At 64.2% G+C, this 222,603-nt stretch carries 233 protein-coding genes, 2 tRNA genes and 1 pseudogene (1 of these 236 only partly in view); 131 read left to right on the forward strand and 105 right to left on the reverse strand.

All coding sequences use genetic code 11. The annotated features are described in order from the left end of the window. Positions 1–219: 219 nt before the first annotated feature. Positions 220–2,691, forward strand: a complete 2,472-nt coding sequence (locus tag KAK09_RS07435; RefSeq protein WP_210878303.1) for a heavy metal translocating P-type ATPase — start codon at positions 220–222, stop codon at positions 2,689–2,691. After that, positions 2,688–3,074, forward strand: a complete 387-nt coding sequence (cueR, locus tag KAK09_RS07440; protein WP_210878304.1) for a Cu(I)-responsive transcriptional regulator — start codon at positions 2,688–2,690, stop codon at positions 3,072–3,074. Before KAK09_RS07435 ends, cueR begins: the two co-directional genes overlap by 4 nt. Before the next feature lie 44 nt (positions 3,075–3,118). Here the strand turns inward: cueR and KAK09_RS07445 are convergent, their stop codons facing one another. Beyond that, positions 3,119–3,301 carry a hypothetical protein gene (locus KAK09_RS07445; RefSeq protein ID WP_210878305.1) on the reverse strand — a complete coding sequence of 61 codons (183 nt, stop codon included), beginning with the start codon at positions 3,299–3,301 and terminating at the stop codon, positions 3,119–3,121. Positions 3,302–3,431: 130 nt separating this feature from the next. On the opposite strand from KAK09_RS07445, the gene KAK09_RS07450 reads away from it, so the two are divergent. Then, complete coding sequence (locus tag KAK09_RS07450; protein WP_210878306.1) at positions 3,432–3,782, forward strand: helix-hairpin-helix domain-containing protein; 351 nt, start codon at positions 3,432–3,434, stop codon at positions 3,780–3,782. A 2-nt stretch (positions 3,783–3,784) separates the two neighbouring features. Here the strand turns inward: KAK09_RS07450 and ggt are convergent, their stop codons facing one another. From ggt to KAK09_RS07465, 3 genes are all read right to left on the reverse strand, one after another. After that, entirely contained in the window at positions 3,785–5,554 is a 1,770-nt protein-coding gene (ggt, locus tag KAK09_RS07455; protein WP_210878307.1) for a gamma-glutamyltransferase, read from the reverse strand. A 99-nt stretch (positions 5,555–5,653) separates the two neighbouring features. Further along, entirely contained in the window at positions 5,654–6,805 is a 1,152-nt protein-coding gene (locus KAK09_RS07460; RefSeq protein ID WP_247651122.1) for a THUMP domain-containing class I SAM-dependent RNA methyltransferase, read from the reverse strand. Beyond that, positions 6,759–7,745, reverse strand: a complete 987-nt coding sequence (locus tag KAK09_RS07465; RefSeq protein ID WP_210878308.1) for a 2-hydroxyacid dehydrogenase — start codon at positions 7,743–7,745, stop codon at positions 6,759–6,761. Before KAK09_RS07465 ends, KAK09_RS07460 begins: the two co-directional genes overlap by 47 nt. A 109-nt stretch (positions 7,746–7,854) precedes the next feature. Between KAK09_RS07465 and KAK09_RS07470 the strand changes: the two genes are divergently transcribed. From KAK09_RS07470 to cobT, 5 genes are all read left to right on the forward strand, one after another. After that, complete coding sequence (locus KAK09_RS07470) at positions 7,855–8,346, forward strand: SH3 domain-containing protein (RefSeq protein ID WP_210878309.1); 492 nt, start codon at positions 7,855–7,857, stop codon at positions 8,344–8,346. Between the two features lie 80 nt (positions 8,347–8,426). After that, positions 8,427–8,501: transfer RNA gene (locus KAK09_RS07475), tRNA-Gln, on the forward strand. 459 nt (positions 8,502–8,960) lie between these two features. Next, positions 8,961–9,206, forward strand: coding sequence for a hypothetical protein (locus tag KAK09_RS07480; RefSeq protein WP_210878310.1), 246 nt, complete (start codon positions 8,961–8,963; stop codon positions 9,204–9,206). A 227-nt stretch (positions 9,207–9,433) separates the two neighbouring features. Next, positions 9,434–10,600 (forward strand): acetylornithine deacetylase, encoded by a 1,167-nt coding sequence (argE, locus tag KAK09_RS07485; protein ID WP_210878311.1) that lies wholly within the window; start codon positions 9,434–9,436, stop codon positions 10,598–10,600. A 51-nt stretch (positions 10,601–10,651) separates the two neighbouring features. Next, entirely contained in the window at positions 10,652–12,526 is a 1,875-nt protein-coding gene (gene cobT, locus KAK09_RS07490; RefSeq protein WP_210878312.1) for a cobaltochelatase subunit CobT, read from the forward strand. 3 nt (positions 12,527–12,529) lie between these two features. Here cobT and KAK09_RS07495 read toward each other — a convergent pair whose 3' ends face one another. The 10 genes from KAK09_RS07495 to KAK09_RS07540 form a co-directional block, all read right to left on the reverse strand. Continuing rightward, on the reverse strand, positions 12,530–13,492 hold the full coding sequence (locus KAK09_RS07495) for a 2-hydroxyacid dehydrogenase (protein WP_210878313.1): 963 nt from the start codon (positions 13,490–13,492) through the stop codon (positions 12,530–12,532). A 3-nt stretch (positions 13,493–13,495) separates the two neighbouring features. Beyond that, positions 13,496–13,654 carry a hypothetical protein gene (locus KAK09_RS07500; RefSeq protein ID WP_210878314.1) on the reverse strand — a complete coding sequence of 53 codons (159 nt, stop codon included), beginning with the start codon at positions 13,652–13,654 and terminating at the stop codon, positions 13,496–13,498. A gap of 15 nt (positions 13,655–13,669) precedes the next feature. Then, on the reverse strand, positions 13,670–15,004 hold the full coding sequence (locus KAK09_RS07505) for an amidase (protein ID WP_210878315.1): 1,335 nt from the start codon (positions 15,002–15,004) through the stop codon (positions 13,670–13,672). Next, on the reverse strand, positions 14,994–16,412 hold the full coding sequence (locus KAK09_RS07510; RefSeq protein WP_210878316.1) for a TRAP transporter large permease: 1,419 nt from the start codon (positions 16,410–16,412) through the stop codon (positions 14,994–14,996). The genes KAK09_RS07505 and KAK09_RS07510 overlap by 11 nt, the downstream gene beginning before the upstream one ends. Beyond that, the gene (locus tag KAK09_RS07515) at positions 16,409–16,993 is read right to left on the reverse strand and encodes a TRAP transporter small permease subunit (RefSeq protein WP_210878317.1); all 585 of its coding nucleotides are present in this window, start codon (positions 16,991–16,993) and stop codon (positions 16,409–16,411) included. Before KAK09_RS07515 ends, KAK09_RS07510 begins: the two co-directional genes overlap by 4 nt. An 82-nt stretch (positions 16,994–17,075) precedes the next feature. After that, a complete protein-coding gene (locus KAK09_RS07520; RefSeq protein ID WP_210878318.1) occupies positions 17,076–18,206 on the reverse strand; it encodes a TRAP transporter substrate-binding protein in 1,131 nt (376 codons plus the stop codon). A 176-nt stretch (positions 18,207–18,382) separates the two neighbouring features. Next, positions 18,383–18,709 carry a VanZ family protein gene (locus tag KAK09_RS07525; RefSeq protein ID WP_210878319.1) on the reverse strand — a complete coding sequence of 109 codons (327 nt, stop codon included), beginning with the start codon at positions 18,707–18,709 and terminating at the stop codon, positions 18,383–18,385. A 51-nt stretch (positions 18,710–18,760) separates the two neighbouring features. Beyond that, complete coding sequence (locus KAK09_RS07530) at positions 18,761–19,168, reverse strand: universal stress protein (RefSeq protein ID WP_210878320.1); 408 nt, start codon at positions 19,166–19,168, stop codon at positions 18,761–18,763. A 67-nt stretch (positions 19,169–19,235) separates the two neighbouring features. After that, a complete protein-coding gene (locus KAK09_RS07535; RefSeq protein ID WP_210878321.1) occupies positions 19,236–19,523 on the reverse strand; it encodes a DUF5665 domain-containing protein in 288 nt (95 codons plus the stop codon). Next, positions 19,523–19,840: an antibiotic biosynthesis monooxygenase family protein gene (locus KAK09_RS07540; protein ID WP_210878322.1), complete on the reverse strand. Its 318-nt coding sequence runs from the start codon at positions 19,838–19,840 to the stop codon at positions 19,523–19,525. Before KAK09_RS07540 ends, KAK09_RS07535 begins: the two co-directional genes overlap by 1 nt. Before the next feature lie 110 nt (positions 19,841–19,950). On the opposite strand from KAK09_RS07540, the gene KAK09_RS07545 reads away from it, so the two are divergent. Next, positions 19,951–20,604: a hypothetical protein gene (locus KAK09_RS07545; RefSeq protein WP_210878323.1), complete on the forward strand. Its 654-nt coding sequence runs from the start codon at positions 19,951–19,953 to the stop codon at positions 20,602–20,604. A 4-nt stretch (positions 20,605–20,608) separates the two neighbouring features. On the opposite strand, the gene KAK09_RS07550 is transcribed toward KAK09_RS07545, so the two are convergent. Together KAK09_RS07550 and KAK09_RS07555 are read right to left on the reverse strand one after the other, a co-directional pair. Then, positions 20,609–22,900: a glycosyl hydrolase family 28-related protein gene (locus tag KAK09_RS07550; RefSeq protein WP_210878324.1), complete on the reverse strand. Its 2,292-nt coding sequence runs from the start codon at positions 22,898–22,900 to the stop codon at positions 20,609–20,611. A gap of 72 nt (positions 22,901–22,972) precedes the next feature. Next, complete coding sequence (locus tag KAK09_RS07555) at positions 22,973–23,395, reverse strand: DUF4864 domain-containing protein (RefSeq protein ID WP_210878325.1); 423 nt, start codon at positions 23,393–23,395, stop codon at positions 22,973–22,975. Positions 23,396–23,531: 136 nt separating this feature from the next. Here KAK09_RS07555 and KAK09_RS07560 point away from each other — a divergent pair, with 136 nt between their 5' ends. Then, positions 23,532–23,888: a hypothetical protein gene (locus tag KAK09_RS07560; protein ID WP_210878326.1), complete on the forward strand. Its 357-nt coding sequence runs from the start codon at positions 23,532–23,534 to the stop codon at positions 23,886–23,888. A gap of 55 nt (positions 23,889–23,943) precedes the next feature. Further along, a complete protein-coding gene (locus KAK09_RS07565; RefSeq protein WP_210878327.1) occupies positions 23,944–25,446 on the forward strand; it encodes a multicopper oxidase family protein in 1,503 nt (500 codons plus the stop codon). Positions 25,447–25,485: 39 nt separating this feature from the next. Here KAK09_RS07565 and KAK09_RS07570 read toward each other — a convergent pair whose 3' ends face one another. From KAK09_RS07570 to KAK09_RS07580, 3 genes are all read right to left on the reverse strand, one after another. Then, positions 25,486–26,163, reverse strand: coding sequence for an ABC transporter ATP-binding protein (locus KAK09_RS07570; RefSeq protein WP_210878328.1), 678 nt, complete (start codon positions 26,161–26,163; stop codon positions 25,486–25,488). Beyond that, positions 26,156–27,445 (reverse strand): lipoprotein-releasing ABC transporter permease subunit, encoded by a 1,290-nt coding sequence (locus KAK09_RS07575; RefSeq protein WP_210878329.1) that lies wholly within the window; start codon positions 27,443–27,445, stop codon positions 26,156–26,158. Before KAK09_RS07575 ends, KAK09_RS07570 begins: the two co-directional genes overlap by 8 nt. A 66-nt stretch (positions 27,446–27,511) precedes the next feature. Continuing rightward, positions 27,512–28,765: a UbiH/UbiF/VisC/COQ6 family ubiquinone biosynthesis hydroxylase gene (locus KAK09_RS07580; RefSeq protein ID WP_210878330.1), complete on the reverse strand. Its 1,254-nt coding sequence runs from the start codon at positions 28,763–28,765 to the stop codon at positions 27,512–27,514. A gap of 43 nt (positions 28,766–28,808) precedes the next feature. On the opposite strand from KAK09_RS07580, the gene KAK09_RS07585 reads away from it, so the two are divergent. After that, entirely contained in the window at positions 28,809–30,146 is a 1,338-nt protein-coding gene (locus KAK09_RS07585) for an amidase (RefSeq protein WP_210878331.1), read from the forward strand. Positions 30,147–30,223: 77 nt separating this feature from the next. On the opposite strand, the gene KAK09_RS07590 is transcribed toward KAK09_RS07585, so the two are convergent. The 3 genes from KAK09_RS07590 to hisF are packed head-to-tail and all read right to left on the reverse strand — an operon-like array spanning position 30,224 to position 31,594. Beyond that, positions 30,224–30,514 carry a Dabb family protein gene (locus tag KAK09_RS07590; RefSeq protein ID WP_210878332.1) on the reverse strand — a complete coding sequence of 97 codons (291 nt, stop codon included), beginning with the start codon at positions 30,512–30,514 and terminating at the stop codon, positions 30,224–30,226. Between the two features lie 4 nt (positions 30,515–30,518). Continuing rightward, positions 30,519–30,833 carry a phosphoribosyl-ATP diphosphatase gene (locus tag KAK09_RS07595; RefSeq protein ID WP_210878333.1) on the reverse strand — a complete coding sequence of 105 codons (315 nt, stop codon included), beginning with the start codon at positions 30,831–30,833 and terminating at the stop codon, positions 30,519–30,521. Beyond that, positions 30,830–31,594 carry an imidazole glycerol phosphate synthase subunit HisF gene (hisF, locus tag KAK09_RS07600; protein ID WP_210878334.1) on the reverse strand — a complete coding sequence of 255 codons (765 nt, stop codon included), beginning with the start codon at positions 31,592–31,594 and terminating at the stop codon, positions 30,830–30,832. The genes KAK09_RS07595 and hisF overlap by 4 nt, the downstream gene beginning before the upstream one ends. Before the next feature lie 103 nt (positions 31,595–31,697). On the opposite strand from hisF, the gene KAK09_RS07605 reads away from it, so the two are divergent. After that, positions 31,698–32,147: a DUF302 domain-containing protein gene (locus tag KAK09_RS07605; RefSeq protein ID WP_210878335.1), complete on the forward strand. Its 450-nt coding sequence runs from the start codon at positions 31,698–31,700 to the stop codon at positions 32,145–32,147. Between the two features lie 4 nt (positions 32,148–32,151). Here the strand turns inward: KAK09_RS07605 and hisA are convergent, their stop codons facing one another. Then, positions 32,152–32,874: a 1-(5-phosphoribosyl)-5-[(5-phosphoribosylamino)methylideneamino]imidazole-4-carboxamide isomerase gene (gene hisA / locus KAK09_RS07610; RefSeq protein ID WP_210878336.1), complete on the reverse strand. Its 723-nt coding sequence runs from the start codon at positions 32,872–32,874 to the stop codon at positions 32,152–32,154. A gap of 131 nt (positions 32,875–33,005) precedes the next feature. Between hisA and KAK09_RS07615 the strand changes: the two genes are divergently transcribed. Then, positions 33,006–33,395 carry a DUF2147 domain-containing protein gene (locus KAK09_RS07615; protein ID WP_210878337.1) on the forward strand — a complete coding sequence of 130 codons (390 nt, stop codon included), beginning with the start codon at positions 33,006–33,008 and terminating at the stop codon, positions 33,393–33,395. Between the two features lie 3 nt (positions 33,396–33,398). Here KAK09_RS07615 and hisH read toward each other — a convergent pair whose 3' ends face one another. The 3 genes from hisH to KAK09_RS07630 all read right to left on the reverse strand — a co-directional run bounded on the left by hisH (position 33,399) and on the right by KAK09_RS07630 (position 34,869). After that, entirely contained in the window at positions 33,399–34,037 is a 639-nt protein-coding gene (hisH, locus tag KAK09_RS07620) for an imidazole glycerol phosphate synthase subunit HisH (protein ID WP_210878338.1), read from the reverse strand. A 61-nt stretch (positions 34,038–34,098) separates the two neighbouring features. Further along, positions 34,099–34,686: an imidazoleglycerol-phosphate dehydratase HisB gene (gene hisB, locus KAK09_RS07625; protein WP_210878339.1), complete on the reverse strand. Its 588-nt coding sequence runs from the start codon at positions 34,684–34,686 to the stop codon at positions 34,099–34,101. 108 nt (positions 34,687–34,794) lie between these two features. Beyond that, positions 34,795–34,869: transfer RNA gene (locus KAK09_RS07630), tRNA-Gly, on the reverse strand. A 189-nt stretch (positions 34,870–35,058) separates the two neighbouring features. Here KAK09_RS07630 and KAK09_RS07635 point away from each other — a divergent pair. Continuing rightward, the gene (locus KAK09_RS07635; protein WP_210878340.1) at positions 35,059–36,609 is read left to right on the forward strand and encodes a Na/Pi cotransporter family protein; all 1,551 of its coding nucleotides are present in this window, start codon (positions 35,059–35,061) and stop codon (positions 36,607–36,609) included. Positions 36,610–36,623: 14 nt separating this feature from the next. Here KAK09_RS07635 and KAK09_RS07640 read toward each other — a convergent pair whose 3' ends face one another. Both KAK09_RS07640 and KAK09_RS07645 read right to left on the reverse strand, forming a co-directional pair. Next, entirely contained in the window at positions 36,624–37,025 is a 402-nt protein-coding gene (locus KAK09_RS07640; RefSeq protein ID WP_210878341.1) for a c-type cytochrome, read from the reverse strand. A 64-nt stretch (positions 37,026–37,089) separates the two neighbouring features. Beyond that, positions 37,090–38,664: a lysine--tRNA ligase gene (locus KAK09_RS07645; RefSeq protein ID WP_210878342.1), complete on the reverse strand. Its 1,575-nt coding sequence runs from the start codon at positions 38,662–38,664 to the stop codon at positions 37,090–37,092. A 120-nt stretch (positions 38,665–38,784) separates the two neighbouring features. Here KAK09_RS07645 and KAK09_RS07650 point away from each other — a divergent pair, with 120 nt between their 5' ends. From KAK09_RS07650 to KAK09_RS07675, 6 genes are all read left to right on the forward strand, one after another. Next, positions 38,785–39,210, forward strand: coding sequence for a tellurite resistance TerB family protein (locus KAK09_RS07650; protein WP_210878343.1), 426 nt, complete (start codon positions 38,785–38,787; stop codon positions 39,208–39,210). Between the two features lie 72 nt (positions 39,211–39,282). Further along, on the forward strand, positions 39,283–40,071 hold the full coding sequence (gene rpiA / locus KAK09_RS07655) for a ribose-5-phosphate isomerase RpiA (RefSeq protein ID WP_210878344.1): 789 nt from the start codon (positions 39,283–39,285) through the stop codon (positions 40,069–40,071). Positions 40,072–40,118: 47 nt separating this feature from the next. Then, a complete protein-coding gene (gene rbfA, locus KAK09_RS07660; RefSeq protein WP_210878345.1) occupies positions 40,119–40,517 on the forward strand; it encodes a 30S ribosome-binding factor RbfA in 399 nt (132 codons plus the stop codon). A 100-nt stretch (positions 40,518–40,617) separates the two neighbouring features. Continuing rightward, positions 40,618–41,379: a phosphodiester glycosidase family protein gene (locus KAK09_RS07665; protein ID WP_247651123.1), complete on the forward strand. Its 762-nt coding sequence runs from the start codon at positions 40,618–40,620 to the stop codon at positions 41,377–41,379. Between the two features lie 38 nt (positions 41,380–41,417). After that, entirely contained in the window at positions 41,418–42,323 is a 906-nt protein-coding gene (gene truB, locus KAK09_RS07670; RefSeq protein WP_210878347.1) for a tRNA pseudouridine(55) synthase TruB, read from the forward strand. Beyond that, on the forward strand, positions 42,320–42,880 hold the full coding sequence (locus KAK09_RS07675) for a DUF1643 domain-containing protein (protein WP_210878348.1): 561 nt from the start codon (positions 42,320–42,322) through the stop codon (positions 42,878–42,880). The genes truB and KAK09_RS07675 overlap by 4 nt, the downstream gene beginning before the upstream one ends. A 94-nt stretch (positions 42,881–42,974) precedes the next feature. Here KAK09_RS07675 and KAK09_RS07680 read toward each other — a convergent pair whose 3' ends face one another. The 10 genes from KAK09_RS07680 to KAK09_RS07725 all read right to left on the reverse strand — a co-directional run bounded on the left by KAK09_RS07680 (position 42,975) and on the right by KAK09_RS07725 (position 50,958). Continuing rightward, on the reverse strand, positions 42,975–44,393 hold the full coding sequence (locus KAK09_RS07680) for a DegQ family serine endoprotease (protein ID WP_210878519.1): 1,419 nt from the start codon (positions 44,391–44,393) through the stop codon (positions 42,975–42,977). 181 nt (positions 44,394–44,574) lie between these two features. Then, positions 44,575–44,772 (reverse strand): DUF2065 family protein, encoded by a 198-nt coding sequence (locus tag KAK09_RS07685; RefSeq protein WP_210878349.1) that lies wholly within the window; start codon positions 44,770–44,772, stop codon positions 44,575–44,577. Beyond that, the gene (gene hflC, locus KAK09_RS07690; protein WP_210878350.1) at positions 44,769–45,647 is read right to left on the reverse strand and encodes a protease modulator HflC; all 879 of its coding nucleotides are present in this window, start codon (positions 45,645–45,647) and stop codon (positions 44,769–44,771) included. The genes KAK09_RS07685 and hflC overlap by 4 nt, the downstream gene beginning before the upstream one ends. Before the next feature lie 2 nt (positions 45,648–45,649). Beyond that, positions 45,650–46,798, reverse strand: coding sequence for an FtsH protease activity modulator HflK (gene hflK, locus KAK09_RS07695; protein ID WP_210878351.1), 1,149 nt, complete (start codon positions 46,796–46,798; stop codon positions 45,650–45,652). Positions 46,799–46,867: 69 nt separating this feature from the next. Next, positions 46,868–48,223, reverse strand: a complete 1,356-nt coding sequence (gor, locus tag KAK09_RS07700; protein ID WP_210878352.1) for a glutathione-disulfide reductase — start codon at positions 48,221–48,223, stop codon at positions 46,868–46,870. Between the two features lie 137 nt (positions 48,224–48,360). Further along, complete coding sequence (locus KAK09_RS07705) at positions 48,361–48,921, reverse strand: F0F1 ATP synthase subunit B (RefSeq protein WP_210878353.1); 561 nt, start codon at positions 48,919–48,921, stop codon at positions 48,361–48,363. Positions 48,922–48,926: 5 nt separating this feature from the next. Then, positions 48,927–49,448 carry a F0F1 ATP synthase subunit B' gene (locus tag KAK09_RS07710; protein WP_210878354.1) on the reverse strand — a complete coding sequence of 174 codons (522 nt, stop codon included), beginning with the start codon at positions 49,446–49,448 and terminating at the stop codon, positions 48,927–48,929. An 86-nt stretch (positions 49,449–49,534) separates the two neighbouring features. Then, positions 49,535–49,771, reverse strand: coding sequence for a F0F1 ATP synthase subunit C (locus KAK09_RS07715; RefSeq protein WP_210878355.1), 237 nt, complete (start codon positions 49,769–49,771; stop codon positions 49,535–49,537). Between the two features lie 76 nt (positions 49,772–49,847). Further along, positions 49,848–50,630 (reverse strand): F0F1 ATP synthase subunit A, encoded by a 783-nt coding sequence (locus tag KAK09_RS07720; protein WP_210878356.1) that lies wholly within the window; start codon positions 50,628–50,630, stop codon positions 49,848–49,850. Beyond that, on the reverse strand, positions 50,620–50,958 hold the full coding sequence (locus tag KAK09_RS07725; RefSeq protein WP_418895518.1) for an AtpZ/AtpI family protein: 339 nt from the start codon (positions 50,956–50,958) through the stop codon (positions 50,620–50,622). The genes KAK09_RS07720 and KAK09_RS07725 overlap by 11 nt, the downstream gene beginning before the upstream one ends. Before the next feature lie 271 nt (positions 50,959–51,229). On the opposite strand from KAK09_RS07725, the gene KAK09_RS07730 reads away from it, so the two are divergent. Further along, on the forward strand, positions 51,230–51,565 hold the full coding sequence (locus tag KAK09_RS07730; RefSeq protein ID WP_210878358.1) for an ArsR/SmtB family transcription factor: 336 nt from the start codon (positions 51,230–51,232) through the stop codon (positions 51,563–51,565). Beyond that, positions 51,555–52,520, forward strand: coding sequence for a glycosyltransferase family 61 protein (locus tag KAK09_RS07735; protein WP_210878359.1), 966 nt, complete (start codon positions 51,555–51,557; stop codon positions 52,518–52,520). The genes KAK09_RS07730 and KAK09_RS07735 overlap by 11 nt, the downstream gene beginning before the upstream one ends. Here the strand turns inward: KAK09_RS07735 and KAK09_RS07740 are convergent, their stop codons facing one another. After that, on the reverse strand, positions 52,521–53,399 hold the full coding sequence (locus KAK09_RS07740; protein WP_210878360.1) for a LysR family transcriptional regulator: 879 nt from the start codon (positions 53,397–53,399) through the stop codon (positions 52,521–52,523). Positions 53,400–53,516: 117 nt separating this feature from the next. Between KAK09_RS07740 and KAK09_RS07745 the strand changes: the two genes are divergently transcribed. The 11 genes from KAK09_RS07745 to rpmE all read left to right on the forward strand — a co-directional run bounded on the left by KAK09_RS07745 (position 53,517) and on the right by rpmE (position 60,459). Continuing rightward, complete coding sequence (locus KAK09_RS07745) at positions 53,517–53,819, forward strand: hypothetical protein (protein ID WP_210878361.1); 303 nt, start codon at positions 53,517–53,519, stop codon at positions 53,817–53,819. Between the two features lie 179 nt (positions 53,820–53,998). Continuing rightward, the gene (gene ffh / locus KAK09_RS07750) at positions 53,999–55,489 is read left to right on the forward strand and encodes a signal recognition particle protein (protein WP_210878362.1); all 1,491 of its coding nucleotides are present in this window, start codon (positions 53,999–54,001) and stop codon (positions 55,487–55,489) included. Positions 55,490–55,564: 75 nt separating this feature from the next. Then, on the forward strand, positions 55,565–56,110 hold the full coding sequence (locus KAK09_RS07755) for a GNAT family N-acetyltransferase (RefSeq protein WP_210878363.1): 546 nt from the start codon (positions 55,565–55,567) through the stop codon (positions 56,108–56,110). A gap of 90 nt (positions 56,111–56,200) precedes the next feature. Further along, positions 56,201–56,497 (forward strand): chorismate mutase, encoded by a 297-nt coding sequence (locus KAK09_RS07760; protein WP_210878364.1) that lies wholly within the window; start codon positions 56,201–56,203, stop codon positions 56,495–56,497. Positions 56,498–56,545: 48 nt separating this feature from the next. Beyond that, on the forward strand, positions 56,546–56,932 hold the full coding sequence (rpsP, locus tag KAK09_RS07765) for a 30S ribosomal protein S16 (RefSeq protein ID WP_210878365.1): 387 nt from the start codon (positions 56,546–56,548) through the stop codon (positions 56,930–56,932). A gap of 19 nt (positions 56,933–56,951) precedes the next feature. After that, the gene (gene bluB / locus KAK09_RS07770) at positions 56,952–57,581 is read left to right on the forward strand and encodes a 5,6-dimethylbenzimidazole synthase (protein WP_210878366.1); all 630 of its coding nucleotides are present in this window, start codon (positions 56,952–56,954) and stop codon (positions 57,579–57,581) included. 22 nt (positions 57,582–57,603) lie between these two features. Further along, on the forward strand, positions 57,604–58,107 hold the full coding sequence (gene rimM / locus KAK09_RS07775) for a ribosome maturation factor RimM (RefSeq protein WP_210878367.1): 504 nt from the start codon (positions 57,604–57,606) through the stop codon (positions 58,105–58,107). 3 nt (positions 58,108–58,110) lie between these two features. Further along, positions 58,111–58,911: a tRNA (guanosine(37)-N1)-methyltransferase TrmD gene (gene trmD / locus KAK09_RS07780; RefSeq protein ID WP_210878368.1), complete on the forward strand. Its 801-nt coding sequence runs from the start codon at positions 58,111–58,113 to the stop codon at positions 58,909–58,911. A 62-nt stretch (positions 58,912–58,973) separates the two neighbouring features. After that, positions 58,974–59,585, forward strand: a complete 612-nt coding sequence (gene cobO, locus KAK09_RS07785) for a cob(I)yrinic acid a,c-diamide adenosyltransferase (protein WP_210878369.1) — start codon at positions 58,974–58,976, stop codon at positions 59,583–59,585. 257 nt (positions 59,586–59,842) lie between these two features. Continuing rightward, positions 59,843–60,226, forward strand: a complete 384-nt coding sequence (gene rplS / locus KAK09_RS07790; protein ID WP_210878370.1) for a 50S ribosomal protein L19 — start codon at positions 59,843–59,845, stop codon at positions 60,224–60,226. An 11-nt stretch (positions 60,227–60,237) separates the two neighbouring features. Beyond that, positions 60,238–60,459 (forward strand): 50S ribosomal protein L31, encoded by a 222-nt coding sequence (rpmE, locus tag KAK09_RS07795; protein ID WP_210878371.1) that lies wholly within the window; start codon positions 60,238–60,240, stop codon positions 60,457–60,459. Positions 60,460–60,526: 67 nt separating this feature from the next. On the opposite strand, the gene KAK09_RS07800 is transcribed toward rpmE, so the two are convergent. Genes KAK09_RS07800 through KAK09_RS07820 form a run of 5 tightly spaced genes read right to left on the reverse strand, consistent with a single transcriptional unit; the run spans position 60,527 to position 66,268 of the window. Beyond that, the gene (locus KAK09_RS07800; protein WP_210878372.1) at positions 60,527–61,168 is read right to left on the reverse strand and encodes an ATP-binding cassette domain-containing protein; all 642 of its coding nucleotides are present in this window, start codon (positions 61,166–61,168) and stop codon (positions 60,527–60,529) included. After that, positions 61,161–62,900, reverse strand: coding sequence for an ABC transporter permease (locus tag KAK09_RS07805; protein WP_210878373.1), 1,740 nt, complete (start codon positions 62,898–62,900; stop codon positions 61,161–61,163). The genes KAK09_RS07800 and KAK09_RS07805 overlap by 8 nt, the downstream gene beginning before the upstream one ends. Before the next feature lie 6 nt (positions 62,901–62,906). After that, positions 62,907–64,124 (reverse strand): ABC transporter substrate-binding protein, encoded by a 1,218-nt coding sequence (locus tag KAK09_RS07810; RefSeq protein WP_210878374.1) that lies wholly within the window; start codon positions 64,122–64,124, stop codon positions 62,907–62,909. A gap of 24 nt (positions 64,125–64,148) precedes the next feature. After that, positions 64,149–65,201 (reverse strand): aminoglycoside phosphotransferase family protein, encoded by a 1,053-nt coding sequence (locus KAK09_RS07815; RefSeq protein ID WP_210878375.1) that lies wholly within the window; start codon positions 65,199–65,201, stop codon positions 64,149–64,151. After that, positions 65,198–66,268, reverse strand: coding sequence for a radical SAM/SPASM domain-containing protein (locus KAK09_RS07820; RefSeq protein WP_210878376.1), 1,071 nt, complete (start codon positions 66,266–66,268; stop codon positions 65,198–65,200). The genes KAK09_RS07815 and KAK09_RS07820 overlap by 4 nt, the downstream gene beginning before the upstream one ends. 190 nt (positions 66,269–66,458) lie before the next feature. Between KAK09_RS07820 and KAK09_RS07825 the strand changes: the two genes are divergently transcribed. Continuing rightward, entirely contained in the window at positions 66,459–67,286 is an 828-nt protein-coding gene (locus tag KAK09_RS07825; protein WP_210878377.1) for a CE1 family esterase, read from the forward strand. A 3-nt stretch (positions 67,287–67,289) separates the two neighbouring features. Here the strand turns inward: KAK09_RS07825 and mdoH are convergent, their stop codons facing one another. The 7 genes from mdoH to KAK09_RS07860 all read right to left on the reverse strand — a co-directional run bounded on the left by mdoH (position 67,290) and on the right by KAK09_RS07860 (position 76,851). Then, positions 67,290–69,152 (reverse strand): glucans biosynthesis glucosyltransferase MdoH, encoded by a 1,863-nt coding sequence (mdoH, locus tag KAK09_RS07830; protein ID WP_210878378.1) that lies wholly within the window; start codon positions 69,150–69,152, stop codon positions 67,290–67,292. Beyond that, entirely contained in the window at positions 69,140–70,663 is a 1,524-nt protein-coding gene (locus tag KAK09_RS07835; RefSeq protein WP_247651124.1) for an OpgD/OpgG family glucan biosynthesis protein, read from the reverse strand. Before KAK09_RS07835 ends, mdoH begins: the two co-directional genes overlap by 13 nt. After that, positions 70,645–71,877, reverse strand: a complete 1,233-nt coding sequence (locus KAK09_RS07840; RefSeq protein WP_210878379.1) for an OpgC family protein — start codon at positions 71,875–71,877, stop codon at positions 70,645–70,647. Before KAK09_RS07840 ends, KAK09_RS07835 begins: the two co-directional genes overlap by 19 nt. Before the next feature lie 35 nt (positions 71,878–71,912). Next, positions 71,913–73,289, reverse strand: coding sequence for a tetratricopeptide repeat protein (locus tag KAK09_RS07845; protein WP_210878380.1), 1,377 nt, complete (start codon positions 73,287–73,289; stop codon positions 71,913–71,915). A gap of 206 nt (positions 73,290–73,495) precedes the next feature. Then, positions 73,496–73,966, reverse strand: a complete 471-nt coding sequence (locus tag KAK09_RS07850) for a DUF302 domain-containing protein (protein WP_210878381.1) — start codon at positions 73,964–73,966, stop codon at positions 73,496–73,498. A 76-nt stretch (positions 73,967–74,042) separates the two neighbouring features. Next, a complete protein-coding gene (locus KAK09_RS07855) occupies positions 74,043–75,218 on the reverse strand; it encodes a CaiB/BaiF CoA transferase family protein (protein WP_210878382.1) in 1,176 nt (391 codons plus the stop codon). Between the two features lie 10 nt (positions 75,219–75,228). Then, positions 75,229–76,851, reverse strand: a complete 1,623-nt coding sequence (locus KAK09_RS07860) for a thiamine pyrophosphate-binding protein (protein WP_210878383.1) — start codon at positions 76,849–76,851, stop codon at positions 75,229–75,231. Between the two features lie 192 nt (positions 76,852–77,043). Here KAK09_RS07860 and KAK09_RS07865 point away from each other — a divergent pair, with 192 nt between their 5' ends. The 6 genes from KAK09_RS07865 (at position 77,044) to KAK09_RS07890 (ending at position 80,831) form a co-directional block, all read left to right on the forward strand. Beyond that, positions 77,044–77,655, forward strand: coding sequence for a ribonuclease D (locus tag KAK09_RS07865; RefSeq protein WP_210878384.1), 612 nt, complete (start codon positions 77,044–77,046; stop codon positions 77,653–77,655). Between the two features lie 3 nt (positions 77,656–77,658). Next, a complete protein-coding gene (locus KAK09_RS07870; protein WP_210878385.1) occupies positions 77,659–78,282 on the forward strand; it encodes a hypothetical protein in 624 nt (207 codons plus the stop codon). Beyond that, positions 78,279–78,773 carry a lipopolysaccharide transport periplasmic protein LptA gene (lptA, locus tag KAK09_RS07875; RefSeq protein ID WP_210878386.1) on the forward strand — a complete coding sequence of 165 codons (495 nt, stop codon included), beginning with the start codon at positions 78,279–78,281 and terminating at the stop codon, positions 78,771–78,773. Before KAK09_RS07870 ends, lptA begins: the two co-directional genes overlap by 4 nt. Then, positions 78,770–79,534: an LPS export ABC transporter ATP-binding protein gene (lptB, locus tag KAK09_RS07880; RefSeq protein ID WP_210878387.1), complete on the forward strand. Its 765-nt coding sequence runs from the start codon at positions 78,770–78,772 to the stop codon at positions 79,532–79,534. The genes lptA and lptB overlap by 4 nt, the downstream gene beginning before the upstream one ends. Before the next feature lie 225 nt (positions 79,535–79,759). After that, on the forward strand, positions 79,760–80,323 hold the full coding sequence (gene hpf, locus KAK09_RS07885; RefSeq protein ID WP_210878388.1) for a ribosome hibernation-promoting factor, HPF/YfiA family: 564 nt from the start codon (positions 79,760–79,762) through the stop codon (positions 80,321–80,323). Positions 80,324–80,366: 43 nt separating this feature from the next. Next, positions 80,367–80,831, forward strand: a complete 465-nt coding sequence (locus KAK09_RS07890) for a PTS sugar transporter subunit IIA (protein ID WP_210878389.1) — start codon at positions 80,367–80,369, stop codon at positions 80,829–80,831. Between the two features lie 6 nt (positions 80,832–80,837). Here KAK09_RS07890 and KAK09_RS07895 read toward each other — a convergent pair whose 3' ends face one another. The 5 genes from KAK09_RS07895 to KAK09_RS07915 all read right to left on the reverse strand — a co-directional run bounded on the left by KAK09_RS07895 (position 80,838) and on the right by KAK09_RS07915 (position 86,387). Then, positions 80,838–82,265, reverse strand: coding sequence for a sulfotransferase family 2 domain-containing protein (locus tag KAK09_RS07895; RefSeq protein ID WP_210878390.1), 1,428 nt, complete (start codon positions 82,263–82,265; stop codon positions 80,838–80,840). Between the two features lie 5 nt (positions 82,266–82,270). After that, positions 82,271–83,971 (reverse strand): DUF5927 domain-containing protein, encoded by a 1,701-nt coding sequence (locus tag KAK09_RS07900; RefSeq protein WP_210878391.1) that lies wholly within the window; start codon positions 83,969–83,971, stop codon positions 82,271–82,273. A 19-nt stretch (positions 83,972–83,990) separates the two neighbouring features. Next, complete coding sequence (locus KAK09_RS07905) at positions 83,991–84,977, reverse strand: glycosyltransferase family 2 protein (RefSeq protein ID WP_210878392.1); 987 nt, start codon at positions 84,975–84,977, stop codon at positions 83,991–83,993. A gap of 152 nt (positions 84,978–85,129) precedes the next feature. Beyond that, positions 85,130–85,681: an ActR/PrrA/RegA family redox response regulator transcription factor gene (locus KAK09_RS07910; protein ID WP_210878393.1), complete on the reverse strand. Its 552-nt coding sequence runs from the start codon at positions 85,679–85,681 to the stop codon at positions 85,130–85,132. Positions 85,682–85,754: 73 nt separating this feature from the next. Then, complete coding sequence (locus KAK09_RS07915) at positions 85,755–86,387, reverse strand: SCO family protein (protein WP_210878394.1); 633 nt, start codon at positions 86,385–86,387, stop codon at positions 85,755–85,757. Between the two features lie 84 nt (positions 86,388–86,471). Between KAK09_RS07915 and regB the strand changes: the two genes are divergently transcribed. The 12 genes from regB (at position 86,472) to KAK09_RS07975 (ending at position 102,709) form a co-directional block, all read left to right on the forward strand. Beyond that, the gene (regB, locus tag KAK09_RS07920) at positions 86,472–87,824 is read left to right on the forward strand and encodes a sensor histidine kinase RegB (RefSeq protein WP_210878395.1); all 1,353 of its coding nucleotides are present in this window, start codon (positions 86,472–86,474) and stop codon (positions 87,822–87,824) included. Between the two features lie 75 nt (positions 87,825–87,899). Then, a complete protein-coding gene (locus tag KAK09_RS07925) occupies positions 87,900–89,342 on the forward strand; it encodes a PAS-domain containing protein (RefSeq protein WP_210878396.1) in 1,443 nt (480 codons plus the stop codon). Positions 89,343–89,389: 47 nt separating this feature from the next. Next, positions 89,390–89,866: a tRNA (adenosine(37)-N6)-threonylcarbamoyltransferase complex ATPase subunit type 1 TsaE gene (tsaE, locus tag KAK09_RS07930; RefSeq protein ID WP_210878397.1), complete on the forward strand. Its 477-nt coding sequence runs from the start codon at positions 89,390–89,392 to the stop codon at positions 89,864–89,866. Next, on the forward strand, positions 89,859–90,869 hold the full coding sequence (locus KAK09_RS07935; protein WP_210878398.1) for an aminoglycoside phosphotransferase family protein: 1,011 nt from the start codon (positions 89,859–89,861) through the stop codon (positions 90,867–90,869). Before tsaE ends, KAK09_RS07935 begins: the two co-directional genes overlap by 8 nt. After that, complete coding sequence (locus KAK09_RS07940; RefSeq protein ID WP_210878399.1) at positions 90,866–91,555, forward strand: nucleotidyltransferase family protein; 690 nt, start codon at positions 90,866–90,868, stop codon at positions 91,553–91,555. Before KAK09_RS07935 ends, KAK09_RS07940 begins: the two co-directional genes overlap by 4 nt. After that, entirely contained in the window at positions 91,542–94,481 is a 2,940-nt protein-coding gene (gene addB / locus KAK09_RS07945; RefSeq protein WP_210878400.1) for a double-strand break repair protein AddB, read from the forward strand. The genes KAK09_RS07940 and addB overlap by 14 nt, the downstream gene beginning before the upstream one ends. Continuing rightward, positions 94,478–97,831, forward strand: a complete 3,354-nt coding sequence (gene addA / locus KAK09_RS07950; RefSeq protein ID WP_210878401.1) for a double-strand break repair helicase AddA — start codon at positions 94,478–94,480, stop codon at positions 97,829–97,831. The genes addB and addA overlap by 4 nt, the downstream gene beginning before the upstream one ends. 57 nt (positions 97,832–97,888) lie before the next feature. Continuing rightward, entirely contained in the window at positions 97,889–98,209 is a 321-nt protein-coding gene (gene trxA / locus KAK09_RS07955) for a thioredoxin (protein ID WP_210878402.1), read from the forward strand. A gap of 76 nt (positions 98,210–98,285) precedes the next feature. After that, the gene (locus KAK09_RS07960; RefSeq protein WP_210878403.1) at positions 98,286–99,434 is read left to right on the forward strand and encodes an amidohydrolase; all 1,149 of its coding nucleotides are present in this window, start codon (positions 98,286–98,288) and stop codon (positions 99,432–99,434) included. A 61-nt stretch (positions 99,435–99,495) separates the two neighbouring features. Next, on the forward strand, positions 99,496–100,050 hold the full coding sequence (gene hslV, locus KAK09_RS07965; RefSeq protein WP_210878404.1) for an ATP-dependent protease subunit HslV: 555 nt from the start codon (positions 99,496–99,498) through the stop codon (positions 100,048–100,050). Next, positions 100,047–101,354 carry an ATP-dependent protease ATPase subunit HslU gene (hslU, locus tag KAK09_RS07970; RefSeq protein WP_210878405.1) on the forward strand — a complete coding sequence of 436 codons (1,308 nt, stop codon included), beginning with the start codon at positions 100,047–100,049 and terminating at the stop codon, positions 101,352–101,354. The genes hslV and hslU overlap by 4 nt, the downstream gene beginning before the upstream one ends. Positions 101,355–101,485: 131 nt before the next feature. Further along, on the forward strand, positions 101,486–102,709 hold the full coding sequence (locus tag KAK09_RS07975) for an MFS transporter (RefSeq protein WP_210878406.1): 1,224 nt from the start codon (positions 101,486–101,488) through the stop codon (positions 102,707–102,709). On the opposite strand, the gene KAK09_RS07980 is transcribed toward KAK09_RS07975, so the two are convergent. The 3 genes from KAK09_RS07980 to KAK09_RS07990 are packed head-to-tail and all read right to left on the reverse strand — an operon-like array spanning position 102,692 to position 104,966. Further along, positions 102,692–103,276, reverse strand: a complete 585-nt coding sequence (locus KAK09_RS07980; protein ID WP_210878407.1) for a Smr/MutS family protein — start codon at positions 103,274–103,276, stop codon at positions 102,692–102,694. The genes KAK09_RS07975 and KAK09_RS07980 overlap by 18 nt on opposite strands. Next, positions 103,273–104,310, reverse strand: a complete 1,038-nt coding sequence (gene mltA, locus KAK09_RS07985) for a murein transglycosylase A (RefSeq protein ID WP_210878408.1) — start codon at positions 104,308–104,310, stop codon at positions 103,273–103,275. The genes KAK09_RS07980 and mltA overlap by 4 nt, the downstream gene beginning before the upstream one ends. Then, positions 104,307–104,966 carry a Tim44/TimA family putative adaptor protein gene (locus KAK09_RS07990; protein ID WP_210878521.1) on the reverse strand — a complete coding sequence of 220 codons (660 nt, stop codon included), beginning with the start codon at positions 104,964–104,966 and terminating at the stop codon, positions 104,307–104,309. The genes mltA and KAK09_RS07990 overlap by 4 nt, the downstream gene beginning before the upstream one ends. Positions 104,967–105,073: 107 nt before the next feature. On the opposite strand from KAK09_RS07990, the gene KAK09_RS07995 reads away from it, so the two are divergent. After that, entirely contained in the window at positions 105,074–105,523 is a 450-nt protein-coding gene (locus tag KAK09_RS07995; RefSeq protein WP_210878409.1) for an FxsA family protein, read from the forward strand. Between the two features lie 57 nt (positions 105,524–105,580). After that, positions 105,581–106,096: a protein-export chaperone SecB gene (gene secB, locus KAK09_RS08000; protein ID WP_210878410.1), complete on the forward strand. Its 516-nt coding sequence runs from the start codon at positions 105,581–105,583 to the stop codon at positions 106,094–106,096. On the opposite strand, the gene dnaQ is transcribed toward secB, so the two are convergent. Genes dnaQ through KAK09_RS08020 form a run of 4 tightly spaced genes read right to left on the reverse strand, consistent with a single transcriptional unit; the run spans position 106,097 to position 108,840 of the window. Next, on the reverse strand, positions 106,097–106,831 hold the full coding sequence (dnaQ, locus tag KAK09_RS08005; protein WP_210878411.1) for a DNA polymerase III subunit epsilon: 735 nt from the start codon (positions 106,829–106,831) through the stop codon (positions 106,097–106,099). It abuts the gene before it with no gap. Continuing rightward, complete coding sequence (gene coaE / locus KAK09_RS08010) at positions 106,824–107,414, reverse strand: dephospho-CoA kinase (protein WP_210878412.1); 591 nt, start codon at positions 107,412–107,414, stop codon at positions 106,824–106,826. Before coaE ends, dnaQ begins: the two co-directional genes overlap by 8 nt. Then, on the reverse strand, positions 107,411–108,244 hold the full coding sequence (locus tag KAK09_RS08015) for a shikimate dehydrogenase (RefSeq protein WP_210878413.1): 834 nt from the start codon (positions 108,242–108,244) through the stop codon (positions 107,411–107,413). Before KAK09_RS08015 ends, coaE begins: the two co-directional genes overlap by 4 nt. Continuing rightward, on the reverse strand, positions 108,241–108,840 hold the full coding sequence (locus KAK09_RS08020; RefSeq protein ID WP_210878414.1) for a Maf family protein: 600 nt from the start codon (positions 108,838–108,840) through the stop codon (positions 108,241–108,243). Before KAK09_RS08020 ends, KAK09_RS08015 begins: the two co-directional genes overlap by 4 nt. Before the next feature lie 517 nt (positions 108,841–109,357). Here KAK09_RS08020 and rho point away from each other — a divergent pair. The 6 genes from rho to KAK09_RS08050 are packed head-to-tail and all read left to right on the forward strand — an operon-like array spanning position 109,358 to position 116,125. Further along, the gene (rho, locus tag KAK09_RS08025; protein WP_210878522.1) at positions 109,358–110,629 is read left to right on the forward strand and encodes a transcription termination factor Rho; all 1,272 of its coding nucleotides are present in this window, start codon (positions 109,358–109,360) and stop codon (positions 110,627–110,629) included. A 21-nt stretch (positions 110,630–110,650) separates the two neighbouring features. Beyond that, positions 110,651–111,934: a tRNA uridine-5-carboxymethylaminomethyl(34) synthesis GTPase MnmE gene (gene mnmE, locus KAK09_RS08030; protein WP_210878415.1), complete on the forward strand. Its 1,284-nt coding sequence runs from the start codon at positions 110,651–110,653 to the stop codon at positions 111,932–111,934. Positions 111,935–111,937: 3 nt separating this feature from the next. Beyond that, the gene (gene mnmG, locus KAK09_RS08035) at positions 111,938–113,809 is read left to right on the forward strand and encodes a tRNA uridine-5-carboxymethylaminomethyl(34) synthesis enzyme MnmG (RefSeq protein ID WP_210878416.1); all 1,872 of its coding nucleotides are present in this window, start codon (positions 111,938–111,940) and stop codon (positions 113,807–113,809) included. After that, positions 113,806–114,408, forward strand: a complete 603-nt coding sequence (gene rsmG, locus KAK09_RS08040; RefSeq protein WP_210878417.1) for a 16S rRNA (guanine(527)-N(7))-methyltransferase RsmG — start codon at positions 113,806–113,808, stop codon at positions 114,406–114,408. Before mnmG ends, rsmG begins: the two co-directional genes overlap by 4 nt. Beyond that, positions 114,401–115,210: a ParA family protein gene (locus KAK09_RS08045; RefSeq protein WP_336244434.1), complete on the forward strand. Its 810-nt coding sequence runs from the start codon at positions 114,401–114,403 to the stop codon at positions 115,208–115,210. The genes rsmG and KAK09_RS08045 overlap by 8 nt, the downstream gene beginning before the upstream one ends. 18 nt (positions 115,211–115,228) lie before the next feature. Then, positions 115,229–116,125 carry a ParB/RepB/Spo0J family partition protein gene (locus KAK09_RS08050; RefSeq protein WP_210878419.1) on the forward strand — a complete coding sequence of 299 codons (897 nt, stop codon included), beginning with the start codon at positions 115,229–115,231 and terminating at the stop codon, positions 116,123–116,125. Here KAK09_RS08050 and hemW read toward each other — a convergent pair whose 3' ends face one another. The 3 genes from hemW to rph are packed head-to-tail and all read right to left on the reverse strand — an operon-like array spanning position 116,126 to position 118,590. Then, positions 116,126–117,316: a radical SAM family heme chaperone HemW gene (hemW, locus tag KAK09_RS08055; protein ID WP_336244435.1), complete on the reverse strand. Its 1,191-nt coding sequence runs from the start codon at positions 117,314–117,316 to the stop codon at positions 116,126–116,128. Continuing rightward, positions 117,273–117,881: an RdgB/HAM1 family non-canonical purine NTP pyrophosphatase gene (gene rdgB / locus KAK09_RS08060; protein ID WP_210878420.1), complete on the reverse strand. Its 609-nt coding sequence runs from the start codon at positions 117,879–117,881 to the stop codon at positions 117,273–117,275. The genes hemW and rdgB overlap by 44 nt, the downstream gene beginning before the upstream one ends. Beyond that, positions 117,874–118,590 (reverse strand): ribonuclease PH, encoded by a 717-nt coding sequence (gene rph / locus KAK09_RS08065; protein WP_210878421.1) that lies wholly within the window; start codon positions 118,588–118,590, stop codon positions 117,874–117,876. The genes rdgB and rph overlap by 8 nt, the downstream gene beginning before the upstream one ends. Positions 118,591–118,707: 117 nt before the next feature. On the opposite strand from rph, the gene hrcA reads away from it, so the two are divergent. Both hrcA and KAK09_RS08075 read left to right on the forward strand, forming a co-directional pair. Then, on the forward strand, positions 118,708–119,778 hold the full coding sequence (gene hrcA, locus KAK09_RS08070) for a heat-inducible transcriptional repressor HrcA (protein ID WP_210878422.1): 1,071 nt from the start codon (positions 118,708–118,710) through the stop codon (positions 119,776–119,778). 3 nt (positions 119,779–119,781) lie between these two features. After that, positions 119,782–120,342 carry a nucleotide exchange factor GrpE gene (locus KAK09_RS08075; protein ID WP_210878423.1) on the forward strand — a complete coding sequence of 187 codons (561 nt, stop codon included), beginning with the start codon at positions 119,782–119,784 and terminating at the stop codon, positions 120,340–120,342. 15 nt (positions 120,343–120,357) lie between these two features. Here KAK09_RS08075 and mutS read toward each other — a convergent pair whose 3' ends face one another. Next, positions 120,358–122,976, reverse strand: coding sequence for a DNA mismatch repair protein MutS (gene mutS, locus KAK09_RS08080; protein WP_210878524.1), 2,619 nt, complete (start codon positions 122,974–122,976; stop codon positions 120,358–120,360). 163 nt (positions 122,977–123,139) lie between these two features. Here mutS and KAK09_RS08085 point away from each other — a divergent pair, with 163 nt between their 5' ends. Next, positions 123,140–125,395, forward strand: coding sequence for an NADP-dependent malic enzyme (locus tag KAK09_RS08085; RefSeq protein ID WP_210878424.1), 2,256 nt, complete (start codon positions 123,140–123,142; stop codon positions 125,393–125,395). 26 nt (positions 125,396–125,421) lie between these two features. Continuing rightward, positions 125,422–126,315 carry a ribokinase gene (locus KAK09_RS08090; protein WP_210878425.1) on the forward strand — a complete coding sequence of 298 codons (894 nt, stop codon included), beginning with the start codon at positions 125,422–125,424 and terminating at the stop codon, positions 126,313–126,315. Here KAK09_RS08090 and msrA read toward each other — a convergent pair. The 3 genes from msrA to KAK09_RS08105 form a co-directional block, all read right to left on the reverse strand. Beyond that, positions 126,306–126,974, reverse strand: a complete 669-nt coding sequence (gene msrA, locus KAK09_RS08095; RefSeq protein WP_210878426.1) for a peptide-methionine (S)-S-oxide reductase MsrA — start codon at positions 126,972–126,974, stop codon at positions 126,306–126,308. The genes KAK09_RS08090 and msrA overlap by 10 nt on opposite strands. 106 nt (positions 126,975–127,080) lie before the next feature. Continuing rightward, positions 127,081–127,722 carry a thiopurine S-methyltransferase gene (gene tmpT / locus KAK09_RS08100; RefSeq protein WP_210878427.1) on the reverse strand — a complete coding sequence of 214 codons (642 nt, stop codon included), beginning with the start codon at positions 127,720–127,722 and terminating at the stop codon, positions 127,081–127,083. 210 nt (positions 127,723–127,932) lie between these two features. Continuing rightward, positions 127,933–129,159, reverse strand: coding sequence for an argininosuccinate synthase (locus KAK09_RS08105; RefSeq protein ID WP_210878428.1), 1,227 nt, complete (start codon positions 129,157–129,159; stop codon positions 127,933–127,935). Positions 129,160–129,262: 103 nt separating this feature from the next. Here KAK09_RS08105 and ilvA point away from each other — a divergent pair, with 103 nt between their 5' ends. Then, positions 129,263–130,501, forward strand: a complete 1,239-nt coding sequence (gene ilvA / locus KAK09_RS08110) for a threonine ammonia-lyase IlvA (RefSeq protein ID WP_210878429.1) — start codon at positions 129,263–129,265, stop codon at positions 130,499–130,501. Positions 130,502–130,548: 47 nt separating this feature from the next. Here ilvA and KAK09_RS08115 read toward each other — a convergent pair whose 3' ends face one another. Further along, positions 130,549–130,866, reverse strand: a complete 318-nt coding sequence (locus KAK09_RS08115) for an Hpt domain-containing protein (protein ID WP_210878430.1) — start codon at positions 130,864–130,866, stop codon at positions 130,549–130,551. A gap of 147 nt (positions 130,867–131,013) precedes the next feature. Here KAK09_RS08115 and KAK09_RS08120 point away from each other — a divergent pair, with 147 nt between their 5' ends. Then, positions 131,014–132,291, forward strand: a complete 1,278-nt coding sequence (locus KAK09_RS08120; protein WP_336244436.1) for a PP2C family protein-serine/threonine phosphatase — start codon at positions 131,014–131,016, stop codon at positions 132,289–132,291. On the opposite strand, the gene KAK09_RS08125 is transcribed toward KAK09_RS08120, so the two are convergent. Then, positions 132,266–132,709, reverse strand: coding sequence for an NUDIX hydrolase (locus KAK09_RS08125; protein WP_210878431.1), 444 nt, complete (start codon positions 132,707–132,709; stop codon positions 132,266–132,268). The two genes, KAK09_RS08120 and KAK09_RS08125, sit on opposite strands and share 26 nt — an antisense overlap. A gap of 75 nt (positions 132,710–132,784) precedes the next feature. On the opposite strand from KAK09_RS08125, the gene hslO reads away from it, so the two are divergent. The 5 genes from hslO (at position 132,785) to KAK09_RS08150 (ending at position 137,318) form a co-directional block, all read left to right on the forward strand. Further along, positions 132,785–133,780 carry an Hsp33 family molecular chaperone HslO gene (hslO, locus tag KAK09_RS08130; RefSeq protein WP_210878432.1) on the forward strand — a complete coding sequence of 332 codons (996 nt, stop codon included), beginning with the start codon at positions 132,785–132,787 and terminating at the stop codon, positions 133,778–133,780. Then, a complete protein-coding gene (locus tag KAK09_RS08135) occupies positions 133,749–134,372 on the forward strand; it encodes a CoA pyrophosphatase (protein WP_210878433.1) in 624 nt (207 codons plus the stop codon). The genes hslO and KAK09_RS08135 overlap by 32 nt, the downstream gene beginning before the upstream one ends. After that, complete coding sequence (locus tag KAK09_RS08140) at positions 134,369–135,514, forward strand: CCA tRNA nucleotidyltransferase (protein WP_210878434.1); 1,146 nt, start codon at positions 134,369–134,371, stop codon at positions 135,512–135,514. Before KAK09_RS08135 ends, KAK09_RS08140 begins: the two co-directional genes overlap by 4 nt. Then, entirely contained in the window at positions 135,511–136,734 is a 1,224-nt protein-coding gene (locus KAK09_RS08145; RefSeq protein ID WP_210878435.1) for a class I SAM-dependent RNA methyltransferase, read from the forward strand. Before KAK09_RS08140 ends, KAK09_RS08145 begins: the two co-directional genes overlap by 4 nt. Positions 136,735–136,817: 83 nt before the next feature. Beyond that, positions 136,818–137,318 carry a L,D-transpeptidase family protein gene (locus KAK09_RS08150; protein WP_210878436.1) on the forward strand — a complete coding sequence of 167 codons (501 nt, stop codon included), beginning with the start codon at positions 136,818–136,820 and terminating at the stop codon, positions 137,316–137,318. Here the strand turns inward: KAK09_RS08150 and dalA are convergent, their stop codons facing one another. Next, positions 137,319–137,837, reverse strand: a complete 519-nt coding sequence (gene dalA, locus KAK09_RS08155; protein ID WP_210878437.1) for a divisome-associated lipoprotein DalA — start codon at positions 137,835–137,837, stop codon at positions 137,319–137,321. It lies immediately after the preceding gene. Between the two features lie 167 nt (positions 137,838–138,004). On the opposite strand from dalA, the gene KAK09_RS08160 reads away from it, so the two are divergent. Together KAK09_RS08160 and KAK09_RS08165 are read left to right on the forward strand one after the other, a co-directional pair. Next, a complete protein-coding gene (locus KAK09_RS08160; protein WP_210878438.1) occupies positions 138,005–138,607 on the forward strand; it encodes a L,D-transpeptidase in 603 nt (200 codons plus the stop codon). Positions 138,608–138,750: 143 nt separating this feature from the next. Then, positions 138,751–138,939, forward strand: coding sequence for a hypothetical protein (locus KAK09_RS08165; RefSeq protein WP_210878439.1), 189 nt, complete (start codon positions 138,751–138,753; stop codon positions 138,937–138,939). Positions 138,940–139,012: 73 nt separating this feature from the next. On the opposite strand, the gene hemH is transcribed toward KAK09_RS08165, so the two are convergent. Continuing rightward, positions 139,013–140,065 carry a ferrochelatase gene (gene hemH / locus KAK09_RS08170; RefSeq protein WP_210878440.1) on the reverse strand — a complete coding sequence of 351 codons (1,053 nt, stop codon included), beginning with the start codon at positions 140,063–140,065 and terminating at the stop codon, positions 139,013–139,015. A 56-nt stretch (positions 140,066–140,121) separates the two neighbouring features. Beyond that, a complete protein-coding gene (locus tag KAK09_RS08175; RefSeq protein WP_210878441.1) occupies positions 140,122–140,940 on the reverse strand; it encodes a methyltransferase domain-containing protein in 819 nt (272 codons plus the stop codon). Positions 140,941–140,976: 36 nt separating this feature from the next. On the opposite strand from KAK09_RS08175, the gene KAK09_RS08180 reads away from it, so the two are divergent. Genes KAK09_RS08180 through KAK09_RS08195 form a run of 4 tightly spaced genes read left to right on the forward strand, consistent with a single transcriptional unit; the run spans position 140,977 to position 143,249 of the window. Continuing rightward, positions 140,977–141,684, forward strand: a complete 708-nt coding sequence (locus KAK09_RS08180) for a double zinc ribbon domain-containing protein (protein ID WP_210878526.1) — start codon at positions 140,977–140,979, stop codon at positions 141,682–141,684. A 32-nt stretch (positions 141,685–141,716) separates the two neighbouring features. Further along, positions 141,717–141,974 carry a glutaredoxin 3 gene (grxC, locus tag KAK09_RS08185; protein ID WP_210878442.1) on the forward strand — a complete coding sequence of 86 codons (258 nt, stop codon included), beginning with the start codon at positions 141,717–141,719 and terminating at the stop codon, positions 141,972–141,974. Between the two features lie 4 nt (positions 141,975–141,978). Beyond that, a complete protein-coding gene (locus KAK09_RS08190) occupies positions 141,979–142,809 on the forward strand; it encodes a carbon-nitrogen hydrolase family protein (protein WP_210878443.1) in 831 nt (276 codons plus the stop codon). Then, on the forward strand, positions 142,809–143,249 hold the full coding sequence (locus tag KAK09_RS08195; protein WP_210878444.1) for a MarR family winged helix-turn-helix transcriptional regulator: 441 nt from the start codon (positions 142,809–142,811) through the stop codon (positions 143,247–143,249). The genes KAK09_RS08190 and KAK09_RS08195 overlap by 1 nt, the downstream gene beginning before the upstream one ends. Before the next feature lie 4 nt (positions 143,250–143,253). On the opposite strand, the gene rlmH is transcribed toward KAK09_RS08195, so the two are convergent. Next, positions 143,254–143,724 (reverse strand): 23S rRNA (pseudouridine(1915)-N(3))-methyltransferase RlmH, encoded by a 471-nt coding sequence (rlmH, locus tag KAK09_RS08200; RefSeq protein WP_210878445.1) that lies wholly within the window; start codon positions 143,722–143,724, stop codon positions 143,254–143,256. Further along, positions 143,725–144,090, reverse strand: a complete 366-nt coding sequence (gene rsfS, locus KAK09_RS08205) for a ribosome silencing factor (protein ID WP_336244438.1) — start codon at positions 144,088–144,090, stop codon at positions 143,725–143,727. It abuts the gene before it with no gap. A 266-nt stretch (positions 144,091–144,356) separates the two neighbouring features. On the opposite strand from rsfS, the gene KAK09_RS08210 reads away from it, so the two are divergent. The 4 genes from KAK09_RS08210 (at position 144,357) to KAK09_RS08225 (ending at position 149,357) form a co-directional block, all read left to right on the forward strand. Continuing rightward, positions 144,357–145,283 carry a histone deacetylase family protein gene (locus KAK09_RS08210; RefSeq protein WP_210878447.1) on the forward strand — a complete coding sequence of 309 codons (927 nt, stop codon included), beginning with the start codon at positions 144,357–144,359 and terminating at the stop codon, positions 145,281–145,283. A 4-nt stretch (positions 145,284–145,287) separates the two neighbouring features. Then, the gene (locus KAK09_RS08215; protein WP_210878448.1) at positions 145,288–146,460 is read left to right on the forward strand and encodes an MFS transporter; all 1,173 of its coding nucleotides are present in this window, start codon (positions 145,288–145,290) and stop codon (positions 146,458–146,460) included. A 69-nt stretch (positions 146,461–146,529) separates the two neighbouring features. After that, positions 146,530–147,552, forward strand: coding sequence for an aspartate-semialdehyde dehydrogenase (locus tag KAK09_RS08220; RefSeq protein ID WP_210878449.1), 1,023 nt, complete (start codon positions 146,530–146,532; stop codon positions 147,550–147,552). Positions 147,553–147,743: 191 nt separating this feature from the next. Continuing rightward, on the forward strand, positions 147,744–149,357 hold the full coding sequence (locus KAK09_RS08225; protein ID WP_210878450.1) for a DUF4139 domain-containing protein: 1,614 nt from the start codon (positions 147,744–147,746) through the stop codon (positions 149,355–149,357). 4 nt (positions 149,358–149,361) lie between these two features. On the opposite strand, the gene KAK09_RS08230 is transcribed toward KAK09_RS08225, so the two are convergent. Next, positions 149,362–149,889 carry an invasion associated locus B family protein gene (locus KAK09_RS08230; RefSeq protein WP_418895519.1) on the reverse strand — a complete coding sequence of 176 codons (528 nt, stop codon included), beginning with the start codon at positions 149,887–149,889 and terminating at the stop codon, positions 149,362–149,364. 182 nt (positions 149,890–150,071) lie between these two features. Here KAK09_RS08230 and KAK09_RS08235 point away from each other — a divergent pair, with 182 nt between their 5' ends. Both KAK09_RS08235 and KAK09_RS08240 read left to right on the forward strand, forming a co-directional pair. Next, entirely contained in the window at positions 150,072–151,064 is a 993-nt protein-coding gene (locus KAK09_RS08235; RefSeq protein ID WP_210878451.1) for an asparaginase, read from the forward strand. Positions 151,065–151,326: 262 nt separating this feature from the next. Further along, positions 151,327–151,584 carry an EF-hand domain-containing protein gene (locus KAK09_RS08240; protein ID WP_210878452.1) on the forward strand — a complete coding sequence of 86 codons (258 nt, stop codon included), beginning with the start codon at positions 151,327–151,329 and terminating at the stop codon, positions 151,582–151,584. A gap of 136 nt (positions 151,585–151,720) precedes the next feature. Here the strand turns inward: KAK09_RS08240 and serB are convergent, their stop codons facing one another. The 11 genes from serB to KAK09_RS08295 all read right to left on the reverse strand — a co-directional run bounded on the left by serB (position 151,721) and on the right by KAK09_RS08295 (position 162,131). After that, positions 151,721–152,605, reverse strand: a complete 885-nt coding sequence (gene serB, locus KAK09_RS08245; RefSeq protein WP_210878453.1) for a phosphoserine phosphatase SerB — start codon at positions 152,603–152,605, stop codon at positions 151,721–151,723. Between the two features lie 110 nt (positions 152,606–152,715). Beyond that, the gene (locus KAK09_RS08250; RefSeq protein WP_210878454.1) at positions 152,716–153,483 is read right to left on the reverse strand and encodes an amino acid ABC transporter ATP-binding protein; all 768 of its coding nucleotides are present in this window, start codon (positions 153,481–153,483) and stop codon (positions 152,716–152,718) included. Between the two features lie 14 nt (positions 153,484–153,497). Then, complete coding sequence (locus KAK09_RS08255; RefSeq protein ID WP_210878455.1) at positions 153,498–154,787, reverse strand: amino acid ABC transporter permease; 1,290 nt, start codon at positions 154,785–154,787, stop codon at positions 153,498–153,500. 3 nt (positions 154,788–154,790) lie between these two features. Next, on the reverse strand, positions 154,791–156,005 hold the full coding sequence (locus KAK09_RS08260) for an amino acid ABC transporter permease (RefSeq protein WP_210878456.1): 1,215 nt from the start codon (positions 156,003–156,005) through the stop codon (positions 154,791–154,793). A 122-nt stretch (positions 156,006–156,127) separates the two neighbouring features. Then, on the reverse strand, positions 156,128–157,147 hold the full coding sequence (locus KAK09_RS08265) for an amino acid ABC transporter substrate-binding protein (protein ID WP_210878457.1): 1,020 nt from the start codon (positions 157,145–157,147) through the stop codon (positions 156,128–156,130). 180 nt (positions 157,148–157,327) lie between these two features. Continuing rightward, positions 157,328–158,053, reverse strand: coding sequence for an ATP12 family chaperone protein (locus KAK09_RS08270; protein ID WP_210878458.1), 726 nt, complete (start codon positions 158,051–158,053; stop codon positions 157,328–157,330). Further along, positions 158,050–158,733: an HAD-IA family hydrolase gene (locus tag KAK09_RS08275; protein WP_210878459.1), complete on the reverse strand. Its 684-nt coding sequence runs from the start codon at positions 158,731–158,733 to the stop codon at positions 158,050–158,052. Before KAK09_RS08275 ends, KAK09_RS08270 begins: the two co-directional genes overlap by 4 nt. Beyond that, positions 158,730–159,773, reverse strand: a complete 1,044-nt coding sequence (locus tag KAK09_RS08280) for an RluA family pseudouridine synthase (protein ID WP_210878460.1) — start codon at positions 159,771–159,773, stop codon at positions 158,730–158,732. Before KAK09_RS08280 ends, KAK09_RS08275 begins: the two co-directional genes overlap by 4 nt. After that, positions 159,770–160,147, reverse strand: a complete 378-nt coding sequence (crcB, locus tag KAK09_RS08285) for a fluoride efflux transporter CrcB (RefSeq protein WP_210878461.1) — start codon at positions 160,145–160,147, stop codon at positions 159,770–159,772. The genes KAK09_RS08280 and crcB overlap by 4 nt, the downstream gene beginning before the upstream one ends. A gap of 32 nt (positions 160,148–160,179) precedes the next feature. Next, positions 160,180–161,151 carry an alpha/beta fold hydrolase gene (locus KAK09_RS08290; RefSeq protein WP_247651125.1) on the reverse strand — a complete coding sequence of 324 codons (972 nt, stop codon included), beginning with the start codon at positions 161,149–161,151 and terminating at the stop codon, positions 160,180–160,182. Between the two features lie 14 nt (positions 161,152–161,165). Continuing rightward, positions 161,166–162,131 (reverse strand): DMT family transporter, encoded by a 966-nt coding sequence (locus tag KAK09_RS08295; RefSeq protein WP_210878462.1) that lies wholly within the window; start codon positions 162,129–162,131, stop codon positions 161,166–161,168. A gap of 220 nt (positions 162,132–162,351) precedes the next feature. On the opposite strand from KAK09_RS08295, the gene KAK09_RS08300 reads away from it, so the two are divergent. The 5 genes from KAK09_RS08300 to plsY all read left to right on the forward strand — a co-directional run bounded on the left by KAK09_RS08300 (position 162,352) and on the right by plsY (position 166,273). Continuing rightward, on the forward strand, positions 162,352–163,293 hold the full coding sequence (locus KAK09_RS08300) for an aspartate carbamoyltransferase catalytic subunit (protein ID WP_210878463.1): 942 nt from the start codon (positions 162,352–162,354) through the stop codon (positions 163,291–163,293). Beyond that, positions 163,290–163,805, forward strand: coding sequence for a hypothetical protein (locus KAK09_RS08305; RefSeq protein WP_210878464.1), 516 nt, complete (start codon positions 163,290–163,292; stop codon positions 163,803–163,805). Before KAK09_RS08300 ends, KAK09_RS08305 begins: the two co-directional genes overlap by 4 nt. Then, entirely contained in the window at positions 163,802–164,248 is a 447-nt protein-coding gene (locus KAK09_RS08310; protein WP_210878465.1) for a hypothetical protein, read from the forward strand. Before KAK09_RS08305 ends, KAK09_RS08310 begins: the two co-directional genes overlap by 4 nt. Before the next feature lie 136 nt (positions 164,249–164,384). After that, positions 164,385–165,665, forward strand: a complete 1,281-nt coding sequence (pyrC, locus tag KAK09_RS08315) for a dihydroorotase (RefSeq protein ID WP_210878466.1) — start codon at positions 164,385–164,387, stop codon at positions 165,663–165,665. Then, positions 165,665–166,273 (forward strand): glycerol-3-phosphate 1-O-acyltransferase PlsY, encoded by a 609-nt coding sequence (gene plsY / locus KAK09_RS08320; RefSeq protein ID WP_210878467.1) that lies wholly within the window; start codon positions 165,665–165,667, stop codon positions 166,271–166,273. The genes pyrC and plsY overlap by 1 nt, the downstream gene beginning before the upstream one ends. On the opposite strand, the gene KAK09_RS08325 is transcribed toward plsY, so the two are convergent. The 3 genes from KAK09_RS08325 to KAK09_RS08335 form a co-directional block, all read right to left on the reverse strand. Further along, positions 166,270–167,562, reverse strand: a complete 1,293-nt coding sequence (locus KAK09_RS08325; protein ID WP_210878468.1) for an NAD(P)H-dependent oxidoreductase — start codon at positions 167,560–167,562, stop codon at positions 166,270–166,272. The two genes, plsY and KAK09_RS08325, sit on opposite strands and share 4 nt — an antisense overlap. 48 nt (positions 167,563–167,610) lie before the next feature. After that, positions 167,611–168,423, reverse strand: coding sequence for a class II aldolase/adducin family protein (locus KAK09_RS08330; protein WP_210878469.1), 813 nt, complete (start codon positions 168,421–168,423; stop codon positions 167,611–167,613). 135 nt (positions 168,424–168,558) lie between these two features. Then, positions 168,559–170,922, reverse strand: a complete 2,364-nt coding sequence (locus KAK09_RS08335) for a 1-deoxy-D-xylulose-5-phosphate synthase N-terminal domain-containing protein (RefSeq protein ID WP_210878470.1) — start codon at positions 170,920–170,922, stop codon at positions 168,559–168,561. Positions 170,923–171,035: 113 nt separating this feature from the next. Between KAK09_RS08335 and KAK09_RS19055 the strand changes: the two are divergent. The 12 genes and pseudogenes from KAK09_RS19055 to KAK09_RS08390 form a co-directional block, all read left to right on the forward strand. Then, positions 171,036–171,182, forward strand: a pseudogene (locus tag KAK09_RS19055) (Lrp/AsnC family transcriptional regulator); the annotation flags it as partial. A gap of 6 nt (positions 171,183–171,188) precedes the next feature. Next, a complete protein-coding gene (locus KAK09_RS08340) occupies positions 171,189–171,503 on the forward strand; it encodes an Lrp/AsnC family transcriptional regulator (RefSeq protein ID WP_336244440.1) in 315 nt (104 codons plus the stop codon). A 162-nt stretch (positions 171,504–171,665) separates the two neighbouring features. After that, positions 171,666–173,786 carry a YjbH domain-containing protein gene (locus KAK09_RS08345; protein WP_210878472.1) on the forward strand — a complete coding sequence of 707 codons (2,121 nt, stop codon included), beginning with the start codon at positions 171,666–171,668 and terminating at the stop codon, positions 173,784–173,786. Next, a complete protein-coding gene (locus tag KAK09_RS08350) occupies positions 173,783–174,379 on the forward strand; it encodes a YjbF family lipoprotein (protein ID WP_210878473.1) in 597 nt (198 codons plus the stop codon). The genes KAK09_RS08345 and KAK09_RS08350 overlap by 4 nt, the downstream gene beginning before the upstream one ends. A 28-nt stretch (positions 174,380–174,407) precedes the next feature. Then, positions 174,408–175,799 carry a polysaccharide biosynthesis/export family protein gene (locus tag KAK09_RS08355; protein WP_247651126.1) on the forward strand — a complete coding sequence of 464 codons (1,392 nt, stop codon included), beginning with the start codon at positions 174,408–174,410 and terminating at the stop codon, positions 175,797–175,799. A 241-nt stretch (positions 175,800–176,040) separates the two neighbouring features. After that, positions 176,041–177,297, forward strand: coding sequence for a PQQ-dependent sugar dehydrogenase (locus KAK09_RS08360; protein WP_210878474.1), 1,257 nt, complete (start codon positions 176,041–176,043; stop codon positions 177,295–177,297). Next, the gene (locus KAK09_RS08365) at positions 177,297–177,881 is read left to right on the forward strand and encodes a c-type cytochrome (protein ID WP_210878475.1); all 585 of its coding nucleotides are present in this window, start codon (positions 177,297–177,299) and stop codon (positions 177,879–177,881) included. The genes KAK09_RS08360 and KAK09_RS08365 overlap by 1 nt, the downstream gene beginning before the upstream one ends. Before the next feature lie 114 nt (positions 177,882–177,995). Further along, positions 177,996–178,436: a YeeE/YedE family protein gene (locus tag KAK09_RS08370; protein WP_210878476.1), complete on the forward strand. Its 441-nt coding sequence runs from the start codon at positions 177,996–177,998 to the stop codon at positions 178,434–178,436. Between the two features lie 3 nt (positions 178,437–178,439). Continuing rightward, positions 178,440–178,871, forward strand: coding sequence for a DUF6691 family protein (locus KAK09_RS08375; RefSeq protein ID WP_210878477.1), 432 nt, complete (start codon positions 178,440–178,442; stop codon positions 178,869–178,871). After that, positions 178,868–179,752 (forward strand): MBL fold metallo-hydrolase, encoded by an 885-nt coding sequence (locus KAK09_RS08380; RefSeq protein WP_210878478.1) that lies wholly within the window; start codon positions 178,868–178,870, stop codon positions 179,750–179,752. Before KAK09_RS08375 ends, KAK09_RS08380 begins: the two co-directional genes overlap by 4 nt. A 63-nt stretch (positions 179,753–179,815) precedes the next feature. Beyond that, the gene (locus KAK09_RS08385; protein ID WP_210878479.1) at positions 179,816–181,579 is read left to right on the forward strand and encodes a SulP family inorganic anion transporter; all 1,764 of its coding nucleotides are present in this window, start codon (positions 179,816–179,818) and stop codon (positions 181,577–181,579) included. A 34-nt stretch (positions 181,580–181,613) separates the two neighbouring features. Further along, complete coding sequence (locus KAK09_RS08390; protein WP_210878480.1) at positions 181,614–182,483, forward strand: substrate-binding domain-containing protein; 870 nt, start codon at positions 181,614–181,616, stop codon at positions 182,481–182,483. Between the two features lie 36 nt (positions 182,484–182,519). On the opposite strand, the gene KAK09_RS08395 is transcribed toward KAK09_RS08390, so the two are convergent. The 4 genes from KAK09_RS08395 to KAK09_RS08410 all read right to left on the reverse strand — a co-directional run bounded on the left by KAK09_RS08395 (position 182,520) and on the right by KAK09_RS08410 (position 186,015). After that, positions 182,520–183,341, reverse strand: coding sequence for an ABC transporter substrate-binding protein (locus KAK09_RS08395; RefSeq protein WP_210878481.1), 822 nt, complete (start codon positions 183,339–183,341; stop codon positions 182,520–182,522). A 20-nt stretch (positions 183,342–183,361) separates the two neighbouring features. Next, positions 183,362–184,114, reverse strand: a complete 753-nt coding sequence (locus tag KAK09_RS08400) for an ATP-binding cassette domain-containing protein (RefSeq protein WP_210878482.1) — start codon at positions 184,112–184,114, stop codon at positions 183,362–183,364. Further along, entirely contained in the window at positions 184,107–184,814 is a 708-nt protein-coding gene (locus KAK09_RS08405) for an ABC transporter permease (RefSeq protein ID WP_247651127.1), read from the reverse strand. The genes KAK09_RS08400 and KAK09_RS08405 overlap by 8 nt, the downstream gene beginning before the upstream one ends. Positions 184,815–184,887: 73 nt before the next feature. Then, positions 184,888–186,015, reverse strand: a complete 1,128-nt coding sequence (locus KAK09_RS08410; protein ID WP_210878483.1) for a CaiB/BaiF CoA transferase family protein — start codon at positions 186,013–186,015, stop codon at positions 184,888–184,890. A 156-nt stretch (positions 186,016–186,171) separates the two neighbouring features. Here KAK09_RS08410 and KAK09_RS08415 point away from each other — a divergent pair, with 156 nt between their 5' ends. The 12 genes from KAK09_RS08415 to KAK09_RS08470 all read left to right on the forward strand — a co-directional run bounded on the left by KAK09_RS08415 (position 186,172) and on the right by KAK09_RS08470 (position 197,197). Next, the gene (locus KAK09_RS08415; protein WP_210878484.1) at positions 186,172–187,107 is read left to right on the forward strand and encodes a LysR family transcriptional regulator; all 936 of its coding nucleotides are present in this window, start codon (positions 186,172–186,174) and stop codon (positions 187,105–187,107) included. A 90-nt stretch (positions 187,108–187,197) separates the two neighbouring features. After that, positions 187,198–188,382, forward strand: a complete 1,185-nt coding sequence (locus KAK09_RS08420) for an acyl-CoA dehydrogenase family protein (protein WP_210878485.1) — start codon at positions 187,198–187,200, stop codon at positions 188,380–188,382. A gap of 9 nt (positions 188,383–188,391) precedes the next feature. Then, entirely contained in the window at positions 188,392–189,216 is an 825-nt protein-coding gene (locus tag KAK09_RS08425) for an HTD2 family dehydratase (RefSeq protein WP_210878486.1), read from the forward strand. Positions 189,217–189,247: 31 nt separating this feature from the next. Then, a complete protein-coding gene (locus KAK09_RS08430; protein ID WP_210878487.1) occupies positions 189,248–189,565 on the forward strand; it encodes an ArsR/SmtB family transcription factor in 318 nt (105 codons plus the stop codon). A gap of 36 nt (positions 189,566–189,601) precedes the next feature. Beyond that, complete coding sequence (locus tag KAK09_RS08435; RefSeq protein ID WP_418895520.1) at positions 189,602–190,657, forward strand: permease; 1,056 nt, start codon at positions 189,602–189,604, stop codon at positions 190,655–190,657. Then, on the forward strand, positions 190,654–191,484 hold the full coding sequence (locus tag KAK09_RS08440; protein WP_210878489.1) for a transglutaminase domain-containing protein: 831 nt from the start codon (positions 190,654–190,656) through the stop codon (positions 191,482–191,484). Before KAK09_RS08435 ends, KAK09_RS08440 begins: the two co-directional genes overlap by 4 nt. Before the next feature lie 90 nt (positions 191,485–191,574). Beyond that, positions 191,575–192,549: a TRAP transporter substrate-binding protein gene (locus KAK09_RS08445; RefSeq protein WP_247651128.1), complete on the forward strand. Its 975-nt coding sequence runs from the start codon at positions 191,575–191,577 to the stop codon at positions 192,547–192,549. A gap of 58 nt (positions 192,550–192,607) precedes the next feature. Beyond that, positions 192,608–193,168, forward strand: coding sequence for a TRAP transporter small permease (locus KAK09_RS08450; RefSeq protein WP_210878490.1), 561 nt, complete (start codon positions 192,608–192,610; stop codon positions 193,166–193,168). Further along, the gene (locus tag KAK09_RS08455) at positions 193,158–194,462 is read left to right on the forward strand and encodes a TRAP transporter large permease (protein WP_210878491.1); all 1,305 of its coding nucleotides are present in this window, start codon (positions 193,158–193,160) and stop codon (positions 194,460–194,462) included. Before KAK09_RS08450 ends, KAK09_RS08455 begins: the two co-directional genes overlap by 11 nt. Positions 194,463–194,521: 59 nt before the next feature. After that, positions 194,522–194,962: a winged helix DNA-binding protein gene (locus tag KAK09_RS08460; RefSeq protein ID WP_210878532.1), complete on the forward strand. Its 441-nt coding sequence runs from the start codon at positions 194,522–194,524 to the stop codon at positions 194,960–194,962. Next, positions 194,959–195,888 carry a hypothetical protein gene (locus KAK09_RS08465; protein ID WP_247651129.1) on the forward strand — a complete coding sequence of 310 codons (930 nt, stop codon included), beginning with the start codon at positions 194,959–194,961 and terminating at the stop codon, positions 195,886–195,888. Before KAK09_RS08460 ends, KAK09_RS08465 begins: the two co-directional genes overlap by 4 nt. A 76-nt stretch (positions 195,889–195,964) precedes the next feature. Continuing rightward, entirely contained in the window at positions 195,965–197,197 is a 1,233-nt protein-coding gene (locus KAK09_RS08470) for an MFS transporter (RefSeq protein ID WP_210878492.1), read from the forward strand. A 27-nt stretch (positions 197,198–197,224) separates the two neighbouring features. Here the strand turns inward: KAK09_RS08470 and pheS are convergent, their stop codons facing one another. The 4 genes from pheS to KAK09_RS08490 form a co-directional block, all read right to left on the reverse strand. After that, positions 197,225–198,298, reverse strand: a complete 1,074-nt coding sequence (gene pheS, locus KAK09_RS08475) for a phenylalanine--tRNA ligase subunit alpha (RefSeq protein WP_210878493.1) — start codon at positions 198,296–198,298, stop codon at positions 197,225–197,227. A gap of 58 nt (positions 198,299–198,356) precedes the next feature. Further along, positions 198,357–199,154 (reverse strand): ion transporter, encoded by a 798-nt coding sequence (locus tag KAK09_RS08480; protein WP_210878494.1) that lies wholly within the window; start codon positions 199,152–199,154, stop codon positions 198,357–198,359. Positions 199,155–199,217: 63 nt separating this feature from the next. Then, positions 199,218–199,604, reverse strand: a complete 387-nt coding sequence (locus KAK09_RS08485; protein WP_210878495.1) for an HIT domain-containing protein — start codon at positions 199,602–199,604, stop codon at positions 199,218–199,220. A 9-nt stretch (positions 199,605–199,613) separates the two neighbouring features. Continuing rightward, positions 199,614–201,191: a DUF5928 domain-containing protein gene (locus KAK09_RS08490; protein WP_210878496.1), complete on the reverse strand. Its 1,578-nt coding sequence runs from the start codon at positions 201,189–201,191 to the stop codon at positions 199,614–199,616. 148 nt (positions 201,192–201,339) lie between these two features. Between KAK09_RS08490 and KAK09_RS08495 the strand changes: the two genes are divergently transcribed. The 11 genes from KAK09_RS08495 (at position 201,340) to KAK09_RS08545 (ending at position 213,686) form a co-directional block, all read left to right on the forward strand. Then, positions 201,340–202,158: a sulfotransferase family protein gene (locus tag KAK09_RS08495; protein ID WP_210878534.1), complete on the forward strand. Its 819-nt coding sequence runs from the start codon at positions 201,340–201,342 to the stop codon at positions 202,156–202,158. Positions 202,159–202,313: 155 nt separating this feature from the next. Then, entirely contained in the window at positions 202,314–202,577 is a 264-nt protein-coding gene (rpsT, locus tag KAK09_RS08500; RefSeq protein ID WP_210878497.1) for a 30S ribosomal protein S20, read from the forward strand. A gap of 463 nt (positions 202,578–203,040) precedes the next feature. Further along, positions 203,041–204,384 carry a chromosomal replication initiator protein DnaA gene (gene dnaA, locus KAK09_RS08505; protein WP_210878535.1) on the forward strand — a complete coding sequence of 448 codons (1,344 nt, stop codon included), beginning with the start codon at positions 203,041–203,043 and terminating at the stop codon, positions 204,382–204,384. 126 nt (positions 204,385–204,510) lie between these two features. Continuing rightward, positions 204,511–205,629, forward strand: coding sequence for a DNA polymerase III subunit beta (gene dnaN / locus KAK09_RS08510; protein WP_210878498.1), 1,119 nt, complete (start codon positions 204,511–204,513; stop codon positions 205,627–205,629). Positions 205,630–205,683: 54 nt separating this feature from the next. Further along, positions 205,684–206,793: a DNA replication/repair protein RecF gene (gene recF, locus KAK09_RS08515; protein WP_210878499.1), complete on the forward strand. Its 1,110-nt coding sequence runs from the start codon at positions 205,684–205,686 to the stop codon at positions 206,791–206,793. Continuing rightward, a complete protein-coding gene (locus tag KAK09_RS08520; protein WP_210878500.1) occupies positions 206,790–207,410 on the forward strand; it encodes a LysE family translocator in 621 nt (206 codons plus the stop codon). Before recF ends, KAK09_RS08520 begins: the two co-directional genes overlap by 4 nt. A gap of 89 nt (positions 207,411–207,499) precedes the next feature. Then, complete coding sequence (gene gyrB / locus KAK09_RS08525; protein ID WP_210878501.1) at positions 207,500–209,917, forward strand: DNA topoisomerase (ATP-hydrolyzing) subunit B; 2,418 nt, start codon at positions 207,500–207,502, stop codon at positions 209,915–209,917. A gap of 115 nt (positions 209,918–210,032) precedes the next feature. Then, the gene (dctP, locus tag KAK09_RS08530; RefSeq protein WP_210878502.1) at positions 210,033–211,016 is read left to right on the forward strand and encodes a TRAP transporter substrate-binding protein DctP; all 984 of its coding nucleotides are present in this window, start codon (positions 210,033–210,035) and stop codon (positions 211,014–211,016) included. Positions 211,017–211,021: 5 nt separating this feature from the next. Then, positions 211,022–211,534: a TRAP transporter small permease subunit gene (locus KAK09_RS08535; RefSeq protein ID WP_210878503.1), complete on the forward strand. Its 513-nt coding sequence runs from the start codon at positions 211,022–211,024 to the stop codon at positions 211,532–211,534. Between the two features lie 5 nt (positions 211,535–211,539). Further along, positions 211,540–212,817: a TRAP transporter large permease gene (locus KAK09_RS08540; RefSeq protein ID WP_210878504.1), complete on the forward strand. Its 1,278-nt coding sequence runs from the start codon at positions 211,540–211,542 to the stop codon at positions 212,815–212,817. Continuing rightward, positions 212,796–213,686 carry an isocitrate lyase/PEP mutase family protein gene (locus KAK09_RS08545; RefSeq protein WP_210878505.1) on the forward strand — a complete coding sequence of 297 codons (891 nt, stop codon included), beginning with the start codon at positions 212,796–212,798 and terminating at the stop codon, positions 213,684–213,686. The genes KAK09_RS08540 and KAK09_RS08545 overlap by 22 nt, the downstream gene beginning before the upstream one ends. 39 nt (positions 213,687–213,725) lie before the next feature. Here the strand turns inward: KAK09_RS08545 and KAK09_RS08550 are convergent, their stop codons facing one another. Next, positions 213,726–214,151 carry a hypothetical protein gene (locus KAK09_RS08550; RefSeq protein WP_210878506.1) on the reverse strand — a complete coding sequence of 142 codons (426 nt, stop codon included), beginning with the start codon at positions 214,149–214,151 and terminating at the stop codon, positions 213,726–213,728. Between the two features lie 18 nt (positions 214,152–214,169). Further along, positions 214,170–214,526, reverse strand: a complete 357-nt coding sequence (locus KAK09_RS08555; RefSeq protein WP_210878507.1) for a hypothetical protein — start codon at positions 214,524–214,526, stop codon at positions 214,170–214,172. Between the two features lie 207 nt (positions 214,527–214,733). On the opposite strand from KAK09_RS08555, the gene KAK09_RS08560 reads away from it, so the two are divergent. Further along, positions 214,734–214,955 (forward strand): hypothetical protein, encoded by a 222-nt coding sequence (locus tag KAK09_RS08560; protein WP_247651130.1) that lies wholly within the window; start codon positions 214,734–214,736, stop codon positions 214,953–214,955. A gap of 55 nt (positions 214,956–215,010) precedes the next feature. Beyond that, the gene (locus KAK09_RS08565; protein ID WP_210878537.1) at positions 215,011–215,685 is read left to right on the forward strand and encodes a winged helix-turn-helix domain-containing protein; all 675 of its coding nucleotides are present in this window, start codon (positions 215,011–215,013) and stop codon (positions 215,683–215,685) included. A 6-nt stretch (positions 215,686–215,691) separates the two neighbouring features. Here the strand turns inward: KAK09_RS08565 and KAK09_RS08570 are convergent, their stop codons facing one another. Together KAK09_RS08570 and KAK09_RS08575 are read right to left on the reverse strand one after the other, a co-directional pair. Then, positions 215,692–216,468 (reverse strand): 2OG-Fe(II) oxygenase, encoded by a 777-nt coding sequence (locus KAK09_RS08570; RefSeq protein ID WP_210878508.1) that lies wholly within the window; start codon positions 216,466–216,468, stop codon positions 215,692–215,694. A gap of 26 nt (positions 216,469–216,494) precedes the next feature. Continuing rightward, positions 216,495–217,445, reverse strand: coding sequence for an FkbM family methyltransferase (locus KAK09_RS08575; protein WP_210878509.1), 951 nt, complete (start codon positions 217,443–217,445; stop codon positions 216,495–216,497). Between the two features lie 99 nt (positions 217,446–217,544). On the opposite strand from KAK09_RS08575, the gene KAK09_RS08580 reads away from it, so the two are divergent. Then, the gene (locus KAK09_RS08580; RefSeq protein ID WP_210878510.1) at positions 217,545–219,173 is read left to right on the forward strand and encodes an AMP-binding protein; all 1,629 of its coding nucleotides are present in this window, start codon (positions 217,545–217,547) and stop codon (positions 219,171–219,173) included. Positions 219,174–219,318: 145 nt separating this feature from the next. Here KAK09_RS08580 and KAK09_RS08585 read toward each other — a convergent pair whose 3' ends face one another. Then, a complete protein-coding gene (locus KAK09_RS08585; RefSeq protein WP_210878511.1) occupies positions 219,319–220,353 on the reverse strand; it encodes a M48 family metalloprotease in 1,035 nt (344 codons plus the stop codon). A gap of 111 nt (positions 220,354–220,464) precedes the next feature. Here KAK09_RS08585 and KAK09_RS08590 point away from each other — a divergent pair, with 111 nt between their 5' ends. From KAK09_RS08590 to KAK09_RS08605, 4 genes are all read left to right on the forward strand, one after another. Further along, positions 220,465–221,349 (forward strand): carbon-nitrogen hydrolase family protein, encoded by an 885-nt coding sequence (locus tag KAK09_RS08590; protein WP_210878512.1) that lies wholly within the window; start codon positions 220,465–220,467, stop codon positions 221,347–221,349. Positions 221,350–221,431: 82 nt separating this feature from the next. Then, the gene (gene infA / locus KAK09_RS08595) at positions 221,432–221,650 is read left to right on the forward strand and encodes a translation initiation factor IF-1 (protein ID WP_005978431.1); all 219 of its coding nucleotides are present in this window, start codon (positions 221,432–221,434) and stop codon (positions 221,648–221,650) included. Between the two features lie 10 nt (positions 221,651–221,660). Beyond that, entirely contained in the window at positions 221,661–222,239 is a 579-nt protein-coding gene (locus KAK09_RS08600) for a Maf family protein (RefSeq protein WP_210878513.1), read from the forward strand. Continuing rightward, a protein-coding gene (locus KAK09_RS08605) for a ribonuclease E/G (protein ID WP_210878514.1) crosses the window boundary here: on the forward strand, positions 222,236–222,603 show its 5' end (the start). 652 nt of this gene lie beyond the right edge of the window; the window shows 368 of its 1,020 coding nt (coding positions 1–368); the start codon lies at positions 222,236–222,238; its stop codon lies off the right edge, out of view. The genes KAK09_RS08600 and KAK09_RS08605 overlap by 4 nt, the downstream gene beginning before the upstream one ends.

Raw genomic sequence — 222,603 nt, forward strand, 5'->3', positions numbered from 1 at the left:
CACAATCCCCAGACCCAACCAACCGCGCCTCAGCGCCGCCGGTGAAGGCGTATTTACGGGCGACCCCCAAAAGTCGCAAGAGCTTTTTTTCGCTTTCGTCACTTTTTCTGCATGTAAGCGGATTTTCTTTTGTTCTGGCGTGGTTTTCGCAGCGCACCGCTTGACCTTCCGGTAGCTGGAAGGACCATCTGTGGTCTCGTCTGGCAACGAGGTATCATCATGACAGCGGCGCGAACGATCAGAATCGATGTGCAGGGTCTCAGTTGCGCGGGCTGCGCGGGGCGGGCCGAGCGGGCGTTGGCCGGGGTCGAGGGGCTGCACGATGTTTCGGTCAACTTTGCCAATGGCGAGGCGCGTATGGTAGTGGATGGGGCGCGCGCCACCGCCATCGCCTCGGCGTTGCACGCAGCCAATTATCCGGCGCGCGAGGAAAGCGTCACGCTTTCCATATCGGGGCTCAGTTGTGCCTCCTGCGTCGGACGGGCCGAAGCAGCGCTTATGGCGCAGCCCTCGGTGCTGGAGGCAAGCGTCAATCTTGCGACGGAGACCGCTCAGGTGCGATTCCTGCCCGGTAGCACGGATGCCTCCACGCTCGCGCGCGCTCTGACCGAAGCGGGCTATCCCGCAAGCCTGCCCGCTGGCCCACAGGAGACGCAGGCCGAGGATCAGGCCGAGCGCCGCGCCAAGGAGATCGCGCACACGCGGAGCCTTGTCTGGATTTCGGGCGCCCTGACGCTGCCGGTCTTTCTGCTGGAGATGGGCAGCCACATCATTCCGGGCATGCATGATCTGATCATGCGCACCATCGGGATGCAGGTTTCCTGGATCTTGCAGTTTGCGCTGACGACACTGATTCTGGCCTGGCCGGGGCGACGGTTCTTTCGCATCGGCCTGCCGGCGCTCTGGCGGGGTGCGCCCGACATGAACAGCCTCGTCGCCCTCGGCACGGCGGCGGCGTGGCTCTTTTCAGTTGCCGCCCTGTTCCTGCCCGGCCTTCTGCCCGAGGCGGCGCGAGCAGTCTATTTCGAAGCCGCCGCCGTGATCGTGACGCTGATTCTCGTAGGGCGTTGGCTCGAGGCGCGCGCCAAGGGCCGAACCGGGGCGGCCATCGAACGGTTGATCGGGCTGCAGCCGGCCACCGCGCGAGTCGAGCGTGACGGCGAACTCCGCGAGGTGGCGATCGACGCGATTGCCCCCGGCGATCTGGTCCATGTGCGCCCGGGCGAGAGGATCGCGGTCGATGGCGAGGTGACGAGCGGCCAGTCGCATGTGGACGAATCGATGATCACTGGCGAACCGGTGCCCGTGGCAAAGTCCGCCGGGGCAGGCGTGGTGGGCGGCACAATCAACGGCAGCGGCGCGCTTGTTTTTCGGGCCACCGCCGTCGGCCACGACACGGTGCTGGCGCGAATCATCGACATGGTGGCCGAGGCGCAGGGCGCCAAACTGCCGGTGCAGGCGCTGGCAGACCGTGTAGTGCGGGTCTTTGTGCCCATCGTGATCGCCATTTCGCTGGCCGCCGTGGCCTTCTGGCTGGCCTTCGGCCCCGCACCAGTGCTGAGTTACGCGCTGGTGGCCGGGGTGTCGGTGCTGATCATCGCCTGCCCCTGCGCGATGGGGCTTGCCACGCCCACCTCGATCATGGTCGGCACAGGGCGCGCGGCGGAGATCGGCGTGCTGTTCCGCAAGGGAGAGGCGCTGCAGCGCCTCGACGAGGTGCGCGTGGTGGCCTTCGACAAGACCGGCACGCTGACCGAGGGCAAGCCCGTGGTCACGCGAATCGCCACAGCCCCCGGATTTGATGAGGACGAAATTCTCGCCATCGCCGCCGCGGCGCAGGAGCGGTCCGAGCATCCCATCGCCCGCGCCATAGGGAACGAATCGGCGAGGCGCGGCCTTTCGCTACCAGATGTCACGGCCTTCGAGGCGGTGCCGGGATTCGGCATCCTTGCGACGGTCGAAGGGCGACAAATCATCATCGGTGCGCCCCGGCTGATGGTGCGCGAAGGGGTGGCGACCGAATCGCTCGATCCCGTAGCCGATGAATTGGCACAGGACGGCCACTCTGCCATCCATGTCGCCATTGACGGCGCGCTGGCCGCCGTGCTTGGCGTGGCCGACGCCCCCAGACCCACCAGCCGTGCCACCATCGCGGCGCTGCACTCGAAAGGGCTGATCGTGGCCATGGTCACCGGCGACAGCGAAACCACCGCCCGCGCCATTGCCCGCGATCTTGGTATCGACCATGTCGTGGCCGAAGTTCTGCCAGAGGGCAAGGTCGCTGCGGTCACCGCGCTTCGAGACCGCTTCGGCCCGCTTGCCTTTGTCGGCGACGGAATCAACGACGCCCCGGCTCTTGCCGAGGCCGAGGTCGGCATCGCCATGGGCACGGGCACGGATGTGGCGATCGAGGCCGCCGATGTGGTCCTCATGTCGGGCGATCCGCGCGGTGTGATGAACGCGCTTGATCTTTCGGCGCGCACCCTGCGCAACATCCGGCAGAACCTGTTCTGGGCCTTCGCCTACAACACGGCCCTGATCCCGGTGGCGGCGGGGGTGCTCTATCCGGTCACGGGGCACATGCTTTCGCCTGTGCTGGCGGCGGGTGCGATGGCCCTCTCATCCGTTTTCGTTCTCAGCAACGCGCTCAGGCTTCGCGGCCTGCGCCCGGCCATGGAGATTGCCAGATGAATATTTCAGATGTCGCCCGCGAAACCGGCCTGCCCGCCAAGACGATCCGCTATTACGAAGAAATCAATCTGATCAAACCGCTGCGCGACACCAATGGCTACCGCCTGTTCCGCGTCTCGGACGTGCACAAACTGGCCTTTCTGGGGCGGGCACGCGCGCTCGGCTTCTCAATCGAGGATTGCCGCAGGCTTCTGGCGCTTTACGAGGATCAGGACCGCGCCAGCGCCGATGTCAAGCAACTCGCCGAAGAGCATCTGGCGCAGATCGACGAGAAGATCGCGCAACTGCGCTCAATGCAGGAAACGCTGCGCCACCTGGTTCGCGAATGCGCAGGCGACAGCCGACCCGACTGCCCGATCCTGCGAGATCTGGCGAATGGTTGATTTGTAACACAATGTATATACAAACGATATTATTTGCCTTACGGTTACCCCCAGGAGGGCATCCCGTGGCCGAAGCCGGACGACGCCGAAAGCAGACCAAGGACAGCCAACTCGTGATCCGCATCCCCAAGGCGGACCGAGATGCGTTCGTCGATCTCTGCGATGCGCTTGACACAAGCGCCGCGCGCGAAATCCGGCGCTTCATCCGAGAGTTCACCGAAGCCCATTGGGTGTCCCCTGGGGAAGTGCCGCCAGCCATCGTCGGCGCGGCGGGATCCGAAAAGAAGTCAAGGAAGAAAAAGGCCAAACGCGCAGGCAAGTCCTGATGCGCCCGGCCCCCAGTTCAGGACAGACCGCATGAGCACACTCGAAGACATCGGCGGCATCGGCCCCGCCCTGCGCCGCGCGCTGGAAGACCTTGGAATAAGCGATCCGGCGGCCCTTGCCGCGGCGGATGCGGCAACGCTCACACAGGTGCGCGGCATCAGCCCGGAGCGCGCCGCGCGTTTCATCGCCGAGGCACAAACCTTTGTCTCGCCCTCTGTGGCGACAGCCCCTGACGCCGCCCCTGCGAAAGCAAAGGGCAAGACCAAGAACAGCAAGAAGGACAGGGCCGGCAAGAAAGGCAAGGCCGACAAGGACGGAAAGAAGAACAAGAAGAAAGACAAGGACAGAAAGGCCCGGAGTGGCAAGAAGAAAAAAGGCTGAGCCTACTCGCCGTAGGCAAGCCCCTCGCGGCGCGGATCGGCCCCTCCTTGCAGGTGAGAGCCGATTGAGATGACGTGCAGGCCCGAGGCAAGATCACGGATGTCCACCTCATAGCCCAACGCCCGCAGCCCCGGCGCGAGTTGGGACACGCCTTCTTCCAAGTCATAGATGCCGAACCGATTGACCAGATGCGGCAGGTCCACCGCGGTCTGCGGGTCCATCCCCCAATCGACCATGGCAATGATGGTTTTCGCCACGAAGGGGATGATCCGACTGCCTCCCGGACTGCCGAGGATCATCACCGGCGCGCCATCGCGCCGCAGGATCGTCGGCGCCATCGAGGAACGCGGCCTTTTCCCCGGCGCGACCGAATTGGCGATGGGACGGCCGTCCTGGTGGCTGGCGAAGGAAAAATCGGTGAGTTGATTGTTGAGCAGGAAGCCCCGCACCATGAGCCGCGATCCGAACCCGTTTTCGATGCTCGACGTCATGGCGAGCGCATTACCATAGGCATCGACCATCGAGACATGCGAGGTCGCGGGTCGCGCAAGAGTCCGCTCGGCCCCCCAATTCAGGGCATGATCGAAAGAGGGCGTGCCCGATGTGACCTCGGGCAACGCGTCATCGCCCTGCAGGAGCACCGCTCTCGCCACGAGATAGTCGGGCGCGAGCAAACCCTTGACCGGCACCGGCACGAAATCGCTGTCGGCGATAAAGCGCCCCCGGTCGGCAAAGGCGAGACGCGTAGCGTCGCCAATCAGCCGCCAGACGTCAGAATTGTCAGACCCGAGCGCCGCCAGATCGTATTGCTCCAGAAGGCCGAGAATCTGCCCCACTCCGACGCCACCCGACGATGGCGGCCCCATGCCGCAGACTTCATGACCGCGATAGGGCACACAGACCGGCGCACGCTCTCGCACCTGATAGATGGCAAGATCCGTCCCCGTCAAAAGTCCCGGATTGCCCTCTGCACCCTGCACCCGCACAACGATATCGGCAGCGATCCTGCCTGTGTAGAAGGGCCGCACCCCCTCTCGGGCGAAGATGCGCAGCGTTTCGGCATAGGCTGGGTTGCTCAGGACGGTGCCCGCCTGCAAGGGACGCCCCCTGGGCAGGAAATAGGCGCGCGTCTCGGGATGGCGTGCAAGGCGGGCGGCGTCGCGCGCGACGAGTTGGGCCAGCCGCGGGCTGACCGGAAACCCCTCACCCGCGAGCCCGATCGCGTCGTCGAACAGCCCCGCCCAATCTGCGCGACCCCATCGCCCATGCGCCTCGGCCAGGAGCGCGGGCACACCCGGCACACCGACCGCGCGCCCGCCCATCACCGCCTCGAAGAACTCAAGCGGTTGACCCGCCTCATCGAGAAAGAGCCTGGGCGTCGCCGCGAGCGGCGCGGTCTCGCGCCCGTCGAGGGTGGTAAGCTCGCCCGTCGCCCCGTCATGCCAGACAAGAAAGGCCCCGCCGCCCAACCCCGAGCTTTGCGGCTCCACCAGGCCGAGCACCACCTGCACCGCCACAAGCGCATCCGCCGCCGTCCCGCCCGCGCGCAGCACCCGCGCCCCGGCCTCGACCGCGAGAGGGTGCGCGGCGGCGATCATCCAGTTATCCGCCTCGAACGCTCGCCCCTCCGCCTTGGCCTGCGCCGCAGCGGCAAGCGAGGGGGGCACCTGCACACCCCCTGCCCCGCGCCCCTCGGGCGCGATCGCATCGGTCGCCTGCTGTGCCATCAGCGGCGCGGCAAGGAACGCCAGAACAAGCAGCAACGCGCGCATTCATCGACTCCTTAGGTTCCTGTCCGTCACTCTATCCGAGGTCGGGTTAACACCCCGTTACCGCCATCCGGACATTACCGAAAACTCTCCACAATCGCTTCAGAGCGGGCCGGTGCGCCAGAGCGTCACCTTGAGCCCACCATGCGCCACCGGCGGCCCCGGTGGCAAGAACGGCAAGCCGGTCGCCTTGGCCAGCCCGCCATCGCTTGTCACCAGCCCCACGCGCCAGCCGCGCATCTCGCGCCGGAGCACCTCGCCAAGGCTGCCGTAAAGGCCGAAAAGCAGTTTGCGCTCACCGATGCGCGCGCCATAGGGCGGGTTGACCATGACAAGACCGGGCGGACCGTCGGGGCGCACAAGCGCCGAAACCGGCTGACAGGCAAAATGCGTGAACGCGGCCACGCCTGCGCGTTCGGCATTGGCCATTGCCATGCGCACGGCGCCTGCGTCCCGGTCATACCCGTGGAACATGACGGAAACCGGCTTGGGCGCGATATCGCCTTTCATCGCCTGCCACGCGCCCGTGTCGAATCCCGCCAACTCCTCGAAGCCAAAGCGCCGGTCACGACCCGGCAGAAGCCCCGCTGCCATCTCGGCCGCCTCGATCGGAAAGGTGCCCGAACCACACATCGGATCGAGCACCGGCTCGCTCCCGTCGAAGCCGCATTGCCACAGGAAAAGCGCGGCCAGCGTCTCGCGCAGGGGGGCCTTGCCGACGGCCTCCTTGTGGCCGCGCCGGTGCAGCGGCTCGCCGGACGTATCGACACTGAGCGACACCAGATCGTCCTCGATCCGCGCCATCACCCGGATCGCTCCCTCGCCGCCTTCCGGCGCGCCACGCGTCTCGGAAATGGCGCGGCTGATGCGCTCGGCAGCCGCCCCGGCATGATAGATTTTCGAGCGCCGACAGGTGACCTCGACCTTCACCGGCACATCGGCGCGCAGCACCGCAGCCCAGTCGAACTTGCGCGCCCGCTTGTCAAGCTGCGCAAGATGAAAGGCGCGAAATTCACCGATGCGGGCCAGCACACGGTTCGCGCCGCGGACCGCGAGATTGGCGCGCCACACCTCGGGCCAGCCACCGGTGAAGGTCACGCCTCCCGGCACCGCAATCACCGACGCAAAGCCAAGAGCGCGGGCCTCCTCTGCCAGAGCCGCCTCCAGCCCCGGCGCAGTCGCAAGGAAAATCTCGAAGGCCACCCGTTTACAGCATCGCCGGGACGACCAGATCGGGCGGGCGATGACCATCATCGAAAGTCTTGATGTTGATGATCACCTTTTCGCCCATCTCAAGCCGCCCCTCGACCGTGGCCGAGCCCATATGCGGCAACAGCACCACGTTCTTGAGATCCCGCAGGCGCGGGTTGATCTCGGCCCCACGCTCGTAAACGTCGAGCCCCGCACCGGCGATCTCTCCGGCGCGAAGCATCCGGGTCAGCGCGTTCTCGTCGATCACCTCGCCGCGCGAGGTGTTCACGATCACCGCGTCGGGCTTCATCAGCTTGAGCCGCCGCGCGTTCATCAAGTGAAAGGTCGAAGGTGTATGTGGGCAGTTGACGCTGATCACATCCATCCGCGCAACCATCTGATCAAGGCTCTCCCACCAGGTCGCACAGAGCGCTTCCTCGATCTCGGGGCGCAAACGGCGACGGTTGTGGTAATGCACCTGCATCCCGAAGGCCGCCGCGCGCCGCGCCACCGCCTGCCCGATCCGGCCCATCCCGAGAATGCCAAGCCGCCGCCCCGCGATCCGCCCCCCAAGAAAGGCCGTCGGCGACCAGCCGCGCCAGTCGCCCGACTGCATCACCGCCAGCCCCTCGGGCAGACGGCGCGTAACGGCAAGGATCAGCGCCATGGTCATGTCGGCAGTGTCGTCGGTCAGCACACCGGGGGTATTGGAGACGAGGATGCCGCGCTGCCGGGCTGTTTCCACGTCGATGTGATCCACGCCCGCACCGTAATTGGCGATCAGACGCAGCCGCTCTCCGGCCTGCCCGACAAGGCCCGCGTCAATCCGGTCGGTGATGACCGGCACCAGCACATCCGACTCGCGCAACGCAGCGGCAAGCTCGTCACGGTTCATCGGCGTATCATCCTCGCGCAGACGCACATCGAACAGTTCCTGCATCCGGCGTTCAACCGGCTCCGGCAAGCGTCGCGTCACGACAACACTCAGGCGTTGAGATGGCATGAAGCCCCTCCTCTGGCTTTTCTTTTCCGCGCGTTGCTGCCAGAGTGGCGCAGGAACGAGCGGGGCACAAGAACCCTTTGCAGGCACTGACGGAAATCGGAGAGAAGCGATGCGGCGTCTGGCACTGACCCTTATCGTGATGGCGCTCTGGCCGCTGATGGTGGCGGCGGAGGAACGCGGGCCGGTGACTGGCCTGCCATTGCCGCGCTATGTCTCGCTCAAGGCGTCCGAGGCCAATGTGCGGCGCGGCCCGAGCCTGACTCACCGGATCGACTGGGTGTTCAAGCATCGCGACATGCCGCTGCGCATCACCGCCGAATTCGGCCACTGGCGGCGGGTCGAGGACCGCGACGGCGCGGGCGGCTGGGTGCATTACATGCTGTTGTCGGGCGTGCGCACCGTGATCGTGGAGCAGGACATGCTTGAGTTGCGGGCGCGCCCAGACCCGGCCACGATGGTCGTGGCGCGGCTGGAGGCGGGGGTGATCGCGCGTCTATCGGAATGTGGTCCCGAATGGTGCGCGCTTGCGACCGAGGGTTATCGGGGCTGGGCCCAGAAGACTGCGCTCTGGGGCGTGGAGACCGACGAGCTGGTCAACTGACCCGCCCCCGGCTCACCTGCAATTTTTTTGCGCTGCACTCTTGAACCGCGCCAGCCCCCGGAGTAATGAGCGCCTCACACTGGGGTGTAGCCAAGTGGTAAGGCAACGGTTTTTGGTACCGTGTACCGTAGGTTCGAATCCTACCACCCCAGCCAACGCTCCCTCGACCAGCCTTCTAACGCCTCGGAGACCAGAACTGGCTCTGAAATGCCCCCAGCCCTAGGGCTAGAGTTTGTCATGGCGGGACAGGGTCACGGCAGGCGAGGATCAAACCCATTCGCCATGCGCTCCCACTGAGAACATAGGTGACAATGGTTGCGGATTGCGTCGTCACGCATAATCTGCCCTGAGTGAACGGCTCCGGGTGGTCAGCGTTGGCGAAATTCAATTCATAAAGCAAGGTGTCACATGTCGAAAATCATTGGGGTTTTCAGGAACATTGTTTTCCTCGGATGGCTTAGCTTCGCACTGATGTCGACCACTATCGCTGCGGGCTTCTGGGCGATGCAGATGGCAACTACAGTCGCCACAATGAGCGCCAGGCGGTCGCGCATCGAAAGCAACTGGCGAGGGCTGTCGCGAGAACAAAGGCTAAGGCCCGGCTAAGGAGAGCCATGGTCGCCATTCCCGTTGTGGGTGCCTTGACCATCGCTTACTTTGAGGAACAAGACTTTCAGGACTGGCTGGAGGAAAACCCCGAGGGCACGCGTAAGCAATACGCCTGCAAAGTGGCCTCGCTAACCGCCGAGGTGATGGATGAAGTCTTACAGGACTTGCCCGAAAGCATTCGCCCAGCGCCTGAAACGGTGCTCCGCTACATGCCGGAGTGCAACGCGGAAATAGAACGTCTGGAGAATTAGGATGTTGCTTACGCCAATGGCGCGGCTCTGTTTCACAAATCCCGTGAGGGATTCATTTTGTGAATCCAGTGTGATAGCTGGACTGCATGAGCAAACCCATACCCCCCGCCTTGGCACATCGATGCCGTCGGGGGGCGGTCACATCATCAGAGCCGGTAACTGCACATAGTTGTATCAAGCGTCAAATGTCACTTCTGGAAAAATTGAATCTCGTAAGGGAAACGAATATGCCGGTCCACCTCTCCCCCTTCGACATCATGGCGCGGCTGGTGGCCTTTCCGACCGTCAGCCGGGACAGCAACCTGCCCTTGGTGGACTGGGTCGCGGGCTATCTTGCCGGTCACGGCATCCAAGCGCATCGCCACTATGACAAGAACGGCGAGAAGGCCGCGCTTTTCGCCCATGTCGGGCCGGAGGTGGCGGGCGGTGTCGTGCTCTCGGGGCATACCGATGTGGTGCCGGTCGATGGCCAGCCCTGGGCCAGTGATCCCTTTACCGTGGTCGAGCGGGACGGCAAATATTATGGTCGCGGCTGCTGCGACATGAAGGGGTTTGACGCGCTGGCAATCTGGGCGTTGGTCGAGGCGCATCGGCGGGGCGTTGCGCGCCCGCTGCAACTGGCGCTCAGTTACGACGAGGAGGTGGGCTGCATCGGAGCGCCGCCGATGATCGCCGCGATGCAAGGCGTGGTGCCTCGCGCCGGTCTCGCCATCATCGGGGAACCCACGACGATGCAGACGGTGACAGGCCACAAGGGGGGGCTTGGCTTTGACGTGCATGTGCAAGGCTACGAGGTGCATAGCTCGCTCATGCACCGGGGCGTCAACGCGATCATGGCCGCCGCGCCGCTGATCGACTGGGCCAACCGCATGAATGCCGAGAACCGCGCCGCCCCCTCCTCGGACCTTGCCGCCATGTTCGAGCCGCCCTGGACCACGCTTCATGTCGGCCAGATTTCGGGTGGCACGGCGCATAACATCACCGCCAAGGACTGCCGCTTCGGCATGGATTTCCGCGTCGTGCCGGGCGAGGAGCCGGAGGCATGGGGCGCGCGCTTCATCGAGCAGGTGCGCGTGGCCGAGACCGCCATGCAGGCCGTGCGCCCCGAGACGCGGATAGAGACGCGGCGGAAGTTCACCGTGCCGGGCCTGCGCCCCGAGACGGATGGCGCTGCCGAGGCGCTGATCCGCCAGATCACCGGCGACAATGCCGGCCACGTTGTCAGCTACGGCACCGAGGCAGGACAGTTCCAGGAGGCGGGCTATTCGGCGGCAATCTGCGGCCCCGGCGATATCGCGCAGGCCCATCAGCCCGATGAGTATATCACCGTTGCGCAGTTCGAGGCCGGTCACGGCTTCATGCGGGCGCTGCTGGATCGGCTCGCGGCTGGGTAGGGGCGGCGATGGCCCCTTGCCTTAGCCCTGCCCCTGCGCCATTTTCGCGTCATGACAAAGCCCAGCGACAACCCCGCCGATCCGTTCAAGAAGGCGCTCGCCAATGCCACCAAGGTGATGGCCGATGACAGCGAGCTGACGATTTCCTATTCGGTCGATCCGAGCGGGCTGTCGGGCGAGGCGATGCGCCTGCCACAGGTGAGCCGCCGCATGACGCGCGAAGAGGTTCTGCTTGCTCGCGGCACGGCGGATGCGCTGGCGCTGCGGCACAAGTTCCATGATGCGGGCGTCCACGCCCGCTATGCGCCCCCCGGAGAGATGGCACGCGAGTTATACGAGGCGATGGAAACCGCCCGCTGCGAGGCCGTGGGCGCGCGCGACATGCCCGGCACCGCCACCAATATCGACGCCAAGATAGCACAAGACGCCGCGCGCCTTGGCTATGACCGGATCACCTCGACCGCCGACGCCCCGCTGCCCGCCGCCGCCGGATACCTTATCCGCCATCTCGCCACGGGCCGCGACATGCCCGCGGGCGCACAGAACGTCATGGACCTCTGGCGCGGCTTCATCGAGGAGCAGGCGGGCGGCACGCTGGAGAAGTTGCAGGACATCCTTGCCGATCAGTCCGATTTCGCCCGTTTTGCCCGACGCATGATCGAGGATCTGGGCTATGGCGATCAGCTTGGTGAGGATCCAGACAGCACCGACGATAACCAGGAGGACGAGGCCGAGGAATCGGGCGAGGAGCAGCAGCAGGACAGCACCGGCGAGGACGATAGCGACGAGGACGAGGACGAGGCCGACCCCGAACGTTCTCAGGACGACCAGCAGGATGCGCAACAGGCGCAGGTGAGCCTTGACGAGATGGCCGATCAGGAGATGGACGAAGACGCCGAGCTGCCCGAGGGCGAGGCCCCGCTGGATCCGCCCCCGCCGCCGCCCCCATCAGAGGCCGACCCGACCTACACCGTCTATCACGCCGAGTTTGACGAGGAAATCCGCGCCGAGGATCTGGCCGATCCGGCCGAGTTGGAGCGGCTGCGCGCCTATCTCGATCAGCAGTTGGAGCCGCTCAAGGGTGCGGTGTCGCGTCTGGCAAACAAGCTGCAACGCCGCCTTCAGGCGCAGCAGAGCCGAAGCTGGGAGTTCGACCGCGAAGAGGGTATCCTTGATGCGGGCCGGCTTGCGCGCGTCGTGGCCAACCCGACCACACCGCTTTCCTTCAAGGTCGAGAAGGACACGGAGTTCCGCGATACGGTGGTGACGCTTCTCTTGGACAATTCCGGCTCGATGCGCGGGCGGCCCATCTCGATCGCCGCGATCTGTGCCGATGTTCTGGCGCGGACGCTGGAGCGGTGCAGCGTCAAGGTGGAGATCCTCGGTTTTACCACCCGCGCATGGAAGGGCGGGCAGAGCCGCGAGAAATGGCTGGCCGAGGGCCGCCCGCAACTGCCCGGTCGCCTCAACGATCTGCGCCACATCATTTACAAGGCCGCGGATGCGCCGATGCGGCGGACCCGCGACAACCTTGGCCTGATGATGAAAGAGGGGCTGCTCAAGGAAAATATCGACGGCGAGGCGCTGGAATGGGCGCACCGGCGCACGGTGACCCGCAAGGAGGCACGCAAGATCCTGATGGTGATCTCTGACGGCGCGCCAGTGGATGACAGCACGCTCTCGGTCAACCCCGCCAATTACCTTGAAAAGCACCTACGCGACGTCATCGCCATGGTCGAGCGCCGCAAACAGGTGGAATTGCTGGCCATCGGCATCGGCCATGACGTCACCCGCTATTACCAGCGTGCCGTGACCATAACCGACGCCGACCAACTGGCGGGCGCCATGACCGAACAACTGGCCGCGCTCTTCGACAGCGACCCGCGCGCGCGGGCGCGGGTGATGGGGATGCGGCGAGCCTCGTAGGGCTCAGACCAGCCGGTCGCGCGGCTCTTTGCCAGCAAAGAACGCGTCGAGGTTGTCGAGCGCGCGAAAGCCCATGGCGTCGCGCGTCGCACGGGTGGCGCTGCCGATATGGGGCAGCATGAAGATGTTTTCATGCGCCGCAAAGGCGGGGTTTCCGCCCGGTTCCACCTTGAAGCAGTCGAGACCGGCCGCGGCGACATGGCCGCTCTCTATGGCCGCAAGCAGAGCCGTCTCGTCGATGAGCGCGCCGCGCGCGGTATTGACCACCACCGCGCCCGCAGGCAGGCGCGCGATACGCGCGGCGTTGAGAAAATCCACCGTTTCTGGCGTCGCGGGACAATGCAGCGACAGGAAATCGGCCACCCCCAGCAGGCTTTCCACATCGGCGTGGAACACCGCGCCCTGTTCCGCCTCGGGCGAGAGCCGCGACCGGTTGTGATAGTGAATTTCCATACCGAAGCCGCGTGCCTTTTCAGCAAAGGCACGGCCCACCCGGCCCATGCCCACGATACCCAGCCGCGCGCCGCTCACCTGCTTGCCCACCATGAAGGACGGCGACCAGCTATCCCATTGACCCTGCCGCACCAGCCGGTCCCCGCGGACCGCGTGCCGCGCTGCGCCGAGCATAAGGAGCATGGCGATCTCGGCGGTCGCGTCCGAGAGCACGTCGGGCGTGTTGGTCACGACGATGCCGCGCGACTTGAACGCGGCAAGGTCGCAGTGATCAACGCCGACGGAATGGTTGGCCACGATCCTGAGCCGGGGATCGAGCCGCGCCACCACATCGGCGCTGAAATGCTCGGAATGGCAGGGGATCATCGCATCCACCCGCGCGCTCATGGCGATGATCTCTTCTGCCGTGCCGGGGGTGTCCTCCTCGTTCAGGATCACCTCGTAATCGCGGCGCGCGCGCGCGATTGTCGCCTCCGACAGACGGCGAGGGAGCCAGATCGCGGGCCTTGCCATGGCTCAGCTCTTGTTCTTGCTGGAGGTCACGAAATCATAAGCGGCCAGCGCCACCGTGAGCACCGTCACCAACAACAGATCGAGCGAGCCGATCTTGCTGGCGAGGATGTAGAGAAATCCCGCCAGAACGACGAAGGCAAAAAGCGCCAGTATCCGGTTCATGTTCTCATCCTTTCGTCATGCGCTGGCCTCGGAGAGCCAGGCGTGAAACCAGTTCGCCGTGCGCAGCAGCCGCGCATCGCCACCGCGGGGCCCCACGAGCTGCACGCCCATGGGCAGGCCGTTCGAGGCGGTGAAGGCGGGCACGGTCACGGCGGGGGTGCCGGTCAGCGTCCACAATCCGTTGAAGATCGCGTCGCCGGTAAAGTCCAGCCCCTCGGGCGCGGGGCCGGTGGCGGCGGGGCAGAGGATCGCGTCGCAGCGCTCGAATATCTCGCCCAGTCCCGCATAGAGCACATCCGCCCAGTCGAGCGCGGCGATATAGTCGCGCGCAAGGATGCCCTCGCCCTCTTCGATGGCGGCACGGGTGCGCTCGCCCAGCGCCTCGCGGTTTTTCGCATAGCGGTGATAATAGCGCGCCATTTCCGCAAAATTGATCCGTGCGCGCACCTCTGCCGCAGCGTCAAAGGCATTGGGCAGCGGCGCCTCGAACACCTGATCGCCCAAGGCCGCGAAAAGCTCTTCAAAGGCCGCGTGCAGCTCCGGGTGGGCCTTGTCCCATCCCGGCGGGCGCACGAAGGCCAGCACTGGCTTGACCGGAGGCGCGGAGCGTGCGACCTCGAAAAGGTGCGGCACAGGGGCGGGCGCGGTGGCGCTGTCGCCCGCGTCATGGCCCATCAGCACCTCGGCCAGAAGCGCCGCGTCAAGTGGCGAGGCAGCGAACACGCCCACCGTATCCAGCGTGGGCGACTGCATCAGCACGCCGGTGCGCGGGATCGCACCAAAGCTGGGTTTGTAGCCGGTCACGCCGCAGAAGGACGCGGGCCGGATCACCGAACCGCCCGTTTGCGTGCCGATGGCCAAGGGCACCATCCCATCCGCGACCGCCGCCGCCGAACCCGAGGAAGAGCCTCCGGGCGTGTGCGCGGGGTTGTGCGGGTTGCGCGTGTGTCCTGCCTGCATATAGGCCAGTTCAGTCGTGACCGTCTTGCCCATGATGATCGCGCCCGCCGATCTGAGCCGGGCGACGATGGCGGCATCTTCGATCGGCACGCGCCCCTTGTCGAGCAGACAGCCGTTCTCGGTCGGGATCTTCGCCGTGTCGATGATATCCTTGAGCGCGACCGGCAACCCATGCAGCGCCCCGATGGGCCGCCCCGCCTGCCGTTGCGCGTCAAGCGCCTTGGCCTGCTGACGCACAAAATCGGCGTCGAACCAGGCAAAGGCCCCGATCTCGGGCTCGCGCGCCTCGATCCTGGCGATCAGCGCGTCGGCCAGTTCGGACGCGCGCAGCGCGCCCGAGGCCAGACGATCACGCAGGACATGCGCCTCGGGAATGGTCTCAGCGGCCATACATCAACTCCGGAAGGTAGAACACGATCTGCGGAAAGACATACATGATCGCCATCGACAGGATCACGCAGGCCAGAAACGGCATGACGCCCGAAAAGATCTGCGTGAGCCGGATTTCCGGCGGCGCGATCCCCTTGAGGTAATAGGCCGACATGGCCATAGGTGGTGTCAAGAAACTCGTTTGCAGGTTGAGCGCCACAAGGATGCCGAAGAACAGCGGATCGACATCGAAGAACTGCAACAGCGGCAGGAAGATCGGCACGAAGATGATGATGATCTCGGACCATTCCAGCGGCCAGCCCAGCAGGAAGATGATGAGCTGCGCCAGAAGCAGGAACATCAGCGGGCTGAGGTTAAGGCCCTGCACGAATTCGGAAATCACATGCTCGCCGCCGAGATAGGAAAACACCGACGAAAACGTGTAGGAGCCGACAAACAGCCAGCAAACCATCGCCGTTGTGCGCACCGTGAGATAGACGCTCTCGCGCATCCGCTGCCATGTCATCGCGCGATAGGCGAAGGCAAGGAAGATGCCGCCAAGCGCCCCGATCGAGGCTGCCTCTGTGGGGGTGGCGAGACCGAACAGGATCGAGCCGAGCACCGCGAGGATGAGGAAAGCCAGCGGCACGAAGGACGAGAAGATCATCAGCGCGAGCTTGAGCATCGGGACATCGGGCACCTCTTCCTTGCTCGGTTTTGGCGCGACCGAGGGCTGGAGGATGGAGCGTCCGACGATATAGATGAGGTAAAGCCCCACCAGCGTCAGCCCCGGCAAAAGCGCCGCCGCATAGAGCCGGACGATCGAGACGCCCGAGGAGGCCGCATAGACGATCAGCATGATCGACGGCGGAATAAGAATGCCAAGCGTGCCGCCCGCGCAGATGATTCCGCTCGCAAAGGACGGATTGTAACGCGCCTTGAGCATCGCCGGCAGCGCCAGAAGCCCCATCAGCGTCACCACCGCGCCCACGATCCCCGTGGCCGTTGCGAAGAGTGCGCAGGTGATCAGCGCCGCAACGCCCATCGAACCGGGCATTCTCTTGGCCGCGATGTTGAGTGTCGAGAACAGGCGGTCTACGATATTCGCACGCTCGACGATGTAGCCCATGAACAGAAACAGCGGCACGGCGGTCAGAACCTCGTTCGACATCACCGAATATGTCTGGTTCACGAAGAGGTCGAATATTCGATTGTTGTAGAACCCCTCCAACCACAGGCGCCATTGATCCCATGTGCCCGCATCCTCACCAAGCCGGTCAAAGGCACGCCACATGCGCCGCGCGTCGTAAAAGGCGTAATAGCCAAAACCGATGCCCATAGCCATCAGCGTAAAGGCGATGGGAAAGCCCAGGAACACAAAAACGATAAACAGCCCCAGCATCATCAGGGCGACTTGCGGATCGGTCATGGATGTGCGTCCTTCTCGGCCTTCGCGGCCTGTTGCATCAGCAGGTCCTCGGTCTCGAAGACATCTTCATCGGCGGGCAGCCATTCATTGGTGCGCATCGCCAGGATGCAGCGGCAGACCTGCGCCATGCCCTGAATGAAAAGCAGTATCCCGGCGGCCGCGATCACGGCCTTGAACTGGTAGATCGGCACGCCTGCGGGACTGTTGATGGACACCTCGGTATAGGACCAGCTTTTTGCCGCGTATTTCCAGCCCGCGAGTATGAGCGCGGTCACACCCGGAAAGAAGAAGAGGAAATAGAGCACCAGGTCCACCTTGGCCTGATTGCGCGGTTGCCACAGGCGATAAAGGAAGTCACCCCGCACATGCCCGCCCCGCGACAGCGTATAGGCCCCGCCCATCATGAAGAGCGTGCCATACATGATGAAGGACACATCGAGCGCCCATGCTGTCGGACTGTTGAAGAGATAGCGCACCACCACCTCATAGCCGGTGCCCACCGCCATCAGGACGATGAGCCAGGCAAAGGCCTTGCCAAACCAGGCCGACAGATTGTCGGCGAAGCGAATGAAGCCGATCACGCGAAAGCCCCCTTTCCTCTATTGAAAGTCGGCCCCGGCGATAGCGCGCCGGGGCCTTCGTCAACTCTGGACGAAATCGCCGTCAGATCTTGAGTCGTCCGGGGAAGAAGTGATTGTAGGCCAGCGCCAGATCGGGCGCGTTCATCAACTCGAAATAGCCGACCTGCTCCACCCACGCGCGCTGGCTGTCCATCACACGCTTCATGTAATCGTCGCCGCTCAACTCGTCGATCAGCTGATCCCATGCCTTGAGCTGTGCCGCGAGAATATCCTCGGAGGTGCGATGCACCGTGACGCCGAACTCGTTCTCGATACGCTGAAGGTCGTTGGAATATTCCCTCATCGACAGCGCCGTGTTCGATGTCGAGGCGGCCTCGACGGAATATCTCAGGATCGCCTGCAGGTCTTCGTCGAGGTCATCGAAGAAGTCCTTGTTGAACAGGAATTCAAAGCTCTCCGACGCCTGATGGTAGGACGAGAGATAGTAGTGCTTGGCCACGTCAGGCGACCCGAAGCGCAGGTCCGACGAGGGGTTGTTGAACTCGAACGCGTCGATCACGCCGCGCTCCATCGCCGGCACGATTTCGCCGCCGGGAAGCTGGGCCACGCTCATGCCCATGGCTTGCAACAGGTCGGCAGCAAGGCCGACGGTGCGATACTTGAAGCCTTGCAGGTCGGCCGCGGTGTTCACCTCGCCCTTGAACCAGCCAAAGGGCTGCGCGGGCATCGGGAAGCCCATGAAGCCGTAAACTTCGAGGCCAAGGATATCCTGCGTCAGTTCCCGGTAGAGCTCTGCCCCGCCACCCTGATAGAACCAGCCAAGCATGGTATTGGCATTGCCGCCCCAGACCGGCCCGGTGCCAAAGAACGAGGCGCCCTTGTGCTTGCCATACCAGTAGACCGGCACCGTGTGAGCGGCGTCGAGAATCCCGTCGCTGACCGCATCCATCACCTGAAATGCCGCCACGACGGCACCCGCGGGCAGCAGGTCCACCTTGAGGCGGCCACCTGACATCTGCTCGACCCGGGCAATGTATTCGCGCGCGAAATCCATCCAGATGTCCGAAGCCGGCCAGGATGTCTGCATTTTCACAACGATCGGTGCCTGCGCAAGCACCGCAGGGGCCGCGAGGCCGCCCACGGCTGCGGCGGGTGCGCCGACGGCGGCGCGGCGCAGGAACGAGCGCCGGTCGAGTTTGGTCTTGTCGGTCATGATATCCTCCCAGATCTCACATATGTCGCTGTCCGGATGGTCACACACGCACTCGCCATCAGGCGATTCGGGACTGAACGACCTCCGTAACAGCGCTATCGTATCGCGGTGTTCCGCAAACACAAGCGTTCTGGTAAAGAAATTTTACCAAAGCCGCCCGATTGGCTGATTAACTGTCAGATGTTACGCCTTTTGGATAGGCGCGCGGCGGCAAAAGCCCCGGCAAAGGCCCCGAGGCCATCGGCCACAAGATCGCCCCATTCGGCGCTGCGCCCGGCAAAAGGCTGAATGAGCTCGATCGCTCCGCCATAGGCCAGCACGCCAAGCGCCACCGCCCGCCAATGCCGGGGATGGCGCCACGCCAGAGGCACGGCAATGGCCGCGAAGGCGAGAAAATGCGCCAACTTGTCCAGATGGGGAATGCCGGCCGGGCCGGCCGGGGCCGAGCTGAGCGTCAGAACCGCCACAATAAGGGCAAGAAGAATGCTTGAGACAATCGCCATGCCCCCGCGATAGTCGCTGCGGGGGCACCCTTCAACCGCGTTTTCCGCAGATCAGCGAATCACATGGACCGCGCATTGCGCGTGCCGGACCACCTTGGCGGCGGTAGAGCCAAGCAGCAGGTCCTGCATTCCGGGCCGGTGGCTGGCGATGACGATGCAATCGGGCTTGTGGCTTTCGGCCCAGTCGAGGATCGTGCGGCCCGAATGGCCCTCGACGACATGGGCGCTGGCATCGGATAGATCGGCGGCGATCTTCGCCAACTCCGCCTCGATCGCCTTGCGCGCCTCTGCCTGATACCCGGCAGGCAGGTAGGAGATGGCATAGCCAGGCACCTGCTCGACCACATGCAGAAGGCTGATATGACCACTTTCCCCGGCCAGAAGGCGGGCCACGGCCAACGCGCCGGCGCTGTCGCGCTCGGCATCGAAAGAGACGGGAACCAGAACGTGCGCATACATTGGATGATCCTTTCCTGTTCGTTTGAAAGACTATCATGCTGGCATGTCTTGCGCGCCTTGATCCAGATCACTCCTGTGAGGTGCGCATCTCGGCCGCGATCTGCGCCGCCCAATCGCCGATGATGGGCAGAAATTCGATCTGACTCAGCGACCAGACGATGAGCGACAGAAACACCGTCGCCCCCAGCACCGTGCCCAGGCCCACCGCCAGCCCGCGCGCGAAATTGAACGCCAGAAGGCGCGGCAGGCTGTTGTGGATCCGCACGAATCGGTGGCTGTTCAGAAGCGCCAACTCGGCGCGCAGTGCGCGCACCTCCTCGGCCAGCGCGTCGTCCTGCCGGGCATTCTCCACCATCAGAACACGGCCACCACATCATACATTACCGGCTCGAACCCCTTGCACAGCTCGTTGATCTGCCGGTTGCGGGTGCGCATCTCGTCGGAGCGCAGCATGGCCTGAAAATCCTCGCGCGCGCGCCATTGCGAGTAATTGGCGATCCGCGTCTGGGCGTCGTTCACATGCAGCCCCGCCGCGATGAAGCCGGGCTGTTTCGAGATCACTTGGTGATAGGCATCGTTGAGCAGGTCGAGCAGGTCCTGACAGGTGCCGGGCGTGACCTCGAAGGTCGTCAGGACGGTCTGGTGGCTGGTGTCTTGGCTGATCCGGGGCATGATGGCGTCCTCCTGCCCCCTTGATAACACCGGTCCGCGCGTCGGTAAATTCCGCGCCGCTCTTAACCGCCGGTTTACTCTTTTTAATCAAGCTCAAGGCGGAGGTAACCATGCCCGCCCGCCTGCTCGTCGCGCTTTTGCTGCTGCCTTGGTTCGCCGCCATGGTCGAGGCAGGCGCCTGGCCGCGCGAAAAAGGGCAGGTGTTCCTGTCCTTTTCCAGCCAGTTCGAAGAGCGCGACAAGACCGGCATAAATCGCCAGAGTTTCTCCTTCTACGCCGAATACGGTGCGACGGAGCGGCTGACGCTCGGGCTTGATATCAACGGTGACGCGCTGCGCATGTCCAAGGCCATCGCCTTTCTGCGCTGGTCGGTCGGACACACCGGTCGCCCGCTGAAACTGGCCCTCGAGTTGGGGGCAGGGCAGGCCGAGGACGCTGCCGCCCTGCGCCCCGGTCTATCGATTGGCCGGGGCTTCGCCCTTGGCAAGCGTCACGGCTGGCTCAATGCCGATCTGCGCGCGATCCTTGGCGGCGGCACCGCCTTCGAGACCGACCTGACCGCCGGTCTTGCCGTCATGCCCCGCACCCTTGCGGTGGTCCAGCTTCAGGCCGGTGCGCCGGGCGAGGGGCGGGACTATCTGCGCCTCGCCCCCTCTCTTGTCTACGAGATGCGCCCCGGCGCGCAGATCGAGCTTGGCCTGATCCAGCCGCTTTCAGGCGGCGGCGAGCGCGGCGTGACGCTCGGTCTCTGGCGCAGGTTCTGAGGGCTCAGCGCGCGTCGTCGATGCGCACCCGCAGGATCACCTTGCCCCTGACCGCCGAAGGCCAGACCACATGCACCTGATCCTTGCCCTGCCCCTGATTGGCCTCGAAATAGGGGCTGACATGCTGCACCGTGCCGCCCGCGTTGCGCAACGGCCCCTCTGCCACAAGCGATTCGACGGTTTGCGCCCAGGCCCCGAAAGGCAGGCGCGGGGCGGGGCTGATCACCCATGTGCTGCTCGCCGTCGCCTCCTCATGTTCCATCACCAGCGGGCTTTCGGAATGCACATCCACATTGTGAAAGCTGTTTTCGGCAAAGGTGATGTTGCGCACCCGGTCATAGTTGAGATCGGCAAAGCTCGTATCCACCGTCTCCACCCGGTCGATCGTGCCGATGGCGCGGAACGTGTTGCCGGTGACGATGAGACCGTCGAGAAAATGCCCCGGCCCATACGGCTTGACAGTAAGAAAGGTGAACCACGGCGCCATGTCGCTGGCCAGAAACATGTTACCGGTCACGCTGAGCGCGCTGAACGAGAACTCGCGCGCGAAATCCGGCGCGGCATCGTGCTCGTTGCCCCATTCGATGAAGCAGTTGTCGATATAGTTTCCGGTGATCGTGCCGCGATTGTTGGTCCGCGTCAGCACAAAACCCGCGCTGCGCAGCCCGTTTGTCGCCGAATCGCCCTGAAACACATGGTTGCCGGTGATGAGCGAGCTTGATCCGGCCATGACCGCGAAATGGCGAAAGAACGTCACCCGGTTGTCGCGGATCTTGAGGTCGTTGGCATTGGCGTTGAAGCCGATGCTGGTGCGGTCGCTCACCACGGACGCGCTCTCGTTCGAAATGAACTGGCAGCGATCGATCATCATGCCCTGATCGCCCTCGCCATGGCTGGTGATCCCGCGATCCTTCGGCCGGGTGAAGAAACAGTCGCGGAAATGGTTGGCCGAACCTTGCGGCGGCATGAGGACTGCGCTGCAATTCCCGCCGCACTGGAAATCCACCTCCGAGATCACCATGCGCGAGACATCCTGAAACCCGCTGAAGTCGAGCATGTATCTGAACCGCCGGAAGGTGTAGATCTGCGTTCCGGCGGCATCGAAAAGCGGCTGACTCAGCGTGAGCCGTCCCGCCGCGATGTTGCGGTCTGTGACATAGACCTCGCGGCCCACGCCATTGCCCTCGACCAGCGAGCCGACGGGGATATTGGCCACATTCACCACATTGTTGAGCCGCCGGGCGTTGGTGTCGGGCGCATAGGTGGCCTGCGACGTCACCACCTCGGTTTCCCAGGCAGGCGTCGGAAAGACCGAGAACTGCCCGTTCTGGATCACATGACGCTGGTTGTAAGCGGTGCGGTTGCCGACGGCGGCCTGCATGTCGATAGGCGCCCTCAGCGCAATCTTGCGCCCCGCGAGATCGAGCGTCACATGGTCGGGGTTGTTCAAAAGCGCCTGATACGCCTTCTTGAACGCCAGTTCGCTGTCGCCGAACGCGTCGATATAGGCGGGCAGATCATAGTTCCTGGTCAGCGCCAGAATCGCCGCTTCGGGCATCACCACCGTGCCCTCGAACCGGATACGACTCTGGATCGTGGTGCTCTGGCCCAGAAAGTAAGTGCCCGCAGGCACGATGATTTCCCGCCCACCCGCCGCCGTGTCGGCGGCTTCGAAAGCCGCGTGATCGTCCGTCACCCCATCGCCGATGGCCCCGAAATCGCGAACATCCACCGTGGCGATGATGTCGCGCAGAAAGAACCGGCTCACATCCTCGATCGCGATATCGTCAATACGCACCACGCCGCCCGACGGACCAGTGAGATCCAGCCCGAAATGGCCAAAGACCGCCTGCGGCCCCCAGACCATGTCCACGCCGCCGCGCTGCCCGGTGCCGACGATGGCGGTCACCTCGACCACTTCACCATAGGTGGTCAGCGTCACCTGCGGCCCGCTCACCGTCACGCCCGAAAGCGCCACGCCACCCGCGCCGCCCGCGAAACTCGCGATGCGCACATTGGGCAGGTTGCCCGCCACCGCCTTGATCCGCGCGCGGATCTGAAGGTAGCAGCCCGCCAGGATCGGCGTCTCGCCCATGAAGCGCAGGCGCTGCACGGCCTCGATCTTCTGGAGTTCCAGCGCGCCGCCGAAATCCTGATCGGCAGGGACAAAGGCGGCATTGGGGGCGCCTGCATACGTGTCCGAGCCGGGCCGTCCGTCGCCGCTCGACCATTGATCAAGCCCCGCCGCAAAGGGCTGGGGCATGAAGGTGATACCTCGGGTGATTGCCTTGTTCATCGGATCCCTTTCCAATTCCCGTATGGGCCGCGTGCCGGGGAAGGGAGTTATCAACGCGCGGTTAACGAGGGATCAGGCCACCGTCACGATGCCCCGCGCCCGGACCGTGCTCTCGGGCGCCTCGCGCAGATGCACGCCGTTGACCCTGAGCGTGCCGTTCTCTTCTATCATCTCGTAATCCGCGATCCAGCCACGCCCTGCCATGTCGCGCAGGAACACCTCCTGCCAGAGACGGCCACCGATCTCGCGCGCCTCGAGAAAGATCACCTCAGAGGGTCGCCAGACCATCGGATAGCCCTGCTCGACCATGCGGCCGAACACCTCGGGCGTGCCGAATTTCTGCTGGATCATGGGGCTTGCGAACCGATAGGCGCGGGCCAGATCGCCCACCCGGAACGCCTCGATCTGCGCTTCGATCACCGCGCGCGCACCATCGGCGCGGACGGGCAGGGCAAGGGCCAGGCTCAGCATCAGGGTCAGGACAAGGGCGCGCATCGCATCTCCTCCAATCCTTGAAATAGCCCGGCTCCTGGCCACAGCAAGGGGCCAGAACCGGGCACTCGGCGGCGCGCCCGCACCTTTGCGCATGTTTGACCTTGCCGAATACGCCGCGCGACCCTAGCTTTGCCCCATGCGCCAAGCTGCCAAAGCCCTGCCCGTCTTCGCCGTCCTGCTCGCCCTCGTGCTGAGCCTGCCGGTGCTTGGGCTGCATGGCTTCACGCATGGGGCGGTGCCTGCCACCGATACGGCTCAGCACCTCCACCACATCCCGACGCACCCCACAAGCCCCGACGACAGCTTGAACAGGGGCGTGAACGACTCTGCCGACATCGCCTGCAAGGCGCTTTGCACCGGTCCGCTTCTGGCCACCGCAACGGATGCCTCGCATCCCGCCGCCCTCCGCCTCGCGCCGCATCGGTCCGATGCGCCCCGGCTCTGGGTCAACTGGACACGCCCGCAATCCCCGCCTCCGAAGCCTGCGGCCTGACCCCTTCATCTGGCCTGCCGGGTGCGTCCCGGCCCTTCTTTTCGGAGATATAAGAATGACTTGCTTCACCCGCCGCGGCTTTCTTGCCGCCAGCACCGCCGCATCTGCGGCCCTCCTCCTGCCGGCCCGCGTTCGCGCCGCATCTGACGCGCGCCGCCTTGTCGCCGCCACCCGCACCATCGAGGTGCAGGGTCGCGCCGCCACCGTCCTGGGCCTTATGGACGAGGGCGGGCGCCTTGGCCTCACTCTCGATCCCGGCGAGCGGTTCCGCGTCGATCTGACCAACGACCTCGCCCATGAGACGATCATCCACTGGCACGGCCAGATCCCGCCCAATGCCCAGGATGGCGTGCCCAATACCAACCCTATGCTCGCCCCGGGCGAGACCCGCGCCTATGATTTCGCCGCCCGCCCCGGCACTTTCTGGATGCACAGCCACATCCCGGCGCAGGAAATCGGCCTGCTCGCCGCACCGTTGATCGTGCGCTCCGAGACCGACCTGGCCGAGGACCGGCAGGAGGTTGTGCTGTTCCTGCACGATTTCTCGTTCAAGACCCCCGATGAGGTTCTGGCCGAAGTCAAGGGCGGACATGCCGGTGGGCAGGGCGGTGGCCATGGAGCAGCCCCCGCGATGGGCCACGGCCAGATGCAGGGCATGCAGGGCATGAGCCAGGGTCAGGGCATGATGGGCGGCATGAACCATGGCATGATGGGCAACATGGGGGCCATGGGGGCCATGGAAATGGACCTCAACGATTTCGATTTCGACGCCTATCTCGCCAATGACCGCACCCTTGACGACCCCGAGGTGATCGCCGTCGAGCGCGCCGGCCGTGTGCGTCTGCGCGCCATCAACGCGTCTTCGATGACCGCCTATTGGCTCGACCTTGGAACCGTCATCGGGCGGCTTGTCGCCACGGATGGGGACGCCTGTCATCCCTATGCCGCGTCGCGCTTCGCCATCGCACCAGGCCAGCGCCTCGATATCGAGATCGACCTGCCCGAGGACGGCAGCGCCCTGCCCGTCCTCGCCCTGCGCGAAGGCGCGCGCGAGCGCACCGGAATCATTCTCGCGCCGAAAGGGGCGGAGATCCATCGCATCCCCGGGCTTTCGGAGGCCGATCATCCCCCCGCCTCGATGGACCTCACGCAAGAGGCCGCGCTGCGCGCCCTCTCGCCCCTGCCAGAGCGCCCGGCGGATCGCGCGCCCATGGTCATGCTCGGCGGAACCATGAGCCCCTATCAATGGACCATCGACGGACGCCTCTGGGGCAATCACGCCCCGATCCCCGCCCGCAGCGGCGAGCGGGTCGAGATGATGTTTCACAACATGTCGATGATGGCGCATCCGATGCACCTGCACGGCCATGTGTTTCAGGTCGTGGGGCTTGGTATGTCCCGCATCGCGGGCGCGCTGCGTGACACGGTGCAGGTGCCCCCGATGAGCATGGTGACGATCGCCTTTGACGCGGGCGAGGTAGCGCCCTGGATGCTGCATTGTCACCACATGGGCCATCTCGAAACTGGCATGATGACCGAGCTTGCCGTAGGCGCCTGAACGAGTTGTCGCCGCCCCCTCACCGGGGCGGCGGCCTTATTACACCACCCGCCCCTGATCGAGGCGCACCACCCGGTCCATCCGCGCGGCAAGCTCAAGGTTGTGCGTGGCAATCAGCGCGGCCAGCCCCTCGCCACGCACCAGCCGTTCCAGCGCCCCGAACACCTGATCGGCGGTGCCGGGGTCGAGATTGCCCGTCGGCTCGTCCGCCAGCAACAGCCCTGGACGGTTTGCCAGCGCCCGGCAGAAGGCCACGCGCTGTTGCTCGCCCCCCGACATGGCCGCGGGCCGGTGACCGGCGCGCGCGGCCACGCCCACCTCTGTAAGCAGCGCCTCGGCGCGTGCCTCGGCCGCGCCACGCGCCACGCCATCGGCCAGTTGCGGCAGCACGATGTTCTCCAGCGCCGTGAACTCCGGCAGCAGGTGGTGAAACTGATAGACAAAGCCCACCTCGCGCCGCCGGACCGCCGTGCGCCGCCGGTCGCTGAGGCCAGTGACATCCTTGCCACCGATCGCGACCGTTCCGCTGTCGGCGCTGTCAAGCAGCCCCGCGATATGCAGAAGCGTCGATTTTCCCGCCCCAGAGGGAGCCACGAGCGCCACCATCTCGCCCCGCCGAACCTCCAGGTTCACGCCCTGGAGCACGAGAACCTCGCCCACGCGGCCCCGGTTATATCCCTTCTCGACACCCGCGAGGCGCAGCATCGGATCACTCATAGCGCAACGCCTCCACCGGGTTCATCCGCGCCGCCCGCCGCGCCGGGAAGAGCGTGACCACGAAGCTCAGGCCAAGCGACAGCGCGACAGCGGTAAGCACATCACCCGCCTGCAATTTTGCGGGCAGGTGATAGATGCCCCGGATCGACGGATCCCAGACCTGCCCGCCCATCAGCATGTTCACGAAAGAGAAGATCGGATCGATATAGATAGCAAAAAGGCAGCCCAGGAACACCCCCGCCACCGTCCCGACAAGGCCGGTCGCCGCCCCGCAGATAAAGAATACCCGCAGGATAGAGCCCTCGCTCAGCCCCATGGTGCGCAGGATGCCGATATCGCGGCCCTTGTTCTTGACCAGCATCACCAACCCCGAGGTGATGTTGAGGGTGGCGATCAGCACCAGAATAGAGAGGATCACGAACATGACGTTATCCTCGACTTCCAGCGCCCTGAGGAACGCCCCACTCGAATCCTGCCATGTCCAGACCAGTGCCCGCTCTCCCGCCGCCCGCAGCAAGGCGGGGGTCATGCCAGCAACCGTCTCTGGATTGCGCACCATGACCTCGATCTCGTCGGCGCGCCCGTCGCGGTTGAAGTAGCTCTGCGCCTCGGCAAAGGACAGATAGACCCGCACCCGGTCGATATCATAGCGCCCCGCCGAAAAGATATAGACCACGTCATAGGCGTTGATACGGGGACTTGTGCCAAGCGGGGTCTTGACCCCGTCGGGCGAGATGAGGCGGATACGATCGCCCACCGTAAGCCCGAGTTCCTGCGCCACGCCAGAGCCGATGGCGATGCCTGCCTCGAACTGCCCCAGATCACCCAGAGATGTCTCGGGATCAGCCACCCGCGGGATCGTCGCAAGATCTCCTGGCGCGATGCCGAACACTTGCACCCCGGCATTGCGCCCGTTCGCGGTAGCCATCACCTGCCCCTTGACCAGCGGTGCGGCGCGCGTCACTCCCTCGACGGCCCGAAGCCGCTCGGCCATGCCGGTATAATCCTCGATCGTGCGATCAATCCGCCCCGTCGCGGCATCCGCCTGCCCGGCATTGTAAACCGTCACATGGGCATTCGCGCCCAGGATCGTATCGACAAATTCGGCTCGGAAACCCGAGCGCACCGAAAGCGTCGCAATCAGCGCGAAAACCGCCAGCGTGATCCCCACAAGGCTGATCCAGGTCATCACGCTCACGCCGCCCTCGGCGCGGCGGGCGCGCAGATAGCGCCAGGCGATCATCCATTCGAACGGGGCGAAAGGGGGGGGCGTCGCGGCCATCACGGCTCCTCGGGGCAAACTCGCGCGGACAGTGGGCATTTCGCCCCATGGCGTCAAGGGAGGCGCTCAGCCCTTCATCAGCGCGGGCAAGTCGCCGGTCAGCCCCGCCGCCTCGCGGATGAAGCCGCGGCGCAGCGCGGGCAAGCAGGAAATGGCCCCCATGCCCAGATCGCGGGCCGCACGCAAAAGCGGGTTGTCGTTGGAGAATAACCGGTTGGTGAGGTCTGTGGCCAGCGCCAGCGTGGCCGTGTCGAAGCGCCGCCATTCCTGATAGCGCGCCAGCACATCAGGGGCGCCGATTTCCTCGCCGCGCCGCCGCGCCTCGTCCAGCACCTGCGCCAACGCCGCCACATCGCGCAGTCCGGCATTGAGGCCCTGTCCGGCGATCGGGTGCATCCCATGCGCCGCGTCGCCGATGAGCGCCAGACGCCCGGAGACAAAGCTGTTGGCGACGGTGAGGTTGAGCGGATAGGTGAAGCGTTTGCCGCGCAGCGCGATCTTTCCCAGAAAATCGCCGAAGCGCGGGCGCAACACCTCCATGAACGCATCATCGGTCAAGGCGGCAAAGCGCGCGGCGGTCTCGTCGGTCTCGCTCCACACAATCGAACTCACATTCCCCAGCAGGGGCAGAATCGCCAAAGGTCCGGGCGGCATGAAGAACTGATGTGCGATGCCATGATGGGGCAATTCATGTTCGATGGCGGCCACAAGCGCGGTCTGACCATAGCCCCAGCCCGTGCGCCCGATCCCCGCGCGCCGCGCCGTGCCCGAGCCGCGCCCATCGGCGCCGATGAGAACCCGCCCCGCGAGCACCTTGCCGGAGGCAAGGGAGAGCGTCACGCCCTGCGGCCCGACCTCCTGCGCCATCACCTCTTCGCCTGAAAGCTGCGTGATTTCAGGAGTTTCATCCATCGCCGCGATCAGCGCGCGGCGCAGAAAGCGGTCTTCGAGCATGTGGCCCATCGGACCTTCCTCGATCTCGGCATGGTCGAAATGCAGAAAGAAGGGCGCAGGCCCCTCGCCCGCGCGCCCGTCCGAGACCTTGATTTCCAGCATCGGCTGCGCGTTATCCGCGACCCGGCCCCATAGCCCGAGATTGCGCAGAAGCCGCACCGAGGACAGCGCCAGCGCATAGGCGCGCCCGTCGAAATCATCGGCCTCGCGAGCTGGGGCGGGCAGCGCGTCGATCACGGTGCTTGTCAGTCCCGAACGCGCGGCGGCAAGTGCCAGCGCCGGGCCATTCAGCCCGCCGCCGACAATCAGAAGGTCACTGGTCTTGTTCATGTCCCTCAATATGTCCTCGCGCGCGGGATTGTCCATGCGCCCTCGTGCCGCTAGCAATGGAACAAAGTGGAGGATGGCAATGCAGGACTGGCTGAACATGAGCGCCGCCGATCTGGGGCGCGGAATAGCGGCAGGAGAGATCGACCCTGAGGCGCTGACCGACGCCTATCTCGGGGCGATCGCGGCGCATCCCCTGCGCGACCGAATCTACAGCGCCGTGACCGAGAACCGCGCCCGCGCCGAGGCGGCGGCGGCAGCGGCACGCGCGACGGCGGGGCAGCGGCGCGGGCCGCTCGATGGCGTGCCGATAAGCTGGAAGGACCTTTTCGACAGCGCGGGCGTGGCGACCGAGGCGGGATCAGCCCTGCTCAGGGGCCGTGTGCCCGCCCGCGATGCAGAGGTGTTGCGCAATGCGACAGCGGCGGGTCTCGTCTGTCTCGGCAAGACCCATATGAGCGAACTGGCCTTTTCCGGCCTTGGCCTCAACCCGATCACCGCCACCCCGCCTTGCGTCAATGACGCGGACGCCGTGCCGGGCGGATCCTCTTCGGGGGCAGCAGCGAGCGTGGCTTTCGGCCTCGCCGCCTGCGGGATCGGGTCGGACACAGGCGGTTCGGTGCGCATCCCCTCGGCGTGGAATGATCTGGTCGGGCTGAAGACCACGGCGACCCGCCTCTCGCTTGACGGGGTGGTGCCGCTCTGCCAGAAATTCGACACGGTGGGTCCGCTCGCGCGCTCGGTTGAGGATGCGGCCCTGATGCTTGCGGCGCTCGAAGGCGGCAAGCCTGCCGATCTGCGCGGAACATCGATCAGGAGCGCGCGATTCGCGGTTCTGGCCACCGTGGTGCTCGATGATCTGCGCGCCGACCCCGAGGCCGCTTTTGCCGGAGCGATCGCGAGGCTCCGCGCCGCCGGCGCGACGGTGGAAGAGATCGACGCACCCGAAGTGGCCGAAGCGATGCCGCTCTCGCCCGCGCTTTTTACCGGCGAGGCCTATGGCCTATGGCGCGACGTGATCGAGGCCGACCCCGAGAAGATGTTCACGCCGATTCTGGACCGCTTCCGGGGCGGACGCGAAATCTCCGGTGCCGATTATGTGGCTGCGTGGCAGAAGCTCGAACATCTGCGCGAGCAATGGCACGCACGGGTGGCAGGCTATGACGCGGTCTTGATGCCCTCTGCCCCCAACCTGCCGCCCGACCGCGAACGGCTTATGCGGGACAGCGACTATTACGTGACCGAGAACCTTCTGACGCTGCGCAACACGCGGGTCGGCAACCTGATGGGGCTTTGCGCCGTGACGCTGCCCACAGGCACACCCTCTTGCGGGATCATGCTCTGTGGAAAACCGTTTCAGGAAGAGCGGCTTTTGCGCGTGGCGAAAGCGGTCGAGGATACGATTGCCCTCACCATTTGAAAACAAACCCCAAGAAAATTCTCGAATTTTCTTGGGGCGGGAATTTTTTCTCGAAAAAATTCCGGGGCGAAACCTGCTTAGCCAGCCGTGAAATCGGCGGCGATGCGCAGATCACGCAGGGGCCTCACCAGCGCGATGCACTCGGCATAGATCGGGTGGGCCTTGTAAGCGGCCAGTGCCGCCTCATCCTCGAATTCGGCATAGACCACCAGATCGACCCGCGCGCCCGAGATCGGGTCACTTTGCAGGTTGCGCCCCACCTCGAAATGGCGCGCCTGCGGGATCTGCGCCAGCATCATCAGCCCCTTGCGGATGCGTTCGACATCATCCGGGTTGGCGGCGGAAAAGAACACGATATGGCGGATCATCAGCTTACTCTTTGGAACGGGCGGCTTTTTCGGACAGGCCCGAGACGCCCTGACGCCGCGCAAGCTCGGCCATGACATCGGACAGGGCAACCTCGCGCGAGTGCAGCATGACGAGCAGGTGAAAGAGCACATCCGCCGCCTCTGACGTGAGGCGGTCGCGGTCGCCCTTCACCGCCTCGATGATGGCCTCCACCGCCTCTTCACCGAATTTCTCGGCGCATTTCTCGGGGCCTTTCGCCAGCAGCTTGGCGGTCCAGCTTGTCTCAGGGTCGGCGCTGGCGCGCGCCGCAATGGTGCGGGCGAGTTCGTCAAGCGTCATGCCGCCAGCCTCATCGGAATACCGGCTGCGGCCATATGCGCCTTGGCCTCGGCAATGGTGTAGGTGCCGAAATGAAAGATCGAGGCGGCAAGGACAGCTGAGGCGTGGCCCTCGGTTACGCCTTCCACCAGATGATCGAGCGTGCCCACGCCCCCCGAGGCGATCACCGGAATATCCACCGCATCGGCAATGGCGCGGGTGAGAGGGATATTGAAGCCTGCGCGCGTGCCGTCGCGGTCCATCGAGGTAAGCAGGATCTCGCCCGCGCCTTTTGCCGCGACAAGGCGCGCGAACGCCACCGCGTCGATGCCGGTGGGTTTGCGCCCGCCATGGGTGAAGATCTCCCATTTGCCGGGGCTGACCGTCTTGGCGTCGATCGCCACCACGATGCACTGGCTGCCGAAGCGGTCGGCCGCGCGCGCGACCACCTCCGGGTCGGCGACCGCCGCCGAGTTGAAACTTACCTTGTCCGCCCCGGCAAGAAGTAGCGCGCGCACGTCCTCGGGGGTTCGCACGCCACCGCCCACGGTCAGCGGGATGAAGCATTGCTCGGCGGTGCGGCGGACCACATCGAACATGGTGCCGCGATTCTCGTGCGTGGCGTGGATGTCGAGAAAACACAGTTCATCCGCGCCGGCCGCATCATAGGCGCGCGCGGCATCAACCGGGTCGCCCGCATCGCGCAGATCGACAAAGTTGACACCCTTGACCACGCGCCCGTCGGCCACGTCGAGGCAGGGGATGATGCGGGTCTTGAGCATGGGTTCGCCGGATTTGGTGACAGTGTCACGGTTTCTATGGGCAAATCCGTCAGGATGCCAGAGGATGCAACACAGATTCGCTGGATCATTGATGGAGAGTTTCATGAGACAATTTCTGGCCGCAGCGGCAATCACACTGGCGGCGCTGCCCGCAGTCGCGAGCGATGACGATATCATCAGCCTTCGCGCCGGGGCCGATGTGCCCACCACCATGGACCGGCTCGAGGCCGCGGTGAGCGGGGCGGGGGCCACGGTTTTTGCCCGCGTCGATCATGCTGCAGGCGCGGCCAGCGTCGCTATGGCGCTCGCGCCGTCGCAACTGCTGATCTTCGGCAATCCCAAGATGGGCACGGCCCCGATGCAAGACGATCCGCGCGCTGGGCTGTTTTTGCCGCTGCGGGTGCTGGTCTATGAGGATGCGGCGGGGCAGGTGTGGGTCGCCTATCAGGACCCCAGGGAGATGTTCGAAGATCTCGATATTTCCGACGATGCACCGTATCTCGAAATGATGGCGGGGGCGCTTGCGAAACTCACCGCTGCCGCAGCGGAATGACGGCTCAGCCCCTGAGCGCCGCGAGGGCCGCGCTCAGGTCGAGCGCCCCATCATAAAGCGCGCGCCCAGAGATCGCACCGTTCAGACCCGCGCCGCAATCACGCAGGGCAATGAGATCCACCAGGGAGGACACACCACCAGAGGCGATGACCGGGATCGACACCGCCCGCGCCAGCGCTGCCGTGGCCTCGACATTCGGCCCCTGCATGGCCCCGTCGCGATTGATATCGGTATAGATGATCGCGGCCACGCCCGCGTCTTCAAAGGATCGCGCGAGGTCGGTGGCGTCCACATCCGTCTCCTCGGCCCAGCCCTTTGTGGCCACGCGGCCGCCGCGCGCGTCGATCCCCACCGCCACCTGACCGGGGAAGGCGCGCGCCGCCTCGCGCACAAGGGCGGGGTTTTCCACCGCCACGGTCCCGAGGATCACGCGCGCGAGGCCGCGATCCAGCCAGCGCTCGATGGTCGCCATGTCGCGGATGCCGCCGCCCAACTGCGCGGGCACCGGACAGGCGGCAAGGATCGCCTCGACCGGCGCGGCATTGACCGGCTGACCGGCGAATGCGCCGTTGAGGTCCACCAGATGCAGCCATTCGCACCCCGCCTCGACAAAGGCGCGCGCCTGTGCTGCCGGGTCCTCGTTGAACACCGTCGCCTTCTCCATGTCGCCGCGCAAGAGGCGCACAGCCTTGCCGTCCTTGAGGTCGATGGCGGGGTAGAGGATCATCGGCGCACCTTTCCTTCTGATGGGCGCGGTTATGCACGGCTGCGCGAGAATTGCAACGCGACCCGACGTCAGACTTGATTTGCCCACAAGCCATGGCAGAGCATGCCCCAGCAGTCAGGGAGGACAAAGGCATGCGCAAACTGGTGATGATGACGGTGGTCTTGAGCCTTGGGGCGGGGGCGGCGATAGCCGAGCCGCTTCTGGGCATGTGGCGCACGGCGGGCGATGACAACGGCAATTCCGGGCTGATCGAGGTGGCCCCCTGCGGTAGCACACTGTGCGGCAAGCTGATCAAGTCGTTCAACGCCGCCGGACAGGAAATCCCGAGCGACAATATCGGGCGCAACATCATCTCCGAGACGGTGCCAACGGGCGGCGGGGCCTACAAGGGCAAGGTCTACAGCCCGGATCGCGGCAAGACCTACAATTCCAGGCTGCAGCTCAGCGGCGACACGCTCAAGGTCAGCGGCTGCATGTTCGGGGTTTGCCGCGACGGCGGCCACTGGTTGCGGGTGAAATAAGCCTCAGGGTCGCCACGCCAGGAAATTGGCGATGAGCCGAAGGCCGGTCTGCTGGCTTTTTTCCGGGTGGAACTGGGTGCCCAGCATCGTGTCGCGTCCGACGATTGCGGTTATCGCGCCGCCATAGTCCACATGCGCCAGCCGGTGCGCAGGGTCCGCCACCTCGAAATGAAAGGAATGGACGAAATAAGCGTGATCGCCGGTTTCGATTCCGTCAAGCACCGGGTGGGCATGGTCGACCACCAGATCGTTCCAGCCCATGTGCGGCACCTTGAGCGAGGGCCCATCAGGGCGGATCGCCGCGACCGTGCCGCCGATCCAGTCAAAACCGGGGGTCTCCTCGTATTCCATCCCGCGCGTGGCCAGCATCTGCATCCCGATGCAGATGCCAAGGAAGGGGCGGGCATTCTGGCGCACGGCCTCGTCGATCGCCTCATAAACGCCGCGATGATCGAAAAGCGCGGCGCGGCAGGCCGGAAACGCCCCATCGCCGGGCAGCACGATCCGATCCGCGCTGCGGATCGTCCCGGGGTCGGCGGTCACGATGACATCGCCCGCGCCGGTCTCCTGCGCCATGCGCTGAAACGCCTTTTCCGCCGAGTGCAGGTTGCCGCTCTCGTAATCGATGATGACAGTGGTCATGGGTTTTGTCCTTTGTCGCGCAGCTTGCTCCGAAAACCGGTGCCCACTTTTCGGGCTGCGCTCAGAGGCTGCCCTTGGTGGACGGAATGGCATCCGATTTGCGCGGATCGCTTTCCACCGCCTCGCGCAGGGCGCGCGCCACCGCCTTGAACGCGGCTTCGGCGATGTGGTGGCTGTTGAGTCCGTGCAGGGCCTCCACATTCAGGGTGATGCCGCCATGGGTGCTCAGAGCCTGAAAGAACTCGCGCACCAACTCAGTGTCGAACGTGCCGATCTTGGCCGTGGGCAGGGTCACGTTCCACACCAGATAGGGCCGCCCCGACAGATCGAGCGCGGCGCGCACAAGCGCATCATCCATCGGCAGAAGGCACGCGCCATAGCGCCGGATGCCGCGCTTGTCGCCAAGCGCCTGCGCCAACGCCTGACCGAGCGCGATACCCACATCCTCGACCGTGTGGTGATCGTCGATATGAAGATCGCCCGAACAGCGCACCACCATGTCAATCAGCGAGTGCCGCGCCAGTTGATCCAGCATGTGATCGAAGAACCCCACGCCGGTGCGGTTGTCATAGCGGCCCGAGCCATCGAGCGTGATCTCCACGCTGATATCGGTCTCGGCGGTCTTGCGGGTGATGGTTGCGCTGCGCATGGGGCCTCCGGCTGGCGATGCGCGGTCTATACTGCGCCGCGCGCGGCAAGGGAAGGGCCACGCGCACACAGGACGGTGCTCCACATCCGCATGATGATGCTTGGAAAATGGAGCGGGCGATGAGATTCGAACTCACGACCCTTACCTTGGCAAGGTAATGCTCTACCCCTGAGCTACGCCCGCGTCCTTGGGTGAGGCGTCAGATACAAAGCCTCGCGCCGGGCCGCAAGAGGAAAATTGCGACGGCGTGGCGATTTCTCGCTTTCCGGCGCGTGTCGGGCAGGGGCCATGCCCTGTCTGCCCAGGGTCTGACTCTCTGCGCTTGCCAATCATGCCGCAGCGCCGCATCCTTTGACCGCGAGGAGGGCAGGAATGGCAAGTAACATTCTGACCGGGCTCGGCGGGGTCGGGCTGTTTCTACTGGGCATGGAGATCATGACCGGTGCGCTGCGCGAGGTGGCGGGGCGCGGCCTTCGCCGGGCGCTGGCAAAGCTGACCGCCTCGCCGCTGCGGGGCGTGGCGACGGGTGCGCTGGCGACGGCGACGATCCAGTCATCCACCGCTGTTTCGCTCATCACCATCGGCGCGGTCGGCGCGGGGCTTCTGGGCTTTGTGCAGTCGCTTGGCGTGCTTTACGGCGCCAATATCGGCACCACCGTCACCGGCTGGCTCATCATGATTCTGGGGCTGAAGCTCAAACTGGGCACGCTGGCGCTACCGGTGCTGTTCGTGGCCGCCATGCTGATGCTGCTGGGGCGTAACCGGGTTGCGCGGACCGGGCGGGCGCTGGCCGGGTTCTGCCTTCTGTTCATCGGACTGGACATGATGCAGGCCGCCACGGGCGGGCTTGGGGCTTGGCTCTCGCCCGGGATGCTGCCCGGCGATGGCTGGGGCGCGCGGCTGATTCTCTTGCTCATGGGGGCAGGAATCGTGGCGCTGATCCAGTCCTCCTCGGCGGCGATGGCGCTGGTGCTGGTGCTGCTGGGGGCGGGCGCGATCGGCTTTGCGCAGGCGGCGGCGCTGGTGATCGGCTTCAACATGGGCACGACGGCGACGGGGCTGCTGGCATCGCTTGGCGGGGCGCGCGCGATGCGGATGACGGCAGTGGCAAACCTGATGTTCAACATCGGCACGGCGGCGCTGGCCTTTCCACTGCTCGATCTGGTCGCACCACTCCTGCATGGCACCTGGCTTGGAACAGATGACCAGACCGCGTTGGTGCTGTTTCACACCGGGTTCAACCTTCTTGGCGCGGCGGTGTTCCTGCCGCTCACCCCGCGCTTTGCCGCGCTGGTCTCGCGACTGGTGCCCGAGCGCCCGGTGCCGCTGGCCGAGGGTCTGGATCGGCGGCTCCTGGCTGACGAGGGCGCGGCGCTCGATGCCGCGCAGGCGGTGGCCGACCGGTTGCGCCGCACTCTCTTTGGCGCACTGGCGCGTGCCCTCGGTCCTGAGGGCGACCTGCGCGGGCTGGCCTCGGTCGCGGTGCAGGGCAACGAGGTGATGGCCGCCATCGAAACGTTCCTGTCACAGGTGCGCATAGCCCCTGACCGGGCCGATGAGGCCGCGCGCTATGCCGCCCTTCTGCACCAGATCGATCATTTCCAGCGGTTGCTGGAACGCTGCGCGCAGCGCGACCGGATCGCCACCGTCCGTCAGGACGCGCGGCTTGACCGCGACGTGGCGGCACTTGCCGCCGCGCTTCGACAGGATCGGGCAAGCGTGTCCCTGGCCAACCTGCTGGCCCGGCGCGGGCGGCGCTATCGCAGGGGCGTGCTGTTGCGGGAACATGTCGGCCTTGTTCCCGTGGGCGAGGTCTTTGCCCGCACCGATGCTCTGCGCTGGCTGGTGCGCGTGGCCGATCACGCGGCGCGCCTCGACCGTCACGCAAAAGAGGGCCGACAGGACATGCGCCCCGCCGCCTGACCCACGGCCTTGGCTCAACCCTCCTGGATACTTTCCAGATAGACCAGAAGCGCCGCAAGAGGACGAGGCGTCGGCGTCAGCACGCCGTCGCCCACATCCAAGGGCACCGTATCGCCACGCAGGAGCAGACCGAATTCCGGCATCTCCTGCCCCGGCAGCCCGGTCCGGTCATAGCCGTCAATCACCGAGAGAACATGGGTGCGCGGGAACGCCCCGTCACCAAGCCGCGTCAGATCGGAGGGCGGCGGACGCAACCCCTTGGCCCATGGCCCGTCACCCTTGCCGCCCGCGCCATGGCATTGCGCGCAATTTGCGGCAAAAATCGGCGCTCCCTCCCGCGCGTCGGGCATCGACACTGCCTGAACGCAGGCGGCAAGGCCAAGGGCGGCCATGAGGGTGACGACAGGATACTGCATTGCTGGCCTCATGCTGTTTTGCCACGAAGCTACCAAGCCCCCGACCCGCGCGCAATCATCCGCGTCAGGCCAACTCGCCCGCAAGCGCCCGGTCGATCAACGCCACGGTCTCCTCCACGCCATAAAGCGCGATGAATCCGCCAAAGCGAGGCCCCTGAGAGGCCCCCAGCAGCACCTCGTAAAGCGCCTTGAACCAGTCGCGCAGCGGCTCGAACCGGTCGCGCCCCACGTCATAGACAATCCCTTGCAGCGCCTCGTCATCGCGGGCCCCCTCATGCGCGGCAAGACGCGCGCGCAGATCGGAAAGCGCCTCGCGCTCCAGATCAGTGGGCGCACGATAAACCTTGTGGGGTGCGACGAAATCCTCGTAATAACGCACCGCGCCCCCCGCCGCAGCATCCAGATCGGGGTGCGTCTCGGGGCTGGCCTCGGGCGCATAGCGGCGGATGAAGCCCCAGAGCACGTCCTTGTCATGGGCATGGGCCACCGAGGCGAGATTGAGCAGCATCGAGAAGGACACGACCATACGGCTCTCGGGCACATCGCCGTTGTGGATGTGATGCACCGGGTTGTTCAGCCTTTGCGCCACGTCCTGATCCACATAGGCGCGCAATTGCTGGTGGTATTCGTCCAGCGCCTTGGGGATCACATCGAAATGCAGCCGCTTCGCCGTCTTGGGCTTTTGATACATGAAATAGCTGAGGCTCTCGGTCGCCGCATAGCGCAGCCATTCATCAATGGAGATACCGTTGCCGGAGGATTTGGAAATCTTCTGCCCGGTCTCGTCCAGAAACAGCTCATAGGTGAAATGCTCGGGCGGCTGCACACCAAGCGCCCGGCAAATGCCGTCATAAATCGGCGTGTTGGTGGAATGGTCCTTGCCATACATCTCGAAATCGACGCCAAGCGCCGCCCAGCGCGCGCCGAAATCGGGCTTCCACTGCAATTTGACGCGGCCCCCGGTGACGGGCAGCGTCCATTCCCGCCCGTCCTCGTCATCAAAGGTGATCTCGCCCTTCGCGCCGTCCACATGCTTCATCGGCACGTAAAGGACGCGCCCCGTCTCGGGGTGGATCGGCAGGAAGATCGAATAGGTCTTCTGCCGCTCCTCGCGCAAGGATTTCAGCATGATCGCCATGATCGCGTCATAGCGCTCGGCCGCGCGCAACAGAACCTCGTCAAACTGCCCCGAGCGGTAGAACTCGGTCGCGGAATAGAACTCGTACTCGAACCCGAACGTGTCGAGAAACCGCCGCAGCATGGCGTTGTTGTGATGGCCGAAACTCTCGTGTTCACCGAACGGGTCGGGCACGCTTGTCAGCGGCTTTTGCAGATGCTCGCGCAATGCCTCCTGACCCGGCACGTTGCCCGGCACCTTACGCATCCCGTCAAGATCGTCGGAAAAACAGATAAGCCGCGTCGGAATATCGCTGATCGCCTCAAAGGCGCGGCGGATCATCGTCGTGCGCAGCACCTCGCCAAACGTGCCGATATGCGGCAATCCGCTCGGGCCATAGCCGGTCTCGAACAGCACATAGCCCTTCTCCGGCGGGGCGTTCTCATAGCGTTTGAGCACCCGGCGCGCTTCCTCAAAAGGCCAGGCTTTCGATTGCATCGCTGCTTCGCGCAGATCGGGCATTGCTCAAACTCCGGGTGTTCTGTGCGCGCATGAGACCGCGCGGCCATTCCGCTTCCTATTGCCGGGGGGGCGGACAGTCAATATTCTGCGCCGCAACACCACTCCCCTGAAAGGCTCCCCATGTCCGATCCCGTCCCCCATCCGCTCAGCCCCGAGGATTGCCTTGTCGCGGTGATGATCGCCGTCTCCGCCTCGGATGAGGACATCCGAACCGCCGAACTGGTCAAGATCGAAAGCCAGATCAACAACCTGCCGGTTTTTGCCAGCTACGATCTCGACCGGCTGCGCGTCATGTCGCAAACCGTCTTTGACCTCTTCGCCGTCGAGGACGGTCTCGACGCGCTTTTCGGCCTTGTCCGCGCCAACCTGCCCGAACACCTCTACGAAACTGCCTATGCGCTCGCTTGCGACGTGGCCGCCGCCGATGGCACGCTCAACGACCGCGAATTGCGCCTGCTCGAAGAAATGCGCTACGAGTTGAACATCGACCGGCTGCACGCGGCGGCGATCGAGCGCGGGGCGCGGGCGCGTCACATGACCGTCTGAGGGCGATTGCCCCTCGCGCCGGGTGGCCAACGCGCCTATAAGACCGGGCAAAGCCACGCGGAGGTGCCTCACATGACCGGAGAATTGTCCCCCATCGACAAGGCCAAGTTCGTCGCCGCAAAACGCTCGGTGGATTTTATCGAGGACGGGATGCGCGTTGGCCTCGGCACCGGCTCTACCGCCGCGTGGATGGTTCGCTGTCTCGGAGAGATGGTGCGCCATGACGGGCTTCGCATCAAGGGTGTGCCTACCTCAACCCGCACCGCAGAGCTTGCCCGCGAGGTCGGCATCGAGGTCATCAGCCTCGACGAGGCGAAATGGCTTGATGTCACCATCGACGGCGCGGACGAGTTCGACGCCAATCTCAACCTGATCAAGGGCGGCGGCGGGGCGCTGTTGCAGGAAAAGATCGTCGCGACGGCCTCGGACCAGATGGTCGTCATTGCGGATGTGGGCAAGGAGGTCGAGGCGCTCGGTGCCTTCCCGTTGCCGGTCGAGATAATCCCCTTCGGCTGGCAAACCACGAAATCTCTGGTCGAGGAACTGCTGATCAACATGGACGTGCTCGGGCGGGAAACAACCCTCCGCATGAACGGCGACCGCCCCTTCATCACCGACGAGGGTAATTACATCGTCGATCTGCACCTTGGCCGCATCGGCAATCCGCACCAACTCTCCATGGCACTCAACCAGATGCCGGGGGTGGTGGAGAACGGGCTTTTTCTGGATATCTGCGACGTGGTGATCCTCGGCTTTGGTGACGGGCGGGTGGAAACCCGCGATATCAACGACGGCACCGTGGCCCGTGACCGCATCGACTTTGTCGAGAGCGAGAACCTTTTCGCCGATCTCGACGACTGAGTCGCCGCCCGCTTGGCACGGCCCACCCCAAGGATTACATGCCCGCCATGGCACGACATCATAAACATGACGGCCCCGGCCCCTCGCAGCGCCAGTTGCGGGTGGGCGAACTGATCCGTCGCACCCTGTCGGACGTGCTCATGCGCGGCGACATCCATGATCCCGACCTCAACCGCCTGTCGATCACCGTGGGCGAGGTGCGGCTGTCGCCCGATCTCAAGATCGCCACCGCCTATGTCATGCCACTGGGCGGGCAGGGCGCGGAGGAGGTGATCGAGTTGCTCGCTCGCAATCGCGCCGAATTGCGCCGCATCATCGGGCGCAAGGCGGGGCTCAAGTTCACGCCAGACCTGCGCTTTCGTCTCGATGAGACCTTCGACCAGATCGACGAGACCCGGCGGCTTTTTTCGGATGAAAAGGTGCGGCGGGATGTGGAGGGCGAGTGAGTCGCCCGCGCCCTTTGGGCGGGTCATTGCCCGGCTTGACCAGGCAATCTCTCAGGCTGGCCAGAGCAGTTGGCAAGAGATGCTCCGGTCAAGCCGGAGCATGACGCGCGCTCTTTTGCGCGGTCCCGCCCTTGCCCTCCTGCTTGCGCCCCTTCCCGCCGCTGCGACTTCCTGTCGCGCGATCACCGTCGAGGGCGTAGGATACACCCTGTGCGAGGCCGATGCCGCGCGCGACGATATCCGCCTTTTTCTCAACGATCCCGCCAGCGATGCGCCGCTCGGCAGTTTCTCCAATATCAATCGGGTTCTGAAACCACAGGGCAAGCGGCTCGCCTTCGCAATGAACGCGGGCATGTATCACGCCGACCGAAGCCCCGTGGGCCTTTTTATCGAGGACAGGCGGGAACGAGCACCCCTCATCACCTCTGCCGGTCCTGGCAATTTCGGGATGCTGCCCAACGGCGTGTTCTGCATCTCCGAGACCGGTGCCCATGTCATCGAAGCGCACCGCTTCGCGCAGTTGTCCCCCGCCTGCCGCTTTGCCACCCAGTCCGGGCCAATGCTGGTGATCGACGGCGCGCTCCATCCCCGTTTCCTTGCGGACAGCGACAGCCTGCATATCCGCAACGGTGTCGGCACCTCCACCGATGGGCGGCGCGTGTGGTTCCTGATTTCCGACGCGCCGGTGAATTTCCACCGCTTCGCGCGCGTGTTCCGCGACCATCTCGGCGCGCCGCAGGCGCTCTACTTCGACGGCAAGGTGTCTCGGCTTCACGCGCCGGGGCTGAACCGCTCCGATCTGGGCTTTCCGCTCGGGCCGATGGTGGGGGTGGTGGTTGACGCCGGGGACGCGCTCGATTAGGCGCTCGGCCCTGATCCGCAAAGAACAAGGGGCCAGACATGGCACGAAAGCCCAAGGGGCGCGATATCTCGGGATGGCTGGTGGTGGACAAACCCGCAGGGCTGACCTCCACCGCCGTCGTCAACAAGGTCAAATGGGCGCTTGACGCGCGCAAGGCGGGCCATGCCGGCACGCTCGACCCCGAGGCGACCGGCGTTCTGGCCATCGCGCTTGGCGAGGCGACCAAGACCGTTCCCTACATCACAGAGGCACTCAAGGCCTATCGTTTCACCGTGCGCTTCGGGCAGGCCACCAATACCGACGATGCCGAGGGCGAGGTCATCGCCGAGAGCGATGCACGCCCCACCGATGACGCGATCAAGGCCGCACTCGGGGTCTTTGTGGGCGAGATCATGCAGGTCCCGCCGCGCTTCTCCGCCGTCAAGATCGACGGTGAACGCGCCTACAAGCGCGCGCGCGACGGCGAGGAATTCGAGGTCGAAGCCCGCCCGCTCTGGGTCGAGGAACTGCTGCTCGTGGACCGCCCCGGTCCCGATACCGCCGTGCTCGACATGGTCTGTGGCAAGGGCGGCTATGTGCGCTCCATCGCCCGTGATCTCGGGGCCGCGCTCGGCTGTCATGGCCATGTGGTCACGCTCCGCCGCCTCTGGTCCGGTCCCTTCGATGCCGAGGACGGCGTGAGCATGGAAACCATCGAGGCGCTCGCCCGCACCGGCGATCTTGACACCTATATTCGCCCGCTGGAGGAGGGACTGGCCGATCTGGCCATGGTCACCGCCACCCCCGAGGGCGCGGCGCGGTTGCGCAACGGCAATCCCGGCATGGTGATCGCGCGGGACGTGGAGTATGGCGAGGAATGCTGGGCCGCGTTCGACGGTCGCGCGCTTGCCGTGGGGCACTACAAGGCCGGCGAGTTGCACCCCGTGCGCGTGTTCAACCGATGACCGGTGCGCCCGACCATCTGCACGACCCCGGCGGCAAGGTGCGGCTACGCCTGCCCGATGGCGTGACGGGTGGCGCGACGTTTTCGCCCTGTGGGCGCTACCGGCAGACCCTCAGCCGTGACTGGACGACCCAAGGCGTCACACCCCGCGCCGTGCTCTTTGTCGGCATGAACCCATCGGTGGCCAGCGCCGAAGTGTCGGACCCCACCTGCCACCGCGAACTGACCTTCGCCCGCGACTGGGGCTTTACCCGCTATCTCAAGGGCAATGTGCTCGACTGGCGCGCCACCGCGCCGCACGACCTGCCCGGTCCGGACCTCGCATGTAGCCCCGCCAATATCCCCGCGCTTGTCGCCATGGCCCATGAGGCGGATCTGATTGTCATGGCCTATGGCAAGCTGCACACGCGCTACGCCGGGATCGTGCGCGCCGCCACTCTGGCCCTGACCGAAACGGGCCGCCCCCTCAGATGCTTCGGCCTCAACAAGGACGGTTCGGCCAAGCACCCGCTCTACCTGCGCAAGGACGCGGCGCTGGTGCCGTTTTCGATATCCTGAGCCGGTTCGCCACACAAAGCGTCAGCCATTCCTTGCCCCCAAATGCAAAAGGCCCCCGCACGGGGGGCCTTTCACTGACCTTGGGCCGTTGCGCCTAGTTTTCGATCCCCAGCGCCACAAAGCGCGGATCGCCGCCGCGCCGCACCAGAAGCAGGATAGACTTGCGCCCCGCCTCTCGCGCCTCGGCAATGCGCGCCTCGAGATCATCAATGCTCGTCACCTTCTGCTGGCCGGCTTCGGTGATCACGTCTCCTGCGCGCAAACCCTTCTCGAATGCCTCGGAAAGATCATCCACATCGGTCACGACAAGGCCGGTGACGCTCCGGTCCAGTTCGAGCTGCGTGCGCAGATCGTCATCAAGCGGCTGCACCGTCAGGCCAAAGACCGACTTCTGCTCGGCTGAGTCCGGCTGGCCATCGGGCTGCGCCACCGGGATCGCGCCTTCAGCCTCCTCACGGCGGCCTAGCGTCACCCGCAGCGTCTGCGTCTTGCCCTCGCGGAACACCACCACGCGCACGGTCTTGCCAACCTCGGTATTGCCAACCTGCCGCACAAGGCCGCGCGTATCGGCCACGTCATGCCCGTCAAAGGACAGGATGACATCGCCCGCCTGCATCCCGGCCTCGGCCGCAGGCCCTTCGGGCACATCCGTGACCAGTGCACCCGTCGCCTTCTCTAGACCCATGGCCTCGGCAACATCCTCGGTCACATCCTGGATACGCACACCCAGCCAGCCACGCCGCGTCTCGCCGAATTGCTGCAACTGGTCAACCACGCGCTTGACCACGTTCGACGCCATGGAAAACCCGATCCCGATGGAGCCGCCTGTAGGGCTGAGGATCGCGGTGTTCACGCCCACAACCTCGCCATCGAGGTTGAACAGCGGCCCGCCCGAATTGCCCCGGTTGATCGCCGCATCGGTCTGGATGTAATCGTCATAGGTGCCGCTCAGCGCGCGGTTGCGCGCCGAGACGATCCCCGCCGAGAGCGAGAACCCCTGCCCCAGCGGATTGCCCATGGCCAGCACCCAATCGCCCACGCGCGCAGTGTCGCTGTCACCGAACTTGACGAAGGGCAGCGGGTTATCGCTCTTGACCTTCAACAGCGCGATATCGGTCTTGGGGTCGGTTCCGATCACCTCGGCGGGCAGCGTCGCACCCGAGAAGAACTCGATATTGATTTCGTCGGCACCCTCGATCACATGGTTGTTCGTCACTACGAAGCCATCCTCCGAGATCACGAACCCCGAGCCAAGCGCCGAAGAACGGCGCGGGCGGTTGCCCTCGTCCATCCGGTCGCGGAACCGCTCGAAGAAATCCTCGAAGGGCGAGCCTTCGGGCACCATTGGCGAGCGCCCGGCATTACCCTCGACCACGGTCGAGGTGGTGATATTGACAACCGAGGGGCTGACCTTCTGCGCCAGATCAGCGAAACTGTCAGGGCGCGCCTGCGCCACGAGGGCCTGAGCGATCAAGACTCCGATGCTCAATGCCAGAAGCCACAGGGCGCGCATGGGCACCTGCACCGGCCGCGTTGCAGTAATCACAGCTTTGGTCACTCCGAACTCTCCTTTGATCAATTCCGGCTATCGCCAGTCTGACCCAGCGCGCTGGCGTGAATGTAGGAGCGCGCGTCGCTTTCGCAAACCCCTCGCCATCCGGTAACGGCCATGTGATCCCCAAGGCACGCGAAAATCAAGCGCCAAGCGTCTTGGCTGCCCAGACGAGCGCCAGGCCGATCACCAGCGCCAGCAGACCCAACAGCCGCCGCGCCTCGGGCGGGATTGCGGCCAGCGCGACCAGCATCTGTTCGACAAGAGAAGGGGCCAGCGCATAGACCAGCCCCTCCACAACTAACACCAGCCCGAGGGCCAGAAGCGCCGTTTCAATCATTGCAGCCCGCTACCAGAGCGGAAATAATCGAAGAATTCGCTGTCCGGCGTCATCACCAGCATCGAATTCTTGCCTTGCAGCGATTTCTCGTAGGCTTCGAGCGAGCGGTAGAAGGCAAAGAACTCCGGATCCGCGCCGAACGCCTCGGCAAAGATCGCGTTACGCTCGGCATCGGCCTCGCCTCGGATCACCTGCGCCTGCCTCTCGGCATCCGACAATGTCTCGGTCACGGTCCGGTCAGCGAGCGCGCGCACCCGCTGCGCCGCCTCGTTACCGCGCGCGATCTCGTCGGCGGCTTCGCGCTCGCGCTCGGCGCGCATCCGGGCAAAGGTGGCCTCGAGGTTCTGATCGGGCAGGTTGGTCTGCTTGAGCCGCACGTCCACGACATCAAGCCCGAGCGACGACGCGCTGCGCTGCGCGCCGACGCGGATACGAGTCATCAGACTGCGACGTTCTTCCGAAAGGATGGTGTCCGACGTCACCTGATCGGCACCCAGAACCTCGCGGATCTGCGCGTTGAGGATCGACGACAGCCGGTCCTCGGCCATGCGGATACCGCCCACGCCCACCGCCTGGCGGAACTGCACGACATCGCGGATCCGGTAGCGGGCAAAGGCATCGACCACCAGACGGCGATCGTCCGAGGGCGTCACCTCGATCGTGTCGGTATCCAGTGACAGGATGCGGGCGTCATAGCGCACCACTTCCTGAATAAAGGGGATCTTGAAGTTGAGCCCCGGCGTTTCCTTGACGGATTTGATCTGTCCGAACTGCAGCACCAGCGCCTTTTCGCGCTCGTCCACCACAAAGATCGACGACAAGCCCAGAAAGATCACAACCGCCAGAAACGGAAGGAGAAACTTGCTCTTACCCATGATCAATTCCCCCCTGCGTTCGGGCTGCGGCGCAACTCGTTTAGCGGCAGATACGGCACTACGCCGCCGCCGCCACCATCGCCTCCGACAAGTGCATTGTCGAGAATGGTCTTGTCGATATCGCCCAGAACACGCTCCATCGTCTCGATATAGAGACGGCGGCGCGTCACATCCGGAGCCTTGGCATATTCCGTGAGAACCGAGGTGAAGCGGCTTGCGTCACCCTGTGCCTCGTTGACCACGCGGGCGCGGTAGCCTTCGGAATCCTCGAGGATCTGCGCGGCCTGACCGCGGGCTTCGGCCAGAACACGGTTGGCATAGGCATCGGCCTGACGTTGCAGACGGTCGCGTTCCTGCTCGGCGGCCTGCACTTCGCGGAAGCTGTCGATCACTTCGCGCGGCGGATCGGCCTTGTCGAGGTTGAGGCGGACAATCTGGATTCCGCTGGCATATTCGTCCATCGTTTCCTGAATGTTGGCCATCGCGGTATCGGCGATGATCCCGCGATCCCGGTTGAGGATCGGCGACAGGTTCGACGCGGCGATGATCTCGCGCATGACCGATTCGGACACCGCCTGCACCGTCAGCTGCGGGTCGCGGATGTTGAACAGCACCTTGGACGGGTCGGAAATGTTCCACACCACCTGAAAGTCGATATCGACGATATTGGCGTCGGTGGTCAGCATCAGCCCCTCTTCGCGCCCACCGACCCGCCTCCCGATATCCTCGGTCCGTTCCGAGGTCACGTTGACGATCTCGGCCTTGACCAGCGGCCAGGGCGCAAAGTTCAGACCGGGGTTGCCGGTCTTGTAATAGGTCCCGAGAAACAGTTCGACCGATTGCTCTTCGGGCTTGACCGTATAGAGGCTCGAAAACAGCCAGAGCGCCACGGCACCGAGCGCCGCCAGCCCGATCGTGCCTTTGCCGAATTGTGGCCCCTCGCCGTCGCCGCCCGCGCCACCCCGACCACCGCCGCCGCGGCCGCCCATGAGCACGCGCAACTGATCCTGACCCTTGCGCACCAGATCTTCGATTTCGGGGAGTTGCGGCCCACCTTCGGGGGGGCGCCTGCCGCCGCCCGGTGGGCGTCGCTCGTCATCGCCGCCGCGATTACCGCCTCCACCCCACGGGCCACCATTGTTTCCAGCCATGAACATCTTCCCTTGTTGTATCCGCCTTTCGGCGGGCTTGTTTCTAACCTGTGCGATGAGTCCGAGAATTCAAGCCGTTCGCACCGGTGTTTTCATCGTCACGATCTCTTCCGACATGGTCGGATGCACCGCAACGGTGCGGTCGAAATCCTCCTTGGTCGCGCCCATCTTGACCGCGATTCCGGCAAGCTGGATCATCTCACCCGCACCGGGGGCGACGATATGGCACCCCAGAACGCGGCGTGTCTCGGCACAGACCACTAGCTTCATCAGCACGCGCGTCGTGCGCCCGGCAAAGCTCTCGCGCATGGGTTTGAACGAAGTGGCGTAGACCTCGATCGGCCCGCGCTCGCGCGCTGCCTCCTCGCTCAGCCCCACTGTGCCCATCTCGGGCTGGGTGAAGATTGCCGTGGGAATCAGGTCGTGATCCACAGGCGTCGGATTGCCGCCAAACACCGTTTCCACAAAGGCCATGCCCTCGCGGATCGCCACCGGCGTGAGGTTCACGCGGTCGGTCACGTCGCCGATGGCATAGACGGAGGGCACGCTGGTCTGGCTATAATCGTCCACCACGATCTCGCCCTTGCGCCCGACCGCAACACCGGCGACCTCCAGCCCCAGATCGGCCGTGTTGGGGGCACGCCCGGTGGCAAAAAGAACCTCCTCATGGACGGCCTCCCGCCCGTTGGTATCGGTTACGCGATAGCCGCCCGCGACCTTCTCCATGGCGGCGATGTTGGTATTGAGACGAAGCCCTACACCAGAGGCGGCCATCTCCTCGGCGACCAGCCCCCGCGCCTCCTCGTCAAAGCCGCGCAGCACCTGCGCACCGCGATAGAATTGCGTCACCTCGACACCCAGACCGTTGAGGATGCAGGCGAATTCACAGGCGATATAGCCGCCACCGACGATCAGGATAGATTTTGGCATCCGCTCCATCAGGAACAGATCGTCGCTCACCAGCGCGTGCTCGGCCCCCGGCAGATCGGGTTTCACGGGGTGGCCGCCGGTGGCAATGAGGATATGCCGCGCGCTATGCCGCGTGCCGTCGGCCAGTTCCACCGTATGCGGATCAATGAGCCGCGCACGCATGTCGTAGGTCGTGACACCATTGTTGCCCAGAATGCCGCGGTAAACCCCTTCGAGCCGGTCCAATTCAGCGTGGAGCCTGGCGCGGAACACAGCCCAGTCGAACGGGCCTTGCGCCACCTCCCAGCCATAGGCCCGCGCCTCGGAGAGGGCAGTCGGAAATTCGGAGGCAAAGACCATGAGCTTTTTCGGTACGCAGCCCCGGATCACGCAGGTGCCGCCATAGCGGCTCTCTTCGGCCAGCGCGACCTTTGCACCGCCCTGTGCCGCCACCCGCGCCGCGCGCACACCGCCCGATCCACCGCCGATCACGAAAAGGTCGTAGTCAAATGCCATGCCAATCGGTTCCTTTTCCCTGCCACGCTGACATATCTCAGCCGGGGTGCAAAGTTAAACCCTCAATCGACCCCTTGAATGCACCAAGGCCGCGCCCTTTCGGAGCACGGCCTTGCGCGAACCTTTCCTGCGCTGCCTCAGTGGAGCTTGGCCCCGACCTCGGCGATGCCCGCGTCGATCAGGCTGTCGCCTTCGGCGTCGGTCATCTGACGCGCGATAACGTCGCGCGCGGCGGCGGTGGCCACGAGGATGGCCTGATTGCGCACATCGCGCACGGCGCGCGCCTCTGCACTGGCAATCTGGTCCTCGGCAGCCTGAAGACGGCGGGCGATGGATGCCTTGATCTCGTCCTTGGCATCCCTGGCGGCCTGCTCGGCCTCTTCCCTGGCCTGTTTCACGATGCGGTCGGCCTGCGCCTGCACATCCTTCTGTTGGCGCTCATATTGTGCAAGAAGCGCCTGCGCTTCCTCGCGAAGACGGCGCGCCTCGTCGAGATCGCCCTTGATGCCCTCGGCCCGCTCGTCGAGTTTGCGGCCCAAAAGCCCCGGCACCTTCAGATAGACAAGAACGCCCACGAAGATCAGAAACGCCAGAAGCACCACGAAATCGGTGTTGCCCAGCGAAAGAAACGGGCCACCTGCGGCAAGGGCCGGGCTTGCGGCCAGCGTCGCGGCCAGTGTCACACTCAGCTTGCGCATCGGCCTCATCCCTTCATCCGGGCGGTGACCGCCGCGCTCACGCTGCGCCCGTCCGCCTTGCCACCCATGGCCGAGACCAGCTCGGCGGTGACATCCTTGGCCACGTCCCGGACGGCCTCGAGCGCGCCGTCGCGGATCTCGGCCAGCGCCTTTTCGCCTTCGGCGGTGCGCGCCTTGATCTCCTGATCGGCCTTTTCATTGGCCTTGTCCAGATCGGCCTTGATGGCCGCCTTGGTTTCGGCAACGATCTTCTGCGCCTCAGTGCGGGCATCGGCGAGCGCCTTCTTGTAGGCCTCTTCCGCCTCGACCGCCTTGACCTTGAGGTCCTCGGCGGCGGCAAGATCGTTGGTGATGGTTCCCTGACGCTCGGCCAGAACGGCGGCGATGCGCGGCAGGGCCACGCGCGACAGGATGAAATAGATCACGACCAGCGCCACCAGCAGCCAGAAGATCTGGTTGCCGAATGTCGAGAAATCGAGCTGCGGCAAGCCCGACGCGCTCTCGGTCGCTTGTGGTTCGCTCGCCATGTCACTCTCCCTCGGGATTGTTCCGGTTACACCGGAAGGCGACGCATCGCCGCCCCCCGGCCGTAAGGATCAGTTACCCGTAAGGCTCAGACGGCGAACATCAGCAGGAGCGCGACGAGGAACGAGAAGATCCCCAGCGCTTCGGCGAATGCGATGCCGATGAACAGCGTCGCGGTCTGGCCGCCGGCGGCAGACGGGTTGCGCAGCGCACCGGCAAGGAAGTTGCCGGCAACATTGCCCACACCGACCGCAGCCCCGCCCATGCCCATGCAGGCCAGGCCAGCGCCGATATATGCACCCATTTGAACGATATCGCCTTCCATAGTGATGTCTCCTTACGTTGGAATTGGCAGTGGTTCGTGGTTCGTGTGGCACAAGGTGGGGGACACCCACCGTTGCTCAATGATGAGGATGCAGCGCATCCTTGAGGTAAACGCAGGTCAGGATCGTGAACACATAGGCCTGGATGAAGGCCACCAGCAGTTCGAGCGCATAGATCGTGGCAATCGCCAGGATCGACAGCGGCGTGACCAGAAGGCCGATGCCGGTGGAGATGATGATCATCGGCGCGAAGGCGGCAAACACCTTTACCACCGCGTGCCCGGCCATCATGTTGCCGGCAAGACGGATGGAGTGGCTCACGGGACGCACAAAGTAGGAAATCACCTCGATCAGCGCCAGCACCGGGCGCAGCGGCAAGGGTGCCGAGCTGACCCAGAACAGGCTAAGAAAGCCCGCGCCATGGCGGACGAAGCCCACGATCGTCACGGTGAGGAACACCATCATCGCCAGCACCGCCGTCACCGCGATATGGCTCGTGGTGGTGAAGGCCATCGGCAGAAGGCCCAGCACGTTGGCGAAGAGGATGAAAAGAAACAGCGTCATGATGTAGGGAAAGAACACCAGCCCGTCCTTGCCCGCCACATCCTCGACCATCTTGCGCACGAAATCATAGGCCAGCTCGGCGATGGATTGGGTCCGGCTCGGGATCGTGGCGCGGCCCGCCGTGCCCAGCACCAGAAGCGCGAAGATCGCGGCCACCGTCAGCGCCATCCACAGCGTCACGTTGGTCAGGGTAAAGAACCCCACCTCGCCCGCACCGAAGAGTGGCTTGACCATGAACTGATCCATCGGGTGGAAAACCAGACCGCCGTCACCGGCACCTTGCGCTTCAGTCGCCATCCTTCGCCCTCTCATCCCCGCCCTGTCCGGGCGCGTTGGTCTTCTGTATCTCTGCGGCGGAACGCATCATCGTCTTTATGCCCGCCGCAAGACCCAGCAATGTAAACACGACAAGGAAGACCGGCAGCGTGCCAAAGAGCGTATCCAGCCCGTATCCCATGCCGAAACCGATCATCAGACCGGCCACAAGCTCGATCACCATCCGCCACGCATGCTGCGCCTGCGAATAATGCTCCTCCCGGTGGGGGCGCGGCGCGTCCTTGCCGCGCAGCTTCGCGATCCTCGCCTCGATGTCCTTCAGACGCTCGTCACGGTCAGGATCGGTCACGCGCATCCCCCTTGGGAAGTTGCCGCCTTGCTATGGCGGCGGCGCGCGCGAGTCAAGCACGCGGAATGGCGGCGTCTCCCCTGTGTAGTGGATTGTTTTAACAAGTATTTTTTGAACAGTGAAACAGCGCGGTCATTCTGCCGCAACCGCTCCGGACGGGGTGTGTGGCGGTTTGGGGTTATTCAACCGAGCGGTTGAGTTTTTGCATCACCCCGGCAATTCCTCTTCCGGTCCGGTTGACGCCGCCTGCGCGCCTCGGGCTTATAGCCCCATGTCCAAGGCGCAGGCCCTCGATACCGTCTTTGCCGCCCTCGCCGATCCCACGCGGCGGGCGATCCTTGCCATGCTGCTCGAGGATGACATGGCGGTAACCGATGTGGCCGAACCGTTCGCGATAAGCCTTGCCGCGATTTCCAAGCATCTCGGCATCCTCAGCCGCGCCGGTCTCATCACGCAGGAGCGGCGCGGGCGCGTGGTCTGGTGCAAGCTGGAACCGGACGCGCTGCGCGACGCCTCGATCTGGATGCAGGGCTTTGGCCAGTTCGAGGCGGTGAACCTCGATGCGTTCGAGCGGTTCTTGGCGCGGGAACTGCCCGATGGCACCTGACACCCGCCACCTGCCAAAGGCCCATATCGAAACCGTCGCGCGCGCCGTAGTAATGCCGATGCGCACGGGCAACCACGCCTGCGGCGTGCTCGGCCCGGATGGCGCGCCCGTCCCCATGGCACGCACATTGCTTTCCGGCAGCCGCTTCACCCCGGATCCCGCGCCGCCCGAGGCCCCGCCCGCGCGGCTTGCCGGTCGCTGGCTCCTTGGCGGGGTCGGGCGGCATCATTTCGGGCATTTCCTGCTGGAGGCCACGCCGCGGCTATGGGCGCTCGATCATCTCGACGCGCGCCCCGATGGCATCCTCCTGTTGCCCATGGCCGGGCGCGACATCGCCGCCGTGCTGCGCCGCCGCCTCGGGCCGCTCATGGACCTTCTCGGCCAAGGTCTGCCCGTGCATCTGGTGGCGGAGCCGACCGAGGTCGAGACGCTGATCCTGCCTTCTCAGGGCTTCGGCCACCTGCACTGGACCCATGGCACGCCCGAGGCGCGCACCTACATGCGCCGCCACCTCTCGGCAATCGCGCCCGATGGCCCCGCGCGCCTTTATATCTCGCGCCGCCGCCTCAAGAGTGCGGCCCAACAGGTGCCCCATGAGGGCCGGATCGAGAAATGGCTTTCGCGCGCAGGCTTTGCGATCTTCCACCCAGAGCGGCATTCCATCCCCGAACAGATCGCCGCCTACCGCGCCGCGCGCATGCTGCTTGGCCCCGACGGCTCGGCCTTTCATCTCGCGCCCTTCGTGGCCCACCCGGAGACGCGCATCGGCCTCATCCAGCGCCGCACCCGACAGCCGGTCTTTGACGCCATCCTGCGCCAGATCGAGGGCTTCGCCGGAATCACGCCCTGGATCAGCACCGCGCTTGCCTCCGCCGCGCCCGACAACCGCGAGGGTACCCTGCCGCCCGAACTGCACCAGTTGCGCGCCGATCTGCACAACGGCGGCTTTCTCTGATCACCCTTTCCAGCCCTGCGCACGATCCTTGAGAAACCGCAGGAACGCCTGCACCTTGGTGGTGCGGTGCAGGTCCATATGTGTCACCAACCAGAGCGGCGCGGCCCAGTCGGCACGCGGCGCCATGACCTGCCGCAGGTCAGGATGATCGCGCGCCTGCGTCACGGCGACAAAGCCGATCCCCGCCCCGGCAAGGATGGCGTTGCGCTGCGAATGCACATCGCTTGAGCGAAAAACGATGGCCTCGGGCGGCACCGCCTCATTCAGCCAGCGATGGAAGGGCGCGCGCGTCTTGGCGTCATCCGCGCCAACAAAGCGATGCCGCGCCAGATCGCCCTCGCCCTCGGGCACACCATGGCGCACCACATAGCTTTCGGCGGCATAGAGCGCGAATTCCTGCCGAAAGAACGGCTGCACCACATTGTCGGGCTGATCGGGGGCCGTGCCCGCGCGCACCGCCACATGCGCCTCGCCATATTCCAGTCGAAACAGGCGGTCGCCGGTCAGATAGCGCACGATCAGCTCGGGATACTCGGTCTGGAAATCAGCCAGAGCCGGGGCCAGAAGATGGCTCAGCCCGCTGATCGAGGTCACGACCAGCTCGCCCCCCACCTCGTTGCCCTGCCCGCGCAACCGGCCCGCAAGCTGATGAAACTGATCGTCAGTCGCCTGCGCCACCCGGAGCAGGTCCTCGCCTGCCTCGGTCGGCGTATAGCCGCGTGCGTGGCGCTGAAAGAGCCGCACGCCCAGCCGCTCTTCGAGTGCGTCGATATGGCGGATCACCGTGGCATGATGGACGCCGAGAACCTCGGCCGCGCCGCTCACCGTGCCCACCCGCGCCACATGAAAGGCGGTGCGCACCTCATCCCAGTTGTCCATCGCCTGTCCTGTCCACCAGTCTTCGTGATCCGACTATGAAACGGCAACGAAAGAGTTGCAATCTCACGCGATGTTCCTACCATCGAAGCATCGGTCGCGACAGACATGACAAGAAGCATGGCGGTGAAGATCACGCACGACACCCCCGACCTGCTGATCGCCGAGAATACGCCATGGGTCATTGCCGTGATGCTCTCGCTCGGCCTGCTGCTGTTCGCCGGAATTGGCTCTCTGGTCGCGTCCCAGACCCTGATCGGCGCCTTCGTCATGGCCGGGATCGGCGGCGGCATGTGCCTTGCCGCAATCTGCATCTTCGTCGAAAGGCTGCAAGTCATCCTCGACGCGCGCGCGGGCACCGTCACGCTCCGCTCCCGCACGATCCTGCGACGGCGTGGTCACGGTTCCGCGTCGCGCGCTTGACTCGGCCCCGCCACGCGCTTAAACGCCTGCCCAAGTCCCCGGAAGCCAGGCGCTTCCGGTCCCGGTTTTGCGCCGGGATCGCCCTCCACCAGCGCGTTGCGCCCGTGGGGGCGTTCATGTTTGAGACGTCACCCCTATCTTGGGGCGGCATGGCAGCAACCGGCACGAGGAGGCCCGCGATGTTTGAAAACCTGTCCGACCGCCTCTCCGGCGTTCTCGAACGGCTGACCAGACAGGGCGCGCTCTCCGAGGAGGATGTGAAGACCGCCCTGCGCGAGGTTCGCGTCGCGCTGCTTGAGGCCGATGTCTCGCTGCCGGTCGCGCGCGATTTCATCAAGCGGGTGGAGACCGAGGCCACCGGACAGGCCGTCACCAAATCCGTCACCCCCGGCCAGCAGGTCGTCAAGATCGTCCACGACGCCCTGATCGCCACCCTGCGCGGCGAAGGCGATCCCGGCGCGCTCAAGATCGACAACCCGCCCGCACCCATCCTCATGGTCGGCCTGCAAGGCTCGGGCAAGACCACCACCACCGCCAAGCTCGCCAAGCGTCTGAAAGAGCGCGAGGGCAAGCGCGTGCTCATGGCCTCGCTCGACACCAACCGCCCGGCGGCGATGGAACAGCTTGCCATTCTGGGCCGTCAGATCGGCGTCGATACCCTGCCCATCGTCAAGGGCGAGGATCCCGTCGCCATCGCCCGGCGCGCGAAAACCCAGGCGAGCCTCGGCGGCTACGATGTCTACATGCTCGACACAGCCGGACGCCTGCATATCGACGCAGAGCTGATCGCGCAGGCCGCTGCCGTGCGCGACGTGGCCAACCCCCGCGAAACGCTCCTCGTCGTCGATGGCCTGACCGGTCAGGATGCCGTCAACGTCGCCACCGAATTCGACGACAAGATCGGTGTGACCGGCGTGGTCCTCACCCGGATGGACGGCGACGGACGCGGCGGCGCGGCCCTCTCGATGCGCGCGATCACCGGCAAGCCCATCCGCTTCGTGGGCCTCGGCGAAAAGATGGACGCCATCGAGACCTTCGAGCCAGAGCGCATCGCCGGCCGCATCCTCGGCATGGGCGATATCGTCGCGTTGGTCGAAAAGGCGCAGGAAACCATCGAGGCCGAACAGGCCGAACGCATGATGCGCCGCATGGCCAAGGGTCAGTTCAACATGAACGACCTCAAGGGCCAGCTTGAGCAGATGCAGAAGATGGGCGGCATGGAAGGGCTCATGGGCATGATGCCCGGCATGGGCAAGATGGCCAGACAGGTGCAGGAGGCGGGCTTTGACGACCGCGTGATCACCCGCCAGATCGCCCTTATCCAGTCCATGACGAAAAAGGAACGCGCCAACCCCGCCCTGTTGCAGGCCAGCCGCAAGAAACGCATTGCGGCGGGCGCGGGGCAGGATGTGTCAGAACTCAACAAGCTGCTGAAAATGCATCGCCAGATGGCGGATATGATGAAGAAACTCGGCCGCAACAAGGGCGGGATGCTGAAACAGGCGATGAAGGGCATGTTCGGCAAGGGCGGAATGCCCGACATGACCGACCCCAAGGCCATGGAAGAGGCCGCCCGCGCCATGGGCGGCAAGCTGCCCGGCGGGATGCCCGGCCTCGGCGGCGGCCTCTCGCTGCCCCCCGGCCTTTCGGGCTTTGGCAAAAAGAAATAGCGCCGTGCTTTCATCGTTCCCCAAATACTCGACTTCCGACGCGCGCCGCGTAGCACGGCGGGAAAGGGTCTTGCCATGACCTTGACCCAAGCGCCCGTGCTCGACACCCCCCGCCTGATCCTGCGCGGGCCAGAGCCGCGCGATATTGACCCCACCATCGCCTTCCTGCTCGACCACGCGCGCGCCGAGGGCTTTGGCAGCGCCCCCAACCGGGGCGAGGCGTGGCGCTGGTTCGCGCTCAACGTGGGCCATTGGCATATCCACGGCTACGGCTATTTCACCATCGAGATGAAAGACACCGGCGAGACCGCAGGTATCGCAGGCATCTGGAACCCCGAAGGCTGGCCCGAGCCGGAACTGGGCTGGGTGGTCTTTGACGGGTTCGAGGGGCAGGGCATCGCCTATGAGGCGGCAGCGCGCGCCCGGCAATGGGCCTATGAGGATCTCGGGTTCACCACGCTCACCTCCAACATCGTGCCCGGCAATACCCGCTCGGTCGCCCTTGCCGAACGGCTGGGCGCGTGGTTCGAGCGCGAATATGACAATATCCACATGGGCCGCGACCTGCTCTATCGCCACCCCGGTCCCGACGATGACGGCTCGGTCGAGGCCTACGCATGACCCATATGATCCAGACCCGCGCACCGACGCGATATCGACCCAATACCGACGTCTTGCAAACCCGCCTTTTCGCCGGATCGGAGCCCCGCCATGACCAATGACGCCACCCGCGCCGCCGCCCTTCTGGCCGAGCATCGCAAGAGCATCGACCGGCTCGACGCGATCCTTGTTTTCACGCTGGCCGAACGGTTCAAGCACACGCAGGCCGTGGGGAAACTCAAGGCCACACACGACCTTCCCCCGTCCGATCCCGCGCGCGAGGCGCAACAGATCGAACGGCTCGAAGAATTGGCAAAAGCGGCCGACCTCGATCCCGCCTTCGCCAAGGAGTTTCTGAACTTCATCATCGCCGAGGTGATCCGACATCACCAGAAGCACCAATCGTAAGGCGGGTCTGATCCCCGCCAAACCAACGCCATTAAAGGAGAATATCAAATGGCCATGAAAATCCGTCTCGCCCGTGGTGGCAGCAAGAAGCGCCCCTTCTACCGTATCGTCGCCGCCGACAGCCGCATGCCGCGCGATGGCCGCTTCATCGAGAAGCTGGGCACCTACAACCCGCTCCTGCCCAAGGACAGCGAGGACCGCGTGAAGATGGATATCGAGCGCATCCAGCATTGGCTCGCCGAGGGCGCGCAGCCGACCGACCGCATCAGCCGCATGCTCGAGGCCGCTGGCGTCATCGAGAAGAAACAGCGCGCCAACCTGAAGAAGGCCGAGCCGGGCAAGAAAGCCAAGGAGCGCGCCGCCGAGAAAGCCGAGAAGGCCGCCACTGCCGCCGAGTCCGCAAACGCCCCCGCCGAAGAGGCATCGGCCGAGTAAGATTAGGCAAGGTGCTGGAATGTCACAGTTTTCCCAAGACTTCCAGGCCGACCTGCGCGATCTCATGTGCTGGCGGCGCGACGTGCGCCGCTTTCGCACTGATCCTGTGGACGAGGCACTCCTGCGCGATTGCCTCGCCACTTTCGCCCTTGCTCCCTCGGTTGGGCTGAGCGAACCGTGGCGCGTCGTGCGCGTCCAAAGCCCCGCCGCGCGCGCCGCCGCGCTCACCAATTTCACCGCCGCCAATGCCACGGCGCTTGACGGCTACAAGGGCGAGAAGGCGCGCCTTTACAGCGGGCTGAAACTGTCCGGGATGCGGGAAGCACCGGTTCAGCTTGCCATTTTCTGCGACGAGGCAACCGGGAAAGGCGCAGGGCTGGGCGCCGCCACCATGCCTGAGATGCGCCGCTATTCAGTGGTGGCCGCGATCACGCAATTCTGGCTCTTTGCCCGCGCGCGTGGGCTGGGACTTGGCTGGGTGTCGATTCTCGATCCCGCGCGTCTTTGCCAAGACCTTGATATCCCTGATGATTGGGCACTTGTGGCTTATCTCTGCGTGGGCTGGCCCGAACAGGAATGCGCCACGCCGGAACTCGAGCTTGCCGGATGGGAACGCCGCCGTCAGGATGTTCCGGTGGAAACCCGATGACCCGCTGCGAAAGGATGAGACGATGAGCGACATGGTCTGTCTCGGCGCCATCGCCGGGGCCTTTGGTGTCCGGGGCGAGGTGCGGCTCAAGAGCTTTACGGCGCGCCCCGAGGATATCGCCGCCTATGGCCCGCTCACTTCCGAAGATGGCAAACGCCGCTTCGAGATCACTCTGACAGGCCAGACCTCGGGCGCGTTGACCGCGCAGCTCTCGGGCGTCGCGACCAAGGAACAAGCCGACGGTCTGCGCGGTGTGCGGCTTCATGTTCCGCGCGAGTGCCTACCCGCCCTGCCCGATGACGAGTTCTATCATGCTGATCTCATTGGATTAGAGGTATTCGATACCGGCGGCGCCCCGCTTGGTCGCGTCAAGGCAGTGCTCAATCACGGCGCCTCGGACCTGCTCGAGATCCACGGTCCCGGCCTGACATCCACCGTCCTTCTGCCCTTCACGCGCGAGGCGGTCCCGACGGTCGATCTTGGCGCGCGCCGGATTGTCGCCGACCCGCCCGAGGGGTTGTTCTAAGCCATGGCCGACACGCCCCGCTCTCATGGCAACAAGAGCGTCCGCCCCTCGCTCGCGCCGCGCGACCTCATGGCCGAGACGGCACCGCGCCCCGGTATCTGGACGGCGCGCGTCATCACCCTTTTGCCGCAGGCTTTCCCCGGCGCCCTCGGCGAGAGCCTGACAGGCCGCGCCCTGCGCGAGGGTCTCTGGGCGCTGGAAACGATCGACCTGCGCCCCTTCGGCGAGGGACGGCACCGTAATGTCGATGACACGCCTGCAGGCGGCGGCGCGGGGATGGTGCTGCGCCCCGACGTGATGGGCCGCGCCATCGACATGGCCATGGCCGCGACCCCGCCCCACTGGCCACTCGTCTACCTCAGCCCGCGTGGCGCGCCCTTTACTCAGGCCCGCGCCCGCGCGTTGGCCGAGGGTCCGGGCGTCACACTGATCTGTGGCCGGTTCGAGGGACTGGACGAGAGGGTGATCGAGCATTACGAAATCGAGGAAATCAGCCTCGGCGATTTCGTCATGACCGGCGGCGAGATCGCCGCGCAGGCGGTGATCGATGCGAGTGTGCGGCTTCTGCCCGGTGTTCTGGGAAACGAGGCCTCTGTCGAGGAAGAAAGCTTTGCCGCAGGGCTGCTGGAGCATCCCCAATATACCCGCCCCGCCGAGTGGCGTGGGCGCACCATCCCCGCCGTGCTGACCTCGGGCGATCACGGCAGGGTGGCGGAGTGGCGGCGCGAGATGGCCGAAAGGATCACCCGGGAACGCCGCCCCGATCTGTGGCAGGTGCATCCGGCGCGGGACGAGGACAGCTGATCTTGCGGCGCGCGACGCAAACGGGGTAGGTGATTCCCGACACGCCAGAGCAGGAGCCGCCGATGACCACAGACCCCAAGGCCCATACCGAAAAGATGAAGCGGATCAAGGCCGCCCGCGACAAGCTCATGGCGCACAAGACCGGCGAAAAGGGCCTCATCATCGTCCATACCGGCAATGGCAAGGGCAAAAGCAGCTCGGGCTTCGGGATGATCCTGCGCTGTATCGGCCACGGCTTTCCCTGCGCGGTGGTGCAGTTCATCAAGGGCTCCATGCCGAGCGGCGAGCGCGACCTGCTCAAGCAGAGGTTTGCCGACATCTGCGCGTTTCATGTCATGGGCGAGGGCTTTACCTGGGAGACACAGGACCGCGAGCGCGATACCGAGATGGCGCAGGCGGCCTGGGAGAAGGCCAAGGAGTTGATCCGCGACGAGCGCAACCGCATGGTGCTGCTCGACGAAATCAACATCGCGCTGCGCTATGACTACCTCGATATCAACGATGTGGTGGCCTTTCTCGCAGAGGAAAAACCGCCGATGACCCATGTCGTGCTGACCGGGCGCAGCGCCAAACCGGAGCTGATCGAGATCGCCGATCTGGTCAGCGAGATGAAAGAGGTCAAGCACCCGTTCCGCGAACAGAACATCAAGGCGCAGGCAGGCGTGGAATTCTGACACCAAGGCTTGATTGCCGCGCCGATCCCGCCTATACCCCGCTGGTCCGGAATCGCCCTAGTGGTTGCGGGCCAGTTTTCTGTTGGCATCCTGCTCCGGCTTTCTTCGGCCACAAACAGCAGCCTCGGAAAGCGCAGCATATGAAATGACGACCTGATCTCTGGCGGGCGCAGCCGCGGACCCGGAAGAAGACCAAGAGCTCTGAGGGCGCGAGACATCTTTGCGGAAAAAACCGCAAGCAGTTCAGGAGAGAAGCGATGGACATTATCGCTCAGATCGAGGCGGAACAGATCGCCGCCCTCGGGAAGACCATTCCCGATTTCAAGGCCGGCGACACAATCCGCGTAGGCTACAAGGTGACTGAAGGCACCCGCTCGCGCGTGCAGGCGTTCGAAGGCGTGTGCATCAGCCGCAAGAACGGCAAGGGCATCGCCGGTTCATTCACCGTCCGCAAGATTTCCTTTGGCGAAGGCGTGGAACGGATGTTCCCGCTCTATTCGACCAATATCGACTCGATCGAGGTCGTGCGTCGTGGCCGCGTGCGCCGCGCCAAGCTCTACTACCTGCGCTCGCGTCGTGGCAAATCCGCCCGCATCGCCGAGGACGCCAATTACAAGGCCCTTTCGGGCAAATCCGCATAAGGACCGGCACGATGAAAAAGGACATCCACCCCGATTATCACGTCATCGACGTCAAGATGACCGATGGCACTATCGTGCAGATGCGCTCCACCTGGGGCAAGGAGGGCGATACGCTCTCGCTCGATATCGACCCCTCGGTGCACCCCGCCTGGACCGGTGGCGGCACGCGCCTCACCGATGCCGGTGGCCGCGTCTCGAAGTTCAAGAACAAATACGCCGGTCTCGGCTTCTGATCACGCATCGGATTTCGGACAGGACGCCGCCCTTCGGGGCGGCGTTTGCGTTTGGCCATTTGGCCCCTCACGCCAGTGTCACCACCTCGCCCGCTGCCGCCTCGGCATCGGAATGATCGTGCGTGACCTGAAGCACCGGCAAGGCACGACGGCGGGCCGTGTCGAACACAAGTTCGCGCACCTGCGCGCGCAGCCCGGTATCGAGCTTGGAAAACGCCTCGTCGAGCAAGAGAGCGCGCGGTTCCGACAGAAGCATCCGTTGCAGCGCCACCCGCGCCCGCTGCCCGCCAGAGAGCGTGGCCGGATCACGCCCGGCAAAGCCTGCAAGCCCCACCTCCGCCAGCGCCGCCTCGACCCGCGCGCGGCGCGCGGCGCGGCCCCGCACAACGGGTTTCAGCCCGAAGGCAAGGTTGGCCCCCACCGAGAGATGCGGAAACAGATACTCGTCCTGGAACAGGATGCCGATCTGCCGCGCCTCGGTGGGCAGGCTCATCAGGTCACGCCCGTCAAGCCGGATACGCCCCGCCATGTCGAAAACCGGATCGAGCGTGCCGGTGATCGCCGCCAGTAGCGTGGACTTGCCAGAGCCGGACGGCCCCATCACGGTCAGCACCTCACCCGGTCCGATGGTGCAATCGAGTTCGATAAGCCGCACCGCACCGAGCGAGATCGTCACCTTTTCGAACCGCAGCCCGCGCGCATCAGCCATCGCGCATCCCCTTCCTGTTGCGCCACGCCAATCGCGGCAATAGCACGGCGAGGGTAAAGGGCGCAAACGCCGCCGCGGTCTGCGCCAGCGCATAGACCCCGATCACCCGCCTGTCGCCGCCCGAGGCAAGAGCCACCGCCTCGGTCGTCAGCGTCGCCACCCGCCCCGCGCCGACCAGCAGCGTCGGCAGGTATTGCCCCACCGACACGGCAAAGCCGACCGCCGCCGCAATGAGCAGGGGCCGCAGCAGCATCGGCATCCGCACCACCCAGAGCACGCGATCCGGCCCGGCGCCCAATGCGCGCGCGATCGTATCCTGCCTCCGGTCCCAGGCGCGCCACGGATCGGACAGCGACAGGAACACATAAGGCAGCACGAAAACCAGATGCGCCAGCACCACCGCCGCGCGCCCGCCATCGACCCCGGTGGCGATGGAGAGGGTCTGAAACCCCATGAGAAACGCCACCTGCGGCACGATCAGCGGCAGGTAAAGCAGCCAGAGCGCGCGCGTCGCGGGCCGCAACCCGTGGCGATGCTCTGCCTCGAGACTCGCCAGTGTCAGCAAAAGCGCCAGAAACGTCGCCGCCCCGGCGATAAGCAGCGTCTCCATCACGGGCCCGGCAAGGCGCGGCCCGTGGCGCTGCCAGTTGCGCAGGGTAAAGGCGTCGGGCCAGAAATCGGGAAACTGCCACAACCCGGCGAAGGACCACACTACCTGCCCCGCCAGCCCGGCAATCACCGCCAGCGCGGCCAGACCGCCCAGCACCAGCGCGCCCAAACGCACCGCCTGTTCGGCCCCCCGCCGCCCCCGGGCGCCCGAGGCGATCCAGACGCGGCCGAGCGCCGCCACCGTGACCTCCATGATCCGCCAAAGGCCAAGCCCCAGCAGCACCAGCCCCAGTTGCAGCACCGCCCCCGCCGCCGCCTGAAAGCGGAACGCCAGATCGGGGTCATTCATCCAGCGCACCACCTGCACCGCCAGCGTCGGCGGCGTGTTGGGACCAAGGATGATCGCGACATCCACCACCGACATCGAGAACGCCAGAACCGCATAGACCGGCAGCCGGATCTGCCGGTAGACCAGCGGAAAGATCACCTTGAGCCAGCCGGTCACGCGGGCATAGCCCAGCGCCTGCGCCACCCGCAGGCTCTGACCGGGGCGCACCTGGGTCAGCGCCGCGAGGGTCATCAGCAAGAGGAACGGCACCTCCTTCGTGACCAGCCCGAAGATAAGGCTGAGGCCCGCCGGGTCTTGCAGGATCAACAGATCGGGTGGGCGCCCCCACCCCGTCGCCCAGGGCGAGAGCGCGCGCGTGATCCAGCCCGAGGGCGCGATGAGAAAGGCAAGGCCAAAGGCCGCCGCCGCGTGCGGAACCGACAGGAGCGGTGACAAGAGGCGTTCGATCACGCCAAAGGCGCGCGTGCCCGCCCAGCCCGCGCAAATCAGCGTGACGATGACAAGCGAGAGCGCGGTTGCGGCAAAGCCCACCCCAAGGCTGAGCGCCACCGCACGCGGCAGGCCCGGCCATGCAAACAGCGCGTCAAAGGCGGCAAGGCTAAGACCCGTGCCGCCCAGTGCGGGCATGTAGCCCAGCGCGGGCGCCAGCGTGCCAGCAAGCCCCGCCAGCACCGGCCCCAGCATGACGGCCAGCGTCAAGAGCGGCGCCCAGGGCAGGAATCGCGCCCGTCGCGTGGCGCGCGGCGGCGCCGTGGTGGCACGCGCCGCGCGCATCGGGCCTTACTGACCGACGCCGTAGCGCGCGGTCCAGTCCTCTTCCAGCCGGGTCATCCACGACGGCGGCGGCTGCGGGATGGTCGTGCCCAGTTCTTCCGCCGACAGGGTCGCGATGCCGCGCTCGATCGCATCAAAGCGCGCGCGGTCCTCGGGGTCGAGCCGGTCCATCGACAGCACCGTGCCGCTGCCCCAGACCACCGGGTCGGCCTTGCGGGCCTGCGCCTCGGGCGACATCAGGAAATTCGCCACCACCATCGCGCCCGCCTTGGCACTTGCGTTATAGGGGATCGCCACGAAGCTGATGTTGCTGATGGTGCCGCCATCGAGGACATAGGTGCGCACCGTATCAGGCAGCTCGAAACTGGCGATGGCGTTCGAGGCCTCGTTGGGGTTAAAGCTGATCGCAAGGTCAATCTCGCCATCGTTCATGAGCTGGATCAGCCGGGGCCCTATCTGCGGATAGGCCGCACCGCCGCGCCAGAGGTTCGGGGTGATCTCATTGAGATACGCCCAGAGCGGGGCGGTCGTGGCGGCGTAGGCCTCTTCGGTCACGGGCTTTTCAAGCACCGCAGGATCGGGGGCAAGCTCCATCAGCGCCTGCTTGAGAAAGGTCGTTCCGAGGAAATCCGGCGGCTGCGGATAGGCAAAGCGGCCCGGATTGTCGCGCAGCCAGTCGCCCAGCGCGCGGATCGAGCGCGGCGGCGCATCAACCCGTGCGGTGTCATAGTAGAACACGACCTGGCTCTGGCTCCACGGGGCCTCTAGCCCGTCGGTCGGCACGGTGAAATCGACAATTGTGCCGGGGTTTCCCACCGGGTCTATGTATTGCCAGTTGGGCAGGTCCTCGACCCAGGGACCGAAAAACAGACCCTGTTCCTTCATCGCCGCGAAATTCTCGCCGTTGATCCAGATCAGATCGACCGCACCCCCCTCATCCTTGCCCGCCGATTTCTCGGCGATCACGCGGCTGACGGCCTCGGCGGTGTCGTTGAGCTTCACATGCTCGATCCTGACGCCATAGCGCTCGGACACCGTGTCGCCGACCCAGGCGATATACTCATTGGTAGAGTTCCACCCGGCCCAGGCATGCCAATAGACGGTCTGGCCCTCGGCGGCCTCCAGCACGGCGTCCCAGTCTGCGGGGTCGGGCGTGACCTCCTGCGCGGCCAGCGGCGCGGCAAGGCCAAGCGCGGTCAACGCGGTTAAAATCGGGCGGATCATGCGGTCTCTCCTGTTGGTGGAAGGTTACAGAACATCGGCCAGAAGACCGAACTCCAAGTCAAGGCGTTTGGCGGTCTCGGGATCAAGATAGTGATCGACGCGGCCCCGCACATGGGCGATGAGCGCGGCGTCGCTGTTCTCTGCCGCCCAGTCCTCGCCTTCGGCGTCGGACTTGGCCCCCGTGCCCGAAAGCGCCCGCCATTTCGCACACCATGTCATCGACCACAGCCACATCGCCCGGCGCATCGGCAAAATCCACGGCCCAAGCGCCGCGCGCAACTCATCAGGCAGGTGATCCAGCCAGAGATGACAGGCGCGCGCCACATCTTGCGGCTCTAACACGGCGTAACTCGCCACATCCCACGTGGTCGAGGTATAGAGCGTGGCATGGGCCAGATCGAGCGGCGGAGCGCTATAGCGGGCCTTTTCCAGATCGACGAGGATTGCGCGCCCGGTGGCGTCGATGAGGAAGTTTCCGGGATGCGCGTCAAAAGAAATGAGCCGCTTGGGCGGGCGCGCATCGCTCTCGCAGAGGTGGCGCAACGCCGCAATATGCGTCTCTATTATGACCTTTGTCGCGGGATGCGCGATGTGCAGGTGGCACGCCTGCACATCGATTTCCGCCAGCAGATCGGCCAGCGGATCGGCAGGATCGAGCAGCGGCGCGCGCCCCTTCGGCATCGGCAGGGCATGGATCGCCGCCAGCGCCTGCATGATCGCGGGCAGATCCTCGGGCAGGCGCGCGACCCGCCCCTCGATCTCGTCCACGATCAGCCCCCCGCGCGGCAGGGCGTCACTCGGCGGCAGTACCGCGTGAAGGCGCGGCGCATGACCAGAGGCGCTCGCCCGCTTGAAACAGGCCGCCTGATAGGCAAGATTTTCCGCCGCATTGAGCCGCATCTGGCTCTGTTTCGGCAGCCTTGCCAGAAGCCCGGTGCCGCCAAGCCGGACATGATCATGCGCCAGCCCCTTATCGGGCAAAAACTCGGGTAGACCCGGCGCATGGCCGCCCGCCTCAAGCGCGGTCATCAGCGCGGGCAGAACCGCCGCGCGCCGGTCTGTCGCCGGGCCGCTCACTCCGCCGCCCATTTTGCCGCCAGCCGCTCTTGCCGAAGGCGCCCAATCTCCGGCTCCAGCACCTTTTCAAAGAACCGGTCGCAACCGATGCAGAGATTACGATAGGGTTCGCCGTCAGGCCGTTTCGTGCGGGATTCGTCAAGGAACCGCGCCACATCCCAGCCATGCGCCAACCCCATCCGCTCGGGGTGGCCCATGGAAATGGCCTCAAACGCCGGATGCCCCACGATGCTGTCCAGAATATCGTCAAGCCGCTCCTCGCAGAGATTGCCCAAGGGTGCCGCGGTCTTGAGACAGCAGGGAAAGACATCGCCATTGGGGTCGATGGAGACCTCAGACCCCGAGAAGCCCCGATTGAGGAATCCAAGCCCCCCCGACCAGACATTGCAGAAATTATCGGTGATCGTCGCCTTCGACAGCGAGTTTTCCCAGGCCCGCCCGCGCGGCCAGATCTTGCCGATCCAGGCGTCCTCGGTCGCGCCGAACATCGAATAGACCGGCTGATCATATGTCTGATCCGCCCAGTTGCGGTTGCTCGAGGCCAGCGCGCTGTCGCGCATCCCCGCCGTTTGAAACATGGCGCGCAACCGCTCGATGAGCGGCTCGCGCTTGTCGCCTTCGTGGCCCACGTGAAAATCATCCATCCCGGCGCAGGAAATCATCCAGACGCCGCGCGCCAGCAACTCGTCCACGATCTGCGGCGTCACCAGATCGCCGGTGGTCTGCACGATCACCCGCACGCCCTGCGCGCCATATCTGGCCTGAATAGCCTCGAGCGCCGGATAAAGCACCTCCTCGCGCACCGGATCGACCAGCACCTCGCCGCCCGCAAGAATGATCCGGCTCGCACGGCGTTCATAGCCGCCCGGCGCGGTCTCGGACGGGGCGTTCAGATCGAGATAGCTCAGCTCGTCGGGAAGGCTCGCCAGCACCTTGGGAAAGCTTTCCTTCGCCTCGTCCACCACCTTGCGCAGCGCGCCGCGAACATAGGGGCGAAACCGGCTCTCGTAACAATGCTTGCAGCGGCGGTGACAGGCCCAGCAGAGGACGTAGTAAATGCTTTCCATGCGCGCGGGCGCTCCTTTCAATCATATGTCCCGTGGATGCCTCATAACCTAAGGCGGAAAAAGAGCCAGCACGTCCCTCATCACGGGATTGTCAGATGTTCAGCAGCCCCTCACGCAAGGGTGACCGGGCTTGGCTAGGCAGGACCCGGACGATGTGCAACGTTGGGCGTGTATAACGGAGCCGGTTTCCATGCGCCTCGTCTCGCTTGTCGCCCTCTGCCTTGGCCTTGCCACCCCTGCCATGGCGCAATCCGGCTGTGGCACTGATCTGCCCTGCGATATCCCTTCGGGCGGCTATCGCATCGCCCTGCCTGAGGGCAAAGGGCCATTCCCTGTGGTGCTGTTCCTGCATGGTTATGGCGGCAGCGCAACTGGCACGATGCGCGGCGGCATGGCACGCGCCGCACAGGCGCGCGGCTATGCCTTCATCGTGCCGGAGGCGCTCGTTCGTCCGGGGCGCAACCGCACCAGTTGGGGCTTTCATCCCGATTTTCCGGGGCCGCGCAATGAAGCGGATTTCTTGCAAGAGGTCATGCAGGACGCGAGCGCCCGTTTCGGCATCGACCCCACGCGCAGCCTGCTCACCGGGTTTTCCATTGGCGGATCGCTTGCCAGCTACATCGCCTGCGCACGCCCCGATGATTTCACCGCCTATGCGCCGGTCTCGGGCAGCTTCTGGCGGCCTCATCCCGAGGGTTGCGCCGGGCCGGTGCGGCTCTTGCACACCCATGGCTGGCGCGATCAGGTTGTGCCCCTTGAGGGGCGCGAGATCCGGCCCGGCTTTGTGCAGGGCGACGTGTTTCACGCCATGGACCTGTGGCGCACGGCCAATGCCTGCGCCCGGCACTATCCCGACAAGTTCGAGACCGACGGTGACTTCTGGCGACGCGTCTGGCTCGATTGCGCGCCCGGCTCGGCGCTGGAACTGGCACTTTTCGATGGTGGCCACGGCATGCCGCGCGGCTGGAGCAACATGGCGCTAGACTGGTTCGAAGCGCAGATCGGACCAACGCAATAGGGACTATTCGGCCGCAAGAGGCGGTGTTTCCGCCGCGCGAAACATCTCGCGGTGACGCCGCGCGAGTTGCAGGATCGCAGGCGGCTCGATCATCTCTGGCGTGGCCATGAGCGTCCCCATCCGCCGCCCGGACAGCATCGAGAGCGGCACCGCCGCCACAAGGCTCACCGCGATCGGCAACAGCCAGAGCGAGACGACACCTGCCGCCATGCCCATGACCAGAAGCGCACCGCTCACCGTTTCCAGCGCGTGGAACATGGCCACCGTGGCAAGGTTGTAATCGCCGCCCTTGCGCGCCTGCGGCGACCAGATCGGGCGAATACCGACGATCGTGCGCAGCACCGCCACCATCTGCTGCACCATCATGATCGGCGCAAACAGGATCGAGAGCAAGATTTCCACAACCAGCGACAGCCCAAACCGCGCCGCCCCACCAAACCGCGCGATGCGCACCTCGCCAAGGCCAAGCGCCATCGCGCCCATCAACTTGGGCGCAAGCAGCATCCCATACATGAACACGAGGATCAGCACCGAGTTGACGCGGCTCATCTCTGGCCACACGGGATAAAGCGGGTTCTCCATTGAAAAATAGGTGATCACACTATCCGGCCCGTTGCCCAGAAGCGCCCAGATCACCAGAAGGCCGAACCAGGCAGGCGAAAGCAGATAGCTCATCGCGCCATGAAAAAGATGAAACCGCGAGACGGCGTGAAAGCCGCGCGCGCCCAGAAGGCGCAGGTGTTGCAGATTTCCGTGACACCAACGCCGATCGCGCAGGGCATAGTCGATGAGCGTCGCGGGCGGCTCCTCGTAGCTGCCGGTGATGTGGGGGACAAAGCGCACCGCCCAGCCGGCGCGCCGCAAAAGCCCCGCCTCAACGAAATCATGGCTGAGGATCAGCCCTCCCGTCCCCGAGAAAGACGGCATCCGGGGCAGCCCGGCACAATCGGCAAAAGCGCGGGTGCGGATGATCGCGTTATGGCCCCAGTAATTGCCTTCCGTCCCGGTCCAGCCCGCCAGTCCCTCGCTCAGCAACGTGCCATAGACGGCGGCGGAAAACTGCTGCATCCGACCAAAAAGCGTGTCGGACCCGATCACCATTGGCGCGGATTGAACAAGGCCCGCTGTCGGGTCGGCGGCCATCTCGTCGGCAAGGGCAGTGATCGCCTCGGCGCTCATCAGGCTGTCGGCGTCAAGCACCAGCATGGCCTCATGCGCCGCGCCCCAGCCCGTGATCCAGTCCCTGATATTGCCCACCTTGCGTTCGGTATTGCGGGCGCGTCGGCGATACCAGACGCGCAGATCAGGGGGCAGCGCAGCGCGCAGCGTCTCGAAGGCGCGGCATTCGGCAAGGGCAATCCCGGCATCCTGCGTGTCGCTGAGAATGAACAACTCAAACCGGTGCGCCGATTTGCTCTCGCGCAGCGCCATCACCATCGCGAAGGCATTGCCGAATACCTCTGCGGTGTCCTCGTTATAGATCGGCACCAGAAGCGCCACATTCAGCGGCGCAATCACGTGCCCGCGTGTGTGTCGGCGCATCAAGTGACAGACAAGGCCCAACGTTGCCGTGCCGACAGAAAGCGCGATCCAGAAGAAGGTGAGCGTGACCAGTGCCAGTAGCACCCATTCGAGCCACCACATGCCGCCATCGGACAGCCAGTCTGCAAAGATCCGAGCCAGCACGCCGGTGGTCAGCACCGCCGGAACAAAGGCCGCCGCCCGCCGCCACCAGAATCGCGGCGCGGGCTGCCAGGCCGGCGCGTTCGGGTCACGAACAGAGAGGTTCAGCCGTTGAACCGGGTGGCTCAGGGGCGCAAGCGGCGGCATGTGCCCCGCGCCGGGAAAGGCGGTTACGCGGTCCATCGGTACAGCCATACCTCGGTAACGCCGCGCCCCTCGTGGAAAAGCTGCGCACGGATTTCGGCCACCTGCACGTCACCGGGATCAAAGGAAAAGGCAAGGCGCGGCCCGCCGGTCTCGGGATTGCGCTGAATGAGACCCTGAGACGTATCCAACCTTGCGGAATTCACGTAAATCACCAGATCGTCGTAATCCTCGGGCAGGGCGTCATGGCGGGCAAAGTCGATGGTCACAAGCTGCCGCTTGTTGTGTGGAAAGCCGCGCCCGATCCGGGTTTGCAGCACCCGCGCCACGGGCTTCTTCTCGACGATCTCGCCCGTCCAGTCCATGCGATAGGTGAATGCGTGCTCACTGCCTGCCGCCAGCGGCTCTCGCGGGCGCCAATAGGCCACGATATTGTCGAAAATTTCCTTGTCAGTGGGGATTTCCACAAGCGTCACCGCGCCGCGCCCCCAATTCTCGCCGGGGGTGATCCAGAGACCGGGGCGGAGGTGATATTTCGCCTCGAGATCGTGGAAATCCGAATAACGCCGAGAGCGTTGCGCAAGGCCAAAACCCTGCGGGTTGCTGTCAACAAAGCTCGACACCTGAAGATGGCGCGGATTGCCCAAAGGCCGCCACAGCATCTCTCCATTGCCGTTGAGGATCGTAAGCCCGTCGCTGTCATGCACGGCAGGGCGGAAATCGTTGAATCGATCTCGATTCTTGGCGTCGAAATAGAACATCGAGGTCAGCGGCGCGATACCCACATTGGCAAGGTCCGCCCGCGGCCAGAGCGTGCAGCGCACATCGACATCGGCAGAATCGCCATAGGGATCGAGCGTGAAATGATACATGCCCGTGACCGAGGGGCTTTCCATCAGTGCGTGGATGCGATGCAGGCGCGCTCCGGGGGCAGGTTTCTCAACCCAGAACCGGGTGAAATCAGGGAACTCCTCGCCTTCGGGTGCAGCGGTATTGACGGCCAGCCCCCGCGCCGAGAGCCCATAGACCAGATGGCGCGGGATCACGCGAAAATAACTCGCGCCCTGAAAAACGGCATATTCCTGAAAGAAACCCGGTTTGGCGATCTCGGCCCGAAGCCGCACACCGGAATAGCCAAGCCGGTCGTCGATGGGCAGATCGGTCGGCACGATCTCGTGCTTTTCGTAAAGCGACAGGTCAAAGGGCACGCGCCGCGCCATGCCGTCCTCGACCATGTTGACCTCGACCGAATGCGGAAAATAGAGCCCCGGCGGGAAGAGATCGAATTCAAGCGTCGTATCGCTCCCCGCCCAGAAGGCGCGCGACGTATCATAGCGGATCGCGCGATACTGGTCATAGGTCAGCTCGCGCCAGCGCTGCGGCACCAGCGGGCGCTTGGCATAGGGCCTGGCCGCCACGTCCCGCGCAAGCGCGTCGAGCATCGTCTCGGAAAACGCCACGCCCTCGGCGGCCTGCACCGTCCCCGGCCACAGCGCCAGCGCACCAAGCCCTTTCAGAACCTCGCGCCTGATCATTTTGTCGCCCTCCATGGGTGGCCCTTGAACCATGCCGCCACATAGGCCACCACGATCAGCGCGCCGAAGCCCACAAGGTTGGCCAGCGTCATGTTCCAGGTATTGCGCCCGATCTGGTCCATCACGAACCCCGAGAGCCGGGCGAAGAACATCGAGAAGACGAACACCGCCAGCGACTGCTGCCCGACCTTGAGGATCATCGCCAGAAGCCCCGACCAGAGCCGCGCGATGATCCCGGTTCCGACGGCCTTGAGCCGCGCGCCGCCATCGCCAGCCGCCGCCCAGCACAGATAGGCAAGGCTCAGGAAATGCACATAGCGCAGGATGCCGAAATCGGACTTGTTGAAAAGGCCGCGATTCCCGATCCGCCACTCGCGCGCCCAGTCGAACCCGAATTCGCGCACGCCGATATTGGACAGCGGAATGTTGGCGAGAACGATGAACGCCGCCAGCCCGATCAGCCAGGCATTCACCGGCGGTTTCGGTAGCCAGCCGCGCATGAAGGCGAAACCGGTGAAGAAAATCAGTTGCCAGCCGAACGGGTTGAAGAACCACTTGCGCTCCGACCACGGCTCGGCCGGAAAACCAAGGTGCCAGTCGATCAGGCCAAGCGGCTCCAGCACTGCGCGCTGCGCGAATAGCCAGATCAGCCCCATCGCACCGAACACGGCCCAGACGCTTACCCGGCTGAGCGCCATCATTACCGGCATCATCACGAGGATGACCATATACATCGGCAGGATGTCGAAATAGTTCGGCACATAGGTGAGGGTGAACAACCCCACAAGCTGCGGCCCCGGTTCTGCAAAGAACTTCCACAGGTTGAGGGTGCCGATATAGGTTCTGTCGAACTCGCCGAAATGGTCGAAGGACGCGAGCAGGGCCGCGGTGGCAAAGAACAGCGCGATATGCGCCCAATAAACCTGCCAGACGCGGTAACCCACCCGCGAGGTGCCAAGCCGCCAACCCGCCCGGTCGAATGTGCGCCCAAAGGCGATGGCAGAGGCCATACCCGAGCAGAACACGAAGATCTCGGTCGCATCCGAAAAGCCCCAGCGCGCCGGAATCCAGCTTGTGAAGAAATTGCGCGGGGTGTGGGCGGCAAGGATGATGAACATCGCCAGCCCACGAAAGAAATCCAGCCGGATATCGCGGGTGCTCGCCACGGGCGCGGCAACCGATTCTTGCGTTTGACTATGGACCATGGCCGGATCGGCAACACTCGTCATCGCGGTGTCGGCTCCTTGCTAATTGTGTCGCGGGCTTACTCAGCCGGAAGACGCCCCGCCTCGGACCAGTCGCCGCGCGCCTCCTCGATCAGATCGAGGCGGGTGCTGGCGTAACGGTCGAGCCTGCCGGCGCGGCGTGCGCTGCGCTCATCGAGGATGGATCTGGCCTCGTCGAGAAAACCGCTACGAATCGCCGCGTCGATGGTCAGACGCTCGAACACGTCGCGTTGCGCATGGCTTCCGCCGGCGAGTTGCATGGAATGGCGTGCCCGTCCCAGGTTGAGAAAAGCCGTCTTGTAATCGCCCTCGCCAAAGGCCTCAAGGCCCGTCGCCGCCGACAGGCCGGGATTTGCCATCCGGGCCATCATGTCCGAGGAACCGGTGCGCTTGGCGTCATTCTGCAGCCGTGCCATCAGCCGCCGGATCGCGGTTTCGCGCTTGCCGCCGATGAGCGCCAGCAGATAGTGGAGATCGGCAAAGATCAGACAGGCGTCCTCGGTCCTGCGCTCGCAGATCTCGGCCATCTCCTCCCAGCGGTCGCCAACGTCGATCCCTTCCAGTTCGAGCCGCGACAGAAGCGATGCGCCGTTTGAAATATCGCGGAAATCGTCGGTGTGGTCGCGGCGCATCTCGGTATCATAAAGGTGGAACACGGCGTCGATCTCACCTTGATCGAGATGCATCAGCGCCTTGTGCCACCACACATGGTATCGGAAATTGTTGCAATGCGTCCAGGCTGCCTCGCGCCCTTCAAGCCAGCTCAACCCCGCGCGTGAATTGCAGGTCATGTCGAACACATGCGCCACCGCGTGCAACCCCCAGGCATCGTCGGCGGCAAGGCTCAGGCCCAGACGCCCCGCCGTCTCGGCGCGGCCATAATCGCCGGTCTCTTCCAGCGCAAAGGCATGACAGCCAAAGAGATAGCCGCGCGCCGGGTTCTTGGCGTCATAAGTCGGCAACAACGCCTCGATCGAGGCGCGCATTCCCTTGTTGTCGCCCAGGATGAAACGGGTGGCGTGGCTCACCTTCATAGCCAGTGCATCCTCGGGCCAGCGTGTAAGAATCGCCTCCATCTCTCGCACGGTCTCGGTGGGCCGCCCGTCGAGCCAGGCACCGAGCGCGCGTACATAACCCATTTCGCGAACCGTCGGCGCACCTTCCTTGGCACACAAAAGCGCCGCCTCATGGGCGGCGCGTGCAGTCTCGACCATTTCGCTGCGGCCCAGCATCATGCAGAAAAGGCCCTTGGTGGCATGCGCCATGGCAAAGCCCGGCTCAACGCTCAGAACCTTGCCGAGGTGGTCGGGCGTCGCGGCGGAATGGGCCAGAAACGCCAGCACCATCCGATCCCAGGCCAGCACGGCCTCGGGCAAAGAGAGCGAGGTTTCATACCCGAATTGATCATTACGCATGGCCCGAGGTTCCTTTTCGGCAGTAAATCTGTTTCAGCTAGCCCGCAATCTATGATGCCAGCAACAAGGGCAGGCAGGTCTTCACCAATACGTTATCCCGTTGGTGAGGAATGTGACGGCTTGAAACGCGGCGCTCAATACTAAGGCGATCTGTAATACGCAAAGACCCGCTCAAGATGAGCGGGTCTTTGCGCATTTCCCACCGCTCAGTCCGCGACAGCGGCCTTGGCGACGGCCTCGAACACACCGTCAAGTTCGGCGGCCAGATCGCGCAGCGCATCACCCCCTTCGTCGAAATAGGGGGCAAAGACGTGGCTAGGGGTCTTGTAGGCCAGCGTCGATGTGCCGTCGGCATTTTCCGTGGCATAGAGCATGATCGGCGCTTCGATCCCGGCGGCGATGCTGGCGTCGAGCATCCGGCGCGCATAGTCGTTTCGGTAAAGGCCAAAGACGCGGTTGCCGGGAATGGTGATGCCCTGCATCTTGGCCCCCGCCGAGGCGCTCGCCTGATTGACGATGCGGATCTCGCTGGTTTCCACGACGGTGTTGACGGATTTCACCAGTTCCTCAAAGGATTGCCCGCTTTTCAGGATTACCCAGCCCTCGCGTGGCTCGAGCGCCTGGGCACTGCCGGCGAAAAGCGTGAGAACGGCAAGAAGTTTCAGAAATCGTTGCATGAACAACCCTCCAGTTGACACCGGAGGGCTAAGGTCTGGCCCGAGTCGCGGCAAATCACGACAGCGCGAGCAAAGGTTACAACCTATCCTTGAGCGGCCCCAGCACCGCATCGGTATCAGCCCCCACCGAGGGCGGCGCCAAGCGATAGCTAACCGGCGTGCGCGAGAATTTGAGCGGGTTACCGATAAGGCGCACCTCGCGCGTGGCGGTCTGCGGCGCGGGCAAGGTGACGGTCATGCCGCGCGCCTGCGCCTGATCGCTCTCCAGCGCCTGCTCGATCGTGTTGACCGGACCCACCGGCACCTTGCGCGCCTCCAGGCCGCCAATCACGTCCTGCATGGTGTGGGTCGTCAGCGCCTCGGCGATCATCGGCACCAGGGTCTTGCGGTTGGCAAGCCGCGCGGTATTGGTCGCAAAGCGCGGATCGCTGGCCCAGTCGGGCCGCCCCAGATAGTCACAAAACCGGGCATACTGGCTGTCATTGCCCACCGCCACGATCACGTAACCGTCGGATGTGGCAAAGACCTGATAGGGCACGATATTGGGATGGGCATTGCCGGCGCGGGTGGGCGATATTCCGGTGGTCAGATAATTCAGCCCCTGATTGACCAGCCAGGCCATGGTGGCATCGACAAGCGCGATGTCGATATGCTGCCCCTCGCCGGTGGCGTCGCGGTAACGCAGCGCGGCGAGAATGCCCGTGGCGGCGTAGAGGCCGCAAACGATATCCCCCACACCCACGCCCACCTTCATCGGTTCCCGCCCCGCCTCTCCGGTGATCGACATGATCCCGGCAAAACCTTGCGCCATCAGGTCATAGCCCGGCTTTTCGCGGTTCGGCCCGGTCTGGCCGAAACCGGAAATCGAGCAATAGACGAGGCCGGGATAGGCGGCGCAGAGCGTTTCGTGATCAAGTCCGTATTTGCGCAAACCGCCCGGTTTGAAATTCTCGATCACCACATCGGCGCGCCCCGCCAGCGCGTGCAACACCTTTTGCACCTCCGGGTCGGTCAGATCGACGGCCACGGATTTCTTGTTGCGATTGGAGGACATGAAATAGGCCGACAGGTCGGTGGGCTTGCCCTCGGCATCCAAAGCAAAGGGCGGCCCCCATCCACGCGTGTCATCCCCCTCTAGGCTCTCAATCTTGATCACCTCGGCCCCCAGATCGCCAAGAAGCTGGGTGCAGGTCGGACCGGCAAGGATCCGGCTCAGATCGAGAACGACAAGACCATCAAGCGGGCCGGGCATGGGCGCCTCCTCAGATACGGTTGTCATAACAGCCGCGGTCGATCTCGGCGGCGATGACGGTAAAGGTGTCAGCCTCTTGCGCCGCCTCAAGGGCTGCGCGCAACTCGGCACGGTTTGTCACGCGCACGCCATGGCCACCAAAGGCGCGCCCGATGGCGGCGAAATCATGATGGCCAAAATCCACCGCGAGATTGACCATCTGCCGCTCGCGCTGTTTCTTTTCGATCAGCGCAAGGCTGGCATCGACAAAGACAACAAAGATCACCGGCAGGTTCAACTCCGCCACGGTGGACAACTCCCCCGCCACCATCAGGAACCCGGCATCGCCGGAAAAGCTGACGACGGTGGCCTCGGGCGTGGCAAGTTTCGCCCCCATCGCCAGCGGCACGGCACAGCCCATGGTGCAAAGGGCGGTGGATTGCAGCAGGGCGCGGGGGATATGGCTCGTCCACATCTGCGACAGAAGAATGCGATGCGCGCCGCTATCGACGGTGGCGATGGTATCGTTGGGCAGCACTTGCCGCGTCTCGGCGATCACCCCTGCCGCGCCCCAATCGTCATCGGTGGGAAAGGCGCGGGCAAGTGCGCCGCGCGCCGCGGCCACCTCGCCCCCTGCCCAAGTGGCGCGGGGGGTGACGCCCGCGGTAAGCGCGGCCAGTGAGGGCGCACAGGCCCCCACGATATTCAATGTCGCCTGATGCATGTAGTGGTCATTGGGCACGGCGGCGATGTCGATCACCTTGACCTCTGCCGGGTCCCAGATCTCGCGCCAGCCGGGGCGCATCTCGATCGGGTCATAGCCGACACAGAGGATCAGATCGGCCTGCTGCACCAGCGGCACAAGAATACCGTCAGCCAAGGGCGAGAGACCCGCACCACCAAGGCAGAGAGGGTGGGTTTCGGGGATGATCCCCTTGGCCTTGTAGGTGGTGATGACGGGGATGCCCACGCATTCGGCGGCCTCGAGGATGGCGGCGCTCGCCCCCTCATTGACCGCATCAAGGCCCACGATCATCACCGGGCGCTCGGCCGCCGCCAGCCAATCGCGGGCGGCCAGTGGGGCAGCGGGCTGCATCGGCACGGCATCGGGACGGCGGCGCAGGCGCGGCAGCGTCACGCGCATATCGGCCACCGAAATCGGCACGTCGATATGCACCGGGCCGGGGCGGCCCTCGGTGGCGATGCCGATGGCCTTGTCGGCGATGATGTCGGCGCTTTGCGCGGTCAGGCGGAATGTGGCCTTGGTGATCGGTGCAAGCACCGCCTCGTGATCGAGGATCTGATGGGTATAGGTCAGCCCCTCATCGGCATCGACACAGCCCGACAGCACAATGAGCGGCACCCGGTCCTGATGCGCATTGGCGATGGCGTTGACACCGTTGAGCACCCCCGGCCCCAGCGTCGCCACCAGAATCCCCGGCGCGCCGGTGCGGTGCCAGACCCCCTCGGCCATAAAGGCGGCGGCGTTCTCGTGCCGGGCCAATGTCACCGCGATCCCCGCCCGCGCCAGCGCGTCCATCACCGTCAGAACCTCTCCCCCCGGCATCCCGAACGCATGGCGGCACCCCGCCTCGTAAAGCCGCCGTGCAAGGTGATCGGCGGCGCGGGGGGGCTGTGTCTCGGGGCGGCTCATGGCGGGCTCCTCTCCTGTTCCCGGCATGTTGTGGCCGAGCCGCGTCGCGACCGCAAGCCGCATGGGGGGCCGCAAGACTGGATTTCCACCGCTTTCCCGCCCATATCCGGCTTGAGACAGAAGCCGAAAGCGCCTAAGCAGCGTTGGTATTAATTCCTCGATGCCGCCCCGATCCGGGCGAGAAAGCACCCCATGGCAAACCAGCTTTACCAGAACGATCTGCCAGACGGGCTTGATCTTGGCCCTGTCGTCGCGATTGACTGCGAGACGATGGGCCTCAACCCGATGCGCGACCGGCTCTGCGTGGTGCAGCTTTCGGGCGGGGACGGCAACGCGCATCTGGTGCAGGTGGCCAGGGGGCAGACCAGCGCGCCCAATCTTGAGCGGCTTCTGACCGATGCGGACGTGCTAAAGCTGTTCCATTTCGGACGCTTCGACATCGCCGCCATGTACCACGCCTTCGGCGCGCTCGCGGCCCCCGTCTATTGCACCAAGATCGCATCCAAGCTGATCCGCACCTATACCGATCGGCACGGGCTGAAATACCTGTTGCAGGAACTTCTTGGCGTGGACATTTCCAAGCAGCAGCAAAGCTCGGACTGGGGCGCTGATGCCCTCAGCGCGGCGCAGCTCGATTACGCCGCCTCCGACGTGCTCTATCTCCATGCCCTGCGCGACCGGCTCGACGCGATGCTTGCCCGCGAGGGGCGCACTGATCTTGCGCAGGCGTGCTTCGACTTTCTGCCCATGCGCGCGCGTCTTGATCTGGGGGGCTGGCCCGAGATCGACATTTTCGCGCATTGAGCGATGGCGCGCGCGGACAATACCTATTCGCGAATCATCGCGGGGGCGAAGATCCTGCTGCCGCTGGCCGCGCTCGGGCTTTTGTCCACGCTGTTCCTGATCTCGCGCACGATCGATCCCTCGAAATCGGTGCCGCTGGCCGAGATTGACCTTGAGCGGCGCGCGCAAGAGATGGGTGTGACCAACCCGAGTTTCGCCGGCATGACCGTCGGGGGCGACGAGGTTACCATAGCCGCCGACATGGCCCGCCCCGACCGCGACACGCAAGAACGCCTGAGCGCCGATCAGGTGCGCGGCGAGATGCGGCTGAGCGGGGGAACCGTGTTCAACCTGCGCTCGGACGAAGCGCGGCTTGATCAGGGGGCGATGACCGCGGCGCTGCTTGGCGGGGTGCGGATCACCACAACGACAGGTTATGTGATCGACACCGACAGGCTCGATGCGCGGCTTGACGTGCTCCATGCCGAGAGCGCAGGCGCGGTGCGGGCGACCGGGCCAATCGGGTCGCTCGATGCCGGCAAGATGCTCTTGCATCACAACGCCGAGACCGACACCGCCGAAGTGCTTTTCACCGGGGGGGTGGTGCTGATATACCAACCCCGAACATTCGAGGAAAAAGATCAGTGAGCGCCGTCATCAGGTTTGTGGCCGTTATTGTGTTTTCCTGCCTGCCGGTTCTGGCATCAGCGCAGGTCGCAGCGTTGTCCTTTGGTCAAGGAACGCAGGATCGCGGGCTGCCGGTCGAGGTGACATCGGACGCGCTCAGCGTCGATCAGAACGACAATTCCGCGCTTTTCACCGGCAGCGTGGTGATCGCGCAGGGCGAGATGCGGCTGGCCGCGCCCCGCGTGCGGGTGGTCTATCTGCCGGACCGCAGCGGAATAGAGACGCTCGAAGCCTCGGGCGGCGTGACGCTCTCCAGCGGCGAGGATGCCGCCGAGGCGCAGAACGCGGCCTATAATCTTGGCACCGGCATGATCGAACTTCACGGCGAGGTGCTGCTCGTGCAGGGCAGCAGCGCGATTTCGGGCGATACCGTGATCGTGGACACCAATGCGGGCACGGCACAGGTGACGGGCCGCGTGCGCACCATCCTGAGACCACAGGCCGGCCAGTGAGCAAACCCGCCCTAACCCTCGCACACAGCAACGAGACCGCGGGCCTGCGGATCGTGAACCTGCGCAAGAGCTACAAGAAAAAGATCGTGATCCGCGATGTCTCGCTGCATCTCGATCAGGGCGAGGTGGTGGCGCTTCTGGGTCCAAACGGCTCGGGAAAGACCACTACATTCTACGCCATCGCCGGGCTGATCTATCCCGAGGGCGGACATATCTATATCGACGGGCGCGACGTCAGCAACCTGCCGATGTATCGCCGCGCCAAGCTTGGCATCGGCTATCTGCCTCAGGAAATGTCGATCTTTCGCGGCCTTTCTGTCGAGGACAACATCATGGCGATTCTCGACATCGCCGAGCCCAAGCGCGCACGGCGGCGCGAGCGGCTGGAGCAGCTTCTGTCGGAATTCTCCATCGAGCACCTGCGCCGCGCGCCGGCCATGGCGCTCTCTGGCGGGGAGCGGCGTCGGGTAGAGATCGCGCGCTGCCTTGCGGCGAATCCGCGCTATCTCCTGCTGGACGAACCCTTTGCCGGGGTCGATCCGATCTCGGTCGGGGATATCCGGCATCTTGTCGCCGATCTGAAAAAGCGTGGCATCGGCGTGCTGATCACCGATCACAACGTGCGCGAAACCCTCGAAATCGTGGATCGTGCCTATATTCTGCACGACGGAAAGGTGCTCATGTCCGGCTCGCCGCGCGATGTGGTCGCGAACGAGAATGTGCGCCGGGTTTATCTTGGCGACAGCTTTCGAATTTCCTGACAAGGCGGGCGCGCACAACGCAAATCGCATTGACAAATCGTCTGGAACGGGCGTCAATTGGAGCATGACAAGTGGTGATCGTGCCCCGAATTCCGGACCGCGCCCGCGCCGAGCGGCGGGATTTGGAGAGTATCAACACCTGTCTGTTACCAGCATCAAAAGCCGGGTTTGACCGCGGCCCTTGAGGGCCGTTACGCCCCCGGTATGTCAAGTGAAGGAGGCAAGATGCGCTATCAAATCAGCGGAAAGCAGATCGATATCGGCGAGGCCCTGCAAACCCATGTCAAGGATCAGCTTGGCATCGTCGTGGCAAAATACGCCGAGCGCCCGACCGCCGCGCAAGTCACCTTTTCCAGGAGCGCGAGCGAATTCTCATGCGAGGCGGTCGTGCATCTTTCCACCGGGCTGACGGCGCAGGCGCGCGCCAAGGCCCACGAGATCTACGCCGCCTTCGATGCCTGTGCCGAGAAGATGGAAAAGCAGCTTCGCCGCTATAAGCGCCGCCTCAAGGACCATCACCGCGACCGCGCAGAGCCGGTTGAACTCTTTGGCGCATCCTCCTATATCCTCGCCGCGAGTGAAGAAGACACAGATTCGGAGCCCGACAGCCTGCAACCAATCATCGTCGCCGAGATCGAGACAAGGATTCCTTCGCTCTCGGTCGGAGAGGCGGTAATGCAGATGGAGTTGGCAGGCGCACCCGTTCTGGTGTTTCGCAAGGAAGGCAAGGAAACGGTCAATGTCGTGTATCGCCGCGAAGACGGCAATATCGGCTGGATTGACCCCTGATCGGAGGTGACCGGCGCGCGCGCCGGTCAAGACGACACAGCAAATGGATTTGACCATGCTCCTCAAACCCGAGGCGGTGCGTGCCTTGTCCGGCGTCACCAGCAAGAAACGCCTGATGAACGAGCTGGGCGCGCTCGTGGAAGCGGCCTATGACGTGCCGCATTCCGCAGCCGTCGAGGCCCTGCTTGAACGCGAAAGCCTGGGGCCGACGGGTGTGGGGCATGGCGTCGCCCTGCCCCATGCTCGGCTTGACGGGCTTGAGCAGGTGGTGGGCGTTCTGGTCGTGCTCGACAAGCCGATCGAGTTCGAGGCGGTGGACCGTCAGCCGGTTGATATCGCCTTTGGCCTCTTTGCCCCGCTCGATGCCGGGGTTGAGCATCTCAAGGCTTTGGCGCTGGTCTCGCGCACCCTGCGCGAGCCGTCGCTTTGTGCCAAGCTTCGCGCCAACAGTGATTCGGCCACGCTCTACACCATCGTGACCGCAGCGCAGGCGGCACAGGCCGCCTGACCAGATTCAGCGCCAGTTGCGAAATCCGAACAGCAGATAATCGCGCAGATAGACCGCGCGCGTCATCTGCTCGATTTCGTCATCGTAGATCGCAGCCAGATCGAACGGCTGTTGCGCCGGGGGCTTTGGCGGTGCGGGCGGTTTGGCATAGCCCGCCTGCTGCGCCAGTGCCCCGAGCCACGGGCCCATCTCGTTTTCGCGCAGGATCACGTCAGGTGCGCCAAACTGCGCCATACCTTCAATGAGCGCCGCCTGTGTCGCCCAATGCGCATCGACCCGCAGCGCCGTCTGCCCCGCCAGATTGGCCTTGAGAAACGTCAGAAAGGCCACGAAGGCCGCCCGGTGCGCCGCCAGATCATAACCCTCGTCCGGCCAGCCCCCGGGAATCGGCAGCTTGTAGGCCTGCCGCAGCGTGCGCCGGATGTCACGGTAACAGCCCGGCCCCTTGATCAGAACCTTGTCGCAGAACGCCGCATGGGCGCGTGCGACCGGGTGGCGTAGAACGGTAAAGCGGCGATGCCCCGGCTTGCGCCGCATCCATTGTCGCAACGCGCCCTGGTTGAGCTTGGTGGGCAAGGTGTTCTCCGGCACACCATCAAGCGCCGCCAGCCAGGCGCGCACCTCGGCTTCCGGCCCCGAGCGCACCGGCATGTAGAGCAACGGCGCGCGCGCGGCAGCGACGAAACCCGGCACCATCGCGCCGCGCCTTGGCTCGAAATTCGGGCTGCGCGAGAGGTCGAGCCTGTCCTGCCGCGTCAGCGCCCGCGCCATCGCCTCGAAATTCTCGACCTTGCTTTCCAACGGCTCGGGATTCTGCGGCTTGAGCGAAGCGTCAAGCGACTCTAGCCGCGCCTCGCAGCCCAGATAGCGCGCCATCCCGTTCATGACCTCAACGCTTTGCAGATCATCGTAATGGACATAGAACGCCGTCTGCCCGCAGGTCTGAAGCCGGTTCAGCAAAAGCAGTTGAAACGCCTGCAACGCGGCCAGGTGGGTTTCGAACTCGGTTTCGTCAAAGATCACCGTGCTGTCGCGCCGCCGCTTGACGTTGGTCAGCTTCCATTGCCCGGTCGCCTGCGCGATCTTCCAGGAAACATAGCTGTCGATCGGATTGCGCGTCAGCACGATCTTGGCGCAGCGCGGATCGTCGATCACCAGATCGAGCACGCGCGGATCGTGATCGTGGAAATAGCGAAACCCGCCGATGCCCGCCGTCTGCGCCTTGATCGCCCCGATAAGGCGCGCGGGATCCTCGTCACGCTGCGCCTGCGTCAGACCAAGGATTTCGGTGCGGTTGGGGTAGCCGATGAAATGCGGGTTGAACGCCTCGCCATGACATGTGATCCCGCCAAAGGCATTGAGGTTGGTTTCCAGAAAATTGGACCCCGTGCGCATTTCCGCGAAGATCACGAAATAATCGAACCGTGACTCCATGCCGCCTACCGCACCAGATACGGCTTGCGCTGGCCGTCGGATGGATGGTGCAATCCCGCCTCGGCGCTGAAATCACCCATCAGATAGGGGTGCATCCCCTGGTTCTTGAGGACCTGGAGAAACTGGCCAAATCCGGTCAGATCAGTCATGCGCGGCACCTCGGCAAGGCCGCGCGGATTGGCCTTGCCGATCTCGTCGATGATCGCCTGCAAGGGCTCCATCGGCGATTCGATGAATTCCGCCATGGTCCAGATCCGCACTTTTGCCCGCACCCATTGCGACCGCAGCACCTTGAGATGCTGCGCCTCGATCTGTTGCAGACGCGCCGCCTCGCACCGGATATCGGCAAAATTTGCATTGGACTGAAACAGCGGCACGGCCCATGCTCCGGAGATCACCGAGATCTGCGCGTTCGGATCCTTCACGATGTCCCATTCCACCGCCTGAAACATATCCTTGGGGCCAAGCTGAAAGCATTGCCGTTCGCCGCGCGTGTTCCAGATCAGGCTGGCGAGAAAGGCGCGCGGGTTGTAGTCACGCAGCGCCGCGCTATCGGAAAGCGCGCCGGCCATGATGGTCTGGCCATCGGCGAACTCGACTCGCTCGGGCGCGAAGATATGGCCATGAACGCGCATCGCGGTCATCCGCGCCAGCCACGACTCGAAGTTCTCGAACAGATCGCTGAACCCCTCGAAAACGGAATAGGGCGCACAGGTCAGCCCATTCTCGCGCCCCTCCACCGGAAAACGGCTCTGCATGTAGAGGCCCGGCCGCCCGCACGTGCGCCGTTCGACCGCCTTGGCAAAGATGCGGTCGATCTTGCCGGGGTTCGGCTCGGTCCGCTTCATCGCCCCCGCCTGATCGGTCAGGAACGCCTCGTAAAGCCGGTTGGCATGGGGCCAGATCTTGCGCGCAACAAAACAATCCGACCGCCGCAAAAGCTGAAGATGGTCGTCGTAGAAGATATGCGGCTTGCCCTGATAGTCGAATTTCGACAGCGTCAGCGACCGGCTCTCTATCTGGCGGGAATATTGCCGGGCGAGCGTCTGGAAATAGCTCTCGTCAGGGATCCAGACCTTCGAGAAATACCGCTCGTAGGTGGCGCGCTCGGGATCTTGGAGAATCGCGGAAAGGGTTTGACGCGTCAGGCACCACCACTGGCTTCCCATATGGGGCAGGATGCCGTTCGGCATGCGCCGCCGAAGCCGCACAAGCCGTTGCAGCGCCACGTATTTGTCAAAGAGAAAGCGATGCTTGCGCCAGGAGAACGGAAATCGCAGGGTAAAGCGTTCCTGATCCAGCCCGCCGATTGTCCAGGGCACGTCGGCGGTGGTCGCGCTCTCGATGAAATCGGTATGCGGGCGCGCAGCGAGATAGTCGATCAATTCCTGCACCGGGCGCAGCGGCAGGCACGACCCGGAGGCGAGATAGACGTGGCGCACCTCTGGGAACTCGCGCAGCATGATCTCGGAGGCGTTCTGCGTCGCCGCCACAAGCCCCCACATTCCCCACTCGCAGCGGTGCCGTTTGGCAAAGCGCAGGTCAGGCAGGTCCGACAGCGATCTGACAAAGGCGTCATACGCCTTTCGCGGCACCGCGCGATCCACATGAATCACCAGCGGGCACCCCGAGGCCGCCCAATGCCGCGCCACCTGTTCGGCCCTGCCAAAGGCGGTGTGAACCAGCATGACGATGCCAAGGCTCATGTCCGCGCCGCTCCCCGCCTCAGGCCCAGTTGCCCTTGGACATCAGGCCAAGGATCTCTAATTGCCGCCAGTTTATATATTTTTCCGACCATTTGCACCAAAGTTCGGGATTGTCGCGCGCATGGGCAGCATAGGCCCTGTATTCGACGCTGCCCGCATAATGCTGTCGGCGGATCAACTCCTCCTCCGCCTTGGCGGTGAACCTGTCTAGAAACTTGGCATGGAGCAGAATGCCGCTTGCCCTCTCGCCGCCCCACTCGTCGTAGGTCAGGTTAAGACCCCGTGGCAACAGCATATGGGTCGAGCTGTCATAGGCATAGCGCCGGTCCCATCGCACCAGCGGTGTCTTGTTCAGCGCGGGCGCCTTCTTCGGGTTGTCGGCGAAAAACACCCGCGCACGCGGCCCGCCCTGGATCCAGAGATTGCCATAAAGCCTGTTCTTCCTGATCATGTAATTGCCGGGATCGAACCAGGCGGCAATCTCAAGCGGATCCTGCCCGGCGCGATAGGGCGCCGCATCGATGCGCCCCTTGGGATACATGTCGAGCAGCATCGCGCCAAAGCTCCTGACGGCGCTACTATCGAGCCAGTCGGTCAGCGCGCGGATGGGGCGCGTGTCGCAGAACGGGTAGATGAAGAACTCGTCTGGATCGACCACCAGCGTCCAGTGCCCGTGCCCGTATCGCCCCTGCAACCAGTTGAGCCAGTCCACGCCGAAACGCGCCCGCTTGTAACTTGCCTTGGTGGTCCAGAGCGAGACATCGGGTTGACGCGCAAGATAGTCGGTGCCGCCATCGCTGCTGTCATTGTCCACGATCAGGAAATGCCCGATGCCAAGGTCGCGGTAATACTGAAGGAAATAGGGCAGGCGCACATACTCGTCGCGCAATGTCGAGAACAGCAGCACATCGCCGGGCCGGATGTCGCCCGTGCGGTCTGCCACCGGGCGCAGTGAGAAATGCTTGCGAAACGCGCGAACCTTGGCCCGTTTGCGCCGAAGCCGCATCCGGTATGACTGCCAAATTCCCACCCTGCTCCGCCTCCGCGCAATTTTCTGCGCCACACACTATTCGAGACAGGTTAATACAACCCTCATCCCGAACAAATCATTAAGATTCATGGAATTGTTACGTGTAACGCAACAATCGGACAAGCCCCTCACTTAGGCGAGCGTTTCGCCAGGATCCGCTGCAAGGTTCGCCGATGCATGTTGAGCCGCCGCGCCGTCTCGGACACGTTGCGATCGCAAAGCTCATAGACCCGCTGGATATGCTCCCACCGCACCCGATCCGCGCTCATCGGATTTTCGGGCGGCGGCGGCAGGTCGGAGCCATTCGATAAAAGCGCATTGGTGATATCCATGGCGTCGGCGGGCTTGGACAGGTAATCCGTCGCCCCGATCTTGACTGCCGCGACCGCCGTGGCGATCGCCCCATAGCCGGTGAGCACGACGATGCGGGCGTCGGGGCGCTTGTCGCGGATCGCCTCGACCACGTCGAGCCCGTTGCCATCCTCCAACCGCAGATCACAGACCGCATAGGCGGGTGGGCGAGCCGTCGCAATCGCGCGTCCGGCGGCCACCGATCCCGCAGTCTCGACCTCAAAGCCCCGCTTCTCCATCGCCTTGGCCAACCGTTTCAGAAAAGCCTCGTCGTCATCGACCAGCAGAAGCGACTTGTCCTCGCCGATATCGAGCGGTTCCTCGGTCATCGCGGACCTCCCCTTGCGCGTATCCGTGCCAAAGGTTCTAGCCCTTTGATTTTCCCGCGTCAAAACAATCACGTCACTTGGCGGCGTCAAGATAACACTGCACCCGCTCCGCCACCTGTTCCGGCGTCTCATCGCGGCGGAAAAACTCGACAAAGCCGTGTTCGGGCAACGTCAGATAGCTCATCGTCGTATGATCCACGAGATAAAAGTCGCCCTCGCCCTGCTTGGGGTCGTGCGCCTTGAAATAGGTGCGATAGGCGCGACTTGCGGCGCGCACCTGCTCTTCGCTGCCGGTCAGGCCAAGCATCCGCGGGTGCAGGTAACCGGTCCATTCCGCCAGCACCTCGGGTGTGTCGCGCTGTGGGTCGATCGAGATGAAGACCGGCTTCACGATCCGGCCCTTGTCTTCCAGAAGATCGACCGCCTCGGCATTGCGCGCGGCATCCATCGGGCAGACGTCGGGACAAAAGGTATAACCGAAATAGATCAGCGTCGGCTGGTCGATGACCTGCGCGTCGGTTACGGTCTCGCCAGTCTCGCTGATAAGCTCGAACGACCCGCCGATCTGCGCGCTTCCCCCGGCCACGCTCGAAGCGCGGCATTGGGCAAAGCGATCCTCGGGCGCGCGGCTTATGGTCATTGCATAGGTCGCGCCAAGAACGGCAACAACGATCACGGCTGCGGCTATGGCGAACATCCGGGTCATCGGAATGGCTTGCCTCCCCTCGGTCTGAGTGCAAGCTGTATGTAACACCTCCTGCTCCAGACACAACGGGACCAAGGCGCGCCGATGACCGATATTTCCCCCGATCCGATCACGCCCAGCGTCAATACGCAGCTGATCCGGCTCAGAACCCTCATTCTGTTGCGCTGGTGGGCCATCGCCGGACAGGCCAGCGCGCTTCTGGCCGCAGATCGGATCTACAAGCTCGACCTTGAAATCGGGCTTTGTTTTCTGGTGATCGGCGTTTCGGTCGCCTCGAACCTTGTCGCCAGTTTCGTCTTTTCCGAAACCAAGCGCCTGTCCGAGCAAGACGCACTTCTGGTGGTGCTGTTCGACATGCTGCAACTGGGGCTTCTACTGTATCTGACCGGCGGGATGCACAATCCGTTCTCGATCCTCATCGTCGGGCCGGTCACGGTTTCGGCATCGGCGCTCTCGGGGCGGGCGACGCTTTTCCTCGGGGTCGTGGCAATCATAATCGTGACGCTGCTGATGCAATTCTACCTGCCGCTGCGCACCGAGGACGGATTCATTCTTCAGGTTCCCGACATATTCCGCTTTGGCAACTGGGTGGCCATCGTCATTGCGGTGGTGTTTCTCGGGGTCTATTCCCGCAGGATCGTGCAGGAAATACGCGCCATGTCTGACGCGCTCCAGGCCACGCAGATGGCCCTCGCGCGCGAGCAGAAACTGACCGATCTGGGCGGCGTGGTGGCGGCAGCGGCGCATGAGCTGGGCACGCCGCTCGCCACAATCAAGCTGACCAGCGCCGAACTGGCCGAGGAACTGGCCGACCGCCCCGACCTGCGCGAGGATGCGCTCCTGATCCGGGCGCAGGCGGATCGCTGCCGCGATATCCTGCGCTCCATGGGCCGCGCCGGAAAGGACGATCTGCACTTGCGCCGCGCGCCGCTGACCGCGCTGGTGGAGGAAGCTGCCGAGCCGCATATCGGGCGCGGCAAGGACATCCGCTTCGATCACGGCGGCAAGGCCGATCCGATGACGCAGCCCACCGTGCTGCGCCGTCCCGAGATCATCCACGGGCTGCGCAACCTCGTGCAGAACGCCGTCGATTTCGCATGCACGACCGTCTCGGTCGAGACCCGCTGGACCAAGGACCACATCACGCTGCGGATCATGGATGACGGGCGCGGCTTTCCCCCCGACATGATCGGGCGCATCGGTGAACCGTTCATCCGCCGCCGCGCGCCCGCCCCCGATTCGCGACGGCCAGGCTACGAGGGGATGGGGCTTGGCCTGTTCATCGCCAAGACGCTTCTGGAACGGTCGGGGGCCAATCTGACCTTTGCCAACGGGGCAGATACTGTCGGTGCACTGGTCGAGGTGAGCTGGCCGCGCGCGGTGCTGGAGGTGTCCGATATCCCCAGCCTTGGCGAGAACCGTCCGATTTCCGGGTAAACCGCCCGGACGACGTTAATCGCCCCTTAACCACTTTACCCCACGCTAACGGGCGGACAGAGGTGGAGAGGCAGAATGGCGGATATGACGGCGCTCGATTTCACGGTTCTCATCGGGATCGCTCTCGTGCTCTCGCTGGTGGTGGTCTGGATCTCGGGGCTGATGCCTGACCGCCGTGCACATCCTGCGCCGATGGAACCGGGAACCACGAGACACTTTCTTTTTCGCGATGGTGCGCTTGTCGATACCGATGTGGCTGAGTTCACCCTGCCGGAGCCGCAAGACGCGGATGAAAGCGACTGGCTCCGTTTTCGCCGCTGGCTTGCCCCGCGCTTTGACCTGCCCGAGACCGTCGAGAACGGGAAAACCCTGCAAGATGGTGCCGCCCGCCTTGCGCTCGTCTTGCAGGGTGCAACCCTGCGCGTCACCCTGTCGGATCCCGAAACCTGCGCCGTTGCGCGCCACGACCTGCTTCATCGCCTGTCCGAGGCCACGCAGCAGGGCGCCGCCCTCATGGCCGCGCCCCTGCCGATGTGGCTGCGCGATCCCTCGGGGCGCATACGGTGCGAAAACCGGGCCGCAAGCACCCTGTCAGCGCCTGACCGCGCAGAGCTTCTTGCTGCCACCGTTCCGGGGCGCATCGCTCTCGAATCGCCGTCACGCTGGTATGACATGACCATCGAGACGCAGAACCACGGCCAGATCCACTATGCCCGCGACGTCACCGCCAGCGTTCTTGCCGAGCAGGCCCAGCGCGATTTCATCCGCACACTTGGCAAGACCTTTGCAGACCTGCCCACCGGTCTTGCGATCTTTGATCGCAACAGATCGTTGGCGATGTTCAACCCGGCGCTCGTCGATCTGACCGGCCTCGATCCCGTGTTTCTCAGCGCGCGCCCCGGTATCCTCGACTTTTTCGACACGCTGCGCGATCGGCAGGTCATGCCCGAGCCAAGGAACTATGCGAACTGGCGCACACAGATCGACGCAATGATCCGCGCCGCCGATGACGGCCAGTATCAGGACGTCTGGAGCCTCGTGAACGGAAGAACCTATCGTGTCACAGGGCGGCCACACCCCAACGGTGCCGTTGCCTTTCTCTTTGCCGATATCTCTGACGAGGTGGCCGTCACCCGCGATCAGCGCATCGCCCTGGATCTCAGACAGGCCGCGCTGGACCGCGTAGAAGAAGCTGTGGCCGTGCTGGCGAGGGATGGCGCGCTGCTGTTCTGCAACCGCCGCTTCGCCTTGCTGACACGCCTCGCCCCCGAGGCGCGCACGGGCCTCGCGCTGCCCGATCTGCTGGCCATCTGCCGCACCCGTTTTCCGCGCGCGACGCTCTGGCAAAGCGTCGAGGACCGGATCCGGGCCGGGGCCGTGTCGGCCTTTGCCGAAAGCGCGATGCTCGACCACGGCACGCGTCTTGCGGTGCGGTTGATGCCTCTTGGACAGGGGCGGGCGCTGCTCTCGCTCCACCATGTCCCCGCGCATGTCCAGCCAGGCGCGTTGACGGCCTGACGGCGCATCCGGCTTGCAGGCGGCGGCGGGGCGTGTAGTGTCGCGCCATGTCCACCCTGAGCCGCACCCTTGCCCTTGCCAGCCCCACCAAAACATGTGCGCTGGCCCGGCACCTCGGAGGCCGCCTCCGGCCCGGCGACGTGCTGTTGCTTTCGGGGGGTGTCGGCGCAGGCAAGACCCATTTCGCGCGCTGCCTGATCCAGAGTCTCCTGACCACCCCCGAGGATGTGCCCTCGCCGACCTACACGCTGGTGCAGACCTATCCCGGCACCACGGCCGAGATCTGGCACGCCGATCTCTACCGCCTCACCGATCCGGTGGAGTTGGTCGAGCTTGGCCTGACCGAGGCATTCGAAACCGCCATCTGCCTTGTCGAATGGCCCGATCGTCTGGGCGAACTGGCCCCCGAAACCGCCCTCTTGCTCGATTTCGCTCCCGGCGACGCGCTTGAGGCGCGCCGCCTCACCCTGCGCTGGAGCGATCCGCGCTGGACCGCCTTGTTGCAAGAGATCGCCCATGCCTGACCGCAGCACCGACATCGCCGCTTTCCTTTCCGCTGTCGGGTGGGCCGATGCGGGGGCGCGCCCGCTCGCGGGCGACGCCTCGAACCGCCGCTACCTGCGCCTCACCCGGCCCGATGGCATCCGCGCGGTCCTGATGGACGCCCCCGCCGAACGCGGCGAAGACGTGCGCCCCTTTCTGCGCATCGCGCGCCACCTCTCGGCTCTGGGCCTTTCGTCGCCCGCGATCCTTGCCGAGGATACCCGCGCTGGCCTCCTGCTTCTCGAAGATCTGGGCGACGCCCTTTTTGCCCGCGTCGTGGAAGCCCACCCAGAGATGGAAGTGCCCCTTTACGAGGCCGCCGCCGACCTTCTGGCAGAGTTGCACCGCCACGCGCCGCCCAAAGGACTGGCGTGCTACACGCCCGCGCTCATGGCCGATCTGGCGAGCCTTGCCTTCGACTGGTATCGCCCCGGCGCGACCGGCAGAGACAGCCCCGCAAGAAACCGCTTTCACGCCGAAACAGAGACTGTTCTGGCTGCGCTCCCCGACACTGACAGCGTTCTGATCCAGCGCGATTACCACGCCGAGAACCTGCTCTGGCTGCCCGAACGCGACGGCATCGCCCGCGTCGGGTTGCTCGATTTCCAGGATGCGATGCGCGGTCATCCGGCTTATGATCTTGTCTCGGTGCTGCAAGACGCCCGCCGCGACGTGACACCCACCCTCGCCGAAACCATGGTCGCGCGCTACATCGACGCGACAGGGACCAACGCGCAAGACTTCATCACCGCCTACCATTGCCTCGGCGCGCAACGAAACCTGCGGATTCTCGGGGTCTTTGCCCGGCTCTGTCTGCGCGACGGCAAGCCGCATTACATCGATCTTATCCCCCGCGTCTGGCATCACCTCCTCCACGACCTGTGCCACCCTGCGCTCTCCGATCTGGCAGACCTGATACAGACAGAGCTCCCGGCACCAACGCCCGCGATTCTCGCCCACCTCAAATCCCGGTGCGCCGCATGACGTTTCCGGTGATGGTCTTCGCCGCCGGATTCGGCACCCGCATGGGAAAGCTGACGCAGAACCGGCCCAAGCCCCTGATCAGGGTGGCGGGGCGCGCGCTGATCGATCATGCGCTCGATGTCGTGGACGGTTATGCGCCCCCCCGCACCGTGGTGAACCTCCACTACTTGCCCGAGCAGATCCGTTCCCATCTCAAGGGGCGCGACCTGCTCTTTTCCCTTGAGACGCCCGAGATTCTCGAAACCGGCGGCGGTCTGCGTGCGGCACTGCCGCTGCTTGGCCCCGGCCCGGTCTTTACCATGAATTCCGACGCCGTCTGGCGTGGGCCAAACCCGCTCAGCCACATGACAGGCTTTTGGGATGCCAGCCGCATGGACGCGCTGCTCCTCTGCATCCCGCCCGAAAACGCCATTGGCCACACGGGCGCGGGCGACTTCACGCACGCGCCTGACGGGCGGCTCTCCCGCGGGCCCGGCGTCGTCTATTCCGGCGTGCAGATCATCGCGCCCGGCCATCTTCACGCCATCCCCGAGACCAGCTTTTCGCTCAACCGCGTCTGGGACAGCATCGCCGCAAAGGGCCGCCTTTTCGGCACCACCTATCCCGGCCAGTGGTGCGATGTGGGCCGCCCCGAGGGAATCCCGCTGGCCAAGTCTCTGCTGGAATTGGGCCATGTTCGAGACTGATTCACAACCCCATGTCTTTGCCCTCGCCCCCGGCGTGGATTTCCCGAGCGCCTTCGTTGACGGGCTGCGCGCGCGGCTTGGAAAGGCCCCGCCCGAGGCGCTCGCCCGTGTGCAGATCATCGTCAACACCCGCCGCATGGCCCGCCGCCTGCACGAGATCTTCGACGCAGGGCCACCTTGCCTGTTGCCGCGCATCGGCCTTGTCACCGATCTCGGCGAGAGCTGGGATCTGGCCCATCTGCCGCCGCCCGCCCCGCGCCTGCGGCGGCGGCTCGAACTGGTGCAACTGATCACCGCACTGATCGACCACCAGCCCGACCTTGCCCCCCGCAGCGCCGCCTTCGACCTCGCCGACAGCCTGGCCGCACTGATGGACGAAATGCATGGCGAAGGTGTTGCGCCCGAGGCCATCGACGCGCTCGACATCACCGATCAATCCGGCCATTGGGCGCGGATCAAGGCGTTTCTGGGCATTGTCAGACCCTATTTCGACGAGGCCGCCACAGCGCCCGACCCAGAGACCCGGCAACGCATGGTGATTGAACGGCTCATCGTTCGCTGGCAGGAGGCACCGCCGCCGCATCCGGTGATCGTCGCGGGCTCGACAGGCTCGCGCGGGGCGACACAGCTTCTGATGCAGGCGGTGGCAAAGCTGCCGCAGGGGGCCGTGGTCCTGCCCGGTTTCGATTTCGACGCGCCCGCCGCCGTCTGGGCGGCGCTCGCCGATCCGCTCATCTCTGAAGACCACCCGCAATTCCGCTTCGCCCGTTTCGCCGAGGGCGCGGGCATCGCCCCCACCGCAATCCGCCCCTGGACCGATGCGCCGCCGCCCAATCCCGCGCGCAACCGGCTCATGTCGCTCGCGCTCCGCCCCGCGCCCGTCACCGATCAATGGCTGCGCGACGGGCCCACGCTCGCCGACATTCCCACCGCGATGGAGACGGTCACCCTGATCGAGGCGCAAAGCACGCGGCAAGAGGCGCTCGCCATCGCCATGCGCCTCCGGCAAGCCGCCGAGGACGGCGCGATTGCGACCCTCATCACGCCCGATCGTACGCTTGGCCGTCAGGTTGCCGCCGCGCTCGACCGCTGGCGCATCCGCCCCGATGACAGCGCGGGCCAACCGTTGCACCTCTCGCCTCCCGGTCGCCTGTTGCGCCATGTGGCCGAGATCTTCGCCAACCGGCTCAGCGCCGAAGCGCTTCTTACCCTACTCAAGCATCCGCTCACCCATCAGGGAGACGGGCGCGGCGCGCATCACCACCTGACCGCGCGGCTTGAATTGCACCTGCGCCGTCACGGCCCACCCTACCCCGACGCCAAGAGTCTGCGCGCCTGGGGCGAAACCCGGACCGAGCCGCTCGCTGCCGACTGGGTGCGGTGGCTCTGCTCCTGTTTCACCGGACGCGACAGACCGGGCGACCGCCCGTTGGCCGAGCGCGTGACCGAACATCTCCGGCTTGCCAACCATATCGCGCGCGGCTGCCGGGGCGAGGGCAGCGGCACCCTGTGGGAACGCGAGGCGGGCGAGGAGGCACAGGCGGCGATGGACGAACTCGTCGCCGAGGCCGCCCATGGCGGCCCGATCTCAGCCATGGATTACGCGCACCTGTTCCATTCCCTCCTCAGGAACCGAGAGGTGCGCGACCCAAACGAACCGCACCCGCAGATCCGTATCTGGGGCACGCTGGAGGCCCGTGTTCAGGGTTGCGATCTGCTCATTCTCGGCGGCCTCAACGAGGGCACCTGGCCGCAGAGCGCCGCGCCCGATCCCTGGCTCAACCGCGCCCTGCGCGCGCAGGCGGGGCTTCTGCTCCCCGAGCGGCGCATCGGCCTTCAAGCGCATGACTTCCAGCAGGCCGTGGCCGCACGCGAGATCTGGTTGACCCGCTCCGTGCGCTCGGCGGATGCGCAAACGGTGGTGTCGCGATGGCTCAATCGGGTTCAGAACCTGCTTGAAGGGCTGCCTGGACAGCACGGCCCCCAAACTCTTGCCGCCATGCGCGCGCGGGGGCAGGCGTGGCTCGCCCGCGCCGCGCAACTGGAAGAACCGGGAGAAACGCCCCGCGTCCTGCGCCCCGCGCCCTGCCCACCCGTGGCGCTGCGCCCCGACCGGCTCTCGGTCACCGAGATCAAGACGCTGATCCGCGACCCTTACGCAATCTATGCGCGCCATATCCTCGGGCTTCGCCCGCTTGATCCGCTAATGAAGCTGCCAGATGCGCTGATGCGCGGCACGGTGCTGCACACGATCATGGAGCGCGTCATCACCGAAACGCGCGACGATCCCGAACGGCTGACCACAGAGACACTTTTGGCCACAACAGAGACTGTTCTGAGCCAGACCGTCCCCTGGGCCGAGGCCCGTGCGCTCTGGCTTGCCCGGATCGAGCGGGTGGCGGACTGGTTCGTCCAGGGCGAGATGGCGCGCCGTCTTGTGGCCCGGCCCGCTGCCATCGAACGGCGCGGCGCGCTCGTCCTGCAAACACCGCCCTTCACCCTCACCGCCAAGGCCGACCGCATCGACATCGACCCGCACGGGCGCGCGCTGATCTACGATTACAAGACCGGCACGCCACCCTCGAACAAGGAACAGGTGCATTTCGACAAGCAGCTCCTGCTCGAGGCCGCCATGGCCGAACGCGGCGATTTCGACGATCTCGGGCCCCTGCCCGTGCTGCGCGCCGCCTATATCGGCATGGGCGGCACGCCGGGCGTGATCGACGCGCCGCTTGATGAGACGCCGATCGCACAGATCGTCGCCGAATTGGCGGAACTGATCGCCGCCTATGCCGCACCTGACAAAGGCTATGTCGCCCGCCGCGCCCCGCGCAACGACACCGATCGCGGCAATTACGATCAGCTTGCCCGCTTTGGGGAATGGGATATCACGGATCCGCCCGCGCCCGAAAGAGTCGGCCCATGACCGACGCCGCTACCCTTGCCCAGCTCGCCGCCGCGCATCCGGATTGTTCCACCTGGCTTGCCGCCAATGCCGGATCGGGCAAGACGCGCGTTCTGACCGATCGGGTGGCGCGGCTGCTGCTCGATGGCGTGAACCCGCAACACATCCTCTGCCTGACCTATACCAAGGCCGCCGCCAGCGAGATGCAGAACCGGCTTTTCGCGCGGCTCGGCACCTGGGCGATGAAGCCCGACACCGCCTTGACCGACGCGCTGCGCGCACTCGGCCATGAGGGCACAATCGACGAGGCCGCGCTCCGCCGTGCGCGCTGCCTCTTTGCCCAGGCGATCGAGACGCCGGGCGGGCTGCGCATCCAGACCATCCACTCGTTCTGCGCCAGCCTGCTGCGCCGCTTTCCGCTAGAGGCGGGCGTCACGCCGCAATTCACCGAGATGGACGACCAGACCGCCCGCCTGCTGCGCGCCGAAATCGTCGAGCAAATCGCCGCCGGGCCGGAGGCAGGGCTGTTCTACGATGTGGCAAGGCACTATTCCGGTGAAACGCTGGATAAGTTCACCCTCGAAATCCTCCGCCATCAGGGCGGATTTGCGCAGACCCTGGACCGCGCCGCACTCTGCGCGCTCTTCGACCAGCCGGCGGATCTGAGCCGTGAGAGTGTCGTCGCGCAGGTATTTCTCGGCAACGAGCGCGCGCTGCTCGATCGGCTTTTGCCAACCTTGCGTGCAGGCTCCGCCAACGATGTGAAAGCGGCGGACAAACTTGCGCGCGGTGCCGCGCGCGACTTTTCCGCCTTGCCTGTGCTTGAGGATATATTCCTCACCGGCAAAAGCGCGAAATCGCCGTTTTCCGCCAAGACAGGCTCTTTTCCGACGAAGGCAACCCAACAGGGTCTTGCCGCGATCATGCCCCAGATCGAGCAGTGGATGGCCCGTGTCGAGGCCGCGCGCGACACCCGTCTCGCCCTTCTCGCCGTCGAGCGCAGCACCGCGCTTCACGCTTTCGGCGCGGCCTTTATCAGAGCCTATTCCAGCTTAAAACAGCGGCGCGGACTGCTTGATTTTGACGATCTGATCCTGCGCGCCCGCGATCTTCTCACCAATCCAGCCGTCGCTGCCTGGGTGCTCTACCGGCTCGATGGCGGCATCGACCATATTCTTGTCGATGAGGCGCAGGACACCAGCCCCGTGCAATGGCAGGTGATCGAACGCCTGGCGCAGGAGTTCACCTCGGGTGTGGGGGCGCGCAGCAACATCCGGCGCACGATCTTTGTCGTAGGCGACCGCAAACAGTCGATCTATTCCTTTCAGGGGGCCGATCCGCGCGAGTTCGACCGGATGCAGCGCGAATTCGCCGCGCGCCTTGCGGAAACCGGAACACCGCTGCAATCGCGCCTGCTCGCCCATTCCTTCCGCTCCGCGCCCGCGATCCTCGCCACCGTCGATGCCACCTTTGAAGGCGCCGAGGAAAGCGGTTTTGCGCCGGATCAGAGCCATATTGCCTTTTTCGACACCCTCCCCGGCCGGGTTGATCTCTGGCCCGTGATCGGGAAACCCGAGACCGAGGATCCGCCCCCCTGGCACCTGCCGGTCGATATCCGGCGCGAGAGCCATCCCGCCGTTATCCTCGCAGACCGGATCGCGACACATATCCGCGCCCTCATCGACGCGCGCACAGCCCTACCCGTGCGCGATGCCCCCGGCACGTTCCGCGCGATAACGGCGGGTGATGTGCTTATCCTCGTGCGCCGCCGCTCCGCGCTCTTTCACGAGATCATCCGCGCCTGCAAGGCCGCTGGCCTGCCCATCGCCGGGGCGGACCGCCTCAAGGTCGGCGGTGAACTCGCGGTGCGCGACATCGCGGCGCTGCTGTCTTTCCTCGCCACGCCCGAGGACGATCTTTCGCTGGCCACCGCGCTGCGCTCGCCGCTCTTTGGCTGGTCCGAGGGCGATCTTTTTGGCCTCGCGCAGGGCCGCGGCCCCCGCACGCTCTGGGAAGTGCTCCGCGAACGGCAGGATCATGCCGAAACGCTTGCCATTCTCAAGGACATGCAGGATCACGTCGATTTTCTGCGCCCCTACGAGCTGATCGAGCGTCTGCTGACCCGACACGATGGCCGCCGCCGCCTGCTCGCCCGGCTCGGGGTCGAGGCCGAGGATGGCATCGACGCGCTGCTGACGCAGGCGCTTGTCTATGAACAGCGCGCCATCGACAGCCTCACCGGGTTTCTGGTCTGGATGGAGACCGACGATCTGGAGATCAAGCGCCAGATGGACAGCGCCGGAGACCGTATCCGCGTGATGACGGTGCACGGGGCCAAGGGCTTGGAGGCCCCGGTGGTGATCCTGCCCGAAACCGGGGCCTGGAGGCTGCCCGATGCGCCCGAGATTGTCGCGCATGACGGCGTGCCGCTCTGGCGCGGCAAGGCCGACATCATGCCGCCGCTCATCGCCTCCGCCGTCGCCGCAGGCCGCGCTGCGCAACTGGCCGAGCGCGACCGGCTGCTTTACGTCGCCATGACACGGGCCGAAACCTGGCTGATCGTCGCCGCCGCCGGTGATCTCGGCAAGGACGGGCTTGCATGGCACGACCGCGTGCGCTGCGGGATAGAGAGCGTGGGCGCCAGGGAGCAGACGTTTCCAACCGGCATCGGATTGCGGGTGGAAACCGGAGAATGGGCCGAAACAGTGTCTGCTACAGGACAGGCAGGCACGCCAGCTTCACCGCCCCTTGCCGCGATGTTTCAGACCCACGCGCCCTTGCTCGACACGCCCAAACCCCTCACCCCCTCAGATCTCGGTGGGGCCAAGACACTCCCCGGAGAGCGTGGCCTTGACGAGGCCGCCGCCAAACGACGCGGGCGACAGATTCACCGTTTGCTGGAGCTGCTCCCCGATCTGCCCCGCCCGGACTGGCCCGAAAAAGCCGCACAGCTCTTTGCCTCCGGCCCCGAGGCTGCCGGACCCGAGGAAACGGCCCTGCTGCTGGCCGAGGCACAAAAAGTGCTCGACAATCCCAGCCTCGCGGCGCTGTTCACCGCCGACGCGCTGGCCGAAGTGCCGATCACCGCGCCTTTGGGCGAGAAACGGCTGCATGGCGTCATCGACCGGCTCATCATTGCCCCCGACCGTATCCTTGCCGTCGATTTCAAGACCAATGCCGAGGTGCCTGAACACGCCCATGACACGCCCGAGGCGCTGTTGCGGCAGATGGGGGCCTATGCCCATGCGCTTGCCCTCATCTACCCCGACCGCCGGATCGAGACCGCGCTGCTGTGGACCCGCACCGCCACGCTCATGCCCCTGCCACACGCTCTCGTGACAGAGGCGCTCGCCCGCGCCGCCGGTCCTTGACGCTGACGCCTGCGCTCCATAGGTTCCCCCCGAACGCCCGATCATAGGAGAGAGCCAATGGCCACCGTCGCCGTAACCGATGCCACCTTCGACGCCGAGGTGAAGAATTCCGATATCCCCGTCGTGGTGGATTTCTGGGCCGAATGGTGTGGGCCCTGCAAACAGATCGGCCCCGCGCTTGAGGAACTGTCCAACGAGTTTCAGGGCAAGATCAAGGTCGTCAAGGTCGATGTTGATTCCAACCCCAATTCCGCCGTCGCCATGGGCGTGCGCGGCATCCCCGCGCTATTCATCTTCAAGAATGGCGAGGTCGTCTCCAATCGCGCTGGCGCCGCCCCCAAGGCCGCGCTGCAAAGCTGGATCGAAGACAGCATCTGAACCATCGCTTGCCGCTTGCCGGGGGCCGCATCGCGCGGCCCCTTTTCTTTTGCCCGCCAATCGGCATGATCGCCCCATGACCCTGACCGAAACCGACATCGCCGATCTCACCGCGTTCCGCCACGCGCTCCACGAAACGCCCGAACTGTCGGGGGAAGAGGCAGGGACCGCGCAGCGCATCAAGGCGGCGCTCACAGGCCTCGCGCCCGATACGCTCCTCACCGGGTTGGGCGGGCATGGGGTGGCCGCCGTCTTTGCCGGTCCCACCCCCGGACCCACCGTGCTGTTCCGCTGCGAGCTTGACGCGCTTCCGATTGAAGAGCGCAACACGCTCCCCCATCGCTCGCGCAATCCCGGCAAGGGGCATCTGTGCGGTCATGACGGGCATATGGCGATCCTCCTGGGCCTTGGCCGGATGCTCTCGCGCCGGCGCCCCGCGCGGGGCCGCGCCGTTCTTCTCTTTCAACCCGCCGAGGAAACCGGCGCAGGTGCGGCTGCGGTGCTCTCCGATCCACAATTCGAGACTGTTTCACCCGATTACGCCTTTTCCCTGCACAACATGCCCGGCCTGCCGCTGGGTCATGTGGGCCTTGCCCCCGGCCCGGTGAACTGCGCCTCGCGCGGCATGGCGGTCACGCTCACCGGCAAATCCGCCCATGCCTCAGAGCCGGAGAACGGCACCTCTCCGATGGCCGCGATAGCCCATCTCATGCCCGCGCTTACCGCGCTCAGCCATGGCACGCCCGCAACCCCGGATTTCACCTTGGCCACCGTGACCCATGCGCAGATGGGCGCGCCCGCCTTTGGCATCGCGCCGGGCGAGGCGCGGCTTTACGTCACGCTGCGCACGCTCACCGATGACCGCATGGCGACGCTCTGCACGAGCGCCGAGGCGATCATCCGCGACACCGCCGCCGCGCAGGGCCTCGGCCATGACATCGCCTGGCACGACATCTTCGCCCATTGCGAGAACCACCCGGAGGCGACCCGGATCATCGCCCGCGCGCTCGATACGCTTGACCTTGCCCATGACAAACGCGGCCTGCCCATGCGCGCATCCGAGGATTTTGGCCGCTTCGGCCACCGCGCCCGTGCCGCCATGCTGTTTCTTGGCGCAGGGGGGAACCACGCCGCGCTGCACAACCCCGATTACGATTTCCCCGACGCGCTCTTGCCTCTTGGCGCGGGGATCTTTCACCGCATCGCCCGCGACCTGCTGAACTGACCCCGCCCTTGCGCCCCGCGCGCACCCCTTCCATATAGGCCAAGGCAAAACGGAGGCCCCCATGAGCGATTTTCCCGGCTGGCACGGCACAACGATCATCGGCGTAAGACGCGGCGGCGACGTTGTAATCGCCGGTGACGGGCAGGTGAGCCTTGGCCAGACCGTGATCAAGGGCACCGCCCGCAAGGTGCGCCGCCTCTCGCCCGGCGGTCACGCGGTTGTGGCGGGCTTTGCCGGATCGACGGCGGATGCCTTCACCCTGCTGGAACGGCTCGAGGCCAAGCTGGAGGCAACGCCGGGTCAGTTGCAACGCGCCTGCGTCGATCTGGCCAAGGACTGGCGCACCGACAAGTACCTGCAAAAGCTTGAGGCGATGCTGATCGTCACCGATGGCGCACAGCTTTTCGTCATCACCGGCGCAGGCGATGTGCTGGAGCCGGAGCATGACGTGGCCGCCATCGGCTCGGGCGGCAATTTCGCCCTTGCCGCCGCGCGCGGCCTTGCGGAGAATCCGGCCCTCACCGCCGAACAGATCGCCCGCAAGGCCATGGCCATCGCGGCGGATATCTGCGTCTACACCAACGGCAACCTGACTGTGGAGACGATCTCGAAATGACCGACCTGACCCCGCGCGAGATCGTCTCGGAGCTTGACCGCTACATCATCGGGCAAAACGACGCCAAGCGCGCCGTCGCCGTCGCCCTGCGCAATCGCTGGCGGCGCAAGCAATTACCCGATGACCTGCGCGACGAGGTCTACCCCAAGAACATCCTGATGATCGGCCCCACCGGCGTCGGCAAGACCGAGATCAGCCGCCGTCTGGCGAAACTCGCCCGCGCCCCCTTCATCAAGGTCGAGGCGACCAAGTTCACCGAAGTGGGCTATGTCGGCCGCGACGTCGAACAGATCATCCGCGATCTGGTCGATACCGCCATCGCCCAGACCCGCGAGCATATGCGCGAGGACGTCAAGGCCCGCGCCCACAAGGCCGCCGAGGATCGCGTCATCGCCGCCATCGCCGGAGAGGACGCCCGCGAAGGCACGCGAGAGATGTTCCGCAAAAAGCTGCGCGCCGGTGAGCTCGACAATACCGTGATCGAGGTTTCCCTTGCCGATACCTCCAACCCATTGGGCATGATGGATATTCCCGGCCAGCCCGGCGGCCAGATGGGAATGATGAACCTTGGAGACATCTTCGGCAAGGCGTTCGGCCAGCGCCGCACGACAAAACGCCTCACCGTCGCGGAAAGCTATGACCTGCTCATCAGCGAGGAGGCCGACAAACTGCTCGACGATGAGGCCGTAACCCGCGCTGCGGTCGATGCGGTCGAACAGAACGGCATCGTCTTTCTCGACGAGATCGACAAGGTCTGCGCCCGTGCCGAGACGCGCGGCGGCGACGTCAGCCGCGAAGGCGTGCAGCGCGACCTCCTGCCGCTGATCGAGGGCACCACCGTCAGCACCAAACACGGCGCGGTCAAGACCGACCATATCCTGTTCATCGCGTCGGGGGCCTTCCACATCGCCAAGCCCTCGGACCTGCTGCCCGAACTGCAAGGCCGCCTGCCGATCCGGGTGGAGCTGCGCGCGCTGACCGAGGCCGATTTCGTCCGCATCCTGACCGAGACCGACAACGCCCTCACCCTGCAATACACCGCCCTTCTGGGCACCGAGGAAGTCACGGTGAGCTTCACCGAAGACGGCATCGCCGCGCTCGCCCACATCGCGGCAGAGGTCAACCAATCGGTCGAAAACATCGGCGCGCGGCGGCTTTACACGGTGATGGAACGGGTGTTCGAAGAGCTCAGCTTCACTGCCCCAGACCGCTCGGGCGAGGCAGTGACGGTGGATGCCGCCTTTGTCGAGACGAACCTGGGAGAGCTGATGCGCTCGGCGGATTTGTCGCGCTATGTGCTGTGACGTCGATTTGAGTATTTTCAGAACGATGAAATCAAAAGGCTTTTCACCTTTCCGGAACTATTCATAACCCCGTCGCAACCTGGGCTAAGGCCAGGGCTTTCCTTTCACCGCGTTTCACGCGACCAAGGGCCATGGTGATTCTCGCCTTTCTCCGTGACAACGCGCGCTGGCTGACGGTCGGCGTCTTGCTTACCTTTCTGTCGAGTTTCGGGCAAACCTATTTTATTTCAATCTTTGCCGGGGAAATCAGGGCGGGTTTTGGGTTAAGCCACGGAGAATGGGGCGGAATCTATACGCTGGGCACCACCGCCTCGGCACTTCTGATGGTGTGGGCCGGGGGGCTGACCGATCTTTTCCGCGTGCGCGTTCTGGCCCCCATCGTCCTGCTCTGCATGGTGCTGGCCTGTCTCGCCATGGCGCTCAACCCGGTGTGGTGGCTGTTGCCGGTGATCGTCTTCGCGCTGCGCTTTACCGGTCAGGGGATGATGAGCCACCTCGCCGTCATCGCCATGGCCCGCTGGTTCGTCGCAACCCGCGGCAAGGCGCTTTCTGTGGCGACCCTCGGCAATGCCATCGGTGAATCGCTGTTGCCGCTGATATTCGTTGCACTTCTGATCACGTATGACTGGCGTACGCTTTGGGTTGTGGCGGCGATCGCAGCTTTTGTCGGCATTCCGCTGCTCCTCCTGCTCTTGCGCCGCGAGCGCACGCCGCAAAGCTGGGCGCAGACGAGCCAATCGCTCGGGATGCGCGGGCGGCACTGGACGCGGGGTCAGGCGCTGCGGCATTTCCTATTCTGGTTCATGATCCCGGCGCTTCTGGGGCCGTCGGCGTTCAACACCGCGTTTTTCTTTCATCAGGTGTATGTAGCCGAGATCAAGGACGTCTCCCATATCGAGCTTGTGGCCATGTTTCCCGTTTACACGGTGGTCGGAATTATCGCGATGATCGTCGCCGGACTGCTGATCGACCGGCTCGGAACTTCACGGGTGCTGCCCTTTATCCAGCTTCCGATGATCGCGGCCTTCCTGCTTTTCGCCGTCTCCGACGGGCCGGGGCTGCTGCTTGCCGGTTTCGTCATGCTGGCGCTCACCACGGGGGCGAACAGCGTGGTTCCCAATGCCTTCTGGGCCGAATTCTATGGCAGCGCGAATATGGGCAAGATCAAGGCGATGGCCGCAGCGATCATGGTCTTCGGCACGGCGCTCGGGCCGGGGATTACCGGGTTGGCGATTGACCTCGGAGTCGGGATCGAAACACAGTTCGTCATCATCGCCGCCTATTTCGCCTTTTCGAGCCTGATGATGAGCATCGGCGTGGTGCGCGCACGGCCCGAGCTATCGCTGCCGCTTTAGATAGACGTAATAAGCCCCGCCGCCGCCATGGCTGATATGGGCCTCTGCAATCTGAAGCACCAGCGGCCCGAGTGGCGGCACACGCAGCCAATGTGGCACGTTGTGGCGCAACACACCATGGCGCACCGGAATCGGGCCGCCGTCATCGCGGTCCTTGCCCTTGCCAGTAACGACCAGAACCAGCCGCTTGCCCTGGCCATGGGCGCGCAAGATAAAGCCGCTCAGCGCGCCATGCGCCTGATCGAGGGTCATGCCATGCAGGTCGATCCTGGCCTCGGGCGTCAGTTTTCCCCGCCGCAGTCGCTGAAAGGCCTTGCGATCCATCGCCACTGGCGCGCTGGCAATCCTTTCGGTGAGACCGGGCAGGACATCATGGCCTGGCCCGCCGGGCTGCGCCCTCTGCCCGATGCGGAACGGCTCGACCGGTTGCGGGGACGGATCTCGGCGCAGCTCCGGCTTGGAGAGAAGCAACATCGCCTGACTTTGCGGCTTGATCGGCACAGTGCGGCGCACGACCTCCTGCCAAAGCGCCTCTTCCTCGGGGCGCAGATGGCGCTTGCGGGTCACTGGTCCATATCCGTCAGCATGGCATAGGCGCGCTGGATCGGCATGAGCACCACCAAGCGCCCCGGATCGCGCAATCGCCCCGCCGCACGCCCCGCGTCGGCACCTGTGCCAAAATAGATGTCCGCCCGTTGCGGCCCCTTGATCGCCGAACCGGTATCCTGCGCCACCATCAACCGGCGGATCGGCTTATGCCCCTCCTTTTCGATCCAGACCGGCGCGCCAAGCGGCACATAGGCCGGATCCACTGCGACAGTGCGCCCTGCCGTCACCGATCGGTTCATCGCACCCAGCGGGCCGCGATCCGGCGGCACCTCGTCGATGCGGCGAAAGAAGACGTAGGAAGGATTATGATACAGCAGCTCTTGCCCCGCCTCGGGGTTTCGGCGCACCCAGTTCTTGATCACCTCGGCCGATGCCTGATGGGGCTCGTATATCCCGCGTCGGACCAGTTCAACGCCGATCGAGCGATAGCCATGTCCGTTGGCCCCGGCATATCCCACGCGTATCACGCGGTCGTCCGGCAGACGGATACGACCAGAGCCCTGAATTTGAAGAAAGAACAACTCTACCGGATCATCAACCCAGGCAATCTCGAGATCCCGGCCCGTCATCACATCTCCGGTCAGGATCTCGCGCCTTGAAAGCCAGGGGCTGGTCTCTCTTGCCTCGGGCGGCATGCGGTAGACTGGGTAGCGAAAGCGCCCGTCTGGCTGAAGCGCACCACGTAATTCCGGCTCGAAATAGCCGGTGAACAAGGCCGGGTTGCCGTCGGTGATCATCACGGGCCGAAAGAAAAGCTCAAAGAAGGTCCGTGCCTCGGGGCCGGTCTGCGCCAGCGCACAGAGTGCCCGCCAGTCGGGGCCGGTCATGTCGGGGCATGTCTCGACAAAGACCGAAAGCGCCCGTGGGTGGTCGTCCTCTTGCCAATCTGCGAGATCGGAGAAATCCAGCATCTCGTGCCGGATCTCGGCAGCCGCGATCGTGGCCGAGCATAGCGCGGCGAGCATGGAAGGCGCGCGCAGCGCGCCCGTCATTCGCCCGTGGCAACAAGCCGCCAGTTCGGATCGCCCGAGCCCATGACGCGCTCGTAAGTCCACAGATCCTTCTGCCGCTTGCTGCGTCCCGGTTCGCCTTCGACAATCTCGCCGTTCGCATCGCGCACGACCGACACCAGTTCGGCCACACAGCGCACGTCGATCTCGGCACGGCGGCTTGCCGGGTCGAACCGCGCATCGGACAGCGCCAGATCACGCACACCGATGAATTCGGCATCGACCTTGAGACCCTGCTGCTCGCGTGCATCGACCACCTGTGCGAAGGCCTCGTAAACCTCGGGGGACAGGAACGGCGTCACCTCGTCAAGGGTGCCGCGCTCGAATGACATCAGGATCATCTCATAGGCCCCGCGGGCGCCCTGAAGGAAATCCGTCACGCTGAAATCCGGCTCGATCCGCTTCATCTCGGCAAGGGCCTCGGCGGCCTCGGAATCCTCGGGCACATGATCGACGATATCGAGATCCGGCCCGCCCTCGATGACCTCGAAACTACGCCGCTCTACTGTCTTGTCAACCGGGCGCGTGGCCGGCGGACCCTCGAAGCCGTCGCGCGAGCCCAGAACACTCTTGAGCCGGACGATGAGAAAAATGGCGATGCCGGCGAGCACCAGTAATTGCAGGATCGGCGAATTCATGAAAACCTCGTGTCGTGCGGGCATGGCAGGCTCTGTCACTTGACCCTATGTAGGGGAGGCCGGTGGCCAAGTCCACCACAAGCCACGCAAATCGAAGGAGACCGCCCATGTGGCTCTTGCTGGCGTTCATCGCCGTCCCGCTGATCGAGATCGCGCTGTTCATCCAGGTGGGCGGTTTGATCGGGCTCTGGCCGACGCTCGGTACCGTGATCCTGACAGCGCTGGCAGGAACCATGTTGCTCAGACACCAGGGCCTTAGCGAACTTGGCAAGCTGCGGGCCGCGCTTTCCGGTTCGGGCGACCCCTCCGGGCCGCTGGTTCACGGCGCGATGATCCTGTTTGCCGGGGCGCTGCTTCTGACGCCGGGCTTTTTCACCGATGCTGTTGGTTTTGCTCTCCTGTTGCCGCCCGTGCGGGCGCATATCTTCATGCAGATCCGCAAGCGCATCGTCCTTCATGACATGCACCAGCCCCGGCGCGGCCCCGATATCATCGAAGGCGACTACCAGACGATCAGACCCGACAGGAATGATCCTTCTGGCTGGACTAGGCATTGAGGCAGGGACAGCCGCCTGCTAAGCAGTCGCCAAATACAGCCCAATCAGGAGATCCCGATGGCCGAAAACGAGAATGGTGCCGCGCCGCACGGCACCGAAGGCACCCAGCCAAGCCAGCAACCGCAACTCAGGATGCACATACTCACGCAATATGTGCGCGACCTCTCGTTCGAGAACGTGTTGGCGCAGCGCGGCACCGGCGGCGAGGTTCAGCCCGATATTCAGGTAGCGGTCAATCTCGACGCCAAGAAGCGTGCCCTTGATCATCAGTTCGAGGTTGCGTGCAAGATCAACGTCACCTCGCGCAACAAGGGTGGCGAAGAGCCGCTTTTCGTTCTGGAAATGGACTATGTCGGCATTTTCCACATCGAGGGCGTGTCCGAGGATCAGCTTCACCCGTTCCTTCTGATCGAGTGCCCGCGCCAGATCTTCCCCTTCATACGCCGCATCGTCAGCGACGTGACGCGCGATGGAGGATTCCCGCCGCTCAATCTTGAAAACATTGATTTCGTACAACTTTACCGGCAAGAGATAGCGCGCCGTCAGGCACAGTCGCAAACCGCAAGCGCCTGATCACCGCGACCAGAGCGCAGCACCGCCCATGTTCGCAACGAACGCATCATGGGCGGCGCTTTCTTCCGGGCTCAGCCGAGCCGCAAGCGGCCTGGGTCGCGGCGCAGGGCGCCAGTTTTCCTGACTCGCCCGCCGCGATTGCGGGTCACTGGCCATGCCCCCCACAGCCAGGGCAAAATCCGGTTGCCGGCCACCGATCAGTTCCAGATAGACTTCTGCCAGGATCTCGGAATCGAGCAATGCGCCGTGCAGCGTGCGTGCGGTGTTGTCGATGGCAAAGCGGCGGCACAGCGCATCAAGCGACGCGGGCGCACCGGGAAATCGCGTGCGCGCCATGCTCAGCGTGTCAATCGCCCGGTCAAAACCGAGACCGGGCAATCCGGCGCAACTCAGTTCGGCATTGAGAAACTTCATGTCAAAGCTGGCATTGTGGATCACGAGTCGTGCATCGGCCACGAATTGCAGAAATGTCGCGCCAATCGCGGCAAAGGTCGGCTTGTCGCGTAACGTCACCTCTCCGTCGCGCGGCGGCCGCGGCGCCGCAAGCAGGTCAGGGCCAATGCCGTGCACGGCGAATGCCTCGTCCGGCATGCCGCGCTCGGGGTTGATATACTGATGATATGTCCGCCCTGTGGGCATATGATTGAAAAGCTCGATCGCCCCGATCTCGACAATGCGGTGCCCCTCGGACGGTTCGAAACCGGTGGTTTCGGTATCAAGAACGATCTCACGCATTGATCCGCCGCCCTCTTATGTCTGCCAGCACAGCCTGCACCTGTTCGCGCGCATGCTCAAGCGTATCGGTTTCGATCACATAATCCGCGCGACGGCGCTTTTCCGCATCGGGTATCTGTCGGGCTTGAATGGTCTCGAAATCTGCCTCACTCATGGTACCTCGTGCAAGAACGCGGGCGCGCTGCTCTTCGGCGGGCGCGGTGACAACCACCACGGCATCAAGACCCGTCATGTCGGTCTCGTATAGCAGCGGGATATCCAGAACGGTGATATCTGCTGTTTGCGCGGCCAGGAACGCGGCGCGATCCTCGGCCACAAGCGGATGTACGATAGCCTCGATCTGGCCAAGAGCGGCGGGATCGCACGCGATGATTTCCTTGAGGCGCGCGCGGCTGACCTCGCCATTGATCACCGCTTCGGGGCACAAGGCCGCGATCGGGGCGACCGCTGCGCCACCGCGCGCATAAACTCTGTGAACGGCGGCATCCGCATCCCACAATGCGCAACCCGCCTCGACGAAAAGCCGCGCGGTTGTCGATTTTCCCATGCCGATCGAGCCGGTCAAGCCAAGCCGGAACGTCATCTCAGCGCCGCCGCTCGCGTCGCGGCATCCACCTCGGGGCGGACACCGAACCAACGCTCGAAGCCTGGCACAGCCTGATGCAAAAGCATTCCCAGACCATCGACCGTGACACAGCCCATCGCCTCGGCCACCTCAAGAAGCCGGGTTCTGAGAGGGGCGTAAACAAGATCCGTGACCAGCGCGCCCTTTCGCAACCCGTCGAGCGGCACGCGCAAGGGCGGTTGACCGAGCATCCCGAGCGATGTTGTATTCACCACCGTCGCTGCCTGTTCCAGCATGTTGCCTGCCTGCACCCAATCCACGACACGCAGCCTGTGCCCAAAGTCCTGTTGCAGGACTTCCGCCCTGAGTCGGGTGCGGTTAGAGATCAGGATTTCCGGAACCTCCGCATCCAGAAGCGCCGCGACCACGGCCCTTGCCGCCCCGCCCGCACCCAGAACCGCTGCGGGCCCGGCGGTCGGGTCCCACCCGGGTGCATTCTGGCGCAAATTTTCAATGAACCCATACCCATCTGTATTATCGGCCTGAATCACGCCATCTTTTTGAAAAACAAGCGTGTTCGCCGCTCCTATGATCGCGGCTCGATCCGTCACCATATCGGCGAGGGCCATTGCCCGTTCCTTGTGCGGAACGGTGATGTTGACACCGACAAATCCCATTCTCGGCAACATGCGCAACACCTGGCCAAGATCGGTCTCTGTGACATCCATGGGTATGTAAAACCCACGGATACTCAAGGTTCTTAGCCAGTGCCCGTGCAGTTGCGGAGAACGGGAATGGGCGATCGGAGATCCGATCACACCGGCAAGCGGTATACGATCATGGCTCATTGCGGCAAATCCCCACGCAGTGTCAGAAAGGCCAGAAGATCAAGCAGTGGCAGGCCCAGCACCGTGAAATAATCGCCTTCAATCCGTGAAAACAAGCGGACGCCTTCGGATTCCAGCTTATAGGCGCCGACGCTTTCGGCGATATCCGGCCAATTCCTTACCAGATATCCCTCCAGCCAGTCCTCGCTGAAAGGTCGGACTGTCATTCGAACCCGGCCCACATGGCGCCAGATGGGGGTGCCGTTCCCGTAAACTACCGCCGCCGACAAAAGATCGTGTGTCCGTCCACGCATGCGCATCAGTTGCGTGCGTGCATCCGTGATCGTCTTGGGCTTGCACAAGATTTCTCCATCCAAATCAAGTATTTGATCGCAGCCCAGCACCAGGCGATCGGGCGATTTCCGAGCGACCCTGAGAGCTTTCATATCGGCTAGCGCATCAGCGATATCGCGCGGCTTCGCCCCCTCGGCAAGAAGCGCGTCACGAAGGCTCGTTTCGTCAACCCGCGCCGGGCGGACCTCTACGTTCAAGCCCGCGTTCTCAAGCAATATGCGCCGCGCTTGCGAGGCAGAGGCCAGAATGAGTGAGAAAGACATGTGGATAACCTGATGACAAGTCCATGATACCGCAGACGGAGCGGGCAAAACCTGCGAAGGGCCGAAGGCTCTGCCACCTCACGGCCTGACAATCCCGGTTTTCTTCATTGGGGACAAGGATGAATCCGGTGTTTGGACAACTCCGTGACTGGCTGGTTATCTACAGACCGGCAATATGGAATCAGGCTTAGATATTAATTTAAATATATGTATTTAAATTAAAAATTTTGATCCTCCTAGGTTCTGGGAACTCTGCGATAAACGTTCCACAGGCTTGTCCACATGTGGATGAAAAGCATGATAACGTCATAATCCACAGAGAGTACCAGACACTACATCATCATCATTTTCTTTTCATATCTCTTTATATGTAAAGGATCACCGGCCCAGATTGGCCAAGGCGGTTGACGATTCCCAGCCCAGTCTTTAAGAGACGGATTGGCGCCGTCCGGTTGCTATGAAATCCCCTAATAGTCCATCCATGGCCATGAATGGCTTGTCGATGTCGAGGTCTCCTATGTCCGTAGAACGTCTTAACCTGTCTGATCTCAAGGCGCTTAGCGCCAAGGCGTTGCTTGCAATTGCAGAAGATCTCGAGATCGAGAACGCATCGACCATGCGCAAGGGCGAGATGATGTTCTCGATCCTCAAGGAACGCGCCGAAGACGGCTGGATCGTCTATGGTGACGGGGTTCTTGAGGTTCTTCAGGACGGTTTCGGTTTTCTTCGCTCGATCGAGGCCAACTATCTTCCCGGTCCCGACGATATTTATGTCTCACCGGATATGATCCGCCAGTATTCGCTGCGCACCGGGGATACGATCGAAGGCGAGATGCGCCAGCCCGACGATACCGAGCGCTACTTTGCACTGACCTCGGTCACGCAGATCAATTTCGAGGATCCAGAGCGGGCGCGGCACAAGATCGCCTTTGAAAACCTTACGCCGCTTTATCCCGATCAGCGCCTGAAAATGGAGATCGAGGATCCGACGATCAAGGATCGCTCAGCTCGTCTTATTGATCTTGTCGCGCCGATCGGAAAGGGCCAGCGGTCGTTGATCGTCGCTCCACCCCGTACGGGCAAGACCGTGCTCTTGCAGAATATCGCGAACAGCATCGAGAAAAACCATCCCGAATGTTATCTTATCGTTCTTCTGATCGACGAGCGACCCGAAGAAGTGACCGACATGCAGCGGTCAGTGAAAGGCGAAGTCATTAGTTCGACGTTTGATGAACCAGCCACCCGGCATGTCGCCGTGTCGGAAATGGTGATCGAAAAGGCAAAGCGGCTGGTCGAGCACAAACGTGATGTGGTTATTCTTCTCGATTCCATCACGCGGCTTGGCCGTGCGTTCAACACCGTCGTTCCGTCTTCCGGAAAGGTGTTGACCGGGGGCGTCGATGCCAACGCGCTTCAGCGCCCCAAGCGGTTCTTCGGGGCTGCGCGTAATATCGAGGAAGGCGGGTCTCTGACAATCATCGCAACGGCCCTGATCGACACCGGAAGCCGCATGGATGAAGTGATCTTCGAAGAGTTCAAGGGCACGGGCAACTCGGAAATCGTTCTTGATCGCAAGATTGCCGACAAGCGGGTGTTCCCGGCTATCGATATCCTCAAATCCGGCACGCGGAAGGAGGATCTCTTGATCGACAAGGTCGATCTGCAAAAAACATTCGTTCTGCGCCGGATTCTCAATCCGATGGGCACGACAGATGCCGTCGAATTCCTGCTCTCCAAGCTAAAGCAAACCAAGACGAATGCCGAATTCTTCGATTCGATGAATACCTGAGCGTCAGGGCGGATCCCGATTATGGACACGATCTTTGCGTTGTCCACCGCGCAAGGCAAGGCGGGCGTCGCAATCATTCGGGTTTCAGGTCCGGATGTGGCATCCGTGGCCGATCTGCTTTGCGGTGGTTTGCCCGCACCGCGCCATGCGGCGCTGCGCGTTCTCCGGGATGGATCAGGCGAACGCATTGACGAGGCAATCGTTGTTTTCTTTCCGGATCGGGCCAGCTTCACGGGTGAATCTGTCCTGGAACTTCAGGTTCATGGCAGCGCTGCCGTCATCGCACTTATTTTGCGGATTCTGGGAGATTTTCCTGGCCTTCGTCTGGCCGATCCGGGCGAGTTTACCCGCCGCGCGCTCGGCAATGGATGTCTCGACCTTACCCAGGTCGAGGCGCTTGCCGACCTGCTCGAGTCTGAGACCGAAGCCCAGCGTCGTCAGGCCATGCGCGTGCTTTCGGGTGCTCTTGGGGAGAATTGCGCCATGTGGCGCAAGGCGCTTCTGCGGGCTGCGGCCCTGCTTGAGGTAACCATCGATTTTGCCGACGAAGACGTTCCGGTTGACGTGACGCCAGAGGTGCGGACGCTGTTGTCGGACGTGATGGCCGGGCTGAATACTCAGATTACGGGATTCGGCGTGGCGGAACGTATTCGGACAGGCTTTGAGGTTGCCATTCTGGGTGCGCCGAATGTCGGTAAATCCACTTTGCTCAACGCGCTTGCCGGGCGCGAGGCGGCCATCACATCCGAACATGCAGGCACGACGCGGGATGTAATCGAAGTGCGCATGGACCTTGGCGGTCTGCCCGTCACCCTTCTTGATACGGCTGGCCTGCGTGAAACAGAGGATGCGGTCGAAGCCATTGGCATCACCCGGGCACGGTCCCGCGGAGAGGATGCGGATCTGCGTATTTTCCTGACTGAAACGGGTGAGGGCTTTGAGGATCTCATTCAGCCGGGCGACATCGTTCTACAAGCGAAATCAGACCTTTATCCAGGTGGCGATGGGGTTTCCGGATTGACGGGCGCGGGCATGGACGATCTGATCGGGCGTGTGACGGACTGCCTTCAGGGTCGCGCGCAGGGCGCGGGTGTGGCGATCCGGGCACGGCACGAGTCGGCAATGCGCAAGGGCGTCGTGGCGCTCGATTCCGCATGCAGACTCCTTGACGCGGGCGAGTCGGCAACCGATCTTGCCGCCGAAGAGGTTCATGCCGCGATACGCGCGCTTGATTCTCTGGTAGGACGCATCGACGTCGAGACGGTGTTGGGTGAAATATTCGCCAGCTTCTGCCTTGGCAAGTAAGGAGTGTTTCACGTGAAACAATTCGATGTGCTTGTGATCGGGGGTGGCCATGCAGGCGCGGATGCCGCCCATGCCGCAGCCAGGATGGGGGCGAACACGGCGCTTGTAACCCTTTCGCGGTCCGGGATAGGGGTCATGTCCTGCAATCCTGCAATCGGCGGGCTGGGCAAAGGCCATCTGGTGCGCGAGATTGACGCACTTGATGGTGTCATGGGGCGGGTTGCCGACCGGGCCGGGATCCAGTTTCGCCTGTTGAACCGTCGCAAGGGTCCGGCGGTTCAGGGTCCGCGCGCGCAGGCTGATCGCAGGATTTATCGCGAGACCATGCAGGCAATACTCGGCGAAACGGCGAATCTTGACATTATCGAAGGCGAAGCCGCCGATTTCCTTATGGTGCATGACGCTGTGCGTGGCGTCATTCTCGCGGACGGTAGCGAGATTCCGGCCAAGGCGGTGATTCTGACCACCGGGACCTTTCTTCGGGGCGTGATTCATATCGGGGATGTATCGCGACCGGGTGGTCGTATCGGAGATCCGCCCAGCGTTCGTCTTGCTCAGCGAATTGATGGCTTTGGCCTTCCTCTTGGACGGTTGAAGACCGGAACACCGCCCCGCCTTGACGGGCGAACGATCGCATGGGCAGACCTTGAAACTCAGCCGCCCGATGATGATCCGGTGATGTTTTCCTTTTTGTCCGACAAGCCGCTTGCGCGGCAGGTATCCTGCGGCATTACCCATACCAATGAGCGCACCCACGACATCATTCGCGCAAACCTTGACCGGTCTGCGATGTATGGTGGTTATATCGAGGGGATCGGCCCAAGGTATTGCCCGTCGATCGAAGACAAGATCGTGCGGTTTGCGGACAAGACATCGCATCAGATTTTTCTCGAACCGGAGAGCCTTTCCGATTCTGTGATTTATCCTAACGGGATTAGCACATCGTTACCCCTGGACGTTCAGGAGGCTTATGTCCGCTCCATTGCAGGGCTCGAAGGCGCCGAGATTCTGCAACCAGGGTATGCCATCGAATATGATTTCGTCGATCCGCGCGCGCTCGACAGCACGCTTGCTGTCGGTTCTGTTCCCGGTCTTTATCTGGCAGGGCAGATCAACGGCACGACCGGTTACGAGGAGGCTGCGGCCCAGGGTCTGGTTGCCGGGATCAATGCCGCGCGCTTCGCACGGGACGAGGCCCCGGTCTATTTCAGCCGCACAAACAGCTATATCGGCGTCATGATCGACGATCTTACCACGCGCGGTGTTTCCGAGCCTTACCGGATGTTCACCTCGCGCGCGGAGTTCCGGCTTTCGCTACGCGCGGATAACGCCGATCAACGACTGACCCCGATCGGGCTTTCAATCGGTTGTGTGTCCGAGGAGCGGCGTCGCCGCTTTGGAGACAAGATGGAGCACCTCACCGCCGCGCGCCAGCAATTGGAGGAGACAAGCTATACGCCACACGATCTTGTTGCCGTCGGAATCGACGTCAATCAAGACGGCACGCGGCGCAGCGCAATGCAGGTTCTGGCCTTTCCGGGAGTCGAGATTTCCGATCTGACCCGTATTTCCGGCGATTTCGCCGCAATCGCGCCGGGCATCGCCGATCAGCTCAAGAAGGACGCGACTTATCTCAACTATATTGAGCGTCAGGCGCGCGATGTGGAAATGCTCCGGCGGGATGAGGCCATAGAGATTCCACCCGGATTTGACTACATTGGCATTGATGGCCTTTCCAATGAATTGAAGGCCAAGCTGGGCGCGGCCCGACCCGAAACGCTTGCCCAGGCGGCGCGCATCGAGGGTATGACGCCTGCGGCGCTGGCTCTTGTTCTCGTCAAGCTGCGTCAGGATGCGCGGGTCCGCAGCGCATGAGCGATGAGGATGTTTCACGTGAAACAAATGAGCGGCTGGGCATCTACAGCGCCTTGCTGGAGAAATGGAATCCACGCATCAATCTGGTGTCCCGTGCCTCGCTTGCAAATCATCGCATCCGGCATTTTGCGGATTCGGCGCAACTCCATGATCTTGCGCCCCACCCTGTCGATCATTGGGCTGATCTTGGCAGCGGTGGAGGCTTCCCCGGCCTTGTCATCGCGATTCTCGCGCTGGATGCCGGCTCTCCGGCCCGTGTCACATTGGTCGAGTCTGATGTTCGGAAGTCCGCCTTTCTCAATACGGTGATCAGGGAAACAGGCGTGAAGGCCACGGTCGTTACAGGCCGAATCGAGGCGATTCCCCCGCTGAAGGCCGACGTGCTGTCCGCGCGCGCGCTTGCAGATCTGACCGTTCTACTCGGATTCGCCGACCGCCATCTGAAGCCCGGAGGCACAGCGCTTTTCCCGAAGGGTGTCACTTGGCAGGATGAGCTGCGCGATGCGCAATCGGCGTGGCAATTCACATCCCATGTTGTTAAAAGCAAGACCGAAGCCGGCCCCGTCATCCTGCGTGTCAGAGGTATTTCTCGTGTCTGATCCCCTTCGCCAGACCAGCCCCCGAATCATTGCGATCGCCAATCAGAAGGGCGGCGTGGGCAAGACGACGACGACAATCAATCTTGGCGCTGCGCTCGCCGATACGGGCGCGCGGGTTCTCATTGTTGATCTCGACCCGCAGGGCAACGCCTCGACCGGGCTTGGCGTGGAAATGGAATCGCGGGGCTTCACCACCTATGATTTCATTCTTGACGAGGCTCCGCTTGACCAGATCGTGCAGGCCACGGGACATGATGGTTTGCTGATCATCCCGGCGACCGTCGATCTGTCTTCTGCTGATATCGAATTGATTTCAAACGAAAAACGCAGCTTTCTCTTGCATGATGCCCTGCGTCAACCGGCGATTGACGGGCTGCTGCTCGACTATATCCTGATCGACTGTCCGCCGTCGCTCAACCTTTTGACGGTCAATGCGATGGCGGCGGCTCACTCCGTGCTGATCCCGCTCCAGTCCGAGTTCTTCGCACTTGAAGGTCTTTCGCAGCTCATGCTCACCATCCGCGAGGTGCGCCAGTCTGCCAATCCCGATCTGCGGATCGAGGGCGTTCTGTTGACCATGGTGGATGCGCGCAACAATCTGTCTGCGCAGGTCGAGAACGACGCCCGCGAGAATCTTGGCGAACTTGTGTTCCAGACCCGAATCCCGCGCAATGTCCGTGTGAGCGAGGCCCCCTCCTATGCCTTGTCGGTGCTGACCTACGATCCGGTGTCCAAGGGCGCGCAGGCATATCGGGATCTCGCCCGCGAGATCGTGCAGAAGCATGCGCGCGCCGCGGCATGACAAGAAGGAGTTGAGGCGATGAGCACGACACGCAGTCAGGGAAGAGGTCTTGGGCGCGGTCTTTCGGCGCTTATGGCGGATGTCAAGGAAAGCGCGCCGGTATCCGAGACGCAGCGACGGACGCCGGACATGATGGTGCCGGTGGAAAAGGTCCACCCGAACCCGCAGCAGCCACGCCGCCACTTCGATTCGGATGCGCTTGACGATCTCGCGCGCTCCATCGCCGAGAAGGGCATTATTCAGCCCCTGATCGTCCGTCTGAACCCTCGAGAGCCAGGATCTTACGAGATCGTGGCAGGTGAACGCCGCTGGCGGGCAGCGCAGATGGCGCAACTCCACGAAGTGCCTGTATTGCTTCGGGAATTTACCGATACCGAAGTGCTCGAGGTTGCGATTATCGAGAATATACAGCGCGCCGATCTCAACCCTATGGAAGAGGCTGCCGGTTACAGCCAGCTCATGACAAGGTTCGGCCACACGCAGGAAAAACTGGCCGAGGTTCTGGGCAAGAGCCGCAGTCATATCGCCAACGCCGTGCGCCTGTTGAACCTGCCTGATGAGGTCCAGGGCTATTTGCGCGAGGGGCGCCTCTCGGCTGGTCATGCGCGCGCGCTCATCACCGCGCCCGATGCGGTGGCTCTCGCGCGCACCGTGATCCAGAAAGGGCTCTCGGTGCGCGAAACCGAGAAACTCGCCAAGGCAGAGACCACGGGCGTGAGTCCCAGAACCCGCCCCAGATCAGCCGCCAGGACAGGGAAAGACGCTGACACCATGGCATTGGAGGCCGATCTTTCCGCGGCGCTCTCGATGACTGTCAGCATCGATCACAAGCCGGGGGACGAACATGGCGCGGTGACAATCCGCTACCAGTCGCTCGACGATCTCGACCGTCTCATGGCGCTTCTGAGTAGCTGATCAGGGCAGAAGTTCGCAGATTACCGCATTCAGCACCGCGCGCCCGGCCTCCGTGGCGCAGAGCCGCCCGTTTTCGATCCTGATCATGCCGATCTCGTCAAGATGTCTCACCGTCTCGGCGTCAAGTGGCGCACCTGCCAGCCGCTCGAACCGCGCCATGTCAATGCCTTCGCTGAGACGCAGCCCCATCAGGAGAAATTCCGTCGCCTGCTCGTGTGCCGGAAGGGCCGCGCGCAGCGATTCGCCCGAACCGCGCTCGACCCGGTCAAGCCATTCTCCGGGCATCCGCCGGGCTTCGGTTGCATGACGACCCCCATCATGGCTGAGCCGCCCGTGTGCGCCGGGGCCGATCCCGACGTAATCGCCGTAACGCCAGTAGATCAGGTTATGTCGCGATTCAGCGCCCGGTCGGGCATGGTTGGACACTTCATAGGCGTTCAGCCCCGCCGCGCCGCAAATGTCCCGCGTCGCCTGATACATATCGGCGGCAAGCCCCTCCTCGGGCAGGCCACGCAGTTTCCCTTCTGCATGGCGTTCGCCAAAGGCGGTGCCGTTCTCGATGGTGAGCTGATAGAGCGAGAGGTGATCCACCGCCAGATCGAGCGCGCGGCGCAGCTCCGATTGCCAGCCCCCAAGCGTTTGACCCTGCCGCGCATAGATCAGGTCGAAACTCGTCCGTGTAAAATATTTCTTTGCGATTTCAAATGCTTGAATGGCTTCAGCGACCGAATGTAACCGGCCCAACCGCCTTAGATCCACATCGTCGAGCGCCTGAACACCCAACGAGACCCGCGAGACACCGGCCTGTGCATAGCCCGCAAACCGCCCCGCTTCCACCGAGGTCGGGTTGGCCTCCAGCGTGATTTCGGGATCGTTCGCCATCGGCCAGGCGGCGCGGGCGGCATCAATGATCGCGGCCACGGTTTCGGGTGGCATCAGGCTCGGCGTACCGCCACCGAAGAAAATCGAATTGAGCACGCGATGAGGCACCAATTCGGCGTAACGTGCGATCTCCTGCACATAAGCCGCGCGCCAGCGGTCGTGATCGACCGAGGCGACAACATGGCTGTTGAAATCACAATAGGGGCATTTCGACTGACAGAACGGCCAGTGCACATAGAGGCCAAAGCCCCCCTCCTGCCAATCCTCAGCCAAAGCAGCCGTCAACGAACTTGCGGAACGCCTCGGCACGATGGCTGATCCGGTTCTTCTCCCAACGGTTCATCTCGGCAAAGGTCACATCATACCCTTCAGGCTGAAAGATCGGATCATAGCCATGGCCTTGGGTCCCGCGCATGGGCCAGACAAACCAGCCATCGACCGTGCCCTCGAACACTTCATCATGCCCATCAGGCCAGGCCAGCACCAGTGTGCAGCAGAACCGTGCCGTCCAGGGCTGCCGCGCCTTGCGTTCCAGCAGCATGTCATGGGCGCGCGTCATGGCCATGGCGAAATCGCGACCAGTCTCTGTTTCGGCCCAATCCGCGGTATAAACGCCCGGAGCACCCCCCAGCGCATCAATTGCAATCCCGGAATCATCCGCGAGTGCGGGCAGGCCCGTGGCCTCTGCGGCCGCGTGGGCCTTGATCCGGGCATTGCCGACAAAACTGGTCTCGGTTTCCTCCGGCTCGGGCAGGTTCCGCTCTGCCGCGCCGATCACCTTGACGCCATAAGGAAGGAGCAGATGGGCGATCTCCTCAAGCTTGCCCGCATTATGTGTCGCCACCAGCAGCGTATCGCCCGAGAACTTACGCACTGATCGCCTCGCGCTGTTTGGCCACCAGTTCGCCCACGCCCTTTTCCGCCAGATCAAGCAGCGCGTTCATCTGCGCCCGGCTATAGGTCGCGCCCTCGGCACTCATCTGAACCTCGATCAGCCGTCCGCCGCCCGTCATGATGAAATTACCGTCCACGCCCGCCGCGCTGTCCTCGGGGTAATCGAGGTCGAGCACCGGCTGGCCCGCATAAATTCCGCAGGAGATTGCGGCCACCGGATCGACCAGCGGATCGCTGAGCACGTCGCCCGCCTTCATGAGCTTGCCCACGGCCAGCCGCAGCGCCACCCAGCCGCCGGTGATCGCGGCGCAGCGCGTGCCGCCATCGGCCTGGATCACGTCGCAATCCACGGTAATCTGCCGCTCGCCCAGCGCCACCCGGTCCACACCGGCGCGCAGCGCCCGCCCGATCAGCCGCTGGATTTCGACCGTGCGCCCGCCCTGCTTGCCCACCGCCGCCTCACGCCGCATCCGGCTGTTGGTGGAGCGCGGCAACATCCCGTATTCCGCCGTCACCCAGCCAAGCCCCGTGCCCTTCACGAACGGCGGAACCCGTTCTTCGACCGTCGCGGTGCAAAGCACATGAGTGTCGCCCATCCTGATCAGGCAAGAGCCTTCGGCATGTTTCAGAATCCCGGTCTCGATTGAAACCGGGCGCATCTCGCTTAAATCTCTTCCCGAAGGCCGCATCTCTGTCCCCTTGTACTGACAGGGCGGGGATATATGGGGGCGACCCCGGATGGCAAGCCCGATTGACCTTTGCCCAAACCCGTCTTTAATGCTCGATTGACCAGGAGGCCCGCGGGAATGTCTGACGCCAGCACCATCCTCGATCAGCTCAACGACCGCTCGCGCGAGGTGTTTCGCCGCGTGGTCGAGGGATATCTTGCCACCGGCGATCCGGTTGGTTCGCGCACGCTCACCCGTGATTTCAGCGAAAAGATCAGTGCCGCGACGATCCGTAACGTGATGCAGGATCTTGAATATCTCGGCCTCTTGGGCAGCCCGCATATCAGTGCCGGGCGCGTGCCGACACAAGACGGGCTGCGGATGTTCGTCGATGGCCTGCTTGAGGTTGGCGGGCTCGAAGATACAGACCGCGAACTTATCGATGCCACCGTTACCAGCAATTCCAGCGATGTGACCGGGATGCTCGATCGCATCGGTTCTGCCCTTTCGGGCGTGACCCGAAGCGCGTCGCTGGTGCTTGCACCAAAGCATGAGGCCCCGATCAAGCATATCGAGTTCGTGAGCCTGGGCCATGACCGCGCGCTTGTGGTTCTCGTCTTCGCCGATGGCCATGTGGAGAATCGCCTCTTTACTCCGCCTCCCGGCCAGACCCCAAGCTCGATGCGCGAGGCGGCGAATTTCCTTAATTCTCTGGTCGAGGGCCGGACGCTTTCTGACATGCAACGCCGCATCGCCCGCGAGATTGCCGCGCGGCGTCAGGAGATCGACCAGCTTGCCCACGCCCTTGTCGAGAGCGGCCTTGCCGTCTGGCAGGACGAAGGCGACAACCAGGAGCGCCTGATCGTTCGCGGACGCGCGAATCTGATCGACGCCGGGGTGGACGAGACCGATCTGGAGCGCATCCGCATCCTGTTTGACGATCTGGAGCGCAAGCGCGACATTGCCGAATTCCTCGACCGCGCTGATGAAGGCGACGGTGTGCGCATTTTTATCGGCTCGGAGAACAAACTTTTCTCACTTTCGGGTTCCTCTTTGGTGGTCTCTCCATATATGAACGCGGACCGTAAGATCATTGGCGCGGTGGGTGTGATCGGCCCTACCCGCCTCAACTACGGGCGTATCGTGCCGATCGTGGATTACACGGCACAGCTTGTGGGAAGGTTGATCTCCGACCGGAGTGAGAGGTGAAAGATGGCAGAGCCGAAAGAAGAAAGCTTCCTCGACGATATCGAGGAGGCCGCCGCCGAGGAACAGGCCCTTGGACGTGAAGAAATTACCAGCGAGGCCGCCGATATCGACGCGCTGCGGGCCGAGCGCGACGCATTTCAGGATCGCTTCATGCGCGCCCTCGCTGATGCCGAGAACGCGCGCAAACGCTCGGAAAAGGATCGCCGCGAGGCCGAGCAATATGGCGGTTCGCGGCTTGCCCGCGACATGCTGCCCGTACATGACAGCCTCAAGCGTGCGCTTGAGACGATCACCGAGGATCAGCGCAACGCTTCCGCCGCGCTTGTCGAGGGAATCGAGCTGACGCTGCGTGAGCTTGTGAACGTGTTTTCCAAGCACGGCATAACCGTGATCGACCCGCAGCCGGGTGACAAGTTCGACCCCCGTCATCACGAGGCGATGTTCGAGGCCCCCGTTCCCGGCACCAGGGCAGGCGAGATCATCCAGGTTTCGGCGCAGGGCTTCATGCTGCATGATCGTATTCTGCGCCCGGCGCAGGTGGGCGTGTCGTCCAATCGCGGGTGACATCTCGGTGCGGGGCTAATCGGTCCCGGCCACCATCGCCTTCAGCTCATAAATGAGATCAAGCGCCGCGCGCGGGCTTAGCGTGTCCGGCATCACTTCGGCGAGGCGTTTCTCCACTCCCGACTCGGGGTGCGTTAGCCGTGCCGGCGCAGGCCCGGCCGCGAAAAGCGGCAAATCGTCAATCAGCGCCTTGCGCGCCACACCGCCCTCCCGCTCGCCCTTTTCAAGCGCATCGAGGACCACGCGCGCCCGCGCTACGACGGTCTCGGGCAGACCGGCAAGCCGCGCCACCTGCACACCATAGCTGCGATCCGCCGCGCCGCGCCGCACCTCGTGCAGAAAGATCACTTCGCCGTCATGCTCCTTGACGCTCACCGTGGCATTGGCCACCCGGCCAAGCCGTTCGCTCAGCCGCGTCAACTCGTGATAATGGGTGGCAAAAAGCGCGCGGCAGCCGTTCACGTCATGCAGATGCTCCAGCGTCGCCCAGGCGATGCTCAGTCCGTCATAGGTCGCTGTGCCGCGCCCGATCTCGTCAAGGATCACCAGCGCCCGCGCATCCGCCTGATTCAGGATTGCCGCCGTTTCGACCATTTCCACCATGAAGGTCGAGCGCCCGCGCGCCAGATCGTCCGACGCGCCTACCCGGCTGAAAAGCTGGCTGACCATCCCGATATGTGCCGAACGCGCGGGCACATGGCTTCCCATCTGCGCCAAAAGCGCGATCAGCGCGTTCTGCCGCAGAAAGGTGGACTTGCCGGCCATGTTCGGCCCGGTCAGAAGCCAGATATCGCTCTCGCCCCCAAGATCGCAGTCATTGGCGATGAACGGCGCACCTCCTTGTGCGCGCAGGCTGCGTTCCACCACCGGATGCCGACCGCCCTCGATCCGCAGCGCGCGGCTCTCGTCCACCTTCGGTGCACACCAGTTCTCGCTTACCGACAGATCGGCCAGCGCCATCGCCAGATCGAGTTCCGCCAACCCCCTTGCCGTCTGCGCAATCTCCACCGACTTGTCCAGAATAGCGACTTTCAAGCCATCATAGAGCCGTTTTTCAATCCCGATCGCCCGCCCGCCCGCGTTGAGGATCCGGCTTTCCATCTCGGTCAGGCGCGGTGTGGTAAAGCGCAGTTGGTTGGCCGTGGTCTGCCGGTGCTTGAAGCTCTCGCTCAGCGGCGGGGCAAGCATCCGGTCCGCATGGGTCGTGGTCACCTCGATGAAATAGCCCAGCACATTGTTGTGCTTGATCTTGAGCGAGGCGATGCCCGTCTGTTCGACATACTCTCCCTGCATCGCCGCGATGACGCCGCGCCCCTCGTCTCGCAATTGCCGCGCCTCGTCGAGATCGGCATCGAATCCGGCCGCGATGAATCCGCCATCGCGCACCAGAAGCGGCGGTTCGGCCACCAGCGCCTGATCAAGAAGGTCGCAGAGCGCTTCATGTCCCCCAAGCCCCGCCGCCGCGTCGCGCAGCACCTCGGGCAGATCCAGCCCCTCCAGCCGTGATGCGATGTGTGTCGCCTGCATCAGGCCATTGCGGATCGCCACGAGATCGCGCGGCCCGCCCCGGTCTAATCCCAGCCGCGACAGCGCGCGGTCAAGGTCCGGCACGCGCCGTAGCGCCTCGCGCAAATCATTGCGCATTCGAGACTGTTCCACCGCAAAACTCACCGCTGCCAGCCGTGAACGCACCACATCGAGCACAAGGCTCGGGCTCGACAGCCGCCGTTCCAGCAGCCGCCCACCCCCCGCCGTCACCGTCCGGTCGATGGTCGCCAGCAGAGACCCGGCCCGCCGCCCGTCAAGCGCGTGGGTCAGTTCCAGATTACGCCGTGTCGCGGCGTCGATCTGCATGACACGGCTTGCCTGTTCCCGCACAGGCACCTGCAAGAGCGGCAGTTTGCCCTTCTGCGTGATGTCCAGCCATTCGACAATCGCCCCCATCGCCGCCAGTTCAGGCCGGGTAAAGGCCCCGAACGCCTCCAGCGTGCTGACGCGAAACAACGTGCAGAGCCGCCTTTCCGCCCCCGTGCTGTCAAACGCCGCCGTGCCCATCGCTGTGAGGGACGCACCAATATCAGATACTATTTCGGCCAAACAGGCCTCATCTGTCTCTGCCACCACCAACTCGCGCGGCATCAGCCGCGCCAGCTCTGGCCCCAGCCGTGCGGATGAGAGCGCCATGACGTGAAACGCGCCGGTGGAAATATCGACCCAGGCAAGCGCACCCTCGCCCCGCACCTGTGCGAAAGCGCCCAGATAGTTATGCCGCCGCGCGTCAAGCAGGCTCTCCTCGGTCAGTGTGCCGGGCGTCACAAGCCGCACCACCTCACGCCGCACCACCGCTTTTGATCCGCGTTTCTTCGCCTCTGCCGGATCCTCCATCTGTTCGCAGACAGCGACGCGAAATCCCTTTCGGATGAGTGTCAGCAAATAGCCCTCGGCGGAATGCACCGGCACCCCGCACATGGCGATATCCTCGCCCAGATGCTTGCCCCGCTTGGTCAGTGCGATATCCAGCGCTTCGGCTGCGGCCGCAGCATCGTCAAAGAACAGCTCGTAGAAGTCCCCCATCCGGTAGAACAGGAGCGCATCCGGGTATTGCGCCTTGATCTCCAGATATTGCGCCATCATCGGCGTCACGGTCGATGCTGCCTCGCTCAACGCTGCCCCCCTTGTCGCTGGCGCGGACCTTACTCACCGCGCCGCCCCGGCGAAAGCCCCTTCGCGCCTTTCTGTTGAGGCGCGGCGCAACCGCCGCTATGCAGGTGCAATCCTTCTTCCGAAAGTCCGCCCCATGACCAACCCCAAATACACCCGCGAAGAGGCGCTCGCCTTTCACCTAGAACCGACGCCCGGCAAGTTCGAGATCCAGGCCACCGTGCCGATGAACACGCAGCGCGATCTCAGCCTTGCCTATTCCCCTGGCGTGGCCGTGCCCTGCGAGGAGATCGCGGCCAATCCCGAACTGGCTTATGATTATACCAACAAGGGAAATCTCGTCGCCGTCATTTCCAACGGCACCGCCGTTCTGGGGCTTGGCAACCTTGGTGCCCTGGGCAGCAAACCGGTGATGGAGGGCAAGGCGGTGCTCTTCAAGCGCTTTGCCGACGTCAATTCCATCGACATCGAACTTGACACCGAAGACCCCGACGAATTCATCAACGCCGTGCGTCTCATGGGGCCCACCTTTGGCGGCATCAACCTCGAGGACATCAAGGCGCCCGAGTGTTTCATCATCGAGCAGCAGCTCAAGGAGGTGATGGATATTCCGGTGTTCCACGACGATCAGCACGGCACCGCCGTGATCTGTGCCGCCGGTCTGATCAATGCGCTGCACCTCTCGGGCAAGAAGATCGAGAATGTGCGCATTGTCCTGAACGGCGCCGGAGCTGCGGGTATCGCCTGTCTCGAACTCTTGAAGTTCATGGGTGCAAAGCATGACAATTGCCTCATGTGCGACACCAAGGGGGTCATCTATCAAGGCCGCACCGAGGGCATGAACCAGTGGAAATCCGCCCACGCCGCCGCCACAAGCCTGCGCACGCTGGAAGAGGCGATGAGGGGGGCCGATGTTTTTCTGGGGGTTTCGGTCAAGGGGGCGGTCACGCCCGAGATGGTCGCCACGATGGCCGACAACCCGGTGATTTTTGCCATGGCCAATCCCGACCCCGAGATCACGCCCGAAGACGCCCATGCCGTGCGCCCCGATGCGATCGTGGCCACCGGGCGCTCGGATTATCCCAATCAGGTCAACAACGTGCTGGGCTTTCCCTATCTCTTTCGCGGCGCGCTCGACGTTCATGCGCGCGCGATCAATGACGAGATGAAGATCGCCTGCGCCGAGGCGCTTGCGCGCCTCGCACGCGAGGACGTGCCCGACGAGGTTGCCGTTGCCTATGGCCGCAAGCTCAGCTTTGGTCGCGATTACATCATCCCGACGCCTTTCGATCCGCGCCTGATCCACACCATCCCGCCCGCCGTCGCGCGCGCAGGCATGGCGACGGGGGCCGCGCGCCGCCCGATCATCGATATGGAAAGCTATGAGCTTTCGCTCAAATCGCGGATGGACCCGACCGCCAGCATCCTGCGCGGCATCCATGCGCGCGCGCGGCGTGCGCAGGCCCGCATGATCTTTGCCGAGGGCGACGATGTGCGCGTGCTGCGCGCCGCCGTGCAGTATCAACGTTCAGGGCTGGGCAAGGCCCTCGTCGTGGGCCGCGACGAGGATGTGAAGGCCAGGCTGGACGCGGCCGGCATGGGCGACGCGGTGCGTGAGCTCGAGGTAGTCAACGCCGCCAAGACCGACCGCCTCAACGATTACAAGGCCTTCCTCTACAATCGTCTGCAACGCAAGGGCTTTGACCGGCACGATATCCACCGCCTCGCCGCGCGTGATCGTCATGTTTTCGCCGCGCTCATGCTGGCCCACGGCCAGGGCGACGGGCTTGTGACCGGGGCCACCAGAAAATCCGCCCCTGTGCTCAATCTCATCAATCACGTGTTTGACGCAGATGCCGAACATGGCGCGGTTGGCGTCACCGCGCTTCTGCACAAGGGGCGGATCGTGCTCATCGCCGATACGCTGGTCCATGAATGGCCCGATGAAGAGGATCTGGCCACCATCGCCATGCGCGGGGCCGATGTGGCGCGGCATCTGGGGCTGGAGCCGCGCGTCGCCTTTGTCAGCTTCTCGACTTTCGGTTACCCCAAGTCCGAGCGCGCCGAAAAGATGCAGCGCGCGCCCCTGGTGTTGGAGCGCCGAGGCGTCGAGTTCGAGTTCGAGGGCGACATGACCGTGGATGTCGCCCTGAATCCGGCGGCCCAGGCCAACTATCCATTCCAGCGTCTCAGTGGCCCGGCCAATGTTCTTGTGGTGCCGGCCCGCCATTCCGCCTCGATTTCGGTCAAGCTGATGCAGCAGATGGCCGGGGCGACGGTGATTGGTCCGATCCTGACCGGGGTGGATGCCTCGATCCAGATATGCTCGTCCAATTTCACTGCCAACGACATCCTCAACATGGCGATCCTTGCCTCGTGCAAGGTAGGCTGACCGGTGTGCCCGTGGCGGGGTCGGACATGAGTATTTCCGGAACGGTGAAGCCGGGGCACGTCTGGTGCCTTGGCTCGATCAACGCAGACCACATCTATCGCCTGCCCCGCCTGCCCGCACCGGGCGAGACCCTGCCCGCCACAGGCTATCGACGGATGCTGGGCGGCAAGGGCGCGAATCAGTCCATCGCCGCCGCCCGCGCCGGGGCCAAGGTGCGCCATGTCGGCGCGGTTGGCGGCGATGGTGCGTGGATGGTGGCGGCGCTGGCCAAAGCTGGGGTCGATGTCGGTGGCGTTGTCACGCAGGGCGGCGTCTCCGGTCATGCTCTGGTGATGGTGAATGAGGCGGGCGAGAATGCCATCGTGATCCATCCCGGCGCAAACCGTGCGCTTGACTTGGCTCATGTCGCCGAGGCCCTCTCGGGCGTAGCACCCGGCGATTGGCTGCTCTTGCAGAACGAAACCAACCTTCAGGTCGAGGCCGCGCGCCTTGCGCGGCAGGCGGGTGCGGATGTGGCCTATTCCGCCGCACCGTTCGAGGTCGGGGCCGCGCGCGCCGTGCTGCCCTTGGTGACGCTTCTCATTGTCAATCACATCGAGGCGAGACAGCTTGAGGCGGCGCTTGGCCCGGTTGGTGTTCCGAACATGCTGGTGACAAAAGGGGCCAAAGGGGCGGACTGGCGCGATCTGTCAAAAGGCGAAACCGTCTCTGTTCCCGCTCCTTGCGTGCATGTTCGTGACACGACTGGCGCCGGCGACTGTTTTGCCGGCTACATGGTTGCTGCGCTTGCCATGGGTCAGCCGGTTCGCGACGCTCTTGGCCTGGCCAGCGCCGCCGCCGCGCTTCAGGTCACGCGCGACGGCGCGTCAGAGGCAATCCCCGGTCTGGCCGAGGTGCGCGCCTTTCTTTCTCAGGACTGACCGGCAAAGGGCGCGTCCCCGCCCCAGAGTTCCCTGACCCGCGCATCGCGCCCGCACGCATCGCGATAAAGCCGGTAGGCCGTCGCCTTCTGTCTTGGCCCGAACCGTGTGAGCACGATATCGCGGCTCTTGTAGTAATCCTGATGATAGGCCTCTGCCGGCCAGAACGTGCCAAGATCGCGTATCGGCGTCACCACCTCTTTCCCCAGATCCGCTGCCGCCGTTGCGACTGCCGCCTTGGCAATCTCCTTTTCCGTTTGATCTGAGACGAATATCGCCGTGGTATAGGTCTCGCCCCGGTCGCAGAACTGCCCGCGCGCATCGGTCGGATCCACCGAGCGCAGGAACATGTGCAGCAACTGCCCCCGCGTCACCTGGGCCGGATCAAAGGTGATTCGGACCGCCTCCAGATGCCCGGTGCCGCCGTGCGTCACCGCGCGATAGGTCGGATTCGCAACCGTGCCGCCGGTGAAACCGGATTCCGCCTCGATCACGCCGCGCACCTTCTCGAAATCCGCCTCGACGCACCAGAAACAGCCGCCGGCGACGACCAGCACCGCGCGCTCTGCCGCTTCGAGCCGTTTCGCCTGAAGGCACAGCGCCCCCGCGATCAGCAGCGCCAGCATCGCGCCTTTTACTTCCCGCATCCCGATCAGCATGACAAAAAGCCCTCCTTGCTTCAGGATGCCTGCGTGTCCGCCTTTTGGCCAAGCGAAAATCCCGTGATGTCACGCGGTCTTGAGCTTTGCGCGCGCAGGGTGTTCCCTATTCCAGAGGCCGCAGCAGCAGCGCCTTTTCCCACGCCGGGCACCGTCCCTTGAGCCCGCCCGGCACCTCTGCCTTGTCCAGCATCGCGATGTGGAAATCCGCCTGATAGAATTGCGCCGCGCCTTCCTCAGAGATTGAGAACGGCGGTCCCTCCATCAGTGTCTGATCGTATTCGAACGTCACCAGAAGCTGCGGCGCCGTTCCGGTGATCGTCGTCAGATGGGTCGCATATTTGCGGCGCATGTCCTCGGGCAGTGCCACAAGCGCGGCACGGTCGTAAACCGCATCAACGGCGCCAAGCTGTTCCGCCGTCAGATCGAAGATGTCGCCGACAAAGATATCAAGCCCGGGCGCGGCATAGAGCGTCAGATCGCCTTTCCGCGCAATGACAGGCTTTACGTCAAGTTCGTCGAACAGTTGCCGGACCGCCACATCGCTCAGTTCCGCACCCGCGACGCGATATCCCTGCGACCGCAACCAGGCGATATCGCGCGTCTTCCCGCAGAGCGGCAGAAAGATCCGTGCGCCGGACGTCAGCCCCAGCGCGCCGAGATGCGCCGCGAGCATCCGGTTGACCTGTCCCTCGTGAAACCCGAGTTGCCCCGTCTTCCAGCGGTCGTGCCAGAAACCCGCTTCCAATGCCGTTCTCCTGCCTGATCCACGGGCGGATGTCCCGCGCGTCCATCTGGTAGCAGAGTTACGGCATCGGCCAAGACCAAATCCGATCACATCAGCCTGATTGCGCTCGCTGCGCGGTGGCCGGATCCACGCGGCTGCGCGGCATGGCAGAGCGCGGCGTCCTGCTGATCGGGTCGAAACAGCCGGGTCGAGCGCGGATCGTCCGGGGATCTAGCCCTTGAGGCGCCGGTTGCGCGCCGCGATCAGTTTGAGTCGCAGCGCGTTGAGCTGGATGAAACCGGCCGCGTCCTTCTGATCATAGGCGCCGGCATCTTCCTCGAAGGTGACGTGCGCTTCGGAATAGAGGCTGTGATCCGACCAGCGGCCCACGCAGGCGACATGTCCCTTGTAAAGCTTGAGTCGTACCGTGCCCGACACATGAAGTTGCGATTGATCGATTGCGGCCTGCAACATCTCGCGTTCCGGGCTGAACCAGAACCCGTTATAGATCAATTCCGCATAACGCGGCATGAGCGAATCCTTGAGATGCCCCGCACCGCTGTCGAGCGTGATCTGCTCGATCCCGCGATGCGCCTCCAGCAGCAGCGTGCCGCCCGGCGTCTCGTAGATGCCGCGCGATTTCATGCCGACGAATCGGTTCTCGACAAAGTCGAGCCGCCCGATCCCGTGCTTGCCGCCAAGGTCATTCAGCGTTGTCAGGATGCTGGCCGGGCTCATTGTCGTGCCATTGATCGCCACGGCGTCGCCTCTCTCGAACGTAACCTCGACGAATTCGGGGCTGTCGGGCGCGTCCTCGGGGCTGACCGTCCGCTGATAGACATAGTCGGGCGCGGCTTCGGCCGGGTTTTCCAGAACCTTGCCCTCGGAGGAGGTGTGCAGAAGGTTCGCATCGACCGAGAACGGCGCCTCGCCGCGCTTGTCCTTTGCGATCGGGATCTGGTTTTTCTCCGCGAAATCAATAAGCCGCGTTCGGCTCGTCAGATCCCACAGCCGCCATGGCGCGATCACCTTGATCTCGGGGTTAAGCGCATAGGCGGCAAGTTCGAACCGCACCTGATCATTGCCCTTGCCGGTTGCGCCATGGGCAACGGCATCCGCCCCGGTTGCGGCTGCGATCTCGACGAGCCGCTTTGAAATCAGGGGCCTCGCGATCGAGGTGCCCAGAAGATACTGCCCCTCGTAAAGCGCGTTGGCGCGGAACATCGGGAACACGAAATCGCGCACGAATTCCTCGCGCAAGTCCTCGATATAGATGTTTTCCGCTTTTATTCCGAGGAGTTGCGCCTTCTCCCGCGCGGGCTCTAGCTCTTCACCCTGGCCAAGGTCTGCGGTGAAGGTCACCACCTCGCAGCCATATTCGGTCTGGAGCCATTTGAGGATGATCGAGGTATCAAGGCCCCCCGAATAGGCAAGCACGACTTTCTTGGGCGCGGACATGACGGGTTCCTTTCGCGGATTTTCCGGGCGATTACCCGGTTTTACGCGTCGGGGCAAGCCACGCCCCTTGCCAGCGCGGGGCGATTGCGGCACTCAGGCGGACATGTCCGATTTCAAAGATACCGCCCGCGTCGCCGAGGCCGCCATGCGCACCGTGTTCGCGCCGACACCCCTGCAGCGCAATGACCATCTGTCCGAGCGTTACGGGGCCGAGATCCTGCTCAAGCGCGAGGATCTGAGCCCGGTCCGCTCGTACAAGCTGCGCGGTGCCTTCAACGCCATGCGCAAGGTTCTCGCCGCGCGTCCCGACACCACGCAATTCGTCTGTGCGAGCGCCGGCAACCATGCTCAGGGCGTCGCCTTCATGTGCCGCCATTTCGGTGTGCGCGGCGTGATCTTCATGCCGGTGACAACGCCGCAGCAGAAGATCGGCAAGACCGACAAGTTTGGCGGTGATGCGGTCACGATCCGGCTTACCGGTGATTATTTCGATGATACCCTTGCGGCGGCGCAGGCCTATTGCACCGAGATGGGCGCGCATTTCCTGTCGCCTTTCGATGATGAAGACGTGATCGAGGGGCAGGCCACTGTCGCCGTCGAGATCGAGGCACAGCTTGGCGGCGCGCCGGATAACCTGATCCTGCCGGTCGGCGGTGGCGGCCTTGCCGCGGGGATCCGCAGTTATTTCGGCGGGACCGTCGCGCTGACGCTGGTCGAGCCTGCGGGGGGCGCCTGTCTTGCCGCGGCCCTTGCCAGCGGCGCCCCGGTGCGTCTGCCTGCCGTCAATACCTTTGCCGATGGCGCGGCGGTGGCGCAGATCGGCACGCGCACCTTTGCCCGACTCAGGGACATCGCCCCCGCGGATGTCAGGGCAATTGACGAGGATCGCCTTTGCACGACGATGCTCGAAATGCTCAATATCGAGGGGATCGTGCTCGAACCCGCCGGGGCGCTTTCGGTCGATGCGCTTGCCGATATGGGCGATGCGATCAAGGGCAGGCGCGTCGTCTGCGTCACTTCCGGCGGTAATTTCGATTTCGAGCGCCTGCCCGAGGTCAAGGAGCGGGCACAACGGTTTGCGGGCCTCAAGAAATACTTCATCCTGCGCATGCCGCAACGCCCCGGCGCGTTGCGGGATTTCCTTGCCGTGCTCGGGCCGGAGGACGACATCGCGCGGTTCGAGTATCTCAAGAAATCCGCCCGCAACTTCGGCTCGGTCCTGATCGGGATCGAAACCACCCGATCCGAGAATTTTCACGCATTTCTCCAGAAACTCGACAAGACAGGCTTTCAGTATCGCGACATAACCCGCGACGAGGTGCTGGCCGAATTCCTTATCTGAGCGTTGTTCGCCACGGATTGCGGCCGCTTTCGGGGGCTTCGGGCAGCTCATGCGGCGAGCGCCTTGCCGATATTCGCCAGAAACTCGGCCCTTGAGCGGTCATAACACCCGAGGATCTCGGCCGCAGTGGCCGTGTGCTGGCCGCGTTCCACGGCCTGGCAAAGCCCCGCGAATGTCGCAAAGCCAAGGTTGAGCGCGCTTCCGGCAAGAAAGTGCAATCGCTCGGTGCGCTCCGATTCGGGCATGGTGTCATGAAGGCCGGCAAGTCCTGTTTCAACCTCCTCAAGGAAAAGGTCGAGCACCTCTTCAAAGGTGTTCGGTCCAATTTCCAGCCGTAACCCGCGAACGCGGTCCCAGTCGATCATGGCAATCTCTCCTCGTTGGCGCCAGAATGCGGTCTTTTCGTTCAGATCGGGTTAACAGCCTCGGGAAATTCGGCAAAACTTGAAATTTCACGGATTCTTAGGACCTCACGCGCAATTGTCGATTCGAGACGAGGACCGGGTGATGATGTGCGACCTGAGATCACGACAGTTTCGGAGAATGAGTGCGCCGCCGCGCCGGCGCTGCATGTTCTTGTTGTTGATGACAGCAGGCTTCAGCGCCGCATCGTATCCACATATCTGCGGCAATGGGGCTTTAGCATCGAAGAGGCGGCAAACGCGGTCGAGGCCCTGGCATCCTGCCGTGAGAGGCCCCCTGACATCGTGATGAGCGACTGGATCATGCCGGGCATGAGCGGGCTGGAATTCTGCCGCGCCTTCCGGACCATGGAGCGTGACAATTATGGCTATTTCATCCTTCTGACCACGAAGAGCGACAAGGATGAGGTGGCGCTTGGTCTTGATGCCGGGGCCGACGATTTCCTGACAAAGCCGGTCAACGCGGCCGAACTGCGTGCACGGCTGGCGGCGGGCAAGCGGATTCTCGACATGGAACGGCAGCTGACCGAGAAGAACCGTCTGATCAAGAGTACGCTTGAAGAGTTGCAGATCCTGTATGATTCCCTCGACAGCGATCTGATCGAGGCAAAGAAACTTCAGCAGGCATTGCTGAACGAGCGATACCGCGATTTCGGGGTGGCCGAAGTGTCGCTCATGCTGCACTCGGCGGGGCATGTGGGTGGCGACCTGGTCGGGATGTTTCCGATTTCAGGTCAGCGGATCGGTCTTTACGCGATCGATGTCTCGGGGCACGGTGTCAGCTCGGCACTGATGACCGCGCGGCTGGCAAGTTACCTTTCCGCCACCGTGCCGGAACAGAACCTGGCCCTGCAGGAGGTCGCACCGGGGTGCTTTACCGCGCGCCCCCCGGCCGAGACCCTCGCCCGACTCAATCACATCATCCTGTCCGATCTCGATACCGATCATTATTTCACTATCGTGCTGGCCGATGTTGACCTTTGCAGCGGGCGGGTGCTGCTCGCGCAGGCCGGGCACCCGCATCCGATCGTGCAGCGCCGCGATGGCTCGGTAGAGTTCATGGGCCATGGCGGCCTGCCGGTCGGGCTGATCGACAATGCCACATTCGACCCGGTCGTCTTCACCCTTGGCCCCGGTGATCGGCTGCTCATCCATTCTGATGGGTTGACCGAATGCGCCGCCCCCGACGGTGCCATGCTCGAGGGGCCGGGTCTGGCACGGTTCATGGTGGAGTTGCGCCAGACACACGGTCCGGCCTTCCTTGACTCCCTGATGTGGAAACTGTCCGATCATGCCGCCGACCAAGAGTTCTCCGATGACATTTCGGCGGTCCTCGTTGAATTCAGAGCAAATCCGCGATCCGGCTGACAAAATGCCGATCCCCCTGATTGCCCAGCATCCTTGCGGCCTGGTTCGGTGAAAGCCATTCGGCCCGGTGCCCAGGTTCCGTCGGTGCGCAGATCTGTCGGGCGGGAAAGGCGCGATAGATCAGGCAAAGCTTTTCCGCCCAGAGATCATATTCCGGCATATAGGTGAAACGCCGGAAAGCCCCGAGCCGCCGTGGTCGTGCGATCCGCCACCCGGTTTCTTCCATGACCTCGCGATGCAGGGCGTGCAATGGCGTCTCGCCCGGATCGATGCCGCCCCCGGGAAGCTGATACTCGGGCACCGGCTCGGCCTGATGCGTCACAAGAAGACGCCCGCCCCTCTCGAGGATCGCATAAACGCCCGGCCGCAGACGATACCTTGTATCGTTGCGCGGCACTTCGCCAAATCGTCGGATCATCGCCCTCTCCCTGCCCTCGGCTTGTCCCGTCCCGACGGACACGATATGCGGAAGCCGGCCAGAAAAGGAAACCCCATGAGCCTTGGACAGCGAATCGCCTGGGATGACACGGTGTTGCCGTTCCAGCTTGACCGTGCCGATATCCGGGGGCGCGTCGCGCGGCTTGACGGAGTGCTCGATGCGATCCTTGCGCAGCATGATTACCCCGAGCCGGTCGAGGCGCTGATCGCCGAGATGGCGCTTTTGACGGCGCTGATCGGCCAGACGATGAAGCTGCGATGGAAGCTCTCGCTTCAGGTGCAAAGCAACGGCGCCGTGCGCATGATCGCCACCGATTACTTTGCCCCCGTCAGGGAAGGCGAACCCGCTCGGCTGCGCGCCTATGCGGGGTTCGACCCGGCCCGGCTGCGACACGCGCGGCCCTTTGACCAGTTGGGCGAGGGCTACTTCGCGGTCCTGATCGATCAGGGGAAGGGCACGACGCCCTATCAGGGTATCACACCGCTGACCGGCGCTGCGCTCCATCAATGCGCCGAGGCATATTTCGCCCAATCCGAGCAGCTTCCGACACGGTTCTCGCTGAGCTTTGGCAAGTCGTCCACGCCGGGCGAGGCCGAGCACTGGCGCGCCGGGGGTGTCATGCTTCAACACATGCCCAAGGCATCGCCCTTCGCCAGCGGCGGAGGTTCCGGCGAGAACGGGCTGCTGGCCGCCGACGATCTTGTCGATGGTGACGACGCCGAGAACTGGTCTCGGGCCAACCTTCTGCTCGATACGGTCGAGGATCTCGAAATGATTGGCCCCAGTGTCTCGCCCACCGACCTTCTCGTGCGGCTGTTCCATGAAGAGGGGCCGCGTGTCTTTGACATGCAGGCGGTGCGCTTTGGCTGCACCTGTTCGGAAGCGCGTGTGCGCAACAGCCTTTCGATCTATTCGGCCCGCGATATCGAAACGATGACAACCACGGACGGCACCGTAACCGCAGATTGTCAGTTTTGCGGCGCGCATTACACGCTCGATCCCGCCACGCTCGGGTTCGATGCGCCGGAGGGTCCGAGTGAGCGCGACTGATCCCCTCGCGCCGGTTCTCGCCGCGCTTTCGCACGGGTGCGGCGGAACGTCGGATTACGATCTCAACCCCGAGATCACCCTGCCGCCGGGGCGCAGGTTGCGGCCCGCAGGGGTGCTTGTGCCGGTGGTGTATCGCGGGTCCGAGGCGCGGGTGATCCTTACCAAACGTTCGTCCGCACTCAAGCATCACCCCGGCCAGATCGCCTTTCCCGGTGGCAAGCAGGATGCGGCCGATGTCGATATCCGTGCCACCGCGCTGCGCGAGGCGCACGAGGAAATCGGGCTATCCCCCGACACGGTGGACATTCTGGGTAATCTGCCGCGCCACGAGACGGTGACCGGCTTTGACGTGACCCCGGTTCTGGCACGCATCCATGCCCCGTTCATCCCCCGGCCGGACCACGGAGAGGTGGCCGAGGTGTTCGATGTGCCACTGTCGCATCTGATGGATCCGGGCCGTTACAGGGTTGAAAAGCGCCGTTGGCAAGGGGTGTGGCGGCGCTATTATGCGGTGCCGTTCGGCCCCTACTACATCTGGGGCGCGACGGCACGGATCCTGCGGATGATGGCTGCGATGGCGGGCAGGTCATGAAGATCACCGGCGACTGGATCACCCGCCCCGAGACCCGCGCCGTCTGCGATATCCTGTCGGCGGGGGGCTATCAGGCGCTGTTCGTGGGTGGATGTGTGCGTAACGCGCTTCTGGGCGCGGCGGTCGCGGATATCGACATCGCGACCGATGCGCATCCTGACAGGGTGATGGATCTGGCGGTCAGGGCCGGGCTCAAGCCCGTGCCGACGGGGATAGACCATGGCACCGTGACCGTGGTTTCCGGCGGCCTGCCCCATGAGATCACCAGCTTTCGCGCCGATATAGAGACGTTTGGCCGTCACGCGCAGGTGGTGTTTGGCCAGGACATCGTGGCCGACGCGCGGCGCCGTGATTTCACCATGAACGCGCTTTATGCCCGTCCTGACGGTTCGGTTGTTGATCCCCTGGGCGGGATCGCGGATCTGCGTGCGCGGCGTGTGCGCTTCATCGAGGATCCCGCCCGCCGCATCCGCGAGGATTACCTGCGGATCCTGCGCTTCTTCCGGTTTCACGCCTGGTATGGTGACCCAAGGTCCGGGCTGGACCCAGAGGCGCTTGCCGCCTGTGTCGCGGCACAAGACGGGCTTGCCGGCCTCTCGCGAGAGAGGGTGGGTGCGGAGATGCGCAAGCTTCTCGCCGCGCCAGATCCCGCGCCAGCGCTTGCGGCGATGCAGGGGGCGGGGATCTTGCAGGCCGTGCTGCCCGGCGCGGATGCAAGAGCGATGGCACCGCTTGTCCACCTGGAATCAGAAACCGACACGGCGCCAGATGCCATTCGGCGGCTCGCGCTTCTGGGGGGCGAGGCGGTGGCCGAACGGCTTCGCCTGTCCCGGGCCGAGGATCGTAGGCTGGACATGCTGCGCAAGGCGCTTGTCGAGGACAGGCCCGCAGCCGAACTGGGCTATCGCCACGGGATTGGTGACGGCGGCGATATCCTGCTTGTGCGGGCCGCCCTTGTCGGTGAGGCCCCCACCCCCGAGACCTGGCAAGAGTTGCAAAGGGGGGCTGCGGCGGTTTTTCCGGTCAAGCCTGCGGATCTCATGCCCGGTCTTGCCGGCCCCGCGCTGGGCGCGCGCCTGCGCGCGCTCGAGGCGCGCTGGATCGCCTCTGGCTTCATGCTTGGCCGTGAGGATCTGTTGTGAGCACGTATCACATCCTCCGTCTTGGCGCGCGCGGAGATGGTATCGCCGACGGCCCGGTTTTTGCGCCGCGCACCCTGCCGGGCGAAGAGGTGAGTGGCAGGACAGAGGGGCAGGTGCTGCATGATGTGCGCATCCGCGCGCCCTCGCCCGACCGCGTGCGCCCGCCCTGCCGTCACTACACCGCCTGCGGCGGCTGCCAGGTGCAGCACGCCTCGGATGGTTTCGTGGCCGAGTGGAAGCGCGAGATTGTCCAGAGCGCGCTCCGGGCACAGGGCATATCCGCCGAGATAGGGCCTGCTCTGACCTCGCCCCCCGCCTCTCGTCGCCGCGCCACGCTGGCTGCACGGCGCACCAAGAGCGGGGCCATGGCCGGGTTTCACGCGCGCGCCAGCGATCATATCGTCGAGGTGCCCGATTGTCGCCTCCTCCATCCCGACCTGATGGCGGCGCTGTCTGTTGCGCGCGATCTCGCGCTGACCGGGGCAAGCCGCAAAGGCGCGCTGGCGGTGACGGCCAGCTTGTCGCTGCACGGGCTGGATCTGGCGGTTGACGGCGGCAAGCCGCTCGATGGGCCGCTGCGCATCGCCCTTGCCGCCCTCGCCGGGCGACACGATCTTGCGCGTCTCGCCTGGGAGGGAGAGGTCGTGGTGACGCGTCGCGCGCCTGAACAAGTGTTTGGCACAGTGCGCGTGGTGCCGCCGCCGCGCGCCTTTCTTCAGGCGACCGCCGAGGGAGAGGCGGCGCTTTGCGCAGAAACAGAGACAATTCTGCAAGGCGCGCGCCGGATCGTCGATCTTTTTGCCGGCTGTGGCACGTTCACCTTTCCGCTGGCCCGGACCGCTGCGGTTCACGCGGTCGAGTGTGCGGCAGAGATGATCGCCGCACTTGATCACGGCGTTCGCCACACAAGCGGCCTGCGCGCGGTGACAAGCGAGACGCGGGATCTGTTTCGCCGCCCGCTTCTGGCCGAAGAACTTGCCCGTTTCGACGCCGCTGTAATCGACCCGCCTCGCGCTGGCGCCGAGGCACAGATTGCCGAGCTTGCCCGTGCCCGCGTGCCCCGCATCGCGCATGTGTCGTGCAATCCCGTCACCTTTGCCCGTGATGCGGCCACGCTTGTTGCGGCGGGTTATGCGCTCGGCCCGGTCCGCGTGGTCGATCAGTTCCGCTGGTCCGCGCATGTCGAGCTTGTGGCCGGATTCACGCTCAACGGCGCGTGAGCGCGGCAGATTCCGCTACCTCGCGGGGCCTGAATAGGGTAGTCTTCCCGAAAAAACGGGCAGGCAGCAGAGCGGGCAGAACCATGAGCATGACACGGCGATTTGCGCTTCTGGCGGGGGCGGCGACCCTTGCGGGATGCGCGGATAGAACGAAATTCAAGACATATCGTGGCCCCGAGGTGACGCGCCTCATTGTCAACAAGGGCAATCGAGAGATGTTCCTCCTGCACCATCAGCGCGTTCTAAAGCGGTATGAGGTGGATCTGGGCTTTGCTCCCGAGGGGCACAAGCAGTTCGAGGGCGATGGCAAGACCCCCGAGGGCGAGTATCACATCGACCGCCGCAATCCCGACAGCGCCTTTCATCTGTCGATCGGGATTTCCTATCCCAACGAGGCGGATATCGCCTTTGCGCAGGCGCATGGAAAACCACCCGGCGGCGACATCTTCATCCACGGAGAGCCGAACATCTTCAGCTTTCTCAAGCCGGACTGGACCGCGGGCTGCATCTCGGTGACGAATCACGAGATGGAGGATGTCTATGCCATGGTGCGCGATGGCACGCCGATCACGCTGAACGCGTAATCAGCTGCCAATCGTCATCGTCCACCAGATCTTGCCGGTCGGGTCCTGATTCCAGGCAAAGCCCATCTTGCGTGCATTGGGCGACAGGATCACACGGCGGGTCACGTCCTCTTCCATCCAGGCGGCGAGGGTTTCAAGCTCGGTCTCGTAGGTTTCCGAGATCGTCTCGCCGACAAGCTGGCCGGTATAGCCGACGCGCCGGATCCGATCCACCGGTGACGAGCCGTCCGAGCCGAAATGCCAGGGCCGATTCTGCACCGACATGTCGCGCGCATGGGTCGCCGCGGCGGCTGTCAGGCGATCGTCCAGCGTGAGCGGCACCGCCCCGGCGGCCTGACGCAGCGCATTGACTGAATCAAGCATGCGGAACTGGATTTCGCGCGTGTCGCCCGGCTTGATCCGGTAGAGGCGGGGCAGGGGCCTGCCGTCGGCGCCAAGCTGCGGCGGCGGTGGCGGCGGCGCCGCACATGCCGAAAGGGCCAGAAGGGCCGACAGACAAAGAATCAGAAGACGCGCCATGAGATCAAGCCACCCGCAGAATTGTTTCACCCGCTATACCCCGGCAGACCACCTTGTTCAAACCGGCATCTGCGAAGTTTCGCCATATAACGAGCGTTTGATTTGCGACTGAGCGTTCGAAGCCATATATTACGCTGATCGCGGCAGGAAAAACTGGAGACACAACAATGCCCCCCATTTTCCGGGACAAATGGAATCGACGCGCCTTTCTCGCCGGGGGCGCGGCACTGATCGGTGCGCCCGCCATTGCGCAGAGTGTTGACGGAGACGACACAGTAGAGATCGAGCGTGACGTGACCCAGAGTGTGCGACGCAACATCTCGGCTTTCCGCACGCTCGACTGGCAGCCCTATTTCTCGAACCTCAAGGGCGGCGCGATTCTGTGCGACATCGACTCGCGCGCCGTTCATTACTGGGGTGAGGACGGGACAACCTACAAGCTTTATCCCTCCTCCGTGCCGCTGAGCGAAGATCTGACACGCCGTGGCCGCACCTCGATCGTCCGCAAGGTCGAGGGGCCAAGCTGGCGCCCGACGCCGTCCATGCTCAAGCGCAACCCGGAATGGCCCGCTTATGTGCCGCCGGGGCCGGACAATCCGATGGGCACCCATGCGCTCTACCTCAGCTGGACCTATTACCGTATCCACGGCACCCATGATACGCGCAAGATCGGGCGTCGCTCGTCCAACGGCTGCATCGGGCTCTATAACGAGCATATTCAGGAGCTCTTCGCATTTGCCAAGGTTGGCACACAAGTGTTGCTAATTTGACGTAAGCGTGGCGGCGAACGGAGGCAGACTGTAAAGATAAGTTTGCAATTTCCAGATTCTTTGATTAATCGGGACTTACGAGGTAAGTCTTGCACCGGCGGTCATCCCTAAGGGTAGGTCCGCGGTTGAATCTGGAGGATATCATGAAGAAATTTGCTCTCGCGGCTGCCCTGTCTGTTGCTGCATCCACAGGTTATGCCGGCACTCTCGCAGAGCCGGTGATCGAAGCGCCGGTGATTGTTGAAGAAACCAGCGCAAGCTCGTCGGCCGCTGCCGTCTGGGTGCCGCTGCTCCTGCTCGCGATCGTCGCTGCGGTCGTCATCGCCGACTGATCCGGACCACGGACCAAAGGAAAAAGGCAGCGAAAACTCGCTGCCTTTTTTCGTTTTCATAGCCGGGTCAACCTCAGTCGAGCCAGCCCTTGAGGTTGGTTTCGACAATCGCCGAGAGCGCCGCAATATGTGCGTCGTCATCGTTGAGGCAGGGGATATAGGTGAACTCCTCACCGCCCGCCTCCTCAAAGCTCTCGCGGATCTCCTCGTTGATCTCTTCCAGCGTCTCGATGCAATCGGCCGAAAAGGCGGGGGCGATCACGGCGATACGCTTCTTTCCGTCCTCGCGGGCCAAACGTGCGACCTCGTCCACGGTATAGGGTTTGAGCCATTCCTCGGGGCCAAAGACCGACTGAAAGGTGGTGGTGATCTCGGTCGCCTCCCAGCCCAGCCGTTCGCGCAAGAGGCGTGTCGTCTTCTGGCATTGGCAATGATAGGGGTCGCCCTGCATCAGATAGCGTTTCGGCATCCCGTGATAGGACACAACAAGGATCTCGGGCTGCTTATCCACATCCGCATACGCGCGCTCCACCGATTGCGCGAGCGCTTCGATATAGAGCGGATGCCCGAAATAGGGATCCGCCACGCGCGCCACGGGCTGCCATGTCTCTGCCATCAGCGCGCGAAAGAACTGATCGTTCGCCGTGGCCGAGGTCGCGCCCGCGTAATGCGGATAGAGCGGAAAGAACAGGATCCGCGTGCAGCCCGCCTCGACCATGGCGCGCACTTTCGACTTGGTGGACGGGTTGCCATAGCGCATGCAGAAATCGACCATCACCTGATCGCCGTAACGGTCACGAAGCGCGGCAGAGAGTTTCGCGGTCTGGTCGCGCGTGATCGTCATCAGCGGGCTTTCGCCCTTGTCCTCGTTCCAGATGGATTTGTAGGCCGCGCCAGAGGTAAAGGGCCGCTTGCTCAGAATGATGAGCTGCAAGAGCGGCTGCCATTTCCAGGGGGAATAGTCGATCACCCGCCGATCCGACAGAAACTCGTTGAGATAGCGCCGCATCGGCCAATAGCTGTAATGGTCAGGCGTGCCGAGATTGGCCAGAAGAACGCCGGTCTTTGCACGCCGCACCTTTGGGTGATCGGCTGGCGCATGGTCGGGGCGGGCGGCGTCAAGCATGGCTGTCTGTCCTTCGGTCTCGGGTCAGGGGTGACATAAAGGCTGCGGGTCAAAGGTCAATCGCCGAGCGGCGTTTCCTGCGTGCCAAGCGCATCCGCGAGCCGCGCAACGGCCGAACCGGGGCGCAGCGGTTGCGGCTGGCTCGGGTCCGGTGCCCAGCCGGCAAGAAAGATCATTTCGGCGCTGGCGCGGATACCACCCTGCGCGTGCGCAAAGTTTTCGGCATAGACCTCGCAGGCGCGCGCCAGCACCTCCCGCCGCAGCATCCCGCGCGGGCGCGCGGCCATGGCGTTGCCCTCTCCCATCGCCCGAAGATCACGCATCAGCGCCAGCGCATCGGGATAGCACAGATCAAGCGGCAGCCGATCCGCCACGGGAAGCGCCAGCCCCGCCCGCTGCAAAAGCGCGCCAAGATCGCGGATTTCCCCCATCGGCAGCACGCGAGGCGAGAGCCCGCCCGCCACATCCGCCTCCGCCTGTGCCAGTGCCGCGCGCAATTCCTGCAAGCTGCCGCCGCCGAAGAGCACCGCCAGCAAAAGGCCATCGGGCCTGAGCGCGCGCCGCGCTTGCACCAATTGCCCCACCGGGTCGTTGGCCCAGTGCAGGCAGAGCGCGTGGATCACCAGATCATGCGCGCCGGGGCCAAGGGCCAGCACCTCCTCATCGGGCACCACCACCGCCTCGGGAAAGCGCGCCTGCCACAGTTCCGGGAATCCGCTGACGATACCGGGTGCCGTAAAGGATTTGTTAACCAGTTCCAGCCGATCCTCGATCTCGTCGGCGGCCAGTTCCTGCAAGAACAGCGCCGGGGCGCGCAAGGCGCGCGCGCGCTGGCGCAACAGGGCAGGGCGGTCGGTCAGCAAGGTCTGGCTCATGGACAGGAGCATAGGGTGGCACACCCGGCTTTACAAATGGCGGTTCGGCTTGTCTATCCGCCGCGCTGCACCCTTTGCGGCATGCCGGTGGCCGATGATTTCGGCCTGTGCGGGGCTTGCTGGCGCGATACGCCTTTCATCACCGGGCTGGTCTGCGATCTCTGCGGCACCCCGCTTCCGGGCGAGAGCACCGGAGCAGTGCATTGCGACGCATGCCTGAGCATCGCGCGTCCCTGGGCGCGGGGGCGCGCCGCGTTGCGCTATGAGGCCAACGGGCGGCGGCTGGTGCTGGCGCTCAAGCATGGCGACCGACACGATGTGGCGCAGCCCGCCGGCAAGTGGCTCGCCCGCGCCGCCGCGCCGCTCCTCGCGCCCCACACGCTGCTTGCGCCGGTGCCGCTCCACTGGTTGCGTCTGCTTTCCCGTCGCTTCAACCAGTCCGCCCTTCTGGCACGGGCGCTCGCCAACGAAACCGGGCTGGTGATGGTGCCTGATCTTCTGATCCGTTCCCGCCATACCCAAAGCCTTAAGGACCTCGACGTGACCGCGCGCCATGCCACGCTCGACGGGGCCATCCGCGCCAATCCCCGCCACCTCTCCACGCTGCGCGGCGCGCGGCTCCTTCTGATCGATGACGTGATGACCTCGGGCGCGACGCTTTCCGCAGCGACACAGGCCGCCTATTCGGCCGGCGCGGCAGACGTGTGCATTCTCGCACTGGCGCGCGTGTCAAAGGACGCCTAAATTCTTTCAAAACAGGATCAGAAGGCGCACCCATGCAACCCGTCGAAATCTACACCTCGCCGCTCTGCGGCTTTTGCCATGCGGCCAAGCGCCTTCTGAAGCAGAAGGGCGTGACTTTCTCCGAAATCAACGTGCTGGCGCAGCCCGCGCGCAAATCCGAGATGATGAAGCGCGCGCATGGCCGTCACACCGTGCCGCAGATCTTCATCGGCAAGACCCATGTTGGCGGCTGCGACGATCTCTATGCGATGGAACAGGCGGGCAGGCTTGATGCGCTGCTGAAGGGCTGAAGCCATGCGCGCATCGCTCCTGCAACTCTCCTCCGGCGACGATCCGCACGAGAACCTCGCCACCGTGCGCGCGCTCATGGCCGAGGCACGGGCAGGGGGCGCGGACTTCATCCTTACCCCGGAGGTGACGAATTGCGTCTCGGCCAGCCGCAGCCATCAGAACGCGGTGCTCGCCCCCGAAGAAAGCGACCCTGTGCTTGCGGGATTGCGCGACGAGGCGGCGCGCCTTGGCACCTGGCTCCTCATCGGCTCGCTCGCCCTGAAAACCGATGACCCCGATGGGCGCTTTGCCAACCGCTCGTTTCTGATCGACGACACGGGCACCATCCGCGCCCGCTATGACAAGATCCACATGTTCGACGTGGACGTCTCCCCCGAGGAGACCTATCGCGAATCCGACGGCTTTCGCCCCGGCACCCGCGCGGTTCTGGCCGAGACACCCTGGGGCCAGCTGGGCCTCAGCATCTGCTACGACATCCGCTTTCCCCATCTCTACCGCCGCCTCGCGCAGGCGGGGGCGGACATCCTCACCGTGCCCGCCGCCTTTTCGCATGTCACCGGGGCGGCCCATTGGGAAAGCCTGCTGCGCGCACGCGCCATCGAGACGGGCTGTGTCGTGCTCGCGCCCGCACAGACCGGCACCCATGCCGCCAGCACCGGCAAGGCGCGCCGGACCCATGGGCACAGCCTTGTCGTGGCGCCCTGGGGCGAGGTTCTGGCCGATGGCGGCACCGCACCGGGGATCGTTTCGGTTGATCTCGACCTCTCGAAAGTGGCACAAGCACGCAAACGCGTGCCTTCGCTGCGCCATGACCGAGAGATCGACGGCCCCTGATGGATGAAACGACCAGCAATTCCCTTGCGGTGGCGCTTTTCAGCGAGATCCTCACGAACGAGCAGCTGATTCGTTCACGGCTCACCCGTGTTCTGCCCAAGGGCATGGAAATCTCGCATTTCTCTGTGCTCAACCACCTCGCCCGTATCGGAGACGAGCGCAGCCCGGCGCAGCTTGCCAAAAGCTTTCACGTCACCCGTGGCGCGATGACCAACACGCTCTCCAAGCTGGAATGGGCTGGCTATGTTCATATCCGCCCCGATTGGGAGGATGCCCGCCGCAAGATGGTCTCGATCAGTCCCTCGGGCCGTCAGGCGCGCGATGCTGCGATATCGGCGATCACGCCGATGGTGTCCGACCTCATCCGCGACTTGGGTGAGGATCGCGTGCGCGCCAGCCTGCCGGTCCTGCGTGAATTGCGCAGCAAGCTGGAAGCCTAGCGCCTCACGCCCGGTGATAGGGGTTGCCCGCGAGGATCGAGGCGGCACGGTAAAGCTGTTCGGCCAGCATGACCCGAACCAGCATATGCGGCCAGACCATCGGCCCGAAGGACAGCACCATGTCCGCACGCGCCCGCAACTCGGACGACAGCCCGTCCGCCCCGCCGATGAGCAGCGCCATGTCGCTCCGCCCCGCGTCGCGCCACCGCGCAAGACTGTCCGCAAACTCGGTCGAGCCTGTCATCCGGCCCCGCTCATCAAGCGCCACGACCACCGCACCTTGCGGAATCGCCCGCTCCAGAAGCACCGCTTCGGCGGCCATGCCGCCTCCGCGCCGGTCCTCGACCTCCTGCACGCTTACCGGCCCAAGGCCAAGGGCGCGGCCCGTCCGGTCGAACCGTTCCAGATAATCATCGACAAGCGCGCTTTCCGGCCCGGCGCGCAACCGGCCGACCGCGCAGATGCGTAGTCTCATTCAGACCCGGGCGGCAGCGGTCTGCCCCGAGGGCAGCCACATCTTTTCGAGCTGGTAGAACTCGCGCACTTCGGGGCGAAACACATGCACGATCACATCGCCCGTGTCGATCAGCACCCAATCGCCGGTTTCCTTGCCCTCTATCCGGCAGAGCACACCGTGCTCCTGCTTGAGCCGTTCGGCAAGTTTCTCCGCGATCGCCGAGACCTGACGTGACGAGCGCCCCGAACAGATCACCATGTAATCGCCGATGGCCGATTTGCCGCGCAGGTCGATCTGCACGACATCTTCGGCCTTGTCATCGTCGAGGGATTTGAGGATCGCCGCAAGCTGTGTTTCGCTATCTGCTTGCGGTGCGGTGGTCATATGGACCGCCGCCATATCAGCGGCAGGGGCCGCATGAGACATGAGAGACAGGACATCGTCCTCCTTCGTTACGCACCGCAGAGCCCCGGTGCCGGACATGACTATAACGTAGCAAGAGAAAAGTGACTTTTCAATGAACCGCTGTCGGCAAGAGCCCGCTTGCACGCGCTCTTGCCCGGATGTGAGGCGAAAAAGCCGCGATATTCCCGCCGCTCTGGACAAGCGCGCGCAAAGAAGGTCTTTTCCCGCCAAGACGGAGGAATGCCATGACCACAGCCCTGATCACCCATGACGACGGGTTTGACCACCTTACGCCGCCGGGCCATCCCGAGCAGGTGGCGCGGCTCGCGCGCATACTCGCGGCGCTTGATGGCAAGGAGCTGCGCCGCGTGAGCGCACCCCTCGTGGCCGAGGACGATCTTCTGCGCGTGCATCCGAAATCCTATGTCGAGAGCATCCGCGCCGCCGCCCCAGCCGAAGGCCGGGTGCAGCTTGACGCCGACACCTGGATGTCGCCCGGTAGCCTCAATGCCGCGCATCGCGCCGCCGGGGGGGCCGTGCGTGCGGTCGATCTGGTGCTCTCGGGCGAGGTGGGCAACGCCTTTGTCGCCGCGCGCCCGCCGGGCCACCATGCCGAGCGCGAGACGCCGATGGGCTTTTGCATCTTCGGCAATGTCGCGGTGGCGGCGAAACATGCGCTTGTCCATCACGGCCTCTCGCGCGTGGCGGTGGTGGATTTCGACGTGCATCACGGCAACGGCACGCAGGACCTGCTCGAGGACGACGCGCGCGCGCTCTTCGTCTCGTCGCATCAGTTCCCGCTTTGGCCCGGCACCGGCACCGCCGACGAAACCGGGCCTCATGACACCGTTCTCAATGTCCCGCTGGCCCCTGGCACCGGCTCTGACGACTTCCGACGCGCCTATGAGGACAAGGTGTTTCCCCGCGTCGCCGCCTTCCGCCCCGATCTGATCCTTGTTTCTGCCGGGTTCGACGCGCATCGCGCCGATCCACTGGCGGAATTGCGGCTGGAGACCGACGATTTTGCCTGGGTGACGGAACGGCTCTGCGATCTGGCCGACACCCATTGCGGCGGACGGCTGGTGACCTGCCTGGAGGGCGGCTATGACCTCGACGCGCTGGCCGAGAGTGCGGCGGCGCATGTCGATGTGCTGATCGCGCGCGCGGCCTGAGGCCATGCGCGCCGGCCTTGTGCTTCTCTGTCTCGCCTATGTGCTGAGCCAGTTCTTTCGCGCTTTTCTTGCCGTCCTCAGCGGCCCGCTGGAGCGCGATATCGGCACCACGCCCGACGATCTGGCTTTCGCCTCAGGCCTGTGGTTCCTGGTTTTCGCGGCGATGCAGCTTCCCGTCGGCGCGGCGCTCGACCGCCTTGGTCCGCGCCGCACCGCAGCGGGGCTTTTGCTCATTGGCGGGGGCGGTGGCGCTGCACTTTTTGCCATGGCCACGGCACCCTGGCAGGTGAACTTTGCGATGGCGCTGATCGGGGCGGGTTGTTCGCCGGTGCTGATGGCCTCCTACTACATCTTCGCGCGACAGTTCCCGCCCGCGCGATTCGCCACGCTGGCGGCGCTGATGCTGGGCGTCGGCTCGGTCGGCAATCTGGTGGCGGCATGGCCGATGGCCTGGGCGGCCGAGACGATGGGCTGGCGCGCGGCACTCTGGGGGCTTGCGGGGCTGTCGGCGGCGGTGGCGGCGGGTGTCATCGCGCTGGTGCGCGACCCCGAGGCCGTAACGGGCAAGGCGCGCGGCTCGGTGCTCGACCTTCTGCGAATGCCCGCCCTCTGGGCGATCCTGCCGCTCATGTTCGTGGCCTACGCGCCCTCGGCGGCGCTGCGCGGGCTTTGGGCCGGGCCCTATCTGCGGGACGTATTCGCGCTTGATACCGGGCAGGTTGGGCAGGCGACGCTGGTCATGGGGCTGGCGATGATCGCGGGCACATTCGCCTATGGGCCGCTCGACCGGATTTTCCGCACGCGCAAATGGGTGATCTTCGGTGGCAATCTGGTGGCCGCGCTGGCGCTTGCCGCGCTGATCCTCTGGCCTGACAATGGCCTTATGCTCTCGGTGGCGCTCCTGGCGCTGGTGGGCTTTGCCGGGGCCTCCTTTCCGGTGGTGATCGCCCATGGCCGCGCCTTCATCCCGCCGCATCTGGCCGGGCGCGGCGTCACGCTGCTCAATCTCTTCGGCATCGGCGGGGTGGGGGTGGCGCAGTTCGCCTCCGGGCCGCTCCATGCCACCGCTTCGGCGCAGGGCGTGCTGGCCGGTCATGTGGCGATTTTCGCGCTCTTCGCCGGTGCGCTGGCGCTTGGCCTCGCGCTCTATCTCTTCAGCCGCGACAGCCTCGACTGAGCAAACCGCTTTAATCCCGCGCCCGTTCCCTGTATGACGCCCCCGCAACCCCGCACTGGAGGCAACATCATGGGTTACAAGGTCGTCGTCGCGGGCGCCACGGGCAATGTGGGCCGCGAAATGCTCAACATCCTGGCCGAGCGTCAGTTTCCGGTCGATGAGATCGCGGCGCTTGCGTCGCGCCGCTCGCTCGGCACCGAGGTGAGCTTTGGCGACCGAACTCTCAAGACGCAGGATCTCGACACGTTCGATTTTACCGGATGGGATATCGCGTTCTTCTCCATCGGAGGCGAGCCGACCAAGACCTACGCGCCACGCGCGGCCAAGGCGGGCTGTGTCGTGATCGACAACTCCTCGCTCTACCGCTACGACCCCGACGTGCCGCTGATCGTGCCCGAGGTGAACCCCGAGGCGGTCTTGGGCTATGCCAAGAAGAACATCATCGCCAACCCCAACTGCTCTACCGCGCAGATGGTGGTGGCATTGAAGCCGCTGCATGACCGCGCCCGCATCAAGCGCGTTGTGGTCTCGACCTATCAGTCGGTGTCGGGCGCGGGCAAGGAGGGGATGGATGAGCTTTGGGATCAGACCAAGGCCGTCTACAACCCGACCGACAACCAGCCGCCGCGCAAGTTCACCAAGCAGATCGCGTTCAACGTGATTCCGCACATCGACGTATTCCTTGAGGATGGGCAGACCAAGGAAGAGTGGAAGATGGTCGCCGAAACCAAGAAGATCCTTGATCCCAAGATCAAGATCACCGCCACCTGCGTGCGGGTGCCGGTCTTTGTCGGTCATTCCGAGGCGATCAACATCGAGTTCGAGGATCATCTGGACGAGGCCGAAGCCCGCGACATCCTGCGCGAATCCCCCGGTATCATGGTGATCGACAAGCGCGAGAATGGCGGCTACGTCACGCCGATCGAATGCGTCGGCGATTACGCCACCTTCATCAGCCGCATCCGGCAGGACCCGACCATTGACAACGGCATCAACCTCTGGTGCGTCAGCGACAACCTGCGCAAGGGCGCTGCCCTCAACGCTGTGCAGATCGCCGAAGTGCTGGGACAGCGGGTGCTGAAAAAGGGCTGATCCCGCCCGACGGGAGATTGACGGGCGCGTCCCCATGGGGGCGCGCTTTTTCCTGCGTGACAGTCCGCGCGTGACAATGCGTGCGCCGGTTTTGCCGGGAAGCGGCGTTAATCCGCGCAGACCCGTTCCATAAGCTTGCGCATTGCCGCCTCCCGCCTGACAGTCCTCCCATGCGATTTCAGGAGTGTCCCATGCGTGCTCTCACCCTCTGCCTTGCCTGCCTGCCCCTTGCCGCTCTCGCCGATGACATCCCCCTCAGCAGCCGGGTAAGCGCAGTCACCCTCTATCCACAAGGCGCCTCGGTCATCCGTGAGGCACCTTTTTCCGTGCCTGCCGGCGCGCATGAGCTGATCCTTGCCGATCTGCCCAAGGGCACGCCGCTTGCCACGGTTCGCGTCACCCTCGACGGTGCGCGCATGGGTGGCGTCAGCACGCGCAACGATTATGTTCCGCCCCGCCCCGAGACCGATGACGCCGCCCGCAATGCCGCCCGGGCCGAGGTGGAGCGCCTGCAAGACGCGCTGCGCACCGCCCGCGCCGGGATCGCGGATATCCGCCTCGAGGCCGAGGCCGCGCACGCCCGCATCGCCTTTCTCGAAGGCATCGGGCGGGGCGAGGGGATGGCCACGCTTGGCCCCGACGCCCTGCGCGACCTGGCGGCCATGATCGGCTCCGAGACGCTTTCTGCGCGGCGCGAGAGTGCCGAGGCCACCCGCCGTGCCGAGGCCGCCGAACGGGGGCTGCAAGACCTCACGCAAGAGCTTGACCGCGCCGAGCAGGCGCTCAAGGCGCTTGTTCCGGAAACAGAGGCGCGCGCCATGCTCGCCGTCAGCGTCGCGACCGAAACCGCGACCGAGGGCACCCTGCGCGTGACCTATACCATCCCTGACGCGGGCTGGCAGCCGCTCTATGACCTGCACCTTGCCCGCGACACCGGCGCGCTGCGCATCGAGCGCGGTGCCTTCGTGCATCAGAACACCGGCGAGAACTGGGCCGACGTGGCGCTGACGCTTTCCACCCGCCGCCCCTCGGAGCAGGGTGCGCCGGGGCAGATCTGGCCGTGGATTCCCCGCCTTGTCGATCCCGACGAGATCGACCCGATGCCGCGCATGAAGGCCGAGGTCGTGGCGATGAGTGCCGCCCCCATGGCCGAGGCCGCCGCTGACATGGCACGCCCCGAACTCGACGGGCTGTCCGTGAGGTATTCCTATCCTGCCCCGGTCAATGTTGCCACCGATGCCGACCGCGTGCGCCTCATGCTTCCGTCGATCGAGGCGTTGGCCCGGATCGAGGCCCGCGCCGTGCCGCTGCTGGACGAGACGGCCTTTCTTGCGGCGCGCGTGACGATCCCCGCCGAGGAGGTGCTTCTGCCTACGCCCGAGGCGCGGTTCTATCTCGACGGGCGATATACTGGGCAACGCTGGCTGCCGCTGGTGACGGGGGGCGACGCGGTGGCCCTGTCCTTTGGTCCCATTGATGGGCTGCGCCTGTCGCGCGTGATCAGGGCCCGCACCGAGGGCGACCGTGGTCTTATCACCCGCGCCACCGAGGCGCGCGAAGAGGTGGAGATCGCGGTCGAAAACCTGACCGGCGAGACATGGCCGCTCCATCTGATTGACCGGGTGCCGGTCTCCGAGCAGAGCGATCTGCGCATCACATGGGAAGCCGCGCCGCGCCCCGACGAGAGCGATGTCGAGAACAGGCGCGGCGTGCTTGGCTGGAACTTTGACCTGCCGCCCGGCGAGCGGCACACAATCACGCTCACCACCCGGATGAACTGGCCCGAAGGCAAGGTGCTGCGATAAGAACCTATCTGCAGCGTTTCTCGGCCTCGTCCACCGCCGCCGTATAGCCGAGGAGCGAGAACGTATCCCGCGTCTGCGTGCCGCGCGCCGAGCGCGCGGTCAGCACCGCATCGGCCCCGCGCTTCATCGCCGCCAGGATTTTCGCGTCATCCTCGTCGCTTGCGGGCCAGGCCCATTCGCCCTCGGTGAACATCTCGTAGCTGGCATCGCCGATGCGCATGTTCACGGTCGAGCCGGGGGCGAAGGGATAGCCGCCGGTAAATGTGGTTTGCCCCTGAACATCGGCGCCGGGGCGGAAAAACGTCATCAAAAGAATATCGCCACGCCGCACCGCGACGACGCGCCCGTCCCGCGTGTTGACCGTCTCGGTCGGCGCCGACACTGCCCAGCATTCGCGGGGATCCTTTTCCTCGAACACGCTCCATGCCGTGCTGGTGGCCACTTGGTTCGTGCTGGTTGCCTGTGCCGTCACACCCGTTGCCATCGCTCCCGCCAGAACAAGCGCAAGCCCTGCCGCTATCCGTGCTTTCATTGTCCAGCCTCCAAGCTGTCCGTGCCTCATTTGTCTGGCCGCCGACCGCCCTTTACGGGGTCTTTGTTTTATGCGACCTGTCCCTACTCGACGATGCAACATTAGCCTGAAACAGGCGAGGAGTGAAAGGCGGAAGTGGCGGATTTTCGCCCGCGTCACCCCTCTCGAAACGGAGCGCCCGCATGATCCAGGCCGTCCCCCTGACTGAAATCTGGCGCGGCCCGCGCCCCGAGAGCGTTCACCTGGGTCATGCCGTGATCTGCGACGCCTCGGGCGGGATTGTCGAAGCCTGGGGCAACACGGATGAAATCATCCTGCCGCGCTCCTCGGCCAAGATGATTCAGGCCCTGCCCCTTGTCGCCTCGGGTGCGGCGGACGCGCACGGGCTCACGTCCGAGCAGCTTGCGCTCGCCTGCGCCTCGCATAGCGGTGCTGCAATCCATACCGAGCGGGTGGAACACTGGATCACCGGTCTGGGCCTGTCCGAGAGCGATTTCCGCTGTGGCGCGCACGAGCCGCAGGACCGCGCGGCGCGCGACAGGCTGATCCGGGCAGGGCAGTCCCCGTGCCAGATCCACAACAACTGTTCTGGCAAGCATTCCGGCTTTCTCACCCTCAACCGGCATCTTGGCGGCGGTCCCGATTACATCGACCCCGCCCATCCGGTGCAGCGCGCGGTGATCGAGGCGTTCGAGACCGTCACCGATCGAACCTCGCCCTATCACGTTATCGACGGATGTTCCGCGCCCAACCCGGCAACGACGTTGCATGCCATGGCGCGCGCGATGGCCTGGTACGCGGGCGCGGGCGAGGCGACCAGTGAAGAGCGCGCCGCCCGCCGCCTCTGGCAGGCGATGGTGTCCCATCCCGCGCTTGTGGCAGGCGAGGGGCGCGCCTGCACCGAACTGATGCGCGCCTGTTCCGAGCCGGTGGCGCTCAAGACCGGGGCCGAGGCATTCTTCATCGCGATCCTGCCCGCGCGCAAGATGGGCGTGGCGCTCAAGATCGTCGATGGCGGCACGCGCGGCGCGGAATGCGCCATCGCCTCGATCCTCGTTCGGCTTGGTGCCCTTGATCCCGATCACCCCTCGGCGCGCAAGTTCCGCAACGCGCCCATCACCAACTGGCGCGGGATCGAGACCGGCGCGATTCGCCCCGCCGCCGCGCTGGCCTGAGTCGCCATCGGCAAGGATTGACCGACACGGCCGTCCGCCTTTTTGGGCAGGGCACCGCCGAGAACGCCGGGTGCGCTCGGCGGTGCCTCGCGCGCGGTTCCGGAGTGGCGGAGGGGCGCGCAACCGACCCGCCCGATCCGGCATCTTCTTGCGTGAAATCCCGACAATCGCCACGACCCCGCGACACGCGGTCAGGACGCAGCCATCTTGCCCCGCGGTGGCGCATCCCCGCGCCCCGCAACCTGACCGAAAGGAACCGGACATGAACAGAACTCTGACCCTGACCCTCACCAGCCTCTCGATGGCGCTTGGCCTTGGTGTTGGCGCGCTCGCCGCCGATTTCGACACGCTTGACGCCGATGGCGATGGTTATGTCTCGATGGCCGAGTTTCAGGAGGCTCTTCCCGGCGTGTCAGTGGATGCGTTCCTGAATGCGGACAAGAATGCCGATGGCGCCCTCAGCGAGGAGGAAGTCAGCGCCGCGCAGGCCGAGGGCATCCTGCCGCCAAGCGAGGGCTGAGATCACGCCGGGGCGGGCGCAGGCGCGCCCCGGCACCACGCGGGCGATCAGCGCGCTTTCCTGGCGGAGCGCAATCATGCCGGGGGTGCGATCCTGGCCCCCGCGTCGGGGTTGTCCACGTCCGAAAACCCGCCGGTCACGGCCGCCGGGTGCCGCCGGAAAATTCTTCCCGCCCATATCCCTGAAGATACAGCAGCGCCGTCAGGTCGCCATGGTTGATGCGGATATCACATTCCGCCGCCACGCTTGGCTTGGCATGAAGCGCCACGCCCGTGCCCGCGCGGGCCAGCATCCCCAGATCGTTGGCCCCGTCGCCAACCGCGATCACGTCGCCCTCGGAAATCCCCAGCCGCGCGCTGATCTCGTCAAGCGCCCGCACCTTGGCATCGCGCCCCAGAATGGGCCGCGCCACATCGCCGATAAGCCGCCCGCCCTTGGCCAGAAGCGTGTTGGCGCGGTTCTCGTGAAAGCCAAGCCGCGCCGCCACGGCTTGCGTGAAGGCGGTGAATCCTCCCGAGACCAGCGCGCAATAGGCCCCCGCCGCCGTCATCGTGGCCACAAGCTCGGGTCCGCCGGGCATGAGAGTGATTCGGGTCTCCAGCACCTCGCCAATGACGCGCTCGGGCAGGTCGCGCAAAAGCCCGACCCGTTCCAGAAGCGCCCCCTCGAAATCCAGCTCGCCATTCATCGCGCGCGCGGTGATGGCGCGCACATGATCTCCGACGCCCGCCACCTCGGCCAGCTCGTCAATGCATTCCTGCTCGATCATGGTGCTGTCCATATCGGCCAGCAGCATCTTCTTGCGCCGGCCCTCGGATGGCTGCACTACCAGATCGACCCGCGCGCGCTGCAACTCCTCCCAGACCTCCCAGCGATTGCCGGGCACCATGCCCATATCGAACTCGGCTGCCTCGTCGGCCGCAAGCCAGCGCAGATCGCCGCCTCCCCAGGCATTGCGCATCGCCTCGGCCAGCGCGGGCGACAGCGCGCCCTCGGGTGCGATCAGGGTGGTGGTGAACATGGGGCGGGCCTCCGGCGTGGTTTCGCGCGTCTTCTAACCGGGATTTCCGCCACGAAAAAGCCCGCGCCAAGCAATGCCGGACGCGGGCGATGTTCAGCGATGCAACGGGTTCAGTGCCCGAGGATCTGGCTCAGGAACAGCTTGGTGCGCTCCGATTTCGGGTTGTTGAAGAACTCTTCGGGCTCGTTCTGCTCCACGATCTGCCCCTGATCCATGAAGATCACCCGGTTCGCCACCTGCCGGGCAAAGCCCATCTCGTGGGTGACGCAGATCATGGTCATGCCCTCTTCGGCAAGTGCCACCATCGTGTCGAGCACCTCCTTGATCATCTCGGGATCAAGCGCCGAGGTGGGTTCGTCAAACAGCATGATCCGTGGCCGCATGCACAGCGAGCGCGCGATTGCCACCCGTTGCTGCTGCCCCCCCGAAAGCTGGCCGGGATACTTGTCGGCCTGCTCGGGGATCTTGACCTTTTCAAGGAAATGCATCGCGGTTTCCTCGGCCTCGCGCTTGGGTGTCTTGCGCACCCAGATCGGGGCCAGCGTGCAATTCTCAAGGATGGTCAGATGCGGGAACAGGTTGAAATGCTGGAACACCATGCCAACCTCGGATCGGATCGTGTCGATGTTCTTGATGTCGGAACTCAGGACTGTCCCGTCCACCACGATCTTGCCCTTCTGATGTTCTTCCAGCGCGTTGATGCAGCGGATAAGCGTGGACTTGCCCGATCCGGACGGCCCCGCGACGACGATCCGCTCGCCGCGATAGACGGTCAGATCGATGTCGCGCAGCACATGGAACGCGCCATACCACTTGTTCATCTTGGTGATCTCGATGGCGATTTCGTCCGAGATCTGCATTTGGGTTTCTGCGGCCATGTCGATGACCCTCCTTACCGGTGATCGGTCCGGAGCTCACGCTCCAGCCATTGCGAATATTGAGAGATACCGTAGCAGACGATGAAGAACAGGAGACAGGCAAAGCCGAACAGCTCCCAGTAGACCCCGTTCCATTCCGTCGAGGCCAGGATCGGCCCGCGGATCATGCCGACGATGTCGAACATCGAGATGATCGAGACAAGCGTGGTGTCCTTGAACAGCCCCACCGCAACGTTGACGATGCCCGGAATCGAGATCTTGAGCGCCTGCGGCAGGATGATCAGCTGCATGGATTGCGCGTAATCAAGGCCCAGACTGTCCGCCGCCTCGTATTGCCCGCGCGGCAACGCGGCAAGGCCCCCCCGGATCACCTCGGCGATATAGGCCGAAGAGAACATCGTGATCATGATGATCACCCGCAGGATCAGGTCGAATGTTGTGCCCGGCGGCAGGAAATAGGCCAGGACGACGTTGGCGACGAACAGCAGCGTGATCAGCGGCACGCCGCGGATGAACTCGATGAAGACCACGCAGATCCACTTGATGATCGGCATGCGCGATTGCCGGCCAAGCGCCAGCATGATCCCGAAGGGCAGCGACAGCGACACGCAGACCACACCCAGCAGCATGTTCACCATGAACCCGCCCAGATCGCGCGACACGACCGGTTGCAGCGCAAGCACGTCCCCAAGCGGCGCCGTCACAAGACGCGAGGCCCACCAGAACACAAGCGCCGCGACGATCCCGGCCAGCACGGCGACGCCCGCGCTGATCGTCAGGGTGCGCCAATAGACAAAGGCGCCCAAAAGCACGCCCAGAAGCGCGAAGATCGGCACCATGATCGACCCGCCCCAGATCAGCCAGAAGGCGATGAACGGGTATAGCCCGGTAAAGATCAGCATCTGACGCGGCAGATACTTCATGAACAGCACCGGCGCTGCCGCCACGAAAAGCAGCACGAAGGCCAGTGTCGGGCGCCAGTAGAGGTCGGGCGGATATTTGAACCCGAACAGAAGCTGGTTCCAGCGTTCGGTCAGCACCGCGAAACAGGCCCCCGTGCGCCCGTCCAGCATTTCCCGGCAGGCCGAAAGGCTGGGGCTGTCCCAGATCCCGTTGAAGAACCACGGCGCCACCCCGAAAAGGATGCGCACCACCACATAGGCCGAAACCAGCGTCAGGAGGGTGTTGCCGACCGAGGAAAACAGGTTTTCCCGCAGCCATTTCACCGCTCCCGTCTCGGCCACGGGCGGCGGCGCTTCCGGCAGCATGTGAGAGCGCACAAAGGCGAGATTGTCACGCGACATGGCTCAGCGCTCCTTCAGCTTGATGGAATTGTTGTAGACGTTCATCACCGCCGAAATGCTGAGCGAGATCGTGAGATAGAACAGCATCAGCAGCAGCACGCATTCGATCGCCCGCCCCGTCTGGTTGAGCGTGATGCCCCCCAGCGTGCCGGTCACGTCCATGTAGCCCACCGCAATCGCCAGAGACGAGTTCTTGGTGAGGTTGAGATATTGCGAGATGAGCGGCGGGATGATGACGCGCAAAGCCTGCGGCAGGATCACAAGGTTCATGATCCGGTTGGGCCGCAGCCCGAGCGAGGCTGCCGCCTCGGTCTGCCCCTTGCTCACCGCCTGAATGCCCGCTCGCACGTTCTCGGCGATGAAGGCGCCCGTGTAGATCGCCAGCGCGAACCACAGCGCAATGAGCGAGCCGCGGATATGCAGACCGCCCTGGAAGTTGAAGCCGCGCAGCTCCGGGTAGTCGAGGCTGATCGGCTGACCCATAACGAAATACATCAGGATCGACGGCACGAACAGGATCACCAGCGACGGCCATCCCATCGGCAGGAGCTTGCCGGTATCGTAAAGCAGCTTGGTCGCGTAGCGGCGGTAATAGAACATGCCGATGATCGAGGCGAGAAAGGTCAGCACCACCACCATCGACCCCGAGCCCCAGACCGGCGAGGGCACATAGACCCCACGATTGGTAAAGGCCACGGCGTCGAACAGCATCGAGGATGTCGCGTTCTCACCCCGGAACGCATTCGGCGCGGGCATGACCGCCGTCATCACGGTAAAGATGATGAGAATCCAGATCAGCACCGGCACGTTGCGGAACGCCTCGACATAGACCGCCATCAGCTTGCGCACGAGCCAGTTGGGCGAGAGCCGCAGAACGCCCGCGACCACACCGAACACGGTCGCGGTCAGACAACCCAGAAACGCCACGATCAGCGTATTGAGCACCCCCACGATCGAGGCGCGCAAATGGGTCGATTGGCTGTCATATTCGATGGGCCGCTGGTTGATGTCATAGCCCGACGGATCCTGAAGGAACCGGAAAGAGATGTTCTGCCCCTGGTCTGACAGGTTTTTCATCAGGTTCGCGCCCAGATAGCCGATAAGCAGCATCAACAGGATGAGCGCGATGAACTGGAACGTGTAGGATCGGAACCGGGTGTCGTAGATCAGCATCGACAGCTGAAACGACGCCTTTGGCGGGTCGCTGATCGTTGTCATCTGGGAAATTCCCCGTTGTTCGTCCCGTTGATTTTTCGCGCTCTGTGGCACGGGGGGACGTTTATCATTCGTTACAGGCGAGAAGGGCGCGGGTTTCCCCGCGCCCCCTTGTCGGTCCGGTCTTACCGGAACGGCGGCGAGTAGAGCAGGCCGCCATCGGTCCACTGCGCGTTCAGGCCGCGCGAAAGGCCGATCGGGGTTTTCTCGCCGATGTTCTTCTCGAACACCTCGCCATAGTTGCCGACAGAGGCGATCGCGCGCTTGGCCCAGTCACTGTCAAGGCTGATCATCTCGCCAAGGTTGCCCTCGGTGCCAAGCAGACGGTTGATCTCCGGGTTGCTGCCGGGGGCCGAGGCCAGCTCGTTCACGTTGGCGCTGGTCACGCCCAGTTCCTCGGCGGTGATGAGCGCGTTGAGCGTCCAGCGCACGATGTCGCCCCAGTCGTTGTCGCCATGGCGCACCAGCGGGCCAAGCGGCTCTTTCGAGATGATTTCCGGCAGGATCACATGATCGCCAGGGTTCTCGAAGGCGGCGCGGGTCGAAGCAAGGCCCGACGCGTCCGTGGTGTAGGAGTCGCAGGCACCGGCCAGATACTGCTGCTGTCCTTCGGCGTTGGTCTCGATCGGCACCGGCTCGTAGCTGATGTTGTTGGCGCGGAAGAAGTCCGCGAGGTTCAGCTCGGTGGTGGTGCCGGTCTGGATGCAGACCGTGGCGCCGTCAAGCTCCTTGGCCGAACTTACGCCCAGCGCCTTGGGAACAAGGAAGCCCTGACCGTCATAGTAATTGATGCCGACGAAATCGAATTTCAGGTCGGTATCGCGCGAGAAGGTCCAGGTGGTGTTGCGCGCCAGCAAGTCGATCTCGCCAGAAGCAAGCGCGGTGAAACGGGTCTTGCCGGTGGTCGGCACGAACTCGACAGCATTGGCATCGCCCAGCACGGCGGCGGCAACGGCGCGGCACAGGGCCACGTCGAACCCTTCCCAGACTCCATTGGCGTCGGGCGCGGCAAAGCCGACAAGGCCGGTGGTCACGCCACAGTTGAGCTTGCCACGGGCCTTGACGTCATCCAGCGTGGCCGCTGCCGAAGCGCCAGCCGCAAGGCCGGCGACAGTCAGTGCGCCCAAGAATACGGTTTTCTTCATGTTTACCTCTTCCTGATTGTCCACCCTTTCAAGGGCGGTTTCGTTGGCCCTTTCCGGGGCCGGTCTGGTACTGTCAAAAGGGTATTTCCCCGATCAGTGCCCGCGAGTTTGTGTGGATTCAGGCTAAAACGTCAAGTGTTTGTTCAGAAAATCGGGGTTTGGGGGTCGGTTTCGAAAGACTTACGTTTCGTCAATCGTGTTCCGCGAAAGATCGTGAAAGCGCATGGCGTTCAGAAAGTCGGATTGTTTCCTTTCAGCCGCCTCACTGACCTCGTCGTCCTTACCCCATTGCTCTTCCTGCCAGGTTTCGTCGATGCGCGATATCTGCCAAAGCGTGTCCGCATCCGCCTGCCGACGCAGCGCGGCAAATCCGATGATGAGAGAACCGCTCAGATTTACGAGATCGTGAAACGCGGTCAGCGCCCAATTATCGAGCAGCTTCACCTCTTCGTGAAGTCGCTCCAGCGCTGCGGCCTCCTGTTTCACCGGCATCACGCCCCGCGATACCCGCAGCCGGATGGAAAAGACCGATTCGGTCCAATCGAGAAGCGGATCCCAGGCAGCCATCTGCCGTGCGACCAGCTCGGACGGACCTTCCGCGCGATAGCACAACAGATCACTGCCGCCATACTCGGCCAGCATCGCGGCCACCGCGTCGCGCTGTTGCTCCATCCGGTCGATGGTGACATTCGCGGCACGGGTCAGGGGCATTCGGGCGGGTTGGATCACGCCCTCCTGCGCGCCCCACTCGGCGGCGATCGCCTCGGCCAGCGCGCGGGTCGGCACAAGCAGCTCTGCCTTGGCGGGGGTGCGTACACTTCTCCCGTCAAGGTGGACACCATGTCCGCATGCGCCATCGACCGCGCGTGCCTCTTTCCAGAACCGTTTTGCTACCCAACCGCTCATGTCAGCCCGCTCCAGAACTCGTCCAGCACCCCCGCCAGATCGCGGAAATCCTCCACGATCCGCGCCGCCGCCGTGAGCGTCTCGGGCCTGTGATACCCCCAGCTTACGCCGATCCCGGTGATCCCGGCGGCCTGCGCCATCTCCATGTCAAAGCTCGTATCGCCCACCATCACCGCGTTTTCCGGCGCAACCCCGGTCTCGGCCAACGCGGCGCGGATCATCGAGGGATGCGGCTTGGACGGGTGATGATCCGCCACCTGCCGCGTCACGAAATAGGACCGCAGGTCGTGCCCGTCCAACAGCTTGTCCAGCCCCCGCGCGGATTTTCCGGTGGCCACGCCCAGCAGGGTCTCGGGCACGCGGTGCAGCGCCTCCAGCGTCGCGCGGGCATGGGGATAGAGCGGCGAGGACCGTTCCACCCCGGCCTTGGCGCGCAGCCCCATGTAAGCGGCCTTGTAACCCTCGACGATCCGCGCCCGCGCGTCTGCGGGCAAATGCGGCGCGAGCCGCGCCACCGCCACGTCGAGAGACAGCCCCACAATCCCGAGAATCTCTTTCTTTTCAGGGGCCTGCTCTCCCAGCTCGGCAAAGCCAACCCGCATCGCCGCGAGGATGTCGCCCTGACTGTCCACCAGCGTGCCGTCCACGTCGAAGATCACAAGACGCAGGGGGCGGCTCATGCCAGGCCCTCGAACGGATCCTCCGACGCATCCGCGTCGCGCCACTGGAAAAGATCCCATGTCCGCCGCATATGCTCGGGCAGCGGCGCGGTCAGGCTCAGGATCGCGCGGGTCACGGGATGCTCGATCTTCAGCGAGCGCGCGTGCAGGTGCAGCTTGCGGCTCACATCGCCGCCCAGTTGCGCCCCCCAGCCATCGCCAAGATTCTCCTGCCCGGACCCGCCATATTTTCCATCTCCGATAACAGGATGCCCGATCTCGGCCATATGCGCGCGCAACTGATGCGTTCGCCCCGTCACCGGCACAAGCGCCATCCAGGCGGTGCGCCCGCCCGCCGCCTCGATCACCGCGTAATCGGTGGTTGCGGCCTTCGCGCCGGGTGTGTCCGTGACCTTGCCGGGATGCACGCAGAGCATCTTCTCGCCCTCGCCCTTCGCCCCGTGCCCCGGTGCCTTGACCAGACCATAGCGCACCGTACCCATGCGCGGGCTTGGCACACCGGCAACAGCGGCCCAGTAGATCTTGCGCGTGGCGCGATGTCGGAACGCCGCCGTCAGGCCCTTGGCCGCTTCGCGCGTGCGCGCCAGCAGCAGAACGCCGGAGGTGTCCTTGTCGAGCCGGTGGACAAGGCGCGGCTTCTCTTCGAGGCCAAAGCGCAGCGCCTCGGCGAGCCCGTCCACATGCCGCGCCTGCCCGCTGCCACCCTGCACCGGCAGGCCGGGGGGCTTGTTGAGCGCAATGATATGGTCGTCGCGAAAGATCACGCAGGACCGGATCATTGCGGCATCGGCCTCGGATACCTTGGATTTCTGCACCGTCGGGGCCGATCCCGGCACGGGCAGGGGCGGAATGCGCACCTCTTGCCCCGCCTCGACCCGCGTGCTTGCCTTGGCGCGCGCGCCATCGACGCGCAACTCGCCCTTGCGGCACATCTTCTCGATGCGCGCCTGTGCCACATGGGGAAACAGTCGCCGCAGCCAGCGGTCAAGCCTCTGATCGCCGTCGCCCTCTGCCACCCGTATAATCTGAACGCCGCTCATGCCAGGCCCCCCCGTGTCAGTGCCGCGCCAAGGATCAGCGCCCCGATAGAAAGCCCGACCGACAGCCCGACATAAAGCGCCGCCTGCCCCATGGCCCCGCGCTCCCAGAGCGTCACGGCATCGAGCGAGAACGCCGAAAACGTGGTGAAGCCGCCCAGAAGCCCAGTCATCACAAGCGGGCTGAGATGCGCGAGGCTCCGATCAAGCGCGAGCATCGCGAACACGCCCATCAGGAACGAGCCGAGCACATTGACCGCAAGCACGCCAACCGGAAAGCCCGGACCGGCAAGGCGCAGCGCCGCCAGCCCCACGCCATAGCGCAGGCAAGACCCGATCGCGCCGCCAATGGCGACCTGAAGGAAGTTGGATATCATGGCGCGGTCCATCGCTTGCGTGCGGGGGGTTGTCAAGCGCCGGGCGTGGGGGCTTCGTCGAGGCAGGTGGCGAGCACATCGCCCGTATGGGTATAGGTCAGCCCGTGGCCCGCGCCCGCGATCACGCTGTGGCGGGCCTCGGGGTTGAGCGCGGCGAGGCGATCCCTGCAGGCGATCGGGATGACGGTATCCGCCGCCCCCCAGATGGCATGGACGGGTGGGCCGACCTCAGCGATGCGGGCATGAAGCGGTGCGAGGTCGCACGCAAGCAGCCCGGAGAGCGAACGCGTCATGGCGGGGACAAAGCCGCGCCAGCCCAGTTGCGCCTTTTGCCGGTCAACGATCCCCGGCACCGAGGAAGGCAGCGCGCGCTCGGTCTCGCAGCTCCGGCGAAAGCTGTTCGGAAAGAAGGCCAGCATGATCCAGAGCGCCAGAGGGCCTCCTTGCGCGACGATCCGCGCCACTGGCCCGAGATCGTGGCCAAGACCGGCGGGCGCGATCAGGATGAGCCGTTGCACCGCGCCGGGATGATCGGCGGCATAGGCCGTGGCAATCGCCCCGCCCATGGAATAGCCGATGAGCGTGATCGGTCCCGTAATCCCCTGATCGGCCAGCAACTCATGCAACTGCCCGGTGAAGAACGCCGCGTCCTGCGCCCCCTCGGGCCGGTCCGAGAAACCCCGCCCGTAGAGGTCATAGACCAGAACGCGCCGCCCGGATTCGGCCAGCCCCGGCGCCAGCCCATCCCAGACGAAAGAGGGCGTGGTCAACCCATGCACGCAGACCGTGACCGCGCCCCCCTCGGGCCCGAACCAGCGGTAATGCGTCTGCCCGCGCGAGAGGGTGGCGACCGCGCCCGGTGCCGCGGCTCGCGCCGCCGCGTCCATCCGGGGCTTCAACGCCTCGCGCAACAGCGGCACGGCCAGCACCAGCGCGAGAGCGAGAGCGAGAAAGACCCAAGTCGCCGCGCCGCCCTCTTCGAAATGCATGAAGGTGAGGGTCATGGTGTCTCCTTCTCTCAGCGGCGGTATTTCGGGGCCTTGGTGGCCAGTGGCGCCTCGCGCACCGTCTCGCGCCAGAGCAGATAGAGCCCCGATCCGATGATCAGCGCAATCCCGATCCAGGCGGTCGTGTCGGGCCATGTGCCGAAGACGGTGACGCCCCACAGGATCGCCATGGGCATGGCGGCATATTCGAACGGCGCGGCAAAGGCGGCCTCGGACAGGCGATAGGCCTGGCTGATGAAAAGCCCGCCGAAAAGCCCGGTGATCCCGAGCAGGATCAGGATGGGATAATCCCGGGTCATGGGCCAGTCCCAGGCGCGAAAGAGAAAGTCGAGCGAGGGGTGGTCCGACCCGGAAAAGCGCCCGTCGCCAAGCCCGAGGCCGATCAGAACGCTGGCAACGAGAAAGGTAAGCTGGATGTAGAAGGCCATCGTCGGCGCGCTCTCGGTGCCGCCGATCTTGCGGGTGAGCACATGCAGCGTGGCGTAGAAGACTGCCGCCGCAATGGGCAGGAGCGAGGCCGCCTGAAACGACGCTGTGCCCGGCTTGACGATCACCAGAACGCCGACAAAGCCGATGGCGATGGCCCCCCACCGGCGCGCGCCCACGGTTTCGCCCAGAAAGATCACCGAGAATAGCGTGATGATCAGGGGTGAAACGAAGAAGATCGCGGTGGCATCGGCAAGCGGCAGCGCAGCCAGCCCCAGAAACAGGCACATGTTCGCCGTGACCACGCAAAGCCCGCGCACCAGATGCACCACCGGGCGGCGCGTTCGCAGGACCGTGAATCCGCCCGCAAAGGGCATGACGACCACGGCAAAGACCGTCAATGCCACCAGCGCCCGGATGAACACCACCTGATGCAGAGCATATCCGCCCGAGAGGAACTTGATCCCTACATCGTTGACGGAAAAGCACATCACCGCCGCAAGCGCATAGGCGGCGCCGGTCAGGTTGGTGCGCGGGGTGGTGACTGTCATGTGCGTTTCGATCGGGCAATCATGCGGGACAGATGAGGGAAAGAGACGGGCCGTGTAAAGCCCGGCATGACAGGGGCCTGCGCGCGGTTGTCCCTCTGCCCCGAACGGTCGCGCCAGCGGGGCGCGGGCAAGCGTCCTTGCGGAACAGTGAAACGGGCGCGCCGGCTTGCCCCCGCAGGGCGGCGTTCCTATAAGCGGTGAACATTGCATGGGAGGCGGCATGGCATTTCCGCACGCGCATCTACTGGGGATCGAGCCGCTGGCACCCGGAGATATCACCACGATCCTCGATCTGGCCGAGGAATATGTGGTGCTCAACCGCAGCGTGACCAAGCATGGCGACGTGCTGGCAGGGCTGACGCAGATCAACATGTTCTTCGAGGCATCGACCCGAACGCAGGCGAGTTTCGAACTGGCGGGCAAGCGGCTTGGCGCGGATGTGATGAACATGGCGATGCAGGCGTCAAGCCTCAAGAAGGGCGAGACGCTGATCGACACGGCGCTCACGCTCAATGCGATGCATCCCGATCTTCTGGTGGTGCGGCACCCCCAGTCCGGTGCTGTGGATCTGCTGGCGCAGAAGGTGCGCTGCGCCGTGCTCAACGCGGGCGACGGTCGGCACGAACACCCCACCCAGGCGCTGCTTGATGCGCTGACGATCCGGCGCGCCAAGGGGCGGCTGCATCGGCTGAGCATCGCGATTTGCGGCGATATCGCCCATAGCCGGGTGGCGCGCTCGAATATCCTGTTGCTCGGCAAGATGGAGAACCGCGTGCGCCTGATCGGGCCGCCCACGCTCATGCCCGCGGGGATCGCCGAGTTCGGCGTCGAGGTGTTCGACGACATGCGCGCGGGGCTGGAGGGCGTCGATGTGGTGATGATGCTGCGCCTTCAGAAAGAGCGCATGGATGGCGGGTTCATCCCCTCGGAGCGGGAATATTACCACCGCTACGGGCTTGATGCCGAAAAGTTGGCGATTGCAAAGCCGGATGCCATCGTGATGCACCCCGGCCCGATGAACAGGGGCGTCGAGATCGATGGAGAGATTGCCGACGACATCAACCGCTCGGTGATCCAGGATCAGGTGGAGATGGGCGTGGCGGTGCGTATGGCGGCGATGGACCTGCTGGCGCAGAATCTGCGGTCGCGGCGCGCGGCATGAGCCTGTCACTCGATATCCCGGCGCATGAGGCGCATGTGCTGCGGGTCTTCGCGGTGATGGACGCGGCGTTGTCCGACGAGGCCGTGATCGCAGCGCTCGGGGCGGATGGCCTGGCACGCGATGAGGTCGAGCTTTTCGATGTGGCGGATCTGCAGGAGATGTCGCTGTCGTCCTATCTCGCCGAGGGGCACGGGATCGGCGCGGCGGCCCTGTCAGAGTTGCGCGGGCAACTCGATACCCTCAAGGGCCGTGTGTTGCTTGTGCCGACGCGGGCGTTTGGAGGCCGCGCAACGCGGCTGGAGGTGGGGGCGACGCTGCGCCTTGTGGGGCGCTTCGAGGAAGAGCGCACGCCGGTGCGCTTTGCGCCGCTGCCCTCGGGCGGGGCAGAGGGCGTGGTGGCCCCTTCAGGTGAGGGAAGATCAGGGCGCGCCGCACGTCTTGCGGTGCTTGGCTTTTTCTGCGGGCTGGCGCTGTTGGCGGCGCTGGTGATCTGGTTGGTGAGGGGCGCATGAACGAGAATCCGATCCATGTGATGACGCCGACCTCCGCGCTGCAAGCAGACGAGCGGGTGATCGAGAGCTTCCTGCCAGATCGCGCGACCTACTGGCGCGATCACGCCTGGCTGGCGGCGGCGGCGATGGTGCTTGGCATGATTATCCTGTGGCTGATGGGCAATCCCCATGTCTGGACCGGGGCAGTCGGCGGTCTGGCGGCGATTGCCGTGCGGGCGTTCTATGTGGCCTCGGACGAATTGAAGGCGCGGTGGGATCTGACCGACCGTCGCCTGCTTGGTCCGCAGACACGTGCGGTGCGACTCTCGGAGATTGCCGCCGTCCGGGGTCTGGGCAGCGCGGTTCAGGTGGTCACCGCCTCGGGCGACAAGCACCTGATCAAGTATCAGGCCGACCGTACGGCCACCGAGGCGCGCATTCGCGCGGCGACGGGGAGAGGGTGATGCAGGAACCGAAAGACCCGCGCATGTCGGGCAAGATCGCGATGGTGGCGCTTCTGGTGCTGGTCGGGCTGACGGTTGTGATGGTGTGGGTGGCGGGATGACTGTGACAGAGAAATTTCACGAAGAAAGCCGGGCGATGACCCAAACCCTTTTCACCAATGCCAGCCTGATCGACCCCGAGGCGGGAACGGATGCCCCCGGCTGGCTCCTCATAGACAAGGGCGTGATCGTCGCGCGCGGGGCCGGGGACGAGGTGCCGCAGGCCGAGACCGTGATCGACTGTGGCGGCCATTGCCTTGCGCCCGGTATCGTCGATATCGGGGTCAAGGTCTGCGAGCCGGGTGAGCGGCACAAGGAAAGCTATCGCTCCGCCGGCCTCGCGGCGGCGGCGGGCGGGGTGACGACCATGGTCACGCGGCCCGATACGTCGCCTGCCATCGACACGCCCGAAGTGCTCGCATTCGCCCGTCGCCGCGCCAATGAGGCCACGCCCGTTACCGTCCTGCCCATGGCCGCGCTCACCAAGGGGCGCGACGGCCGCGAGATGGTCGAGATCGGCTTTCTTATGGATGCGGGCGCGGTGGCCTTCACCGATTGCGACCATGTGGTGCGCGATACCAAGGTGCTGAGCCGTGCGCTGAGCTATGCGCGCAGTCTTGGCGCGCTGGTGATCGGCCACCCTCAGGATCCCGGCCTGAGCGCCGGGGCGGCGGCAACCTCTGGCAAGTTCGCCTCTCTGCGCGGTCTGCCCGCCGTCTCGCCCATGGCCGAACGAATGGGGCTGGACCGCGACATCGCGATTCTGGAGATGACCGGCGCGCGCTATCATGCCGATCAGATCACCACGGCGCGGGCGCTCCCGGCGCTGGCGCGCGCAAAGAAGAACGGCCTCGACATCACTGCCGGCACCTCGATCCACCATCTCACGCTCAACGAGCTTGACGTGTCGGATTACCGCACCTTCTTCAAGGTCAAGCCGCCCTTGCGCTCGGAGGATGATCGTCAGGCCGTCATTGAGGCGCTGCGCGAGGGGTTGATCGACATCATCAGTTCGATGCACACGCCGCAGGACGAGGAAAGCAAACGCCTGCCCTTCGAGGCGGCGGCCAGCGGCGCTGTGGCGCTCGAGACGCTGCTTCCGGCGGCGCTGCGGCTCTATCACGCCGAGGCGCTCGATCTGCCGACCCTTTGGCGGGCGATGTCGCTCAACCCGGCGAAACGGCTCGGGTTGGCCTCCGGGCGGCTCAGCGTGGGCGCGCCTGCCGATCTGGTGCGCTTCGATCCGGGCAAGCCCTTCATCCTCGACCGCTTCGCGCTGCGCTCGAAATCCAAGAACACACCCTTTGACGGGGCGCGGCTGCAAGGTAAGGTCATTGCGACCTATGTCGCCGGCACCTGCGTATACGAGGCCGACTGATGCCCCTGATCGAAACCGCGCCATCCATCCTCCTTCTCTGGGCGGTGATCGGCTACCTGCTCGGCTCGATCCCGTTCGGCATGGTGCTGGCACGGGTCATGAGGCTGGGCAATCTGCGCGAGATCGGATCGGGCAATATCGGCGCGACAAATGTGCTGCGCACCGGCAACAAGACAGCCGCTGCGCTCACGCTCCTGCTCGACGGGGGCAAGGGGGCGGTGGCGGTCCTGCTGGCGCGCGCCTTTGCCGGAGAGGACGCGGCGCAACTGGCCGGACTCACGGCCTTTCTCGGCCATTGCTATCCGGTCTGGCTGCGCTTTGCGGGCGGCAAGGGGGTGGCGACATTCCTCGGGCTGGTTCTGGCGCTGGCGTGGCCGGTGGGGATCGCGGCCTGTCTGACATGGCTGGCCACGGCGGTGGCGACCCGGATATCGTCGCTCTCCGCATTGGTGGTGGCGGTGGCAGCCCCGCTTTTCATGCTGATTTTCGGTCACGGCAATGCGGTTGTGCTGGCAATGGCGCTAGCGGCGGTGATTCTCTGGCGGCACCGCGGCAACATCGCCCGGCTGAAGGACGGAACCGAACCGAGGATCGGCAGGAAGGGCTAAGCGCCGCCGATCAGCCCGCGATAGAGGTCTGTGACCGGATCGGAGCCAAGCGCCACGTCGTCCATGCTCAGGATCGTGCCGCGCGCCACATCGCGCCGTAGCGCCACCCCATGCGCAAGGCCGATGGGCAGTGCCGTGCGCGCCCGCGCCACCGGCTGTGCCTTGCCCCAGACCGTATAGCCGCCCTCGCCGTCAAGCACCTCGCCAGCCTTGAGGTCGCGCTTGGCTACCGCCGCGACCGTGCCGCGCATCTCGCGCGCCTGCCCTGTGGGTTCGCCGCGTAGCGCCGCGCTCAGCACCGAAATCGACAGTTCCAGCCCGATCAGGTGATAGGGCTTGTGCATCGCGGCAAAGCGTCCGGTGGCGTCGGTCGGCAGGCCATATTGGCGGAAACAGTCTGCCGCGTAATCGTTCGGGGCTTCAAAGACAACATAGACCCCCCAACGCAGATCGCGGAAGACGGGCCGCCCGTCGCGTTCGAGCGACGAGACCGTTTCCACCATGCCGCGCCCCGGTAACTGACCACCCAGATCGCACGGGCGCAGCACATGCGCGAGATCGTCCACCCCGCAGGGCGGAAAGGCGAGACCGGCGTCGGGTACATCGAGCCCGCAGGCATTGGCGATGGCGACCATCTCGATGGCGCTCTTGGTGCCGTCGAGGAAGGAGTTGAACATCTGCGGGTTCATTCCCCCCTTCGCCGCCTCCGTGGCGGTCAGTCCGTAATGGAGCCAGACATCATCGGGTGTCACATCGTGATAGGCGGGCAGGTATTTGGTGCCCTTGCCGGCGGCGGTGACGTGAAAGCCTGCGGCGCGCGCCCAATCGACCATCTCCGAGACAAGTGCGGGTTGATCGCCATACGCCATGGAGTAAACCACCCCTGCTGCCTGCGCCTCGGCAGCGATGGCGGGACCGGCCAGAACATCGGCCTCGACGTTGACCATGATCACATGCTTGCCCGCCGCGATGGCGACGCGCGCATGCGCGATGCCCGCGCGCGGATTGCCGGTCGCTTCGATCACAACATCCACGTCGCCGCGTGCGGCGAGCGCCGCGCCGTCGTCAACAAAGGCGGTGGCGGCGAGGCGTTCCTCGTCCCAGCCCACGGTCCGGCACGCGGCACGCGCGCGGTCAGGGTCGAGATCGGCAATGGCGGTGACTTCCAGCCCGGCGATGGTGGGCACCTGCGACAGGAACATCGAGCCGAACTTGCCCGCGCCAATCAAACCTGCCCGCACCGGTGCGCCGCGCGCGCCCGCCTCTGCCGCCAGTCTTGCCAGATTCATGTCATTCTCCGTTCTGCTGATAGGGGTGCCGTGCGCTGTGGGCGCGCATCACTCGAACATGTCGGGTTGATCCTCGACAAGCTGATTCCAGATCGTCTGGAAATGCAGCCAGCCGATATACTCGCTGCCGACATGTTCCCGGCTGTAGCGGGCGCGATCCTCGGGTATGCGGATCGGCTGAACTCCCGAGGCGGCGATGTCGAGTTGCTGCTGGCAGCAGCGTTCCAGTGCGATGAACCAGAAGGCAGCCGATTCGATCGAATGCCGACTCGCTGTCAGAAGCCCGTGATTCTGATGCAGCGCCGCCTTGACGCCCTTGAACGCCTTCGCGACGTCAGAGCCGGCGTGGTTCTCGACGGCGACTTGCCCGCCCTGTTCGCCGATCACCACATGGTCCTCGAAAAAGGCGCAGGCGTCCTGCGTGATCGGATCGATGGGACGGCCTGTCGCGCACCATGCGGTGCCGTAGGTGGTATGCGCGTGACACATGGCGATGATGTCGGGATGTTCTTCGTGCACGTTGGCATGCAGCACAAAACCGGCTCGGTTCACCGCGTGACTGCCCTCGATAACGCGGCCCGCATGGTCGACAAGGATGAGGTTCGACATCCGGACCTTGGCGAAATGCACGCACATCGGATTGGTCCAGTAGAGGTCCGGGCGTTCGGGATCGCGCACGGTAAGATGTCCGGCAAAGCCATAGTCGAATCCCTGAAGCGCAAAGGCTCTGCATGCCGCGACAAGCCGCTCCTTGCGGTGGCGGCGCTCGTCCTCGACCTTGTCGAATTGGGGGAGTTCAGGAAAGATCAGCCCGTCCTGTTCGGGCTGGTAGATCGAGATGCGTTTACCAAGGTCAAGCATGGGGTGTCTCCCTTCGTTCTGGCTGAGTGATCCGTGACTTCGCGCCCGAGCACGGGAAAAGATGAACCGGGCCGTGGCCGCCTCTCCGCAGGGCCCCTTTCCGCGGTCCCATAAGAGCGTTTCGTCTGCGCGTTGTCATGCAAGAATCCGCCGTTCCGGTGTCAGGGCCCTGACGCGGTCGGCGATTGAGTGCGCGTCGATGCCGAAATGGCGGTAAAGATTACCGATGGTGCCGGTCTGACCGAAATGCTCTACCCCGAGCGGCAGGGTGCGGTGGTCGGCGACCGCGCCCAGCCAGGCCAGCGTGGCCGGGTGCCCATCGATCACCGTCACAAGTATGCAATGTGCCGACAGATCGGCGACAAGCCGTTCGACATGGCTCCGGGCAGCGTGATTGCCGCGCGCACGCTCGCGCTGGGCGGCGGTCCAGCCCGCATTGAGCCGGTCGGCGGAGGTCACGGCCAGAACGCCCACGTCGCGGCGGTGCTCCGCGATCATTCCGGCGGCGGCGATGGCCTCGTCTGCGATGGCACCCTGATAGGCGATCACCACTTCACAGTTCGGCCCGGGCCTGCGTAGCCAGTAGGCGCCGTCGATGGCCCCCTGGCGAAAGGCATCGTCAGCACGTTGTCCAGGCTGTTCCAGCGGCTTGGTGGTCAGCCGAAGATAGACCGATCCACCGGTCTCGTCGCGCAGCCAGGTCCGCGCATCCGGGGCGCTCGCGCCGTCGCGTTGCAGGTAGTCCAAGGCCCATTCCATGATTACCGCAAGCTCGTCGGCAAAGGCGGGCTCGAATGCGGCAAGTCCGTCCTGGCTCAGCCCGATCAGGGGTGTGGCGATGGATTGATGCGCGCCGCCCTCGGGCGCGAGGGTGACCCCGGACGGAGTGCCCACAAGAAGAAAACGCGCATCCTGATAGCACGCATAATTGAGTGCATCCAGGCCGCGGCTGACGAATGGATCGTAAAGCGTGCCGATCGGGATGAGCCGCTTGCCCCAAAGGCTGTGCGCCAGCCCCGCCGCGCCGAGAAGCAGCATCAGGTTCATCTCGGCAATGCCCAGTTCCAGATGTTGTCCCTCGGGTGAGAAATTCCACTTTGCGGTGGACGGGATGCGGTGTTCGATGAAGGCGTCCCTCTGCGCGATCCGCGAGAACAGCTTGCGCCGGTTGACCCATGGCCCGAGACCGGTCGTGCCGGTGACATCGGGTGAAGACGTCAGGATCCGCGCAGCCAGCGGGCTGTCGCCTCGGGCCAGATTGTCGAGGATCTTTCCGAATGCCATCTGGGTCGAGATATCGCGGCTTGTGTCAGACGCGATGTTTGGCACCGGCAGGCGCGCGGTGGCATGGCGGCGCGGCCCCATGGCAAAGAACGGCACATTCGCGAGGAATGCCCTGAAACCGTCCGGGTTGCTGACCGTGGCCAGCGGCTCCCATTCCTGGCCCTCTGGAATGCCCATATGCGCCTGCCAGTCGTCCATCTGCGCCTTGGTCATCAACCCGCCATGATTGTCCTTGTGTCCGGCAATGGGCGTGCCCCAGCCCTTGATCGTGTATGCCAAAAAGCAAGTCGGGCGGTCGTGGTCGATGGCGGCGAAGGTTTCCGCCATCGTCTCGACGCAGTTGCCGCCGAGGTTTTCCATCAGTTCGGCCAGATCGCGGTCGCTGCGCCGCTCGATCAGGGCGGTTACATCGCCCTGATCCCCCAGATCATTCATCAGCCGTTCGCGCCAGACCGCGCCGCCCATGTAGGTCAGGGCAGAGTATTCGGCATTGGGACAGGCGTCGATCCAGGCGCGCAGGCGTTCGCCTCCTGGCTCGGCAAAGGCCGCACGCTGCAACTGGCCATACTTGACCTTGACCACGTCCCAGCCGAACGCATCGAAGATCTTCTCGATTCGCCCGAAGAGCCCCTCGCGCACGATCCCGTCAAGAGACTGGCGGTTATAGTCGATGATCCACCAGGTGTTGCGCAGGTTGTTCTTCCAGCCCTCCTGCAGCACCTCGTAGACGTTGCCTTCGTCCATCTCGGCATCGCCCACGAGCGCGACCATGCGTCCGGTGGGGACATCCGCGCCCCAGTCCTTGGCGGTGATGAAGTCCTGCACCATCGAGGCAAGCGCCGTGATCCCCACGCCAAGCCCGACCGAGCCGGTCGAGAAATCCACATCGTCCATATCCTTGGTTCGGCTGGGATAGCTTTGCGTCCCGCCATATCCGCGAAAATTCTCCATCCGCTCGCGGGTCTGGTTGCCCATCAGATATTGCATCGCGTGAAAGACGGGCGCGGCATGGGGTTTGACCGCCACGCGATCCTCGGGCCGCAGCACCGAAAAATAGAGCGCGGTCATGATCGAGACCATCGAGGCGGAGGATGCCTGATGCCCGCCAACCTTGATCCCGTCCATCTTGGGGCGGATGTGGTTGGCGTGGTGGATCATCCAGTGGGACAGCCATAATAGCCGCTGTTCCACGGTCTTGAGGTGCGTTCTTGCCATGTCTCTCCCCCGGTCTTCCACATCGTATCCGATGCGACGGACATGAAATCGGCAAATGCGCTCGGGATCGATACTTGTTGCGCTGGATTTAATCTCATATCGTCAATTTCATGATGGATACCACCAATACTGATGATCTAGATAAGCGAATCCTGCGCGCAATCGCGAAAAATGGCCGAATTTCGGTCCAGGCGCTCGGTGACTCGGTCGGGTTAAGCCCGAGTCCTGTCGCGCGTCGTCTCAAGCGGTTGGAAGAGCGCGGGATCGTGACCGGCTACAGCGCCATGATCGACGAGACGGCGCTTGGATTTGGCGTGTCGGTGTTTGTCTCGGTCAAGCTGGACCGGCAGATCGACGATGCGCTTCAGGCGTTCGAGAAGGCGATCCTTGCCTTCCCAGAGGTTGTTGATTGCTGGCTGATGACCGGTAACAGGGATTACTTGTTGCGTGTGGTCACGCGCTCTATGGCGGAGTTCGAGAAATTCCTGGTCGGCAGCCTGACCAAGGTCAAGGGCGTTGCCGAGATCGAAAGCTCGATCCCGTTGCGGCGGGTGAAACAGACCGGGTCTCGAACCCCCTAAGCCTGGCATAGGCAGGGCAGATGCGCATCGAAGGCCCGGCACGACCGGCGATCATCCTGTCCCATCCCTGTCTGTGACCGCAACGCCACGTTGTCAGATCAGTGGCACGACACAATCACTGGCAGGTATTTTCTTCACCGCACTTTCTGATATGGCGGCGGTATGGGATGGATCCTGACACCTCGCCTTGCCGCACCTCTGATCGGGGCGCTTTGCGCGACCGCCGCAACGGCGCAGGAGACGCCCCGTCGAATTGATACAGGCTACAACAGCTACGGTTATCCGGGCATGATCGATATGCCCGTGGCCCACAGCCGCCCCGATAGCGAGCTGGCCTTGAGCGTCAGTTCCTTCGCCGGCCAGACCCGGAACACGCTGACCTTTCAGCTGACGCCCCGGCTGTCGGGGAGTTTCCGCTATTCGAAGCTTGAGAATCTTCTGGGGGGTGGCACGCGGGCACTGTTTGACCGCAGTTTCTCGGTGCATTTCCGTTTTGCCGACGAGACCATCTGGCGCCCGGCTTTCGCAGTCGGGCTGAACGATTTTCTCGGCACCGGCGTTTATTCGTCCGAGTATGTCGTGGCAACCAAGACCATCGGCGAGCGGGTCCGTGTCACTGGCGGCCTTGGGTGGGGGCGCCTGGGAACGTCGGGCGGGTTCAAGAATCCGTTGTCGGTTCTCGACGACCGGTTCGAGACGCGGCCGCCCATTGATGTCGGAGTCGGGGGGGATGTCAGCTCGCAGCAGTTCTTCCGGGGCGATGCGGCCCTTTTCGGCGGGATCGAGTGGCAGGCAACCGACAAGCTCCGGCTTACCGCCGAATACTCCTCGGATGCGCACCCACGAGAGGATCCGGCGGCCTTCGAGCGGGAGAATCAGTTGAATTTCGGCGCGACCTACAAGATCGGGCCGATGACGGATGTCTCGTTGCGCTGGCTTTACGGCAGCGAAGTCGGGGTGCAACTCTCGACCGCCGTCAACCCGAAGAACCGTCCGAATCACGGTGGCCGGGAACCGGCACCGCCGCCGGTCCTTGTGCGCGCCGCAGCCCCGGTGGCGGCGCTTTCATGGAATGGCAGTATCGAGCAGAGCGCGGGTTACAGCAGTCGCGTCGCCGCGGCGCTCGACGGGCAGGGGCTGCGGCTGCATGGCTTTTCCATGGTGGGCAGGCAGGCGCGCGTCGAGATCGAAAACCTCGCCTGGCCGCAAGAGTCCCAGGCCATCGGACGCACGGCACGGGTGTTGTCGCGCGAATTGCCGCCGCAGATCGAGCGGTTCGAGATCATCCTTGTCACCAACGGAGTGCCGGTCACCTCGCTCTCGATCGCGCGGGGCGACATGGAGACGCTCGAACACGACCTTGACGGGGCGTGGAAGAGCTTTGCCCGCGCGCGGCTTTCCTCGCCGACCGACCCGGTGGCACCGATCAAGGGCCGCTATCCCCGCTTTGAATGGAACCTCAAGCCCTATCTGACCACCAGCCTCTTCGATCCCGACGACCCGGTGCGCGCCGATGTCGGGGCCGAATTGCGCGCGCTCTTCGAGGCCGCGCCGGGGCTGGAATTCGGCGGCGCGCTGCGCAAGCGGGCGGTCGGCAATCTCGACGAATCCACCCGCCTCTCTGATTCAGTCCTGCCGCGCGTGCGCAGCGATTTCAACATCTACGATCGCGAAGGCGACCCGACGATTCCCGATCTGACGGCAGCCTATTACTTCAAACCGGGCGAGAACCTCTATGGTCGCGTGAGCGGTGGTTATCTCGAACGGATGTATGGCGGGATCTCGGGCGAACTCCTGTGGAAGCGCACCGACAGCCCCTTCGCCCTCGGGGCCGAAATCAACTACGTCAAACAGCGCGATTTCGATCAGCTGTTCGGCTTTCAGGAATACAGCGTCGCCACCGGCCACGTCTCGGCCTATCTTGAACTGGGGGGTGGGTTTCACGCGCAGGTCGATGCCGGGCGCTATCTGGCCAAGGACTGGGGGGCGACCTTTTCGCTCGACCGCGAGTTCGGCAACGGCTGGAAGGTGGGGGCGTTCGCGACCTTCACCGACGTGTCCTTTGACGATTTCGGCGAAGGTTCTTTCGACAAGGGGATCCGCGTGACAATCCCGCTGACATGGATCACGGGCGAGCCGAACAGGACCGATTTCAGCACGACGATCCGTCCGCTCTTGCGGGATGGCGGGGCGCGGCTCGATGTGGGCGGACGGCTTTACGAGCGTGTGCGCCCGCTGCACAAGCCAGCCCTTCAGGACGGCTGGGGGAGGTTCTGGCGATGATCGGCCGTTTCCCCTTGCGCGCGGGTGGTGCGGCACTGGTCGCTGCGCTGGCGCTTGGTGGTTGCGACCGGGCGCTGAGCGCGCTCGATCTGACCGGCAATGTCGTGGCGGTGCAACCGCAGCTCATCGGCGAGGACCGGCTTGATGTGACCATTCCTGCAAGCGGGGCGCGGGCGCGTCTTGGTCCCGTCGCGCGCACTGGCGATGTCATGGTCTGGCAGACGCTCGACGGAATCACCCTCTCGATGCGGCAGGGGCTGTTGATCGGCACGCGCGGGCTTGGCGATGATCTCATGTCGGCGGAGGTGGATGGCGTTCTGGCGCTCTTGCGTGGCGCGGCGGGCGAAGGTCCGGTGCCGCATATCCGCACGCATCTCGATGGCGAGGACCGCACCGTCTTTCGAAGCTATCAGTGCATCCGGGGTGCCGTGACGCGTGATGCCGGGTTGCGCCGGGTTGAGGTGCTGTGCGTCTCGCCGCAGGACCGCTTTGCCAACACCTACTGGATGGATTCCATGGGCGCCGTGATCCGTTCACATCAATGGATCAGCCCTGCGTTGCGCCATCTGGAGACGGCACATGTTTCAGGATAGACGGGTTCAGGGAATTTGGAGGATGGTCATGGGACACGGCAAGGCGGGTTTCGAAAAACGGGGCGCAATTGGCTTGGTGCTTGCCATGGCGCTTTTGCTGCCTGCGGGCTGTGGCGTGGTTTACCAAAGTCCGAAGGTCAGCCGTGACACGGGCACCGGGATTGACGTGCGCGAGATCAAGGTGACGCCGGAAACCGTGCTGTTAGCCAATCGCAGTTCCTACAGCCCGCGCAACCTCCCGCGCGAGTTTCACGCGGCGGCGAATGCCTCGCAGGGCGCAGGGCTTGGGGCGCTTCCCGCCGCGCCTGAGTCCCCCGACATGCGTCCCGGTCGCCTTGACTTGCGTGCGCCGCAGAATTTCACCCCGCCGCCTTACCGGATCGGGGTGGGCGATGTGGTGCTTCTGGCCACGAAAAGCAGCGGCAACTCGCTCGAGCAGTTGTCCGGGCTTCTGGCTGCGCAGCAACAGCGCCAGGGCTATGTGGTGTCCGATGACGGTTCCATCTCGATCCCGGATATTGGCCGGGTCGAAATCGCCGGGATGACCCTGGCCGAGGCCCAGGACCGCATTTTCCGCTTCCTCCTGGAAAATCAGGTCGATCCCAGCTTTGCGCTTGAGGTGAGCGGGTTCAACTCGCAACGTGTGACGGTCGGTGGCGCGGTGCGCAACGCCGCGCGCGTGCCGATCACGCTGGTGCCGCTGAAACTGGGCGATGCGCTCACCGCGACCGGCGGGGTCGAGGTGCGGGACGCGGAATTCGCCTCGATCCGCATCTATCGCGACGGCACGCTTTACCAGATTCCGTATCAGGACTATCTCGCGCGTCCCGACCTGCGGGAGCTGACGCTCCGCGATGGCGACGGGGTGTTCGTGGACATCAATTACGACCTTGACCGCGCGTTCGAATTCTATCGGCAGGAAGTGGACGTGATCCGCCTGCGCAGCCAGGCGCGCAAGGATGTGCTGGACATGATGGCCACAGAAATGTCCATGCGCCGGGGTCTGCTTCAGGAACAGCGATCCAATTTCGAGGCCCGCGCCGAACTGGGGGCGGAAAAGCGTGATTACGTCTATCTCGCAGGCGAGGTCAGAAGCCAGAGCCGCGTCGCCCTTCCCTATGAACAAAAGGCGGTTCTGGCCGATGTTCTTTACGGGGAAGGCGGTTTTCCCACCCAGACCGGCAACCCGGCCAATGTCTACGTTCTGCGCCAGTCGCAGGATCCGGTCGAGTTCGGCGCCGTCACAGCCTGGCATCTCGACATGCGCAACGCGGTCAATATGACGCTTGCGACACAGATGGAAATGCGCCCCAACGATATCGTTTTTGTCGAGGAACAACCCATCACAAAATGGAACCGTGTCGTTCAGCAGTTCGTGCCGACACTGCTGACAACGCCCGCTTCCATCGCGGCGAGGTAACTCCGGGCACCGCGAAGAGGGGGGCGCCTTGTTTCATTTCCTGTGTCAAGGTGACGCAGAGAAGACTTGTCCTTTTCGAAAACCGGGATACCCTCTCGACCGGGAGTCGTCGTGTGCGTCGGCTTCCGCTCCGGTGTGCGAAGGGGAGAGCGCGCGCCACTTCAGTTGATGTAACGAGGCTGAAGCACCGCCCGCCAACTCTTGGGCGGCAAGGAACTGACGTTCAACCGGGAGGACCCACATGAAATATCTGCTGTCATCCATCGCAACGCTCGCCCTGACCGCCGGCCTGGCACAGGCCCAGGCCGCCAACGTGCCGGACAACCTGGAAAAATTGTCGAATTTCCAGAGCACCGGCGTGACCGATTTCACCTTTGTTGAGCAATCCGGCCCCTTTGCCGACGGTATCCGTGAAACGCTCAAGCGGATCACCCTGCCCGCGGGCTTCAAGATCGAGCTTTACGCAGTTGTCCCTGACGCCCGCCACATTGCCGTGGGTCCGCAGGGCGTTGTGACCTTCGTCGGCACCCGCAAGGACAAGGTCTGGTCCGTGACAGACCGCAACAAGGACCGCGTTGCCGACGAGGTCAAGGATTTCGCGCCCTCGCTGCGGTTTTCCATTCCCAACGGCCCCTGCTTCTCGCCGGACGGGTTTCTCTACATCGCTGAACAGAATCGCGTGCTGCTGTTTCCCGCCGCCGAATTCTTTTACGAAAGCCCCGATGTGGCGGCCTTCAATCTTGTCGCCAAGGGCGATCTGATCCCCGAGGATGAAGAAAGCTTCAACCACACCGCCCGGGTCTGCAAGATCGGGCCGGATGGCAAGATCTACATCTCGCTTGGTCAGCCCTTTAACGTCGCGCCGCGCGAAAAGCTTGATCTCTATAACGAGTGGGGCATCGGCGGCATCATCCGCATGAACCTCGATGGGACGGGCCGCGAGGTCTATACCTACGGCGTGCGCAACTCGGTCGGGCATGATTTCCACCCCGAGACCGGCGAACTCTGGTGGACCGACAATCAGGTGGACGGGATGGGCGATGACATCCCGCCCGGCGAGTTGAACCGTCAGACCGAAATGGGCCAGCATTTCGGTCATCCATGGTATGGTGGTGGCTCTGTGCGGACCAATGAATACAAGGGCGAGGAGGTTCCGGTCGAAGTGGTGATGCCCGCAGTCGAAACCGTGGCCCATGCCGCCGATCTGGGCATGACATTCTACACCGGCAAGATGTTCCCTGCGAAATACAGGAACGCCATCTTCTCGGCGCAGCACGGCTCGTGGAACCGGACAGAACCGATCGGCGCACGCGTCATGGTCACCTTCATCGACGATGAGGGTAACGCCACGATGGAGCCTTTCGCCGAGGGCTGGCTTGACGAGAATGGCGAGTATCTCGGGCGGCCTGTCGATGTCGCGCAGTTGCGCGACGGCTCGATCCTTGTCTCGGACGATCTCGTGGGCGCGCTCTACCGCATCTCCTACGAGGGGAACTGATGCGGCTGGCGGCTATTCTGTTTCTGGGCGGGGGTTTCCTCGCCCAGACGGCTTTGGCCGAGGAGGCGACGGGCGATCCCGCCTCGGGGCGCGATCTGGCGCGGCAATGCCGCACCTGCCACGGCATCGACGGCTATGCGAGAATGCCCATCGTGCCCCATATCGGTGGCGAAAATCCGGCTTATATCCGCCACCAACTCACCGCCTTTCGGGACGGTATCCGCGAACACGAGATGATGAGCGTGGTGGCGGCAGGGCTCGGCGATCAAGAGATTGCCGACCTCGCGGCATGGTATGGCGCGCAGACCCCCGTGGCCACGCTCGGCCCCGGTCAGGAACCGGGCGCCGCGCCCGAGGGCTGTGTCGCCTGTCATGGCGCGGACGGCATCGCGCTGATCGAGGACGCGCCCAATCTCGCGGGTGAGACCGTGATGTATCTTGATACGCAGCTCAAGGCGTTCCGCACCGGAAAGCGCGTCCATGACATCATGAACGGCATCGCGGCGGAGATGACGAATGACGAGATTCGTGCCGTCTCGGAGTGGTATTCTTCGGTGCGATTCGAGGTGATTCCGGCCGACTGACGCTCACTTCGCCGTGTTCTGCGGTTTTCCCCTGTCATGGCGGCGGGTCGTCCCTTATATTCACGTTCATGGATATGAGGGGCGCGCTCGCCCCAGCACGAGGGAGACAGACCCATGACAGCCATCGAAACCGCCTTTACCCCATTTCAGTCGCTGGCCGGAGGCGTGCTTATCGGCCTTTCGGCGGTGCTTCTGATGTTCCTGCAAGGGCGCATCATGGGCGCAACCGGCATTCTTGCCGGTCTTGTTACCGGCAATGCTCCGGGCGAGCGAAGCTGGCGCGCGGCGATGGTCGCGGGGATGGTCGCGGGGCCGCTTCTGGTGCTGGCCGTCACAGGGCAAATGCCCGTCGTCGATGTGCCGGTGAGCCTGCCGATGATCCTTGTCGGCGGCTTTATCGTCGGCGTTGGCGTGACCTATGGCTCGGGCTGTACCTCGGGGCATGGGGTCTGCGGCATGGCGCGGCTCTCGCCGCGCTCGATAGTGGCCACGCTTACCTTCATGGTGGTCTGCTTCGCCACCGTCTATGTCATCCGTCACGTTCTGGGGATCTGAGCCATGCGTCTTCTCTCTGCCTTTCTCGTGGGCCTCATCTTCGGCCTGGGCATAGCCGTCTCGGGCATGATCAACCCGGCCAAGGTGCTCAACTTTTTCGATATTGCCGGGACCTGGGATCCGAGCCTTGCCTTTGTCATGGGCGGGGCGCTGATCACCACCTTCATCGGCTACCGCTTCGTGCTGCGCCGTCCGGCGCCGGTGATCGAGGCGAAATTCCTGCTTCCTACACGACGCGACATCGACGCGCGGCTTGTCGGCGGGTCTGCGGTGTTCGGCCTCGGCTGGGGCATTGCCGGGTTCTGCCCCGGCGCGGCGCTCCCGGCGCTCGGTTCTGGCAAGTGGGAGGTGATGGTCTTTGTCGCGGCACTGATCGCAGGGATCTGGGTGGCGCGCATCGCGCAGTCGCGCACGGGGGAAAGGGCAGCAGCATGAAAGGGTATCCGGTCAACATGGGACAGCGGCCCGAGGTCACCGCCTTTTTCGACGAGGACACCAATACCATCAGCTATGTGGTAAGGGATCCCGCCTCAAATGCCTGTGCCGTGATCGACCCGGTGATGGAAATCGACATGGCCGCGGGCCGGATCACCCATGCCGAGGCGGAAAAGATCATCGCCCATATCGAGGGCCAAAGCCTGCGGCTTGAGTGGATCATAGAGACGCATGTCCATGCCGACCACCTGAGCGGCGCGCCCTATATTCAGGAGCGTCTCGGCGGGCAGATCGGCATCGGCGAGAATATCCTGATCGTGCAGGACACTTTCGGCAAGATCTTCAACGAGGACACCGAGTTTCAGCGCGACGGTAGCCAGTTCGACCGGCTGTTCAGGGACGGCGACACTTATCAGGTGGGCGAGATGACCTGTTTCGCCCTGCACACGCCCGGCCACACGCCCGCCTGCATGACCCATGTGATGGGCGATGCGGCCTTTGTCGGCGATACGCTTTTCATGCCCGACGGCGGCTCGGCGCGGGCGGATTTTCCGGGCGGCGATGCCGGGCAGCTTTATGATTCGATTCAGAAGGTGCTGTCACTCCCTGACCAGATGCGCCTTTTCATGTGCCATGATTACGGTCCCAATGGTCGCGAAATCCGGTGGGAGACCACCGTGGCCGAGGAGAAGGCGCACAACATCCATGTTGGTGGTGGGCGCACCCGCGAGGACTTTGTGAAGCTGCGCACCGAGCGCGACGCCAACCTTGCCGTGCCGCGGCTGATCCTGCCTTCGCTTCAGGTCAACATGCGTGGGGGCGAGTTGCCCAAGGATCGTGACGGTATCCCGATGCTCAAGCTGCCGGTCAACCGGTTCTGACAGCGCGACGATACGGCGCCACTGGGCGCCACCGCCACCGGGGCGGCGGAGAAGCGGATAGACATGAAACCGAGACCCTTGCAGCGTGTACTTCCGATCCTCGATTGGGGCCGAGCCTATTCCCGGCAGGATCTGGGCAGCGATGCAGTGGCGGCGGTGATCGTCACCATCATGCTGATTCCGCAATCGCTGGCCTATGCTATCCTTGCGGGGTTGCCGCCCGAGGCGGGGCTCTACGCCTCGATCGTTCCGATCCTGCTTTATGCGATGCTGGGCACCTCCCGCGTGCTGGCGGTGGGGCCGGTCGCCGTCGTGTCGCTGATGACGGCAACGTCAATCGGTGCGGTAGCCGAGGCCGGCACGGCGGGCTATGCTGTGGCGGCGCTCACACTGGCGGGGCTGTCGGGGGCTATCCTGCTGGCCATGGGGGTGCTTCGGCTGGGATTTCTGGCGAATTTCCTGTCGCATCCGGTGATCTCGGGCTTCATCACGGCAAGTGGCTTTCTGATCGCGCTCAGTCAGGTCAGGCATCTTCTCGGGATCGGCGCCGGCGGGGGCACCCTCCCCGAGATGATTCTGTCGCTCTGGGGGCATCTGGGCGATGTGAACCCTGTCACCCTTGCGATCGGCGGGGGATCGGTGGCGTTTCTCCTCTGGGTGCGGCGGGGGTTGAACCCGGTGTTGCGGCGACTTGGTCTGGGGCTGCGCGCGGCGGATATCGCGGTCAAGGCCGGGCCGGTGGCGGCCGTTGCGGCGGGCACGCTTGCGGTCTGGGCACTGTCGCTCGAGGGGCGCGGCGTTGCGGTCGTGGGCGAGGTTCCGCAGGGCTTGCCGCCCCTGACAATGCCGTCCTTCTCGCCGGTCCTGCTGGGGCAGCTTTTCGTGCCGGCGCTGCTGATCTCTATCATCGGGTTTGTCGAGTCGATGTCGGTCGCGCAGACTCTTGCCACCCGCAGGCGGCAGCGAATCGACCCGGATCAGGAGTTGATCGGCCTGGGCGCGGCAAATCTCGGGGCGGCGTTCACGGGGGGCTATCCGGTCACCGGAGGTTTTGCCCGCTCTGTGGTCAATTTCGATGCCGGTGCCGCCACTCCCGCAGCGGGGGCGTTCACGGCATTAGGGCTGGCGGCGGCGGCGTTCTGGCTTACGCCGCTGATCCAATTCCTGCCGGTGGCCACGCTGGCGGCCACGATCATCGTCGCCGTGCTGAGTCTGGTCGATATCACGACGTTGCGGCGTGCCTGGGCGTATTCCAAGGCGGATTTCGCCGCTGTCGCGGTGACGATCCTGCTGACGCTGGGGCTGGGGGTCGAGGCGGGGGTTTCGGCCGGGGTGATCCTGTCGGTGGGGCTGCACCTCTACCGCAGTTCGCGTCCCCATATTGCCGAAGTGGGGCTGGTGCCGGGCACACAGCACTTTCGCAACATCCTGCGCCACAAGGTCATCACCGATCCGGCGCTTGTTACCTTTCGTCCCGATCAAAGCCTCTATTTCGCCAATGCCCGGTTTGTCGAGGATCACATCTTTGAGCGGGTCGCGCCTGGAGGCCCGGTGCGCGATGTGGTCTTGATGTGTGCGGCCATCAACGAGATCGACCTGAGCGCCGTCGAGACGCTGGAGGCGATCAACGCGCGGCTCAGAGACATAGGCGTGCGGCTGCACCTCTCGGAGGTCAAGGGGCCGGTTATGGATCGCCTCAAAGGCGCGCATTTCCTTCACGAGATGACCGGCGAGGTCTATCTTGCCCAGTATGACGCCTTCTCCGCTCTGGCACCCGAGGCCGCGAGGCGAGTCTTTCCTGCTGATCTGCCTGACGAGATGGGTTAGTCAGGGACAGGAAATCCTCGACAGGCGGCACGGAATGGACAGCCCGATCCCTCTCTATCTTACCACCCGCGAGGTAGCGGACCTTTTGCGTGTCAAGGAGCGCAAGGTTTACGAGATGGTGTCCACGGGCGAGATTCCGCATCGCAAGATCACCGGCAAGCTGCTGTTTCCCAAGTCCGAGATCATGGGCTGGATCGAAGGCGAGGGAAACTTGCGTCCGGCGGAGCGACCCGCGCTTGTTACCGGCTCGCACGATCCCCTGCTGGACTGGGCGCTGCGCGAAAGCGGGGCCGGCATGGCGACGCTGTGGAATGGCAGTAGCGAGGGACTGAACACCTTTGCTGAGGGACGCGCGGCGCTGGCCGGTCTTCACATTCCGGGAGAGACCGAGTGGAATATCGCTGCGATCGAGGCGCGGGGCCTGCGCGACGCGGTGCTCATTGGCTGGGCGCGGCGCATGCGGGGCCTGATCCTGACGCCTGGTGTGGCCGAGATGGTCAAGGATTTCGCTGACTTGCGCGGGCGGCGGGTTATCCTGCGGCAGGAGGGGGCAGGGACGACGGCGCTTTTTGTGCGGCTCATGGCGGAGGCGGGGCTGGCGCCCGCCGACCTCAAGATCCCCGCAAGCCCCGCTCATACAGAAAGCGACGCAGCGGCGGCGGTGGCGGCGGGCGAGGCCGAGGCGACGCTTGGGCTTGAGGCCATGGCGCGGCAGTTCCGCCTGACCTTCCGCCCGCTCCTGCGCGAGCGGTTCGACCTGCTGATCGACCGGCGCGCCTATTTCACCGAGCCGGTTCAGCGCCTTGTCGCCTTCATGCGCTCTGACACGGTCGCGGCCAAGGCGGCGGCCTTCGGCGGCTATGACACGACCGACATGGGCAAGGTGCGCTGGCTCTCGCCCTGAACGAAGGATGCGGCCGGACGGCCGCGATTTGCGCGGTCAGCCTCCTGCGTTTGGAAAGAACAATTGCTGCCCGTCCACCTTGAAATCGGCGATCGCCGCCTGTCCCTGGTCCGATAGCACCCAGTCGATGAAGGCCTGCCCGGCCTCGGCCTTGACGTGTCCGTGTTTCTCCGGGTTCACGAGGATGATGCCATACTGGTTGAACATCTTCGCGTCGCCCTCCACGGCAATGCGGTAATCCCCCTTGTTGCCGAAGGCGATCCATGTGGCACGGTCGGTCAGGATATAGGCGTTCATGCCCGTTCCGGTATTGAGGGTCGCGCCCATGCCGGAACCCGTTTCACGATACCAGCCGCCCGACGCTGCCTGCACGTCGATGCCCGCCATCTTCCATAGACGCAACTCGGCCTTGTTGGTGCCGCTGTCATCGCCGCGTGAGGCGAAGGGCGCCTGCGCTTCGGCAATCTTGCTCAGCGCCGCGACAACATCATTCATGCCCGCCACACCGGCCGGATCATCCGCCGGGCCGACAATGACGAAATCATTATACATCACGTCGGCGCGAGATACGCCGTGGCCCTCGGCTACGAATTTCTCCTCCGCCGCCTTGGCATGGACGAACAGCACATCGCCGTCGCCGTTCTCGGCATTCTTGATCGCCTGCCCCGTGCCGACGGCAACCACCCGAACCTCGATCCCGGTTTTCTCTTGAAAGATCGGCAGGATATGATCGAACAGGCCGGAATTCTGCGTCGAGGTGGTGGATTGCACCAGGATGAACTCCTGCGCTCGGGCCGTTCCGGCCCCAAATGCAAGCACCGTCCCGAGGGCAAGCGAAAGCAGGTGGCGTCGAAGCATCGTGTTTCTCCTTTTGAGTGTCAGAAATCGTTGCGTGTATAAAGCCGCCCGGCCATCCACGCCCGCGCGGCCTCGGAACGGGGCGCATCAAGCACCTGATCGCGCGGTCCTTCTTCGGCCAAGCGGCCGGCGTGAAGAAAGATCACCGAATCGCCCATGCGCCGCGCCTGCCCCTGATCATGCGTGACCATGACCACCGTGACGCCGCGCGCATGCGCGGCGTTCACAAGGTCCTCGATCATCTGCGTCGAGGCGGGATCGAGGCTCGATGTCGGCTCATCCAGAAACAGGATCTCCGGGTCGCAGACCAGCGCGCGCGCCACCGCCAGCCGCTGCTGCTCGCCCCCCGACAGGAGCCGCGCGGGCTGTCGCGCCTTTTCGGTCAGGTGCGCCATCTCAAGCGCCTCTCGCGCACCCGCCTCACGCGCGCGCCATCCCAGCCCCTGCACTCGCAGCGCAAAGCGCAGATTGGCGATGACCGAGCGGCGCAGCATCACCGGGCGCTGGAATACCATGGCCTGTGCGCGTTTCGCGGGCCGCTCGCCATGCCAGCGCACCGTACCGAAGGAAGGCGGCAAAAGCCCGTGGAGCAGGCGCAGGAACAGGCTCTTGCCCGCCCCGTTCGCCCCCATGATCAGCGTGCGCTTCCCCTTGGCAATGTCCACATCGATGCCTTGAAGCAGCACCTGCCCGCCGGCAGCAAAGCCGAGGCTCCGCGCCGTCAGGATTGACGCGATACAGTCCTGCGCGCTTTCCATTACCGTGTCACGCATAGGCCGCCCTCACCGCCGAAACGCGCAGCGCCATCACGCCCGCATTCACCACCACCGCTAACCCCAGGAGCAGCACGCCAAGCGCCAGCGCCAGTTGCAGATTGCCCTTTGACGTCTCAAGCGCGATGGTCGTGGTCATCACGCGAGTGACGTGGTTGATGTTGCCCCCCACGATCAGCACCGCCCCCACCTCGGCCACTGCGCGACCAAAGCCAGCCAACGCCACGGTCAGCAGGCTGTAGCGCGCATCCCACAGAAGTGCCGCCACACGGGTTCGGGCTGTTACCCCGAAAGAGGCGAACTGTTCGGCATATTCCCCGTGCAGATCCTCGACTACCTGTTTCGTCAGCGCCGCGATGATCGGGGTCACGAGGATCGTCTGCGCGATGATCATGGCCGTGGGCGTGTAGAGCAGCCCCAGCACGCCGAGAGGCCCCGCAGCCGAGAGCATGAGATAAACGAAAAGCCCCACCACCACCGGCGGCAACCCCATCAGCGCATTGAGCAGGACCGTAATCACACCCCGTCCCGGAAAGCGGAAGGCACCCACGAGGGCACCGAGCGGCAGACCGATGAGACAGGCCAGCGCCACCGCCGAGAGCGTCACCTGAAGAGAGAGCATGACGATCACGCTCAGCTCCCGATCCCATCGCAGGATCAGGCCGAACGCCTCTGCCATCATGTCTCCAAAGCTGAACAAATGCTATTTCTCCCGGCTGTGGGAAAAAAAGCATAAAAACACATGATGTGCGAGTCAGAATTTCGAGATTGGCTCAGATTTCGCGAAACTCCGCGCGAAGCGCCGAACCATGCTCTCCGAGCGCGGGTACCGGGCCGGGCGCAGACAGCACCCCGTCAACGATCGCGCCGGGTGCCAGCATCCGCACCGGGCCGGACGGGGTCTTTACCGTGACATGGCGGTTCTGCGGATGGGTTTTCAGATCCTCCATATCGCTGACCCGGCCATAGGCGATGCGCGCTGCACGCAGTCTTTCGGCCATCACGTCGCGGGGCAGCGCGGCAAAGACGGGCCGCAGGATTTCGTCGAGCGCGGCGCGATTGGAAACGCGGTTCGTGTTGTTGTCAAAGCGCGGATCGCGGGCCAGCGCGGCATCACCGATGATCGCCTCGCAGAGCACTGCCCATTCGCGCTCGTTCTGGATCGAGATCAGCACCGCCTTGCCGTCAGCCCCCTCATAAACGCCGTAGGGCGCGATGGTGGGATGGTTGAGCCCGACGCGCGGCGGTACCTTGCCGCCATAGGCATACTGAAGATACGGCACGTTCATCCAGTCGCCCAGTGCGTGAAAGAGCGACACCGCTATATGCCGCCCCTCACCGCTGTGCGCCCGTCCGATCAGCGCCTCGAGAATGGCCTGATAGGCTGTCATTCCCGCCGCGATGTCGCAGACCGACACACCGGTGCGTGCAGGCCCCGCTGTGTTACCGGTGATCGAGGAAAGCCCGGTCTCGGCCTGCACCAGCAGATCATACGCCTTCAGATCGGCGAGTGGTCCCTCCTCACCATAGCCCGAGATCGATACGGTGATAAGACGCGGGTTGTCGGCGCGCAACCGCGCAGGAGCGAATCCGAGACGGTCAATCGCCCCCGGCGCGAGGTTCTGGATGAACACATCCGCGCGTGCCACCATCCGTGCCAGAAGCGCGCGGTCCTCGTCCTGTCGCAGATCGAGGCAGACCGATTCCTTGCCGCGGTTGAGCCAGACAAAATAGGCGCTCTCGCCCTTCACGAGGCTGTCATAGCCGCGCGCGAAATCGCCCTCGGGACGCTCGACCTTGATCACGCGCGCCCCCGCCTCGGCCAACCGCCCCGAGGCATAGGGCGCGGCTACTGCCTGCTCTATCGAGACGACGAGAACATCGCTGAGATCGCTGCGCATGGGGCCGGTCCTTTCCTGCGTTACACGCACAAAATGCCCGAAGCGCCGCGAAATGGGAAATACCCGGCTATTCGCACAGCCATAGTCGTACGTTATGGCTTGCGCTCTTCTCATCCGCCTGTGTTCTCGCGTGCGCGGGTGGTGTAGGATCGCGATATGGATATTCGCCAGCTTCGCTATTTCGTCGCCATAGCCGAGGCGCCGTCGCTTTCGGCGGCGGCGCTTCATCTCGGGGTGGCGCAGCCCTCGCTCTCTCAGCATGTCACGAAGATGGAGGCGGAACTCGGCGTATCACTTCTCGACCGCTCGCCGCGTGGCTCGATGCTCACCGCTGAGGGACAGGTGCTTTTGCGCCATGCACGCGAGATTACCACCGCGATGGACCACTGTCTTGACGAGATGCGCGATGTCGGCGGCGCGCCGCGTGGCAAGGTTGGATTTGGTCTGCCGCCCTCGGTCTCGATGGTGCTTTCGGTGCCGCTTGCCGAAACCGTGCGGGTTGAGTCGCCAGATATCCGCCTGCGCGCCGTCGAGGCGATGAGCGGTTACATAAAGGCATGGGTCGAGGATGGCACTGTCGATCTCGGCTTTATCTATGACCTCAAGGGGGCCGAGCATTTCCGCGCCAGACATGTGCTTGACGAGCGCCTGCATGTCTATGCCGCACCCGACAACTGGCCCTTTGTCACGCCCCCCGGCACGCCTGTGCCGCTCGCTGCGCTGGAGGGGCTCGAAATGATCCTGCCCGAGGCCGCGCACGGACTGCGCCGGACCATCGAGGGCTATGCCCGCCCGCTTGGCCTGAGCCTCAATGTGACCATCGAAATGGACGCGATGACGCAGATCAAGGAGTTGGTGGCGCGCGGTTCGGGTCACGCGATCTTTTCGCCCTCGGCAGTGCATGACGCGGTAGCGCGCGGCGATCTGGTCGGCGCGCCCCTTGCCGACCCCGAGATGGTGCGCCCGGTCTGGCTTGTGAGCAACCCTGCCCGCCCGACAAGCAGCGCCTCTCGTGCCGTCGAGGCGATCACGCTCGACGTGATCCGCGATCTGGTGGGTCGGGGCATCTGGGAGGGCACGCTCCGGCCATAGCGTTTTCCAATGCCTCTCAATGGCACGCGGTATTTCCCTTATGGCCAAGAAGTTGCGAGAAACGCCGGGTGTGAAACAAGGACTCCGCGCATGACATCATTCAACCCCACGGCGGATTACGCCGATATCCGCGCAGGCGTGGCGAAGGTCTGCGCGCGGTTCCCCGGCCCGTATTGGCGCGATCTCGACGCGCGCAGCGCCTATCCGTCCGAGTTTGTCGGCGCGTTGATCGATGAAGGCTATCTGGGCGCGATGATCCCCGAGACCTATGGCGGTTCCGGCTTGCCGCTGACCGCCGCTGCTGTGATCCTTGAGGAGATTCACCATCAGGGCTGTAACGCCGCCGCCTGCCATGCGCAGATGTATACGATGGGCACGCTCCTGCGCCATGGATCAGAGACGCAGAAGGCGGCGTATCTGCCAGGCATCGCCGATGGTTCCTTGCGCCTCCAAGCCTTTGGCGTGACCGAACCGACCAGTGGCACCGATACGCTGGCACTCAAGACCACGGCGCGGCGCGAAGGCGATGAATATGTGATCAACGGCCAGAAGATCTGGACCTCGCGGGCCGAGCATTCGGACCTGATGATCCTGCTTGTCCGCACCACGCCGCGCGATCAGGCGAAATCGAAAACCGATGGCCTGTCGGTGTTCCTTGTGGATCTGCGCGGCAAGGTGGGTAACGGCATCGATATTCGCCCGATCCGCACCATGATCAACCACGCCACCACCGAGGTGTTCTTTGACAATCTGCGCGTCCCGGCGGATAGCCTAATCGGTGAAGAGGGCAAGGGCTTTCGCTATATCCTGTCGGGGATGAATTCCGAACGCATCCTGATTGCCGCCGAATGTATCGGCGATGCCAAGTGGTTTCTGAACAAAGGGGCCGCCTATGCCCGTGAACGGGTGGTGTTTGGCGCGCCGATCGGGGCCAATCAGGGGGTACAGTTCCCGCTGGCGCGCGCGCAGGCGCACATGATGGCCGCCGAAGCGATCGTTTACCGCGCGGCGGCGATGTATGATGCGGGGCAAAATCCCGGCGTCGAGGCGAATACGGCCAAGCTGCTCGCTTCCGAGGCAAGCTGGGAGGCGGCAGAGGCCTGCATGCAGACCCACGGCGGCTTTGCCTTTGCCGAGGAATATGACGTGGAGCGCAAGTTCCGCGAGACGCGGCTTTATCAGATCGCGCCGATCTCGACCAACCTGATCCTGTGCTACATCGCCGAACAGGTGCTGGGCCTGCCCAAATCCTACGGACCGGGGCGCGGGCAATAAGGAGCGGAGATGACGGATTATTCCGACTGGACCGGGCGCAGCTTTGCCCGCGAAGAGCCGATCACCGACCGGTTGATCGACCATTTCAACGTGACGCTGGCAGGTACGCTGGCCGAGGCGCCGGTGCCTGTCGGCCTGCACTGGTGCCTTGCGCCCGACGCGGTGACGCCTGATCTGCTGGGCCGCGATTGCCACCCGAGGCCGGGGCTGTTTCTGCCTGCCCTGCCCTTGCCGCGCAGGATGTGGGCAGGGGGCGCGCTGGAGTTTCACGGCGCGTTTGCCCCCGGTGACGTGGTGGCGCGCGAAACCACGGTCGAGGATGTGACGTTCAAGGAGGGGCGCAGCGGGCGGTTAGGCTTTGTCACGGTCCGCCACGTCTATCGTGTTGTGGGCGAGATGCGCCTCAACGAACGGCAGGACATCGTTTACCGCGAGGACCCCAAGCCCGGCGAGGCCGTGACGCCCCCGAGCGCCGAGGACTGGCAGGGCGCGACCGGCTGGCAGGTGACGCCCGATCCGGTGCTGCTGTTCCGTTTTTCCGCGCTCACCTTCAACGGCCATCGCATCCATTACGATCACCCCTATGCGACGGAGGTCGAGGGTTATGCTGGTCTTGTCGTTCACGGGCCGATGCAGGCGGTGTGGATGATGAATCTCGCCGCGCATGTTGCGGGCCACCTGCCCGCACACTTCACCTATCGCGGCCTCAGCCCGCTGATCTGCGGCGCGGCGGTGGTAATCGAGGCGCGCGAGACCGAGGGCGGGCTGGACCTGCGCGTGCGGCGTGAGGTGGACGGTGTGGCGACCATGACGGCGCGAGCGGAGATGGATTGACATAACTAGAAGTATCGGTATGTTGTGTCCCATGACCCTCACAAGCCCCACCGCCCGCGCCCTTGGCGCCCTTGGCCATGACACCCGCCTCGCCATCTTTCGCCTTCTGGTGCGTGCGGGCGAGGCCGGGCTGAATGTGGGCGAGATCGGGCAGCATCTGGATCAGGCGCCTTCGACGCTGGCGCATCACCTCTCGGCGCTGGTGGATGCCGGGCTTGTGGTGCAGGAGCGGCGGGGGCGCGTGGTGCTGAACCGGGTGGATTTCGCGGCGATGCGGCGGATGCTGGATTTCCTCACCTCCGAATGCTGCGTGGGCGTGACGCTGGCCCGAAAGGACGACGCAGCCTGAGTTTTTTTGCCGCAATAGAACCAGAATTCTAAGGGTATGGAAATGACTGACTCAAGCCTGACTCAACCGCGCCTGCCCGCGCGCCTGCGCCGCCTCTGGCACAAGGAGCGGGTGTGGCTCGCTACGGCGCTGATCCTGCTGATGCTCATCCTCACCGATCGGGCGCAGGCCGGGGCGACGGTGCTGTTCACCCTCGATGCGCTGGGCAGCACGGGGCCGTTCCTGATCCTGTCCATCGCCATTGCCGCCTGGGCCACGGCGACGGGGGCCGACAACCTGATCGCGCGCGCCTTCACCGGCGCGCCGGCCTTGATGATCCTGCTGGCGGCGCTGGCGGGTGCTCTCTCGCCGTTCTGCTCCTGCGGGGTGATCCCGCTGATCGCGGCGCTTCTGGCCATGGGCGTGCCACTCTCGGCCGTGATGGCGTTCTGGCTGGCTTCTCCGATCATGGATCCGTCGATGTTCGTGCTGACGACGGGGGTTCTGGGGCTGGAATTCGCGGTGGCCAAGATGCTGGCTGCGATTGGTCTTGGTCTGCTGGGCGGCTGGGTGGTGCATCTGGTGGCGCGCGCCGGGGGCCTTGCCGATCCGCTGCGCGAGGGCATCGGCAACGGCGGCTGCGGCGGGGCAAAACTGCGCGCCCCCAGGCCGGTGGTCTGGCGCTTCTGGGTCGAACCGGAGCGGCGCGCGAAATTCGGGCGCGAGGCGCTGAGTGTGACACTTTTCCTGCTGAAATGGCTCGCGCTCGCCTTCGTGCTGGAAAGCCTGATGCTGGCCTTTGTCCCTGCCGAGACGATCACGGCCACCCTGGGCGGCACCGGGCTTGGCCCCATCGCGCTCGGCACGCTGGTGGGTGTGCCTGCCTATCTCAACGGCTATGCCGCGCTGCCGCTGGTGGGCGGGCTGGTGACGCAGGGCATGGCGCCCGGCGCGGGGCTGGCTTTTCTGGTGGCGGGCGGCGTCACCTCGCTGCCCGCAGCGATCGCCGTCTGGGCGCTGGTAAAGCCAAAGGTGTTTGCCCTCTATATCGCGCTCTCGCTCAGCGGGGCCTTTGCTGCCGGTGTATTGTTTCAACTGTGGACCATGGCATGAGACATCTGACGGTCGAAGTCGCCGACCTCACCCCCGGCACGCGCCTCCTCGCTCCGGTGGGGATGGCCACGCCCGACGGCGCCGTGGCCGGGGTCAGGGTGATGACGGGAGGGCGGATCAAGGGCGTGGCGCTGGAGGCGGAGCTTGGCCTTGCCGCGTTGCAGATCGAGGCGGCGGGTGGGCCGCTCACCCTCAGCCATGTAATCACGCCCGAGGGGATGAATTATCCCGAGGCGGTCTTTGCCCCGCGTGTCACCCCCTATACCATCGCCGCCGAGGCGCTGGCGCAAGCGAGCGTCGAGGCCGCCCACGCCTCCGGTGGCGGGATGGCCGGAATCGCGGCGCTGGTGGCCGAGGCGGAGGCGCGCTTTGCCTATGCCCATCCCGAGCACCGGTTCAACGATGGCACCGAGGCGGTGCCCTACCTTTCCTGCGGCACCACGCCCGGTTCCTGCGTGGACATCAACACCTACCTCATCGCAAGCTTGCGCGCTGCCGGGTATGAGGCCGGTTATCTCTATGGCTATTTCTTCCCTGCCGAGAAGGGCGGTGTTACCCATGACATGCATTGCTGGGTGGTCACGCGCCATGACGGCGACGTGCAGCATTGGGATATCGCGCATCACATGAAGGCCGGTCTCGGCCCGACGCGGGCAGGGCTCAATCCGCGCCCCGGCTGGCGGGTGGCGTTGGGGCATTCCATGGGCCATGTCTACCAGCAGGGGGGTGAGGCGCTGCGGCTCAAGCTTCTGGTCGAACCTGTGGCGGTCACCGGGGGCGGCACCTGCCGCGATGTGGCTATCGTGGCGCGGTTGACGGCACCATAAAGACATTTTGTTGACAAATTATCAGTGACGCGTCACCCTGTCCGGAACCGGGGCAACAACCGGCCGGATTTATCCATCAGGGAGACGATCATGAGACATCTTTTCACCCTGGCCCTTTCGGGGGCCCTGACGGTCGGCGTGGGTGCGGCCAATGCGCAGACCAACTGGGATATGCCCACGCCCTACGGCGATTCTGTTTTTCACACCCAGAACATCGTGCAATTCGCCGAAGATGTGGCCAGCGTCACCGAAGGCGCTCTGACCATCACCGTGCATTCGGCGGGGTCACTCTACGCCCATCCCGAGATCCGCGATTCGGTGCGGCGCGGTCTGGCCCCCATCGGCGAAATCCTGATGTCGCAGCTGGCCAACGAGGACGCCATCTTCGGTGCCGATTCGGTGCCCTTCCTTGCCGCCAGCTATGACGACGCGGCGCGCCTTTGGGACGCCTCGCGCGATAAGATCGCCGCCAAGCTCGACGCTCAGGGGCTGACGCTGCTCTTTGCCGTGCCGTGGCCGGGCCAGAGCCTGTTCGTGACCGAGGAAGTGACCAGTATCGACCAGATGAAAGGCGTCAATTTCCGCGCCTACAACACCGCGACCGAGCGGCTGGCGCAGCTTATGGGCGCGGTTCCGACCACGGTCGAGGCGGGCGATATCCCGACCGCCTTTTCCACCTCGCGGGTCTCGGCGATGATCACCTCGCCCTCGACCGGGGTCTCGTCGCAGGCATGGGATTTCGTCGGCCACTACATCGACACGCAAGCCTGGCTGCCCAAGAACATGGTGTTCGTGAATACCCGCGCCTTCAAGGCCTTGCCCGAGGATCAGCAGGAGGCAATTCTCGGGGCGGCGGCGGCGGCGGAGCTGCGCGGCTGGGAAATGTCGGTGGCCGAAACCGATGAAAAGATCGCCGCGCTCAAGGCGAACGGGATGCAGGTGCACCAGCCGTCGCCGCAACTGGCCGAGCAACTGCGCGGAATCGGTGCAACCATGACCGAGGAGTGGAAGGCGAAGGCCGGTGCCGAAGGTGCGCTGATCCTCGACAACTTCACCCGCAACTGAGCGGGCGCGCGGGCGGGGCCATCCTGCCCGCACCCTTTTTCCAGAAAAGGAGCTTGCCATGCTGCGCAGGACGCTCGACCGGATTTTCGGCGCCGGGCTGGGGCTGGCAGCGCTGGCGCTGGTGGCGATTGCCGCGCTGGTGCTGGTCCAGGTCACGGGCCGTGTGATCGACCGCAGCCTGATCGCGATGGGGCGCGAACCAGTGGGAATCGCCATCACTTCGCTGTCGGAACTGGGCGGTTTCCTTTTTCTGGGTGCGGCTTTTCTCGCGCTGGCGGGCAGCCTGCGTGCGGGCGGGCATGTGCGGGTGACGATGCTGGTGGGGGCGCTGCCCGCACCGCTGGCGCGGGGCGTGGCGGTGCTGGCGCTTCTGGGGGCGCTTGGTCTGTGCGGTTTTGCGCTTTACAGCGCGGCGCTTCAGGCGTGGGATTCTTGGTCCTTCAACGCCGTCTCCTTTGGCATGGGGCGCTTTCCGCTCTGGGTTCCACAGGCGGTGATGGTGGCTGGGCTGGCGTTGTTCGCGCTGGCGTTGCTTGACGAGTTGCTGGCGCTTCTGCGTGGCGATACCCCTGCCTATCAACGTGCCGAGGAAGCGAAAGGCAAGATCGATGGGCATTGAAACGCTCTCGCTCATCCTTGTGGTGATCCTCTTCGGTTGCCTTGCGCTTGGCCTCTGGGTGGGGTTTGCGCTGATCGCGGTGGGGCTGGCGGCGATGCTCATCGCCTCCTCAGCCCCGGTGGAGCTTGTCTTTGCCACCAAGGTCTGGGGCGCGCTCAACATCTGGGACCTGACCGCGCTGCCTATGTTCATCTGGATGGGCGAGATCCTGTTCCGCTCGCGGCTGTCGTCGGATATGTTCTCGGGGCTGGCGCCGCTCACCACCCGACTGCCGGGGCGGCTGCTGCATGCCAATATCTTCGGCTGCGCGCTTTTCGCCGCCGTCTCCGGCTCTTCGGCGGCGACCACCGCCACGGTTGGACGCATGTCGGTGCCCGAACTCACACGACGCGGCTATGACGACCGCATGATCATCGGAACCCTGGCGGGATCGGGCACCTTCGGCTTTCTCATCCCGCCCTCGATCATCCTCATCGTCTATGGCGCAGCAACGGAACAGAGCATCGCGCGGCTGTTTCTCGCAGGCATTGGCCCGGGGCTGCTGCTGGCGGCGATGTTCTCGGGCTACACGATGCTCTGGGCGCTGATGAACCGCAGACGGATGCCTGCGCCTGAACCCGCGACCACATGGATCGAAAAAGTAAGCGCGCTGATGCTGCTGGGGCCGACCATCCTGCTGATCGTCGCGGTGATCGGCTCGATCTATGCAGGTCTCGCCTCTCCGACAGAGGCGGCGGTGGTGGGTGTTCTGGGCGCGCTCATCCTGTCAGGCATAGGCGGCTCGCTCGACTGGCAAAGCGCATGGGGCGCGCTGCGCGGCGCCACGATCACTACCTGCATGATCGCCTTCATCCTTGCGGGGGCGGCATTTCTGACCGTGGCCATGGGCTATACCGGCATTCCGCGTGCTCTCGCGGCATGGATCGGGCAGCAGGGTTATTCGACATATGCGCTGCTGGCCGCGCTGGTGGTGTTCTTCATCGTGCTGGGCATGTTTCTCGACGGTATCTCCATCGTTGTGCTAACCACCTCGGTGATCCTGCCGATGGTGCTGGCAGCGGGGATAGATCCGATCTGGTTTGGCATCTTCCTTGTTCTGGTGGTGGAGATGAGTCAGATCACCCCGCCCGTGGGCTTCAACCTCTTTGTGCTGCAATCCATCACCGGCCGCGGGATTTTCGAGATCGCGCGCTATGCCTTCCCGTTCTTCCTGCTTCTGGTGCTGGCCACCGCCATTCTCACCCTTTTCCCGGAGATCGCGCTATGGATCCCGCAGACGATGCTCGCGCGATAGGCGGCCCGGTTGTTTCGTCGGCGCATCTGGCCAACTCCGGCCTGCCCGAACTGTCCGAGATGGAATTCGCGTTGACCATGGCGAACAACGCCTTTCAGCGGTGGATGTCGCGCTGCATGACCGCCGCCGGGATGCCTGGGATTGCGCCGCTCGAGGTGCTGGTGGTGCATCTGGTGCATCACCGCGCACGACCCAAGAGCCTTGCCGATATCTGCCTCGTGCTCAATATCGAGGATACTCACCTAGTCAGTTACGCGGTCAAGAAGCTGGAGGGGCACGGCCTTGTCGAGACCGGGCGCAAGGGCAAGGAAAAGACCGTGGCGGTCACGACTGCGGGGGCCGAGTATTGCACCCGCTACGGGCAGGTGCGCGAGCGGCTCCTTGTGCGCTCGGTGCAGCAGCTTGGCCTTGACCGGGCCGAGATGTCACGGCTTGCGGCCCTCCTGCGCGCGCTCTCGGGCAGTTACGATCAGGCGGCGCGCGGCGCGGCGGCGCTATGATCGCGGGCCTCAGGGCGCTTGCGCGCCACGGGAGGCTGATGCTTGTGGCAGGGCTGGTGCTGGGGGTGTCGGCGCCGCGGCTGGCCGAGGCACTGATCCCGTTCATCTTTCCGATGATCGCGCTTTTGCTGTTTCTGGCCACGCTCCGGGTCGATCCGCGCGCGGCCTTTCCGGGGCGGCGAAGCTTGCCGCGCTATCTGTCGATCACGCTTGTGATGCAGGTCGGCCTGCCGGTGGTGGCGATCGGATTTCTCTGGGCGATTGGCGCGTCTGGCACGGTGCTTGGGATCGGCCTTGTTCTGGTCTTGGCCGCGCCGCCGCTGACGGGCAGCCCCGGCCTGACCATCCTTGCCGGGGGTGATCCGACCCCGGCGCTGCGCCAGCTTGTGCTGGGCACGGCGCTCTTGCCGCTGACGGTAATGCCGGTGTTCTGGCTCCTGCCGGTGTTTGGCGCGCCCTTGGTGGTGGTCGAGGCAGCACTGCGGTTGCTTGTGGTGATCGCGCTGGCAGGTGGCGCGGGGGTTCTGTTGCGCGCGCGTGTGCCGTGGCTGCGCGGGACCGAGGGGCAGGGCGCGGTGGACGGGGTGATCACGATTGCCATGGCGGCGGTGGTGGTGGGGCTGATGTCGGCAGTGGGGCCAGCTTTTCTTTCCGCCACGCCCGCCTTCTGGATCACGCTGGCGGCGGTCTTTGCGCTCAATTTCGGGGCGCAGGCGGCGGCACTTTTCCTGACCCGCCGCCGCGCGCCGCGCGATGCTCCGGCGCTTGCCATCATGGCAGGCAACCGCAACCTGGCGCTGTTTCTCGGCGCGCTGCCGCCCGAGATCGTCGCTGCGCTGCTGCTTTTCATCGGGCTCTACCAGGTGCCGATGTATCTGACTCCGCTCATCATGGCCCCGGTCATCCGCAGATTTGCGGATTCGTGATGGCGGTCATCACAAAGCCTGAATTGACGCCGCCGCGCGACATCTTAATCTGCGCCTCCTGACGCGCGAGGACCATATGCCGAAATCCGCCCCCCTGATCACGCCCGTGCTTGTCGCGGGCTGCACCATCCTGTTGATATCCTTCGCGATCCGCGCCTCCTTTGGCGTGTTCCAGATTCCGATTGCTGAGGAATTCAACTGGCCGCGTGCCGAATTTTCCCTTGCCATCGCGATCCAGAACCTTGCCTGGGGCATCGGCCAGCCGATCTTCGGCGCCATGGCCGAGAAAGTGGGCGATCGGCGCGCAATCATCCTCGGCGCGATCGTCTATGCCGCTGGCCTTGTGCTGTCGTCTTTCGCCGTCTCACCGCAGACACATCAGCTCTACGAGGTGCTCGTGGGCTTTGGCATCGCGGGCACGGGGTTTGGCGTGATCCTTGCCGTGGTCGGGCGGGCAAGCTCGGACGAGAACCGTTCGATGAGCCTTGCCATCGCCACCGCTGCAGGATCGGCGGGGCAGGTCTTTGGTGCGCCTCTGGCGGAATGGATGCTGGGGTTTCTTAATTGGCAGAGCGTGTTTCTGGTTTTTGCCGTTACGATCCTCGCCGTTCTCGTGATGCTGCCGCTCATACGCTCGCCCGAACCGGCGAGCCGCGCGGAACTCGAAGAATCGATGGGCGCGATCCTCGGCAAGGCGTTCCGCGATCCGTCCTATACGCTGATTTTCCTCGGGTTTTTCAGTTGCGGCTACCAACTCGCCTTCATCACCGCGCATTTCCCGGCGCTGGTGACCGAGATGTGCGGGCCGATCATGCCCGGCGGTGTGCTGCACAGCATCGGCATCACCACCACTTCGGCGCTGGGCGCGGTGGCGATCTCGGTCATCGGGCTGGCCAATATCGGCGGCACGTTGATGGCAGGATGGCTGGGAAAGCGATATTCCAAGAAATACCTGCTGGCGGGGATCTATACCGCGCGCACATTCGTTGCCGCCGCCTTCATGCTGACGCCGATCACGCCGGGCACGGTGCTGCTCTTCTCGGTGGCGATGGGGTCGCTCTGGCTCGCCACGGTGCCGCTGACCTCGGGGCTTGTCGCGCATCTCTACGGGCTGCGCTACATGGGCACACTTTACGGGATCGTGTTCTTCTCGCACCAGCTTGGCAGTTTTCTGGGTGTGTGGCTGGGCGGACGGCTTTACGATGCCACGGGCGATTACACGCTGGTGTGGTGGATCGGGGTCGGCGTGGGCGCGTTCTCGGCCATCGTGCACCTGCCGATCAAGGAGCGGCGTCTGGTGGCAGCCTAGGTGGTTCAGGGCGGGTTTTCACCCACCCTACCGCGACAACCCGCCATGCAACGTCGGCTGATCGAGCGCGCTAAAGCCGTAATGCCGCAGCCAGCGCAGGTCTGAATCGAAAAACGCCCGCAGATCGGGGATGCCGTATTTCAGCATGGCGATCCGGTCGATCCCCATGCCGAAGGCAAAGCCCTGCCATTGCTCGGGGTCGATCCCGCCCGCCCGGAGCACATGGGGATGCACCATGCCCGACCCGAGGATTTCGAGCCAGTCATCGCCTTCTCCCACCTTGAGCGTGCCGCCCTCCCACGAACAGCGGATATCCACCTCTGCCGACGGTTCGGTGAACGGAAAATGCGAGGCGCGAAAGCGCAGGTCGACGGCATCGACTTCGAAGAACGCCTTCACGAACTCCTCCAGCACCCACTTCAGGTTGGCCATGGAGATGTCGCGGTCGATCGCCAGCCCCTCGACCTGATGGAACATCGGCGTGTGGGTCTGGTCATAATCCGCACGATAGACGCGGCCCGGCGCGATCACCCGGATCGGCGCGCCCTGCATCTGCATGGCCCGGATCTGCACCGGGCTGGTATGGGTGCGCAGAACATGGGGCGGGCGGTCGTCGCCGTCGGCCCGATGGGTATAGAACGTGTCCATCTCGGCGCGCGCCGGGTGGTGGCCGGGGATGTTAAGCGCGTCGAAATTATACCAGTCAGATTCGATCTGCGGCCCCTCGGCCACGGCAAAGCCCATATCCGCAAAGATCGCCGTGACCTCCTCGGTCACCTGGCTGACGGGGTGGATCGTGCCCTGACGGCGCGGGCGCGCGGGTAGCGTCACATCCAGCCATTCGCCCCGCAGCCGCTCATCAAGGGCGGCATCGGCCAGCCCCTGCTTTTTCGCGGCGAGCGCCGAATTGATCTCGTCCTTGAGCGCGTTGAGGCGCGGCCCGGCCTCCTGCCGTTCCTCCGCGCTCATCCGGCCCAGTTCGCGCATGGCAAGGCTGATCTCGCCCTTCTTGCCAAGTGCCTGCACGCGCAGCGCCTCGAGCGTGGCCTCGTCGCCCGCCCCGGCAATCGCTTTCAGATAGGTCTCGCGCAGATCGCTCATGTGTCTTACCCCGATACTGTCAAGGCGAGTTAGCGCGCATGGCCACCATGCGCAAGCGTCAGGGGCGGCGATCCGAGCCGGTATTTCCCTCACGGATCAGTGCTTCCAGATGCGCAAGCCGCGCCAGGACCTCGTCGCGATAACTGTCGGTCTTGGCGGTATCCTCGGCATGATGGGCGTCCTGCATCGAGTTGACGATGAGGCCCACCAGAAGGTTCACAACCGCGAAGGTGGTGACCATGATGAAGGGGACAAAGAAGGCCCAGGCAAAAGGAAACACCTCCATCACCGGGCGCACAATGCCCATGGACCACGATTCCAGCGTCATGATCTGGAAAAGTGAATAGGCCGAGCGTCCCAGATCGCCGAACCAGTCTGGGAAGACCGCGCCGAAGAGCTTGGTCGCCATCACCGCGCCGATATAGAAGATCATCCCCATCAAGAGGAACACAGACCCCATTCCCGGCAGCGCGCTGACCAGCCCCTCGACCACGCGGCGCAGCGAGGGTGCGACCGAGACCACGCGCAACAGCCGCAGGATGCGCAACGCGCGCAGCACCGAGAGGCCCTGCGTTGCGGGTACAAGCGATATGCCGACGATCACGAAATCGAAGATGTTCCAGCCGCGCCTGAAGAACCCCAAGATGCCCCGCGCGTAGAGCTTGGCCACGATTTCGACGACAAAGACCGACAGGCAGAACTTGTCCAGTGCGACGATTACCCCGCCTGCACGGTCCATGATCGGGGCGGATGTCTCCATGCCCAGAATCACCGCGTTGAAAAGGATGATTCCGAGAATTGTGTTCTGGAAAAGCGTCGTGTCGAGAAACGCGCCGACGCGGTTGCGAAATGTCATGTCCTGCCCCTGCTGTGACCGCGCCTCATATGGGCGCGGTTCCTTGTGCCTGCAAGCAGGCGCTCAGCCCTGCGCGCGCCCCACCATCCGTCCCAGAACGCGCCCGCCCAGGATGTGCAGATGGAAATGCGGCACCTCCTGCACGCCATGCGCGCCGGTATTGGCTATGGCTCGAAAGCCCTCGCCGCCCTCGCCCGGCTGCACACCGGTGAGGCGGCAGACTTCGCCAACGGCGCGGGTGAAATCGACGATCTCGGCCTCGCTCGCCTCTTGCGCGAAGTGGTCGTAGCAAACGTAAGGCCCTTTCGGGATCACCAGCACATGCACCGGCGCCTGCGGCTGGATATCCTCGAAAGCCAGCGTGTGCGCGGTTTCCAGAACGGTCTTGTTGGGAATCTCTCCGCGCAGGATTTTGGCAAAGATGTTCTGGTCGTCATAGCTGTAGGGCATGGTCGCTCCTCAATCGGCAAAGAGATGGTCGAGTTGCGCGATTTCCTGCGCCTTTTCTCGCGGAATATCAAGGAACCGCGCCAGAAGATCGGGGTGTTGGTCACGCCCGTCGCTCTCGCGCAGGATCAGGTGGTTATCGAACTCGGCATCGCGGATGCGGTCGCATTCATGGGTGATGTCGCCCCGGATCGTGGGGAGGAGCCGCGCGAGCGTTTCCCGAGGGGTCTGTTCGCCCGCCAGCCCGACGCGCCTGGCATGGCCGATGAGATAGTCGTCGGTGAAGTTGCACTGAACTTCGAGCAACCTTGTCCGCGCCCGGTCGTTGCAGAAATCCCTGAGCAGGTCCATGTTGCCGGGGTCCATACAGACGATGAGGCGGTCGGTCCCGTAGTAATCGAACAGCATCCGCATGATCGCCCGCCTGTGGCGGGTGCGCTTGGCCAGCGTCGCCTGAAGCCCGCCGAGATCAGGCAGCTTGGTCGTTTCCTCGTTGAAGAGGTATTCGATGGCGGGCAGGTTCGTCACCTGCCGGATGCGCGCCAGTAGCCGCTTGGCCACATGCCATTTCTTGCACACCACGATCATCAGCTCGCGCTCGCGGCCTAGCGTGCTCTCGGCTTCCCAGAAACGGCGGGCAAAGCGGCGCCCCTCGCGCCCGCGCGCGGCAAGGAACTTGAACAGGCTTCGCCCCTCGTTCGAGATGTTGAACGCTGCATCCTCGTTGTTGTAGAGCGCGCCAAGCCGGCGTTTGAGGTCCAGCGCCTCGGGGCTGATCTTGCGCGCGAACAGATAATCCTGATTGAGCAGCATGTCGTAGTGATCGTTATAGAACGTCACCGGCATTCCGTAATCGGTGAACATCAGGAAGGTGAGCGTGCGCGTCTCGATCTCGATCTCGGGGACCAGATGGCGCACCAGCGTCTGAAAGAAGGTCTCGTCGGGGATCCATGTGGTGCGAAAGAACCGCATCACGTCGCGACGCTTGCGGGTGAAATCCACGATCCATTCGACCGTGCGGCGGCGTAGGCACCACCACTGGCTGCCGATCTGCACCTGGATGTCACGGGGAATGGAACGGGTCAGGCGAAGACGCTTTTGCAGTTCGAAGGCGGTGTAGAAGCGCCTTCTCTGGGTGCGTTCGTTAAAGAAGTGACGGTAGATCAGCCGCTCTACCTTCATGCCGGTCTTGATCCAGTCGCTTTCGAAATAGTCGAAGCTCTCGATGTAATCGACATCGCGATTGTCGAGAAACGCATGGGCAAAGCGGGCCGACTTGATCGGTGCGCAATCGCCCGAGAGCATGTAGAAATGCGTGGCGCGCGGAAAGGCGTCGAGCGCCGCCTCGACCGCGTGCAGGGTGGCCTGCACCAGCGACCATTCCCCCCATCCGCATCTGATTCGCTTGCTTGCGAAAACCACGTTGGGATCGTCAGCCAATCCCTCGCGGATCTGCGCGAATCCTTCAGAGCTGGCGCTGGCATCGAAATGGATGGCGATGTAATCCCCCGCCGCTGTCAGCATCCGCGCTTGCCGCACGATGGCCTCTGGGTCCTTGTGGCAGAGCAGGATGAAGGCGATCTTGGCCATGCGGGAAACGGTTTACCTGTTTGCTGGATGATTGTTTACATGCTTAACGGTGAACACCGCCTGAATAAACACGCTTTCTTTGATTATCTGAACGGTTTAGACAAGGAAAAGCCCGAAAAATGCGGGCATGAGGGATCGGAGGCAGGGCATGGGCTTTCCCGGAACTTGGATGACGGAGAGCGAAAGCGTGGTTTACCGCGTAGTGCCCAAATGTGCCTGCTCGACCATCGGGCAGATCATGTATTACTCTGACCATGGCGCATTCTTCGATGGCGACATCCATGATGCCACGTCGGGGATGCACAAATGGGCCATCGAGCACAGCCAGAAGGTGATCGCGGCCAATGTGCGCGCCCACAGCAGCCATGCCTTCACCTGCGTGCGCAACCCCTACACGCGGATTCTGTCGTCCTTCTTCGACAAGATCTGCGGCATCCAGCGCAACGGTAAACGCTATCGCGGCAAGCTGGTGCCGATGTTGATTCAGAAATACGGCATCGAGGTGGGCGGCGAGGACGGCAAGGACGAGTTCGACCAGATCCGCAGCTTTCGCCGCTTTCTGCTGTTTGCCCGAGACACGATCCGCTGGAAGCGCCCGATGGAGCCCGACATCCACTGGTCGGCGATGTCGGGTCATGTCTCGACCTTCATCGTCAATGGTGGGCGCTACGACACGATTTTCTGGACCGAGAGATTCAACGAGGGCATGGGCAAGGTGCTCAACGCCATCGACACCCGCCACAAAGTCGATCTGAAGAAAATTCCGCGCTTCAACGAATCCGAGGGGCACGGGCCGAAGCGCGCGCATCCCGTCGAGGATTATTTCGACGATCTGTCGATGCATCTGGTCTATGAGATTTACAAGCGCGATTTCGAGTTGTTCAAGTACGATTTCGAAAACCCTGCCAACAAGATGCCCGTGGGCGAGATCGACCTTGATGAGATTCACGCGAAGCTGGGAGAGTGACGCCCAGGGCTTGCATTTCCCGGCGACTCGGCTATACGGCGCGGCAGACATGCGCGTGATGCCCGCTTTACAGGCAAGAGCTGACGCCCCGGTGACGGGGCAGGGTCGGTATCCGTGCGAAACGCATATACAGATCCGAGAAAGGCTCGACACCCATGGCCAATACGCCCCAGTCCGAAAAGCGCGCCCGCCAGAGCGAAAAGCGCTATGCCGTGAACAAGGCGCGTCGTTCGCGCATCCGCACCTTCCTGCGCAAGATCGAAGAGGCCATCGCTTCGGGCGACAAGGAGGCCGCTGGCGCCGCCCTGCGCGCAGCACAGCCTGAACTGATGCGCGGCGTCACCAAGGGCGTGTTCCACAAGAACACCGCTGCCCGCAAGATGTCGCGCCTGGCCGCGCGGGTGAAGGCGCTCGGCTGATCCGGCATCAACCCCTTGACTCAAAAGGCACCGGCGCCGCGCGGTGCCTTTTTTAATGGCTGTATCGCTGCACAAGCGAGAGATTCTTTTCTGTCACCGCCCCTGTCAAGCGCATTGATGAGTTGTCGTAACGCGCCCAAGGTTGCTAGTTTCAAGCACGCGATTCACGCTTGGGGGGACAGGTCGAAACGCATAGGGAACCCGCAACGGTGCCCTTGCGTGACCATGGGCATTACTGCTCTGGCCTTGTCCGAATGTATTTCAGGTGAAATTCTCGTGCGGTCCAAGGGATGGTCCGCACCGGAGGTTCGCCCTGAAAGGACTGTGAGGGTAACTGGTGCTTGCTGTTGGCAGAATGTCAACGGCATGGACGAGCTGTGCCCCTATCCGTGAACCGCCCGAATGGGAACTGCGTCCGTGACCCGTGTCGCGGGTGGCATAACAGAGCAGCGGAATGGGACAGATGACATTGGAACAATGGGGCGAATTGAAACAACAGATCCGGCAAACGGTTGGACAGAACAACTTTCGAAACTGGATCGAGCCGCTTGAGTTTTCCAAAGTCGCGGATGGCGTGGCGACCTTTGCCGTGCCGACCAATTTTCTGGGTAACTATGTCTCGCAGCATTATGGCGATCTGATCCTGTATCAGATTTCCCGCCTCGATCCCCAGGTGCGCAAGCTGGATTTCCGTGTCGCGGCCAATTCGGTGGTCCGGCCCCGACAGACCGCCCCCGCCGCCGAACCGGTGCGTCCCGATACCCCGCTGCAATCCGCCCCGCTGGACGATCGGTTTCGTTTCGATTCCTTCGTCGTCGGCAAGCCCAACCACCTTGCCCATGCCGCCGCGCGGCGTGTGGCCGAAGGCGGCGAGACCACGTTCAACCCGCTTTTCCTCTATGGTGGCGTCGGTCTTGGCAAGACGCATCTCATGCATGCCATCGCCTGGGAATTGACCGAAAAACACCCCGCTCTGAATGTCCTCTACCTTTCGGCGGAACAGTTCATGTATCGCTTCGTGCAGGCGCTGCGTGATCGCAAGATCATGGATTTCAAGCAGATGTTCCGCTCGGTCGATGTGCTGATGGTCGACGACGTGCAGTTCATCGCCGGCAAGGACAGCACACAGGAAGAATTCTTTCACACGTTCAACGCGCTGGTGGACCAGAACAAGCAGATCGTGATTTCCGCCGATTGCGCGCCCGGAGAAATCGCCAAGCTGGAGGACCGGATCAAGTCGCGGCTGCAATGCGGCCTCGTGGTTGATCTGCACCCGACCGATTACGAATTGCGCCTCGGCATTCTTCAGACCCGGGTCGAACGCCATCGCGAGCAACATCCCGATCTTGTGATCGAGCCGGGCGTTCTGGAGTTTCTCGCGCATCGGATCAACACCAATGTGCGCGTTCTCGAAGGCGCGCTCACACGTCTTTTCGCCTTTGCCTCTCTGGTGGGCAAGCCGATCACGCAGGATCTGACGCAGGATTGCCTTGCCGACATGCTGCGCAGCTTCGAGCGCAAGGTCTCGGTCGAGGAGATCAAGCGCAAGGTGGCCGATCACTACAATATCCGCCTCTCCGATATGATCGGTCCGAAACGCACGCGCTGCTATGCGCGTCCGCGCCAGGTGGCGATGTATCTGTGCAAGACGCTGACCTCACGCTCGCTGCCCGAGATCGGGCGCAGCTTTGGTGGGCGGGATCATACCACGGTCATGCACGGCGTGCGGCGCATCGAGGAGTTGCGCGCCCATGATGCCGAGATTGCCGACGATCTGGAGCTTTTGCGCCGTGCTCTCGAGGGCTGAGCCGCGCGCCAGCCCTTGACGCGCTGCCTGATCCCGCTGAAAAGTCCAGAAAACACTTGAGCCGGCGGGGGAATTGGCTAACGTGCCCCTCCCGGCGCAAGACCGGCACCTGACAGGAGCGAGGGCATGAAATTCAGCATCGAACGGGGCACATTGCTCAAGGCGGTCGCGCAGGCGCAATCCGTGGTCGAGCGGCGCAATACCATCCCGATCCTCGCCAATGTGCTGATCGAGGCCGAGGGCGACCGCGTGCAGTTCCGTGCCACCGATCTTGATATCGAGATCGTGGACAAGGCGCCGGCACAGGTCGAGCGGGCGGGCGCGACCACGGTTTCAGCGGTGATGCTGCACGAGATCGTGCGCAAGCTGCCAGATGGCGCGCTGGTGAGCATTGCCGAGGACGGCGCCTCGGGTCGGCTGACGGTGCAGGCGGGGCGCTCGAATTTCAACCTTGCGACGCTGCCGAAGGAGGATTTCCCGGTCATGGCGTCGTCGGAATACGCCTCGAATTTCTCGGCCCCCGCGCCGGTGCTGAGGCGGCTTTTCGACAAGTCGAAATTCGCCATTTCCACGGAGGAGACGCGCTATTACCTCAACGGCGTCTATATGCATGTCTCAGAGGCCGATGGCGGCAAGGTGCTGCGTTGCGTGGCGACCGACGGCCACCGTCTGGCCCGGATCGACGCCGACCTGCCCGAGGGGGCAGCGGACATGCCCGGTGTGATCGTGCCCCGCAAGACCGTGGGTGAATTGCGCAAGCTTCTGGAAGATGACGACATGAAGATCGCTGTGTCGGTCTCGGAAACCAAGGTGCGCTTTGCGACGCCCGATATCACGCTGACTTCCAAGGTGATCGACGGCACATTTCCCGATTACACCCGCGTTATCCCCACAGGTAATTCCCGCCGTCTGGAAGTGGACGCCGCCGAATTCGCCCAGGCGGTGGATCGGGTGGCCACTGTCAGTTCAGAGCGCTCGCGCGCGGTCAAGCTGTCGCTTGACGAAGATCGGCTGGTGCTCTCGGTCAATGCCCCTGACAGCGGTGCGGCCGAGGAGGAACTGGCCGTGGCCTATGGCGACGAGCGGCTGGAAATCGGCTTCAACGCCAAATACCTGCTGGAAATCGCCAGCCAGGTGGATCGTGAGAACGCGGTGTTCCTGTTCAACTCTTCCGGCGATCCGACGCTGATGCGCGAGGGCAATGACACGACGGCGGTCTATGTGGTCATGCCGATGCGCGTGTAACCTCTGTCGGATGCCTCCGGCGGGAGTATTTTGCGAACGATGAAAGGGCCGCGCATGCCCGGCCTTTACCTGTCAGAGCTGGCGCTCTCGCATTTCCGCTCGCACAAGGCGGCGCGGCTGGTGCTTGATGCGCGGCCGGTGGCGATCCATGGGCCGAACGGGGCAGGCAAGACCAATCTCATCGAGGCAGTGTCGCTCCTGTCGCCCGGCCGCGGGCTGCGGCGGGCTGCGGCGCAGGAGATGGCGCGGCGGCCCGAGGCTCTGGGCTGGAAGATCTCCGGGGTTTTGCAGTCGCGCCACTGCGTTCATGAGGTTGCGATCTGGTCCGGGGATGGCGCGGCGCGGCAGGTGAGGATCGACGACAAGGCCGCAAGCCAGCTTGCGCTTGGGCGCATCGCCCGCGTGCTCTGGCTTGTCCCGATGATGGACCGGCTCTGGATCGAGGGGGCCGACGGGCGCAGGCGGTTTCTAGACCGTATGACCATGAGTTTCCTGCCTGCCCATGCCGATGCCGTGCTGGCCTATGAAAAGGCCATGCGCGAGCGCAACCGCCTGCTGAAGGATCAGGTGCGCGATGCCCATTGGTATCTGGCGCTGGAGCGACAGATGGCCGAGAGCGGCGCGGATATCCACGCCAACCGGCAGCGTGCGCTTGCGCTCATCACCGGCGCGCAGATGCAGGCCGAGACGGCCTTTCCCACCGCCGAACTGGAACTGACCCAGACCGAGGGCGCGATGCCCGAGGGTGCCCACGATCTGCGCGAAGTGCTGGCCGAGAGCCGGTTCCGCGATCTGGCCGCCGGGCGCACGCTGGTCGGGCCGCACCGCGCCGATCTCTATGCGGTCTATGCCGCCAAAGGGGTGCCTGCCGCTGACTGTTCCACGGGCGAGCAGAAGGCGCTTCTGGTGTCGCTTATTCTTGCCAATGCCCGCGCGCTTGCCCGCGATTTCGGTGCGCCGCCGATCCTTTTGCTCGACGAGGTGGCGGCGCATCTTGACGCCACCCGCCGCGCCGCGCTCTATGACGAAATCTGCGCGCTGGGCGCTCAGGCGTGGATGACCGGCACGGGGCCGGAATTGTTCGCGGAACTTGGGGCGCGGGCGCAGCATGTGAAAGTGACCGAGAGCGGCGGTCTGAGCCGTGTCATCAAGGAAAACGAATGACCGTCACGACCTATCAACTGGCGCTCTACGCGGCGGCGATGGCGGGGCTTTGGGCGGTGCCGGGGCCGGTCTGGGTGGCGTTGACGGCGCGCGCGCTCTCGGGCGGGATGCGCGGGGCCTGGCCGCTGGCGGTAGGGGTCGCGCTTGGTGATCTGATCTGGCCGCTTTGCGCAATCCTTGGCCTTGCCTGGGTCTTGTCGGTCTATGGCGGTGCGCTGGAAATTCTGCACTGGATTGCGGCGGGGGTGTTCATCGGCATGGGCCTCTTGCTCCTCCGCGCTCCGGCGCGGGTGCCCGGTGCCGACAGCCGCATGACGCGACCCGGTCTCTGGGCCGGGTTTTCCGTGGGCGTCGCGGCGGTGATCGGCAACCCCAAGGCGATCCTCTTCTACATGGGCTTCCTGCCGGGGTTCTTCGATCTGTCCTCGGTGACGGTGCCCGACATCGCCGCCATTCTCGCGGTTTCGGCCGTCGTGCCGATGCTGGGGAACCTCGCGCTTGCGCTGTTTCTGGACCGGGCGCGCAGGCTTTTGCAGAGTCCAAAGGCCATTCGCCGGATGAACATGGCCTCTGGCGGGCTTCTCATTCTCGTGGGCCTTGTGATCCCCTTCACCTGAGCACGAAAGCGCCGCAAAATATGGGGGAGGGCCGTGACATTCCCCCCCAGACTTCGTATAAGCGTCACAAAAATCGAAGGAAAATCCGCATGTCCGAACCCGCCCGCGCGCCCGAGGAATATGGCGCCGATTCCATCAAGGTTCTCAAGGGGTTGGAGGCTGTCCGCAAGCGCCCTGGCATGTATATCGGCGATACCGACGATGGTTCTGGCCTGCACCATATGGTCTATGAGGTGGTGGACAACGGCATTGACGAGGCCCTGGCCGGTCATGCCGATGCCGTGAACGTCACCATCCATGTCGATTCCTCGGTTTCGGTCAGCGACAATGGCCGCGGCATCCCCGTGGATATCCACGAGGGCGAAGGTGTCTCGGCGGCAGAGGTCATCATGACCCAACTGCACGCAGGCGGCAAATTCGACAGCAATTCCTACAAGGTCTCGGGGGGTCTGCACGGGGTTGGCGTCTCTGTGGTCAACGCATTGTCGGAATGGCTGGAGTTGCGCATCTGGCGAGGCGGCAAGGAACATTACGCCCGCTTCGAGGGCGGATTTACCGTGGAGCCGCTGCGCGTTGTGGGTGACGCGAACGGGCGCAAGGGCACCGAGGTGCGCTTTCTCGCCTCGCTCGAGACGTTTTCCAATCTCGAATACAGCTTCGAGACGCTCGAAAAGCGCCTGCGCGAACTGGCGTTTCTCAATTCCGGCGTGCGCATCATCCTGCGCGATGAGCGCCCGGCAGAGCCGCTGACATCCGAGCTGTTCTACGAGGGCGGGGTCAAGGAATTTGTCAAATACCTTGACCGGCACAAATCCCCTGCCATGCCCGAGCCGATCTTCATCACCGGCGAGCGTGACGAGATCGGCATCGAAGTGGCGATGTGGTGGAACGACAGCTATCACGAGACGGTGCTGCCCTTTACCAACAACATCCCGCAGCGCGATGGCGGCACCCATCTGGCGGCGTTTCGCGGCGCGCTCACGCGCACCATCAACAATTACGCGCAGACCACCGGCATCGCCAAAAAGGAAAAGGTCAGCTTTACCGGCGATGATGCGCGCGAGGGGCTGACCTGTGTGCTCTCGGTCAAGGTGCCCGATCCGAAATTCTCGTCCCAGACCAAGGACAAGCTGGTCAGCTCCGAGGTGCGCCCCGCCGTCGAGGGGCTGGTGGGCGAGAAACTGGCCGAATGGTTCGAGGAAAACCCGGCCATCGCCAAGATCATCGTCGGCAAGATCATCGAAGCGGCACACGCGCGCGAGGCGGCGCGCAAGGCGCGCGAACTCACCCGGCGCAAGAACCCGATGGATGTGAATTTCCTGGCCGGCAAGCTCAAGGACTGTTCCTCCAAGGATCCCTCCAAGACCGAGCTTTTCATCGTCGAGGGTGACTCGGCGGGTGGCTCTGCGCAGACCGGGCGCGACCGGGGCACGCAGGCGATCCTGCCACTCAAGGGCAAGATCCTCAACGTCGAGCGGGCGCGTTTTGACCGGATGCTCGGTTCTCAGGAAATCGGCAATCTGGTCATGGCGCTCGGGACGGGGATAGGCCGGGACGAGTTCGACATCTCGAAACTGCGCTATCACAAGATCGTTCTGATGACCGATGCCGATGTGGACGGTGCGCATATCCGCACGCTTCTGCTCACGTTCTTCTACCGGCAGATGCCCGAGCTGATCGAGGGCGGATACCTCTACATCGCGCAGCCGCCGCTTTTCAAGGTCGCGCGTGGCAAGTCGGAGGTCTATCTCAAGGACAAGCCGGCGCTGGAGGATTATCTTATTGCGCAGGGCACCACTGACGCCGCGCTGCGACTTGGCTCGGGTGAGGAAATTGCCGGACCGGACCTTGTCCGCGTGGTCGAGGAGGCGCGGCAGGCGCGACGGATACTGGATGCCTTCCCGACGCATTACCCCCGTCACATCCTTGAACAGGCGGCGATTGCCGAGGCGTTCTTGCCCGGACGCGTCGATGCCGACTTGCAGGGTGTGGCCGATACCGTGGCGTTGCGGCTCGATCTCATCTCGAACGAATACGAACGCGGCTGGCAGGGCCGCCCGACGCAGGATCACGGGCTTCGGCTGAGCCGGATGGTGCGCGGGGTCGAGGAAATGCGCACGCTGGATGGTCCCGTGTTGCGTGGCGGCGAGGCGCGGCGCATGGCGCAGATGACCGCAACGCTTCGCGAGATCTATGCCGAGCCTGCGACGCTTGTCCGCAAGGACCGCAGTCAGGCGATCCATGGCCCGCTCGACCTGTTCGAAGCGATCCTGAAAGAGGGCGAAAAGGGGCTCACGCTGCAACGCTACAAGGGGCTGGGCGAGATGAACCCCGGTCAACTCTGGGAGACGACGCTTGACCCGGAGGCGCGCACGCTGTTGCAGGTCAGGATCGACGATGTGGCCGAGGCCGATGATCTTTTCACCAAACTCATGGGCGATGTTGTCGAACCCAGACGCGAGTTCATTCAGGATAACGCGCTCAACGTTTCGAATCTCGACTTCTGAGAACGGACCCATTCCACGAAAAGCTTGATTGCGGCGGGAAACTGTCCCAACGTGCGGTCGCATGTGGGCCAGACCAACGGCCCGACGATCAACAGCGAACTTTGGGAGGGTTCACATGTTCGAATTCAAACGGTTGACCTGTGCCGCTACGGCGGTGTTTTTCGCGGTCTCGCCCGCCATGGCCGAGACCACGCTGCGTATCACCCTGCAATTGCCCATGGCCAGCCATCTTGGCCAGAACCTCTTGATATTCAAAGAGGAAGTCGAAGCGAACTCCGACATGAAGATCGAGATCTTCGACAGCGCGCAGCTTTACAAGGATGCAGAGGTGCCCGAGGCCGTCGGCGCTGGCGAGATCGAGATGGGCGTGGCCTCGCTCACCCGTTTCGTGGGCGAGATTCCGGCGGTCGATATCTTCTACATGCCTTTCGTGCTCAATACCGAGGAAAAGGTGCGTGCCGCTGTCGCCCCCGGCTCATCAGTGCGCCAACCGCTTGACGACGCGATCCGTGAAACCGGCTCGCATGTGCTCTGGTGGCAGGCCTATGGCGGCAACGTGCTTCTCAGCAAGGGCGCGCCGCTCAAGAACCCCGAGGACATGAAGGGCCAGAAGGCGCGCGTCTTCGGCAAGTGGCTTGGTGAATGGGTCAAGGAACTGGGCGGCGCGCCGACGCTGATTTCAGGTTCGGAGCAGTTTCTTGCCTATCAGCGTGGCACCGTCGATATCGGCATGACCGGGCTTTCGGGCGTCGTCTCGCGCAAGCTCTGGGAGGTGATGGACACGATTACCCTGGTCAACAACGCCGATATCGAATTTCTCGTGATCATCAACGGGGATGTCTGGGAGGGGCTGACCGATGCGCAGCGCGAGGTGCTGACCAACGCCGCGCGCAATGCCGAAACCGCCGTGCGTGATTACATGACCCAGTTCGAGGCCGATGCGGTCGAGAAAGCCAAGGCCAACGGCATGACGGTGCATTTCCCAACCGACGAAGAGGTTGCCGCCTGGCGCGCTGCCTCTGCCCCGGTGATCGAAACCTGGCTCAAGGAGGCCGGGCCGCTCGGTCAGCAACTGCTTGACGCCGCCAGCCAGTTCTGATCGCGATGCAGGCGATCGCCTCTCTTGTGGACCGGGTCTCCGACGGGTTGGCCCGGATCTGCGGCTGGGCCTATTTCGCTGTGGGCCTGATACTCGGCTATGAGGTGGTGGCGCGGTATTTCTTCAATGCGCCGACCATCTGGGCAGAGGAATTGTCGCGGCTCATCTTTGTTTTCGCGACGCTTCTGGCTGCGCCCGCCCTTCTGCGACACAACCAGCATATCCGCGTGACCGCGCTGACGGCGCTGATGGGTCAGAGGGCACAGCGCGTGGCACGGCTTGTGGCGCTGGGGGTGGTGATCGTGTTCTGCGCGCTGCTGGTCTGGCACGGGGTCGATGCGCCGCTCAATTCCCTTGCGCGCGGGCGCACTTCCGGCTCGATGCTCGATATCCCGGCCTGGTGGGCGCAATCGGCGGTGCCGTTGGCCTTCGCGCTCGTGGGGCTTCAGGCCCTGCTCGAATTCCTGCGCTGCGTCATGGGCGCGGCGCTGCCCTCTGACGCCCCTCATCCGGCATAGCGCCCGTGCTCACAGTCATCCTTATTCTCGCGGCGCTTTTCGCGCTCCTGCTTGTCGGGGTGCCGGTGGCCTTTGCCCTCGGCGGGCTTGGCATGGCGCTGCTGATCATCGGGGATTTCGCGCCCCGCATGGCGAGCACGGCGCTGCTTTCCTCGCTCGACAGTTTTATCCTGATCGCCGTGCCGCTCTTTCTGCTGATGTCCAACGTGCTCTTGCGCGGGGGCGTGGGGCGCGACCTTTTCGCGGCGGTGCAGGCATGGGTGGGGCACTGGCCGGGGGGGCTTGCCGTGGCGACGGTGCTGTCTTGCGGGCTCTTTTCGGCCATTTCCGGCTCGTCTGTTGCCACCGCCGGGACCATCGGCTCGGTCGCCATTCCGGAGATGACCAAACGCGGCTATCCGCGCAGTTTCGTCTTCGGGCTGCTGGCGGCGGGGGGCACGCTCGGGATTCTCATTCCGCCCTCGATCATTCTCATTGTCTACGGGGTGATCACCGAGACCTCAATCCTGGGGCTTTTTCTGGCCGGGATCGGGCCAGGGCTGCTCCTGATGGCGCTCTTCATCGTCTATTCGATGCTCTATGCACGGTTCTCGCCCAAGTATCAGACCATGCCCCGCGCGGGCTGGGAGGAGCGGCGCAGCACGGGCTTGCGCGCGCTGCCGACGATGGGGCTGGCGGCGCTGGTTATCGCGGGGATCTATGCGGGCTGGTTCACGCCAACCGAAGCATCGGCCATCGGCTTTATCGGGGCGCTGTTCTTGACATTCGTGGTGCTTCGCTCGATCGATCTCAAGGGGCTTCAGGCAGCGGTCATGGACAGCATGCGTGCCTCGGCGGCGATCCTTCTGATCGTGGCGGGGGCCAAGGTCTTTGGCAAGGCCATTGCGCTCTGGCGCATTCCGCAGGATGTTTCGGGCTTCATCACCGCCAATGTCGATACGGTGGGACTCTTTATCGTGGCGGTGGGTTGCGCGCTCCTGCTTATGGGCCTTTTCATGGAGGCGCTGTCAATGATGTTGATCATGATGCCGGTGCTGGCGGGGGCGGTGGCCGCGCTCGGGATTGACCCGATCTGGTTTGGCATTTTCTTCGTGCTGATGGTGGAATGCGCGCTGATCACCCCGCCCGTGGGCCTCAATCTCTATGTCATTCAGGCCATCGGGCGCGCCACCCTGGGAGAGGTCGCGCGGGGCGCGGCGCCATTTGTGGGGATCATGCTCCTGACCGTGTTCATCATCTACTGGTTCGAGGATATCGTTCTATGGCTTCCAAGAGTTCTCTGAGCGCCGGCGCGCGGTTGCGGGCACGGCTTGAGACGGGGACGTTGCTCGTCACGCCCTCTTGTGGCGATGCGCTTTCCGCGCGGCTGATCGAGCAGGCGGGGTTCGACGCGATGTTCATGTCGGGTTTCGCGGTCTCGGCGCACCGGATCGGCGCGCCCGACGCTGGCCTGATCTCCTATGGTGAGATGCGCGACGCGGTGCGCGATATCTGCGCCGCGACCTCGTTGCCGGTGCTGGCCGATGGCGATACCGGTTATGGCAACGCGATGAACGTGCGCCGCACGGTGGCGGGCTATGCGCGGGCGGGCGCGGGGGCTGTGATGATCGAAGATCAGCTAGCCCCCAAACGCTGTGGCCACACGCGCGGCAAGCTTGTGGTGGACCGCGCCGAGGCGGTGGACCGTATCCGCGCCGCCGATGATGCGCGCCGCGAGGCGGAAAGCGATATCCTCATCATCGCGCGCACCGATGCACGCCATACCCATGGGCTTGACGAGGCGCTGTGGCGCGCCGAGGCGTTCCACAAGGCCGGGGCCGACATTCTCTTTGTCGAGGCCCCCCGCGATGAGGAGGAGATGCGCCGCGTCTGCGCCGACCTGCCCGGCTGGAAGATGGCCAACATGGTCGAGGGTGGCGATACGCCGGTCCTGACGCCTGCCGTTCTGGCCGAGATCGGCTATAATCACGCCGCCTGGCCGCTTACCCTGATGTCGGCGGCGATGCGCGCCATGTCCGAGGCGCTGGAGGCATTCAAGGCGGGTCAGCTGCCCGAGGGGCTTATGCCCTTTGCCGAATTGCGGACACGGGTGGGTTTTGATGCCTATTACGAGACCGAGGCCCGTTACACAGGCCGCCGGGAACTCGATTAAGGCGCTGCCCTGCCGGTCGGACCCGGCAGGGCGCCAATCTCAGTAATAGCCATATCGATTGAGGCAGGCGTCACGGTAGATCGTGCCGTGATGGCCGCCCACGCGCACCGCGCAGGCCGAGGGCAGCGCGGCATGGCCGTAGTCATAACGAGACAGACAGCGCCCGGAATAGCCCGAGCGATGCCCGCTATGGACGCGGCAAGCTGTGGGCAGGTTCGCGCGCCTGTCATGGCGACCGCGATAGCTGTCGCCGCGATAGTCGCTCCCGCGCGAGACATGATGCCCGCTCCGGTTGCGCTTGCTGTCATTGGCGATGGCTGCCCCGACCAGCCCGCCAAGTACGAGACCGCCGATGAGATAGCCTGCTTCGTTGCCTGCGGCGGCGGGGGCGGGGGTCGTGGTGGCGACACCAAGCGCGAGCGCAACGGCGCTCAGGGTCGCGGTTAGACGGGGGAAAAGGGTCATGGTCTGGTTCCTCTCGGATCACCTGCGGTGATGGCTGGACCGCCCACCCGCATACCCATAGCTACGCGGGCCGTAATAGGGACGATATGCGAGGCCGCGATGCGAACGATAGCCGTGATTGCGCTGGGCACGATAGCCGTATGCACGGGCATGAGGCGGCGGTGCATAGTAGCCGTGACCCCGATACTGGCCCCGCGAGACCTGGCCATGATGCTTCCTGTTCTTGTTTCGATCCGATGCGAGCGTGGCCCCCAGAATGGCACCGGTGACGATGGTGGCGGTATCGCCGCGATCGCGGGCCTGTGCCGGGACGGCGGAAAACCCGGTTGCGGCAATCGCGGCGGCGGCGACGAGGGCAATGAGCTTGCGTGTCATGTCGTGGTCCTTTCGGTTGCGTGCAGTCTCCTGAACAGCGCCGGTCCGCTTTGTGGCGGGGCTGTCCCGATAAAGCTGGGCACCCTCGCGAAGACAGGCAATAACGCCCCCATGATATCCGATAACGCCGCTTTTAAGGGTCATTTCGCGTCACGGGTTATTGAATAGCTGTGGGCCATGGCGCATCTTGCGGGCATGAAACGCCTCATGCGCCCCCTTTTCACGGCCGTTGCCCTCAGCTTTGCCGCGCAGGCGGCACAAGCTGCTTGCCAGGTTGAATACAAGGCCAAGCGCGACAAGCCGTTCGAGCTTTTCTATAACGTGACCACGGTCAACGCGCCCTGTTCGGCGGCCGAGGGGGCCTTGCGCGCGCAACTGGCGCGGCAGGGATTGACCCTGCTCAAGATCATGTCGAAAAAGGAAAAATAGACGTGATCGGCAAAGGAGGTAAACGGTGCGCGGTCTGACAGCTACAGCCGCGGAAATGCGCCGTTCCGGCAATCGCGTCGTGGTCATCGGCGTCGTCGCTATCGTCGCTATCCTCGCCCTCGCCGCCGTGTTCCTGTTCCTGACCCTGCCTGACGGCAATGCCTTCAATGCGCGGGTAGAGAGAATATTCATCGAGAACGATGCGCTGACCGGCGAGGGCGAGATCAAACTGCTGGAAATCCTCGCGCTCTCGGGCACGGCTTTCTCCGAAACACTTGTCAGTTACCGGATGGTCATGTTCGTTCTGCTGATCTTCGCCACCGCTCTGCTCGTGGCCTCGCTGGTGTTTCTGGTGATGTTGGTGGCGCTGAACAGACGCATGGCGCAGATCGAGCGCGCAGGCATTCAGGTGGCCTCGCTGCATATCAGCCGCGAGGAGAAGACCGTCTATCTCAACGATATGGCGTTCCGCCTGACCGATGCCGCCATCGAGACGCTGAGCATTCTGGCCGAGGCGCGGCTTGACGACGATGTGCTCAGCGGGGCCGAGATAGAGGCCATGATCTCTGGCCGCCGCCCCGAGGATTGCGAGGAGGCGGCCGGCGCCACGCGCATCAAGCGGCTGCGCGACGCGCTCGGCAATCAGCTTGTCAGCGAATTGCTGATCAAGAACATTGCCCGGCGCGGCTATGTTCTGGCGATCGACAAGGGCACGATCCGGGTCGAATAGCCCTGCTCAGTTCTTGGGTATCTCGATATTGATGGTCAGCGAGCGGCGGAACATGTCCGGGCGCGGGGCGGTGATGGGCTCGACGGCATGCCAGGAGTTGAAGGTCTTGACGAAGATCAGGCACTGGTTGGTGTCGAACTCGTAACAGTCGAGCCGTTCGACCTCGTCGAACTCCATGAACGCATTGCGCGCGTTGAAGCTGCGCGTATTGTCCTTGGGCCAGACCACCGTGGTGCCACCGCCATATTCGGGCTTCCATTCGCCCGGCTCGACCATCGCCACGACAAGGGTGATGAGCTTGGTGGGTGCGTCGGTATGGGGTCGGATGGAGCCGCCATTGCCCGGCATCATCGAGAATTCGAACCGCGAGCGCAATGGCACCTTGCGCCGGTCCAGAAGCGCTGCACCGCGCAGCATTTCGCCAAGCCGCAAGCCGATGCGCGGCGCAAAGTCGTTGGTCACGACCATCCGGCGTTGCAGGTCAAGGTCGACATGGCGCGCGGCCAGGAAATCGACCACGCTGCGGATGAATGCCTCGCTCTTGACCTCGGCGTGAAAGCGCGACCAGACCGGCGAGGACTTGATGAAATCGTGGTATTGCCGCGCGTTGTTCACCTCGGAGAGCGAATATTTGTGCCCCAGCTTGGGCATGTAGAGAAACCGCTCGGTCTCGGGCCATGTATCGAGCATCTCGCGGTAGAGATCGGACGCAAACACGCCCCGCGCGATGGCGATAGGGAACGGCTCGTAGCGGAATTCGGCAGTGTCGAAGCTGAACATCATTCTCGGAACCCTCCGGCGTTGATCGGTCAGGCGGCGCGCCCGTAGACTGCATTATGGGCGACGGACATCGGATCGGCCCCCTTGGCGATCTTGCGCTTGCCGATAAAAGTATGGTGGCGATCCGTCAGCCGATAGCCATGGCCCTGCATGATCGCGTCAAGCTCCGCCTCGTAGCGGTGGTTGACCTCGATCTGAACCGAGCGTGGCGGCGCGTCAGAGCCAAGCACCTGCGCCATGCCCGCAAGAATCAAAAGCTCGTTGCCGTCCACGTCGACCTTGATCACGTCGGGCGCGCGCACGATCCCCTCGGCCACAAGGTGATCGAGGGTAAAGGCGGCCTTGCACTCGCGCAGAACCGGCACAAAGGCCTTGTCATTGCCGTCGACGGTGCGGCCAAGCTGGCTCATGGACGAGCCCGAGACCGCCTCGCGGATGTTGAAATCGAAAAACCCGTTGCTGTCGCCAAGCGCCGCCGAGAAAACCTTCGCGCGCTCGGTCAGACCGTTGATCTGGATGTTCTGCATCAGGCTCATCACATTCGCCGGGTGCGGCTCGAACGACTGCACCTGGCCCGTCTCGCCGACGATGCCACCCGCGACCACAGAATAAAGCCCGACATTCGCGCCGATGTCGCAGAACGTGTCCCCGGGGCGCAACGTATCCCGAAGCCATTTGATCGTGCCTTCTTCTTTCTGGAACAGCGTCACCGCGCGCTTGAACTCGGTATAGCTGCGGCAGTCGAAGCGATAGGAGGTATCCCCCTCACGCACCTCGATCCGCATCCCGAGCCCCTGCGCGAGCGCAAAGCGAAGCCGGTAGAGACGGCTTGCGAGGTAGTTGGGGGCGCGCTTTCCAGAGACGATCATGACAGGGCCTTTCATGATCGGGGCAACCATTCCGAAAAGGATCGGCCCCGATGCCACTGTCGTCTCATAATCCCCCGGCTGGCAGGGGTAAAGTTGCTTTTTGTCGCGCATGGAACGCCGTTCGTGCCCGTGGCCTCGACCGTTTGCATTGATTCAGGCGGTCATTTGTCTATTCCTCATGGCAAGAGCGCGCAACAGGAGGAAAAACAGATGGGCTGGATGAAGGACGAAACTGGGCTGGAAAAATGCTCGGCCAATCATGTTGCGCTCACGCCGCTTTCGCATCTTCGACGCGCGGCGCATGTGTTTCCCGACCGGCTCGCCATTGTTTATCACGGACATCGCAAGACCTATGCGGAATATCACGCGCGCTGCTCGCAACTGGCCTCGGCGCTGGTGGGTATCGGCGTCGAGCCGGGCGATGTGGTGGCCACGATCCTGCCCAATATCCCCGCCCATTGCGAGGCGCATTTCGGCGTGCCGGCGGCGGGCGCGGTGCTCAACGCGATCAACACCCGGCTGGAGGCCGACACCATCGCCTATATCCTTGATCACGGAGAGGCGCGCGTGGTGCTGTGCGACACGCAGTTCCTGCCCACACTTGCCGCCGCGCTTGAGGTGATGGAGCGCCCCGCCCCCGCGATCATCGAGGTTCCCGATGACGAGGCCGGGGTCCATGCCCATTCCGATTACATGTGTTACGAGGATTTCCTTGCCACCGGCGATCCCGCTTTCGACTGGATCATGCCCCAGGATGAGTGGGAGAGCCTCGCGCTCAACTATACCTCCGGCACCACGGGACGGCCCAAGGGCGTGGTCTATCACCATCGCGGCGCGTATCTGATGACAATGGGTACGGTGGTCAGCTGGGAATTGCCGCGCTATCCGACCTATCTGACGATCGTGCCGCTTTTCCACTGCAACAACTGGAACCATGTCTGGCTCATGCCGGTTCTGGGCGGCGCTGTGGTGTGCTGCCGCGACATCACCGCCCGCGCCATCTATGACGCCATCGCCGATGAGGGGGTGACGCATTTCGGCGGCGCGCCCATCGTGCTCAACATGATCGTCAATGCCAAGGATGAGGACCGGCGCACCTTCGGGCACATCGTCGATGTGTTCACCGCCGGGGCGCCGCCCCCCGCCGCCACGCTTGCCGCGATCGAGCCGCTCGGCTTCCAGGTGACGCAGGTCTATGGTCTGACCGAGACCTATGGCCATGTCACCGAATGCCTGTGGAACGCCGAGTGGGACGCGCTGCCCGATGACGACCGCTATGCCATCAAGGCGCGCACCGGCATCCTCATGCCGATGATGGAGGCGATTACCGCGCTCGACCCCGAGACCATGGAACAGGTGCCGATGGATGGGGAATCCCTTGGTGAAATCATGATCCGGGGCAATTCGGTGATGAAGGGCTATCTCAAGAACCCGGAGGCGACCCAGGAGGCGTTTCGCGGCGGCTGGTTCCATTCCGGCGACATCGCGTTCCAGCATCCCGACGGCTATCTCAAGATAGCCGACCGGGCCAAGGACATCATCATATCGGGCGGCGAGAATATCAGCTCGGTCGAGGTGGAGGGGATGCTTATGCGCCACCCCGCCGTTCTGCTCTGCGCCGTTGTGGCCAAACCGGACGAGAAATGGGGTGAGGTGCCTTGCGCCTTTGTCGAGTTGAAGGACGGGGTCGAGGCGACCGAGGCCGATCTCATCGCCTTCGCCCGCGAACGCCTCGCCGGGTTCAAGGCACCCAAGGCGGTGGTGTTTCAGGTCTTGCCCAAGACATCGACCGGCAAGATCCAGAAATTCGAGCTGCGTCAGATTGCCAAGGGAATGTGAGTGGCGGGTTTTGTCGGGGCAAGCCGGGCGTTGATGCGAAAGCCGCTGCCTTCCGGACCTGATCAGGGGCCTGTGGTCGCGGGATGGCGACACGCTGGCCCAAAGGCCGGAGCCCGGCAACAAGCGCGAGAGAATCGCACTCCGGTCACCCCCCGCAAATCCCCTGTAATCGCAGCCAATCGCCATCGCTCAGCACAGGTGGAGGGGTAGTTTCGCGTGGGAAGGGGTCGGCCTCTATCAGCGCCAGCACCGACTCGCCGGTGATGTCTCGGGCATAGGCATAGGGTGTCGCGGGCACCTGCCAGCGGGCAAAACCCTCGAGAAGCGCCGCATCGGGCAGGGGGACGGGAGGGGCCTTGAGCAGCGTTTCGGCATAGGCGCGCAGGGCCTCGTCGCTGAGGTTGCCGGTGGCGAGAAGGCGCAGCACTTCCCAAAGCCCGACCTCGGTCAGAAGCCGGGCAAGCGGGTCGCGCCTCTCGGCGCGCAGATGCGCCGCGATGATATGGCCCGCCACCACATCCGCCGTGTCGTGATCCTCGACCAGATCGGCCCGGATCAGGATCGTGCCGCCGGGCAGGCGCAGCGCATCCCGTACGCCGCTGCGCACGACCATGAAATGCGGGCGCCCTGCCTGCGGCGGCAGGCGACGTTCCAGCGCGGCAAGCGCCGCAGCCCCACCCTGTGCGCGGCAGGCGGGGCCCGTCACCCGCTGCACATGAGCGAGAAGCGCCCGCCCGATCTCGGTGCGCTTGACAGCAGGCACTACGCGCAGCGCGTGATCGCGTGCCGCGCCGGGCAGCCACAAACCCACGACGAGAACCACCGCCAGCAGGCTGGCCAGAATCCCCGCCAGCCGGAGCCGTCCTGGGCGCGGCCTCTGGCGGTCGATTGCTGCGCGCAGCTTCTCGATCGCGGCGATCATTTCGGTTTCGCTTTCGGCAAGTTCCAGCACCTCGCCGGGGTCGCCGTCAGGGTGGTAGATTGCCGGAAACTTGCCAGGATTGGCCCGCGCGATGGCAGCGAGCGACCAATGTGCCTGCACCCTCTCGCGCGTATCGGTGATGGTCAGCGTCGCCTCGCCAACGGATACGATCACCTCTATTCGTTGCGCCTCGGCGTCAGGCCGCCAGAGGCCCGTCGCTTCGAGCCGCTGGTATTTCCGAAGTGCCGTTGTCGCCATGGGCTGCCCTGCCTCGTTATGCGTGACGATAGCACGGTTGCGCGAGAGGCGGCAATCGCTCGACGCGGGTTCCTCCTGCGGCTAGAAATGGCCCATACAAGGAGCGCCGCCATGAAGATCGCCACCGCCGCCTACCCCCTCGATACTTTCGACAGATGGGCGGACTATGCCGCGAAACTCTCGGATTGGGTGGTCGAGGCGGCACGCCTCGGCGCTGATCTGGCGGTCTTTCCCGAGTATGGAGCGATGGAACTGGCCACACTTCAAGGGTCCGAGGTGGCCGGCGATCTGGAACGTTCGCTCCATGCCGTCTCCACGGTCATGGACGATGTGGCCGACCTGCACGCCGATCTGGCCGTGCGCCATGGGCTTCACATTCTCGGGGCCTCGGCCCCGGTCTTTGATCCGGCCCTCGGCGCGCGCCCGGTCAACCGCGCGATCCTTTACACGCCCTCCGGTGCGCGCGCCCATCAGGACAAGCAGATCATGACGCGATTCGAGCGCGAGGAATGGCATGTCGTCCCCGGCGGGCCACTGCGTCTGTTCGATACCGTGCTCGGGAAAATCGGCATCCTGATCTGTTACGACAGCGAATTTCCCCTGCTCGGTCGGGCTCTGTCAGAGGCTGACCTGTTGCTCGTGCCTTCCTGCACCGAGGCGCTGACGGGTTATTGGCGGGTGCGCATCGGCACCATGGCCCGCGCGCTCGAGGCGCAATGCGTCGCTGTTCAGGCATCCACCGTGGGCGATGCGGCCTGGTCGCCCGCCGTCGATACCAATACCGGCATGGGCGGTATCTTTGGACCGCCCGACACCGGTTTTCCGGCCACGGGCGTGCTGGCCGAGGGTGCGCTCAACCGTCCCGGCTGGACCGTGGCGGAGGTGGACCTGACCCGCGTTGCCCATGTGCGCGCCGATGGGGTTGTGCTCAACCGCTGCCACTGGGAGGATCAGGCCGGGCGTGACGGTGCAATCACAGTTGAGCGCCTGCGCTGATTAGACCTTGAAAAAGCCCGGGAAGAAGCGCATTTAATCTCGCGTTCCGCATATCGGCGGAATGCGACTGCAAGGAGAGACCATGGCCAAGGAAGACACGCTCGAATTCCCCGGTGTCGTCAAGGAACTCCTGCCGAACGCGACATTCAGGGTCGAGCTTGAGAACGGCCATGAGATTATCGCGCACACGGCAGGAAAAATGCGCAAGAACCGAATCCGCGTTCTGGCGGGCGACAAGGTTCAGGTGGAAATGACACCTTACGATCTGACCAAGGGCCGGATCAACTATCGCTTCAAGTAAGCGCTGGATCATGCAACTGATCCTCGGATCGGGTAGCCCGCGCCGCCGCGAGCTTCTCGCACAGATCGGCGTTGTCCCGGATGCGATCCGCCCGCCCGAGATCGACGAGATCCCGCACAAGGCAGAGCTGCCCCGACCCTATTGCGTGCGCATGGCACGCGAGAAGGCGTGGGCCACCGAGGCCGGGCCCGATGACATCGTGCTTGCCGCCGATACCACCGTCGCCATGGGCCGTCGCATCCTTGGCAAGCCCGAGGATGCAGGCCAGGCAGCGCAGTTCCTCCACGCGCTCTCGGGCCGCCGTCACCGCGTCATCACCGCCGTCGCCCTGCGCCGAGGAGCGCAATTGTGGGAGCGCGACGTGCTCAGCGCGGTCAAGCTCAAGCGCCTCTCGGACGAGGAGATCAACGCCTATCTCGCCTCCGGCGAATGGCAGGGCAAGGCGGGCGGCTATGGCATTCAGGGCCTTGCCGGGGCCTTTGTGCCGTGGATTTCCGGCTCATTCACCGGCATTGTCGGCCTGCCGCTTGCCGAAACCGCAGGCCTTTTGCAGGCGGCGGGCTATCCGCTCTGGAAGGACCGGCCATGACCACAATCGCGCTTGATCATCTGGCGGGCCGCGAGGCGGCGGCGCTGCTTGTCGGCGGCAGGCTGGAGGATCTCCTGATCGACAGCCACACGCCCCGCCCCGGCACGATCTATCGCGCCATCGCCGACCGCCCGGTAAAGGGGCAGGGCGGCATGTTCCTGCGTTCGCCCGACGGTTCGGCCTTTCTGCGGCAGGTCAAGGGGCTTGCACCCGGCCAGTCACTTCTGGTGCAGGTCACGGGCCATGCCGAGCCGGGCAAGGCGTTCCCGGTCACGGCGCGCGTGCTGTTCAAGAGCCGCTATGCCATCGTTACCCCCGACGCGCCCGGCCTCAACATCTCCCGCGCCATCAAGGACGAGAAAGA

It is taken from the genome of Roseovarius autotrophicus (assembly GCF_018069895.1).
GTDB classification, from domain to species: domain Bacteria; phylum Pseudomonadota; class Alphaproteobacteria; order Rhodobacterales; family Rhodobacteraceae; genus Roseovarius; species Roseovarius autotrophicus.

Coding starts and splice junctions, on each gene's coding strand:
- KAK09_RS07465 (WP_210878308.1), bottom strand. CDS start 7,745: ATGCCATCTCAACGCCTGAGTGTTGTCGTGACGCGACGCTTGCCGGAG.
- KAK09_RS07940 (WP_210878399.1), top strand. CDS start 90,866: ATGACGTTTCCGGTGATGGTCTTCGCCGCCGGATTCGGCACCCGCATG.
- KAK09_RS07730 (WP_210878358.1), top strand. CDS start 51,230: ATGTCCAAGGCGCAGGCCCTCGATACCGTCTTTGCCGCCCTCGCCGAT.
- rsmG (WP_210878417.1), top strand. CDS start 113,806: ATGAGCGATGAGGATGTTTCACGTGAAACAAATGAGCGGCTGGGCATC.
- KAK09_RS07605 (WP_210878335.1), top strand. CDS start 31,698: ATGAGACAATTTCTGGCCGCAGCGGCAATCACACTGGCGGCGCTGCCC.
- KAK09_RS08015 (WP_210878413.1), bottom strand. CDS start 108,244: ATGAGCCATGATCGTATACCGCTTGCCGGTGTGATCGGATCTCCGATC.
- grxC (WP_210878442.1), top strand. CDS start 141,717: ATGCAACCCGTCGAAATCTACACCTCGCCGCTCTGCGGCTTTTGCCAT.
- KAK09_RS08225 (WP_210878450.1), top strand. CDS start 147,744: ATGCGTGCTCTCACCCTCTGCCTTGCCTGCCTGCCCCTTGCCGCTCTC.
- KAK09_RS08215 (WP_210878448.1), top strand. CDS start 145,288: ATGCGCGCCGGCCTTGTGCTTCTCTGTCTCGCCTATGTGCTGAGCCAG.
- KAK09_RS08075 (WP_210878423.1), top strand. CDS start 119,782: ATGGCAGAGCCGAAAGAAGAAAGCTTCCTCGACGATATCGAGGAGGCC.
- KAK09_RS08160 (WP_210878438.1), top strand. CDS start 138,005: ATGCCCCCCATTTTCCGGGACAAATGGAATCGACGCGCCTTTCTCGCC.
- KAK09_RS07865 (WP_210878384.1), top strand. CDS start 77,044: ATGGCAAACCAGCTTTACCAGAACGATCTGCCAGACGGGCTTGATCTT.
- KAK09_RS07715 (WP_210878355.1), bottom strand. CDS start 49,771: ATGGAAGGCGATATCGTTCAAATGGGTGCATATATCGGCGCTGGCCTG.
- KAK09_RS07540 (WP_210878322.1), bottom strand. CDS start 19,840: ATGCCCCGGATCAGCCAAGACACCAGCCACCAGACCGTCCTGACGACC.
- KAK09_RS08375 (WP_210878477.1), top strand. CDS start 178,440: ATGCGTCTTCTCTCTGCCTTTCTCGTGGGCCTCATCTTCGGCCTGGGC.
- bluB (WP_210878366.1), top strand. CDS start 56,952: ATGTCACAGTTTTCCCAAGACTTCCAGGCCGACCTGCGCGATCTCATG.
- KAK09_RS08550 (WP_210878506.1), bottom strand. CDS start 214,151: ATGACCCTTTTCCCCCGTCTAACCGCGACCCTGAGCGCCGTTGCGCTC.
- KAK09_RS08590 (WP_210878512.1), top strand. CDS start 220,465: ATGAAGATCGCCACCGCCGCCTACCCCCTCGATACTTTCGACAGATGG.
- KAK09_RS08495 (WP_210878534.1), top strand. CDS start 201,340: ATGGGCTTTCCCGGAACTTGGATGACGGAGAGCGAAAGCGTGGTTTAC.
- KAK09_RS07735 (WP_210878359.1), top strand. CDS start 51,555: ATGGCACCTGACACCCGCCACCTGCCAAAGGCCCATATCGAAACCGTC.
- KAK09_RS08330 (WP_210878469.1), bottom strand. CDS start 168,423: ATGCTTGACCTTGGTAAACGCATCTCGATCTACCAGCCCGAACAGGAC.
- KAK09_RS07820 (WP_210878376.1), bottom strand. CDS start 66,268: ATGGAAAGCATTTACTACGTCCTCTGCTGGGCCTGTCACCGCCGCTGC.
- KAK09_RS07570 (WP_210878328.1), bottom strand. CDS start 26,163: ATGAGTGATCCGATGCTGCGCCTCGCGGGTGTCGAGAAGGGATATAAC.
- KAK09_RS08490 (WP_210878496.1), bottom strand. CDS start 201,191: ATGGCCAAGATCGCCTTCATCCTGCTCTGCCACAAGGACCCAGAGGCC.
- KAK09_RS07615 (WP_210878337.1), top strand. CDS start 33,006: ATGCGCAAACTGGTGATGATGACGGTGGTCTTGAGCCTTGGGGCGGGG.
- ffh (WP_210878362.1), top strand. CDS start 53,999: ATGTTTGAAAACCTGTCCGACCGCCTCTCCGGCGTTCTCGAACGGCTG.
- KAK09_RS07745 (WP_210878361.1), top strand. CDS start 53,517: ATGGCGGTGAAGATCACGCACGACACCCCCGACCTGCTGATCGCCGAG.
- hflC (WP_210878350.1), bottom strand. CDS start 45,647: ATGGGTAAGAGCAAGTTTCTCCTTCCGTTTCTGGCGGTTGTGATCTTT.
- cobO (WP_210878369.1), top strand. CDS start 58,974: ATGACCACAGACCCCAAGGCCCATACCGAAAAGATGAAGCGGATCAAG.
- KAK09_RS07685 (WP_210878349.1), bottom strand. CDS start 44,772: ATGATTGAAACGGCGCTTCTGGCCCTCGGGCTGGTGTTAGTTGTGGAG.
- KAK09_RS07565 (WP_210878327.1), top strand. CDS start 23,944: ATGACTTGCTTCACCCGCCGCGGCTTTCTTGCCGCCAGCACCGCCGCA.
- KAK09_RS07825 (WP_210878377.1), top strand. CDS start 66,459: ATGCGCCTCGTCTCGCTTGTCGCCCTCTGCCTTGGCCTTGCCACCCCT.
- KAK09_RS08135 (WP_210878433.1), top strand. CDS start 133,749: ATGCGCCGGAGGGTCCGAGTGAGCGCGACTGATCCCCTCGCGCCGGTT.
- KAK09_RS07760 (WP_210878364.1), top strand. CDS start 56,201: ATGACCAATGACGCCACCCGCGCCGCCGCCCTTCTGGCCGAGCATCGC.
- KAK09_RS08125 (WP_210878431.1), bottom strand. CDS start 132,709: ATGATCCGACGATTTGGCGAAGTGCCGCGCAACGATACAAGGTATCGT.
- KAK09_RS07855 (WP_210878382.1), bottom strand. CDS start 75,218: ATGCCCGGCCCGCTTGATGGTCTTGTCGTTCTCGATCTGAGCCGGATC.
- ggt (WP_210878307.1), bottom strand. CDS start 5,554: ATGCGCGCGTTGCTGCTTGTTCTGGCGTTCCTTGCCGCGCCGCTGATG.
- KAK09_RS07590 (WP_210878332.1), bottom strand. CDS start 30,514: ATGATCCGCCATATCGTGTTCTTTTCCGCCGCCAACCCGGATGATGTC.
- ilvA (WP_210878429.1), top strand. CDS start 129,263: ATGTCCGATTTCAAAGATACCGCCCGCGTCGCCGAGGCCGCCATGCGC.
- rsfS (WP_336244438.1), bottom strand. CDS start 144,090: ATGACCACCGCACCGCAAGCAGATAGCGAAACACAGCTTGCGGCGATC.
- KAK09_RS08370 (WP_210878476.1), top strand. CDS start 177,996: ATGACAGCCATCGAAACCGCCTTTACCCCATTTCAGTCGCTGGCCGGA.
- KAK09_RS07995 (WP_210878409.1), top strand. CDS start 105,074: ATGTGGCTCTTGCTGGCGTTCATCGCCGTCCCGCTGATCGAGATCGCG.
- hpf (WP_210878388.1), top strand. CDS start 79,760: ATGCGCTATCAAATCAGCGGAAAGCAGATCGATATCGGCGAGGCCCTG.
- tsaE (WP_210878397.1), top strand. CDS start 89,390: ATGTCCACCCTGAGCCGCACCCTTGCCCTTGCCAGCCCCACCAAAACA.
- KAK09_RS08420 (WP_210878485.1), top strand. CDS start 187,198: ATGACATCATTCAACCCCACGGCGGATTACGCCGATATCCGCGCAGGC.
- KAK09_RS07645 (WP_210878342.1), bottom strand. CDS start 38,664: ATGCCCGATCTGCGCGAAGCAGCGATGCAATCGAAAGCCTGGCCTTTT.
- msrA (WP_210878426.1), bottom strand. CDS start 126,974: ATGCTGATCGGGATGCGGGAAGTAAAAGGCGCGATGCTGGCGCTGCTG.
- KAK09_RS08415 (WP_210878484.1), top strand. CDS start 186,172: ATGGATATTCGCCAGCTTCGCTATTTCGTCGCCATAGCCGAGGCGCCG.
- serB (WP_210878453.1), bottom strand. CDS start 152,605: ATGTTCACCACCACCCTGATCGCACCCGAGGGCGCGCTGTCGCCCGCG.
- KAK09_RS07435 (WP_210878303.1), top strand. CDS start 220: ATGACAGCGGCGCGAACGATCAGAATCGATGTGCAGGGTCTCAGTTGC.
- rho (WP_210878522.1), top strand. CDS start 109,358: ATGTCCGTAGAACGTCTTAACCTGTCTGATCTCAAGGCGCTTAGCGCC.
- rbfA (WP_210878345.1), top strand. CDS start 40,119: ATGGCACGACATCATAAACATGACGGCCCCGGCCCCTCGCAGCGCCAG.
- KAK09_RS07915 (WP_210878394.1), bottom strand. CDS start 86,387: ATGACCCGGATGTTCGCCATAGCCGCAGCCGTGATCGTTGTTGCCGTT.
- KAK09_RS08480 (WP_210878494.1), bottom strand. CDS start 199,154: ATGACATTTCGCAACCGCGTCGGCGCGTTTCTCGACACGACGCTTTTC.
- KAK09_RS08390 (WP_210878480.1), top strand. CDS start 181,614: ATGGACAGCCCGATCCCTCTCTATCTTACCACCCGCGAGGTAGCGGAC.
- KAK09_RS08230 (WP_418895519.1), bottom strand. CDS start 149,889: ATGAAAGCACGGATAGCGGCAGGGCTTGCGCTTGTTCTGGCGGGAGCG.
- KAK09_RS07810 (WP_210878374.1), bottom strand. CDS start 64,124: ATGATCCGCCCGATTTTAACCGCGTTGACCGCGCTTGGCCTTGCCGCG.
- KAK09_RS08465 (WP_247651129.1), top strand. CDS start 194,959: ATGATCGCGGGCCTCAGGGCGCTTGCGCGCCACGGGAGGCTGATGCTT.
- KAK09_RS08440 (WP_210878489.1), top strand. CDS start 190,654: ATGAGACATCTGACGGTCGAAGTCGCCGACCTCACCCCCGGCACGCGC.
- KAK09_RS08250 (WP_210878454.1), bottom strand. CDS start 153,483: ATGGCCGCAGAAACCCAAATGCAGATCTCGGACGAAATCGCCATCGAG.
- KAK09_RS08575 (WP_210878509.1), bottom strand. CDS start 217,445: ATGCGCGACAAAAAGCAACTTTACCCCTGCCAGCCGGGGGATTATGAG.
- truB (WP_210878347.1), top strand. CDS start 41,418: ATGGCACGAAAGCCCAAGGGGCGCGATATCTCGGGATGGCTGGTGGTG.
- KAK09_RS08435 (WP_418895520.1), top strand. CDS start 189,602: ATGGAAATGACTGACTCAAGCCTGACTCAACCGCGCCTGCCCGCGCGC.
- KAK09_RS07800 (WP_210878372.1), bottom strand. CDS start 61,168: ATGGCTGATGCGCGCGGGCTGCGGTTCGAAAAGGTGACGATCTCGCTC.
- KAK09_RS08210 (WP_210878447.1), top strand. CDS start 144,357: ATGACCACAGCCCTGATCACCCATGACGACGGGTTTGACCACCTTACG.
- KAK09_RS08600 (WP_210878513.1), top strand. CDS start 221,661: ATGCAACTGATCCTCGGATCGGGTAGCCCGCGCCGCCGCGAGCTTCTC.
- KAK09_RS07450 (WP_210878306.1), top strand. CDS start 3,432: ATGAGCACACTCGAAGACATCGGCGGCATCGGCCCCGCCCTGCGCCGC.
- KAK09_RS08020 (WP_210878414.1), bottom strand. CDS start 108,840: ATGTCTTTCTCACTCATTCTGGCCTCTGCCTCGCAAGCGCGGCGCATA.
- plsY (WP_210878467.1), top strand. CDS start 165,665: ATGCCCCTGATCGAAACCGCGCCATCCATCCTCCTTCTCTGGGCGGTG.
- KAK09_RS08295 (WP_210878462.1), bottom strand. CDS start 162,131: ATGACAGTCACCACCCCGCGCACCAACCTGACCGGCGCCGCCTATGCG.
- KAK09_RS08275 (WP_210878459.1), bottom strand. CDS start 158,733: ATGAGCCGCCCCCTGCGTCTTGTGATCTTCGACGTGGACGGCACGCTG.
- hisF (WP_210878334.1), bottom strand. CDS start 31,594: ATGCTCAAGACCCGCATCATCCCCTGCCTCGACGTGGCCGACGGGCGC.
- KAK09_RS08560 (WP_247651130.1), top strand. CDS start 214,734: ATGCGCCCCCTTTTCACGGCCGTTGCCCTCAGCTTTGCCGCGCAGGCG.
- KAK09_RS08325 (WP_210878468.1), bottom strand. CDS start 167,562: ATGAATCTGGCAAGACTGGCGGCAGAGGCGGGCGCGCGCGGCGCACCG.
- KAK09_RS08460 (WP_210878532.1), top strand. CDS start 194,522: ATGGAATTCGCGTTGACCATGGCGAACAACGCCTTTCAGCGGTGGATG.
- KAK09_RS07525 (WP_210878319.1), bottom strand. CDS start 18,709: ATGGCGATTGTCTCAAGCATTCTTCTTGCCCTTATTGTGGCGGTTCTG.
- hslV (WP_210878404.1), top strand. CDS start 99,496: ATGAGCGATTTTCCCGGCTGGCACGGCACAACGATCATCGGCGTAAGA.
- KAK09_RS08400 (WP_210878482.1), bottom strand. CDS start 184,114: ATGCGTGACACGGTAATGGAAAGCGCGCAGGACTGTATCGCGTCAATC.
- dnaA (WP_210878535.1), top strand. CDS start 203,041: ATGACATTGGAACAATGGGGCGAATTGAAACAACAGATCCGGCAAACG.
- KAK09_RS08255 (WP_210878455.1), bottom strand. CDS start 154,787: ATGTCGCGTGACAATCTCGCCTTTGTGCGCTCTCACATGCTGCCGGAA.
- trmD (WP_210878368.1), top strand. CDS start 58,111: ATGGCCGACACGCCCCGCTCTCATGGCAACAAGAGCGTCCGCCCCTCG.
- addB (WP_210878400.1), top strand. CDS start 91,542: ATGTTCGAGACTGATTCACAACCCCATGTCTTTGCCCTCGCCCCCGGC.
- KAK09_RS08570 (WP_210878508.1), bottom strand. CDS start 216,468: ATGATGTTCAGCTTCGACACTGCCGAATTCCGCTACGAGCCGTTCCCT.
- KAK09_RS08150 (WP_210878436.1), top strand. CDS start 136,818: ATGAGCATGACACGGCGATTTGCGCTTCTGGCGGGGGCGGCGACCCTT.
- cueR (WP_210878304.1), top strand. CDS start 2,688: ATGAATATTTCAGATGTCGCCCGCGAAACCGGCCTGCCCGCCAAGACG.
- KAK09_RS07990 (WP_210878521.1), bottom strand. CDS start 104,966: ATGAATTCGCCGATCCTGCAATTACTGGTGCTCGCCGGCATCGCCATT.
- KAK09_RS07835 (WP_247651124.1), bottom strand. CDS start 70,663: ATGGAGGGCGACAAAATGATCAGGCGCGAGGTTCTGAAAGGGCTTGGT.
- pyrC (WP_210878466.1), top strand. CDS start 164,385: ATGACCCAAACCCTTTTCACCAATGCCAGCCTGATCGACCCCGAGGCG.
- KAK09_RS08565 (WP_210878537.1), top strand. CDS start 215,011: ATGCGCCGTTCCGGCAATCGCGTCGTGGTCATCGGCGTCGTCGCTATC.
- rpsP (WP_210878365.1), top strand. CDS start 56,546: ATGGCCATGAAAATCCGTCTCGCCCGTGGTGGCAGCAAGAAGCGCCCC.
- KAK09_RS08300 (WP_210878463.1), top strand. CDS start 162,352: ATGGCATTTCCGCACGCGCATCTACTGGGGATCGAGCCGCTGGCACCC.
- KAK09_RS08555 (WP_210878507.1), bottom strand. CDS start 214,526: ATGACACGCAAGCTCATTGCCCTCGTCGCCGCCGCCGCGATTGCCGCA.
- KAK09_RS08430 (WP_210878487.1), top strand. CDS start 189,248: ATGACCCTCACAAGCCCCACCGCCCGCGCCCTTGGCGCCCTTGGCCAT.
- KAK09_RS07675 (WP_210878348.1), top strand. CDS start 42,320: ATGACCGGTGCGCCCGACCATCTGCACGACCCCGGCGGCAAGGTGCGG.
- infA (WP_005978431.1), top strand. CDS start 221,432: ATGGCCAAGGAAGACACGCTCGAATTCCCCGGTGTCGTCAAGGAACTC.
- KAK09_RS08260 (WP_210878456.1), bottom strand. CDS start 156,005: ATGACAACGATCAGCGACCCGCCAAAGGCGTCGTTTCAGCTGTCGATG.
- hslU (WP_210878405.1), top strand. CDS start 100,047: ATGACCGACCTGACCCCGCGCGAGATCGTCTCGGAGCTTGACCGCTAC.
- KAK09_RS08090 (WP_210878425.1), top strand. CDS start 125,422: ATGAGTATTTCCGGAACGGTGAAGCCGGGGCACGTCTGGTGCCTTGGC.
- KAK09_RS08195 (WP_210878444.1), top strand. CDS start 142,809: ATGGATGAAACGACCAGCAATTCCCTTGCGGTGGCGCTTTTCAGCGAG.
- KAK09_RS08050 (WP_210878419.1), top strand. CDS start 115,229: ATGAGCACGACACGCAGTCAGGGAAGAGGTCTTGGGCGCGGTCTTTCG.
- cobT (WP_210878312.1), top strand. CDS start 10,652: ATGACAAAGCCCAGCGACAACCCCGCCGATCCGTTCAAGAAGGCGCTC.
- gyrB (WP_210878501.1), top strand. CDS start 207,500: ATGTCCGAACCCGCCCGCGCGCCCGAGGAATATGGCGCCGATTCCATC.
- KAK09_RS08360 (WP_210878474.1), top strand. CDS start 176,041: ATGAAATATCTGCTGTCATCCATCGCAACGCTCGCCCTGACCGCCGGC.
- KAK09_RS07960 (WP_210878403.1), top strand. CDS start 98,286: ATGACCCTGACCGAAACCGACATCGCCGATCTCACCGCGTTCCGCCAC.
- KAK09_RS08235 (WP_210878451.1), top strand. CDS start 150,072: ATGATCCAGGCCGTCCCCCTGACTGAAATCTGGCGCGGCCCGCGCCCC.
- KAK09_RS07575 (WP_210878329.1), bottom strand. CDS start 27,445: ATGGCCGCGACGCCCCCCCCTTTCGCCCCGTTCGAATGGATGATCGCC.
- KAK09_RS07500 (WP_210878314.1), bottom strand. CDS start 13,654: ATGAACCGGATACTGGCGCTTTTTGCCTTCGTCGTTCTGGCGGGATTT.
- KAK09_RS07495 (WP_210878313.1), bottom strand. CDS start 13,492: ATGGCAAGGCCCGCGATCTGGCTCCCTCGCCGTCTGTCGGAGGCGACA.
- KAK09_RS08535 (WP_210878503.1), top strand. CDS start 211,022: ATGCAGGCGATCGCCTCTCTTGTGGACCGGGTCTCCGACGGGTTGGCC.
- KAK09_RS07925 (WP_210878396.1), top strand. CDS start 87,900: ATGGCGGATATGACGGCGCTCGATTTCACGGTTCTCATCGGGATCGCT.
- KAK09_RS07635 (WP_210878340.1), top strand. CDS start 35,059: ATGGCAAGTAACATTCTGACCGGGCTCGGCGGGGTCGGGCTGTTTCTA.
- KAK09_RS08455 (WP_210878491.1), top strand. CDS start 193,158: ATGGGCATTGAAACGCTCTCGCTCATCCTTGTGGTGATCCTCTTCGGT.
- secB (WP_210878410.1), top strand. CDS start 105,581: ATGGCCGAAAACGAGAATGGTGCCGCGCCGCACGGCACCGAAGGCACC.
- KAK09_RS08335 (WP_210878470.1), bottom strand. CDS start 170,922: ATGGCAAGAACGCACCTCAAGACCGTGGAACAGCGGCTATTATGGCTG.
- KAK09_RS08085 (WP_210878424.1), top strand. CDS start 123,140: ATGACCAACCCCAAATACACCCGCGAAGAGGCGCTCGCCTTTCACCTA.
- KAK09_RS08140 (WP_210878434.1), top strand. CDS start 134,369: ATGAAGATCACCGGCGACTGGATCACCCGCCCCGAGACCCGCGCCGTC.
- KAK09_RS07520 (WP_210878318.1), bottom strand. CDS start 18,206: ATGACCGACAAGACCAAACTCGACCGGCGCTCGTTCCTGCGCCGCGCC.
- KAK09_RS08450 (WP_210878490.1), top strand. CDS start 192,608: ATGCTGCGCAGGACGCTCGACCGGATTTTCGGCGCCGGGCTGGGGCTG.
- KAK09_RS08425 (WP_210878486.1), top strand. CDS start 188,392: ATGACGGATTATTCCGACTGGACCGGGCGCAGCTTTGCCCGCGAAGAG.
- KAK09_RS08115 (WP_210878430.1), bottom strand. CDS start 130,866: ATGATCGACTGGGACCGCGTTCGCGGGTTACGGCTGGAAATTGGACCG.
- gor (WP_210878352.1), bottom strand. CDS start 48,223: ATGGCATTTGACTACGACCTTTTCGTGATCGGCGGTGGATCGGGCGGT.
- KAK09_RS07510 (WP_210878316.1), bottom strand. CDS start 16,412: ATGACCGATCCGCAAGTCGCCCTGATGATGCTGGGGCTGTTTATCGTT.
- KAK09_RS08580 (WP_210878510.1), top strand. CDS start 217,545: ATGGGCTGGATGAAGGACGAAACTGGGCTGGAAAAATGCTCGGCCAAT.
- crcB (WP_210878461.1), bottom strand. CDS start 160,147: ATGATATCCAACTTCCTTCAGGTCGCCATTGGCGGCGCGATCGGGTCT.
- hemH (WP_210878440.1), bottom strand. CDS start 140,065: ATGCTTGACGCCGCCCGCCCCGACCATGCGCCAGCCGATCACCCAAAG.
- KAK09_RS07470 (WP_210878309.1), top strand. CDS start 7,855: ATGCGGCGTCTGGCACTGACCCTTATCGTGATGGCGCTCTGGCCGCTG.
- KAK09_RS08280 (WP_210878460.1), bottom strand. CDS start 159,773: ATGAGCGGCGTTCAGATTATACGGGTGGCAGAGGGCGACGGCGATCAG.
- dnaQ (WP_210878411.1), bottom strand. CDS start 106,831: ATGCGTGAGATCGTTCTTGATACCGAAACCACCGGTTTCGAACCGTCC.
- rpiA (WP_210878344.1), top strand. CDS start 39,283: ATGACCGGAGAATTGTCCCCCATCGACAAGGCCAAGTTCGTCGCCGCA.
- KAK09_RS08105 (WP_210878428.1), bottom strand. CDS start 129,159: ATGTCCGCGCCCAAGAAAGTCGTGCTTGCCTATTCGGGGGGCCTTGAT.
- KAK09_RS08310 (WP_210878465.1), top strand. CDS start 163,802: ATGAACGAGAATCCGATCCATGTGATGACGCCGACCTCCGCGCTGCAA.
- hisA (WP_210878336.1), bottom strand. CDS start 32,874: ATGATCCTCTACCCCGCCATCGACCTCAAGGACGGCAAGGCTGTGCGC.
- KAK09_RS08410 (WP_210878483.1), bottom strand. CDS start 186,015: ATGCGCAGCGATCTCAGCGATGTTCTCGTCGTCTCGATAGAGCAGGCA.
- KAK09_RS07680 (WP_210878519.1), bottom strand. CDS start 44,393: ATGCGCGCCCTGTGGCTTCTGGCATTGAGCATCGGAGTCTTGATCGCT.
- KAK09_RS07860 (WP_210878383.1), bottom strand. CDS start 76,851: ATGAGCCGCCCCGAGACACAGCCCCCCCGCGCCGCCGATCACCTTGCA.
- KAK09_RS07595 (WP_210878333.1), bottom strand. CDS start 30,833: ATGACGCTTGACGAACTCGCCCGCACCATTGCGGCGCGCGCCAGCGCC.
- KAK09_RS07755 (WP_210878363.1), top strand. CDS start 55,565: ATGACCTTGACCCAAGCGCCCGTGCTCGACACCCCCCGCCTGATCCTG.
- hrcA (WP_210878422.1), top strand. CDS start 118,708: ATGTCTGACGCCAGCACCATCCTCGATCAGCTCAACGACCGCTCGCGC.
- KAK09_RS07640 (WP_210878341.1), bottom strand. CDS start 37,025: ATGCAGTATCCTGTCGTCACCCTCATGGCCGCCCTTGGCCTTGCCGCC.
- mltA (WP_210878408.1), bottom strand. CDS start 104,310: ATGACGGGCGCGCTGCGCGCGCCTTCCATGCTCGCCGCGCTATGCTCG.
- KAK09_RS08180 (WP_210878526.1), top strand. CDS start 140,977: ATGGCGGTTCGGCTTGTCTATCCGCCGCGCTGCACCCTTTGCGGCATG.
- rph (WP_210878421.1), bottom strand. CDS start 118,590: ATGCGGCCTTCGGGAAGAGATTTAAGCGAGATGCGCCCGGTTTCAATC.
- trxA (WP_210878402.1), top strand. CDS start 97,889: ATGGCCACCGTCGCCGTAACCGATGCCACCTTCGACGCCGAGGTGAAG.
- pheS (WP_210878493.1), bottom strand. CDS start 198,298: ATGAGCGATCTGCGCGAGACCTATCTGAAAGCGATTGCCGGGGCGGGC.
- KAK09_RS08395 (WP_210878481.1), bottom strand. CDS start 183,341: ATGCTTCGACGCCACCTGCTTTCGCTTGCCCTCGGGACGGTGCTTGCA.
- KAK09_RS07710 (WP_210878354.1), bottom strand. CDS start 49,448: ATGGCGAGCGAACCACAAGCGACCGAGAGCGCGTCGGGCTTGCCGCAG.
- KAK09_RS08585 (WP_210878511.1), bottom strand. CDS start 220,353: ATGGCGACAACGGCACTTCGGAAATACCAGCGGCTCGAAGCGACGGGC.
- hslO (WP_210878432.1), top strand. CDS start 132,785: ATGAGCCTTGGACAGCGAATCGCCTGGGATGACACGGTGTTGCCGTTC.
- dnaN (WP_210878498.1), top strand. CDS start 204,511: ATGAAATTCAGCATCGAACGGGGCACATTGCTCAAGGCGGTCGCGCAG.
- KAK09_RS07585 (WP_210878331.1), top strand. CDS start 28,809: ATGCAGGACTGGCTGAACATGAGCGCCGCCGATCTGGGGCGCGGAATA.
- KAK09_RS07805 (WP_210878373.1), bottom strand. CDS start 62,900: ATGCGCGCGGCGCGTGCCACCACGGCGCCGCCGCGCGCCACGCGACGG.
- KAK09_RS08520 (WP_210878500.1), top strand. CDS start 206,790: ATGACCGTCACGACCTATCAACTGGCGCTCTACGCGGCGGCGATGGCG.
- rpmE (WP_210878371.1), top strand. CDS start 60,238: ATGAAAAAGGACATCCACCCCGATTATCACGTCATCGACGTCAAGATG.
- KAK09_RS07910 (WP_210878393.1), bottom strand. CDS start 85,681: ATGACCGAGGAACCGCTCGATATCGGCGAGGACAAGTCGCTTCTGCTG.
- KAK09_RS08290 (WP_247651125.1), bottom strand. CDS start 161,151: ATGACCCTCACCTTCATGCATTTCGAAGAGGGCGGCGCGGCGACTTGG.
- KAK09_RS07530 (WP_210878320.1), bottom strand. CDS start 19,168: ATGTATGCGCACGTTCTGGTTCCCGTCTCTTTCGATGCCGAGCGCGAC.
- KAK09_RS07845 (WP_210878380.1), bottom strand. CDS start 73,289: ATGCGTAATGATCAATTCGGGTATGAAACCTCGCTCTCTTTGCCCGAG.
- KAK09_RS08305 (WP_210878464.1), top strand. CDS start 163,290: ATGAGCCTGTCACTCGATATCCCGGCGCATGAGGCGCATGTGCTGCGG.
- mnmE (WP_210878415.1), top strand. CDS start 110,651: ATGGACACGATCTTTGCGTTGTCCACCGCGCAAGGCAAGGCGGGCGTC.
- KAK09_RS07720 (WP_210878356.1), bottom strand. CDS start 50,630: ATGGCGACTGAAGCGCAAGGTGCCGGTGACGGCGGTCTGGTTTTCCAC.
- KAK09_RS08485 (WP_210878495.1), bottom strand. CDS start 199,604: ATGCCCTACAGCTATGACGACCAGAACATCTTTGCCAAAATCCTGCGC.
- KAK09_RS07550 (WP_210878324.1), bottom strand. CDS start 22,900: ATGAACAAGGCAATCACCCGAGGTATCACCTTCATGCCCCAGCCCTTT.
- KAK09_RS07480 (WP_210878310.1), top strand. CDS start 8,961: ATGGTCGCCATTCCCGTTGTGGGTGCCTTGACCATCGCTTACTTTGAG.
- rplS (WP_210878370.1), top strand. CDS start 59,843: ATGGACATTATCGCTCAGATCGAGGCGGAACAGATCGCCGCCCTCGGG.
- KAK09_RS07460 (WP_247651122.1), bottom strand. CDS start 6,805: ATGATGGTCATCGCCCGCCCGATCTGGTCGTCCCGGCGATGCTGTAAA.
- KAK09_RS08240 (WP_210878452.1), top strand. CDS start 151,327: ATGAACAGAACTCTGACCCTGACCCTCACCAGCCTCTCGATGGCGCTT.
- KAK09_RS07580 (WP_210878330.1), bottom strand. CDS start 28,765: ATGGACAATCCCGCGCGCGAGGACATATTGAGGGACATGAACAAGACC.
- KAK09_RS07895 (WP_210878390.1), bottom strand. CDS start 82,265: ATGGAGTCACGGTTCGATTATTTCGTGATCTTCGCGGAAATGCGCACG.
- KAK09_RS07650 (WP_210878343.1), top strand. CDS start 38,785: ATGTCCGATCCCGTCCCCCATCCGCTCAGCCCCGAGGATTGCCTTGTC.
- KAK09_RS08445 (WP_247651128.1), top strand. CDS start 191,575: ATGAGACATCTTTTCACCCTGGCCCTTTCGGGGGCCCTGACGGTCGGC.
- rpsT (WP_210878497.1), top strand. CDS start 202,314: ATGGCCAATACGCCCCAGTCCGAAAAGCGCGCCCGCCAGAGCGAAAAG.
- KAK09_RS08175 (WP_210878441.1), bottom strand. CDS start 140,940: ATGAGCCAGACCTTGCTGACCGACCGCCCTGCCCTGTTGCGCCAGCGC.
- KAK09_RS08165 (WP_210878439.1), top strand. CDS start 138,751: ATGAAGAAATTTGCTCTCGCGGCTGCCCTGTCTGTTGCTGCATCCACA.
- KAK09_RS07555 (WP_210878325.1), bottom strand. CDS start 23,395: ATGCGCGCCCTTGTCCTGACCCTGATGCTGAGCCTGGCCCTTGCCCTG.
- coaE (WP_210878412.1), bottom strand. CDS start 107,414: ATGACGTTCCGGCTTGGCTTGACCGGCTCGATCGGCATGGGAAAATCG.
- KAK09_RS07850 (WP_210878381.1), bottom strand. CDS start 73,966: ATGCAACGATTTCTGAAACTTCTTGCCGTTCTCACGCTTTTCGCCGGC.
- KAK09_RS07535 (WP_210878321.1), bottom strand. CDS start 19,523: ATGGTGGAGAATGCCCGGCAGGACGACGCGCTGGCCGAGGAGGTGCGC.
- KAK09_RS08385 (WP_210878479.1), top strand. CDS start 179,816: ATGAAACCGAGACCCTTGCAGCGTGTACTTCCGATCCTCGATTGGGGC.
- dctP (WP_210878502.1), top strand. CDS start 210,033: ATGTTCGAATTCAAACGGTTGACCTGTGCCGCTACGGCGGTGTTTTTC.
- rimM (WP_210878367.1), top strand. CDS start 57,604: ATGAGCGACATGGTCTGTCTCGGCGCCATCGCCGGGGCCTTTGGTGTC.
- KAK09_RS07905 (WP_210878392.1), bottom strand. CDS start 84,977: ATGCGGCTTCGGCGCAAACGGGCCAAGGTTCGCGCGTTTCGCAAGCAT.
- KAK09_RS08190 (WP_210878443.1), top strand. CDS start 141,979: ATGCGCGCATCGCTCCTGCAACTCTCCTCCGGCGACGATCCGCACGAG.
- hisH (WP_210878338.1), bottom strand. CDS start 34,037: ATGACCACTGTCATCATCGATTACGAGAGCGGCAACCTGCACTCGGCG.
- rlmH (WP_210878445.1), bottom strand. CDS start 143,724: ATGAGACTACGCATCTGCGCGGTCGGCCGGTTGCGCGCCGGGCCGGAA.
- KAK09_RS07890 (WP_210878389.1), top strand. CDS start 80,367: ATGGATTTGACCATGCTCCTCAAACCCGAGGCGGTGCGTGCCTTGTCC.
- KAK09_RS07975 (WP_210878406.1), top strand. CDS start 101,486: ATGGTGATTCTCGCCTTTCTCCGTGACAACGCGCGCTGGCTGACGGTC.
- KAK09_RS07740 (WP_210878360.1), bottom strand. CDS start 53,399: ATGGACAACTGGGATGAGGTGCGCACCGCCTTTCATGTGGCGCGGGTG.
- KAK09_RS08545 (WP_210878505.1), top strand. CDS start 212,796: ATGGCTTCCAAGAGTTCTCTGAGCGCCGGCGCGCGGTTGCGGGCACGG.
- KAK09_RS07935 (WP_210878398.1), top strand. CDS start 89,859: ATGCCTGACCGCAGCACCGACATCGCCGCTTTCCTTTCCGCTGTCGGG.
- hisB (WP_210878339.1), bottom strand. CDS start 34,686: ATGCGCAGCGCAACCATCACCCGCAAGACCGCCGAGACCGATATCAGC.
- KAK09_RS08380 (WP_210878478.1), top strand. CDS start 178,868: ATGAAAGGGTATCCGGTCAACATGGGACAGCGGCCCGAGGTCACCGCC.
- KAK09_RS08270 (WP_210878458.1), bottom strand. CDS start 158,053: ATGAGCGGTTGGGTAGCAAAACGGTTCTGGAAAGAGGCACGCGCGGTC.
- argE (WP_210878311.1), top strand. CDS start 9,434: ATGCCGGTCCACCTCTCCCCCTTCGACATCATGGCGCGGCTGGTGGCC.
- dalA (WP_210878437.1), bottom strand. CDS start 137,837: ATGGCGCGTCTTCTGATTCTTTGTCTGTCGGCCCTTCTGGCCCTTTCG.
- KAK09_RS07445 (WP_210878305.1), bottom strand. CDS start 3,301: ATGGGCTTCGGTGAACTCTCGGATGAAGCGCCGGATTTCGCGCGCGGC.
- KAK09_RS08265 (WP_210878457.1), bottom strand. CDS start 157,147: ATGAAGAAAACCGTATTCTTGGGCGCACTGACTGTCGCCGGCCTTGCG.
- KAK09_RS08365 (WP_210878475.1), top strand. CDS start 177,297: ATGCGGCTGGCGGCTATTCTGTTTCTGGGCGGGGGTTTCCTCGCCCAG.
- KAK09_RS07900 (WP_210878391.1), bottom strand. CDS start 83,971: ATGAGCCTTGGCATCGTCATGCTGGTTCACACCGCCTTTGGCAGGGCC.
- hflK (WP_210878351.1), bottom strand. CDS start 46,798: ATGGCTGGAAACAATGGTGGCCCGTGGGGTGGAGGCGGTAATCGCGGC.
- KAK09_RS07505 (WP_210878315.1), bottom strand. CDS start 15,004: ATGGCCGCTGAGACCATTCCCGAGGCGCATGTCCTGCGTGATCGTCTG.
- KAK09_RS07840 (WP_210878379.1), bottom strand. CDS start 71,877: ATGACGAGTGTTGCCGATCCGGCCATGGTCCATAGTCAAACGCAAGAA.
- KAK09_RS07705 (WP_210878353.1), bottom strand. CDS start 48,921: ATGCGCAAGCTGAGTGTGACACTGGCCGCGACGCTGGCCGCAAGCCCG.
- regB (WP_210878395.1), top strand. CDS start 86,472: ATGACCGATATTTCCCCCGATCCGATCACGCCCAGCGTCAATACGCAG.
- addA (WP_210878401.1), top strand. CDS start 94,478: ATGACCGACGCCGCTACCCTTGCCCAGCTCGCCGCCGCGCATCCGGAT.
- KAK09_RS08355 (WP_247651126.1), top strand. CDS start 174,408: ATGGGACACGGCAAGGCGGGTTTCGAAAAACGGGGCGCAATTGGCTTG.
- recF (WP_210878499.1), top strand. CDS start 205,684: ATGCCCGGCCTTTACCTGTCAGAGCTGGCGCTCTCGCATTTCCGCTCG.
- mdoH (WP_210878378.1), bottom strand. CDS start 69,152: ATGGACCGCGTAACCGCCTTTCCCGGCGCGGGGCACATGCCGCCGCTT.
- KAK09_RS07870 (WP_210878385.1), top strand. CDS start 77,659: ATGGCGCGCGCGGACAATACCTATTCGCGAATCATCGCGGGGGCGAAG.
- mutS (WP_210878524.1), bottom strand. CDS start 122,976: ATGATGGCGCAATATCTGGAGATCAAGGCGCAATACCCGGATGCGCTC.
- KAK09_RS08470 (WP_210878492.1), top strand. CDS start 195,965: ATGCCGAAATCCGCCCCCCTGATCACGCCCGTGCTTGTCGCGGGCTGC.
- KAK09_RS07560 (WP_210878326.1), top strand. CDS start 23,532: ATGCGCCAAGCTGCCAAAGCCCTGCCCGTCTTCGCCGTCCTGCTCGCC.
- KAK09_RS08350 (WP_210878473.1), top strand. CDS start 173,783: ATGATCGGCCGTTTCCCCTTGCGCGCGGGTGGTGCGGCACTGGTCGCT.
- KAK09_RS08220 (WP_210878449.1), top strand. CDS start 146,530: ATGGGTTACAAGGTCGTCGTCGCGGGCGCCACGGGCAATGTGGGCCGC.
- KAK09_RS07545 (WP_210878323.1), top strand. CDS start 19,951: ATGCCCGCCCGCCTGCTCGTCGCGCTTTTGCTGCTGCCTTGGTTCGCC.
- KAK09_RS08345 (WP_210878472.1), top strand. CDS start 171,666: ATGGGATGGATCCTGACACCTCGCCTTGCCGCACCTCTGATCGGGGCG.
- KAK09_RS07665 (WP_247651123.1), top strand. CDS start 40,618: ATGACGCGCGCTCTTTTGCGCGGTCCCGCCCTTGCCCTCCTGCTTGCG.